This window comes from Phytobacter sp. MRY16-398 (genome assembly GCF_003925915.1).
Lineage (GTDB): Bacteria > Pseudomonadota > Gammaproteobacteria > Enterobacterales > Enterobacteriaceae > Phytobacter > Phytobacter diazotrophicus.
This window is the reverse complement of sequence record NZ_AP018756.1, coordinates 5,334,051-5,562,401: the sequence shown is the minus strand read 5'-3', so window position 1 is coordinate 5,562,401 and position 228,351 is coordinate 5,334,051. Positions and strand designations below refer to the sequence as shown.

General features: G+C 52.5%; 232 protein-coding genes, 1 tRNA gene, 11 pseudogenes and 1 riboswitch (2 of these 245 running past the window's edge). Of the genes and pseudogenes, 136 read left to right on the top strand and 108 right to left on the bottom strand.

The features are described 5' to 3' along the window. The 3 genes from metH to MRY16398_RS27225 form a co-directional block, all read left to right on the top strand. Positions 1-606, top strand: partial view of a methionine synthase gene (gene metH, locus MRY16398_RS27235; RefSeq protein WP_125125548.1) — the 3' end only. 3,078 nt of this gene lie to the left of the window's left edge; the window shows 606 of its 3,684 coding nt (coding positions 3,079-3,684); the start codon falls outside the window, past its left edge; the stop codon is at positions 604-606. A 523-nt stretch (positions 607-1,129) separates the two neighbouring features. Then, positions 1,130-2,413 (top strand): HAAAP family serine/threonine permease, encoded by a 1,284-nt coding sequence (locus tag MRY16398_RS27230; RefSeq protein WP_039076770.1) that lies wholly within the window; start codon positions 1,130-1,132, stop codon positions 2,411-2,413. A 63-nt stretch (positions 2,414-2,476) separates the two neighbouring features. After that, complete coding sequence (locus MRY16398_RS27225; RefSeq protein ID WP_039076771.1) at positions 2,477-3,844, top strand: L-serine ammonia-lyase; 1,368 nt, start codon at positions 2,477-2,479, stop codon at positions 3,842-3,844. 77 nt (positions 3,845-3,921) lie between these two features. On the opposite strand, the gene MRY16398_RS27220 is transcribed toward MRY16398_RS27225, so the two are convergent. Then, positions 3,922-4,362, bottom strand: a complete 441-nt coding sequence (locus MRY16398_RS27220; protein ID WP_039076772.1) for a helix-turn-helix domain-containing protein — start codon at positions 4,360-4,362, stop codon at positions 3,922-3,924. A 298-nt stretch (positions 4,363-4,660) separates the two neighbouring features. Here MRY16398_RS27220 and MRY16398_RS27215 point away from each other — a divergent pair, with 298 nt between their 5' ends. The 3 genes from MRY16398_RS27215 to rluF all read left to right on the top strand — a co-directional run bounded on the left by MRY16398_RS27215 (position 4,661) and on the right by rluF (position 7,953). After that, positions 4,661-5,107, top strand: coding sequence for a hypothetical protein (locus MRY16398_RS27215; protein ID WP_079498809.1), 447 nt, complete (start codon positions 4,661-4,663; stop codon positions 5,105-5,107). A gap of 161 nt (positions 5,108-5,268) precedes the next feature. After that, entirely contained in the window at positions 5,269-6,900 is a 1,632-nt protein-coding gene (locus tag MRY16398_RS27210) for a Na/Pi cotransporter family protein (protein WP_039076774.1), read from the top strand. Positions 6,901-7,074: 174 nt separating this feature from the next. Then, positions 7,075-7,953 carry a 23S rRNA pseudouridine(2604) synthase RluF gene (gene rluF / locus MRY16398_RS27205; RefSeq protein WP_039076775.1) on the top strand — a complete coding sequence of 293 codons (879 nt, stop codon included), beginning with the start codon at positions 7,075-7,077 and terminating at the stop codon, positions 7,951-7,953. Here rluF and MRY16398_RS27200 read toward each other — a convergent pair. The 3 genes from MRY16398_RS27200 to rtcR all read right to left on the bottom strand — a co-directional run bounded on the left by MRY16398_RS27200 (position 7,950) and on the right by rtcR (position 11,033). Then, complete coding sequence (locus MRY16398_RS27200; RefSeq protein ID WP_125125547.1) at positions 7,950-8,222, bottom strand: YjbD family protein; 273 nt, start codon at positions 8,220-8,222, stop codon at positions 7,950-7,952. The two genes, rluF and MRY16398_RS27200, sit on opposite strands and share 4 nt — an antisense overlap. A gap of 167 nt (positions 8,223-8,389) precedes the next feature. Further along, positions 8,390-9,331: a ketopantoate/pantoate/pantothenate transporter PanS gene (gene panS / locus MRY16398_RS27195; RefSeq protein WP_039076777.1), complete on the bottom strand. Its 942-nt coding sequence runs from the start codon at positions 9,329-9,331 to the stop codon at positions 8,390-8,392. Positions 9,332-9,452: 121 nt separating this feature from the next. Beyond that, complete coding sequence (gene rtcR, locus MRY16398_RS27190) at positions 9,453-11,033, bottom strand: RNA repair transcriptional activator RtcR (RefSeq protein ID WP_039076778.1); 1,581 nt, start codon at positions 11,031-11,033, stop codon at positions 9,453-9,455. A gap of 459 nt (positions 11,034-11,492) precedes the next feature. Between rtcR and MRY16398_RS27185 the strand changes: the two genes are divergently transcribed. Genes MRY16398_RS27185 through MRY16398_RS27175 form a run of 3 tightly spaced genes read left to right on the top strand, consistent with a single transcriptional unit; the run spans position 11,493 to position 14,645 of the window. Then, positions 11,493-12,617, top strand: a complete 1,125-nt coding sequence (locus tag MRY16398_RS27185) for a slipin family protein (RefSeq protein WP_125125546.1) — start codon at positions 11,493-11,495, stop codon at positions 12,615-12,617. A 4-nt stretch (positions 12,618-12,621) separates the two neighbouring features. Next, positions 12,622-13,848 carry an RtcB family protein gene (locus tag MRY16398_RS27180; RefSeq protein WP_125125545.1) on the top strand — a complete coding sequence of 409 codons (1,227 nt, stop codon included), beginning with the start codon at positions 12,622-12,624 and terminating at the stop codon, positions 13,846-13,848. A 5-nt stretch (positions 13,849-13,853) separates the two neighbouring features. Continuing rightward, positions 13,854-14,645, top strand: a complete 792-nt coding sequence (locus MRY16398_RS27175; protein WP_079498797.1) for a nucleotidyltransferase domain-containing protein — start codon at positions 13,854-13,856, stop codon at positions 14,643-14,645. Between the two features lie 91 nt (positions 14,646-14,736). Here the strand turns inward: MRY16398_RS27175 and lysC are convergent, their stop codons facing one another. Beyond that, positions 14,737-16,098 carry a lysine-sensitive aspartokinase 3 gene (gene lysC, locus MRY16398_RS27170; protein ID WP_071194369.1) on the bottom strand — a complete coding sequence of 454 codons (1,362 nt, stop codon included), beginning with the start codon at positions 16,096-16,098 and terminating at the stop codon, positions 14,737-14,739. 114 nt (positions 16,099-16,212) lie between these two features. Further along, positions 16,213-16,408: riboswitch (Lysine riboswitch) on the bottom strand. Between the two features lie 243 nt (positions 16,409-16,651). Here lysC and pgi point away from each other — a divergent pair. From pgi to MRY16398_RS27145, 5 genes are all read left to right on the top strand, one after another. Further along, positions 16,652-18,298, top strand: coding sequence for a glucose-6-phosphate isomerase (gene pgi, locus MRY16398_RS27165; RefSeq protein WP_039077930.1), 1,647 nt, complete (start codon positions 16,652-16,654; stop codon positions 18,296-18,298). Between the two features lie 388 nt (positions 18,299-18,686). Then, positions 18,687-18,929: an exopolysaccharide production protein YjbE gene (gene yjbE, locus MRY16398_RS27160; protein ID WP_039077929.1), complete on the top strand. Its 243-nt coding sequence runs from the start codon at positions 18,687-18,689 to the stop codon at positions 18,927-18,929. 65 nt (positions 18,930-18,994) lie between these two features. Then, positions 18,995-19,633 (top strand): YjbF family lipoprotein, encoded by a 639-nt coding sequence (locus tag MRY16398_RS27155; RefSeq protein WP_039077928.1) that lies wholly within the window; start codon positions 18,995-18,997, stop codon positions 19,631-19,633. Then, a complete protein-coding gene (locus tag MRY16398_RS27150; protein WP_125125544.1) occupies positions 19,630-20,370 on the top strand; it encodes a capsule biosynthesis GfcC D2 domain-containing protein in 741 nt (246 codons plus the stop codon). The genes MRY16398_RS27155 and MRY16398_RS27150 overlap by 4 nt, the downstream gene beginning before the upstream one ends. Continuing rightward, a complete protein-coding gene (locus MRY16398_RS27145; RefSeq protein ID WP_125125543.1) occupies positions 20,370-22,466 on the top strand; it encodes a YjbH domain-containing protein in 2,097 nt (698 codons plus the stop codon). The genes MRY16398_RS27150 and MRY16398_RS27145 overlap by 1 nt, the downstream gene beginning before the upstream one ends. 73 nt (positions 22,467-22,539) lie before the next feature. Here MRY16398_RS27145 and MRY16398_RS27140 read toward each other — a convergent pair whose 3' ends face one another. Both MRY16398_RS27140 and MRY16398_RS27135 read right to left on the bottom strand, forming a co-directional pair. Further along, entirely contained in the window at positions 22,540-22,986 is a 447-nt protein-coding gene (locus tag MRY16398_RS27140) for an acyltransferase (RefSeq protein WP_172600720.1), read from the bottom strand. A gap of 21 nt (positions 22,987-23,007) precedes the next feature. After that, positions 23,008-23,520, bottom strand: a complete 513-nt coding sequence (locus MRY16398_RS27135; RefSeq protein WP_107224273.1) for a GNAT family N-acetyltransferase — start codon at positions 23,518-23,520, stop codon at positions 23,008-23,010. Positions 23,521-23,665: 145 nt separating this feature from the next. Here MRY16398_RS27135 and psiE point away from each other — a divergent pair, with 145 nt between their 5' ends. Beyond that, entirely contained in the window at positions 23,666-24,079 is a 414-nt protein-coding gene (gene psiE, locus MRY16398_RS27130; RefSeq protein WP_039077938.1) for a phosphate-starvation-inducible protein PsiE, read from the top strand. A gap of 338 nt (positions 24,080-24,417) precedes the next feature. Here the strand turns inward: psiE and malG are convergent, their stop codons facing one another. The 3 genes from malG to malE form a co-directional block, all read right to left on the bottom strand. Next, positions 24,418-25,308 (bottom strand): maltose ABC transporter permease MalG, encoded by an 891-nt coding sequence (gene malG / locus MRY16398_RS27125; protein WP_125125541.1) that lies wholly within the window; start codon positions 25,306-25,308, stop codon positions 24,418-24,420. Positions 25,309-25,322: 14 nt separating this feature from the next. After that, positions 25,323-26,867: a maltose ABC transporter permease MalF gene (malF, locus tag MRY16398_RS27120; RefSeq protein ID WP_110295215.1), complete on the bottom strand. Its 1,545-nt coding sequence runs from the start codon at positions 26,865-26,867 to the stop codon at positions 25,323-25,325. Between the two features lie 189 nt (positions 26,868-27,056). After that, entirely contained in the window at positions 27,057-28,247 is a 1,191-nt protein-coding gene (gene malE / locus MRY16398_RS27115; RefSeq protein ID WP_125125540.1) for a maltose/maltodextrin ABC transporter substrate-binding protein MalE, read from the bottom strand. 369 nt (positions 28,248-28,616) lie between these two features. On the opposite strand from malE, the gene malK reads away from it, so the two are divergent. From malK to ubiA, 5 genes are all read left to right on the top strand, one after another. After that, complete coding sequence (gene malK / locus MRY16398_RS27110) at positions 28,617-29,726, top strand: maltose/maltodextrin ABC transporter ATP-binding protein MalK (RefSeq protein WP_039077921.1); 1,110 nt, start codon at positions 28,617-28,619, stop codon at positions 29,724-29,726. 109 nt (positions 29,727-29,835) lie between these two features. Further along, entirely contained in the window at positions 29,836-31,146 is a 1,311-nt protein-coding gene (locus MRY16398_RS27105) for a maltoporin (RefSeq protein ID WP_125125539.1), read from the top strand. 108 nt (positions 31,147-31,254) lie between these two features. Next, positions 31,255-32,220, top strand: coding sequence for a maltose operon protein MalM (gene malM / locus MRY16398_RS27100; RefSeq protein WP_125125538.1), 966 nt, complete (start codon positions 31,255-31,257; stop codon positions 32,218-32,220). 179 nt (positions 32,221-32,399) lie between these two features. Beyond that, positions 32,400-32,897 (top strand): chorismate lyase, encoded by a 498-nt coding sequence (gene ubiC, locus MRY16398_RS27095; protein WP_039077918.1) that lies wholly within the window; start codon positions 32,400-32,402, stop codon positions 32,895-32,897. 11 nt (positions 32,898-32,908) lie between these two features. Then, on the top strand, positions 32,909-33,778 hold the full coding sequence (gene ubiA / locus MRY16398_RS27090; RefSeq protein WP_071194361.1) for a 4-hydroxybenzoate octaprenyltransferase: 870 nt from the start codon (positions 32,909-32,911) through the stop codon (positions 33,776-33,778). A 116-nt stretch (positions 33,779-33,894) separates the two neighbouring features. On the opposite strand, the gene plsB is transcribed toward ubiA, so the two are convergent. Then, entirely contained in the window at positions 33,895-36,315 is a 2,421-nt protein-coding gene (gene plsB, locus MRY16398_RS27085) for a glycerol-3-phosphate 1-O-acyltransferase PlsB (protein ID WP_039077916.1), read from the bottom strand. A 130-nt stretch (positions 36,316-36,445) separates the two neighbouring features. Here plsB and MRY16398_RS27080 point away from each other — a divergent pair, with 130 nt between their 5' ends. Continuing rightward, a complete protein-coding gene (locus MRY16398_RS27080; RefSeq protein WP_079497650.1) occupies positions 36,446-36,814 on the top strand; it encodes a diacylglycerol kinase in 369 nt (122 codons plus the stop codon). Positions 36,815-36,922: 108 nt separating this feature from the next. Then, positions 36,923-37,537: a transcriptional repressor LexA gene (gene lexA, locus MRY16398_RS27075; protein WP_039077914.1), complete on the top strand. Its 615-nt coding sequence runs from the start codon at positions 36,923-36,925 to the stop codon at positions 37,535-37,537. Here the strand turns inward: lexA and MRY16398_RS27070 are convergent. Next, entirely contained in the window at positions 37,512-37,700 is a 189-nt protein-coding gene (locus MRY16398_RS27070; RefSeq protein ID WP_071194358.1) for a hypothetical protein, read from the bottom strand. The genes lexA and MRY16398_RS27070 overlap by 26 nt on opposite strands. Positions 37,701-37,797: 97 nt before the next feature. Between MRY16398_RS27070 and MRY16398_RS27065 the strand changes: the two genes are divergently transcribed. Further along, positions 37,798-38,007 carry a CsbD family protein gene (locus MRY16398_RS27065; RefSeq protein WP_039077936.1) on the top strand — a complete coding sequence of 70 codons (210 nt, stop codon included), beginning with the start codon at positions 37,798-37,800 and terminating at the stop codon, positions 38,005-38,007. Positions 38,008-38,114: 107 nt separating this feature from the next. Here MRY16398_RS27065 and zur read toward each other — a convergent pair whose 3' ends face one another. Further along, complete coding sequence (gene zur / locus MRY16398_RS27060) at positions 38,115-38,630, bottom strand: zinc uptake transcriptional repressor Zur (protein ID WP_039077912.1); 516 nt, start codon at positions 38,628-38,630, stop codon at positions 38,115-38,117. 272 nt (positions 38,631-38,902) lie between these two features. Here zur and MRY16398_RS27055 point away from each other — a divergent pair, with 272 nt between their 5' ends. Beyond that, positions 38,903-40,219 carry a conjugal transfer protein TraF gene (locus tag MRY16398_RS27055; protein ID WP_039077910.1) on the top strand — a complete coding sequence of 439 codons (1,317 nt, stop codon included), beginning with the start codon at positions 38,903-38,905 and terminating at the stop codon, positions 40,217-40,219. Positions 40,220-40,260: 41 nt separating this feature from the next. Here the strand turns inward: MRY16398_RS27055 and MRY16398_RS27050 are convergent, their stop codons facing one another. From MRY16398_RS27050 to MRY16398_RS26975, 17 genes are all read right to left on the bottom strand, one after another. Continuing rightward, positions 40,261-40,578: a helix-turn-helix domain-containing protein gene (locus tag MRY16398_RS27050; protein ID WP_071194355.1), complete on the bottom strand. Its 318-nt coding sequence runs from the start codon at positions 40,576-40,578 to the stop codon at positions 40,261-40,263. Between the two features lies 1 nt (position 40,579). Then, positions 40,580-40,924 carry a type II toxin-antitoxin system RelE/ParE family toxin gene (locus MRY16398_RS27045; protein ID WP_039077908.1) on the bottom strand — a complete coding sequence of 115 codons (345 nt, stop codon included), beginning with the start codon at positions 40,922-40,924 and terminating at the stop codon, positions 40,580-40,582. Between the two features lie 329 nt (positions 40,925-41,253). Beyond that, positions 41,254-41,505: a pyocin activator PrtN family protein gene (locus tag MRY16398_RS27040; RefSeq protein ID WP_125125537.1), complete on the bottom strand. Its 252-nt coding sequence runs from the start codon at positions 41,503-41,505 to the stop codon at positions 41,254-41,256. A 7-nt stretch (positions 41,506-41,512) separates the two neighbouring features. Continuing rightward, positions 41,513-41,659 (bottom strand): hypothetical protein, encoded by a 147-nt coding sequence (locus MRY16398_RS30760; RefSeq protein WP_172600693.1) that lies wholly within the window; start codon positions 41,657-41,659, stop codon positions 41,513-41,515. Beyond that, complete coding sequence (locus tag MRY16398_RS27035; RefSeq protein WP_125125536.1) at positions 41,652-42,098, bottom strand: hypothetical protein; 447 nt, start codon at positions 42,096-42,098, stop codon at positions 41,652-41,654. The genes MRY16398_RS30760 and MRY16398_RS27035 overlap by 8 nt, the downstream gene beginning before the upstream one ends. A 160-nt stretch (positions 42,099-42,258) precedes the next feature. Then, complete coding sequence (locus MRY16398_RS27030; protein WP_125125535.1) at positions 42,259-42,483, bottom strand: hypothetical protein; 225 nt, start codon at positions 42,481-42,483, stop codon at positions 42,259-42,261. Continuing rightward, positions 42,480-42,704, bottom strand: coding sequence for a hypothetical protein (locus MRY16398_RS27025; protein WP_125124565.1), 225 nt, complete (start codon positions 42,702-42,704; stop codon positions 42,480-42,482). Before MRY16398_RS27025 ends, MRY16398_RS27030 begins: the two co-directional genes overlap by 4 nt. A gap of 199 nt (positions 42,705-42,903) precedes the next feature. Beyond that, the gene (locus MRY16398_RS27020) at positions 42,904-43,128 is read right to left on the bottom strand and encodes a hypothetical protein (protein WP_125125534.1); all 225 of its coding nucleotides are present in this window, start codon (positions 43,126-43,128) and stop codon (positions 42,904-42,906) included. Next, the gene (locus MRY16398_RS27015; protein WP_125125533.1) at positions 43,128-43,544 is read right to left on the bottom strand and encodes a hypothetical protein; all 417 of its coding nucleotides are present in this window, start codon (positions 43,542-43,544) and stop codon (positions 43,128-43,130) included. Before MRY16398_RS27015 ends, MRY16398_RS27020 begins: the two co-directional genes overlap by 1 nt. Next, complete coding sequence (locus MRY16398_RS31485) at positions 43,541-43,729, bottom strand: ParE family toxin-like protein (protein ID WP_458575212.1); 189 nt, start codon at positions 43,727-43,729, stop codon at positions 43,541-43,543. The genes MRY16398_RS27015 and MRY16398_RS31485 overlap by 4 nt, the downstream gene beginning before the upstream one ends. Positions 43,730-43,774: 45 nt before the next feature. Next, complete coding sequence (locus tag MRY16398_RS27005; RefSeq protein ID WP_232034368.1) at positions 43,775-44,011, bottom strand: hypothetical protein; 237 nt, start codon at positions 44,009-44,011, stop codon at positions 43,775-43,777. Next, positions 44,001-44,354 carry a hypothetical protein gene (locus MRY16398_RS27000; protein WP_125125531.1) on the bottom strand — a complete coding sequence of 118 codons (354 nt, stop codon included), beginning with the start codon at positions 44,352-44,354 and terminating at the stop codon, positions 44,001-44,003. The genes MRY16398_RS27005 and MRY16398_RS27000 overlap by 11 nt, the downstream gene beginning before the upstream one ends. Further along, positions 44,347-44,541 carry a hypothetical protein gene (locus MRY16398_RS26995; protein WP_125125530.1) on the bottom strand — a complete coding sequence of 65 codons (195 nt, stop codon included), beginning with the start codon at positions 44,539-44,541 and terminating at the stop codon, positions 44,347-44,349. Before MRY16398_RS26995 ends, MRY16398_RS27000 begins: the two co-directional genes overlap by 8 nt. Before the next feature lie 188 nt (positions 44,542-44,729). Next, positions 44,730-45,152: a hypothetical protein gene (locus tag MRY16398_RS26990; RefSeq protein WP_125125529.1), complete on the bottom strand. Its 423-nt coding sequence runs from the start codon at positions 45,150-45,152 to the stop codon at positions 44,730-44,732. Then, a complete protein-coding gene (locus tag MRY16398_RS26985) occupies positions 45,149-45,340 on the bottom strand; it encodes a hypothetical protein (protein WP_125125528.1) in 192 nt (63 codons plus the stop codon). The genes MRY16398_RS26990 and MRY16398_RS26985 overlap by 4 nt, the downstream gene beginning before the upstream one ends. Then, positions 45,337-45,540: a hypothetical protein gene (locus tag MRY16398_RS26980; protein WP_125125527.1), complete on the bottom strand. Its 204-nt coding sequence runs from the start codon at positions 45,538-45,540 to the stop codon at positions 45,337-45,339. Before MRY16398_RS26980 ends, MRY16398_RS26985 begins: the two co-directional genes overlap by 4 nt. A gap of 175 nt (positions 45,541-45,715) precedes the next feature. Continuing rightward, positions 45,716-46,420, bottom strand: a complete 705-nt coding sequence (locus MRY16398_RS26975; protein WP_125125735.1) for an XRE family transcriptional regulator — start codon at positions 46,418-46,420, stop codon at positions 45,716-45,718. A gap of 101 nt (positions 46,421-46,521) precedes the next feature. On the opposite strand from MRY16398_RS26975, the gene MRY16398_RS26970 reads away from it, so the two are divergent. The 13 genes from MRY16398_RS26970 (at position 46,522) to MRY16398_RS26920 (ending at position 54,989) form a co-directional block, all read left to right on the top strand. Next, positions 46,522-46,746, top strand: coding sequence for a helix-turn-helix domain-containing protein (locus MRY16398_RS26970; protein WP_125125526.1), 225 nt, complete (start codon positions 46,522-46,524; stop codon positions 46,744-46,746). A gap of 1 nt (position 46,747) precedes the next feature. Further along, a complete protein-coding gene (locus tag MRY16398_RS26965; protein WP_125125525.1) occupies positions 46,748-47,080 on the top strand; it encodes a hypothetical protein in 333 nt (110 codons plus the stop codon). A gap of 142 nt (positions 47,081-47,222) precedes the next feature. After that, positions 47,223-47,522, top strand: a complete 300-nt coding sequence (locus MRY16398_RS30755) for a hypothetical protein (protein WP_172600692.1) — start codon at positions 47,223-47,225, stop codon at positions 47,520-47,522. Positions 47,523-47,578: 56 nt separating this feature from the next. Then, entirely contained in the window at positions 47,579-48,457 is an 879-nt protein-coding gene (locus tag MRY16398_RS26960) for a DNA-binding protein (RefSeq protein WP_125125524.1), read from the top strand. 16 nt (positions 48,458-48,473) lie between these two features. Continuing rightward, a complete protein-coding gene (locus tag MRY16398_RS26955; protein ID WP_125125523.1) occupies positions 48,474-49,358 on the top strand; it encodes an ATP-binding protein in 885 nt (294 codons plus the stop codon). Further along, positions 49,355-50,728: a replicative DNA helicase gene (locus tag MRY16398_RS26950; RefSeq protein WP_125125522.1), complete on the top strand. Its 1,374-nt coding sequence runs from the start codon at positions 49,355-49,357 to the stop codon at positions 50,726-50,728. The genes MRY16398_RS26955 and MRY16398_RS26950 overlap by 4 nt, the downstream gene beginning before the upstream one ends. Next, entirely contained in the window at positions 50,725-51,537 is an 813-nt protein-coding gene (locus MRY16398_RS26945; protein ID WP_103278841.1) for an antitermination protein, read from the top strand. Before MRY16398_RS26950 ends, MRY16398_RS26945 begins: the two co-directional genes overlap by 4 nt. Before the next feature lie 381 nt (positions 51,538-51,918). Further along, entirely contained in the window at positions 51,919-52,755 is an 837-nt protein-coding gene (locus tag MRY16398_RS26940; protein WP_107224310.1) for a TAXI family TRAP transporter solute-binding subunit, read from the top strand. Beyond that, positions 52,752-52,904 carry a hypothetical protein gene (locus tag MRY16398_RS30750; RefSeq protein ID WP_155033999.1) on the top strand — a complete coding sequence of 51 codons (153 nt, stop codon included), beginning with the start codon at positions 52,752-52,754 and terminating at the stop codon, positions 52,902-52,904. The genes MRY16398_RS26940 and MRY16398_RS30750 overlap by 4 nt, the downstream gene beginning before the upstream one ends. A gap of 672 nt (positions 52,905-53,576) precedes the next feature. Beyond that, positions 53,577-53,792: a class II holin family protein gene (locus MRY16398_RS26935; RefSeq protein WP_079498699.1), complete on the top strand. Its 216-nt coding sequence runs from the start codon at positions 53,577-53,579 to the stop codon at positions 53,790-53,792. Then, entirely contained in the window at positions 53,792-54,328 is a 537-nt protein-coding gene (locus MRY16398_RS26930) for a lysozyme (protein WP_107224311.1), read from the top strand. The genes MRY16398_RS26935 and MRY16398_RS26930 overlap by 1 nt, the downstream gene beginning before the upstream one ends. Continuing rightward, entirely contained in the window at positions 54,325-54,777 is a 453-nt protein-coding gene (locus tag MRY16398_RS26925) for a lysis protein (RefSeq protein WP_107224312.1), read from the top strand. The genes MRY16398_RS26930 and MRY16398_RS26925 overlap by 4 nt, the downstream gene beginning before the upstream one ends. 14 nt (positions 54,778-54,791) lie before the next feature. Beyond that, positions 54,792-54,989, top strand: a complete 198-nt coding sequence (locus MRY16398_RS26920; protein WP_071196285.1) for a hypothetical protein — start codon at positions 54,792-54,794, stop codon at positions 54,987-54,989. A gap of 159 nt (positions 54,990-55,148) precedes the next feature. On the opposite strand, the gene MRY16398_RS26915 is transcribed toward MRY16398_RS26920, so the two are convergent. Beyond that, the gene (locus tag MRY16398_RS26915; RefSeq protein WP_107224313.1) at positions 55,149-55,382 is read right to left on the bottom strand and encodes a hypothetical protein; all 234 of its coding nucleotides are present in this window, start codon (positions 55,380-55,382) and stop codon (positions 55,149-55,151) included. A gap of 176 nt (positions 55,383-55,558) precedes the next feature. Between MRY16398_RS26915 and MRY16398_RS26910 the strand changes: the two genes are divergently transcribed. The 25 genes from MRY16398_RS26910 (at position 55,559) to MRY16398_RS26795 (ending at position 77,356) form a co-directional block, all read left to right on the top strand. Next, positions 55,559-56,317, top strand: coding sequence for a hypothetical protein (locus tag MRY16398_RS26910; RefSeq protein WP_107224314.1), 759 nt, complete (start codon positions 55,559-55,561; stop codon positions 56,315-56,317). Beyond that, the gene (locus MRY16398_RS26905; protein ID WP_075203689.1) at positions 56,317-56,664 is read left to right on the top strand and encodes an HNH endonuclease; all 348 of its coding nucleotides are present in this window, start codon (positions 56,317-56,319) and stop codon (positions 56,662-56,664) included. The genes MRY16398_RS26910 and MRY16398_RS26905 overlap by 1 nt, the downstream gene beginning before the upstream one ends. Then, positions 56,594-56,773: a hypothetical protein gene (locus tag MRY16398_RS30745; RefSeq protein ID WP_071196290.1), complete on the top strand. Its 180-nt coding sequence runs from the start codon at positions 56,594-56,596 to the stop codon at positions 56,771-56,773. Before MRY16398_RS26905 ends, MRY16398_RS30745 begins: the two co-directional genes overlap by 71 nt. A 76-nt stretch (positions 56,774-56,849) precedes the next feature. Further along, on the top strand, positions 56,850-57,323 hold the full coding sequence (locus MRY16398_RS26900) for a phage terminase small subunit P27 family (RefSeq protein WP_125124582.1): 474 nt from the start codon (positions 56,850-56,852) through the stop codon (positions 57,321-57,323). Further along, complete coding sequence (locus tag MRY16398_RS26895; protein ID WP_125125521.1) at positions 57,323-59,080, top strand: terminase large subunit; 1,758 nt, start codon at positions 57,323-57,325, stop codon at positions 59,078-59,080. The genes MRY16398_RS26900 and MRY16398_RS26895 overlap by 1 nt, the downstream gene beginning before the upstream one ends. Beyond that, on the top strand, positions 59,077-59,238 hold the full coding sequence (locus tag MRY16398_RS30740; protein WP_165158537.1) for a hypothetical protein: 162 nt from the start codon (positions 59,077-59,079) through the stop codon (positions 59,236-59,238). Before MRY16398_RS26895 ends, MRY16398_RS30740 begins: the two co-directional genes overlap by 4 nt. Next, positions 59,228-60,454, top strand: coding sequence for a phage portal protein (locus MRY16398_RS26890; protein WP_125125020.1), 1,227 nt, complete (start codon positions 59,228-59,230; stop codon positions 60,452-60,454). The genes MRY16398_RS30740 and MRY16398_RS26890 overlap by 11 nt, the downstream gene beginning before the upstream one ends. Further along, positions 60,447-61,046, top strand: a complete 600-nt coding sequence (locus tag MRY16398_RS26885) for an HK97 family phage prohead protease (RefSeq protein WP_071196294.1) — start codon at positions 60,447-60,449, stop codon at positions 61,044-61,046. Before MRY16398_RS26890 ends, MRY16398_RS26885 begins: the two co-directional genes overlap by 8 nt. Positions 61,047-61,058: 12 nt before the next feature. Continuing rightward, positions 61,059-62,285 carry a phage major capsid protein gene (locus MRY16398_RS26880; protein WP_125124585.1) on the top strand — a complete coding sequence of 409 codons (1,227 nt, stop codon included), beginning with the start codon at positions 61,059-61,061 and terminating at the stop codon, positions 62,283-62,285. 74 nt (positions 62,286-62,359) lie between these two features. Then, on the top strand, positions 62,360-62,677 hold the full coding sequence (locus MRY16398_RS26875; protein WP_125125520.1) for a head-tail connector protein: 318 nt from the start codon (positions 62,360-62,362) through the stop codon (positions 62,675-62,677). 9 nt (positions 62,678-62,686) lie between these two features. Further along, on the top strand, positions 62,687-63,025 hold the full coding sequence (locus MRY16398_RS26870; protein ID WP_125125519.1) for a phage head closure protein: 339 nt from the start codon (positions 62,687-62,689) through the stop codon (positions 63,023-63,025). Continuing rightward, entirely contained in the window at positions 63,022-63,468 is a 447-nt protein-coding gene (locus MRY16398_RS26865) for an HK97-gp10 family putative phage morphogenesis protein (protein WP_125125518.1), read from the top strand. Before MRY16398_RS26870 ends, MRY16398_RS26865 begins: the two co-directional genes overlap by 4 nt. Beyond that, positions 63,465-63,812 (top strand): tail completion protein gp17, encoded by a 348-nt coding sequence (gp17, locus tag MRY16398_RS26860; protein WP_103245424.1) that lies wholly within the window; start codon positions 63,465-63,467, stop codon positions 63,810-63,812. Before MRY16398_RS26865 ends, gp17 begins: the two co-directional genes overlap by 4 nt. A gap of 57 nt (positions 63,813-63,869) precedes the next feature. Continuing rightward, positions 63,870-64,346 carry a phage tail tube protein gene (locus tag MRY16398_RS26855; protein WP_125125517.1) on the top strand — a complete coding sequence of 159 codons (477 nt, stop codon included), beginning with the start codon at positions 63,870-63,872 and terminating at the stop codon, positions 64,344-64,346. 50 nt (positions 64,347-64,396) lie between these two features. Beyond that, entirely contained in the window at positions 64,397-64,789 is a 393-nt protein-coding gene (locus MRY16398_RS26850) for a phage tail assembly chaperone (protein ID WP_103278860.1), read from the top strand. A gap of 23 nt (positions 64,790-64,812) precedes the next feature. Next, positions 64,813-65,079, top strand: a complete 267-nt coding sequence (locus MRY16398_RS26845; RefSeq protein ID WP_125125516.1) for a phage tail assembly protein T — start codon at positions 64,813-64,815, stop codon at positions 65,077-65,079. 35 nt (positions 65,080-65,114) lie between these two features. Further along, entirely contained in the window at positions 65,115-68,651 is a 3,537-nt protein-coding gene (locus MRY16398_RS26840) for a phage tail tape measure protein (protein ID WP_125125515.1), read from the top strand. Between the two features lie 31 nt (positions 68,652-68,682). Continuing rightward, positions 68,683-69,024: a phage tail protein gene (locus tag MRY16398_RS26835; RefSeq protein WP_125125514.1), complete on the top strand. Its 342-nt coding sequence runs from the start codon at positions 68,683-68,685 to the stop codon at positions 69,022-69,024. 41 nt (positions 69,025-69,065) lie between these two features. Next, entirely contained in the window at positions 69,066-69,803 is a 738-nt protein-coding gene (locus tag MRY16398_RS26830; RefSeq protein WP_110296732.1) for a phage minor tail protein L, read from the top strand. Between the two features lies 1 nt (position 69,804). Beyond that, positions 69,805-70,521: a C40 family peptidase gene (locus MRY16398_RS26825; RefSeq protein ID WP_125125513.1), complete on the top strand. Its 717-nt coding sequence runs from the start codon at positions 69,805-69,807 to the stop codon at positions 70,519-70,521. Continuing rightward, positions 70,515-71,141 (top strand): tail assembly protein, encoded by a 627-nt coding sequence (locus MRY16398_RS26820; RefSeq protein ID WP_125125512.1) that lies wholly within the window; start codon positions 70,515-70,517, stop codon positions 71,139-71,141. Before MRY16398_RS26825 ends, MRY16398_RS26820 begins: the two co-directional genes overlap by 7 nt. Positions 71,142-71,193: 52 nt before the next feature. After that, the gene (locus tag MRY16398_RS26815) at positions 71,194-74,979 is read left to right on the top strand and encodes a TipJ family phage tail tip protein (RefSeq protein WP_125125511.1); all 3,786 of its coding nucleotides are present in this window, start codon (positions 71,194-71,196) and stop codon (positions 74,977-74,979) included. Beyond that, entirely contained in the window at positions 74,979-75,932 is a 954-nt protein-coding gene (locus MRY16398_RS26810; RefSeq protein ID WP_125124294.1) for a DUF6453 family protein, read from the top strand. Before MRY16398_RS26815 ends, MRY16398_RS26810 begins: the two co-directional genes overlap by 1 nt. Before the next feature lie 47 nt (positions 75,933-75,979). Continuing rightward, complete coding sequence (locus tag MRY16398_RS31080) at positions 75,980-77,119, top strand: tail fiber domain-containing protein (RefSeq protein WP_232034367.1); 1,140 nt, start codon at positions 75,980-75,982, stop codon at positions 77,117-77,119. A gap of 15 nt (positions 77,120-77,134) precedes the next feature. After that, positions 77,135-77,356, top strand: coding sequence for a hypothetical protein (locus tag MRY16398_RS26795; protein ID WP_125125011.1), 222 nt, complete (start codon positions 77,135-77,137; stop codon positions 77,354-77,356). 172 nt (positions 77,357-77,528) lie between these two features. Here MRY16398_RS26795 and MRY16398_RS26790 read toward each other — a convergent pair whose 3' ends face one another. The 3 genes from MRY16398_RS26790 to MRY16398_RS26780 form a co-directional block, all read right to left on the bottom strand. Continuing rightward, complete coding sequence (locus tag MRY16398_RS26790) at positions 77,529-77,954, bottom strand: hypothetical protein (protein ID WP_125125010.1); 426 nt, start codon at positions 77,952-77,954, stop codon at positions 77,529-77,531. Between the two features lie 242 nt (positions 77,955-78,196). Beyond that, on the bottom strand, positions 78,197-78,430 hold the full coding sequence (locus MRY16398_RS26785) for a DinI family protein (RefSeq protein WP_125125510.1): 234 nt from the start codon (positions 78,428-78,430) through the stop codon (positions 78,197-78,199). Positions 78,431-78,499: 69 nt separating this feature from the next. Beyond that, positions 78,500-79,597 carry a tyrosine-type recombinase/integrase gene (locus tag MRY16398_RS26780; RefSeq protein ID WP_125125509.1) on the bottom strand — a complete coding sequence of 366 codons (1,098 nt, stop codon included), beginning with the start codon at positions 79,595-79,597 and terminating at the stop codon, positions 78,500-78,502. Positions 79,598-79,686: 89 nt separating this feature from the next. Between MRY16398_RS26780 and dusA the strand changes: the two genes are divergently transcribed. Both dusA and pspG read left to right on the top strand, forming a co-directional pair. Next, positions 79,687-80,724, top strand: a complete 1,038-nt coding sequence (gene dusA / locus MRY16398_RS26775; protein ID WP_125125508.1) for a tRNA dihydrouridine(20/20a) synthase DusA — start codon at positions 79,687-79,689, stop codon at positions 80,722-80,724. A gap of 152 nt (positions 80,725-80,876) precedes the next feature. Further along, the gene (pspG, locus tag MRY16398_RS26770; protein WP_039077907.1) at positions 80,877-81,119 is read left to right on the top strand and encodes an envelope stress response protein PspG; all 243 of its coding nucleotides are present in this window, start codon (positions 80,877-80,879) and stop codon (positions 81,117-81,119) included. A gap of 288 nt (positions 81,120-81,407) precedes the next feature. Here pspG and MRY16398_RS26765 read toward each other — a convergent pair whose 3' ends face one another. Continuing rightward, positions 81,408-82,391, bottom strand: a complete 984-nt coding sequence (locus tag MRY16398_RS26765; RefSeq protein ID WP_039077906.1) for a quinone oxidoreductase — start codon at positions 82,389-82,391, stop codon at positions 81,408-81,410. A gap of 58 nt (positions 82,392-82,449) precedes the next feature. Here MRY16398_RS26765 and dnaB point away from each other — a divergent pair, with 58 nt between their 5' ends. The 6 genes from dnaB (at position 82,450) to MRY16398_RS26735 (ending at position 88,253) form a co-directional block, all read left to right on the top strand. Next, positions 82,450-83,856, top strand: coding sequence for a replicative DNA helicase (gene dnaB, locus MRY16398_RS26760; protein ID WP_039077905.1), 1,407 nt, complete (start codon positions 82,450-82,452; stop codon positions 83,854-83,856). Between the two features lie 124 nt (positions 83,857-83,980). Beyond that, positions 83,981-85,060, top strand: a complete 1,080-nt coding sequence (alr, locus tag MRY16398_RS26755; RefSeq protein ID WP_125125507.1) for an alanine racemase — start codon at positions 83,981-83,983, stop codon at positions 85,058-85,060. Positions 85,061-85,280: 220 nt separating this feature from the next. Beyond that, entirely contained in the window at positions 85,281-86,474 is a 1,194-nt protein-coding gene (gene tyrB, locus MRY16398_RS26750; protein ID WP_125125506.1) for an aromatic amino acid transaminase, read from the top strand. Positions 86,475-86,657: 183 nt separating this feature from the next. Further along, the gene (gene aphA, locus MRY16398_RS26745; protein ID WP_039077902.1) at positions 86,658-87,362 is read left to right on the top strand and encodes an acid phosphatase AphA; all 705 of its coding nucleotides are present in this window, start codon (positions 86,658-86,660) and stop codon (positions 87,360-87,362) included. Between the two features lie 103 nt (positions 87,363-87,465). Next, the gene (locus tag MRY16398_RS26740; RefSeq protein ID WP_039077901.1) at positions 87,466-87,882 is read left to right on the top strand and encodes a secondary thiamine-phosphate synthase enzyme YjbQ; all 417 of its coding nucleotides are present in this window, start codon (positions 87,466-87,468) and stop codon (positions 87,880-87,882) included. Positions 87,883-87,884: 2 nt separating this feature from the next. Next, positions 87,885-88,253 carry an MmcQ/YjbR family DNA-binding protein gene (locus tag MRY16398_RS26735; protein ID WP_125125505.1) on the top strand — a complete coding sequence of 123 codons (369 nt, stop codon included), beginning with the start codon at positions 87,885-87,887 and terminating at the stop codon, positions 88,251-88,253. Between the two features lie 13 nt (positions 88,254-88,266). Here MRY16398_RS26735 and uvrA read toward each other — a convergent pair whose 3' ends face one another. Further along, positions 88,267-91,092, bottom strand: coding sequence for an excinuclease ABC subunit UvrA (gene uvrA, locus MRY16398_RS26730; RefSeq protein ID WP_039077899.1), 2,826 nt, complete (start codon positions 91,090-91,092; stop codon positions 88,267-88,269). Positions 91,093-91,343: 251 nt separating this feature from the next. Here uvrA and ssb1 point away from each other — a divergent pair, with 251 nt between their 5' ends. Further along, positions 91,344-91,880, top strand: a complete 537-nt coding sequence (gene ssb1, locus MRY16398_RS26720) for a single-stranded DNA-binding protein SSB1 (protein ID WP_039077898.1) — start codon at positions 91,344-91,346, stop codon at positions 91,878-91,880. Positions 91,881-92,054: 174 nt separating this feature from the next. On the opposite strand, the gene MRY16398_RS26715 is transcribed toward ssb1, so the two are convergent. After that, the gene (locus MRY16398_RS26715) at positions 92,055-92,336 is read right to left on the bottom strand and encodes a YjcB family protein (protein WP_039077897.1); all 282 of its coding nucleotides are present in this window, start codon (positions 92,334-92,336) and stop codon (positions 92,055-92,057) included. A gap of 553 nt (positions 92,337-92,889) precedes the next feature. Here MRY16398_RS26715 and MRY16398_RS26710 point away from each other — a divergent pair. Both MRY16398_RS26710 and MRY16398_RS26705 read left to right on the top strand, forming a co-directional pair. Then, entirely contained in the window at positions 92,890-94,293 is a 1,404-nt protein-coding gene (locus tag MRY16398_RS26710; RefSeq protein WP_071194347.1) for a GGDEF domain-containing protein, read from the top strand. Between the two features lie 340 nt (positions 94,294-94,633). Continuing rightward, on the top strand, positions 94,634-96,205 hold the full coding sequence (locus tag MRY16398_RS26705) for an EAL domain-containing protein (RefSeq protein WP_039077895.1): 1,572 nt from the start codon (positions 94,634-94,636) through the stop codon (positions 96,203-96,205). 15 nt (positions 96,206-96,220) lie between these two features. Here MRY16398_RS26705 and soxS read toward each other — a convergent pair whose 3' ends face one another. Next, positions 96,221-96,544, bottom strand: a complete 324-nt coding sequence (gene soxS / locus MRY16398_RS26700) for a superoxide response transcriptional regulator SoxS (RefSeq protein ID WP_125125504.1) — start codon at positions 96,542-96,544, stop codon at positions 96,221-96,223. A gap of 80 nt (positions 96,545-96,624) precedes the next feature. On the opposite strand from soxS, the gene soxR reads away from it, so the two are divergent. From soxR to MRY16398_RS26680, 4 genes are all read left to right on the top strand, one after another. Further along, positions 96,625-97,083 carry a redox-sensitive transcriptional activator SoxR gene (gene soxR, locus MRY16398_RS26695; protein WP_039077893.1) on the top strand — a complete coding sequence of 153 codons (459 nt, stop codon included), beginning with the start codon at positions 96,625-96,627 and terminating at the stop codon, positions 97,081-97,083. Positions 97,084-97,394: 311 nt separating this feature from the next. Continuing rightward, the gene (locus MRY16398_RS26690; protein ID WP_108702188.1) at positions 97,395-98,063 is read left to right on the top strand and encodes a glutathione S-transferase family protein; all 669 of its coding nucleotides are present in this window, start codon (positions 97,395-97,397) and stop codon (positions 98,061-98,063) included. A 306-nt stretch (positions 98,064-98,369) separates the two neighbouring features. Next, positions 98,370-99,719: a guanine/hypoxanthine transporter GhxP gene (gene ghxP / locus MRY16398_RS26685; RefSeq protein WP_039077891.1), complete on the top strand. Its 1,350-nt coding sequence runs from the start codon at positions 98,370-98,372 to the stop codon at positions 99,717-99,719. Between the two features lie 141 nt (positions 99,720-99,860). Further along, positions 99,861-101,507 carry a Na+/H+ antiporter gene (locus MRY16398_RS26680; protein WP_039077890.1) on the top strand — a complete coding sequence of 549 codons (1,647 nt, stop codon included), beginning with the start codon at positions 99,861-99,863 and terminating at the stop codon, positions 101,505-101,507. Between the two features lie 200 nt (positions 101,508-101,707). On the opposite strand, the gene MRY16398_RS26675 is transcribed toward MRY16398_RS26680, so the two are convergent. After that, the gene (locus tag MRY16398_RS26675) at positions 101,708-102,628 is read right to left on the bottom strand and encodes a LysR family transcriptional regulator (protein ID WP_039077889.1); all 921 of its coding nucleotides are present in this window, start codon (positions 102,626-102,628) and stop codon (positions 101,708-101,710) included. A gap of 103 nt (positions 102,629-102,731) precedes the next feature. Between MRY16398_RS26675 and MRY16398_RS26670 the strand changes: the two genes are divergently transcribed. Together MRY16398_RS26670 and MRY16398_RS26665 are read left to right on the top strand one after the other, a co-directional pair. Next, on the top strand, positions 102,732-103,142 hold the full coding sequence (locus MRY16398_RS26670) for a CidA/LrgA family protein (RefSeq protein WP_103245048.1): 411 nt from the start codon (positions 102,732-102,734) through the stop codon (positions 103,140-103,142). Beyond that, positions 103,135-103,824, top strand: coding sequence for an LrgB family protein (locus MRY16398_RS26665; protein WP_039077887.1), 690 nt, complete (start codon positions 103,135-103,137; stop codon positions 103,822-103,824). The genes MRY16398_RS26670 and MRY16398_RS26665 overlap by 8 nt, the downstream gene beginning before the upstream one ends. Here the strand turns inward: MRY16398_RS26665 and MRY16398_RS26660 are convergent. Beyond that, positions 103,821-105,119 (bottom strand): Gfo/Idh/MocA family protein, encoded by a 1,299-nt coding sequence (locus MRY16398_RS26660; RefSeq protein WP_125125503.1) that lies wholly within the window; start codon positions 105,117-105,119, stop codon positions 103,821-103,823. The genes MRY16398_RS26665 and MRY16398_RS26660 overlap by 4 nt on opposite strands. 47 nt (positions 105,120-105,166) lie before the next feature. Between MRY16398_RS26660 and MRY16398_RS26655 the strand changes: the two genes are divergently transcribed. Both MRY16398_RS26655 and MRY16398_RS30735 read left to right on the top strand, forming a co-directional pair. Then, positions 105,167-106,732 carry a hypothetical protein gene (locus MRY16398_RS26655; RefSeq protein ID WP_125125502.1) on the top strand — a complete coding sequence of 522 codons (1,566 nt, stop codon included), beginning with the start codon at positions 105,167-105,169 and terminating at the stop codon, positions 106,730-106,732. A gap of 72 nt (positions 106,733-106,804) precedes the next feature. Further along, positions 106,805-106,954, top strand: coding sequence for a hypothetical protein (locus MRY16398_RS30735; protein ID WP_165159383.1), 150 nt, complete (start codon positions 106,805-106,807; stop codon positions 106,952-106,954). Here MRY16398_RS30735 and actP read toward each other — a convergent pair. The 3 genes from actP to acs all read right to left on the bottom strand — a co-directional run bounded on the left by actP (position 106,951) and on the right by acs (position 111,002). Continuing rightward, complete coding sequence (actP, locus tag MRY16398_RS26650) at positions 106,951-108,600, bottom strand: cation/acetate symporter ActP (protein ID WP_039077884.1); 1,650 nt, start codon at positions 108,598-108,600, stop codon at positions 106,951-106,953. The two genes, MRY16398_RS30735 and actP, sit on opposite strands and share 4 nt — an antisense overlap. Beyond that, the gene (locus MRY16398_RS26645; protein WP_039077883.1) at positions 108,597-108,911 is read right to left on the bottom strand and encodes a DUF485 domain-containing protein; all 315 of its coding nucleotides are present in this window, start codon (positions 108,909-108,911) and stop codon (positions 108,597-108,599) included. The genes actP and MRY16398_RS26645 overlap by 4 nt, the downstream gene beginning before the upstream one ends. A gap of 132 nt (positions 108,912-109,043) precedes the next feature. Then, positions 109,044-111,002 carry an acetate--CoA ligase gene (gene acs, locus MRY16398_RS26640; protein WP_125125501.1) on the bottom strand — a complete coding sequence of 653 codons (1,959 nt, stop codon included), beginning with the start codon at positions 111,000-111,002 and terminating at the stop codon, positions 109,044-109,046. A 413-nt stretch (positions 111,003-111,415) separates the two neighbouring features. On the opposite strand from acs, the gene gltP reads away from it, so the two are divergent. After that, positions 111,416-112,729 carry a glutamate/aspartate:proton symporter GltP gene (gltP, locus tag MRY16398_RS26630; RefSeq protein WP_039077881.1) on the top strand — a complete coding sequence of 438 codons (1,314 nt, stop codon included), beginning with the start codon at positions 111,416-111,418 and terminating at the stop codon, positions 112,727-112,729. Positions 112,730-112,770: 41 nt separating this feature from the next. Here gltP and MRY16398_RS26625 read toward each other — a convergent pair whose 3' ends face one another. Then, a complete protein-coding gene (locus MRY16398_RS26625) occupies positions 112,771-113,541 on the bottom strand; it encodes a DeoR/GlpR family DNA-binding transcription regulator (RefSeq protein WP_125125500.1) in 771 nt (256 codons plus the stop codon). 105 nt (positions 113,542-113,646) lie between these two features. On the opposite strand from MRY16398_RS26625, the gene MRY16398_RS26620 reads away from it, so the two are divergent. From MRY16398_RS26620 to MRY16398_RS26610, 3 genes are all read left to right on the top strand, one after another. Then, entirely contained in the window at positions 113,647-114,033 is a 387-nt protein-coding gene (locus MRY16398_RS26620) for a VOC family protein (RefSeq protein WP_071194341.1), read from the top strand. A gap of 159 nt (positions 114,034-114,192) precedes the next feature. Next, a complete protein-coding gene (locus MRY16398_RS26615; RefSeq protein WP_039077878.1) occupies positions 114,193-114,669 on the top strand; it encodes a hypothetical protein in 477 nt (158 codons plus the stop codon). Next, positions 114,669-115,166 (top strand): hypothetical protein, encoded by a 498-nt coding sequence (locus MRY16398_RS26610; RefSeq protein WP_079497659.1) that lies wholly within the window; start codon positions 114,669-114,671, stop codon positions 115,164-115,166. The genes MRY16398_RS26615 and MRY16398_RS26610 overlap by 1 nt, the downstream gene beginning before the upstream one ends. Positions 115,167-115,242: 76 nt before the next feature. Here MRY16398_RS26610 and fdhF read toward each other — a convergent pair whose 3' ends face one another. After that, entirely contained in the window at positions 115,243-117,390 is a 2,148-nt protein-coding gene (gene fdhF, locus MRY16398_RS26605; RefSeq protein WP_125125499.1) for a formate dehydrogenase subunit alpha, read from the bottom strand. Between the two features lie 269 nt (positions 117,391-117,659). Here fdhF and MRY16398_RS26600 point away from each other — a divergent pair, with 269 nt between their 5' ends. Then, positions 117,660-118,391, top strand: coding sequence for a response regulator transcription factor (locus MRY16398_RS26600; protein ID WP_110295200.1), 732 nt, complete (start codon positions 117,660-117,662; stop codon positions 118,389-118,391). A 5-nt stretch (positions 118,392-118,396) separates the two neighbouring features. On the opposite strand, the gene MRY16398_RS26595 is transcribed toward MRY16398_RS26600, so the two are convergent. The 6 genes from MRY16398_RS26595 to MRY16398_RS26570 all read right to left on the bottom strand — a co-directional run bounded on the left by MRY16398_RS26595 (position 118,397) and on the right by MRY16398_RS26570 (position 124,594). Beyond that, positions 118,397-119,404 (bottom strand): carbohydrate kinase family protein, encoded by a 1,008-nt coding sequence (locus tag MRY16398_RS26595; protein WP_125125498.1) that lies wholly within the window; start codon positions 119,402-119,404, stop codon positions 118,397-118,399. After that, the gene (locus MRY16398_RS26590) at positions 119,401-120,261 is read right to left on the bottom strand and encodes a ketose 1,6-bisphosphate aldolase (protein ID WP_039077872.1); all 861 of its coding nucleotides are present in this window, start codon (positions 120,259-120,261) and stop codon (positions 119,401-119,403) included. Before MRY16398_RS26590 ends, MRY16398_RS26595 begins: the two co-directional genes overlap by 4 nt. A gap of 10 nt (positions 120,262-120,271) precedes the next feature. After that, on the bottom strand, positions 120,272-120,958 hold the full coding sequence (locus MRY16398_RS26585; RefSeq protein WP_039077871.1) for a D-lyxose/D-mannose isomerase: 687 nt from the start codon (positions 120,956-120,958) through the stop codon (positions 120,272-120,274). A 128-nt stretch (positions 120,959-121,086) separates the two neighbouring features. Beyond that, positions 121,087-122,028 carry an ABC transporter substrate-binding protein gene (locus tag MRY16398_RS26580; protein WP_039077870.1) on the bottom strand — a complete coding sequence of 314 codons (942 nt, stop codon included), beginning with the start codon at positions 122,026-122,028 and terminating at the stop codon, positions 121,087-121,089. A gap of 39 nt (positions 122,029-122,067) precedes the next feature. Next, a complete protein-coding gene (locus MRY16398_RS26575) occupies positions 122,068-123,078 on the bottom strand; it encodes an ABC transporter permease subunit (RefSeq protein WP_039077869.1) in 1,011 nt (336 codons plus the stop codon). Further along, the gene (locus MRY16398_RS26570) at positions 123,071-124,594 is read right to left on the bottom strand and encodes a sugar ABC transporter ATP-binding protein (protein WP_039077868.1); all 1,524 of its coding nucleotides are present in this window, start codon (positions 124,592-124,594) and stop codon (positions 123,071-123,073) included. Before MRY16398_RS26570 ends, MRY16398_RS26575 begins: the two co-directional genes overlap by 8 nt. 222 nt (positions 124,595-124,816) lie before the next feature. Between MRY16398_RS26570 and MRY16398_RS26565 the strand changes: the two genes are divergently transcribed. After that, positions 124,817-127,381, top strand: coding sequence for an ATP-binding protein (locus tag MRY16398_RS26565; RefSeq protein WP_071194334.1), 2,565 nt, complete (start codon positions 124,817-124,819; stop codon positions 127,379-127,381). Between the two features lie 30 nt (positions 127,382-127,411). On the opposite strand, the gene MRY16398_RS26560 is transcribed toward MRY16398_RS26565, so the two are convergent. Next, complete coding sequence (locus MRY16398_RS26560; protein ID WP_039077866.1) at positions 127,412-127,741, bottom strand: low molecular weight protein tyrosine phosphatase family protein; 330 nt, start codon at positions 127,739-127,741, stop codon at positions 127,412-127,414. Then, the gene (locus MRY16398_RS26555) at positions 127,719-127,964 is read right to left on the bottom strand and encodes a hypothetical protein (RefSeq protein ID WP_071194333.1); all 246 of its coding nucleotides are present in this window, start codon (positions 127,962-127,964) and stop codon (positions 127,719-127,721) included. The genes MRY16398_RS26560 and MRY16398_RS26555 overlap by 23 nt, the downstream gene beginning before the upstream one ends. 318 nt (positions 127,965-128,282) lie before the next feature. Between MRY16398_RS26555 and MRY16398_RS26550 the strand changes: the two genes are divergently transcribed. From MRY16398_RS26550 to yjdP, 3 genes are all read left to right on the top strand, one after another. Continuing rightward, on the top strand, positions 128,283-130,127 hold the full coding sequence (locus MRY16398_RS26550) for an ATP-binding protein (protein ID WP_125125497.1): 1,845 nt from the start codon (positions 128,283-128,285) through the stop codon (positions 130,125-130,127). Position 130,128: 1 nt separating this feature from the next. Next, positions 130,129-132,444: an ATP-binding protein gene (locus MRY16398_RS26545; protein ID WP_125125496.1), complete on the top strand. Its 2,316-nt coding sequence runs from the start codon at positions 130,129-130,131 to the stop codon at positions 132,442-132,444. 91 nt (positions 132,445-132,535) lie between these two features. After that, positions 132,536-132,856: a DDRRRQL repeat protein YjdP gene (gene yjdP, locus MRY16398_RS26540; protein ID WP_125125495.1), complete on the top strand. Its 321-nt coding sequence runs from the start codon at positions 132,536-132,538 to the stop codon at positions 132,854-132,856. Between the two features lie 23 nt (positions 132,857-132,879). On the opposite strand, the gene MRY16398_RS26535 is transcribed toward yjdP, so the two are convergent. Beyond that, on the bottom strand, positions 132,880-133,215 hold the full coding sequence (locus tag MRY16398_RS26535) for a zinc ribbon domain-containing protein YjdM (RefSeq protein WP_108702180.1): 336 nt from the start codon (positions 133,213-133,215) through the stop codon (positions 132,880-132,882). A gap of 611 nt (positions 133,216-133,826) precedes the next feature. Here MRY16398_RS26535 and crfC point away from each other — a divergent pair. Beyond that, entirely contained in the window at positions 133,827-136,172 is a 2,346-nt protein-coding gene (crfC, locus tag MRY16398_RS26530; RefSeq protein WP_039077860.1) for a clamp-binding protein CrfC, read from the top strand. A gap of 2 nt (positions 136,173-136,174) precedes the next feature. Continuing rightward, complete coding sequence (locus tag MRY16398_RS26525; protein WP_039077859.1) at positions 136,175-137,053, top strand: diguanylate cyclase regulator RdcB family protein; 879 nt, start codon at positions 136,175-136,177, stop codon at positions 137,051-137,053. A gap of 101 nt (positions 137,054-137,154) precedes the next feature. Here MRY16398_RS26525 and kdgT read toward each other — a convergent pair whose 3' ends face one another. Then, positions 137,155-138,153 (bottom strand): 2-keto-3-deoxygluconate transporter, encoded by a 999-nt coding sequence (gene kdgT / locus MRY16398_RS26520; protein WP_039077858.1) that lies wholly within the window; start codon positions 138,151-138,153, stop codon positions 137,155-137,157. Positions 138,154-138,837: 684 nt separating this feature from the next. Here kdgT and proP point away from each other — a divergent pair. Continuing rightward, on the top strand, positions 138,838-140,340 hold the full coding sequence (proP, locus tag MRY16398_RS26515; protein ID WP_039077934.1) for a glycine betaine/L-proline transporter ProP: 1,503 nt from the start codon (positions 138,838-138,840) through the stop codon (positions 140,338-140,340). 36 nt (positions 140,341-140,376) lie between these two features. Here proP and MRY16398_RS26510 read toward each other — a convergent pair whose 3' ends face one another. Then, positions 140,377-141,333 (bottom strand): nickel/cobalt transporter, encoded by a 957-nt coding sequence (locus MRY16398_RS26510; protein WP_125125494.1) that lies wholly within the window; start codon positions 141,331-141,333, stop codon positions 140,377-140,379. Positions 141,334-141,694: 361 nt separating this feature from the next. Between MRY16398_RS26510 and MRY16398_RS26505 the strand changes: the two genes are divergently transcribed. Beyond that, complete coding sequence (locus MRY16398_RS26505) at positions 141,695-142,870, top strand: IS4 family transposase (RefSeq protein WP_125124097.1); 1,176 nt, start codon at positions 141,695-141,697, stop codon at positions 142,868-142,870. 255 nt (positions 142,871-143,125) lie between these two features. On the opposite strand, the pseudogene MRY16398_RS26500 reads toward MRY16398_RS26505, so the two are convergent. From MRY16398_RS26500 to MRY16398_RS26450, 11 genes and pseudogenes are all read right to left on the bottom strand, one after another. After that, positions 143,126-143,278, bottom strand: a pseudogene (locus MRY16398_RS26500) (DUF4942 domain-containing protein); the annotation flags it as partial. Between the two features lie 19 nt (positions 143,279-143,297). Continuing rightward, positions 143,298-143,651: a TA system toxin CbtA family protein gene (locus tag MRY16398_RS26495; RefSeq protein ID WP_065945103.1), complete on the bottom strand. Its 354-nt coding sequence runs from the start codon at positions 143,649-143,651 to the stop codon at positions 143,298-143,300. 45 nt (positions 143,652-143,696) lie between these two features. Then, the gene (locus tag MRY16398_RS26490) at positions 143,697-143,891 is read right to left on the bottom strand and encodes a hypothetical protein (RefSeq protein ID WP_125125493.1); all 195 of its coding nucleotides are present in this window, start codon (positions 143,889-143,891) and stop codon (positions 143,697-143,699) included. A gap of 11 nt (positions 143,892-143,902) precedes the next feature. Beyond that, positions 143,903-144,235, bottom strand: a complete 333-nt coding sequence (locus MRY16398_RS26485) for a type IV toxin-antitoxin system YeeU family antitoxin (RefSeq protein WP_125125492.1) — start codon at positions 144,233-144,235, stop codon at positions 143,903-143,905. 43 nt (positions 144,236-144,278) lie between these two features. After that, positions 144,279-144,758 carry a RadC family protein gene (radC, locus tag MRY16398_RS26480; RefSeq protein WP_071194571.1) on the bottom strand — a complete coding sequence of 160 codons (480 nt, stop codon included), beginning with the start codon at positions 144,756-144,758 and terminating at the stop codon, positions 144,279-144,281. Positions 144,759-144,768: 10 nt separating this feature from the next. Then, positions 144,769-145,224: an antirestriction protein gene (locus MRY16398_RS26475; protein ID WP_103280768.1), complete on the bottom strand. Its 456-nt coding sequence runs from the start codon at positions 145,222-145,224 to the stop codon at positions 144,769-144,771. Positions 145,225-145,311: 87 nt separating this feature from the next. Next, complete coding sequence (locus MRY16398_RS26470) at positions 145,312-146,130, bottom strand: DUF932 domain-containing protein (protein ID WP_125125491.1); 819 nt, start codon at positions 146,128-146,130, stop codon at positions 145,312-145,314. Between the two features lie 82 nt (positions 146,131-146,212). Beyond that, the gene (locus MRY16398_RS26465; protein ID WP_103280766.1) at positions 146,213-146,554 is read right to left on the bottom strand and encodes a hypothetical protein; all 342 of its coding nucleotides are present in this window, start codon (positions 146,552-146,554) and stop codon (positions 146,213-146,215) included. Positions 146,555-146,574: 20 nt separating this feature from the next. After that, the gene (locus MRY16398_RS26460; protein ID WP_103280765.1) at positions 146,575-147,039 is read right to left on the bottom strand and encodes a hypothetical protein; all 465 of its coding nucleotides are present in this window, start codon (positions 147,037-147,039) and stop codon (positions 146,575-146,577) included. Positions 147,040-147,436: 397 nt separating this feature from the next. Then, the gene (locus MRY16398_RS26455; RefSeq protein ID WP_103280763.1) at positions 147,437-148,324 is read right to left on the bottom strand and encodes a GTPase family protein; all 888 of its coding nucleotides are present in this window, start codon (positions 148,322-148,324) and stop codon (positions 147,437-147,439) included. Positions 148,325-148,421: 97 nt separating this feature from the next. Next, entirely contained in the window at positions 148,422-149,348 is a 927-nt protein-coding gene (locus MRY16398_RS26450) for a hypothetical protein (RefSeq protein WP_125125490.1), read from the bottom strand. A gap of 1,071 nt (positions 149,349-150,419) precedes the next feature. On the opposite strand from MRY16398_RS26450, the gene MRY16398_RS26445 reads away from it, so the two are divergent. The 5 genes and pseudogenes from MRY16398_RS26445 to MRY16398_RS26425 all read left to right on the top strand — a co-directional run. After that, a complete protein-coding gene (locus MRY16398_RS26445) occupies positions 150,420-151,004 on the top strand; it encodes a rolling circle replication-associated protein (protein ID WP_103280761.1) in 585 nt (194 codons plus the stop codon). Between the two features lie 85 nt (positions 151,005-151,089). Continuing rightward, entirely contained in the window at positions 151,090-151,296 is a 207-nt protein-coding gene (locus MRY16398_RS26440) for a helix-turn-helix transcriptional regulator (protein WP_103280760.1), read from the top strand. Between the two features lie 118 nt (positions 151,297-151,414). Then, on the top strand, positions 151,415-151,816 hold the full coding sequence (locus MRY16398_RS26435; RefSeq protein WP_103280759.1) for a putative zinc ribbon protein: 402 nt from the start codon (positions 151,415-151,417) through the stop codon (positions 151,814-151,816). Between the two features lie 66 nt (positions 151,817-151,882). Next, positions 151,883-152,278 (top strand): putative zinc ribbon protein, encoded by a 396-nt coding sequence (locus MRY16398_RS31345; RefSeq protein WP_125125489.1) that lies wholly within the window; start codon positions 151,883-151,885, stop codon positions 152,276-152,278. Between the two features lie 76 nt (positions 152,279-152,354). Then, a pseudogene (locus MRY16398_RS26425) lies at positions 152,355-153,101 on the top strand (IS3 family transposase); the annotation flags it as partial. Here MRY16398_RS26425 and MRY16398_RS26420 read toward each other — a convergent pair. The 5 genes and pseudogenes from MRY16398_RS26420 to MRY16398_RS26400 form a co-directional block, all read right to left on the bottom strand. Further along, a pseudogene (locus MRY16398_RS26420) lies at positions 153,101-153,334 on the bottom strand (aquaporin); the annotation flags it as partial. The pseudogenes MRY16398_RS26425 and MRY16398_RS26420 sit on opposite strands and share 1 nt — an antisense overlap. Before the next feature lie 55 nt (positions 153,335-153,389). Continuing rightward, positions 153,390-155,213, bottom strand: coding sequence for a diol dehydratase reactivase subunit alpha (locus tag MRY16398_RS26415; RefSeq protein ID WP_063145740.1), 1,824 nt, complete (start codon positions 155,211-155,213; stop codon positions 153,390-153,392). 12 nt (positions 155,214-155,225) lie between these two features. Then, positions 155,226-155,651 carry a diol dehydratase small subunit gene (locus tag MRY16398_RS26410; protein ID WP_063145741.1) on the bottom strand — a complete coding sequence of 142 codons (426 nt, stop codon included), beginning with the start codon at positions 155,649-155,651 and terminating at the stop codon, positions 155,226-155,228. Between the two features lie 2 nt (positions 155,652-155,653). Next, complete coding sequence (locus tag MRY16398_RS26405; protein ID WP_063145742.1) at positions 155,654-156,244, bottom strand: propanediol/glycerol family dehydratase medium subunit; 591 nt, start codon at positions 156,242-156,244, stop codon at positions 155,654-155,656. A 12-nt stretch (positions 156,245-156,256) separates the two neighbouring features. Continuing rightward, a complete protein-coding gene (locus tag MRY16398_RS26400; protein WP_063145743.1) occupies positions 156,257-157,924 on the bottom strand; it encodes a propanediol/glycerol family dehydratase large subunit in 1,668 nt (555 codons plus the stop codon). Positions 157,925-158,356: 432 nt separating this feature from the next. Between MRY16398_RS26400 and MRY16398_RS26395 the strand changes: the two genes are divergently transcribed. Genes MRY16398_RS26395 through MRY16398_RS26380 form a run of 4 tightly spaced genes read left to right on the top strand, consistent with a single transcriptional unit; the run spans position 158,357 to position 160,876 of the window. After that, positions 158,357-158,788: a GlcG/HbpS family heme-binding protein gene (locus MRY16398_RS26395; protein ID WP_063930561.1), complete on the top strand. Its 432-nt coding sequence runs from the start codon at positions 158,357-158,359 to the stop codon at positions 158,786-158,788. A 19-nt stretch (positions 158,789-158,807) separates the two neighbouring features. Then, the gene (gene dhaT / locus MRY16398_RS26390) at positions 158,808-159,971 is read left to right on the top strand and encodes a 1,3-propanediol dehydrogenase (RefSeq protein ID WP_063145745.1); all 1,164 of its coding nucleotides are present in this window, start codon (positions 158,808-158,810) and stop codon (positions 159,969-159,971) included. A 20-nt stretch (positions 159,972-159,991) separates the two neighbouring features. Continuing rightward, the gene (locus MRY16398_RS26385) at positions 159,992-160,345 is read left to right on the top strand and encodes a glycerol dehydratase reactivase beta/small subunit family protein (protein WP_063145746.1); all 354 of its coding nucleotides are present in this window, start codon (positions 159,992-159,994) and stop codon (positions 160,343-160,345) included. Then, positions 160,346-160,876, top strand: a complete 531-nt coding sequence (locus MRY16398_RS26380; RefSeq protein ID WP_063145747.1) for a cob(I)yrinic acid a,c-diamide adenosyltransferase — start codon at positions 160,346-160,348, stop codon at positions 160,874-160,876. Here the strand turns inward: MRY16398_RS26380 and dhaR are convergent. Next, the gene (gene dhaR, locus MRY16398_RS26375; RefSeq protein ID WP_063145754.1) at positions 160,854-162,767 is read right to left on the bottom strand and encodes a dihydroxyacetone kinase operon transcriptional regulator DhaR; all 1,914 of its coding nucleotides are present in this window, start codon (positions 162,765-162,767) and stop codon (positions 160,854-160,856) included. The genes MRY16398_RS26380 and dhaR overlap by 23 nt on opposite strands. Before the next feature lie 81 nt (positions 162,768-162,848). Continuing rightward, the gene (locus MRY16398_RS26370; RefSeq protein WP_063145748.1) at positions 162,849-163,946 is read right to left on the bottom strand and encodes a glycerol dehydrogenase; all 1,098 of its coding nucleotides are present in this window, start codon (positions 163,944-163,946) and stop codon (positions 162,849-162,851) included. A 595-nt stretch (positions 163,947-164,541) separates the two neighbouring features. Between MRY16398_RS26370 and dhaK the strand changes: the two genes are divergently transcribed. The 5 genes and pseudogenes from dhaK to MRY16398_RS26345 form a co-directional block, all read left to right on the top strand. Continuing rightward, positions 164,542-165,612: a dihydroxyacetone kinase subunit DhaK gene (gene dhaK, locus MRY16398_RS26365; protein ID WP_063145750.1), complete on the top strand. Its 1,071-nt coding sequence runs from the start codon at positions 164,542-164,544 to the stop codon at positions 165,610-165,612. Between the two features lie 10 nt (positions 165,613-165,622). After that, positions 165,623-166,255: a dihydroxyacetone kinase subunit DhaL gene (dhaL, locus tag MRY16398_RS26360; protein ID WP_063145751.1), complete on the top strand. Its 633-nt coding sequence runs from the start codon at positions 165,623-165,625 to the stop codon at positions 166,253-166,255. A 10-nt stretch (positions 166,256-166,265) separates the two neighbouring features. After that, complete coding sequence (gene dhaM, locus MRY16398_RS26355) at positions 166,266-167,690, top strand: dihydroxyacetone kinase phosphoryl donor subunit DhaM (protein WP_063145752.1); 1,425 nt, start codon at positions 166,266-166,268, stop codon at positions 167,688-167,690. An 81-nt stretch (positions 167,691-167,771) separates the two neighbouring features. Continuing rightward, entirely contained in the window at positions 167,772-169,427 is a 1,656-nt protein-coding gene (locus MRY16398_RS26350) for a glycerone kinase (RefSeq protein WP_063145753.1), read from the top strand. Between the two features lie 121 nt (positions 169,428-169,548). Further along, a pseudogene (locus MRY16398_RS26345) lies at positions 169,549-169,665 on the top strand (transposase); the annotation flags it as partial. A gap of 222 nt (positions 169,666-169,887) precedes the next feature. Here the strand turns inward: MRY16398_RS26345 and MRY16398_RS26340 are convergent. Continuing rightward, on the bottom strand, positions 169,888-170,898 hold the full coding sequence (locus MRY16398_RS26340) for an IS110 family RNA-guided transposase (RefSeq protein ID WP_125125488.1): 1,011 nt from the start codon (positions 170,896-170,898) through the stop codon (positions 169,888-169,890). Positions 170,899-170,964: 66 nt separating this feature from the next. Here MRY16398_RS26340 and MRY16398_RS26335 point away from each other — a divergent pair. The 7 genes and pseudogenes from MRY16398_RS26335 to MRY16398_RS26300 form a co-directional block, all read left to right on the top strand. Beyond that, positions 170,965-171,273 (top strand): annotated as a pseudogene (locus MRY16398_RS26335) (transposase); the annotation flags it as partial. Between the two features lie 822 nt (positions 171,274-172,095). Further along, positions 172,096-173,246 (top strand): IS3 family transposase gene (locus MRY16398_RS26330; RefSeq protein ID WP_125125487.1). Its coding sequence is split into 2 segments (ribosomal slippage): positions 172,096-172,354 and positions 172,354-173,246, totalling 1,152 coding nucleotides; the frame shifts between segments, so codons are not numbered across the junction. Positions 173,247-173,802: 556 nt separating this feature from the next. Next, a protein-coding gene (locus MRY16398_RS26325) for an IS3-like element ISSen4 family transposase (RefSeq protein WP_087451024.1) occupies positions 173,803-174,923 on the top strand; the annotation gives its coding sequence in 2 pieces (ribosomal slippage) (positions 173,803-174,061 and positions 174,061-174,923; 1,122 coding nt in all). After that, the gene (locus MRY16398_RS26320; protein ID WP_255498904.1) at positions 174,920-176,140 is read left to right on the top strand and encodes an IS110 family RNA-guided transposase; all 1,221 of its coding nucleotides are present in this window, start codon (positions 174,920-174,922) and stop codon (positions 176,138-176,140) included. The genes MRY16398_RS26325 and MRY16398_RS26320 overlap by 4 nt, the downstream gene beginning before the upstream one ends. A 16-nt stretch (positions 176,141-176,156) precedes the next feature. Further along, a pseudogene (locus tag MRY16398_RS26315) lies at positions 176,157-176,825 on the top strand (IS3 family transposase); the annotation flags it as partial. A gap of 218 nt (positions 176,826-177,043) precedes the next feature. Beyond that, positions 177,044-178,120 carry an IS110 family RNA-guided transposase gene (locus MRY16398_RS26305; protein ID WP_063145811.1) on the top strand — a complete coding sequence of 359 codons (1,077 nt, stop codon included), beginning with the start codon at positions 177,044-177,046 and terminating at the stop codon, positions 178,118-178,120. A gap of 666 nt (positions 178,121-178,786) precedes the next feature. Beyond that, positions 178,787-178,987 (top strand): hypothetical protein, encoded by a 201-nt coding sequence (locus MRY16398_RS26300; protein WP_032640629.1) that lies wholly within the window; start codon positions 178,787-178,789, stop codon positions 178,985-178,987. Between the two features lie 3 nt (positions 178,988-178,990). On the opposite strand, the gene MRY16398_RS26295 is transcribed toward MRY16398_RS26300, so the two are convergent. From MRY16398_RS26295 to MRY16398_RS31340, 3 genes are all read right to left on the bottom strand, one after another. Then, entirely contained in the window at positions 178,991-179,428 is a 438-nt protein-coding gene (locus MRY16398_RS26295) for a MarR family winged helix-turn-helix transcriptional regulator (RefSeq protein ID WP_032640631.1), read from the bottom strand. A gap of 361 nt (positions 179,429-179,789) precedes the next feature. Beyond that, the gene (locus MRY16398_RS26290) at positions 179,790-180,584 is read right to left on the bottom strand and encodes a multidrug transporter subunit MdtN (RefSeq protein ID WP_125125486.1); all 795 of its coding nucleotides are present in this window, start codon (positions 180,582-180,584) and stop codon (positions 179,790-179,792) included. A 6-nt stretch (positions 180,585-180,590) separates the two neighbouring features. After that, positions 180,591-180,698 (bottom strand): YtcA family lipoprotein, encoded by a 108-nt coding sequence (locus MRY16398_RS31340; protein ID WP_131820402.1) that lies wholly within the window; start codon positions 180,696-180,698, stop codon positions 180,591-180,593. 321 nt (positions 180,699-181,019) lie between these two features. On the opposite strand from MRY16398_RS31340, the gene MRY16398_RS26280 reads away from it, so the two are divergent. Then, complete coding sequence (locus MRY16398_RS26280) at positions 181,020-181,637, top strand: TetR/AcrR family transcriptional regulator (protein WP_063145809.1); 618 nt, start codon at positions 181,020-181,022, stop codon at positions 181,635-181,637. A 12-nt stretch (positions 181,638-181,649) separates the two neighbouring features. On the opposite strand, the gene MRY16398_RS26275 is transcribed toward MRY16398_RS26280, so the two are convergent. Next, positions 181,650-182,093, bottom strand: coding sequence for a LysR family transcriptional regulator (locus MRY16398_RS26275; protein ID WP_080460239.1), 444 nt, complete (start codon positions 182,091-182,093; stop codon positions 181,650-181,652). 491 nt (positions 182,094-182,584) lie between these two features. Beyond that, a complete protein-coding gene (locus tag MRY16398_RS26270; protein WP_125125485.1) occupies positions 182,585-182,812 on the bottom strand; it encodes a transposase in 228 nt (75 codons plus the stop codon). On the opposite strand from MRY16398_RS26270, the gene MRY16398_RS30470 reads away from it, so the two are divergent. Continuing rightward, the gene (locus tag MRY16398_RS30470; protein ID WP_145986171.1) at positions 182,805-183,047 is read left to right on the top strand and encodes a transposase; all 243 of its coding nucleotides are present in this window, start codon (positions 182,805-182,807) and stop codon (positions 183,045-183,047) included. The two genes, MRY16398_RS26270 and MRY16398_RS30470, sit on opposite strands and share 8 nt — an antisense overlap. Positions 183,048-183,277: 230 nt before the next feature. After that, a pseudogene (gene tnpB / locus MRY16398_RS26260) lies at positions 183,278-183,405 on the top strand (IS66 family insertion sequence element accessory protein TnpB); the annotation flags it as partial. A 45-nt stretch (positions 183,406-183,450) separates the two neighbouring features. Here the strand turns inward: tnpB (MRY16398_RS26260) and MRY16398_RS26255 are convergent. Continuing rightward, the gene (locus MRY16398_RS26255; RefSeq protein WP_074147359.1) at positions 183,451-184,179 is read right to left on the bottom strand and encodes a LysR substrate-binding domain-containing protein; all 729 of its coding nucleotides are present in this window, start codon (positions 184,177-184,179) and stop codon (positions 183,451-183,453) included. Positions 184,180-184,214: 35 nt separating this feature from the next. Between MRY16398_RS26255 and MRY16398_RS26250 the strand changes: the two are divergent. Beyond that, positions 184,215-184,844: pseudogene (locus MRY16398_RS26250) on the top strand (SDR family oxidoreductase); the annotation flags it as partial. Between the two features lie 125 nt (positions 184,845-184,969). Further along, a pseudogene (locus MRY16398_RS26245) lies at positions 184,970-185,134 on the top strand (IS630 family transposase); the annotation flags it as partial. Here MRY16398_RS26245 and tnpC read toward each other — a convergent pair. The 7 genes and pseudogenes from tnpC to MRY16398_RS26210 form a co-directional block, all read right to left on the bottom strand. Beyond that, positions 185,097-186,544: pseudogene (tnpC, locus tag MRY16398_RS26240) on the bottom strand (IS66 family transposase). The pseudogenes MRY16398_RS26245 and tnpC overlap by 38 nt on opposite strands. Before the next feature lie 19 nt (positions 186,545-186,563). Beyond that, positions 186,564-186,911 (bottom strand): IS66 family insertion sequence element accessory protein TnpB, encoded by a 348-nt coding sequence (gene tnpB / locus MRY16398_RS26235; protein WP_063145389.1) that lies wholly within the window; start codon positions 186,909-186,911, stop codon positions 186,564-186,566. After that, the gene (tnpA, locus tag MRY16398_RS26230; RefSeq protein ID WP_063145388.1) at positions 186,908-187,564 is read right to left on the bottom strand and encodes an IS66-like element accessory protein TnpA; all 657 of its coding nucleotides are present in this window, start codon (positions 187,562-187,564) and stop codon (positions 186,908-186,910) included. Before tnpA ends, tnpB (MRY16398_RS26235) begins: the two co-directional genes overlap by 4 nt. A 561-nt stretch (positions 187,565-188,125) precedes the next feature. Continuing rightward, positions 188,126-189,568, bottom strand: coding sequence for a hypothetical protein (locus tag MRY16398_RS26225; protein ID WP_125125484.1), 1,443 nt, complete (start codon positions 189,566-189,568; stop codon positions 188,126-188,128). Further along, complete coding sequence (locus MRY16398_RS26220; protein ID WP_125125483.1) at positions 189,540-190,601, bottom strand: nucleoid-associated protein; 1,062 nt, start codon at positions 190,599-190,601, stop codon at positions 189,540-189,542. Before MRY16398_RS26220 ends, MRY16398_RS26225 begins: the two co-directional genes overlap by 29 nt. 218 nt (positions 190,602-190,819) lie before the next feature. Continuing rightward, positions 190,820-192,067: a tyrosine-type recombinase/integrase gene (locus MRY16398_RS26215; RefSeq protein WP_125125482.1), complete on the bottom strand. Its 1,248-nt coding sequence runs from the start codon at positions 192,065-192,067 to the stop codon at positions 190,820-190,822. Between the two features lie 194 nt (positions 192,068-192,261). Continuing rightward, a tRNA-Phe gene (locus MRY16398_RS26210) sits at positions 192,262-192,337 on the bottom strand. 182 nt (positions 192,338-192,519) lie between these two features. Between MRY16398_RS26210 and MRY16398_RS26205 the strand changes: the two genes are divergently transcribed. Beyond that, the gene (locus MRY16398_RS26205; RefSeq protein WP_125125481.1) at positions 192,520-193,365 is read left to right on the top strand and encodes an AraC family transcriptional regulator; all 846 of its coding nucleotides are present in this window, start codon (positions 192,520-192,522) and stop codon (positions 193,363-193,365) included. Positions 193,366-193,409: 44 nt separating this feature from the next. After that, on the top strand, positions 193,410-194,006 hold the full coding sequence (locus tag MRY16398_RS26200) for a LysE family translocator (RefSeq protein ID WP_172600719.1): 597 nt from the start codon (positions 193,410-193,412) through the stop codon (positions 194,004-194,006). Here the strand turns inward: MRY16398_RS26200 and MRY16398_RS26195 are convergent, their stop codons facing one another. From MRY16398_RS26195 to aspA, 5 genes are all read right to left on the bottom strand, one after another. Further along, positions 194,007-194,582, bottom strand: a complete 576-nt coding sequence (locus MRY16398_RS26195) for a transcriptional regulator (RefSeq protein WP_039077853.1) — start codon at positions 194,580-194,582, stop codon at positions 194,007-194,009. A 48-nt stretch (positions 194,583-194,630) separates the two neighbouring features. Continuing rightward, positions 194,631-196,346 (bottom strand): protein-disulfide reductase DsbD, encoded by a 1,716-nt coding sequence (locus tag MRY16398_RS26190; RefSeq protein ID WP_125125480.1) that lies wholly within the window; start codon positions 196,344-196,346, stop codon positions 194,631-194,633. Then, entirely contained in the window at positions 196,322-196,645 is a 324-nt protein-coding gene (gene cutA, locus MRY16398_RS26185; protein ID WP_039077851.1) for a divalent cation tolerance protein CutA, read from the bottom strand. The genes MRY16398_RS26190 and cutA overlap by 25 nt, the downstream gene beginning before the upstream one ends. A gap of 81 nt (positions 196,646-196,726) precedes the next feature. Next, positions 196,727-198,028 carry an anaerobic C4-dicarboxylate transporter gene (locus tag MRY16398_RS26180; protein ID WP_079497673.1) on the bottom strand — a complete coding sequence of 434 codons (1,302 nt, stop codon included), beginning with the start codon at positions 198,026-198,028 and terminating at the stop codon, positions 196,727-196,729. Between the two features lie 101 nt (positions 198,029-198,129). Then, entirely contained in the window at positions 198,130-199,566 is a 1,437-nt protein-coding gene (gene aspA / locus MRY16398_RS26175; RefSeq protein WP_039077849.1) for an aspartate ammonia-lyase, read from the bottom strand. Between the two features lie 337 nt (positions 199,567-199,903). On the opposite strand from aspA, the gene MRY16398_RS26170 reads away from it, so the two are divergent. Continuing rightward, positions 199,904-200,368: an FxsA family protein gene (locus tag MRY16398_RS26170; protein WP_172600691.1), complete on the top strand. Its 465-nt coding sequence runs from the start codon at positions 199,904-199,906 to the stop codon at positions 200,366-200,368. Positions 200,369-200,406: 38 nt separating this feature from the next. On the opposite strand, the gene yjeH is transcribed toward MRY16398_RS26170, so the two are convergent. Continuing rightward, positions 200,407-201,654, bottom strand: a complete 1,248-nt coding sequence (gene yjeH, locus MRY16398_RS26165; protein ID WP_071194325.1) for an L-methionine/branched-chain amino acid transporter — start codon at positions 201,652-201,654, stop codon at positions 200,407-200,409. A 266-nt stretch (positions 201,655-201,920) separates the two neighbouring features. Between yjeH and MRY16398_RS26160 the strand changes: the two genes are divergently transcribed. The 6 genes and pseudogenes from MRY16398_RS26160 (at position 201,921) to MRY16398_RS26135 (ending at position 209,797) form a co-directional block, all read left to right on the top strand. Then, the gene (locus tag MRY16398_RS26160; protein ID WP_007372708.1) at positions 201,921-202,214 is read left to right on the top strand and encodes a co-chaperone GroES; all 294 of its coding nucleotides are present in this window, start codon (positions 201,921-201,923) and stop codon (positions 202,212-202,214) included. A 44-nt stretch (positions 202,215-202,258) separates the two neighbouring features. Next, positions 202,259-203,905 (top strand): chaperonin GroEL, encoded by a 1,647-nt coding sequence (gene groL / locus MRY16398_RS26155; protein ID WP_071194324.1) that lies wholly within the window; start codon positions 202,259-202,261, stop codon positions 203,903-203,905. A gap of 1,093 nt (positions 203,906-204,998) precedes the next feature. Further along, positions 204,999-206,672, top strand: a complete 1,674-nt coding sequence (gene ltrA, locus MRY16398_RS26150; protein WP_125125479.1) for a group II intron reverse transcriptase/maturase — start codon at positions 204,999-205,001, stop codon at positions 206,670-206,672. A 148-nt stretch (positions 206,673-206,820) separates the two neighbouring features. Then, positions 206,821-206,979 (top strand): annotated as a pseudogene (locus MRY16398_RS26145) (DUF2188 domain-containing protein); the annotation flags it as partial. A gap of 443 nt (positions 206,980-207,422) precedes the next feature. Further along, positions 207,423-207,776 (top strand): DUF4156 domain-containing protein, encoded by a 354-nt coding sequence (locus tag MRY16398_RS26140; RefSeq protein WP_039077845.1) that lies wholly within the window; start codon positions 207,423-207,425, stop codon positions 207,774-207,776. A gap of 374 nt (positions 207,777-208,150) precedes the next feature. After that, positions 208,151-209,797 carry a methyl-accepting chemotaxis protein gene (locus tag MRY16398_RS26135; protein WP_284700457.1) on the top strand — a complete coding sequence of 549 codons (1,647 nt, stop codon included), beginning with the start codon at positions 208,151-208,153 and terminating at the stop codon, positions 209,795-209,797. Between the two features lie 93 nt (positions 209,798-209,890). Here MRY16398_RS26135 and yjeJ read toward each other — a convergent pair whose 3' ends face one another. After that, complete coding sequence (gene yjeJ / locus MRY16398_RS26130; RefSeq protein WP_039077844.1) at positions 209,891-210,766, bottom strand: YjeJ family protein; 876 nt, start codon at positions 210,764-210,766, stop codon at positions 209,891-209,893. Positions 210,767-210,976: 210 nt separating this feature from the next. Further along, positions 210,977-213,985, bottom strand: a complete 3,009-nt coding sequence (locus MRY16398_RS26125) for a Tn3 family transposase (RefSeq protein WP_001556712.1) — start codon at positions 213,983-213,985, stop codon at positions 210,977-210,979. Between the two features lie 163 nt (positions 213,986-214,148). Between MRY16398_RS26125 and MRY16398_RS26120 the strand changes: the two genes are divergently transcribed. After that, the gene (locus MRY16398_RS26120; RefSeq protein WP_001556711.1) at positions 214,149-214,721 is read left to right on the top strand and encodes a recombinase family protein; all 573 of its coding nucleotides are present in this window, start codon (positions 214,149-214,151) and stop codon (positions 214,719-214,721) included. Positions 214,722-214,729: 8 nt separating this feature from the next. Then, on the top strand, positions 214,730-215,134 hold the full coding sequence (locus tag MRY16398_RS26115; protein WP_004118313.1) for an ArsA-related P-loop ATPase: 405 nt from the start codon (positions 214,730-214,732) through the stop codon (positions 215,132-215,134). Positions 215,135-215,164: 30 nt separating this feature from the next. Here the strand turns inward: MRY16398_RS26115 and arsC are convergent, their stop codons facing one another. The 6 genes from arsC to epmB form a co-directional block, all read right to left on the bottom strand. Continuing rightward, the gene (gene arsC / locus MRY16398_RS26110; RefSeq protein ID WP_000065758.1) at positions 215,165-215,590 is read right to left on the bottom strand and encodes a glutaredoxin-dependent arsenate reductase; all 426 of its coding nucleotides are present in this window, start codon (positions 215,588-215,590) and stop codon (positions 215,165-215,167) included. Positions 215,591-215,602: 12 nt separating this feature from the next. Then, entirely contained in the window at positions 215,603-216,892 is a 1,290-nt protein-coding gene (gene arsB / locus MRY16398_RS26105) for an arsenite efflux transporter membrane subunit ArsB (RefSeq protein ID WP_000922630.1), read from the bottom strand. Between the two features lie 48 nt (positions 216,893-216,940). Then, positions 216,941-218,692 (bottom strand): arsenite efflux transporter ATPase subunit ArsA, encoded by a 1,752-nt coding sequence (gene arsA, locus MRY16398_RS26100; protein WP_001556710.1) that lies wholly within the window; start codon positions 218,690-218,692, stop codon positions 216,941-216,943. 17 nt (positions 218,693-218,709) lie between these two features. Further along, positions 218,710-219,072, bottom strand: coding sequence for an arsenite efflux transporter metallochaperone ArsD (arsD, locus tag MRY16398_RS26095; protein ID WP_000783215.1), 363 nt, complete (start codon positions 219,070-219,072; stop codon positions 218,710-218,712). A 47-nt stretch (positions 219,073-219,119) separates the two neighbouring features. Further along, positions 219,120-219,473, bottom strand: coding sequence for an As(III)-sensing metalloregulatory transcriptional repressor ArsR (gene arsR, locus MRY16398_RS26090; protein ID WP_001114073.1), 354 nt, complete (start codon positions 219,471-219,473; stop codon positions 219,120-219,122). A gap of 331 nt (positions 219,474-219,804) precedes the next feature. Then, positions 219,805-220,833, bottom strand: a complete 1,029-nt coding sequence (gene epmB, locus MRY16398_RS26085) for an EF-P beta-lysylation protein EpmB (protein WP_125125478.1) — start codon at positions 220,831-220,833, stop codon at positions 219,805-219,807. Positions 220,834-220,874: 41 nt separating this feature from the next. Here epmB and efp point away from each other — a divergent pair, with 41 nt between their 5' ends. The 3 genes from efp to ecnB all read left to right on the top strand — a co-directional run bounded on the left by efp (position 220,875) and on the right by ecnB (position 222,006). Then, a complete protein-coding gene (gene efp / locus MRY16398_RS26080) occupies positions 220,875-221,441 on the top strand; it encodes an elongation factor P (protein WP_039077842.1) in 567 nt (188 codons plus the stop codon). A gap of 176 nt (positions 221,442-221,617) precedes the next feature. Further along, the gene (gene ecnA, locus MRY16398_RS26075) at positions 221,618-221,752 is read left to right on the top strand and encodes a lipoprotein antitoxin entericidin A (protein WP_039077841.1); all 135 of its coding nucleotides are present in this window, start codon (positions 221,618-221,620) and stop codon (positions 221,750-221,752) included. A gap of 107 nt (positions 221,753-221,859) precedes the next feature. Then, positions 221,860-222,006: a lipoprotein toxin entericidin B gene (gene ecnB / locus MRY16398_RS26070; RefSeq protein WP_039077840.1), complete on the top strand. Its 147-nt coding sequence runs from the start codon at positions 221,860-221,862 to the stop codon at positions 222,004-222,006. 36 nt (positions 222,007-222,042) lie between these two features. Here the strand turns inward: ecnB and MRY16398_RS26065 are convergent, their stop codons facing one another. Then, positions 222,043-222,666, bottom strand: a complete 624-nt coding sequence (locus MRY16398_RS26065) for a LuxR C-terminal-related transcriptional regulator (protein ID WP_039077839.1) — start codon at positions 222,664-222,666, stop codon at positions 222,043-222,045. Positions 222,667-222,929: 263 nt separating this feature from the next. Here MRY16398_RS26065 and sugE point away from each other — a divergent pair, with 263 nt between their 5' ends. Continuing rightward, complete coding sequence (gene sugE, locus MRY16398_RS26060; RefSeq protein ID WP_125125477.1) at positions 222,930-223,247, top strand: quaternary ammonium compound efflux SMR transporter SugE; 318 nt, start codon at positions 222,930-222,932, stop codon at positions 223,245-223,247. On the opposite strand, the gene MRY16398_RS26055 is transcribed toward sugE, so the two are convergent. The 5 genes from MRY16398_RS26055 to frdA all read right to left on the bottom strand — a co-directional run bounded on the left by MRY16398_RS26055 (position 223,244) and on the right by frdA (position 227,152). Continuing rightward, positions 223,244-223,774: a lipocalin family protein gene (locus MRY16398_RS26055; RefSeq protein WP_039077837.1), complete on the bottom strand. Its 531-nt coding sequence runs from the start codon at positions 223,772-223,774 to the stop codon at positions 223,244-223,246. The genes sugE and MRY16398_RS26055 overlap by 4 nt on opposite strands. 83 nt (positions 223,775-223,857) lie before the next feature. Continuing rightward, positions 223,858-224,217, bottom strand: coding sequence for a fumarate reductase subunit FrdD (gene frdD / locus MRY16398_RS26050; protein ID WP_039077836.1), 360 nt, complete (start codon positions 224,215-224,217; stop codon positions 223,858-223,860). Between the two features lie 11 nt (positions 224,218-224,228). Beyond that, positions 224,229-224,624 (bottom strand): fumarate reductase subunit FrdC, encoded by a 396-nt coding sequence (frdC, locus tag MRY16398_RS26045; protein ID WP_039077835.1) that lies wholly within the window; start codon positions 224,622-224,624, stop codon positions 224,229-224,231. A gap of 10 nt (positions 224,625-224,634) precedes the next feature. Next, a complete protein-coding gene (locus MRY16398_RS26040; RefSeq protein WP_039077834.1) occupies positions 224,635-225,369 on the bottom strand; it encodes a succinate dehydrogenase/fumarate reductase iron-sulfur subunit in 735 nt (244 codons plus the stop codon). Next, a complete protein-coding gene (gene frdA / locus MRY16398_RS26035) occupies positions 225,362-227,152 on the bottom strand; it encodes a fumarate reductase (quinol) flavoprotein subunit (protein WP_039077833.1) in 1,791 nt (596 codons plus the stop codon). Before frdA ends, MRY16398_RS26040 begins: the two co-directional genes overlap by 8 nt. A gap of 309 nt (positions 227,153-227,461) precedes the next feature. Between frdA and epmA the strand changes: the two genes are divergently transcribed. Continuing rightward, positions 227,462-228,351, top strand: partial view of an elongation factor P--(R)-beta-lysine ligase gene (epmA, locus tag MRY16398_RS26030; RefSeq protein WP_108702176.1) — the 5' portion only. Its footprint extends 88 nt past the window's final position; 890 of the gene's 978 nt are visible here — the first part of the coding sequence; it begins with the start codon at positions 227,462-227,464; the stop codon falls past the right edge of the window.

Genomic DNA, 228,351 nt, shown 5'->3' with positions numbered 1-228,351 from the left:
CGTCATCTGCGTCAGCAAACCGAGAAAGTGGGTTTCGCTAACTACTGTCTGGCCGATTTTGTCGCGCCGAAGTTGAGCGGCAAAGAAGATTACATCGGCGCGTTTGCCGTTACCGGTGGTCTTGAGGAAGACGCGCTGGCAGAGGCGTACGACGCGCAGCATGATGATTACAACAAAATCATGATAAAAGCCGTGGCAGACCGTCTGGCGGAAGCCTTCGCCGAATATCTGCATGAGCGCGTACGTAAGGTCTATTGGGGCTATGCGGCCAACGAGAACCTCAGTAACGAAGAGCTGATCCGCGAAAATTATCAGGGGATCCGCCCGGCGCCGGGATACCCGGCCTGCCCGGAGCATACGGAAAAAGGCACGATTTGGCAGCTACTGGATGTGGAAACCCACACCGGTATGAAACTGACGGAATCCTTCGCCATGTGGCCGGGCGCCTCGGTCTCCGGCTGGTACTTTAGCCACCCTGACAGCAAGTATTTCGCCGTGGCGCAGATTCAGCGCGACCAGGTGGCGGACTACGCATTGCGTAAGGGAATGAGCGTGGCGGAAGTGGAACGCTGGCTGGCGCCGAATCTGGGCTATGACGCGGACTAAACATCAGGCGAATTAGGCTATCTTGCTTGCCTGTTTGAACCTGGGCAGTGCTCAAAACCCTCACGTACTCCGTGTACGTTCCGGTTTTTGCGCGCTGTCCGCGCTCAACGCTCTGCGCCGATGACGCCAACCGGGCCTGGTTCTGAACGTTCTTTCATTCCCGGAACTATCCTGCAGGCTCGTTTTTCATTACTCAATATCTTTAGATAACAGCAGGGTAAATATTTTTATTAATCGTATGACAATTATAATTGTCATTAGCAGCCTTAGTATATATAACTATATAAAGTGTTAATCCGCACCGTAATTAATAACGTATTAAAAATGATACCTTAAAAATATATTAAAACCCCGGTGTTATTTTTGATACTTTAAAAGTCCCTCAATAAATCAGGTTATGTGATCGCTGTTAGTAACTCAGCATAGTTGCATTTAATAAAATAGCCAAATAAACACAGCGCTTTTATTACCTGAATCAGAGCCAAATAAAAATGGCTCTAATCTATATTACTGAGGCCATATTATGGAAACCGTTCAAAATACCCTCGTCGCTCGCGAAAGCAGCGGCTGGAGAAAAAGTGATACCGTCTGGATGCTGGGCCTGTACGGTACTGCGATTGGCGCAGGGGTCCTTTTCCTGCCGATTAACGCCGGGGTTGGTGGTTTAATTCCGTTAATCATCATGGCAATTCTCGCATTCCCGATGACCTTTTTCGCCCACCGTGGTTTAACCCGTTTCGTTCTGTCGGGTAAAAATCCGGGTGAAGATATTACCGAAGTGGTTGAAGAACATTTTGGTATCGGCGCCGGTAAACTCATTACGCTGCTTTATTTCTTCGCTATTTATCCAATTTTGCTGGTTTATAGTGTTGCAATTACTAACACGGTCGACAGCTTTATTACTCACCAGCTTGGTCTGGTGTCTCCGCCGCGCGCCATTTTGTCGCTGATTCTGATTATCGGCATGATGGGTATTGTCCGTTTTGGCGAAAAAATGATTGTTAAAGCGATGAGCGTGCTGGTGTTCCCGTTCGTTGCCGCGCTGATGATGCTGGCGCTGTATTTGATCCCGCAATGGAACGGTGCGGTCCTCGATACACTTTCCCTGAGCAGCGCTGCGCCAGGTGGTCACGGTCTGTGGATGACGCTGTGGCTGGCTATTCCGGTAATGGTTTTCTCATTCAACCACTCGCCGATTATCTCCTCTTTCGCGGTCGCTAAACGTGAAGAGTACGGCCAGGATGCCGAGCGCAAATGTTCCCGTATTCTGGGCTTTGCACATATCATGATGGTGCTGACCGTGATGTTCTTTGTGTTCAGTTGTGTACTGAGCCTCTCCCCGGAAAACCTGGCGGAAGCGAAAGCACAAAACATCTCTATTCTCTCCTATCTGGCGAACCACTTTAACGCGCCGGTGATTGCCTGGATGGCGCCGATTATCGCCATGATCGCCATTACCAAATCTTTCCTCGGCCACTACCTCGGTGCGCGTGAAGGTTTCAACGGCATGGTGATTAAGTCTCTGCGCGGCAAAGGTAAATCCATCGAAATCAACAAACTGAACAAAATCACCGCGCTGTTTATGCTGGTGACAACCTGGATTGTTGCGACCCTGAACCCGAGCATCCTGGGCATGATTGAAACGCTGGGTGGCCCGGTTATCGCGATGATTCTGTTCCTGATGCCGATGTATGCCATCAACAAAGTACCGGCTATGCGCAAGTACAGCGGTCACATCAGCAATGCGTTTGTGGTGCTGATGGGTCTGATTGCCATCTCCGCCATCTTCTTCTCTCTGTTCAGCTAAGTTTTCAGCGCCGCCTGTTACAGGCGGCGCATCCGTTTTGCTTTGTAACCGCATGGGTGCCACATGATTAGCGTTTTCGATATTTTCAAAATCAGCATCGGGCCGTCCAGCTCACACACTGTTGGGCCGATGAAAGCAGGAAAACATTTTGTTGATACCCTGCAGGAAAAAGGCCTGCTGCATAAAGTGACTCGTCTGGTGGTGGATGTGTACGGTTCCCTGTCATTAACAGGTAAAGGCCACCACACCGATATCGCGATCATTCTTGGATTGTCCGGGTATTTACCGGATACCGTCGATATCGATGCCATTCCCGGAATTATTCGCGATGTAAACACCATGCATCGTCTGTTTATTGAAGAAGGTCAGCGGGAAATTGAGTTCCCGGTGGCGGAATGCATGCGTTTTCACAATGAGTTTCTGCCGCTGCATGAAAACGGCATGAGCATTACGGCGTTTTGCGATGGCAAAATTGTCCACTTTCAGACCTATTATTCGATCGGTGGCGGTTTTATCGTCACGGAAGAAAACTTTGGTAAGAATCAGGACGCGGATGTCGATATTCCGTTCCCGTTCTATTCTGCCCGCAACCTGCTGGCACATTGCCACGACAACTGCCTGTCGATCTCTGCGGTGATGATGAAAAATGAGATCGCTCGCCACGGCAGGGAGAACGTTGAGCAAAATATGGCGAAAATCTGGGAGACCATGAGAAACGCCATCAACCGTGGTATGAACACGGAAGGCATTTTGCCTGGCCCGTTGAAAGTACCGCGTCGGGCCTCTGCGCTGCATCGCGTACTGGCGCCGCAAAGCCAGTCTATTACGCCGTTAAGTGCAATGGACTGGGTCAATATGTTCGCCATGGCCGTCGGCGAAGAGAACGCGGCGGGCGGGCGAGTGGTTACCGCGCCGACCAACGGTGCCTGCGGTATCATCCCGGCAGTACTGGCCTATTATGATCGCTTTATCAAAGCGGTGACGCCGGAAATCTATATGCGCTACTACCTGACGGCGGGCGCGATTGGCATTCTGTATAAGATGAATGCGTCGATTTCCGGGGCGGAAGTCGGCTGCCAGGGTGAAGTGGGGGTCGCCTGTTCTATGGCTTCTGCCGGGCTGGCGGAACTGCTGGGCGGTAGCCCGGAGAAAGTGTGCATCGCGGCGGAAATCGGCATGGAGCATAACCTTGGGCTGACCTGCGATCCGGTGGCCGGTCAGGTCCAGGTGCCGTGTATTGAGCGTAACGCGATTGCGGCCGTGAAGGCGATTAACTCGGCCAGCATGGCGATGTACCGCACCAGCGATCCGAAGGTCTCACTGGATAAAGTCATTGAAACGATGTTTGAGACGGGCAAAGACATGAACGCCAAATACCGTGAAACCGCACGAGGCGGTCTGGCGATTAAAGTCGCGGTATGTGAATCCTGAGTCCTTTCTCTCCCCGGTGGCGCTGTGCTAACCGGGGCTATAGTTGATAGCCCGGATAAGCGTTAGCGCTATCCGGGCTAACTTTTTTTCTCTGTGTCAGGCGGCAGGAAAGACCACACCACACTGTGAGATGCCGATGAGGTATACCATTCGTTAATGGTGGCGTTCGCTTCATTGGTCTGCGCTGCGGCGGCAAATTTTTCTTTTGGCTGATGCGCTTTTTTCCGGATACGGATACGGGAAGGGGTCGCGGCATTGATTTGCGCGTTAAAGGTGCGAATGTGCGAATCGAATAACACCGACTCCAGTTGATGCAGACGATCCAGACCGCGCAGAATACCAATCAGCGTACTCAGGGTAACGGACTCGCCTAATTCAACGCGTTTGATGGTTGCAGCGCCGACTTGTGCACGCTCGGCCAGCTCAATCTGCGATAGCCCGAGCTGCATGCGCGTTTCTTTAATTCTGCGGCACAGTTCAGAAATAATTTCACTGTCGGACATAGTACTGAAACGCATCTTAATTCCCCTACTGCGTAATAAATCATGGCAGATTATTTAGCATATTAAATTATAAATAAAGCGGATAATTTCTCTTTTGCGAGAGTAACAACATTGTTTTTTCTTTAACAAAGTTTCTACAGAAGAAACGATAATTAAAGACAAGCCGCTGAATAAGAAAGTTACCGCAGTTGTCCATTTTATTATTCCATCCTGGATGGATAATGCAGTTTACTCCGTTTTCTTTATCTCTTTATTACGCCTTTGCCTTTATACTGATAAAAAGCGTTATGCATAACAGGGAAGCGGTAATGGCATGAGTTACAAAGATAAAATATTTACATTCTGGGGCGCGATGGATCTGCTGGCTATCGGGAGCTACCTTTTCTATTCCCTAAAGATGGGTCACGTACCGATATGGTCCGATATCCAGCTTTTTTACGCTCAGCTAGCGTTAATGGAAGTCCGGGGTGCTGACCGTATTTTTCTGCAATCCCTCTTTTTTATCCATTCAGGGTTATTGTTATCGTTCTGTTTTTCGGCATACGCCTTTCTCGTGAAAAAGAAAATACGTTTCCTGCTCATTGGGTTGCAGGAAGTGATGCGTATTTTATCGCTCACCTGCTCGGTCGCACTTTTTCCGTTGCTCCTCCAGGTTATGCGCATCGATAACGTCTTCGTTGGTCTTTTTTTATTTGTCCTTTCCGAAACGTTCAAGGTCGGTTCGCTGCTGTGGCTGAGAAGACGGGGATTGTTAACGTAATGTTGAGTTCGTCTGTCTCTTTATGGCGCGTAAGACTTTATACTTAGATTCAATGAGCCTTGCTCTGACCTGTTTGACAGAGTTTTCCCCCGACATGCAGGGTAAAACCGGGTCGAGGAGAAACCGAAAGGAATCGACAACGATAAGGAGAACCAGAATACGTGTTAATTTTGCTTCACTTACTCTCTTCTGTCGCCCTGTTAGTGTGGGGCACGCATATCGTACGTACCGGTGTGATGCGCGTTTTCGGCGCGCGACTGCGCACGGTACTGAGTCGCAGTATTGAAAAGAAGTCCCTCGCTTTTAGCGCAGGGATTGGCGTGACCGCACTGGTGCAAAGCAGTAACGCCACCACCATGCTGGTGACGTCGTTTGTTGCCCAGGACCTCGTAGCGCTCGCGCCAGCGCTGGTGATCGTGCTGGGGGCCGACGTGGGGACCGCGCTGATGGCGCGTGTTCTCACCTTCGATCTCTCTTGGTTATCACCGTTGCTGATCTTCATTGGCGTGATTTTCTTCCTGGGGCGTAAACAAACGCGCGAAGGCCAACTGGGGCGTGTCAGTATTGGCCTTGGGCTGATTTTACTGGCGCTTGAGCTGATTGTTCAGGCGGTAACCCCTATTACCCAGGCCGATGGCGTGCAGGTGATCTTCGCGTCGCTGACGGGCGATATCATGCTGGATGCGCTGATTGGCGCGGTGTTCGCTATCATCAGCTATTCCAGTCTGGCGGCTGTGTTACTGACCGCCACGCTGACCACGGCGGGGATCATCTCCTTTCCGGTGGCGCTCTGCCTGGTGATTGGCGCCAACCTCGGTTCCGGCCTGCTGGCGATGCTTAACAACAGTGCCGCCAACGCCGCAGCACGCCGCGTGGCGCTGGGCAGCTTGCTGTTTAAGCTGGTAGGGAGCCTGGTGATCCTGCCGTTTGTGCACTTACTGGCCGATGTGATGGGCAAGCTGCCGCTGCCGAAAGCGGAGCTGGTCATCTACTTCCACGTCTTCTACAACCTGATTCGCTGCCTGGCAATGGTACCTTTTGTGGGCGTGATGGCGACCTTCTGTGAACGTTTGATTCGCGATGAGCCGGAGCTGGATGCGCGTCTCAAACCAAAACATCTCGACAGTTCAGCGCTGGATACGCCAACGCTTGCTCTGGCGAACGCGGCCCGCGAAACATTACGGATGGGCGACGCGATGGAGCTGATGCTCGAAGGGTTGCATAAAGTGATGCACGGTGCGCCGAGGGAAGAAAAAGACCTGCGTAAGCTCGCCGATGACATTAATGTGCTGTATACCGCCATCAAACTCTACCTCGCACGTATGCCAAAAGAAGAACTGGCGGAAGAGGAGTCACGGCGCTGGGCTGAGATTATCGAGATGTCTCTTAACCTTGAGCAGGCCTCTGACATTGTGGAGCGCATGGGCAGTGAAATCGCCGATAAATCACTGGCGGCGCGGCGGGCTTTTTCCGGTGAAGGGCTGAAAGAGCTTGATACGTTACACGAACAGTTGGTCAGCAATTTGAAACTGGCGATGTCGGTCTTTTTCTCTGCCGATGTCACCAGCGCACGCCGCCTGCGTCGCAGCAAACATCGCTTTCGTATCCTCAACCGTCGCTACTCCCATGCCCATGTTGACAGGTTGCATCAGCAGAACGTGCAGAGTATAGAGACCAGTTCGCTACATCTGGGGCTGTTGGGCGATATGAAACGCCTTAACTCGTTGTTCTGTTCGGTGGCTTACAGCGTGCTGGAGCAGCCGGATGAAGATGATGAAAGGGATGAGTATTAACGTCAGCGGTTGCGTGGTTGCCCACAAGACAATGAATTTATCCGCGCCACGCTTCGCTGGCATAAAACGCCTGACCGTATGGATAGATTCGTTATCCAGCAGCACCGGGATGCGAGAAAGCGCAGATTTCCTTAACCTTCTGATAAGATATATTGCGCTTTTACAGGAGAATTTATGCTGCCAGACTCATCAACCCGATTAAATAAATACATCAGCGAAAGCGGAATTTGCTCGCGCCGCGAAGCCGATCGCTATATAGAACAAGGCAATGTTTTCCTCAACGGTAAACGTGCCACCATTGGCGATCAGGTTAAGCCTGGCGACGTCGTAAAGGTAAACGGTCAGTTGATTGAGCCGCGAGAGGCCGAAGATCTGGTCTTTATCGCGTTAAACAAACCCGTGGGCATTGTCAGTACCACGGAAGACAGTGAAAAAGACAACATTGTTGATTTTGTTAACCACAGTAAACGCGTTTTCCCCATTGGTCGTCTCGACAAAGACTCCCAGGGGCTGATTTTCCTCACCAACCACGGCGACCTGGTGAACAAGATTTTGCGTGCCGGCAATGACCACGAAAAAGAGTATCTGGTGACGGTGGACAAACCCGTGACCGATGAGTTTATTCGTGGCATGGGAGCAGGCGTACCGATTCTGGGAACCGTGACGAAAAAATGCAAAGTCAAAAAAGAGGCGCCGTTTGTTTTTCGTATCACCCTGATTCAGGGGCTGAATCGCCAGATTCGCCGCATGTGTGAACATTTTGGCTATGAAGTCACGAAGCTTGAACGTACCCGGATTATGAATGTGGGGCTGGCTGGCCTGCCGCTCGGGGAGTGGCGCGATCTGACCGATGATGAACTGATTGCCCTGTTTAAGCTTATCGAGAATTCATCGTCCGAAGCGAAGCCAAAGGCAAAGAGCAAACCGAAAACGGCGACGACCACCGCGAAGAAACCCGCCGCCAGTGGGGCGAAAAATATGGCGAAAACCCCGGCAGAACTGGCTTCGCGTAAACGCTTTACCCAGCCGGGGCGCAAGAAGAAGGGGCGTTAACGCCTGCCGCGCGTCGACGTACTGGCCGACCAGGAAAAGGTGGCCGCTTCATCTGGTTTGTAAGCCTGCTTTTTCTTTGTCTGGCGGGCTTTTTTTGCCTCTGCTTCACGCTCAACCATTAATTTATCGATGTACTCTTTTTTGATGCTGTTGGTTTCGGCGTTGGTCAATACACGCCCGTGCGCAATGCGCGCGCGGTCGAGCAAGGTTTTCAGTTCACGCTGCTCGCGCTCGGTCATCTCTTTTTGGGTAATGCGGGGGAGTGCCATGTGGGTGCCCTCGGTCAGGAAGTTGAACCAGTGTACGGCATAGGCGTGGGGTGCTCACAGTAAATTGTCATTTGTTACAACATCTATCGCACTGACGCGTAGCCCCGGCAGGCGAAGCGCCGCCGGGGAAACCCGGATCTGACGCATGCCGACCGGGCTACGGCTTATCAGCTCTCTTTTGCTGTTTCGCGTGGTTTATCTGAAATAGGCTTACCGGACCAGTAACCTGCCAGCAGCGAACCGGAGAGGTTGTGCCAGACTGAGAACAGCGCGCCTGGCAGGGCAGCCAGCGGCGAGAAGTAGATTTTACCGAGTGCGGCAGCCAGGCCAGAGTTCTGCATTCCCACTTCGATGGCCAGTGTGCGACAGGTGGATTCGTCAAAACCGAACAGACGGCCACCCCAGTAACCACCCAGCAGGCCGATGCTGTTGTGCAAAATCACCGCGACGATAACCACTATGCCCACGGAAGCAATATACGAGGCGGAACCCGCCACCACGGCGCTGATGATCGCCAGAATACAGACCATCGAAAACGCGGGAAGATACGGCTCCACGGCTTTCACCACGCGTGGGAAGAGATGGTGCACTACTAAACCGAGGCCAATGGGAATCACCACAATCTGCAGAATGCTCAGCAGCATGCCCATGACGTCTACCTGAATATGGGCATCAACATACAGACGCGTCAGCAGCGGTGTCGCCACCACGCCAACCAGCGTTGAGACGGACGATATCGTCACCGAGAGCGCTACGTCGCCCTTCGCCAGATAGATCATGACGTTGGATGCCGTACCGCTGGCTACGCTACCCACCAGTACCATCCCGGCAGAGAGATCCGGCGGCATCTTGAATAGCATCGCCAGCAGCCAGGCGGCCAGCGGCATCACCAGATAGTGTAGAAAAATACCTGCCGCCACCGGCGCCGGGCGGGAAAGCACGCGTTTGAAATCGTCAATTTTCAGGTGCACGCCCATGCCGAACATAATCAGCATCAGCAGCGTAGTGACCCACGGGCCTACAGGGGTAAAGGTTGAGGGGGTGTACCAGGCAATAACAGAGAGCAGCAGCGCCCATAACGGGAACAGCCGGGTGAGTACAGCGAGCATAGTGTTTTCCTTTAACGCGTTGTGTTGTGTTTCGTTATAAAAAGGCCGGGTTCGAGCCCGGCCATAGGTATTGTTTATCGCGTGAGGAAATTTTATTCAAACAAATTAAGGTGAAGAGGATTCATGTCGCCGGGCGGACGTTTTCCCAGTTCAGACCGAAGCGGGCGAGGTATTTACGCAGACGGTCAGCATCATTCGGCCTGGCTTTTTTCAGGCGCGAAACGGCAAACAATTCGCGTCCGGCATCGGAAAGAGAGTGGTGACGACGACAAACCTCCAGTACGGTTTCTAACTGGCGTTGATCAAACAGATCGACCTCCTCTGCTAAAGGGGGAAGCGCGGAAGGCGTCTGCCAGGCGTGCTGCAAACGGCTGATTTCTTCGTCGGCGATAGAAAGGGTAATGCGCCCCTGTTCGGCCAGCGTCGCCATACGGGCAATCGAGGAACTCAGCTCACGAAAGTTGCCGCGCCACTGCGCCTGCCCGGAACAGGCAAATGCCAGATAACGTTCCCGTGCGTCTTTGTCGAAACGGATGTGCGTCTGGGCTTCGCTGCTAAAGCGCTGGAGTTCGAATTCAATATTCGGCGCGATATCTTCCCGCCGTTCTGCAAGCCCCGGCAGAGCAAAAGTCCACATATTGATACGCGCGTAAAGATCTTCACGGAATTTTCCTTCCATCACCCACTGGCGCATATCGCGGTGCGTTCCGGCGATAAGCTGGAAATCACTGTGAACCTCTTTATCTGAGCCAAAGGGGAAGAACGTTTTTTCTTCAATGGCTTTCAGCAGCATGGCCTGCTCATCCAGACCCAGTTCAGCGATTTCATCCAGAAACAGCACACCGCCATCGGCTTCGCGCAGCAACCCCATTCGCGGCGTTAGCGCGCCGGTAAAGGCCCCTTTGACATGACCAAACAAGGTCGACATGGCGTTATCGCCGCGCAGTGTGGCGCAGTTAACGGCGACAAGTTTACCCGCGACGCGGTGGCGCGACTGGCGCAACTGATAAATACGTTTTGCCAGAAAGGATTTACCGGCGCCGGTAGGCCCGGTGAGAAGAATGGGGGCCGTTGAGCGCAAGGCTACCCGTTCAATTTGATCGATGAGCTTATTAAACGTTGTATTGCGTGTATCGATACCGGCTTTCAGCAGCGAGACCGACTGTTGTTGTTCGCGTTGAAAGCGGCTGGTTAAGGTCGCATAGCGGCTTAAATCGAGATCGATAACCGAGTAAACGCCGGCGGCAACATCCTCCTCAGAAGCCCCTTTCGGTGCCGGGCTGGTTTGCAGCAGGCTGGCGGGCAGGTAGCGGGCCTCCGTCAGCAAAAACCAGCAGATCTGCGCCACGTGCGTGCCGGTGGTGATATGCACCAGATACTCTTCATTTTCCGTATCGAAATCGTAGTGGCTGGCGAAATCCAGAAACGCGGCGTACACCTCTTCAAAATCCCAGGGATCGCGAATATTCACCGTATGAGGGCGCACAGTGGTTTGCGGTGAAAGGAGCGCGATATCTTCCGCCAGTTGTTGAGCCATGCCTTCGTCGCGCGGCTGGTGGAGCAGCTCCAGTCGATCAACCGGAAAATCCGGCTGCTGGCATAACCCAACGGTTGGTCGCCATTTGCGAAAACGATGTGATCGCTTGCCGCGTTTATCCAACACCGTTCCCAGTACGCCAATTACTACTCTGCGCTTTTGCATTTTTATCCTTAAAGATAAACAACGATAACTAAATATAAAAAACGCGTGGTGTTACCAGCAAGCGATCAAAGTGCGTAAAATTTAAAATCATTAAATATCAATAAATTAAATTTTTTATTTTTCATTTCTTAGCACCTGGCACACTTCTGGCAATACCTGATACGTCACGACGCTGAACACGCAGGGGATTATGCCCCGCCAGCGCACCCGGAACGGTAAGACGTTATCCGCGGGGCGTTCTGTCAGCAGAGAGACACCATGAGGGTTCGATTCCCAACTCACCTTTCCGGTGAACACTGGTTGTGTTCGTAAACGCGCCATCGGGTGGTAAGCGATGGCAATGAACCGGCGCCGATAAGGGCTCCGGGTCGCAGGCAAAACAGGCTGGCAGTGAGGGTCTGTTTCCCTCCGGCTCCGATCCTGCATTCGCGCCGGTACGTGAAAATGTAAGGATGACAAATGAATAAGAAAATCACGATCCGTAAGGGACAATTGGGCCTGCTGGTGAAAGCGGGCGATTACACACATATCCTTGAGGCAGGCGAGCACCGTCTTTCCTGGTTTGGTAAGCAAGAGGTCACGATCGTTGAGCTCAATGGCGGCGATGTAGCGGAAGATCTGGCGAATTATTTGCGCCGCTTCAGACCTGAATGGGTCGACGCGTACTGCCTGGCCGTCGATACCGCCGGGCATGATGTAGCCGCGCTCTACCGTAACGGTATCCTGGTGGAAATTATCCCTCCAGCGTCACGCCGCCTGTTCTGGCAGGACGGCAGCCTGAGCGTGGAATTGCTGGATACCCGGGATGTGCGCGTACCTGAGAGCATCATGAATGCCGTGTTGCAGCCGCGAAGCGGCGCAGCAGTAAAAGGCCGGGATTCCATACTGACGGTGAATGTCGCGGCATGGCACGTCGGTGTCTTAAAAATCGATGGCGTAACACAACCTCTGTTGCCGCCGGGATTAAGCGCTTACTGGAAAGTGAACCATCTGGTTGATGCCGACATTGTCGATACGCGCTTGCAACTGATGGAAGTGTCCGGCCAGGAAATTCTGACCAAAGACAAAGTGAACCTGCGCATCAACCTGGGCGCGAACTGGCAATACAGCGATGTATTACAGGCGTTCAGCCAGTTAACCAAACCGCTGGACCACCTGTATCGCGAATTGCAGTTTGCCCTGCGTGAAGCGGTAGGAACCCGTACGCTGGACGAACTGCTGGAAGATAAGCAGATCATCGATGAGGTGGTCAGTGCCCAGGTGAAAACCCGCATGGCTTCCTTTGGTATGGATGTCGCCTCGCTGGGCGTGCGTGACATCGTGCTACCGGGCGATATGAAAACGATTCTGTCGAAACTGATAGAAGCAGAAAAATCGGCGCAGGCGAATGTGATTCGTCGGCGTGAGGAGACGGCGGCGACCCGTTCACTGCTGAACACCGCGAAGGTAATGGAGAACAACCCGGTAGCCCTGCGCTTAAAAGAGCTGGAAACGCTGGAAAGAGTGGCTGAACGTATCGATAAAATCTCGGTATTCGGTGGCCTCGATAACGTCCTGAATGGACTGGTGAGTATTAAAGGATAATCAAATGCAGCATAACGAATTTCAACTGCTGACGGCGCAGAACAGTGCGCCGATAAAAATGTGGACGCACGGGGTCCCGGTCGAGCCAGAGGCGCGCGAACAGTTGCAGAACACCGCGAAGATGCCGTTTATTTTTCAGCATCTGGCGGTGATGCCGGATGTTCATCTCGGTAAAGGTTCTACCATCGGCAGCGTGATCCCAACCAAAGGAGCCATTATTCCGGCGGCGGTCGGCGTGGATATTGGTTGTGGGATGATCGCCGTACGCACCTCGCTGGTGGCAAGCGATCTGCCCGATAACCTGAGCGGGCTTCGCAGCGCAATCGAACAGGCGGTACCGCACGGACGCACCAGTACCCGTTCCGGGCGTGATAAAGGCGCATGGGAAACGCCGCCGCAAGAAGTGGATAACCACTGGTCAATGCTGGCGGCACGGTTTAAACGTCTGACGGATAACTATCCGCAGTTGCTGAAAACCAATAATTATCAGCACCTGGGAACACTGGGGACGGGTAACCATTTTATTGAAATCTGCCTGGATGAGCAGCAGCGCGTGTGGGTGATGTTACATAGCGGTTCGCGCGGCGTGGGTAACGCCATTGGTACGCTGTTTATCACGCTGGCCCAACAGGATATGCAGCAGCATATTGCGAATCTGCCGGATAAAAACCTGGCCTATTTCAAAGAGGGAAGTAAACACTATGACGACTATATGGAAGCCGTGTCGTGGGCGCAGGATTTTGCCCGTCATAACCGGGAAGTGATGATGTCGCGCGTACTGGCGGCACTGTCGCGCATCGTGACAAAACCGTTTATGACCCAGCAGGAAGCGGTGAATTGCCACCATAACTACGTGCAAAAAGAGACCCATTTTGGCGAAGAGGTGCTGGTGACGCGCAAAGGCGCGGTCTCGGCACAAAAGGGCCAGATGGGGATTATTCCCGGTTCGATGGGGGCGAAAAGCTTTATCGTGCGTGGGTTGGGAAATGAAGAGAGTTTCTGCTCCTGTAGCCACGGCGCAGGGCGCACGATGAGCCGTACGGCTGCGAAAAAGCGCTTTACCGTTGATGACCAGATTCGGGCGACTGCGCACGTTGAGTGTCGTAAAGATAGCGACGTGATTGATGAAATCCCGATGGCTTATAAAGATATCGACGCGGTAATGGCGGCGCAGGCGTCGCTGGTGGAGATTGTCCACACTTTGCGTCAGGTGGTCTGTATAAAAGGATAAATGAGATGTCTTATAGCGGAGTGGATGCCGCAATGCGTGAACGCGTGCGGCAGCAATTAAAAGAGGTGGAGCAGCGTTACGGTGTCAGAGTGCTGTACGCCTGCGAATCCGGCAGCCGTGGCTGGGGCTTTGCCTCACCGGACAGCGACTACGATGTGCGTTTTTTATATGTGCATCCGCCGGAGTGGTATCTGCGCGTAGAGGCGCCGCGTGACGTGATCGAACTGCCCATCGATGATGAACTGGACGTGAGCGGTTGGGAGTGGCGTAAAGCCTTAGGCTTACTGAAAAGCGCAAACCCAACCCTGATCGAGTGGCTGGATTCGCCGGTGGTCTATCAGCAAGACGATGCTACCGTCTGTGCGCTTAAGGCGGAGATGCCGAAATGGTTTTCCGCCGTGCGGGCGCGCTGGCATTACTACTCGATGGCCCGCCGAAACTTTCACAGCTATTTGCAGGGCGATGAGGTGCGGTTAAAGAAATACTTTTATGTGCTGCGCCCATTGCTGGCGGTGCGTTGGGTAGAGGCGGGAAAAGGTGTGCCGCCAATGCGCTTTGCCGAACTGCTGGCCGGAAGCGAGCTGGATGCGCCATTGCGTCAGGAGATCGCTGAATTGCTGGCACGTAAGCAGCGTGCAGGAGAGGCGGAATACGGCCAGCGTCTGCCACGTTTACATGCGTTTATCGCAGCCGAGATCGAAAGGGGAACCATTCCCCCCGCGTTACCGGAGAGCCGGGAAGGCGACGTCAGGACGTTGGACGCAATGTTGTACCGGACGGTCATGGGGCAGATGTAGGCCCGGTAAATTACGGTTGCCCCGGATGGCGGCGTAAACGCAGTCCGTAGCCCCGGTAAGCGCAGCGCCACCGGGGAAACAACGCCTGCGATTACTCGAACAAATTATGATGCAGCTTCTGCACCACCTGCTCAGCTTCGGCGCCCGGCACCAGGAAACACAGATTGTGGCTGGACGCGCCGTAGCAAATCATGCGGATATTGAACGGGTCCAGCACGCCGAAGACCTCTTTGCCAACACCGCAGGCTTTCGACAGGTCATTACCAATTATCGCTATCAGCGCGAGGTTCTCTTCCACTTCCACACGACAGAGTGACGAAAGCTCGGTCAGCAGACCCTGCGTGAGCAACGTATCGCCGGTTGACGTGGACCCGGTGGTATCCAGCGTCAGCGCCACGCTCACCTCCGAGGTGGTGATCAGGTCAACCGAAATGCTGTGGCGCGCCAGAATGCCGAACACCTCCGCCAGGAAGCCACGGGAGTGCAGCATATTCAGGCTGTGTAGTGTCAACAATGTCTGCCTGCGACGTAACGCCAGCGCGCGGAACAGCGGCGGGTTACTGGTTTTGTTGCACACCAGTGTACCGCCGGCTTTGGGATCTTTGCTGGAGCCGACAAACACCGGGATATCGCTACGAACGGCAGGCAGCAAGGTTGCCGGGTGCAGAACTTTCGCGCCGAATGTCGCCATCTCAGCCGCTTCTTCAAAGGCAATTTCGTCAATGCGTTTGGCGGCAGGCACTACGCGCGGGTCGGTGGTGTAAATGCCGGGGACATCGGTCCAGATATCAACGCGGGTCGCATGCAGCGCTTCGCCGAGCAGCGCGGCGGTGTAGTCACTACCGCCACGTCCCAGCGTGGTGGTGCGGCCTTTCGCTTCACTACCAATAAAGCCCTGCGTAATAACGATGGTGTCGGCCAGGCGCGGAGCAAGCTGCTGGGTCGCCAGTTCTGACAGGGCTGCCACATCGGGCTCGGCGCGGCCAAAGCGATCGTTCGTACGCATCACTTTACGCACGTCAAACCACTGCGCCTGCACATTGCGTTCACGCAGAATTTCAACAAACAACAGGGTGGACATCAGTTCGCCGTGGCTGACCAGCTCATCGGTCAATGCATTAGAGGTCGCCAGCGAAGCGGCTTCTGCCAGAGTGGTGATATTTTCCAGCAGACGTTCGATCTCTTCGCGAATAACGTTTGGATTCGCCAGACGCTCCAGAATATCGAACTGAATTTTGCGAATCGCATCGAGCTTAACGAAACGCTCGCTAGCCTCAAGCCCTTCGGCAAGCGCGACCAGCAAATTGGTAATACCGGCAGAGGCGGAAAGCACGACCAGACGTACGCTCGCATCGGAAAGGACCACGTCCGCACTGTGGTTCATTGCATCAAAATTTGCCACGCTGGTACCGCCGAATTTGGCGACGACGAGCGGGGAAACGGAGTGACTCATTGTTATAACCTCGTGTCAGGGAAGCCTGGCGTGTGACGTCAGACAAAATTATTCAGCCATGGCACAAGGGAAGAGCGAAAAGGGGTAGGCGCAGAGCAAAAGACAACTACGATTACACCCAGAAGTGCTCCACCACTTGTGAAACGCCCGACTGCGAACGTTTCTGGTGACAACTCAAGGGATTCAGCCCCTGTAGCCGATGATGAATGCCGCCATGCACTTCACCACCTCGGCGTTACTCCCCCTCAGGTGTTTTCTTTAGATTGGCTCTTCCAACACCGTACCTGGGTAACGCGCCTCTTCTGGCCCGCGCACGCGCGGGTAGCGCCCTAATAAATAAAGGCTAGCGGCACCGCTGTCAATGCTACGATTATGCGGATTTTTCATGCAGACGAATCGATTAGAAAAACGTCTTATGTTAGACATATTTATCGCGTAAAAAAGGCTGTTTTAGCAGCGCTGCTGGACAGCGACACAAAAACCATCACAATTTTCATTCGCAGGCGCTACAATCGACCGCAGTCACAATTCTCAAATCAGAAGAGTATTGCTAATGAAAAACATCAACCCAAAGCAGACCGCTGCCTGGCAGGCATTACAGAAACACTTCGATGAAATGAAAGACGTTACTATCGCGGATCTGTTCGCGAAAGATGCCGATCGTTTCTCTAAATTCTCCGCGACCTTCGATGACTTAATGCTGGTGGATTTCTCCAAAAACCGCATCACCGAAGAGACCCTGAGCAAACTGCAGGATCTGGCCAAAGAGACCGCTCTGGCAGATGCTATCAAATCCATGTTCTCCGGTGAGAAAATCAACCGTACCGAAGATCGCGCCGTGCTGCATGTGGCGTTGCGTAACCGTAGCAATACCCCAATTATTGTTGACGGCAAAGATGTGATGCCGGAAGTCAACGCGGTGCTCGAAAAAATGAAAGCGTTCTCTGAGGCGATCATTTCAGGTAGCTGGAAAGGCTACACCGGCAAAGCGATTACTGACGTGGTGAACATCGGTATCGGCGGTTCCGACCTCGGCCCGTTCATGGTGACCGAAGCACTGCGCCCGTACAAAAACCATCTGAACATGCACTTCGTTTCTAACGTCGATGGTACCCACATCGCCGAAGTGCTCAAGAAAGTAAACCCGGAAACCACACTGTTCCTGGTAGCGTCTAAAACCTTCACCACTCAGGAAACCATGACCAACGCCCACAGCGCGCGCGACTGGTTCCTGAAAACCGCGGGCGATAACAAACACGTGGCAAAACACTTTGCCGCGCTCTCCACCAACGGCAAAGCGGTTGGCGAGTTTGGTATCGACACGGCGAACATGTTCGAGTTCTGGGACTGGGTTGGCGGCCGTTACTCTCTGTGGTCGGCGATTGGCCTGTCCATCATTCTGTCCGTTGGTTTCGACAACTTTGTTGAGCTGCTCTCCGGCGCGCACGCAATGGACAAACACTTCTCCACCACGCCGGCTGAGAAAAACCTGCCGGTGCTGCTGGCGCTGATCGGTATCTGGTACAACAACTTCTTTGGTGCGGAAACCGAAGCGATTCTGCCGTACGACCAGTACATGCACCGCTTTGCCGCTTACTTCCAGCAGGGCAATATGGAATCCAACGGTAAATACGTTGACCGTAACGGCAACGCGGTGGATTACCAGACGGGCCCCATCATCTGGGGTGAGCCGGGTACTAACGGCCAGCACGCGTTCTATCAACTGATTCACCAGGGCACCAAAATGGTTCCTTGCGACTTTATCGCTCCGGCGATTACCCACAACCCGCTGTCGGATCACCATCCGAAACTGCTGTCTAACTTCTTCGCCCAGACCGAAGCACTGGCGTTCGGGAAATCCCGCGACGTGGTTGAGCAGGAATATGCGGACCAGGGTAAAGATCCGAAGTCGCTGGAACACGTGGTGCCGTTCAAAGTGTTCGAAGGCAACCGTCCGACCAACTCCATCCTGCTGCGCGAAATTACTCCGTTCAGCCTGGGCGCGTTGATCGCACTGTACGAGCACAAAATCTTTACTCAGGGCGCGATCCTCAACATCTTCACCTTCGACCAATGGGGCGTTGAGCTTGGCAAACAGCTTGCTAACCGTATCCTGCCTGAACTCGGTGATGATAAAGAAGTCAGCAGCCATGACAGTTCCACGAATGGCCTGATTAATCTTTATAAAGCCTGGCGTTAATATCGTTCATCGGTAAGGATGAGCGAAATATGCAAATTAAAATGCCGACATAACGTCGGCATTTTATTATCGGATAATTCTTGTTGTTCCGGCGTCGACATAATTCTTCATTATGAGGTTATTCTGAAAAAACAGAATATCCGGTTAATTCCTCAGTGTTATTTTCAGATGTTACGTATACTTCCAGGTTGTTTCTGTAATTGTAAATAAATGAAATATAATGATTTTATATTAAATTAATATCGGCAGTTTATCATTTTTATCCAATTTTCTTAAAACTTCCCGCTGCGTTTCCCATTCGACAAATAGCCTGCTTTAGTTGTGTATACTCGTTCTCGCCTGTTTATTTTCAGGCAAATCTCCATTCATTCAATGAAGGGAAATTGATATGAAAAAAGCACTGTATGGCATTTTTGCCATTACCGCGCTTGCGGCGAGTTCTGCTTTTGCGGCACCGATTGAAGTCGGTGACGCGGCAGGGTCGGCAGCGACGACAGTTTCTGCGGGTAGCTCCTCAGCAACCAGCGTCAGCACCGTAAGTTCCGCGGTAGGTGTTGCCCTTGCGGCAACCGGTGGCGGTGATGGTTCCAATACCGGAACCACGACCACCACGACCACCAGTACTCAATAACGGCGAGTACTTTAATCATAACCACACTTCGGTGTGGTTATTTCGTCCCCCTCTGGAGAAGAGTCGTGAAGCGACCCGCGATCATCCTGATTTGCCTGCTGATTCAGGCCTGTTCATCCACCACGAAAGGGCTGGGCTATTCGCTCTGGAATAGCGTGTTTGGCACGCCGGGCGTCCAGTTAACCGATGACGAAATCCAAAATATGCCCTACGCCAGCCAGTATGTGCGGCTCAATGGCGGGCCGCAGCTCTTCGTTGTGCTCGCCTTCTCAGAAGACGGGCTGCAGAAATGGGCAACGCAGGATCAGGCCATTTTCGTTACACAGCATTATCGCATTGTGAAAACTCTGACCAACGGCGACAACCTGCTGGAGGTGAATAACCTGGCGGCAGACCCGTTAGCCAACCCGAATCAAATTATCGATGGCGCGAGCTGGACCCGCACGATGGGCTGGACGGAGCACAAACAGGTGCGTTACGCGACGGCGCGCTCAGTCTTCCACTGGAATGGCTCTGACTCGGTCACGCTGGGCAGCGAATCCACGCATGTGCGCATTCTTGATGAAGAGATTACGACGGACCAGACCCACTGGCGCAACCGTTACTGGGTGGATGAAGACGGATTAATTCGTCAGTCGGAACAGTACTTGGGGGCGAACTGGTTCCCGGTCAGAACCATGCTTATCAAGGCGGCGAAATCATGAGGCTCTTATCCGCGACCGCGCTGTTACTCTGTTTCGCCTCTTCACTGGCGCAGGCCGCTGGCAACGTCAATGTCTACCTGGCAGGCGACAGTAAACCCAAGGTACTCACCAACGCAGCACGTCTGATTGATGTCGTGGGGCAGCCTCGTCTGGCACAAAGCTGGTGGCCGGGGGCGGTCATCAGCGAGCGGCAGGCCACGGCTCTTGAAGAGCAGCGCCAGCAGGCATTACTTGGCCGCCTTAGCGCGTTGGCCGCCGAGGAAGAGGGCGACGATGCGGCAGCGATAAACAGTATGCGTCGCCAGGTTCAGGCGCTGCGTGTGACGGGGCGGCAATTGATCAATCTCGACCCGGATTATGTGCGAATTAAAACGCGTGCTAACCCTCCGCTGGAGGGCGAATACAGCTTATGGGTCGGACCCCAGCCTGCGACTGTCACCGTGCTGGGGCTGGTAAGCCAGCCGGGTAAAAAGCCCTTTACGCCAGGACGTGACGTGGTGAGTTACCTCGATGAGATGAGTTTGCTGAGCGGGGCGGAAAAAAGCGACGCCTGGTTGATTTATCCCAATGGCCGCACAGAGAAAGTGCCGGTGGCGTACTGGAACCGACGCCATATTGAACCTATGCCGGGCAGCGTGATTTTTGTCGGCTTCGCTCCGGCGTTATGGGGCGATCGCTACGAAGTGCTGAACGCTGACATTCTTCGCTTACTGACGCATCGGATACCGGAAGAATAATGAAAAAATCGTTTGTCATCAGTGTCCTGGCGCTAAGTGTGAGTGCCGCCTGCCAGGCTGATACGTATCCGGCACCTGTTGGGCCCTCGCAATCGGATTTTGGTGGCGTAGGTCTGCTGCAAACTCCCACGGCCCGTATGGCGCCTGCGGGGGAGATCAGTCTTAACTATCGCGACAACGACCAGTACCGCTACTATTCAGGCTCGATGCAGCTTTTCCCGTGGCTGGAAACCACACTGCGTTATACCGATGTGCGTACCCGGAAATACAGCAGCGTGGAGGCCTTCTCCGGTGAGCAGACGTATAAAGATAAAGCCTTCGACCTGAAAGTGCGTTTATGGGAAGAGGGATACTGGCTGCCGCAGGTGGCGGTTGGCGCGCGCGATATCGGTGGTACTGGCCTGTTTGACGGTGAGTATGTTGTGGCGAACAAAGCCTGGGGACCCTTTGATTTCTCGCTTGGGCTTGGCTGGGGATATCTGGGTACCTCTGGCAATATCAAAAACCCGCTGTGTACCTATAAGCAAACATTCTGCTATCGCGATAACAGCTATAACCAGGCGGGCTCTGTGGATGCCAGCCAGATGTTTCACGGCCCGACCGCGCTTTTCGGCGGGGTGGAATACCAGACGCCGTGGCAGCCGCTGCGTCTGAAACTGGAATATGAAGGCAATAACTATCAGCAGGACTTTGCCGGTAAGCTACCGCAAAAGAGCAAGTTTAACGTCGGCGCGATTTATCGGGTGACGGACTGGGCCGACGTGAACCTGAGCTATGAGCGTGGGAATACTGTGATGTTCGGTTTTACCCTGCGTAATAACTTCAATGAGTTGCGTCCGAATTACAACGATAACTCACGTCCGAAGTATCAGCCACAGCCCCAGGATGCCATTCTGCAGCACTCTGTCGTGGCCAATCAATTGACCTTGTTGAAGTACAACGCTGGGTTTGCCAATCCACAAATTCAGGTGAAGGGCGACACGCTCTACGTGACCGGGGAACAGGTGAAATACCGTGACTCCCAGGAAGGCGTGGTGCGCGCAAATCGTATCATCATGAACGATTTACCGGAGGGTATCCGCACGATCCGCGTGACGGAAAACCGTCTGAATATGCCGCAGGTGACCACCGAAACCGATGTTGCCAGTCTGCAACGTCATCTTGAAGGTGAGCCACTGGGCCAGGAAACGCAGCTCGTGCAACAGCGTGTTGAACCGATTGTGCCGGATAAGCCGGAACAGGGCTGGTATATCGAGAAATCGAGCTTTGATTTCCACATCGACCCGGTATTAAACCAGTCTGTTGGGGGGCCGGAAAGTTTCTACATGTACCAGCTTGGGGCGATGGCGACCGCCGACTGGTGGCTGAGCGATCACCTGCTGACAACCGGCAGCCTGTTCGCCAACATTGCCAACAACTACGACAAATTTAACTACACCGATCCGCCGCGAGACTCGAAACTGCCGCGTGTGCGCACCCGCGTGCGTGAGTATGTGCAAAACGATATCTACGTGAACAACCTGCAGGCCAACTACTTCCAGTATATGGGTAACAATTTCTATGGCCAGGTGTACGCCGGTTATCTGGAGACGATGTACGGTGGTGCGGGGGCAGAGGTGCTGTGGCGTCCGGTTGACAGCAACTGGGCCTTTGGTATTGACGCCAACTACGTGAAACAGCGTGACTGGCGTAGCGCGCAGGATATGATGAAGTTTACGGATTATAGCGTTAAAACCGGGCACTTAACGGCCTACTGGACACCCCCGTTCGCCCAGGATGTGCTGATCAAAGCGAGCGTCGGGCAATATCTGGCGGGTGATAAAGGCGGCACTCTGGAAGTGGCTAAACATTTCGACAGCGGGGTGGTTGTTGGGACCTATGCCACTATCACCAACGTGTCGCCGAAAGAGTACGGGGAGGGGGATTTCACCAAAGGGGTGTATGTGTCTATTCCAATGGATCTCTTCACCTCCGGTGCTACCCGCAGCCGTGCGGCCGTGGGCTGGACGCCACTGACGCGTGATGGCGGACAGATGCTGGGACGTAAGTTCGATCTTTACAGTATGACCAGCGATAAGAGTTTGAATTTCCGCTAATTCCCGGATGCGGCGCTGCGCTTGCCGGGGCTACTGGGTGTGTAGCACCGGCAAGCGCAGCGCCGCCGGGGGTCTACAAGCGCCGCAACAGCTTCGCCGGATTACCCGCGTAAACCCCTTTCTCAGTAATCGATTTGGTGACTACGCTGCCCGCACCAATCACCACGCCATCGCAAATGGTCACTGCCAGAATGGTGGCGCCGCTGCCAATCGACACATCATTACCCACCACGATCTTTCCCCAGCTATCCCTGTCCGGGTTGGGTCTGCCTTCACGAAACATATCGTTGGCGAACATCACGCCATGACCAATAAAACAGCGCTCGCCAATGGTCACATATTCGCAGATAAAACTGTGAGACTGGACTTTGCTGCCCGCACCGATTTTCGTATGCCCCTGGATTTCGACAAAAGGTCCGATGAAAACGTCTTCTGCCAGTTCGCAGTCATACAGATTCACCGGGTCATAGATCACCACATTTTCACCGCAAACCACGTTACGGATAGCGGCCTGCCGCATCTTCGCACCCATCCCATCTCCTTAAATGACTTTGCCCAGAATATGCAGCGTGCTCTGCTGCGAGGCGGTACTGAACACGGTATCCCGCACATGTTCAAAGCCCTGGCGTTCATAGAATCGACGGGCCTGCGGGTTGGCATCCAACACTTCCAGCCACAGGAAGCGTTCGCCATGTTCCCGCGCGCGACGCGTTACCTCCTGGATAACACCTTCCCCATAACCTTTACCGGTCGCCTGCGGCAGAAAATAGAGTTTATGCAGTAGCGTTCCTGACGGGCCCTGGGGGCTGGCGGCAGCATGCCAACTGAATTTGGCAAAGCCGACCGGGATACCATCGCTGGCAGCAATCAGCCAGCAGCACCCCTCGTCCTGCAGACTCTGCTGTAAAACGGGCAGTGCGTATTCTTGCGCGAGAAAATTCGCCAGTTCATCTTTGTTCTGCCACAAATGGGCGAAATGATGGGTGTAGCTGGCATATGCCATATCGTGGAGCAGTTCAGCATCGTTAACCTGTGCCTGACAGATTGTAAGCATTATGTTTTTTACTCCCTGTTGCTGTGCTTGCAGGGCGATATGTCACCACGATACAGCACAAAATATAAGCAAAAAATCTAGATCTGGATCACATTTTTGCGTTATACAGAAAGCTCGCCACTGAGAATGAGGTGCCGGTATGACAATGCCATCGCTAACTGTTCGTCCACGCGTTGAGTTTATCTCCACCGTTCTCCAGACCGTGTTGAATCTGGGTTTGCTGAGTCTTGGCCTGATTCTGGTTGTCTTTCTGGGTAAGGAGACGCTGCATCTGGCGGATGTCCTTTTCGCGCCTGAACAAACCAGCAAGTATGCGCTGGTGGAAGGACTGGTGGTCTACTTTCTTTACTTTGAATTTATCGCGCTGATTGTGAAGTACTTTCAGTCCGGTTTTCACTTCCCGCTTCGTTATTTTATCTACATTGGGATCACCGCGATTGTGCGGCTGATCATCGTCGATCATAAATCGCCAATGGACGTGCTGATCTACTCTGGCGCGATCCTGCTTCTCGTGATCACCTTGTGGTTGTGTAACTCTAAACGTCTGAAACGTGAATAAAAAAATGGCGCTCCGGGGAGCGCCTAACAACAGTCACAAGTTAACTCGCCATATATCGGTTTGCAGGGGGGGGTGGCGGCCTCGTTTACCCCCGTCACCTACGTTGGGTAAGTTACCGGGGATGCTCTCTCTTGCCGCCTTCCTGCAACCCGAATTATTTAGAGTTCGGGTCAATATTCCAATGAGGACTACAGTGGCATATATACTCGTCATACTTCACGTTGCAGATGCGTTGGCTACACTCGTTCACCCCGGTCATTTACTCCACTAAGCTACCGGGGACTCTCTCATTTGCCGCTTTCCTGCCACGCGAATTATTTAGAGTATGACGATGAAAATTAACCTTTCACACCGCCTGCGGTGAGGCCGTTAACCAGCCAACGCTGCGCAAGCAGGAAGACAACCGTAATCGGTATTGCTGACAGCACCGCAGCGGCTGCAAAGTCGCCCCACAGATAGTTTTGCGGGTTGAGGTATTGCTGCATGCCAACGGCCAGGGTGTAGCTGTTGACATCGCGCAGTAGCAACGAGGCTACTGGCACTTCGGTGATCGCGGCGATAAACGACAGAATGAACACGACCGCCAGAATCGGTACTGACAACGGCAACAGCACCAGACGGAATGCCTGCCACGGCGTTGCGCCATCCAGCGCTGCCGCTTCCTCCAGCGAGTTGTCGATCGTTTCGAAATAACCTTTAATCGTCCAGACGTGCAGGGCGATGCCGCCCATATAGGCGAAAATAACCCCGCCGTGCGTGTTCAGGCCGATAAACGGAATGTACTGGCCCAGACGGTCAAACAAGGCATACAGAGCCACCAGCGACAGCACCGCCGGGAACATCTGGAAAATCAGCATCCCTTTCAACAGCGTCGCTTTGCCAGAAAAGCGCATACGGGCAAAGGCATACGCACAGGTAGTTGAGAGCGCCACTACACCGATGGCGGTAATCGCTGCGATCTTGATGGAGTTCCACAACCACAGCAGCACCGGGAAGGGGGGCGGCGTCACACGGCCATCGGCGTGCTCCACGCTAAAGCCCAGCGCCAGTTTCCAGTGTTCCCACGAGATGCTTTCCGGAATCAGGCTCCCGGTGGCGAAGTTGCCTTCACGCAGAGAGATGGTGATCACCATCAGCAGCGGGAACATAATTGCGGCGATAAATACCAGCAATAACAAATGGGTAACGAATAACCTTAATTTTTGCGATTTCGCCTGGACCATTGCCATAATCATCGCCCTCCTTAATCAAATTTCATGCGTGTGGCTTTCAGATTGATGATGGCAAGCGCGCCAACCAGCAAGAAAATCAGCGTGGCGATAGCGGCCGCGAGGCCAAAATCTTGCCCACCGCCACCCTCAAAGGCAATGCGGTAGGTGTAGCTGACCAGCAGGTCGGTATAGCCCGCAGGCGTGGTGGTGCCGATACGGTCCGGGCCACCGTTGGTCAACAACTGAATCAACACGAAGTTATTAAAGTTAAAGGCGAAACTGGCGATCATCAGCGGCGTGAGCGGCTTGATCAGCAGCGGGAAGGTGATGCGGAAGAAATTCTGGAACGGCCCGGCGCCATCCATTGCCGAGGCTTCATACAAATCGTCCGGAATCGCTTTCAGCAGCCCCATGCACAGAATCATCATGTACGGATAACCGAGCCATGTGTTGACGATGATGATCATCGAACGTGCTGTGGTCGGGTCGCTAAACCACGCCGGTTTGATACCAAACAGCGCACTCAGCATCATGTTGATCTCACCGAAGCTCTGGTTAAACAGCCCCTTAAAGATCAGAATGGAAATAAAGGACGGCACGGCGTAAGGCAGAATCAGCAGGACGCGGTAGATGGCCTTGCCTTTCAGCGATTCCCACTGCACCAGACAGGCCAGTACCATGCCGACGGCGACGGTCAACACGACGGTTAACAGCGAGAAGACCACCGTCCAGACGAAAATCTCAATAAACGGTTTCTGGATACCTTCATCGGTAAAGACGCGCATGAAGTTATCCCAGCCAATGGTCACGGTGTAGCCTGGGCTGAGTTTTTCATCGCCCCAACTGTTATCAGCGTTAATAGCCTGATAGAAACCGAGAGTGTTATTGGGACGGTATTTCACACCGCTCTGCTTGTTGGTGAGCGTGCCATCTTCCGCCATGCTGTACAGCGGCGTGGTACCAGAGAACTGACGCAGTGAGCTCATCACAACATTGCTGTTATCTGGCAATACGGCGGTAAGCTGGTTAAGCGCGGTGCGGTTTTGCGTGACGTCACGCAGGGTGCCACGTTCGCCCGCAGGCAGGGTATCCGTCTCTTTTAAGACGATTTTTTGCTCGCTACCGAGTTTAAAGGTGTCAGAAAGGTAGTTTTTACCGCTTTCACCGTCGGTCAGCGCCAGTCGCCAGCTTCCCTCAGCCGGGAAAAGCGCAAAGTTATAGGTTTTGCCCGCCTGATAAGAGCGGTCCATCAGCACCTGCTGCGCGCGTTCTTGCGTGAGCTGGTGGGTGCTGCTGTAGTTCGTGAACGCAATGGCGATGGTACAAATCAAGGGAAACAGGACAAACAGCCCCATCCCGGCAAGGCCTGGATAGACATAGCGCCAGGCGTAGGTTTTACGGTTCGCAAAAATGTACAGGCCAGCCGAGCTTAAAATCAGCGTCGTGATGGCGAAAAGATATTCCCCTTGTGCATACATTAAAACTACAAGGTACCCCACCAGTAAGCCCAGCAGACCTATCACTGACCATTTCAGCGCGTCACTTTGCCACCAGTGCTTCTTTTTAATGACATCCATGGGGGAGTTTCCTCTTTACACTTCATCCTTCGCGTTGCCTCTTTGTTGGCTGCGGATGCGCACCCCAGTCACTTACTTTTGTAAGCTCCTGGGGATTTGCATCCTTGCCGCCTCGATGCAACACGAATGATTTCGTGTAAACAACGTATTTAACAATCCTTACTTCCTGAGAAATAAGGGACTACAGTCTTACTTAGTAATACGACCCTGTGCGTCTTTCAGCGCGGCATCGACGGTCTGACGACCACTCACTGCGTTGATCACGGCGGTGCGGGTGGCGTACCAGAAGGCGGCCATCTGCGGAATGTTCGGCATGATTTCGCCTTTCTGGGCGTTATCCATTGTTGCCGCGATACGTGGATCTTTCGCTAACTGGTCCTGGAAGGATTTCAGTGCTACCGCGCCGAGTGGTTTGTCTTTATTCACTTCATCCAGACCCTGATCGGTCAGCAGGTAGTTTTCCAGAAACTCTTTTGCCAGTTCTTTATTCGGGCTGGCGGCGTTAATACCGGCACTCAGCACACCAACGAACGGTTTGGACGCTTTGCCTTTAAAGGTGGGCAAAGAGGTCACGCCGTAGTTGATTTTGCTCTTATCAATGTTGCCCCACGCCCACGGACCGTTAATGGTCAGCGCAGTTTCGCCTTTGTTAAACGCGGCTTCGGCGATGGAGTAATCCGTATCCGCATTCATATGTTTGTCTTTGATGAGCTTAACCAGGAAGCTCAGACCCGCTTTCGCGCCAGCGCTGTCCACGCCAACGTCTTTCACGTCATATTTGCCGTTTTCAAACTTGAAGGCGTAACCGCCGTCAGCGGCAATCAGCGGCCAGGTGAAGTACGGCTCTTGCAGGTTGAACATCAGCGCGCTCTTACCTTTCGCTTTCAGCTCTTTATCCAGCGCCGGGATCTCTTCCCAGGTTTTTGGCGGGTTCGGCACGAGATCTTTGTTGTAAATCAGTGAGAGGGACTCCACGGCGACCGGGTAGGCGATCAGCTTGCCGTTATAACGCACTGCATCCCAGGTGAACGGGAATAACTTGTCCTGGAAGGCTTTATCCGGGGTCACTTCCGCCAGCAGGCCAGACTGTGCGTAGCCGCCAAAACGGTCATGAGCCCAGAAAATAATGTCCGGGCCATCGCCGGTCGCTGCAACTTGCGGGAATTTCTCTTCCAGCTTGTCCGGGTGCTCAACGGTGACCTTAATACCGGTATCTTTCTCGAATTTTTTACCCACTTCGGCCAGGCCGTTATAGCCTTTGTCGCCGTTGATCCAGATAACCAGCTTACCTTCTTCAATCTTTGCGAGGGCAGAAGCGGAGAACATCATCGTCGTCAGTGCGGACAATGCGAGGATGCGTGCGCTTGTTTTGAATTTCATATATCCCGTCCTTTAGGTGATGTGCTCGTGGATATGTTTGGTGGTCTAACGGGGTGTAGTCTCCTTTGTTGGCAAGCGCTTCTCATCCTCCTTACCCCTACGCCCCTGGGTGGATTTGTGTGATCTCTGTTACATAAAGTTTCTTTATGTGTGTCAGCGCACATAAAAACACACCGATTTTTGCCGTCTGCGTCACGAAAATCGCCTCAGCCCCCGGCAACGCGGGGCAGACTCGTCCCTCTCATCCTCCCGTCTCCTCCCCCATAAAAAAGCGAGGGGGTGGAGGATTCGCCAGCGTTATCAATAGCCCATAGTCAGCCCATCTTGAATGTTTCTGTAAGTGACAGGTTGTAACGAAGGGAGAGGGGCATGGCGAGCGTACAGCTGCGGAATGTAACGAAAGCCTGGGGCGATGTGGTGGTGTCAAAAGACATCAATCTCGACATCCACGAAGGAGAATTCGTGGTGTTTGTCGGTCCGTCAGGCTGTGGGAAGTCGACGCTGCTGCGCATGATTGCGGGTCTGGAAACCATTACCAGCGGCGATTTGTTTATTGGCGATGCTCGTATGAACGATATCCCACCCGCCGAGCGCGGCGTGGGCATGGTGTTTCAGTCTTATGCACTTTATCCGCACCTTTCTGTGGCGGAGAACATGTCATTCGGCTTAAAGCTGGCTGGGGCGAAAAAAGAGGTCATCAACCAGCGGGTCACCCAGGTCGCAGAAGTCCTGCAACTGGCGCATTTGCTGGAGCGTAAACCGAAAGCCTTGTCTGGCGGTCAGCGTCAGCGCGTGGCAATTGGTCGTACGCTGGTGGCAGAACCGCGCGTTTTCCTGCTGGATGAACCGCTTTCCAACCTCGATGCCGCGCTGCGTGTGCAGATGCGTATTGAGATTTCGCGTCTGCATAAGCGCCTCGGCCGCACGATGATTTACGTCACCCACGATCAGGTAGAAGCGATGACGCTCGCTGACAAAATCGTGGTGCTGGACGCCGGTCGCGTCGCGCAGGTGGGTAAACCGCTTGAGCTTTACCACTATCCGTCAGACCGCTTTGTCGCCGGGTTTATTGGTTCGCCAAAAATGAATTTCCTGCCGGTGAAGGTAACGGCCACCGCCATTGAACAAGTCCAGGTCGAGCTGCCTAACCGCCAGCGGGTCTGGCTGCCTGTCGACAGCGCCAATGTGCAGGTCGGCAGCAATATGTCACTCGGTATTCGTCCTGAACACCTGCTGCCAAGCGACATCGCTGATGTCACCCTGGAAGGCGAAGTTCAGGTCGTCGAACAGCTAGGCCACGAAACGCAAATTCACATCCAGATCCCCGCCATCCGTCAAAACCTGGTCTACCGCCAGAATGACGTGGTGTTGGTAGAAGAGGGGGCCACATTCGCTATCGGCTTGCCGCCAGAGCGCTGCCATCTGTTCCGCGAGGATGGTACGGCCTGTCGTCGGTTGCATAAAGAGCCGGGCGTTTAAGGTCTCCCATTAAAAAAGCAAAACGCCAAACCGTTCGCGGTTGCAGCCAACGAAGAGGCAGCCCGAGAGGTGAGGTGTTTAAAGAAAAGCAATGATCTCAGGAGATAGAATGATGACTACTCTGCGCAAAGTTCCACTGGCAATCGCCATCGCCGCGGGCATTTTGTCTGCCCAGGCGGGCGCTGTCGATTTTAAAGGCTATGCCCGTTCGGGTATTGGCTGGACCGGTAGCGGCGGCGAGCAGCAGTGCTTCCAGGCCACCGGTGCTCAAAGTAAGTATCGTCTTGGTAACGAATGCGAAACCTACGCCGAACTGAAACTGGGCCAGGAAGTATGGAAAGAAGGCGACAAGAGCTTCTACTTCGATACCAACGTAGCCTACTCCGTTGCCCAACGTAATGACTGGGAAGCGACCAGCCCTGCGTTCCGTGAAGCCAACGTTCAGGGTAAAAACCTGATCGACGCGCTGCCGGGCTCCACCATCTGGGCAGGTAAACGCTTCTATCAACGTCATGACGTTCACATGATCGACTTCTACTACTGGGATATCTCTGGTCCTGGTGCCGGTCTTGAAAACGTTGATGTTGGTTTCGGTAAACTCTCTTTAGCGGCAACCCGTTCGTCTGAAGCGGGTGGTTCCGGTACTTTCGCTGACCGTGACTCGCTTGGCAATCGCGTGTACGACAACCTGGTGCCGAACGACGTCTTCGACGTGCGTTTAGCGCAAATGGCTGTCAACCCTGGCGGTACGCTGGAGTTCGGTGTGGATTACGGCCACACCAACCTGCCGGACAAATATGACCTGGCGCCGGGCGCATCGAAAGATGGCTGGATGTTCACCGCTGAACATACCCAGAGCATGATGAAAGGTTACAACAAGTTTGTACTGCAGTACGCAACAGACTCCATGACCTCTAACGGTAAAGGTATTCCGCAGGGCGGCAGCATCAACAACAACGGTTCACTGTGGCGCGTGCTTGATCACGGGGCAATCAACCTCGCTGACAAGTGGGACCTGATGTATGTCGGTATGTACCAGGACATCAACCGTGACGACAACAACGGTACCAAGTGGTGGACCGTGGGCGTACGTCCTATGTACAAATGGACACCGATCATGAGCACCCTGCTGGAGCTGGGTTATGACAACGTCAAATCCCAGCGCACCAGCGACACCAACAACCAGTACAAAATCACCCTGGCCCAACAGTGGCAGGCTGGCGACAGCATCTGGTCTCGTCCGGCAATTCGTCTTTTCGCAACCTACGCGAAGTGGGATGAGAAATGGGGCTATGCCAACAGCGATTCCGGTACTGGTTACACCTCTGGCGTAGCGTATCGCGATACTTCCGCGAAAACCTTCAGCCGTGGTGATAACGACGAGTGGAGCTTCGGCGCCCAGATGGAAATCTGGTGGTAATCCTCACCACCTGACGTACCGAAACAAGAGGGGCGCAAGCCCCTCAATTCTTCGAGACAGTGCGCTATTGCCGGGCGTTAGTTGTCTCTCGTAAAGAAGGTGATAACAATGAAAATGAAAAAAAGTTTCGTCGCCCTGTGCCTGACCGCGGGTTTACTCGCCGCAGCGCCTGGGGTTAGCTTCGCAGATGTTAACATCGTCCCGCAAAATACCACGGCGGCGCCGGCCATTCCGGCCTCCGCACTCCAGCAACTGAGCTGGACGCCTGTCGATCAAAGCAAAACACAAACAACCGAACTGGCCACCATGGGCCAGCGCCTGAATGTGGCGGGTATCAGTGGCCCGGTGGCCGCATACAGTGTCCCGGCGAACATCGGTGAACTGACGCTCACGCTCAGTAGTGAAGTGAATAAACAAACCAGCGTTTTTGCGCCCAATGTGTTGGTTCTTGACCAGAACATGTCACCTGCCGCGTACTTCCCCAGCAGCTTCTTTACCTATCAGGAGCCGGGAGTGATGAGTGCCGACAGGCTGGAAGGGGTGATGCGCCTGACGCCTGCGCTGGGCCAGCAAAAAATCTATCTGCTGGTCTTCACAACCGAAAACGATCTGCGCCAGACCACCAAACTGATGGACCCGGCCAAATCCTACGCCAAAGGAACGGGTAACGCGGTACCGGATATCCCCGATCCGATAGCCCGTCACGTTACTGAGGGCGTGGTGAAACTGAAAGTGAAAACCAACAGCGGTTCCAGCGTGCTGGTTGGCCCATTGTTTGGTTCATCCGGACCAGGGCCGGTGACGGTGGGCAACACCGCCGCGCCTGCCACCGCTTATAGCGCACCGGCGGCCGCACCTGCTGCGGTGGCTGCCGCGCCGACCTCTGCACCTGCGCCTGCCGCGAAAAGTGAGCCGATGCTGAATGACACTGAAAGCTATTTCAACCAGGCCATTAAACAGGCCGCCGCAAAAGGTGATATCGATAAAGCCCTGAAATTACTGAATGAAGCTGAGCGTCTCGGGTCTACATCCGCCCGGAAAACCTTTATCAGCAGTGTAAAAGGCAAGGGGTAACCGTCTCCCCGCAATGCTGATGTTTGCAACAACTGGTGCGTCGCCTGACGCACCCTTTTTTCTGGCGCAACGACGCTGTTGCATATCTGTTGCGCTTATGAAAACTGAATGAAGTTCCCCGCACGAGGCAGCCTGTTCTGCGATACAATAATGTGACGTTATGTATTGGAGAGTAAGGCATGTCACACCCCGCGCTTACGCAACTGCGTGCGCTACGCTATTTTGACGCACTTCCCGCGCTCGACCCGCAGCAACTGGACTGGCTGTTGCTGGAAGATTCCATGACGAAACGTTTTGAGCAACAGGGTAAACAGGTGTCTGTGACGCTTATCCAGGAAGGGTTTGTGACGTCCGATATGCTTGATGGCGAGCGCCATTTACTGCCTGACGATACGCGGTACTGGCTGCGGGAGATCCTGCTGTGCGCTGACGGCGAACCCTGGCTTGCCGGGCGAACCGTGGTGCCGGAGTCTACGCTGACCGGGCCGGAACTTGCGCTGCAGAAGCTGGGTACTACGCCGCTTGGGCGTTATCTCTTTACATCATCTACGCTGACACGAGATTTTATTGAGGTTGGTCGCTATGACACGCTGTGGGGAAGACGCTCCCGCTTGCGCCTGGGGGGGAAACCTCTCCTGCTGACCGAACTGTTTTTGCCTGCGTCACCGCTGTACTAAGAGGAAAAAAAATGGAGTGGAGTCTCTCGCAGAATAAGCTGCTGGCCTTTCATCGACTCATGCGCACGGACAAGCCCATTGGTGCGTTGCTGCTGCTCTGGCCAACGCTGTGGGCACTGTGGGTTGCAACGCCGGGCGTTCCTCCCCTGTGGATCCTGCTGGTGTTTGTGGCGGGGGTCTGGTTGATGCGTGCGGCAGGCTGTGTGGTAAATGACTATGCAGATCGTAAATTTGACGGGCATGTGAAACGTACGGCTAATCGTCCGCTGCCCAGCGGGGCGGTCACGGAAAACGAAGCGCGCGTACTGTTTGTGGTATTGGTGGTGCTGGCGTTTGCACTGGTGTTGACGCTTAACACCATGACCATTCTGCTCTCCGTTGCGGCGCTTCTGCTTGCCTGGGTTTATCCGTTTATGAAGCGTTATACCCATTTGCCGCAGGTGGTGCTGGGGGCGGCGTTTGGCTGGTCGATTCCGATGGCGTTTGCCGCGGTGAGTGAGTCGGTGCCGCTGAGTTGCTGGGTTATGTTTCTTGCCAATATCTTGTGGGCGGTGGCCTACGATACGCAGTATGCCATGGTGGATCGCGACGATGATCTGAAAATCGGTATCAAGTCGACCGCTATTCTCTTTGGACGCCACGATAAGTTAATCATCGGCATATTGCAGGTGGCGGTGCTGGCGCTGATGGTGGCGATCGGTGCGCTCAATGGCTTAGGCTGGCAATTCTACGGGGCGGTTATTATTGCGGGTGCGCTGTTTGTTTATCAGCAGAAGCTGATTGTGAATCGCGATCGCGACGCCTGTTTTAAGGCGTTTATGAATAATAACTATGTGGGGCTGGTACTGTTTATCGGTCTCGCGGCAAGTTATCTGGCGTAATTCACCTCTTCCCGGATGCGGCGTTGCCTTATCCGGGCCACCTCAAGCGCCAGGCTCAGCGTAGCCCCGATAAGCGAAGCGCATCGGGGACATTACTCCCCGATGCGGCCCTTTATTCACTCAGCCTGGGTTGCGCTCTCAATCGTCAAGCGCACATCAGAGGTAATCAGCTCGGCTAATAGCTGATACACCGCCAGCGTCTGCTCAGGCTCGGCATCTCCGGTATCGCTGATATACCCTTCGTCACGCAGCGTCAGCACCAGGGTACTGAATACCGCCTTATCGAAGAATTCCGGCGCATTGATGCCGTGCAGAACAGACAGACGCTGTGCCAGCGTGCGGCTCTCTTTCTCCAGCGTACTGCGGTTCATTGCCGGATTGGCGCTCAGCAGCCAGAAGGTGATGGCATAGCGTTGCAGCGTTTCGCGCGCACCCGCCGCCAGCAGTTGCAGAGTTCGGGAATGTGCCGGGTTGATATAAAGCTGGCCATCTTTCATGGTGATCAGCCCCTGGCGCAGCAATTCCTGAGCAAGACTTTCCAGCACGCCTGCCAGCTCTTCTTTTTCCCAACGTAAGAAAAGCTCGGCTTTCAGCATCGGGTAAAGCAGCTCAACATGGCGCAGCATCTCGTCCTGAGAGATATGACGATGCTGGGTAATAATGGCCGCCATCAGTGAGGGCAACATCAGCATATGCGCAATGTTGTTGCGGTAGTACGTCATCAGAACCGCCTGCTCGCGCGGCAGAATGATGATATCGCCAATCGTGTCTTTCTCTACTTCGAACTTATTCATCTGCAACGCATGCTCAATAAGCGCGTCCGCACTTACGGTGGGTACCGTTGTGTCGGCGGCATAGGGCACATTGCGCATCAGGTTGAGGTAGCAATTCAACTGTTCGGTGAGCTGTTCACGGGTCAGAGAACGCTGGCGAGAGGCCAGAAGCGCGGTACAGCAGAGGTTCATGGCGTTTGCCGCGCCGGCATTGTTAATGCGTACCATCAAATCGGCAGCAATAGCGTTCACCGTCGGCGTCAGCCAGGCAGGACGCACCGCTTCGATAGGATCGATAGACTCGCGCCATTCCGGCACCCGGTGGTTCAGGTAGTTCATCAGCGGGATAGGCTCGCCGAAGTTCACATAACCCTGACCGAGATTACGCAGCTTACTTAAACCGCGTATCATCTGGGCAAAACCTTCTTTCTCTTTCGTCGCGCCACGCAGCTCTTTGGCGTAAGTCCCCACCTCCATGACATGCTCATAACCAATGTAGATTGGCACCAGCGTGATTGGACGGGTGCCTCCACGCAGCATGGCCTGAATCGTCATAGAAAGCGTGCCGGTCTTCGGATCCAACAGACGGCCCGTACGGGAGCGCCCGCCTTCAACAAAGTATTCCACTGAGTAGCCACGGTTAAACAGTTCACCCAGATACTCGCGGAAAACGGTCGAATAGAGCTTATTACCCTTAAAGGTACGGCGAATAAAGAACGCGCCCAGACGACGGAAAATGGGGCCCGCCGGCCAGAAGTTCAGGTTGATCCCGGCGGCAATATGCGGCGGTACCAGCCCCTGGTGATAGAGCACATAGGAGAGCAGCAAATAGTCCATATGGCTGCGATGGCAGGGCACATAGACAATTTCATGGCCATCATGGGCGAGCTGACGAACACGCTCCGCGTTATGCACATTAATGCCCTGATACAGACGGTTCCAGGTAAAGCCGAGGATACGGTCTGACAGACGGATCATCTCGTAGGAGAAGTTCGCCGCAATCTCTTCCATCAGGGCAATTGCGTTTTGCTGCGCTTTATCATGGGAGATTTTTTTGCTGCGCGCTTCGTCTTCTACGGCGCGAGCGATGGCTTTGGAGGAGAGCAGCTTATTAAACAGGTCCTGACGGGCAGGTAAACGCGGCCCCACGGCGGCCAGGCGCTGACGGGCAAAGTGCATACGCGCTACGCGCGCCAGTTTTTGCGCAATGGTTTTGTCCGTGCCGTGCTCGGTTGCCATACGACGCAGCGAAACCGGCGGGGAGAAACGCACAAAGCTGTCGCGGCCAAGCCACGAGATCGCGAAAAATTTCTGAATACCGTTTAGCATACGCAGCGGCGGGTTGACCTCGCCCTTTTCGCGACCTGGAGAACGACCAAACATCATCGACACAGGCACCATCTGAACATCCAAATCGGGATGGCTGCGGTGCAGATCGAGATAGTCATGGAATAGCTTGATCGACTCTTCTTTCGGCGTGTACCAGGTAAAGACACGCGGCCCGCCGTGAATAAAGATATAACGCGGCAGCTCTGCTCCGTCGATTTCAAGCGGTTCGAGGGGGTCGGGCAAATCGTGTGCCAGACACTGAGCGCGTAAGGTCAGCAAATCTGCCTTCGAGTTATAAGGCAAAACGTACATAATAGGGCGCGACGTATCGAGCCCTAATTCCTGGGCGGGTTCCGCCGGGATAGACTTGCTTTTTACCAGCACGCTTAATGGTAAATTAAGTAATTTGTAGTAAATTCGTGGCCAGCCGGACATAAACGATGTAAAGCCTCTGGTTAATAATGCCATTGCGCGGCAAGAATATCAGAAAGTCCGCAGAATTTCTTTTCTACCTCTATAAGCTTACATAGACATTGACGTTCATTACATAAAAAGGTTGTTTTTGATGGCCAACAATACCACTGGAATTACCCGCATCATTAAAGCGGCAGGCTATTCATGGAAAGGGGTGCGCGCAGCGTGGATTAACGAAGCTGCTTTTCGTCAGGAAGGTGTCGCGGTCGTTATTGCCATCATCATTGCGGCTTTTCTGGATGTAGATGCGATTACGCGCGTTCTGCTGATTGGCTCTGTCGTACTGGTGATGATTGTGGAAATCCTTAATAGTGCGATTGAAGCCGTGGTTGACCGTATTGGGTCTGAATTTCACGAACTCTCGGGTCGTGCGAAAGACATGGGGTCTGCTGCGGTATTGATGGCCATTCTCCTGGCACTGTTTACCTGGGTTTCTCTGCTATGGGGCTATTTTCGATAACGCTTCCAGAAATGCGTTAAGTCCGCGTTTTTTGCTTAATTTTGGTTTCAAAATCGCCTTTAACTGTATATACTCACAGCATAACTGTATATACACCCAGGGGGCGGAATGAAAGCTTTAACGGCCAGGCAGCAAGAGGTGTTCGATCTTATTCGCGATCGAATCAACCAGACAGGTATGCCGCCGACGCGTGCGGAGATCGCGCAACAGTTGGGGTTCCGTTCCCCAAACGCGGCAGAGGAACACTTGAAAGCGCTTGCGCGTAAGGGTGTTATCGAGATTGTATCCGGCGCGTCTCGCGGTATTCGTCTGTTGCTTGAAGAGGAAGAGGATATTGGGCTGCCGCTTATCGGGCGCGTCGCTGCTGGCGAACCTTTACTGGCGCAACAGCACATTGAAGGGCACTATCAGGTCGATCCTTCTCTCTTCAAGCCTAACGCTGATTTTCTGCTGCGCGTAAGCGGTATGTCGATGAAAGATATCGGCATCATGGATGGCGATCTACTGGCGGTGCATAAAACCCAGGATGTTCGCAACGGACAGGTTGTTGTAGCGCGTATTGACGATGAAGTGACGGTCAAGCGGCTGAAAAAGCAGGGCAATACCGTGCAGCTATTGCCTGAAAACAGTGAGTTTTCCCCTATTGTAGTGGACCTGCGCGATCACAACTTCACCATTGAAGGTCTGGCGGTTGGCGTTATCCGCAATGGTGAATGGCTGTAATACCCTTCTGAGCCGTGGCGGCATGCCTGCTGTCACGGTTGCTTGCTTTTACTGACAAAGCTTTAACCTCTTTTTTATCCCTCTGATCTCGCTCGGTTTTGCTCCGCATATCTATTCCGGTAATTTGCTTTCCGATGGTTAAAAATTCCGAATAAAGAATCATGGCCGCTATCCTTAACTACAATAATTATCACGTTCAGGATATTAAGAGCGTAACGAAAGGAATAACGCTGTTCATGACCAATGATGAGGAGACGACGATGAATAAAGACGAAGTCAGCGGCAACTGGAAACAGTTCAAAGGTAAAGCGAAAGAACAGTGGGGTAAATTGACCGACGATGATATGACCATCATCGAAGGTAAACGCGACCAGTTGGTCGGTAAAATTCAGGAACGCTACGGCTACGCCAAAGATCAGGCAGAAAAAGAAGTCGTGGATTGGGAAACGCGGAACGATTACCGCTGGTAGCCTTCACATCCCCCCAATGTGTAAACCCTCAATGGCTACCCTGCCCGAACGGTACATGGATGTACCACCCTCGGTTGCCTCACCTGCTTAAAAGAGAAAAATCGCGACTAGCGCGATTTTTTTTTCAACTGAATCGTGTGGTCATGATGACATTTGCCGGGGTGTCGGCACGCTTCCACTTCCGCGCAATCAGCGCATAATCCATGTGCTTCTATGACATTATGGCGCAGCGCAAAACCGCGTTTTGCCGCCAGCGCATGCATGATGTCTTCCACGCCCTCCGCTTGCTCCTCTTTTACCACACCACAACGGTCACAGATAAACATTGCGGACGTGTGCGTTGGCTGATCGAAAAGATGACAAAGTACGTAGCTGTTAGTGGACTCCACTTTATGCACAAACCCTTGCTCTAAAAGGAAATCCAGCGCGCGATAGACAGTGGGAGGTTTGGCCTGCGGCTCTGCCTCACGCAGAAGATCGAGCAGGTCATAAGCGCTGATTGCCCCCTGCTGCAGACTCATCAGGCGTAACACTTCGAGGCGCTGAGGAGTCAGGCGCACATTGCGTTGCACACACAGTTTTTCGGCCTGCGCGAGCATCTCTTGCGAAGTGGACTTATCCATAGGCGTTCTCTCATGAAATGGCAATATGAGCCCCCACTTTACCATGTTCTGTACTAAACGCCGAGATCACGACCGCGCCTTCACCTTTCGCAATCGCTATGCGTCTTCTATAAATATTGTTGGTCACTTCATATAACAACATCTTCTGTAACGCTTTATTACATTCAGTAGAAATAGGATATTTTTTGGATGTTATTCGCAGCAATAGAGCCTCCCTGTCCATGTCACAACTAACAGGGTCATAAAACTCATTTGATTACGAGACGCATACTGTGAAAAACAATCTTAAACTTTCGGTGGTCGCTATCGCTGTCTCCTTTTTCGTGGCAAAGCAAGCCGGAGCGGCAAATACCTGGGCAGAGGCACGTAATGATGCGATGGGGGGAACAGGTGTTGCCTCCGCAAATTACGGCAGTGGTGCATTCATTAACCCGGCGTTGCTGGCAAAAGCAAAACCGGAAGACAATGTTACGGTCATCTTACCGACCGTGGGTGCGCGGATAACTGATGAGGACAACCTGCGTGATGAAATTGATGATATCAGTAATAAGATCGATTATTACAAGGACATAGTTAATAACCTCACCCTGCGGGAAGTGCTGCTTAACCCTGTTAGTACTGTTGATCAGTTCCAGTCAGCGGCAAAAGATCTGGCGGATTCGCTTGATTATCTGGATGGTAAAACCGCGAGCGCGAATGCCGGGGCCGGTATCGCCGTCACGATTCCTAACGATGTGTTGTCTGTTGCCTTTGTGACCAAAGGTTACGCGCATGCTCGCGTCAATTCGAATATTGATCAGGACGATATCACCTATCTTCGCAATATCCAGAACAGTGATACGGTAGCCACGGGCGTTGCCCTGGGGGCCGTACTCTCACCTAATGGCTCAGGCGAAATCACAAAAAATCTTAACTCCACGGCATCAGGCCGTGCGGCCATCATTACGGATTTTGGTATCGCCATGGCGCACCAGTTTGACGTGGGCGGTGTTCCGCTTTCCGTGGGCGTTACGCCAAAACTGCAAAAGTCGTGGATCTATAACTACACCACCTCGATTTATGATTACGACAAAAACCAATGGAACAACAGTAAGTACCGCAAGGACGACACGGGCTTTAACATTGATGTTGGCCTGGCGGCAGATTTAACAGATAACGTCACCGTCGGTCTGAGTGGACAAAACCTGGTCTCGCGTAACATCGACACCAAAGATGTATTTATCACTAATGGCAGAACCGGTGAGGTTAAAAACTATAAAGATACCTACCAAATCAGCCCATTAGTCACTGCGGGTGCGGCGTGGCATAACGATCTGCTGACGCTAAGCGCTGATGGTGATCTGACGGAAACCAAAGGCTTTAAGAGCGAGAAAAACTCGCAGTTTGTTGGCGTCGGTGCGGAGGTTCGTCCTCTGAGTTGGCTGGCGGTTCGTGCCGGTTATCGCGCTGATGTCAAAGGCGATGAAAGCAACGTCTTCACCGGCGGTGTCGGTTTTGCGCCATTTAACCGCGTGCACGTTGATTTAATGGGGTTAGTGGGTGAGAACAAAACCTGGGGTGCCGGTGCGCAGTTGAGCATGACATTCTGATGCACAACCGGAGGCCTTGCGCCTCCGGTTTTTCTTTGTGCTCAGGCAAAAACCACCTTCATACGTCCCGGGGTACGGCGCGGGCGCCCAACCACAATTTGAACATCGCGCCCTAAGCGTGTCAGACATTCAAGCATTTTTACTTCACTTATGCCGCGAAATTGGCCGCGCAGCATATTTGATAGCCTGGGCTGTGTCATCCCCAATAACTTTGCCGCCTCCACCTGAGTAAGACGACGACTTTTAATGATATTGCCAATGGTGGTAGCAAGCTGCGCTTTAACCTGCATTTCATCCGCATTGTCCAGTCCAATGTCGGCATAAACATTGCCGCTGCTGATATCGATATTCTGGCTCATATTATGCTCCTCTGGCATGGGCTTCTGCTGCCTTAAGACGTTCTCGAATTTTTTCTATATCAGATTTGGGGGTTTGCATACCGGATGACGACTTCTTCTGAAATGCATGTAGCACATAGACCGCCTGTCTGAATTTCAGGGTATAAACCGCGCGATAAGTATCGGTGCAATAGTCTTCGACCACCTCCAGCACACCTGCGCCCCCAAATCCTTTTAACGGTTTTGCCTGGGGATGCTTACCTCCGTCTTGTGCGAGATGCAACGCATAACCAAAAACATCCTGAACATCCTCCGGCAGAGACTGAAGATCTTTTTTGCTGCTCCCCACCCAATACAGTGGCTTCATTCGCGTTATCCTTGCGATTTTTTATATCCATATGGGTATATTTTAGCTAAAGGGATGAGCAAATAACAGTCAGAAAACAGAATGTGTGCCATTATGTGCAGTACAATAATTACACTAATGTCCTCGCTGCCCGACGGCGATTCTCTGTGCTATAGTAGCGCCCCTTTTTTACCTAAAGCCTATTTATTCGCCATGTCGCCAGAAAATCAGTCTGCTGCTTATCCTGCTCACCGTTTCTCCATTGCGCCGATGCTCGATGGGAGTTACACATTATAATAATCAGATAGTTGTGTTATTGCGGTGTACTATTGGTGTACCAAGTCGAGATACTATCTGCAATTCTTTAACTCATCTTTTGCGGCTTGTCGACGCATATCAATGAATTCCGCGAGGTCGGCAACGTGAACCATTCGCGGAGATTTCTGGCTGTCACCAACACGGAAAGTGGGTATCGGTAACTCGCCGCAGCCCGCCTTTTTATCTGCCGTTGCTGGCCGCATACCAAGATATCGCTCCGCAATAACCGACAGCGGTATTGTTGATGTCTCAAATTCAGCCATCAGCAAAAACATAGTATTCATACCCACCTCACACCACACTCAGGCCACGGCAGTGGCACCATGCTTCAAACATCCTCTTAACCACTTCCCGGCAGTAGAAGCCATCAGCATCACGCGTCAGGTCATAGCGGCGTCCATACCGCTGGCGAACCCATGCTTCAAAGGCTTTATGCATCCGTTTGATCCTCGCGCACTGATGTCAGCCAACGTTCGTAGTCACTGCATACTCGATCAATCGCCTGGAGAACACCGAACGCATGCCCACTGGTTGCAGTTGACGCTCTAACGTATGATCTGGCGGCTTGCAGCGTGCTCACAAAATCGAACTGCATAACTGCCGGGAATGCCGGTGCGCGGTGAGCGTAGAGTGGTGCTCCGTCAGGAAGTTCGCCATAGTCAAACCCTTTGGCGAATGATACCCCGCCAATCTCTCCACGATTACGGAAGGCCACCGGCTGATTGCTCATTGCTGTCAGGAGTGCATCGATAATTGCAATCTGTTCGTCGTAGCTCGGGTGGCCGATAAATGCATGCCCCTGTTTACTGGCTTCATACGATGCGCGGATGTGTTTCAGGCGTTCAGGGTGCAGCCCTGGGGTCAGTTCATGTGTCATGGTTTTGTCACCTCACCTTTTCCGTTGCAGTGCTCGCATGGTCTGTATGTGCACGCAGTGCCACAGCTATACAGGTTGTAATTCGGTAATTTCCCGCTCCCGTTGCACCAGAGGCATTTTTGCTTAAACGAGAAGCGAACAATACCAGGTAGTTGTTCTGTCACTCTGATGTCTCCTGTTCAGCAGCAACAATCGCGTCAACGGCATTCATCAAAGAGCCAGCCATTTCGTTGTAATTCTCCCAAAAGTCTTGATTGAAAAACGCATCCATAACGATGGGTGCAAGCTGAGCAATGAGGTGCTGGCGATAAGTCATACCTTTGTCGCCCAGCCCACACCCGGGGCGAGCTGGGACAGGAAATGTTGGGAAATTACCGTTGCTCATCGTGCAGCCTCCTGTAGTGCAACCTTGTATGCCCGAAGCATGCGATTTGACGGGCCAGAGATAACTGTCTTCATCCGGAAAAAGCCGCTGCGCGTGTGGATGACTCCCGACTCCCGGAAAAGCACAGTATCAACCACGCGATTGTGACGCCGGAACTCAAATACGGAGCTGGTGATGGATATCGTGGCCACGGCACCTTTATCCTGGAAATCAATATTCATGCTTTCGGCTCCCGGTCGTTTTCGGGGCGTGGTGCTCGCTGGTTCCAGATAAGCGACGCCGCTTCACGATCATTCGGTGGCAGGTTCAATCCGCAGCACGAGCAGTACAGAGAAACCCATTCAGTATGCTCAGATACGGATGAAATGACCGTTGTAGTCCCGATCTGATCGTTTCCGCAAAGCGGACATGGCAGGAGTTTCATTTTGTCTTTACCTTTGTGAGGGTGATTCCAATGTGTTTCGCATAACGGCGCATGCTGCGATTTAGAGGCATCTGCACATTGCCATCTCCGATCTCGTATTGGGATACGAACAGTTCTGTTTTGCTCTGCTCGGTAACTGGCTCCCGCGTCAGCCGGTGTCCCTGCGCCAGGGTCACACCGCACAATCCCTGACGGGTCTTACTGTTGCGTTTCTTTGCCATCAGATAATCCCCGCCGGTTTGCTGGCCTGCAGTTCTTCGCGTTCTTTTGCAACGCGGTCATAAAAAGCATCCCATTTCGCCAGCCACTTCTGTGCTTCGCGCTTGCTGGCAAGCATGCGGCGCAAACGACGAACGGTGCGCTGGTGAGCCAGGGAGTATTCCTGCGTGACGGCGCCGCGCACCCAAACTTCACCCTCCGGTCTCATCTCTCGTGCATCAGGGTGGCGTTCCGCCAGGCCGGAACGAGCGAAAGCGTGCGATGTCAGAAAGTGCGCCAGATGCCGGATGGCAGTATCGCGGCTAAAGCAGCGCTTCATACGTCCGTGATGTGTAGCAACAAACAGATCGCCGACAGGCGTGTGGTACTTCTGGAGCGCCAGATCAATGGCGCTGGCGTGAATGCGTTTATCAGTCATTTTCTGTCCTTAACCTTTGAGTATTTTTCATGGCTCATCACTTCCCAGTTCTGGCCGCCATCGCGTGACAGCATCCGCCAGCGCCGGTTAACCCGAAGGCTCAGATTTCCTGAGCGATGCATACGGCAGGGATGAACCCGTTTGTTTCTGTACTGGCGTAGAACGAAAACCGCCTGTTCATGCACCCACTCAGGAATGCGTATTGCTGTCAGTGCCACAGGTATCTCCCGTTAATCCGTGCTGGGGGGGGGGGTAACAGTCCATCCGAACTTACGGGCCAGATCGATAAACCCGTCCAGGCTGAGAATCATCTCGTCGTCAGTAAGGCGACGTTCAGAGACCAGGCCGCCTTGCAGGTACACCAGTACGCGACCGGAGAAGTCCGGGGAGACGTGCAGGTCAACTGTCCGCACTGGTAACGGAATCGAAACGCCGTCGCGCACAAACATTTTCTGGTTAGCATGCATTCTGGAGCCTCCGTTTTTTCATCGCTTCTTCGGCCAGGGTTTCAATTAACGCATCCATGAAATACACGGCATCAGGCGTTAATTTGCTTCTGCCCATACAGTCGGCGTAATGCTCAGAAATAATGGATTCCGCTTCGGCGCGCCTGTGCGTGTCGTAAATCATTTCTTCGAAAAGTTTTATTAACGCTTTCGTTAATAATTCCTCGGATAATTCAACCGGAAATAACTCGCCATTATCCAACTTCGCCATCTGAATGTTTCCACCCGTTCTGCGCATAACGGAATCAAGTTTCGCCAGCACTAAATGACGGCGGCGTGTTTCAATCAGGTTGATTTTATCCATTGCGACGTTTCTCCTCAGCGTTAGCCCATGAAGAAATCTGGCTGGCTAATTCGAAACTCAGACCGATAAGAGATTCGGTCTGCCCTGGCTCCATCTCCTTAAACTGAGAAAACATTAAACCCAGCAACTGATATAAGTTTTCAGCAGTGTCGCGGACCGCATCAATTGTGCTGTTGTTATTGACCATAATTAACACCCATAAGCCTTACGCAGATATAACCGGGCGATATGTGCATACGGCTCGCCACAACTTGCAATCAGGCATGCCGACCTGTACGCACCTTTGTCTTTGATGAATGTCATAATTTATCCTCACTCGATTTTGAGTTGCAGGAATCCCCGCCAGTTAAGGCGTTGTTAAATTCAGTTTTCTGATTAATTAAATTTCGCTTCGATGCTTTTCAGTATTTCATGTGTTTTAATAGCGTTATCGCAAATTACCGCCGCCATCAGGCAATCAGGGTCATCACTGTCTTTTCCGGTAAAATATGACTCACTATAAACGTGAATAAGCTCCCTGAGTTTCGCCGCGCTAACCGTTGCGTAAAATACATCATCCGCAATATCAGAACCGATCCCTTCGGGGGGGGGCGATACTGCATTTTTGTTTTTTATCAGCTCATCAATATAACCATAAGTGGTTTCTCGGGTTTTATCGAGAGAGCGAATCAGACAGGCTATTGCAGAATCCGTTTTCTCATCAGTTTCATCAGTGTTTTTATAAATCATCGCAAGCAGCGTATTACCCTCGGAGATCTGAGCGGCAATATCATTGAGCATTTCTTCGGGAGTTTTCATTTCTGATTCTCCAGCGCGTGATCGGCAGCGGCTTCGGCGTATAGTTTTGCCTGTTGAAAAATGCAGTCACCTAAATCAGAACCGTCATCTTTATCGGTAATTGAAATAAGCAGACCCACTTCTATTATTGCTGCGATATTACGAAATGCATCTACTGGTTGCAGGGAAAGACCTTTGAAGGTTTTCATTGCTCCCCCTTTGATGCAATATAGGCAGCAGTTGAGTATTTGCGCGCTAATTCAAGAACCATTAAGCCAATAGCGTTGGTTTGATTGTCATCTGAGGAAAAGCAAACCTCCGTTGCAGAAAGTAAGTCCTGAATATTTTCCAACGCGGCCGTTGCGCTAAGAGGAAGTCCTTGGAAGGTATCAAATGTTGGTAAATTCATCTCATTGGCTCCGTGATGTGCTGATGAGGTAAAGATACTCACTACAATTTCACTTGTAAAATACAATTTTGTTAATAACAACCAAGCTTGATTCAACTTGTTGTTTTTTTTGATTTTATTTTTTTTTGTTATAATAAAAAAGCCCGTGATTACGGGCCTATTTGAGAGGAGAATACTATCTGCGATATCTCAATACTGAATACCAGAATATAAATCCAATAACTTCAACCTCAGATTCACTGGCTTCTTCGTCGTCATAGTCTCGGTTGATGCTGCGAATAAGGAGTTTGCCACCTGGTTTTCGATATAGTTGCTTGATACGTTTAAGATCACCTTGGTTAATTGCGTACAGTTCACCATCAATGATGCGTTTGTTTCCGGTATCTACCGCCACGGTTGCGCCATCAGGTATTATTGGTTCCATACTGTCTCCAGTGGCTGGGAAGCATAGAACCCCAGAACCATCTGTGTTTGCACCCACCCGACGAAGCGTTGCTTTTGAAAACCTCAGCTTAAAGCCGTTGTGATCCTCTCCATGTACGCGCCCGTCACCACAGGCAAACTCAATATCCTTCAAGAATGGCACTTCAACCTCATCATCTGGGAGTGGGGTGTTTTTATCCCACGCATCCACGGTTCCCCATTCAGATTCAGGCGGTAGAGCATCACCACCTTTAATGGGATTACCTTCGCCAGTTAGCAACCATTTGACACTACACCCAAGCGCCTGCGCCAGTTCAGGTAGGTACCTGGGCCTTCGCACCTTCCCATCCTCAAGTTGCTGTACAGCCTGTTGTGAGGTGTGGATTTTTGATGCCAGCTCTGCTTGCGTTAGCTCTCGGTGGATCCGCAGTTTTCTTACTCTGTCGGCAATGCTCATAAATTCCTCGCGCTTTGTTTCCTGATGTTCACAAGAAAAATGGTCTTTGACAAACAAGATATCTTCAAAATACAATACAATTAAACTTGTTTGGAGTCCATATGAATACATTAAGCGAAAGGCTCAAATCCAAGCGCTTAGAGCTTGGGCTTACTCAATCTGAGTTGGCTGGCAACGCTTCAATTAAGCAACAAACCATTCATTTAATCGAGGCTGGAAAAACAACACACCCACGATGTCTTTTCGATTTAGCAAGAGCGCTCAACTGCGATCCTAGCTGGCTTTTGTATGGAAAGCTTGGCGTTACCCGAAAGGCAGGAGCGTGACATGTCACATCAATCAACAGGAGCGGATGTGAACGAGGAAGTGACTATTAGCTATATGGGGGCGCAGTACGGGGAGTGGTTAATTGTCTCCCCGGTGACGTTTGCCGCTGCGAAACAGTTACTGCTGGGACTTGAAGGAAGCGAAATTGAATCGGGCCTTGTTATCGGCGATGTACCCAAAGACCCGACAAAATTCGATGAATTCCTCTTTGCTGTCAGGATACGCGCGATAAACGACAACTCCCTGGTTCTGGAGCACCTGAATCGTTATTTCGGTGTCTCTTTGCCAGACCTCAAAGGTCACTGGCAGTGCGTGTGCGTCGGTAAAAACTGACAGGAATTCGTTGTACTGATTTTCGTCCCTGTAACAAAACAGGGGAGTGACTTCTTGAGACATGCCGAACCTCCTTCGGTCCGTAGGTGTGGGAACGAAAGGATATACCGGAGGCAGGTTCGGCACCAACGGAGGAGGGGTTATGCACCCTGTTGATTTCCTGAAAAAACACATCATCGCGAAGCTGGTGGCAGAGGGATTCAGTGAAGCGGTTGCCAGGGGGGGGGCGACAAGGGCGTTGAGCATTACCGGCGCATGTCGCAACCGAGCAAAAAGGGCGCCGCGTTTGATGACTGCCTCTGTCACGCCCGTCAGTGGGCTGTCGGTCAGACAACAGCAGCGGAGCGTAAGGCGGGCAAGAAAAAACCCGGAAGAGAGGCAACTCAACCGGGTTTGTTTTGACTTCCTACCTTGCGTCTTTTTGAAACTACCTCAGGAGTAATTCCATGAAAAACAATACCAGAACATTCAATTTCAAATCAAGCCCAGGTGTACACCATGAGACCTTCTGATCTGTTACTCGATTTCGGGCGCCCTGTCGCTTACTACCCTGGGCTGGTAAAGGTCATGGGCAGCCCTCATGCGGTTATTTTTTTCAGCCAGATATTTTACTGGCAGGACAAAACTCACGCTGAGGAGGGTGTACACAAGACGCGTGAAGCCATTGAGGCTGAAACCGGCCTGACGTTTGACCAGCAGGCCACAGCCCGCAAACAGCTTGTCTCGCGTGGCATTCTTCTGGAAACGCACAAGCGCCTCGAGCACAAAGTTTACTTTCGCATCGACTGTGATTGTCTTGATGAAATTATCAATGAAAACAACACCGTTCCCCGAAATGGGGAAACCCGTTTTCGGGAAGAGGGAAAATCCGACTTCGGGAAACCGGAAACGCCCTCTCCGCGAACACGGGAAACCCCTCGCCGCGAGTCGGGAAAATCCCATTTCGATCCTACAGAGATTACAACAGAGATTACTTCAGAGAATACAAACACTGGCGCATCGGCTGACGCCTCTGCACCGGCTTGTCCTGCAAAACAGGATTATTCACCTGAGTTTGAAACAGCGTGGCAGGTATACCCAAAACGCGCTGGTGGTAATTCCAAAGCCGCCGCCTTCAAGGCCTGGAAAGCGCGCCTGAAAGACGGAGTTAAACCTGAAACCATGCTGGCAGGCGTGAAGCGATACGCAGCCTATTCCCGTACGACAGGTGGCACCGGGACTCAGTTCGTCAAGCAGGCCGCGACGTTCTTCGGCCCTGACCGACACTTTGACGAACCCTGGCAGGCACCATCCGCTCCCGGAGGTGGGCGACGAAACGTACTCCCGGTATCGGGTTTTAGTGAGCAGGATTATGGCGAGTCGGACTGCAACTGGTGATAACGGAGTGATTAACATGTTGGATCTTAATCAGCGCTCAGAGCGCGAGGCGCTGAAAGCGCAGCAGGAAAACCTCAACGAAGAACTGTCATTTGCTGTTGAGCATAAAAAACCCTGGCAGTTTGGTCACTGGCACAGTGGCGAAATCAGGACCATTGAATGCACTGCGAATGCCGGACATGGCGATTTCGGGCAGTTCACGCTGATCGGCAAAGACCTTCGGGGCAACGAAAACTTCAAGGTCTCACGCTGCCCCGCCTGTATTCGCGATGAGATCGCTCAGGTCGACGAGAAGCTGCGTTCGCTGCGCGTGTCTGACCTGCTGAGCGAAGCCGGGATTGCCCGCCGCTTTGAACATTGCGAATTCGCCACTTATCAGCCCGTAACCCCGGGCGCAGCCAAAAACCTTTCAGCCTGTCAGCGTTATGCCGAAAGCTGGCCAGACCGCCTTGCTGCAGGAACCGGACTGGTGATGCTGGGAAAATGCGGGACAGGCAAAAACCACCTCGCCGTTTCTCTGGCGAAAACCATCATTCGTAACCATCTTGCGCGGGTGGAAATCACCGACGTTATGCGCCTGACCCGTGCCGTAAAAAACACCTGGCGCAATAATTCCGACCACACCGAGGATGACGTACTGGACCACTTCATTTCGCTGGATCTGCTGATTATCGACGAGGTGGGTGTGCAGTTCGGTAGCCTGGCCGAATCAGCCATCCTGCAGGAGGTTATCAATGCCCGCTACGAGAGTATTTTGCCTACCATCCTGGTCAGTAACCTGACATTTGACCAACTGAAAGATGCGATTGGTGAGCGCATCGTCGATCGCGTCACTGACGGCGGGCGAAACCGCCAGGTGTTTAACTGGGAAAGCTATCGCAGCAATGGAGTGACCGAATGACGCCTGTGTGGAAAAACACCGATCTGGAAGGGGCGGTGATTGGTGCAATACTCCTGCGTGGTGCGGATCCCGAAGTGATGGATGTGATATCCCGACTGCCGGCAACCGCGTTTTCTGTCAGCCAGTACCGGGATATTTACGCCGGGGTATGCCGACAGGCAAGAGGCACTGGCGTTATCGACCCGATACTGCTGTGCGGTCAGATGCCCGGGTATGAGGCCATTATCAGTGCCACGGCACCCATCGCCTGGGCAAAATCCTCGCTACCCTCGTATGTCGCAACACTGATGCGCAATGCTGCTGTCCGGGACGCGTATCAGGTTATCGAAACCGCGATGGATAGTATCCGCAATGCTGCTACCGGTGAGGCTGCTGTTGCTGCACTGGAGCAGGCACAAAGCGCTATGGCCTGCATCGGTATCGATGACGGACTGGTGCAGCCTGTTGCGATTGATGAGTTACTCCCGGGCGTCGTTGAGAAGGTGGAAGCCAGAATGCAGGGGCGCGACGCGGGTCACCTGCTGCTTACCGGCATTACTGAGATGGACGAGAAAACGGGAGGTATTGAACCTGGTGATCTGGTGTTTATTGCCGCACGCCCGTCAATGGGCAAGACAGAACTGGCGCTGGATATTATCGATAAAGTGTCAGAGCGGGGGCAGGGTGTACTGTTCTTCTCGCTGGAGATGTCCAGTATTCAGATAACCGAGCGCATGGTTTCCGCCGCGGGCGGAATGCCTGTATCGCGCCTCAAGGCCGCCGATAAATTTGAAGACGAGGACTGGGCAAGACTGTCGACGGGCGTCGGGCGACTGACGGGGCGCAAGGTCTGGATGGTTGACGCCACAAACCTGACGCTTGATCAGATTAGCCAGACGGCCACCCGGTGGAAGATTGCACACCCGGAAATGGCACTGGTGGTCATTGATTATCTGGCGCTTATCAGGATACAGAGTGCCGCACGATATGACCTGGCTGTTGGTGAGGTGTCGAAGGGGCTAAAGAGGCTGGCAAAGGCAAATCAGATACCCGTCATCGCCCTGAGTCAACTTTCCCGCGGCGTTGAATCACGCCCCAATAAGCGCCCAATGAACTCTGATTTAAAAAACTCCGGGGAAATCGAAGCGGATGCGGACATCATCATGATGCTCTACCGCGATGAAGTCTATAACCCGGAGTCAATGGCGAAAGGTATCGCCGAAATCAATGTCACAAAACAACGCAACGGTGCGCTCGGCACGGTATATCGCCGTTTCTTTAACGGACACTTCCTGCCAGTCGACCAGGATGAGGCCCGCCGCCGGTGCACACCACAACAAAAAACACAGCCTAAACGTTATAGCGGTCAGAAGTGGGAGAATGCGCAATGAAGATGGAATCAGGTCTCAAACATTTCAGCCCTCAGGGAATGCTCATCAATGATGATACGAAGAGCACCTCACCCGACCGACTTAACGGCACTGATATCATGTATGCGTTTGGAGCCACCAGCAGCCGCGCACGGTTCGGCCTGGCAGCATTCCTCGGAAAAGCTGGGGTCAGCAGGTCTGATGAGCAACTGGCGGTTCAGGCGCTGGCACGATACGCAATGGAGGCTGCGCCGAAGAACGTTCGCAAAGCTGCTGGTGGGCAATTCGGAAACTGTATGATGCTGCTCGCGCAATTCGCTTTCGCAGAATACTCACGCTCGGCGGCCAGCACAGCAACCTGCCTCCGTTGCAACGGCACAGGGAAAACCACCGCGACGCAGGTCACGCGTAAAGTATCCTACCCATGGGGGAAAGCGCCTTACTGGGCCAGTCGCTCCCGCGCTGTTCATCCGTCAGACTGGGAGCAATGGACAGAGGTAACGGAGATTGTCCCGGCCAAATGTGAAGCTTGCGACGGCAAGGGCCAGTTAAGCGCACGCTGCCGCTGTGGCGGAAAAGGCGAGGTGCTCGACCGCAAGGCGACAAAAGAAAAGGGGGCGCCGGTATTCAAGGTCTGTGAGCGTTGTAGTGGTAATGGTTTTACGGTCACGCCGTCCACAGTGGCTCACAAAGCAATCCTCAAATTCGTGCCTGACCTCCATGTCAGAACGTGGACAAGGAACTGGAAGCCATTCTATGAAGCGCTGGTGGATGTGTGCAACGCGGGCGAGAACAATGCAGCGCGAGAATTTGAACGTGTCACACGATAGCGAGCATATTTAGCATTTTCGAAACGTAGGGCTTGATTTTGTCCGAAGTTGTCTAGTATGCTTCTAATTATGGGTTCGTGCGTCTGAAACGAATAACCACCAAATTTAAGGCTCGCTTCGGCGGGCCTTTTTTCGTATTCAGGCCTCACTGACGGCGGCTCATTACCCAACCGTCAGGCGCTTGCGCAGAGGCCGCCTTCTTTGGTCGCTGGACCGTTCCCTCTACTGGTCTGGTTGTGATTGCTCCGGCGGCCGAAGCCATCCCGCGTCTGTGCCGACGCAAACATCAAACCGCAGAGCCTTTACAGAGGTGAGCCACAGGGAGTCTGACTCTCTGCGTACTCTCCCTGGGCACTGGCTCACCCCTTAAAGGAAAGTCCCATGAAGAAATCATTCACCGCTATTGCGGCGGTTCTCCTGTTTTCCAGTTTTGGAGCAACAGCCGCTGACATCACGATCACCACCGGGCAGCAGGGCTTAACGTACAACGCTGTGTATGGTGTGAACCTCGCCAGTGCGCTAAGCGAATATGGCTATAAATCGACAGTAGTCCCGAGCAAAGGCTCACTGGACAACCTTGATAAAGTCGCCAGCGGCGAAGCGCAGATCGGTTTCACCCAGGCTGATGCATTTCAGTTCTGGCGCAGCCGACACGGTAACGAAGCTCAGAAGGTCGACATCATCGGCGAGCTGGGCGATGAATGCGTGTTTGTGGCCGTGAAAGACGGCGGGAAGGTCGGCAGCGAAAGCGATCTGAAAGAAGGCATTAAAATCGCCGTGGGTGAACCTGCCAGCGGTTCTTATGCATCCTGGCAATATCTCCAGTCCCTCGAAAAGGATTACGCGAAAGTAGAGACCTACGCAAAAGGCGGCGTTCGTTCGCTGGCAAAAGTCACTACCGGGGAATATGACGCGTTCCTGTGGGTGTCAGCACCAGACCGCACGAATAAGTTTCTGGAGTCGGTAAACCAGAAGGGCAGCGGCCTGACGATGATCAGCATGAATGGCTGGAGCGTCGACGATAAGTTGCCAAACGGCAAAGCGGTTTATGAGCTGAAAAAGGCGGTCACTGAATCTGGCTGGCTCAGTGATTCAAAAGTGAAAGTGCCGTGTACTAAAACGCTGGTGGTCGCAAACACTGATGCCGGTGATGACATGCTGGAAACCGCATCAACTGTGCTGCTCAAAAACCTGTCCCGCGTGCTGGGCAGCAAATGATTAAGCGCGTTGGCTGGTGGACTCTTTTTATCGTGTCTCTGTTTATTGCCTGGCGGCTGGCTGGCGTACTGATGGATTTTGCTCTGCTGGGCATTTCCATCGTCATGCTGGTGGTCTGCTGGTACCGACCTTATAAAGCTAAAAAATAATACTGCACAAAAATCCCCTGTTGTATGGGGGGAGTGTGGAATGTTATGAAAAAAAACAGGAAGTGACGACACCGTACACTACCTGTGAAATACAGCAACACGTCTGGTTATATGTCTGTTAACGCCCGATAAATGTGGATCAGATCACGAAAATGTACAAAGCTAAATTTTGGTGAAATGCTTTTATACCCGTGGTAATGTATTTCTGTAATAAATCCAGATTTGCGGGGTGTGTAAGACAGGTTGCTGTTTCTGTAACTTACACCAACGGTACGCAACAGTCCTGCACCTTCGGAATACTTGGAATTATGCATAACAAATATAGAGATAACCCTGATTTATGACCTGTCCCGTGGCAGGTCTTTTTTTATGGCTAAGGCTGTTGCTTTGTTTGGACGATGAGTTTAACTCATTGACGAATTGGTATTGGCAATTTTACATTGTTGAGGTGGTGAATCCCCCTGTGCGGAGGGGCGTAAACAGTACCGGTTTTCCACTACGGTCTCATTAGCTAACGCGAGTCACGGTGGCTGACCAAAGACTCACCGGGAGGCACCCGGCACCACAGTATTCTCTGTTTTGTTATTTTTCTCTTTAGGCCTGCTCCCTGCGAGTGGGCCTTTTTTATTTCTCCCTCTTCCACACAGCACTTCCCAAAAGCGGAGGTGGAGTATGTATCGAATGGACAAAATCACAACTGGTGTGAGCTACGGTTTTGCCGGAGCAAACGGAGGGTTCTGGGTGCTCCAGCTACTGGATAAAGTCTCGCCCTCACAATGGGCGGCTATTGGTGTTCTCGCGAGCGTCCTGTTTGGTCTGCTGACGTATCTGACCAATCTGTATTTCAAAATCAAAGAAGATCGGCGCAAAGCCGCCAGGGGTGAGTGATGGCAAACAGGGCAAAGCTTAGCGCGGCAATGTTGTCTCTCATCGCCGCGGGGGCATCAGCGCCGGTACTGTTTGATCAGTTCATCAGCGAGAAAGAAGGTAACGCACTTGTAGCCGTTGTTGACCCGGGTGGCGTCTGGTCACTGTGTCACGGCGTAACGGTCATTGACGGTAAGCCAGTAGTTAAAGGCCAGCGTGCAACAGAAGCACAGTGCAAGAAGGTAAACGCCATCGAGCGTGACAAGGCGCTTGCATGGGTAGACCGAAATATCAAAGCGCCACTAACTGAACCGCAGAAAGTAGGTATTGCGTCATTCTGCCCGTACAACATCGGCCCCTCTAAGTGTTTCCCCTCGACGTTCTACCAGCGCATCAATGCTGGTGACCGTAAAGGTGCGTGTGAAGCTATTCGCTGGTGGATTAAAGATGGTGGTCGCGACTGCCGGTTAACCAAAGGCCAGGCGAATGGCTGTTATGGACAGGTAGAGCGACGGGATCAGGAAAGCGCACTGACGTGCTGGGAGCTGGATAAATGACGCCAAAAGCCTGGTTGATAATCGGTGCTGAGTTACTGCTGTCGCTTCTGCTGATTTATATCCTGTTTGATCAAATTAGCACTGAGAAAAAGCGGGCCGACGATGCCACATCGCTGGCTAAACAGCGTCAGGAAACCATTGACGATATGACAGTACGTCAGCGTGATGTCGCCACGCTTGATGCAAAATACACCGGAGAACTTGCAGATGCTAAAAAACAGCTTGAAAATCTGCAGCGTTGCGTTAGCACTGGTAAGTGTGGGCTGCACATCAACGCCAAATGTCCAGCGAACGGTACGACCAGCGCCACCGGCATGGATGATGCAACCGGCCCCCGACTTACTGACGCCGCTGAACGGGATTATTTCACCCTCAGAGAGCGAATCGAAACCATCACCAAACAACTGACGGGCCTGCAACAGTATGTGCGTGAGCAGTGTCTTAAATAACTGGAGAGGAAAATATGGCAGTAGTTCTCACAGCCAGGCAGATTGAAGAGCTGGCAGTTTTCGCGAAAGAAGATGGACAGCCTCAATACACCATCACTACCGTAACAATTCCGGCGTTTGAATCCGATGATGGTGAAACCATCCCGGAATACACGGGGCTGATCGCTTACTCCGATTCGCTGGAACATGGTGTGCTGCAACTCGACGACTAGGCATTACAGCAGGCATTCACTGAGTGCCTGATAATGTTCCACACTCCGTATTGTGATAATTTGTAGTATCGGGAGGTGTTATGAAAAAAAAAGAGGCCACTAACAAGGCCCCTTCAAAGTCAGATAAATCTATTCAGCGCAGTGCAGAAGCACTCATTGCTAACTCTCAGGCGCTGCTGAGGCAATTTCAAGAGCGACCTGACGTACCACCGCATTAATCTGCACTGTTTCTTCTGGCTGCAATCTCTCGACGTCAACAAAAACTTGCTCTAGGTTAGCCCTGAAAGTCTTCGCTTGTTGTGCATCTAATGTAGCGAGCAGGCTACGCACAACTACTTCCAGCACATTGGATCTCACATTAGTTTCGTGAACAGAAAATGGTTCAATTCCCATGTTAAAACCCTCTTGTTAAGGAGAGGGAAGGATACCACCAAGCCTCGCAATAGCGGGGCTTTTTTATGCGCCTCGCACGCGCAGCCTAACGATAACTTTCAGTCGTGAGCCTGGGGTATTCCGCGTTATCGGGCGGTCTTCCCGTGCGACAGGCTCACATCTAAAAGGAAACAAACATGAACTGCCAGATTAAAAAAGTGATCGTCAGCATTTCATCGCTTGGCTCTAAGCTTTCCGGTGAGCACCTTACTGTTCACGTGTACGCCAGCAATGAAGCTGAAAAGTTGTTGGTTGGCCGCCTGGATTTTGTGGGCAAAACAGATTCAGTTTTCAAACGTTCTCTGAATGTGATTTGTCCTGATGGGTTTGAACTCTCGGCCATTGCCGTGGATGAACTCGGCGTGCCACATCCATTTAACGATAGTTGGGGCATTACTGTCGCTGATGATTTGCATTATCCGCGTGGTGGGTTTCTTACGCCTGAAAAGGCTATGAGCAAAGAACTATCCGGTGATGCTGACGCCAGCATTAGTACTATCCACTTAGCTACCTCTTGTACTGGAATTAACCCGTTATCAACTGCGATTAAACTTTCTGATGAGATGCGAGATGCTGTTATTGCCGCCGTTCGTGACAGCGGCCAGTTCGTTGAGAAACCAACTGGCGACGAGCAGCAGTCAGTGGTGTTCAGGGCTGACCGTTTCAAAGTGACGGTTGAGGTAAATGACAGCGGTGAACCCACCATCCAGCGGCAAATCCAGCAGGCTGCTAACGCTGTTATTGAAGCGACAAAAGCAGCACTAACCAGACAAGATGCGGCGATGGCGGATCTGGCTTCCGCTCAGGCTGCTATTACGGAACACATTAACCAGGTTGTGAATAATGCCCTTGCCAATGCTCTTAAGCCTGGTGGTGTGCTGTATGGGCTGCGCTGATGCCCGCGCTAATACCGCGAGCGTGCCGAAAGCGTGGATGCCCAGGCACTACCACGGACCGCTCAGGCTACTGCGATAAGCACCGCAACGAAGGCTGGGAGCAGCACCAGCAGGGCAGGAGCAGACATCAGCGAGGATATGGCAGCAAGTGGGAGATTCGCCGCACTCGCATCCTGAGCCGCGATAACCACCTGTGCCAGTCATGCCTCAAAGAGGGTCGCGCTGTGGCTGCTGTGACCGTCGACCATATCAAGCCGAAGGCACAAGGGGGTACCGATGATGACGCCAACCTGCAAAGCCTTTGCTGGCCTTGCCACCGCAGGAAAACGGCCACCGAAAAGCAATAGTGAAATCATTTCAAATGCAATCATTTCGATGTTAATGATAACGATTATCATCATGGTGGGGGGGGGGATCAAATCCCTACAGCCGCGCGCCCCAGGGACCGACGCCTGACCTTTCTTCACATCGCCGCAGGTTGCGAAACTTTTTTTGGGGATCCCCAGCCGATCATTAATAGGAGTTTTCGATTATGTCTGGACCACCGAAAACCCCGAGCCATCTGCGTTTGGTGAGGGGTAACCCATCCAAGCGCCCGATCAACAAAGATGAGCCAAAACCCCCAAAAGGGGTTCCCCCAACTCCGAAGCATTTCGATAAGCAGGGTAAGTACTGGTTTAAGCGATTGGGCGATCAATTAGCAGGGATCGGCGTACTCACAGAGCTTGATGGAAAGGCTCTTGAAATGTTGGTCGACGCCTACGTTGACTATCGACTTATTAAAGAAACTCTGGAACGCGAGGGCGCGACAAAAGCAATCACCACTACTACCGGTGATGTCAGGGTCAAACCGAGCGACTTTTTTGGTGAGAGCCGAGAAGCCAGAAAAGAGGTTAGGGGCTGGCTCCAGGAATTTGGTATGACTCCAGCCAGTCGTTCGAAAGTCAGCGTTGGAAAGTCAGAAGATGATGATCCGCTGGCTGAGTTCATGAAAGCGAGGGATTAATGGCTAAGGTGGCAGAAGGCATACGCTACGCCGAACGGGTGGTGGCGGGGGAAATCGTTGCCTGTGAATATGTGCGCCTGGCCTGCCAGCGTTTTCTTGATGATCTGGCGCATGGTGAGGAGCGGGGCATTTTTTTCAGCGAGGCGCGCGCGCAGCACATCCTCAATTTTTATAAATTTGTACCTCACGTTAAGGGGGCACTGGCAGGCCAGCCGATAGAATTAATGGACTGGCATGTTTTCATTCTGATTAACATCTTCGGCTTTGTTATTCCCCTGGTGAATGAAGCGACCGGGGAAGTGGTTTTGCGTAATGATGGTAGCGGACGCCCGGTGATGGTTCGCCGCTTCCGGACCGCTTATAACGAAGTGGCCCGAAAAAACGCAAAATCAACGCTTTCCTCCGGTGTTGGCCTCTATATGACCGGGGCTGATGGCGAAGGGGGCGCAGAGGTCTATTCAGCGGCGACCACCCGCGATCAAGCTCGTATTGTTTTCGAAGACGCCAAAAACATGGTGAAAAAGGCGAAAGCGACACTGGGCCGACTGTTCGAATTCAATAAGCTGGCGATTTACCAGGAGCAAAGCTCATCCAAGTTTGAACCGTTATCGTCTGACGCCAACAATCTCGACGGCCTGAATATTCACTGCGGCATTGTCGATGAGTTGCACGCACACAAAACGCGTGATGTGTGGGACGTTCTGGAGACAGCAACAGGTGCGCGCCTGCAGTCGCTTTTGTTTGGCATCACAACCGCCGGATTTAATAAAGAGGGCATCTGTTACGAGCTGCGCGACTACGCCATAAAGGTTCTGCAGGGCTACAACAGCAAGGTTGAAGGTGCTGTTAAAGATGACAGCTTTTTTGCCATCATTTTCACTCTTGATAAAGGCGATGATCCGTTTGATGAAACGGTCTGGCAAAAAGCCAATCCCGGCCTGGGCATCTGTAAACGGTGGGATGATCTGCGCCGCCTGGCGAAAAAAGCGAAAGAGCAGGTTTCCGCGCGCGTTAATTTCTTCACAAAGCATATGAATATCTGGGTGACCGCTGAATCAGCCTGGATGGACATGATGAAGTGGGAGGCTTGTGAAGACATCGCGCCCGTTCATGAGCTGAAAACCTACCCGATGTGGGTTGGCGTGGATTTGGCCCATAAAATCGATATCTGCGCAGCCGCGAAGATATGGCGTGCCGATAACGGCCACCTGCATGCGGACTTTAAATTCTGGCTACCCGAAGGGCGTTTAGAAAAATGCTCTGAACAAATGGCGCAGATGTACCGGGGGTGGGCCATGCTCGGAAAGTTAGAACTGACCGACGGTGACGTAATCGACCACCATCAGATTAAAGCTGATTTGCTCGACTGGATAGGCGGGCAAAGCCTGAAAGAGGTCGGTTTTGACCCCTGGAGTGCCACACAATTCAGCCTGGCGCTGGCCGAAGAAGGGATCCCGCTGGTGGAGGTGCCTCAGACGGTTCGCAACTTCTCGGAAGCCATGAAAGAGGTGGAAGCGCTGGTGTACGGGGGAAGATTCCACCATTCCAATCATCCGGTGATGAACTGGATGATGTCGAACGTGACCGTTAAGCCCGACAAAAACGACAACATTTTCCCTAACAAATCCACTCCGGAAGCAAAAATCGATGGCCCTGCAGCGCTGTTTACCGGGATGAGCCGCGTGCTTGTGAACGGTGGCGATGCTCCCGACTTCCTTTCCACTCTCGACCCGGATGACGACCTGCTAATCCTATGAAATCTCTGATTATCGATATTATCGGGCTGTCCGGTTTCGGGCTGCTCACGGGCGGGGTTTACCTGCAATTTGGGCTGGCCCCTGCGTTGATGTTTTCTGGTGGGTTGCTGCTTACAGGGGCGCTGCTGACAGCAAAAGGGGGCAAGCGTGTTACTTGATGCCATTTTCCGCAGTGAACCGCTCGAAAACCCCGCCACGCCGCTGACAGGTGAGACCGCCGACGCTGACAGCAGCCTGGGGCGTGATATTTACGTCAGCCCGGTGACCGCAATGAAGCTGGCAGCGGTGTATTCCTGTATTTATGTGATCGCATCCAATCTTGCGCAAATGCCGTTACACGTCATGCGAAAGAACGGGAATGCGGTTGCCCCGGCGCGCGACCATCCGGTGTTTTACCTGCTGCATGATGAGCCAAACATCTGGCAGACCAGCTATAAATGGCGCGAACTCACGCAGCGGCATGTGCTGGGCTGGGGGAATGGTTATGGCTGGGTGAAGCGCTCCCGTCGCGGAGAGGTACAGTCGATTGAAAACCCGATGCCCTGGGAAACCACCTTACTGAATACCGGCGGTCGCTACACCTACGGGGTTTATAACGAAGAAGGATCATTTGCTATCAGTCCCGACGACATGATTCATGTTCGCGCACTGGGTAACAACCAGAAAATGGGCCTGTCACCGATCATGCAACACGCAGAAACCATCGGTATGGGGATGAGTGGTCAGCAGTACACCAGTTCATTTTTTAACGGCAACGCACGACCTGCCGGGATCATCTCCGTGAAAAGCGACCTGAATGAAGAAAGCTGGTCGCGGCTTAAAAAGGTGTGGCAAAAAGCGGTAGCGGCTTTACGCAGCCAGGAAAACAAAACGATGTTGCTCCCGGCGCAACTGGATTACAAAGCGTTGACGGTTTCCCCGGTCGATGCACAGATCATCGATATGTCCAAACTGAACCGTTCAATGATTGCCGGGATTTTCAACGTCCCGGCACACATGATTAACGACCTGGAAAAAGCCACGTTCAGCAATATCACTCAGCAGGCCATTCAGTTTGTCCGCTATACGATGATGCCGTGGGTGACTAACTGGGAGCAGGAGTTAAACCGACGCCTGTTTACCCGCGCCGAACGTGCCGCCGGGTATTACGTCCGCTTCAATCTTACGGGGCTGTTGCGCGGTACGCCGCAGGAGCGAGCCCAGTTCTATCACTTTGCCATCACCGATGGCTGGATGAGCCGCAATGAGGCGCGCGCCTTTGAGGATATGAACCCGGTTGACGGGCTGGATGAAATGCTGGTCAGCGTGAATGCCGCAAATCCTGCCGGCGATTTTAAACCCGATAAAACAACAGAGGATAAAACCGATGAATGACCGTGAATTACGGTGTTACAGCGGCGAGGTTCGGGCAGAACAGCAGAGCGATCAGCCCACGCGGATCATCGGTTACGGTTCCGTGTTCAATTCCCGTTCCGAGCCACTCTGGGGCTTTCGCGAAATCATCAAGCCCGGTGCGTTTGATGACGTTCTGACAAACGACGTTCGCGGACTGTTTAACCATGACCCGAATTTCATTCTTGGGCGCAGCGCGGCGGGTACGTTATCGCTGAGCGTGGATGAACGCGGCCTGCAATACAACATTCTGGCACCGGATACGCAAACCATTCGCGATCTGGTCATTGCGCCGATGGTACGGGGTGATATCAGCCAGTCTTCGTTTGCGTTCCAGGTGGCCCGTGATGGTGACGACTGGTACGAGGATGACGAAGGCATTGTTATCCGAGAAATCAGCAAGTTTTCCCGTCTGTACGATGTCTCGCCGGTGACGTATCCGGCATATCAGGATGCTGATTCCGGCGTCCGCTCTATGAAAGCCTGGCAGGAGGCGCGCAACAGCGGTGCGCTAAAGAACGCCATTAACCAACGAATGGCGCGCGAGCGCCTGCTGACTCTTCTTAACGCGTAAGGAAATTATTCTATGGCACTTCATGAACTTAAACAGAAACGTAATACCATCGCAGCGGACATGCGCGCGCTCCACGAAAAGATTGGCGATACCGCCTGGACTGACGAACAGCGCACACAATGGGGCGCGATGAAATCTGAGCTTGACGCGCTGGACGCCCAGATTGCTCGCGAAGAAGAACTTCGCCGCCAGGATCAGACTTACATTGAAGATCAGGAAGGAGAGCAGCGCCAGCAGCAGGGTAACAATGGCGATCCACAGCAACAGGCCAGTGAACGCCGCGCCGCCGCGTTTAATGGCTTCCTGCGCCGTGGCGTGGCTGAACTGAGCGCAGAAGAACGTCAGGCGTTGCGCGAACTGCGTGCTCAGGGTACCAGTCCTGATGAGCAGGGTGGTTATACCGTTCCGACCCAGTTCCAGAACCGCATTGTTGAATCCATGCGGGCCTATGGTGGCATTGCCAGCATTTCGCAAATCCTCACGACGGCCACCGGGCAGGATATCGCCTGGTCAACGTCCGACGGTACGACAGAAGAAGGTGAACTTCTTGCTGAAAATACCGCAGCCAGTGAGGGTGATACCACGTTCGGTACCGCCATTCTGGGTGCAAAAAAACTCTCCTCCAAAATCATCCGCGTATCCAATGAATTGCTGCAGGATAGCGGTGTGGATATTGAGGCATTTCTTGCGTCACGCATTGCGTCCCGTATTGGACGCGGTGAGGCGAAATACCTTGTGCTGGGTACGGGGGCTGGTACGCCGCTGCAGCCGAAGGGGCTGGCAGCATCAGTGACCAATACGGTCAGCACAGCAGCAGCTGCAACCTTTAAATGGACTGAGCTGAACTCCCTGAAACACGCCGTTGATCCGGCATATCGTAATGGTCCTAATGTGCGCTTCGCCTTTAATGACGCGACGCTGCAGGTGATTGAAGAAATGGTGGACGCGCAGAACCGTCCGCTGTGGTTGCCCAGCATCATCGGCGGCGCACCGGCTACGGTTCTCCAGACGCCATATGTTATCGACCCGGCCATTCCGAATGTTGCAGCGGGCGCCAAGTTCGCTTATTTCGGTGATTTTAACCGCTTCATCATTCGCCGCGTGTCGTATATGACCCTCAAACGCCTGGTGGAGCGTTACGCTGAGTATGACCAGACCGCATTCCTGGCCTTCCATCGCTTTGACTGTGTGCTGGAAGATACCGCAGCGATTAAAGCGCTTGCGGGTAAAGCCGCGTAATCGAACCCCGGAAATGCCTCCACCGCTTCGGCGGTTTTTTTATGCCCGCAGTTCGCTGCGGGCTAAGGAAAATCATGGTTCCTTCACTCGAACAACTGCGGATGCAGTGCCGTATTGATGACGATGACACATCAGGCGACGCTCTTTTAACGCTGATGGCGGCGGCGGCACGAAAGCGTGCGGAAAACTTTATCAACCGTAAGCTGTATGACGTGGTCGTACCTGACACCGATCCTGACGGTCTGGTTATCAGCGAGGACATTTGCCTTGCGCTGATGCTGCTGGTGGGCCACTGGAATGAGAGCCGGGAAGAGGCCACCGAGGTGGCGAAGATGAGCATTCCTTACGGTTTCGCTTCGCTACTTGAACCGTATCGTTACATTCCGCTTTAAGGGGGAGACATGCAGGCAGGTCGAAACCGTCACCGAGTCATCATCCAGAATAAAGTCACGACAAGATCGCCGTCAGGCCAGATTAAGGAAGACTGGCAGAATGGTAAGGAAGTATGGGCAGAAGTGAACGGCGTTTCTGGCCGGGAGCTGGTCGCCTCTGCGGCAGAAAAAGCAGAAATAACAATCCGTGTCTGGATGCGTTACCGCCAGGATGTTTCAGCAGCGTCACGACTGAAAATTATAACTGGTCCATTCAAAGGAAAAACGCTCGAAATCGTGGGTCCACCAATACCGGATGCGAAAGCAACCCGGCTGGAAATTCTCTGTAAACAGGGGGTAAAAACGTGATTAATACACATCTGGATTTTTCCGGGGTGCTTGACCTGTCTCTTGATCTGAATTTACTCAGCAAAGCAGAAAGTAAAAAGGTTCTGCGCGATGGCACCCGCGCTGCTGCTGAGGTTGTTCAGGCATCCATCATTGAAAACGCCCCGGAGCGTACCGGGAAACTGAAAAAAAACGTCATGGTGGTAACCATGCCGGGGCGGAAAAACGCTATTTCATCCGGCATTCATATCCGTGGTATTAACCCGGACACGGGTAACAGCGATAACAAAATGAAGGCGGGCAACCCTAAAAACGCGTTTTACTGGCGTTTTGTTGAACTCGGAACGTCAAGCGCACCCCCGCACCCTTTCGTCCGTCCTGCATTTGACGCCAGTCAGGATGAGGCATTTCGTGTAGCCATTGAAAAAATGAATGCTGCAATTGATGAGGTGTTAGCCAGATGACTGAGGCCGACGTTTATTCACTCATCGGTGCGCTGGCGGATGGGCAGGTTTACCCTGATGTGGCTCCCCTCAGTGACACGGGTTCGCCTGCCATCTCCCCACCGTGGATTACGTTTACACTGGTCAGTCAGGTTTATGGCGACACGCTGGGTGCACTGGCGGAGGAAACCACGTCACTACAGGTTGATGTTTACGCTGACACCGTCGATGACGCCCGCGAACTGCGTGACGCTGCTCAGGCTGCGCTGGTTCCACTGCGATTTACCCGGCTCACGAAAACCGGTGGCTACGAATCTGACACAGGGTTGCGACGGGCCACGCTCGAAATTTCCATCCAGCAGTAATTAACCCCATCACCAACATAACCGCCGCCTGGCGGTTTTTTTTCGTCTGGAGAAAACATGACCAGTAAATATGAAAAAACAAAGGGCACGCAGATCGGCATTTCGAGTGCGCCGGTCACCGAAGAGGATTTTAAGGCCGCCGGGTTTCCGACTGCTGGTATCACATTCCTGGTTGCCGAATGCGCCACGAAGGAAATCAGCTACACAGGCGGCCAGAAAAGTGACATCGATGTCACCACGCTTTGCTCCACCGAGCAGGAGCAGACCAACGGCCTCGCGGCTCCGGCAGAAATGTCCATTTCCCGTAACTGGGTGGGGGATGAAGCCGCGCAACTGGCGCTGCAGACGGCATATGAAAATGACGAGCTGCGGGCGCTGAAAGTCGTTTTCCCCTCCGGTAACGGTTTTTATGTGCTGGTGGAGGTCCGTCAAAGTAGCTGGTCTGCAGCGACATCCCAGGTCGTTGGCGCAACCTATTCACTGCGCGTGAAAGGCAAGCCGAAACGCATCACGGCAGTAGCATCCGGTTCTTAAGCGCCTGCGGGCGCTTTTTCCCCTCCATTTAATTCACAGAGACACGTTTAATGGCAAACCCGAAACCTTCATTACGCGATATGGCGCTGGCCCCGTCGCTGGCATTTCGTACCAGAACCATTACGGTTCCCGAATGGAAAACTAAAGTCACTGTGCGCGAACCGTCCGGTGATGCATGGGTTAAATTCCGTGAGTTTCTGACGCCTCCTGAACTACCGGAAGGAGAAGAACCCGTAAAATTAACCGCCGCGCAGGAATTTATGCGCAACAAAGATGCGGATGTGATCCTCTTTATTGATGTTCTGCTGGACGAAGACGGTAACCGCGTTTTTTCTGACGACGATTCACAGATTGTTCGCGAAATTTATGGACCGGTACACAAGCGCCTGCTGAGTGCCGCCCTTGCTCTTGGCGTTGATCAGGACCAGGCCGAAAAAAAGTAAAAGAACCGCTGACTTTCTTTCTTATGTCTCTGGCGCTCCGGCTGGGGCGCACACTCCATGAACTTCGAAGCACCCTGACGGCCAGTGAACTGAAAATGTGGATTGCCTATGACCGGGTGAGTCCGATTGGTGACTGGCGCGGCGATGTACAGGCGGCTCAGGTATCAGCGGCAGTATTTAATGCCCAGGGCGGTAAGGTAAATCTGCCCGACCTTGTTCTTAAGTGGGGCTGCGAGGAGGAAGGCGCGGAAGAAGCGACTGAGCTTGAAAAATGGATGTCTGATCTCTGATGCCCGCTGCGCGCGGGCTTTTTTATGGGTGAAATATGGCTACGCTGCGCGAACTGATTATCAAAATTTCCGCCAATTCAGCATCGTACCAGTCTGAACTGGCGCGCGCTGGTCGTATGGGGCAGGATTTCTACCGCACCATGCAAAATGGTGGTCGTCAGGCTGCCGCTGCCGCCCGCGAAAGTGAACGGGCATTGTCAGATCTGACCAGCGGTTTCGCCACGGCTGGCCGCGCCGCGTCCGCTGCTGCGGCTGCATTTGCCACGGGTAAAATTGTCGCGGTTGCTGATGAATGGACCTCGGTTAATGCACGGCTGAAACAGGCCTCGGCATCGACTGAGGATTTTGCAGCATCCCAGCGCCGGTTAATGGCGATCAGCCAGAGTACAGGAACCGCGTTTTCATCGAATGCCAACCTGTTCTCCCGCGCTGCTGCATCAATGCGTGAATTTGGTTATTCCTCCGGCGACGTTCTCAAAATTACCGAGGCGGTCAGCACGGGTCTGAAATTATCGGGGGCCAGTACAGAGGAGGCGGGCTCCGTCATTACCCAGTTCAGCCAGGCACTGGCTCAGGGTGTGTTGCGTGGCGAGGAATTCAACGCCGTCAATGAATCCGGTGATCGTGTCATCCGTGCGCTGGCCGCAGGCATGGGCGTTGCGCGTAAAGACCTGAAGGCGATGGCAGATCAGGGGAAACTCACGATAGATAAGGTTGTCCCGGCGTTAATCAGCCAGTTGGGTACGTTACAGAGTGAATTTGCCTCGATGCCGCAGACCGTTGGCGGCGCGATGCAGAAAGTTGAAAACTCATTCATGGCCTGGGTCGGCGGAGTTAACAACGCAACTGGCGCGACACAGTCTTTTTCCGGTGGGTTAACGGGTGTCGCCGGTATTCTGGATTCGTTCACCCATTCCGCTGTCAGTGGTGCGCTCAATGACGTGGCTAATAACATGTCAATGATCACCACCGTAGCGGGCGCACTAGTTGGTGTCGGCCTGGCTAAATACCTCGGTGGCGTGGTAACCAGTGCCACGGGGGCCACCGCGGCGCTCATTTCTGCCGCTAAGGCTGAGGTGGCGCTGGCCGTTGCACAGGATAAAGCCGCAGCTTCGTCTGTCGCTGCCGCCCGCGCGGATGTGTACCGGGCACAACAGGCGTTACAACGGGCAAAAAGCGCCGACGTTCAGGCAGCCCAGCAGGAGCGCGTGGCAGCAGCAGAGGCGAAAGTCGCAGCCGCTCAGGCCCGCCTGACAACCGCACAGGCCAGCGGTACAGCTACCGAGAAGGTAAAGGCGCGCACAGCGCTGGAGCGGGCACAGGCGGCGCTGGTGGCCGCAAAAAACACCGATGCGCAGGCAGTTGCCGAACGCCGCCTGGCAGCGGCGCAGACTGGCCTCAGTAATAACCTGGCAAACCGTGTCAGCGCGCAGAGCAACCTGAATAGCGTAACCGCAGTCGGGACACGTCTGTTGGGTGGCGCGCTGGGGCTGGTTGGGGGTATCCCTGGACTGGTTATGCTGGGAGCGGGTGCGTGGTACGCCATGTACCAGAACCAGGAGCAGGCGCGCCAGTCGGCACAGGAATATGCACGGACCATTTCCGAGGTTATTAAGGCGACCAAAACGATGAGCCTCCCGGAGTCTGACGACAACCGAGTTAAGGCTGTAGCCTCACTGGCCGAGCAAAATCGCCTCGTCGACGAGCAGGAGAAAAAAGTCGCCGCCGTTAAACGGCAAATCGACGAACTGAATAAGTCGCGCGGCCAGCCTGGCATGACGAGTGAAAATGATGCAAATATCGTTAAGTCGCTCGGTATTCTGACTGATCAGTTGGCGGTTGAAGAGAACAAGCTGAACCAGATGCGCGACCGTTCCCATGTCATTCAGAAAGCCCTGGAGGAAATAGAAACAAGACGAAATGATCTAATTCGCGAACAGGCCTGGCGACAAAACGAGGCTTATTACTCGCTGTTAAAAATGACAGGTGCACACTCTGAGTTCAACAGGCTCATGAGTCTGGGTAACACACTTCTCTCTGCACGTAACAGCCTGGTGCGGGTACCAATGGCATTACCGCAGGCCAGCGTGTCCGACAAAGATGCTAAAGCGTTGCTCAATAAGCAGCGTCAGGCAGAACTGGCTGGATTGACGGGGCTTGCCAAGGTTAATAAGCAGGTTGAGTTTGACCTGCAGGATATGGGCCGAGACGGTCCGGATAACTCCGTTTTTGCCAAGCGGTGGCGTCAGGCTGCGGTTGATGACTACAACAACACGCAGAACGTGGCAGCGGCACAGAAAGCGAAAGCAGACGCCACCAGGGAAGCTGAAAAAGCTGACCGTGATGCCGCTTCGCAGGCTCAAAGGTATGCCAGCAAAATAGAAGATCTTACTATTGCGACCGAGGTTCAGAAGGTACGTGCCAGCGAGGGTGAGAAAGCGGCTGATCTTTACGCCGCCGCACACCAGAGCGGCATTAAATGGACAGCCGAACAGACTGAGGAAATTCGTAAGCAGGCCTCAGAGCTGGCCCGATGGACGTCACGGGCTGATGATAACGTTAAAAAACAGCGTGATCAGGCGGAGGCGCTGAAACAGCTTACCGAAGCTGCACGTAAATTCCGTGACGAGGCCACATCAGCGACCGATACCGCAGGGCTGAGTGACAGAGAGCGGCAACGATTTGAAGAACGCCAGCAGATAGAACGAACATTCGACAAAGCAGGGGGTAGAAATTCTACCGAAGCGGTTAAGGCTTATAACGCCGCGCTGACTGAGCTTGATAACAAGTACAGGGCTATCGCAGCATCAGAAGCTGACTGGCGTAATGGTGTGTCACGTGGTTATGAAAACTGGCTACAGAACACAATGGACATAGCCGGTACTGTTTCACAGGGTGTGACCACAACGATGGATAGCGCGCTGAATAACGTTTCCTCAATGTTAGTTCGCGGCAAGGCAGACTGGAAAGAGTGGGGGCTGTCAGCCCTTGAAATGATTTCTAAAGTAGCTTTGCAAATGGCTGTTGTCAGTGCCATGAGTAAATCGTCTGGTACATCAGGTCTGCTTGGCTCTCTTATTGGCGGTATTACCGGGCTAATCGGTGGTGGCGGCACATCTTCGGTTATGTCTTCAACATCCAGCACGGTAGTCACTGGACAAAGTTTCTCCGTGCCAACACCTCACCTTAATGCCCTCGGTAGCGTGTACGACTCACCGTCACTTAGCGCATACAGCAATGGTGTTTACAGCACCCCGAAAACATTCGCATTTGCCAAAGGCGCGGGAATTTTCGGAGAGGCGGGACCAGAAGCCATTATGCCGTTAACGCGCGCCAGTGACGGCTCTTTAGGTGTGCGTGCCGTCAGTTCTGGTGTGAACAATACCAGTGGCAACGCTACGAATATTCATGTCGAGGCTCCAGTGAGTATTTATCAGGATTCCGCAGGAGGTGGGGGTAACGCCTCTGATACAAGCGCTATTTCCAGTCAGTTACAGTCTATTATTCAACTCACCATTACCGACAGGTTAAGAAAAGAAATTACGCCTGGCGGGATTCTGTACCGAAGCTAAAACCCTCGCGAACGACGGGTAGGGTATCTCTATGGCAATTGAAACATTTATCTGGCCTGTGCGCACGGGGGCCACTGAAAGCATAAATATTGCAACGCAGGAAATCCAGTTCGGGGATGGTTATAAGCAGGTTGCTGGTGTTGGAATAAATGAGGATAACGCGACATGGGAACTTAGCTGTAACGGAAAATTATCTGATATGGCAGTTATTCGCGCATTTCTTAAATTCCATGTCACTAAATCATTCTGGTGGTCTAATCCGTGGGGAGAGAAAAAACTTTACAGAGTAAAGCGGGATTCAATAAAACCTGTTTTTACGAATGGAAATTTTGCGGAAATAAGTTTTGTATTTGAACAGGCTTATGCACCTTAACGGTATTTTTCTGCCAACAGATAACGTAGCTGGAGTTATTAATGAGTTTTACTCAGGATATTCAACAACTGGAACCCGGAAATATAGTTCAGTTAATTGAAATCGACGGTACGGCATTTGGTATGGAAACTGTGTTACGATTTCATGCCTTTAATATTTCAGATAATAACTGGAATGCCTTTGCGGGTGAAAATCTGCCAGCAATAATCTGGCAGGGGAATCAGTACGATCCTTATCCTTATGCGCTGAAAGGGGTGGAGCTTTCAAGTACCGGTTCTCAGCCTACGCCGACGCTCTCTGTCGGTAATATTGGTAACTACGTAACCGCGCTATGCCTTGAATATGACGATCTGGTCAAGGCAAAGGTAAAGATCCACACCACGCTGGTTAAATACCTTGATGCGGCTAACTGGGTTTCCGGGAACCCCGCGGCTAACCCGAACGAAGAGCGGGTGCAGGTATTTTATGTTAATGCCAAAAAAGCCGAGAACAGAGCTCAGGTTGATTTTGAACTCTGCTCACCTTTCGATATTCAGAGCCTGCAATTACCGTCCAGACAGATAACCCCTGTCTGTACCTGGTGCCTCCGTGGGCTGTACCGGAGTGGAACGGGGTGTGATTACGCCGGAACGCTGTATTTTCTGAAAGATGGCACCCCGACAACCAATCCCGCGCTGGATGTCTGTGGAGGACGACTCCCTGACTGTGAGGCGCGTTTTGGCCCCGGAAATCCTCTGCCGTTTGGCGGGTTTCCGGCGGCAAACCTGCAGGGTAAATAATATGCGCGAAAAACTTATGGCGGCTATTCGCGAACATGCCGCTGCGGAATATCCCCGTGAATGCTGCGGCGTCGTCGTTCAGGCAGGACGAAAACAACGTTATATTCGTTGTGAAAATATCTCTGATAAACCAGAAGAACATTTCACCCTCTCGCCAGCCGATTATTTAAATGCCGAAAAGGAGGGTGAGATTATTATGGTTGTTCATTCGCACCCGGATGTGGCTCAGTTAATCCCCTCAGAGACTGACCGTATTCAGTGTGATCACTCGGGGCTGGAATGGGGCATTATTTCATGGCCGGACGGTGACTGGTGTACATTTTCACCGCGCGAAAATCGTGACTATACCGGACGATCCTGGGTACTCGGTCACGCGGATTGCTGGGCGCTAATCCGTGAATACTATCATCGCGAGTTTGATCTTTCTCTCGGTGATTACTCTGTCCCGCGTGAGTGGTGGAATAACGGCGAAAACCTGTACGATGATAACTGGCAGTCCGAGGGTTTTATTCAGGTTGAATTAAATCAGATGCAACCCGGCGACATTATTATGATGCAGCTCAGCGCACCCGTAACCAACCATGCCGCCATCTGGTTAGGTAACAATATTATTCTTCATCATTCTTCCGGCAATCTTTCTGCCCGCGTTCCCTACGGTCAGTATTATCGTGAGCGTACAGTCAGAATTGTCAGGCATAAGGAACTCATGAAATGCTGAAAACGCTGACGCTTAAAGGTGTGGCCGCAAAGAAATTTGGCAGGATTCATCGCTTTCACGTTGCTGATATTCGCGAAATGCTTCGGGCCATGTGTTCACAGGTGCCGGGTTTTAAAAAATACATGTCCAATGCGCATCACAGCGGCGTGCGCTTCGCCTTTTTCCGGGATGGTGAAAATATTGGGGTGGAAGAATTTGAACTCACGTCCACAGCCAGCAATTTTACCATGATGCCTGTTATTGAAGGTGCCAAGCAGGGCGGTGTTCTCCAGATTGTTATTGGTGCGGTGGCGCTGGTCGCGGCTTTTTTCACTGCAGGTGCTTCCTTTGCTGCATGGGCTGGCGCGGCTGGAATGAGTGCCGCCGCTATCGCAGGAACGACAACAGCATTAACCGGACTTGGAATATCTATGATGCTGGGCGGTGTTGTGCAAATGCTGACGCCTCAACCCAAAATTAATATCGGTGCCAGCAGTAGCGCAGACAATAAACCCAATTACGCCTTCGGTGCACCCGTGAATACAGTGGCGATGGGTTACCCGGTTCCCCTGCTCTATGGGCAACGTGAAATTGGCGGGGCCGTCATCAGTGCCGGGTTGTTCTCCAGCGATCAGCAATAGGCACGTTTATTCAGGTACAGCCGCCTCCGGGCGGTTTTTTTATGGGTGAATTATGCACATTCAGGGCAGGAAAGGTGGGGGCGGTAGCGCGCATACGCCAGTTGAAGCGCCTAACGATTTACTGTCTACCGCAAAATTAAAAATGCTGCTGGCTATTGCCGAAGGTGAAATTCAGGGAGAACTGACGGCTCAGCAAATTTTTCTCAATGATACGGCGCTGGCTAACGCTGACGGCAGTTACAATTTCACTGGCGTTGTCTGGGACTGGCGACGCGGCACACAGGATCAGACGTACATTCCGGGGATGCCGGAAATAGATAATGAACTGGCCGTAGGTGTTACGGTCACGCAGTCAGTACCCTGGACTCGCCAGTTTACAAACCTGACACTGGATGCAGTTCGCATCAAATTGTCTCTCCCCGTCCAGTACCAGTACAAAGACAATGGCGACATGGTCGGGACCGTGACGGCTTACGCAATTGATTTGTCCACTGACGGTGGCGCTTATCAGACTGTGGTTGATGCGACGTTTGACGGTAAAACCACCTCTGAATACCAGCGAGATCACCGTATTAATCTGCCAGAAGCCACCACCGGATGGACTGTTCGTGTCCGACGGATCACAGCGGATTCGGTTGGCAACTCAAAGTTAGCCAACGCGTTTAAGGTATTCTCGTTCGCAGAAGTTATCGACAGTAAACTCCGTTATCCGAATACCGCATTGCTCTATATCGAAGTTGATGCAAGCCACTTTAATGGGAGTGCCCCGAAGGTGACATGTGTCCCTCTGGGCCGCCGGATTCGTGTACCGTCAAACTATGATCCTGTTACCCGCGAAAGTTCCGGTGCGTGGGCTGGCGACTTCAAATGGGCATACAGCAACAACCCGGCATGGATTTTTTACGATCTGGTGCTGGATAAAATTTTCGGCATGGGCAACCGTGTGGATGCTTCCATGATTGATAAATGGGAAGTCTACGCCATTGCCCAGTATTGCGATGAAAGGGTATCTGACGGTGCGGGCGGTACTGAACCGCGTTTTACCTGTAACGTTTACATCCAGAGCCAGCAGGATGCATACGCGGTTCTGAAAGATCTGGCCGCAATATTCCGGGGCATTACGTTCTGGGGTAATGAACAGATTTACGTAAACGCTGATGTTCCGGTGGCAGATCTGGATTTTGTTTATACTGCCTCTAACGTGGTGGATGGTCTGTTTAACTACGCAGGCGGCTCCTATAAAAACCGCTACAGCTCCTGCCTGGTGTCATGGTCTGATCCGCAGAACCATTACAGCGACACCATTGAGGGCGTTTACGACAGCGATCTGGTAGCTCGTTACGACATCAATCAGACGCAACTGACTGCTATTGGCTGCACCTCGCAAAGTGAGGCACACCGCAGGGGGCGCTGGGTATTACTGTCCAACGCAAAAGACGGCACAATCTCGTTTAACGTCGGTCTTGACGGACATATTCCGCTGCCTGCATCCGTTATTGGTGTTGCGGACCCGTTCCGTGCCGGAATGCAGAATGGTGGGCGTATCAGCGCGGTAAACGGCAGGAATATTACGCTGGATCGCGCTGTTGAATATGCGTCCGGTGACAGGCTGGCGCTGAATCTCCCCGACGGCACCACGCAGACACGTACCATCAGCGCGATCAGCAGCGATAAAAAGACCGTCACGGTCAGCACCGATTACCGGCTGGCTCCCGTTGCTGGCGCAGTGTGGGCCATTGACAGTGACAGGCTGGCTATTCAGCAATTTCGTGTGACGTCCGTTGCTGCAAATGACGACGGTACATTTAACGTTTCCGGCATTCAGCACGACCCCAATAAATACCGGTTTATTGATGATGGTGTACGGATCACGCCTGCACCGATTACGGTAACGCCGATATCTGTCCTGCCTGCGCCGAAAAATATACTTATCAGCCAGACTGATTTTATCGATCAGGGGCTGACGGTCGCGAGTCTGAACAGTACCTGGGACAAAGTTGATGGTGCAGTCCGGTACCAGGCGCAATGGCGCAAGGACAATGGCGACTGGATTAACGTTCCGGTTGCCAGTGCCCAGGGTTTTTCCGTTCAGGGCATTTATTCCGGCAATTATGATGTGCGTGTGCGTGCCCTGAATGCGCAGGATTCGTCGTCGCCCTGGGGTTATGCCGATACGACCCACCTGACGGGGAAAAATGGTACACCGGGCACGCCGCAGTCACTCCTCGCTTCAAATGATGTGGTCTGGGCTATCGACATTACCTGGGCGTTTCCTGACGGAGCCGGTGACACTGCATACACCGAACTACAGCGCGCCACCACGGACGATAAGGCAAATCCCGAACAGCTGACACTGGTGCCTTATCCGGCTGCCAGCCATCAGCACGGGCCAATGCTGGCGGGTGTGCGGCAATGGTACCGTGCACGGCTGGTGGACAGGATTGGCAATGTCGGCGAGTGGACCGCCTGGGTAATGGGGCAGTCATCGGTTGATGTCAGCGCCATTTCTGCTGAGATTCTGGAGCAGATGAAGGGCACTGCGGTATTTAAAGAAATCATCGAAAACGCAGTGGAAACCAGCAAAACCGTTGCTGACCTCGCCACAGCAATTACCCAAAACGCCGACCAACTTGCTGCGGCAGTAGGTGCGAACCGGCAGACGGCAGAAGCCATCATTGGTAATGCCCTGGCCATCGCTGATGTTGTCGTAAGGCAGTCGGCGCAGAACGGAGCAAACTCGGCATCGTTCACTCAATTGCGGGAGGTGATCGCCACAGAAACACAGGCCCGCGTTACGGACGTGACGCGTCTGGAGGCGAAAACAGACCAGAACGCTGCGCAGGTAACGCAGCTCACTCAGGCGCTCTCTGACGAGACGCAGGCCCGCGCCACGGCAATTGATACGCTGACGGCGCAGACGGAGGACAATACCGCTGACGTAACCCAGCTTACACAGGCGGTGTCCACCCTCGACAGCGCGACTGCATCCCGGTTCGACGAACTGTCAGGGAAAACGGCTAATGCTGCTGGTGGGGTGCAAAACACGGCGATTGCACAGATTCAGAACACACTGGCGCAGGTGAGCCAGCAGGTAACACAGAGTGCTCAGTATGGTGCCAACGCGGCTGGCATTAATCGCGTTGACAATGTGATGGCCGATGCAACGAAAGCACTCAGCGAGTCGCTGAAAACCCTGGATGCCACGGCTGGTGGCAATACATCAAACGTGACTGATTTTTCGAAAGCGATGGCGGATTTCAGTCAGGTATCAGCGACGAAAATCAACTCACTGAGCGTTACGGTAAACGGCCAGGCTGCGGCCATCACCACTAACGCCCAGGCGGTAGCGGATATCAATGGCAACCTGAACGCGATGTACTCGATTAAAGTCGGCGTGGATGCCAACGGCATGCAGTACGCCGCAGGGATGGGGCTGGGTGTGCAGAACACGCCTAACGGCATGCAGTCACAGGTTATTTTCCTTGCTGACCGCTTTGCTGTTATGTCTCAGGCAGGAGCCGCCGTCACACTGCCGTTTGTTATTCAGAACGGACAAGCCTTCATTAACGATGCATTTTTCCGTGATGCCAGCATTCAGTTCGGGAAAATCACCGATTCATTGAAGTCGAATAATTTCGTTTCTGGTCCGAATGGTGTCGGGTGGAATTTGCCAAAAAGTGGCAATGCTGAACTCAACAACGTAACGGTTCGTGGGGCACTTTACGCCACATCGGGCGCTTTCAGCTTTAACGGTGTGAACAATGCCGTAGTGATTGACGGTACGGGTATGCTGATAAACCTGCCGGGTGGTGGCTCAATAAAACTGGGGACATGGTGATGCCGGGCGGATTACGCATTGATTTGAATGACGGCGGACCGGTAATGGAAATCACGGCGGGGCTGCGCGCCCCGTTTTTCTGTCGCACAACCGTCCAGGGGTATAACGGAAAGTCTGTGCCGGTCGACGGGTACGGTGCGGGGGATGTGGCTGTTTTTATCCCGACCGAAAGCGTCAGAATCTTTTTTTTCGATACCGGGCTTTTCCCCTTCACGCAGCGCCTGGCTTCTGTAGTGCAAAGCGGCGGGACACTGACGATGAATACTCAGGGGGACAGAGCGGGGGCACCTGATACCTATCAGTGGCCCGGCCAGGTATGGCGCATCACACCCGCCAGCCAGGCAGGAAACAGCGGCCTGCTGATTTCTGACTCGACTGATTTCACCGTCCTGACCACTAACGGGAATCTGGGCAGTTGCACCTGGTACGGCACGGTGACAATTAACGACTCCTGGACGCCCCCTGTTTCAGGGATAGTCTTTGCTTCATGGGACAGCCCGAGCGCGGTACTTGAGAATATCGGCGGAACGATATTCTGTTCGTCAGATTCGGGTAACTATGGTGATGCACCCGCATCGGTTACAGCCCGCATCGCGATATTTTCCAATAACGCACCTGTACCGGGGACGGGTCTGACGTTCCTCAACCCACAGGGGCAGTGCACGTTCTCTACGACCCGGAAGCCATTTGTAATCAGGTCATTTTTCACACCCTCTCTTTCATGGCAGTCAGTCGGTGGAATGGTACCGATAGGCAGGTATGGATGGGACGTCGGCAGAGCTGAAGACTCAACATCCTGGAATATCGGCAGGGGGCGCGGCCTGATGATGAGCGGGGGAAATGTCAAAGGTGGACGGGGACGCATTGTTACCAGAAATGATCGGGCGGGCTGGAATTTTGACAGCAGCGGGATGAGCGCAATCAGTCTGCCGGTAATTCCCGCCATGTATTAATCAAATTAATAAACCGCTTCGGCGGTTTTTTTATGCCTGGAGAAAATATGATTTACACAACTGGCTCTATTGCGGTCAACGGTAATACCCTGACGGGTACTGGCACGAACTTTACAGCAGCAGGCTCACTCATCCGCGTTGGGTGCACCCTGGTCACTCTGGCAAATCCGGTACAGGTATTCCAGATAACCGCAATCAACAGCGCAACCCAGCTCACCGTAACGCCAGCGGCAAACCCGGCAATTGCAGCCGGTACCGCTTACGCCATCCTGCTGAGCGATAGTCTGAGCGTTGACGGCCTCGCGCAAAACATCGCTGAGACGCTGACGCTGTATCAAAAAAATATGAGCGGCTTTGCGGACGTGATGAATGCGTCTGGTGACGTCACTATCACGATTAACGGTGTGGCCGTCACGGTTCCCGGCCAGAAGTCGCTGGCAAAAAAAGGGGCTAACTCAGATATCACTTCTCTGAACGGGCTGACAACACCGCTCAGCCAGGGGCGGGGCGGAACGGGATTAACAAATCCTTTTGGCACCGTCGCCGGGTCATTTTGCCAGGGTAATGATTCGCGGCTGAATTCGCTGGATCGGAAAACTGGCGGAACCGTACTGAGCACAACACGACTAATAAATGAATCTGCCGGGAGTGTAAACCAGGAGACTCCACATATGGAATGGGGGTATGGCGGATCATTAACGCCGCATAAATCCGTTGCATATCACTATGTTTCTTCGACGTTCTCTGGGTTTTATTTGAACGTTATCGCGGGGCCGACGGCGTCATTTTTTGGGTTTAACTCTACAGGCTCGGCAACAGCGCCGGGGTCGTGGATTTCAAACTCTGATATCCGTGTGAAATACGACGTGGCAAGGATAGAGAATCCCCTGGAGAAAATGCGGGCCATTCGCGGCGTTTCGTGGAAACGTCTGGATGGCATCTCGCCTGGCATCGGGTTCATTGCTCAGGAGGTTCAGTCTGTATTCCCGGATAACGTTTTTGTCACTGGCAACAGAGAACTGGACGACGGTACCGTAATTAAAGATGTGCTCAGTCCTGACACTGCTGGGGTTGCAGCAGCGCTGCACCATGAGGCCATTCTGGCTCTGATGGCGCAGATAGACGCACTGACCGCACGCATTGCTGAGCTGGAGACAAAAAAATCCGAGGTACCAGCGGCAGAATAATCAACGCGTTATTCAGTGCAAAAAATAAATGTTCAAAATGGCGTTGATCTGCCAGGTTATATAATCTTTTTCGCTATAGTCGGTTTAAGTTTAGGGAAGGAAAAAGAAAAGTTTTCGTTTAGTTCGCTTCTGATTGTTGAAGGTTATTCAAACTCGCAGCATAGAAAATTCGCCGTTGTTTTAATGGCGGATTGGAAAGAAAAAATCCTAAACGAAGATAAGCGTGTCGCTACTTAAACAGTTTTTGAATGTTAGTATATTCGAAGGGGTTTTAAATTTTCGGTTCATATCGTATCAATGATTTTTTTAAAAAGCAGACAGAAAGTGGAAATTCGTTTTACAACCATAAATCTTCCTTTAAATATATACTAAAAAAGTAACTCATTGTTTTGACTAGCAGTGATTTATTCTATGCAGCTTTATGTATTATATTTTGTACTCTTCGCGCACTGTTACTGCTGATGTTTTTATCGGTGACATACTTGGCACTATCACGCAACGCTTGGTTAAATGCAACCACTGTCACCGGTTTCGCTATGGATTTGACTCTATTAGAATGGCTTTGAAATATAAATTCGTCATTAGGGTATAATGAACGGCGTTTCTGGATAATATGCCTTACAGGATTCTCAGCCAGTAATTGAATAATTTCATGTTTTTTTAATGGTAAGTCTGACTCCGTAACATCTTCAAAGCGTAACACCAGCAATTTCCCAACACTTATCTTAGTGTAATAGATAGTAATCCACAAATCAGCCCAAGTATCGCTAACTTGCCTAAGCCTGCTGTTGATCGATGAAAACTCCGTAAAGGTTAACTCATCAGCTTTAGCCATAAAATAACCACCCCTTATCCTAACACTAATACCGCTCTCCATGACGATAAAATACACAAAAGAAATAAAGAGGTAAACCTGCGGCTTATAAAAAATCCTTTACTAACTCGCGAATCAGATAACAGATTTCCATGTGGAGGTTCATTGAGATTTCTATTGTCAGCGAAATAAACAGTCATCCGCCGATTCCCACGTTTCCAGTAATACACCCTGCACCTATTCGTTATCGCCTTCCTTGTCCTTCAAACGAGCCACATATCTGCTTCTTCAAACATCTCCTCGATCATGCGGTTGAGTCGCTCCTTCTCAGTTTTCGTACAATCGCTGTTCAGCGCGTTCGCCTGCATTGGTTTAACTCTCACATCTGCGCCTGGGAAAATCTTGTGAACTCTCTTTGTCAGTTCAGCCAGAATGATGTTTTTGGCGCCGGGTAAATCCTCAACATTTCTTTTGTCGTAAACGAGTTCAACGAACATAGCTGCCTCCATAATAGTACTGGTTTTATGTACAGTATTTAATGGCGCGTAAAAGTCTTTGTCAAGGCTTTAATCTTGCCTTTGCTTTTCCCTTTTGAGTTGCTCAAGTTTGGCATGCAGAGATTTAGGGAAGAGCTCTGTATAAACCTGCCACAGAACGTTGAGTGAGCGGTGCCCCGTCACCTGAGCAACATCCTCAATGCTGAATCCCGCCTCAAATAGCCGGCTGGCCCCCTCTCGCCGCATATCGTGATAACGTAAATCCTGAATGTCCAACGCGTTGCGTACGCGCTGGAAGCCAGCGGTGACGGATGCAGACTTATAAGGGAAAATTAGGTCAGTGGTTCGTGGCTGGCGCTGCACTATATCCCACGCCTCACCAAGGAGGGCTACCCGCATATGATTTCCTTCCTTTTTCCTGGGATCTTTTCTGTCGCGGACCAGTACCGCACGTTCTTCATTGTCGATATCCTCCCAACGCAACCGGCACACCTCTCCAATGCGCATGCAACTAAAAATAGAAAACCGCAGAATATCTATGAATGGAATTTTTGCGCTTCTATGCAAGCTCCTCGCCCTGAGCCCTTCTTCCAGCCTGTCGAGTTCATCACCTACCGGGCGTCTGCTGCGTCGGTTAGATTTACCTATCAGGCCCATCTGAATTAATACCGGTCGGGCGTCCCGCGCCGGGTTATCTGTGTACTCTATACCGTATACAGGTTTCGCTGACGCCAGAACTCCGGACAAGTAGCTTACATCCTGACTTACGGTTGCTGGACCCGCTCCTGCTCCTGCTCGCTCCCGGCAATGGGTGATCACATCGGCAACGGCCAAATCTGCAAGGGGTATCCTGGCAATGTCGCAGTCGGCCAGCATGTCGAGTACGTAGTGTTTGGTGCGCCCCGCTTTACCCCCGAATGCCGGATCATTTGTATACCTGACGATTAACTCACCTGTGATTATCTGGCTGGCGCTGCTGGCATCTGGTACACCATCAGCTTCCAGTTCAAGAACACGGCGACTGCCCCACGACTTCGCCATTGCTTGTTTGCTGAATGTCCTGGTTTCCCGGTGTAGGTGCTTGCCGCCTGCTTTAATACCTACTGTGCAGCGATAGCGGATTGTGCCATCGGCCAGAGGTCGCTTAACTATGTTATAGTAGGCCATTATGTAACCGCCTTGCTTTCCGGTACACCATTTACAAGGTGTACTCATTGGTGTACTGAGAAAGCAAAAATACAATAGAATGTGTAAAAATGCACCAAAATGAAGAAAACAAAAAAACCTGCCATAACAGCACAGTACCTGATAAATCAGGCCAGAACTGGTGTGGTAGGTTTAGCATTGCCCCCATGCTCGACTGGACGGACCGCCATTGCCGCTATTTCCTGCGCCTGCTTTCACGCCATACGCTGCTCTATACAGAGATGGTGACGACGGGAGCTATTATTCATGGCAAGGGCGACTATCTGGCATACAGCGAAGAAGAACACCCGGTAGCATTGCAGTTGGGGGGGAGTGATCCGGCGCAGCTTGCGCATTGCGCGAAACTGGCAGAACAGCGCGGTTATGATGAGATCAACCTGAACGTAGGTTGCCCGTCCGATCGCGTGCAGAACGGCATGTTCGGCGCGTGCCTGATGGGCAATGCGCAACTGGTAGCCGATTGCGTCAAAGCGATGCGCGACGTGGTATCCATTCCGGTGACGGTGAAAACCCGCATCGGCATTGACGAACAGGACAGCTACGAATTTCTCTGCGATTTTATCAGCACGGTTTCCGGCAGGGGCGAATGTGAGATGTTTATCATCCATGCGCGTAAAGCCTGGCTTTCCGGCTTAAGCCCGAAAGAGAACCGTGAAATCCCCCCGCTGGACTACCCACGTGTCTACCAGCTTAAACGCGATTTCCCGCATCTCACCATGTCGATTAATGGCGGTATCACTTCGCTGGAGGCGGCCAAAACCCACCTGGAGCATATGGATGGTGTGATGGTTGGACGCGAGGCGTATCAGAATCCGGGCATTCTGGCGCGTATTGATCGGGAAATATTCGGCGCGGATGCGGTGGATGCGGATCCTGTAGCGGTGGTTCGGGCAATGTATCCCTATATTGAGCGTGAACTGCAGCAGGGGACCTACCTCGGACATATTACCCGCCATATGCTGGGCCTGTTCCAGGGGATCCCAGGGGCGCGACAGTGGCGTCGCTATCTGAGCGAAAACGCACATAAAGCCGGGGCCGACGTCGCAGTGCTGGAACACGCGCTGAGTCTTGTGGCAAACCGCGAATAATTTCGCTAAAAAATGGTCAAATTCACCAGGCTCTGCATCACCATGCGGAGCCTTTTCTTTTAGAAATCAATAAACTAAATGTGGCACGCTTCTTGTAATGCATTTGGTAAGTCATCGTCCCGATGCCATTATTTGTTTACCAGGAGCGCGCCATGTTGGAATTACTGTTTGTTATCGGCTTTTTTGTTGTGCTACTCGCCACCGGTGTTTCATTGCTGGGTATTCTGGCGGCACTGCTGGTGGCAACCGCAGTGATGTTTTTGGGCGGCCTTTTTGCGTTGATGATCAAGCTGTTGCCCTGGTTATTACTGGCGGTTGCGGTGGTGTGGATTATCCGGGCAGTCAAAACGCCAAAAATTCCTCAATATCAGCGCAATAACCGTTGGCGTTACTAAAGTATTGAGTACTTGATCACAACCTCGACACTTTTCCGGGCGCTTTGCTAAGAACCGAATAGGATTTACTTATCAAATCTGTCACTATCGCCGCGTTAACGAATTCATCGAGCTGTACCCTACATACAGCCGAACTAAAAAAAGAATGGGCTTCCTTCGGGAAGCCCTAATTCTTTTTACCGCCGTCATCCTCAGGCCGCAGATGCATTACCTGCGCTCATTCATCCCGGTCACTGCCTTGAATAAGCGCGGGCATTCACGCTCTCGCCGCCCGCCTGCAATGTGAATTTACGGAATCAACAGGCTCGACCCTTGCGTTGCGCGGCTTTCCAGAACCTCGTGTGCGCGTCGTGCGTCGGTGAGGGCAAATTTCTGCGATTGCGCCACTTCCACTTTGATCACGCCGCTGGCAATCAGCGAGAACAGCTCATTGCTGGCCTCTTCAAGCTCCTCGCGATTTGTTACGTAGCCGTTGAGGGAAGGGCGGGTTGCATACAGCGAACCTTTCTGGTTGAGAATACCCAGGTTGACGCCTGATACCGGCCCGGAGGCGTTACCAAAGCTCACCATCAGGCCACGGCGCTGCAGGCAATCGAGGGAGTCTTCCCAGGTGTCTTTACCCACCGAGTCATACACGACGCGGACTTTTTTCCCGTTGGTTATCTCTTTTACGCGCTCAACAATGTTTTCTTCGCGATAGTTAATCACCTGCCATGCGCCAGCCTGTAAGGCCCGCTGTGCTTTCTGCGCGGAGCCGACAGTACCGATCAATTTCGCCCCCAACGCCTTCGCCCACTGGCAGGCAATCAGCCCTACGCCACCCGCCGCCGCATGGAACAGGAATGCTTCATCAGGTTTAATTTCGTACGTTTTGCGCAGCAGATAAAAGACAGTGAGCCCTTTCAGGAAGGAGGCCGCCGCCTGCTCGAACGAGATGGCATTGGGCAGAATAGCGACTTTGTCTGCCAGAACATTGTGCACGGAGCTGTAGGCACCAAGCCCGGATTGGGCGTACACCACGCGATCGCCCGCTTTGACATGTTTGACGCCAGAACCCACTTTGCTGACCACGCCCGCCGCCTCGGTCCCCAGGCCACTCGGTAATGACGGGGGGGGATACAGCCCACTGCGAATGTAGGTGTCGATATAATTAATCCCTATAGCTTTGTTTTCGACCTGGACTTCATTTTCCGCCGGATCGGTGGGATTAAACTCGACAGCTTGCAATACCTCAGGGCCACCATGCTTGTGAAATTCAATTCTTGTCGCCATGCTTCCTCCCGAATGATAATCTTTCGAACCATTCATTACGTTGGTAACTCCATTCACTATGGCAGGAAATAAACCCTTCAACAAACAGACTGAACCCCGCGATTTTCAGGTCGAGGGGATGAAAGTGCCGCCCCATTCCATTGAAGCGGAACAGTCGGTGTTGGGCGGTTTAATGCTGGATAACGAGCGCTGGGACGATGTTGCCGAGCGCGTTGTGGCGGATGACTTCTACACCCGCCCGCATCGCCATATCTTTACTGAGATGCACCGTCTACAGGAGATGGGTAAACCCATTGACCTGATTACGCTGGCAGAATCGCTGGAACTGCAAGGGCAGTTGGATATTGTCGGCGGTTTTGCTTATCTGGCTGAACTGTCCAAAAACACGCCAAGTGCGGCGAACATCAGCGCTTACGCTGACATCGTGCGTGAACGTGCAGTTGTGCGCGAGATGATCTCCGTTGCCAATGAGATCGCTAATGCGGGTTTCGACCCTCAGGGGCGCACCAGTGAAGACCTGCTCGATCTTGCTGAGTCACGGGTTTTCAAAATTGCGGAAAGCCGCGCCAATAAAGACGAAGGCCCGAAAAACATCGCGGATGTGCTTGAGGCGACCGTTGCGCGTATTGAGCTGCTGTTCCAGCAGCCTCACGACGGCGTTACTGGCGTGAATACGGGCTACGATGACCTCAACAAGAAAACGGCGGGTCTACAGCCATCGGACCTGATCATTGTCGCCGCGCGTCCATCCATGGGGAAAACCACCTTTGCGATGAACCTCGTTGAAAACGCGGCGATGTTGCAGGATAAACCGGTTCTCGTCTTCAGTCTTGAGATGCCTTCAGAGCAGATTATGATGCGTTCTCTGGCCTCCCTGTCACGTGTGGACCAGACGCGCATTCGTACCGGTCAGCTTGATGACGAGGACTGGGCCCGTATTTCCGGCACCATGGGCATCCTACTGGAAAAACGCAATATCTATATTGATGACTCGTCCGGCCTGACGCCGACCGAGGTGCGTTCCCGTGCCCGGCGTGTTGCCCGTGAGCATGGCGGCATTGGGCTTATCATGATCGACTACCTGCAACTGATGCGCGTGCCGTCGCTGTCCGACAACCGTACTCTTGAGATCGCGGAGATTTCCCGCTCTCTGAAAGCACTGGCGAAAGAGCTGCAGGTGCCGGTTGTTGCGCTATCGCAGCTTAACCGCTCACTGGAACAGCGTGCGGATAAACGCCCGGTCAACTCCGACCTGCGTGAATCCGGCTCCATCGAGCAGGACGCCGACTTGATCATGTTTATTTATCGTGATGAGGTTTATCACGAAAACAGCGACTTAAAAGGGATCGCTGAAATCATTATTGGTAAGCAACGTAACGGCCCGATCGGTACGGTACGTTTGACCTTTAACGGACAGTGGTCGCGTTTTGATAATTATGCGGGTCCACAATACGACGACGAATAATCCTCGTCATCCTTTGAGCTACAGCGGTGTTGGCTACGTCCCCGGAGATGCATGGCCTTGCCGCCTTGCTGCAACTCAAATGATTTAGAGGATGGTTTATTTTTCTTAAAGGCAAGGAATTCAAATGCAAGCGGCAACTGTTGTAGTCAACCGCCGCGCTCTGCGACACAACCTTCAACATCTGCGCGAACTGGCTCCCGCCAGCCGCCTGGTTGCGATTGTGAAAGCGAACGCCTACGGACACGGTCTTCTTGAGACCGCGCGAACGCTCCCCGATGCCGACGCTTTCGGCGTCGCCCGTCTCGAAGAGGCCCTTCGCCTGCGTGAGGGGGGCATTACCCATCGCATCCTCTTGCTCGAAGGGTTTTTTACCGCTGACGAGCTCCCTCTGGTTTCTGCTCATCATCTTGATACGGTGGTGCATAGCGTGGAACAACTCACGGCGCTGGAAGCGGCGCATCTGGATGAGCCTGTTACCGTGTGGATGAAGCTTGATACCGGTATGCACCGCCTGGGCTTTCACCCGTCTGAGGCCGAGGCGTTTTACCAGCGTCTGAGCCAGTGCAAAAATGTGCGCCAGCCGGTGAATATTGTCAGCCACTTTGCCCGTGCCGATGAGCCGGACTGTGGTGTGACAGAACGTCAGCTCGATATCTTCACCACCTTTAGCGACGGCAAACCGGGGCAACGTTCTCTTGCTGCATCCGGTGGCACGCTGCTGTGGCCGCAGGCCCATTTTGACTGGGTGCGCCCCGGCATCATTCTGTATGGTGTTTCGCCGCTTGATCGCCATCCATGGGGGGAAGATTTTGGCTTCCAGCCCGCGATGACGTTGACCTCCAGCCTGATTGCCGTGCGCGAGCATAAAGCGGGTGATGCGGTCGGTTATGGCGGGACCTGGGTGAGTGAGCGCGACACGCGCCTTGGGGTGGTGGCGATGGGCTATGGCGATGGTTATCCGCGTTCGGTGCCGTCTGGTACGCCTGTGCTGGTTAACGGTCGCGAAGTCCCGATTGTTGGTCGGGTGGCGATGGATATGATTTGCGTCGATTTGGGCCCGGATGCGCAAGATACCGCCGGAGACCCGGTAGTGTTTTGGGGGGAAGGTTTACCCGTCGAGCGCATTGCGGAAGCCACCGGGATCAGTGCCTATGAATTAATTACGCGCCTGACATCGCGCGCTGCCCTGAAATACGTCGATTAACGCAGCGTCGACTCTCCCCGGATGCGGCGCAAGCGCCCTGTCCGGGATATGATTTTGCCCGCGCTGGCGTTTGGTTTTCTCTCTCTCCCTGTGGGAGAGGGCCGGGGTGAGGGCATCAGACGACACTGCCCAAACGCAGTACACATATCCCGCTCGACCTTCTCTCGCTTCCGGTTTATTGTGTCTTATCCTTCCTACTGTAAACCTGGAGAACCACCTCGTGTTTCAAAAAGTTGACGCCTACGCTGGCGACCCCATCCTTAGCCTGATGGAGCGTTTTAAAGAAGACCCGCGCAGCGACAAAGTTAACCTCAGCATCGGGTTGTATTACAACGAAGATGGCATCATCCCGCAGCTACAGGCTGTTGCCGAAGCGGAAGCCCGCCTCAATGCCCAGCCGCAGGGTGCGTCTCTCTATCTGCCGATGGAAGGTCTGACTACTTATCGCCACACCATCGTGCCGCTATTGTTTGGTGCTGAACATCCGGTGGTGGCGCAAAAACGCGTTGCAACGATCCAGACATTGGGCGGCTCCGGCGCCCTCAAAGTGGGTGCTGATTTCCTGAAACGCTACTTCCCGGATTCCGGTGTATGGGTCAGCGATCCCACCTGGGAAAACCATGTCGCCATTTTTGAAGGCGCGGGCTTTAAGGTCAACACTTATCCCTGGTTTGACAGTGAAACCAATGGTGTGCGCGTTACCGCGCTGCTGGAAAAACTCGCTACCCTGCCGGAGAAGAGCATCGTTCTGCTGCATCCGTGCTGCCACAACCCAACCGGTTCAGATTTAACAAACGCGCAGTGGGATGAGGTGGTAAACGTGCTGAAAGCCCGCAACCTGATTCCTTTCCTCGACATTGCCTACCAGGGCTTTGGCGGCGGTATGGAAGAAGACGCCTATGCGATCCGTGCGATTGCTGATGCGGGTTTACCGGCGCTGGTCAGCAACTCGTTCTCCAAAATTTTCTCACTCTATGGCGAGCGCGTAGGCGGTCTCTCCATTGTCTGTGAAGATGCGGAAACGGCCTCTCGCGTCCTGGGGCAGTTGAAAGCAACGGTGCGTCGTAACTACTCCAGTCCGCCGAACTTCGGTGCGCAGGTTGTTGCGACGGTGCTCGGCGATACGGCGCTGAAAGCCTCATGGCTGGCGGAAGTCGAGACAATGCGTACGCGCATTCTGGCTATGCGTCAGGAGCTGGTGAACGTGCTGAAAGAGGCCGTTCCGGGGCGAAACTTTGACTATCTGCTTAAACAGCGCGGCATGTTCAGCTACACCGGTCTGAGTGCTGCACAAGTTGATCGTCTGCGTGAAGAGTTTGGTGTCTACCTCATTGCCAGCGGGCGTATGTGCGTTGCCGGGCTTAATAGCCGCAATGTGCATCGCGTTGCTCAGGCATTTGCTGCTGTAATGTAAACGACGCATATTTTCCTCCCGTCAGGGAGGAAAATGGCGCGATCCTGCTACAAATATTCCGGTTTATGATGGTGAAACCGCAGAAACGCCTTCCTTTCACCCGTCCCTGAGGGTATGGTCAGAGAGCTTTTTGATGCTTAGCACGCTATCTGACAATAACGGACTGAAAATTTAGGGATAAACATGCGAAAGTTCACATTAGCCCTCTGCTTATCGTTTTCGCTCACCGGTGCTTTCTTTGCTCAGGCTTCTACGCCGACTCCGGATAGCACAGGCACCAACGTTGCCAAACTGGCCGAACAAGCGCCCATTCACTGGGTCTCCGTCGCACAGATCGAACACAGCCTGGTGGACCGCCCACCGATGGCCGTCGGGTTTGATATCGACGATACGGTCCTGTTTTCCAGCCCCGGCTTCTGGCGCGGTAAAAAAATGTACTCCCCGGATAGTGAAGCCTATCTCCAGAACCCGGAGTTCTGGGAGAAAATGAACAACGGCTGGGATGAGTTCAGTATTCCAAAAGAGATCGCGCGGGCGCTGATCGCGCTACATGTGAAACGCGGCGACAGCATTTACTTCATTACCGGACGCACGCAGACGCCGACGGAAAGCGTGACCAAAACATTGCAGGATGATTTCTTGATTCCGGCGGCGAATATGAATCCGGTGATTTTTGCCGGGGTGAAAGACGGGCAGAACAGCAAGACACAGTGGCTGGCCGACAAGCAAATCAAAATCTTTTACGGCGATTCGGATGAAGACATTACGGCGGCGAAAGCGAGTGAAGCCCGCCCGATACGTATCCTGCGCGCTTCGAATTCAACCTACCGCCCGCTGCCACAAGCCGGGGCATTTGGTGAAGAGGTGATCGTAAATTCCGAATATTAAGATTGAATTGTTGTTTTTTTAAGCAAATCTGTTCTGTCGGGTTTTACCTTTCGCCGACTTGCTGCACACTTAAAAAGATTCGTCTTTTAAAAGGAAGCAGCAGATGTGGTATCAACAGACTCTTGTTCTCGGGGCAAAACCCCGGGGTTTTCATCTGATCACTGATGAGGTGCTGGGGCAGATCCGCGATCTGTCCCGCATCAGAACAGGCTTGTTGCATCTGCTCCTCCAGCATACTTCCGCTTCTCTCACCCTCAATGAAAACTGTGACCCCACCGTACGTCACGATATGGAGCAGCATTTTCTGCGAGCGGTGCCGGATAACGCCCACTACGAGCATGATTACGAAGGCGCGGACGATATGCCTTCGCATATCAAGTCTTCCATGCTGGGTGTGTCGTTATTACTTCCTGTCGCCAGCGGGCGCGTTCAGCTTGGGACGTGGCAGGGGATTTGGCTGGGAGAGCATCGTATCCACGGCGGTTCGCGAAAAATCATCGCGACGCTACAAGGGGAATAAAGATGACAATTTCGGAGTTATTGCAGTATTGCATGGCGAAGCCGGGTGCAGAGCAGAGCGTACACAGCGACTGGAAGGCCACGCAGATAAAAGTGTCTGACGTGCTGTTTGCGATGGTGAAAGAGGTGGAAGGCCGCCCGGCAGCGTCCTTGAAAACCAGCCCGGAACTGGCTGAACTACTGCGTCAGCAGCATAATGACGTGCGCCCAAGCAAACACCTGAACAAAGCGCACTGGAGCACCGTCTATCTCGACGGCTCGCTCCCGGATTCACAGATTTACTACCTTGTGGACGCCTCATACAAACAGGCGATAGAACTGTTGCCTGAACAGATCAGGCAACAGCTTTACTCCGCATCAACCAGGGCGTAATCAGCCCGGAAGATTATTTCAGCATCGGTTTCAGGAATCGCGCCGTGTGTGAGGCTTCACACTCGGCGACGGTTTCTGGTGTGCCGGAAACGAGAATTTCCCCGCCTCCGCTGCCGCCTTCCGGACCGAGATCGACAATCCAGTCTGCGGTTTTGATGACGTCCAGGTTATGCTCAATGACCACGATGGTATTGCCCTGGTCACGCAACTGGTGCAGAACGTCCAGCAGTTGCTGAATATCGGCAAAGTGCAGGCCGGTGGTCGGTTCATCCAGAATATAGAGCGTTTGGCCGGTGCCACGTTTCGACAGCTCGCGCGCCAGCTTCACGCGCTGCGCCTCACCGCCGGAAAGCGTGGTGGCTGACTGACCCAGACGGATGTACGTCAGGCCCACGTCCATCAATGTTTGCAGCTTGCGCGCCAGCGCCGGGACGGCATCAAAGAATTCACGGGCTTCTTCGATGGTCATATCCAGCACTTCATGGATGGTTTTGCCTTTGTATTTAATCTCCAGCGTTTCGCGGTTATAGCGCTTGCCTTTGCACTGGTCGCACGGCACGTAGATATCCGGCAGGAAGTGCATCTCAACTTTGATTACGCCATCACCCTGACAGGCTTCGCAGCGTCCACCACGGACGTTAAAACTGAAACGCCCTGGGGTGTAGCCGCGCGAACGGGATTCCGGCACGCCGGCAAACAGTTCACGAACCGGGGTGAAAACGCCGGTATAGGTCGCCGGGTTGGAACGTGGCGTACGGCCAATCGGGCTCTGGTCGATATCGATCACTTTGTCGAAATGTTCCAGCCCCTGAATATCACGATAAGGCGCGGGTTCGGCGATGGTGGCACCGTTTAACTGGCGCTGAGCGATCGGGAACAGCGTGTCGTTAATCAGGGTAGATTTACCCGAACCGGAAACACCGGTAATACAGGTGAACAGCCCTACCGGTAGCGTCAGCGTCACGTCTTTCAGGTTATTGCCGCGTGCCCCGGTCAGTTTAAGCACTTTTTCCGGATCGGCTTTAACGCGATTTTTCGGGACGGCGATCTGGCGTTTGCCGCTCATATACTGCCCGGTGAGGGATTCAGGCACTGCCATAATCGCCTCCAGCGGGCCTTCGGCGACGACCTGACCACCATGCACCCCTGCGCCGGGGCCAATATCGATCACGTGATCTGCGGCGCGAATGGCATCTTCATCATGTTCGACCACGATGACTGTGTTACCGAGATTACGCAGGTGGATCAGCGTACCGAGCAGACGTTCGTTATCACGCTGATGCAGGCCGATTGACGGTTCATCCAGCACATACATGACGCCCACCAGACCTGCGCCAATCTGGCTTGCCAGACGGATACGCTGAGCCTCGCCGCCGGAAAGGGTTTCCGCGGAACGGGAAAGCGTCAGGTAATTCAGGCCGACGTTCACCAGGAATTTCAGGCGATCGCCAATCTCTTTGAGTACTTTTTCAGCGATTTTCGCGCGCTGGCCGGACAGCTTCAGGTTATTGAAGAAGTCCATAGCGTGACCGATGCTCATGTCCGAGATGGTTGGCAGCGGCGTATTTTCAACGAAAACATGGCGGGCCTCGCGGCGCAGGCGCGTACCGTCGCAAGTGGCGCAGGGACGGTTGCTGATAAATTTCGCCAGCTCTTCGCGTACCGCGCTGGATTCCGTCTCTTTATAGCGACGTTCCATATTGTGCAGCACGCCTTCGAACGGATGGCGGCGCACGGAGGTATCGCCACGATCGTTCATGTACTTGAATTCAATACTCTCTTTGCCGGATCCGAACAGCACCACTTTATGCACGGTTGGGCTGAGGCTGTCCCACGGCGCTTCCACATCAAATTTGTAGTGGTCCGCCAGCGATTTCAGCATCTGGAAATAGTAGAAGTTACGGCGATCCCAGCCGCGAATTGCGCCACCCGCCAGCGATAGCTCGGGGTTCTGAATCACGCGGTCAGGGTCGAAATACTGCTGCACGCCGAGCCCGTCACAGGTCGGGCAGGCGCCTGCCGGGTTGTTGAACGAGAACAGGCGCGGTTCCAGCTCGCGCATGCTGTAGCCGCAAATCGGGCAGGCGAAATTGGCCGAGAAAAGCAGCTCTTCGGCTTTGGGATCGTCCATGTCGGCGACCACTGCCGTGCCACCGGAAAGCTCCAGCGCCGTTTCGAAGGACTCTGCCAGACGCTGCGCCAGATCCTCGCGCACTTTAAAGCGGTCAATCACGACTTCAATGGTGTGTTTCTTTTGCAGCTCCAGCTTCGGCGGATCGGAAAGGTCGCAGACTTCACCGTCAATACGCGCGCGGATATAACCCTGGCTTGCCAGGTTTTCCAGCGTTTTGGTGTGTTCACCTTTACGTTCTTTGATTACCGGCGCCAGCAGCATCAGACGTTTGCCTTCCGGCTGCGCCAGCACATTGTCGACCATCTGGCTCACGGTCTGTGCCGCCAGCGGAACGTCATGGTCCGGGCAGCGCGGTTCACCTACGCGGGCAAACAACAGACGCAGATAGTCGTGAATTTCGGTAATGGTCCCGACGGTGGAACGCGGGTTATGCGAGGTCGACTTCTGCTCGATAGAAATAGCAGGAGAGAGCCCTTCAATGTGGTCAACGTCAGGCTTTTCCATCAGCGAAAGAAACTGACGGGCATAAGCGGAAAGAGACTCAACGTAGCGACGCTGCCCTTCGGCATACAGAGTGTCGAAAGCCAGTGACGATTTACCCGAACCCGACAGACCGGTAACGACAATCAATTTGTCGCGTGGAATGACGAGGTTGATGTTTTTGAGATTATGGGTGCGCGCGCCCCGTACTTCGATCTTATCCATTCACCTTTCCCGGTAATAACTCGGCATGCCTGGTCGATTGGAAGGACAACCAGCGGTCAGAAACGGCTAATTATGACACAATTTAAACTGGCTGGATATACAGTATTGGAATGCAAATTCAGAGGGGATGTGCAACAATGTTGAGTCCGCGCGACAACTCTGGAAGATCCTTCGCAGCTATGAACATGTCGCATGGAAATGGTACACTCCCGCGCTTACACTATTTAGAAATGTTTTCAGGAGACACGATCATGGCCAGCAGAGGCGTAAACAAGGTGATTCTCGTCGGTAATCTGGGCCAGGACCCGGAAGTACGCTATATGCCGAGTGGTGGTGCAGTGGCCAACATTACGCTGGCGACTTCCGAATCCTGGCGTGATAAAGCGACCGGTGAAATGAAAGAGCAGACTGAATGGCACCGCGTTGTGCTGTTCGGCAAACTGGCAGAAGTGGCCGGTGAGTACCTGCGTAAAGGTTCTCAGGTCTACATTGAGGGTCAATTGCGTACCCGCAAATGGACCGATCAGTCCGGCGCCGAGAAATACACCACCGAAGTCGTGGTTAACGTGGGCGGCACCATGCAGATGCTCGGTGGCCGTCAGGGTGGCGGTGCTCCGGCTGGCGGCAATATGGGCGGCGGCCAGGGCCAGCAGGGCGGTTGGGGCCAACCTCAGCAGCCGCAGGGCGGTAACCAGTTCAGCGGCGGCGCGCAGTCTCGCCCACAGCAGTCTGCGCCGGCACCGTCTAACGAACCGCCGATGGACTTCGACGACGATATTCCGTTCTGAGTGCAGGCCATCGGCCTTATCAGCGCGACCCGTATGGGAAACGTATCGACAAAAACCCCGCACTGCGGGGTTTTTTGTTAACTGCTGGCGTTATTTGTCTCTTTTCGTGTCAGCGGATTTTTGACAATAAAAAAGCTCCACGCGGGAGCTTTTTCACTAAAGAAGGGCTTGCTGTCAGGTAATCACCATCGGCCATTCGGGGGAAGATTTCTCCGACATCTCCGTCATGATATTGATGACGTTGTGCCAGACGGCATGGACATCGACCATCGTAATGCCCAGCAGGCCCGTTGCAAACCAGCAGGCTGCTACCAGACCAAGGCCGCTGCTTATCACAGCCAGACCAATATAATCTGCTTTACGAAAGCGAATGTTCAATGTGCTGGCCATAAACATCAGCACTGCACTCAGTATCTGCCAACGAAGAAGAACGACACTGGTGGTTAATGTAGCCATGAAAACGATCCTCGAAAGAAAACTTTCAGGCACAGGTGGGTGACGCCATGAGCCTGAGCGATGTGTGCAGGCGCAGAAAATCTGCAGAAGTAACGTTCTACATTGAAACAGTGTTCCCTGTCTCAAGAATGTGTGAACTATATCACATTTGTTCTTTTATTCGCCAGTGTGCAAATGAGCAAAATTTTCTGTGCAAAGGGGCATTTTGTTAGAGGGCGTAGGGGTTAACCGGGCGTGATGATAGCGTTTTGCTATGAAGAATAAGAATGCTAATAAATTCAAAAAGATAGTCACTTTATGATTTTTTGCCTATTTTGTCTGGGTTGGCACTTTTCGGAACATCGATTATTCTTGATCGAATAGCTATATATATCTGAATGTCACTTTTCAGATTTCTGATCTGCATGGATATATCCTCAACTGGCGTCTTTTAAACGCATTTCGCTGCATTTTTTGTAAATCAGCGTTGGTCATCGGAATTTAGCTTTTCGTTTTTCCTGTACAGCTCATTGTGGGTATGGTCCGGTGTTTAATCATCTGTGACTGAAAAAAAATGAAAAAAGAAAATACCGCCATTCCTGTGGATGATGGCGCGGTGGCGCTTACTATCCTGGCGAAGTTGATGCCATGCTTCAGTGCACAACGCACGCTAAAAGAAATTTTACAGGCAATTAATAGTGCCGTAGGTTCAACGCTCTCCTGGGTTGTGGTAGAGCAGGATGGGGATTTCCAGCATGAGAGCGCGGGGCAGATTCCATGCACCCTGGGCGATGCGCAAACCTTTCTGGAACAGTCGCAATTGCGGCGCAATCAACATGCGTGGCGTGTTATCTGTTGGCGACGGCAGGTTGGTACAATATTATTTTCTCCTACTCACCATGCTGCTGATAAATTCCATGGCGGTATTCTCTGTAAATTAATTTCAAGCGCTCATGGGGTAGAGGGATATTTCTTCCTGGCGTTTCCGCAGCCGTTATTTTCAATGAGTATCATTAAAAGTGTGGTGATCATTCTTGTCGAGAAATTAAAAGATTATCTCGCCGGTATTATTGCTAAAGAGCGCATGACCAGAGAAATGCATCGCATTGTTGCGCAATATAAAGTCTTATTTGATCGTGCCCCTGTATTAATGAATTCATTTGATAAAAACAACCGCTGTATATTATGGAATGGGGAGTGCGAACGGCTGTTTGGTTGGTCAATTGAGGAGTTAAACTGTCAACCTGATCCATTAGCATTATTTTTCCCTGATGATGAGGTCCGTCATAAGGTCCGGGCTTCTGTCAGCGCTTCGCCTGCTGTCGATATGTATGAATGGCATCCGGTAAGGCGCACGGGCGAAGTATTAACCGTATTGTGGTCAAATATTTTGCTCCCGGATAAATCCATTCTCAGTATCGGGCTGGACATTACCGAACGTAAGAAGGCTGAGCAGCAACTGGCGGTGAAAGCGACGACTGATGACCTGACGGGGTGCTTTAATAGGTTCTCTATATTACGGCAATTCAGAGAGGCGCTTGCCGCCTGTGAACCGGGAGATCCCGATAGTCATTTCAGTATCCTCATGTTGGACCTGGACCATTTTAAAAACATCAACGATCGCTGGGGCCACCTAACAGGCGATGCGGCACTGCGCCATTTCTGCGAGAAAATCCGTGAGCTCAGCGCGCCGGACTACGCGTTAGGTCGTCTGGGAGGAGAGGAATTTCTGATTTTATTACCGCAAACTGACAGTCAGACTGCGCTGCGTTTTAGCCAAAAAATTCGCGCTGCGCTGGTCGATAAACCGCTTTTTAACGGGGATGAAAAGATAACCTTATCCTTTAGCGCAGGTGTTGTGTTTGTCACCGGAGGGGTGTCCGATACTTCAGTTTTGCTTACGCTTGCGGACGATGCGCTGTACGATGCGAAGCGTACCGGGCGTAGCCGAACTGTGATTGCAGAAGCAATTTTATAAATATTCCCGGCTTCCTTCCGGAAGGCTATGCAATAGATGAAAAAATACCCGATCGGCCTGTCTTTTTTTTATCCTGCGGAGAGTTTGACTTAATCAACTATTGTCTGTTGCGTAAACTAAAAACCCTGACTGGCGACTGGATAAATATTTTCCTTAATATAAACACAACGCATACTTTTAGTTTGCCTTACGGGCAAATATTATCGTCATAACCAAATATTAGGTTTTTAATGAAAAAAGTAAGTTGCTAATGTCGTATGATTCATGCAACGTAATCACCTGTTTATCAAAGCATCCTGCCTTCATTACAGGCACACTAAATGCAGGGATATAGGCGGAAATGAATCATAGCGCGCAGCGTAAGATGCTGAGAGTCGTCGGGATCATCATGGTAGTGCTCCTACCGGTGATGCTGTCGCTATGGTTTGCGCACATCCGTGCAGTAAAAGAAACAGGTATCCATCTTCGTTCTTTTGCGCAACTTGCTTTAGATAAAACTGAACGGGTTATCGGACAAGTCGACCTGGCCCGAAGCGCCGCTGAGAAATATCACGGTCAAGTTTGTTCCCCTGAGCATCGTAGCTACATGCTCAATATCATTCGCGGTAGCCTGTATGTTGCCGATTTAATATACGCGCGCGGCGAACAGTTTTTATGCTCGACAGCTTTTTACCCTACGCAATCGTATGCTATTTCGCCTCCCGAGTATAAAAAAAAGCCAGCCATCTCTATTTATTACTATCGTGATACGCCATTTTATCCCGGATATAAAATGGTCTATATGCAGAAAGGAAATTATGTCGCGGTAGTCAATCCGCTTTCCTACAGCGAGGTGATGTCAGACGACAGCACGCTGGCTTATGGTATTTACGATACGGTAACGGGTCTCTTTTTTTCCGTCAGTGATCAGGCCGATCTACAAACACTGGATAAGCTCGTCCGTAAAAATGACCTTACTTTTCAAGAGAATGGTCGTTTTTACACAATAGACCATTCTGATAAACGTCCCATTGCAATCATTGTTTCGACCTCCAGCGACACTTATTTTCAGTATCTTTATCATCAGGCGACATTAACACTGCCGTTAGGCATGATTTGTAGCATTATTATTTTATTGATGTGGTCGCGAACACGGCAGGAGTTTAACTCTCCACGACGAATGCTGCACAGAGCATTAACCAAACACCAGCTTGAACTTCATTACCAGCCCATTATTGATATCAAAAACGGCCAATGCGTAGGCGCTGAAGCATTATTGCGCTGGCCGGGTTTTAATGGTCCGGTAATGAGCCCGGCGGAATTTATTCCGCTGGCAGAGAAAGAAGGAATGATTGAGCGGGTTACCGATTATGTCGTTGATGAAGTCTTTAATGATCTAGGAGAATTCTTAGCAGCATGGCCGCATCTTTATATTTCGATTAATCTGTCAGCCGTCGATTTCCATTCTTCCCGCCTGATTGCACTTATTACCAATAAAACCAGGGAGCATTCTGTACGCGCAGAACAAATTAAAATTGAAGTAACCGAGCGTGGGTTTATTGATGTTCCTAAAACCACGCCGGTCATTCAGGCGTTTCGCCATGCGGGTTACGAGGTGGCGATAGATGACTTCGGCACCGGTTACTCGAACTTGCACAACCTGTACTCCCTCAACGTCGATATTTTAAAGATTGATAAGTCCTTTATCGATACGCTGACGACCAATAGTACCAGCCACCTGATCGCTGAACACATCATTGAGATGGCACACAGTTTGCGCCTGAAAATTATCGCGGAAGGGGTGGAAACAGCAGAACAGGTAACCTGGTTACTTAAGCGTGGCGTGCAGTACTGTCAGGGTTGGCATTTTGCGAAGGCTCTGCCGCCGCAGGAGTTTAAAGCCTGGGTTGCGCAGCCACCTTCGCTAAAGTAATCATCCCGGCGACACTTACGCCTGGTGGCGATAGTCGCTGGGAGTCCGATCAAATTCCCGACGAAACACGCGTGAAAACGTTTGTTGTGAAACGTAGCCCAGATCCATCGCAATATCAAAAATGGGACGCCGCGTAGTACGCAGTGCTTCCGCAGCCATTAACAGACGGCGCTGACGAATGTAATCTCCCAGCGTCTGATGCATCACGGTACGAAACATTCTCTGCAAATACCATTTTGAATAACCTGACTTTCTGGCGACTACATCAATGTTCAACGGTTGGTCGATATGTTCATCAATCCATTCCGTAAGGGTCTGAATAATTTGCTGATGGGACATAGAGCTGCCTCTTTCTCGATTCGTCGTTTTGTCTGCGGTGGAGTATAATTCCTCAAGTTAACTTGAGGTAAAGAGGTTTTATGGAAAAGAGAACACCGCGTCTCAAGGCGCTGCTCACGCCGGGTGAAGTGGCGAAACGCAGCGGGGTGGCCGTTTCCGCGCTGCATTTTTATGAAAGCAAAGGGCTTATAAAAAGTACCCGTAATGCCGGTAACCAGCGGCGCTATACACGCGATGTGCTGCGCTATGTGGCGATCATTAAAATCGCCCAGCGTATTGGTATTCCTCTGTCGACCATCGGCGATGCGTTTGGCGTATTGCCGGAAGGACATACGCTGAGCGCGAAAGAGTGGAAGCACCTTTCGTCCCAGTGGCGCGAGGAACTGGACAGGCGTATTCACACGTTGGTTGCGTTACGTGATGATTTGGATGGGTGTATTGGCTGTGGTTGTCTGTCGCATAGTGATTGCCCGCTGCGAAACCCAGGAGACCAGTTAGGCGCTCAGGGGACGGGGGCAAGGCTGCTGGAAGGCGATTAGCTAAAGAAACATATTCCCCCCGGTGGCGCTGTCGCTTACCGGGGCTACAGCAATACAAAAAACTAAAGCGCCCAACTGGGGCGCTTTAGTCGGTCCGGTCTTTGTCTTTCTCTCTATCCCATTCTGTTATGGGAGGGTTTCCCCCGACATCAGCACCCCTCATCATGTTGGAGGTTCCGGATTGTGCTGACACTTTTAGTCTAGGCAATGGCGAAAAATTCGCCACATCATGACGCTTTTTTTTAGGAAATTTTTCATCCAAAGAGCAAGCTTTTCTATAGTTAATTCGAATAACTCAGCGGGAGCCTGTCATGCTTAAAGTTCACCACTTGAACCAGTCTCGTTCTCAGCGCATTCTGTGGGCGCTGGAAGAACTGGGTTTACCGTATCAACTCATTCATTATCAACGTGAAAAAACCATGCTGGCTCCTGCGTCACTTAAGAAAGTGCACCCGCTGGGCAAATCACCGGTACTGGAAGACGACGGTCTGATCCTCGCTGAATCCGGCGCAATTCTGGAATACCTGCAGGAGACCTACGATACAAACAGCCTGCTTAAGCCTGAAGATAGAGAGATGCGTCAGCAGTATCGCTTTTGGCTGCATTACGCCGAAGGATCGCTGATGCCTTTATTATTGATGAAGCTGGTTTTTGCCAGCCTCGGTAAACCACCCGTACCGTTTGGTGTGCGAACGATAGGAAAAATGCTTGGTCAGGGCATCCAGAAAGCCTGGCTAAACAAGCAAATTGAAACCCACGCGCGTTATATCGAGTCGCAACTGGCCGTGAAGCCCTGGTTTGCCGGAGAGCAGTTAAGCATGGCCGACATTCAGATGAGTTTTCCGATTTTCGCATTGCTGTCACGCGGCGGCATTGCCGATCTTCCGCATACCCAGTCATGGAAAAAGAGAGTTGAAATGCGCCCGGCCTGGCAACGGGCGATTGAGCAGGGCGGCCCTTTGGATCTCCCCGGTACGTAATATTGATCGCGAAATGTTGCAAAGTTGCGCAGGGACGATAACGTTTGCGCATCGGTCGGTCAATTCTTCGTCGTCATAAGCGAAAATTAGCAAAAAGCGGCAAAGTTCAGTTGAAAAGCGGTATCTAAACGCTGGATAATCGTTTGCCTTTTTTGACCAACCGTTTTGTATGCGCGGAGTTAATCGTTTGCTTTTTGTGACACCCCTTCGTCACATCGCAGCTCAGGGAGACGACGTTTAACAGGCAGTGGACACTGTCCGCCTCGCATATCAACGAAAGATAAAAACTCTCAGGGGATGTTTCCTATGTCTACGCCTTCTGCGCGTACCGGCGGTTCGCTTGACGCCTTATTTAAAATTTCTGCTCGCGGCAGTACTGTTCGTCAGGAAATCGTTGCTGGGTTAACCACGTTTCTGGCGATGGTCTATTCCGTTATTGTTGTGCCTGGCATGCTCGGTAAAGCGGGCTTCCCGCCAGCGGCGGTGTTTGTCGCTACCTGTCTGGTTGCTGGTGTCGGTTCGATCGTCATGGGCCTGTGGGCAAACCTGCCACTGGCTATCGGTTGCGCTATCTCTCTGACCGCGTTCACCGCGTTTAGCCTGGTGCTGGGCCAACATATCAGCGTTCCGGTCGCTCTGGGTGCCGTGTTCCTGATGGGTGTGCTGTTTACCGTTATTTCCGCAACGGGTATTCGTAGCTGGATCCTGCGCAACCTGCCGCAAGGTGTTGCGCATGGCACCGGTATCGGTATCGGTCTGTTCCTGCTGCTGATCGCGGCGAACGGCGTGGGTCTGGTTATCAAGAATCCGCTGGACGGCCTGCCCGTCACGCTGGGTCATTTCGCCAGCTTCCCGGTGATCATGTCGCTGATTGGCCTTGCGGTTATCATCGGTCTGGAAAAACTGAAAGTGCCGGGCGGCATCCTGCTGACCATCATCGGTGTTTCTATTGTCGGACTCATCTTCGACCCGAGCGTGCACTTCTCCGGTATTTTCGCTATGCCATCGCTGAGCGATGACAAAGGCAACTCCCTGATCGGCAGCCTGGATATCGTTGGCGCGCTGAACCCTGTCGTGCTGCCAAGCGTACTGGCGCTGGTGATGACGGCGGTGTTTGATGCGACCGGTACTATCCGTGCGGTAGCCGGTCAGGCGAACCTGCTGGATAAAGACGGCCAGATTATCGATGGCGGCAAAGCGCTGACCACCGACTCTCTGAGCAGCGTGTTCTCCGGTCTGGTGGGCGCGGCGCCAGCGGCGGTATACATCGAGTCTGCGGCAGGTACGGCGGCAGGCGGTAAAACCGGCCTGACAGCGATCACCGTTGGCGTGCTGTTCCTGCTGATTCTGTTCCTCTCTCCGCTCTCCTACCTGGTTCCGGCGTATGCGACTGCGCCAGCGCTGATGTACGTAGGTCTGCTGATGCTGAGCAACGTGGCGAAAATCGACTTTGCCGACTTTGTTGATGCGATGTCCGGTCTTATCACCGCAGTATTCATCGTGCTGACCTGTAACATCGTTACCGGCATCATGATCGGCTTTGCCTCTCTGGTCATTGGCCGCGTGGTCTCAGGTGATTTCCGTAAACTGAATATCGGTACCGTGGTTATCGCCGTGGCGCTGGTTATCTTCTACGCAGGCGGCTGGGCAATCTAATTCCCTTGTCTCATGTGTACAACGGGTGGCTCAGGCCGCCCGTTTTCATTTTTTGCGCACATCCTGTTTCCTTTGCGTTAAGCTGAATGTTCTATCATCAAGGCATGACGCCTTAATAAAAACATCGCAAACAGGGAACGCATGGAAATCTTTTTTACCATCCTCATCATGACTTTAGTGGTTTCGCTCTCGGGCGTGGTCACGCGAGTAATACCATTTCAGATCCCACTTCCTCTTATGCAAATCGCCATTGGCGCGCTACTGGCTTTCCCCACGTTCGGGTTGCATGTGGAGTTCGATCCGGAGCTGTTCCTCGTCCTGTTTATTCCGCCATTGCTGTTTGCCGATGGCTGGAAAACGCCCACGCGCGAATTTCTTGAACATGGTCGGGAGATCTTTGGCCTGGCGCTGGCGCTGGTGGTAGTCACCGTCGTCGGGATCGGTTTTCTGATTTACTGGCTGGTTCCGGGCATTCCTCTGGTGCCGGCTTTTGCCCTGGCGGCAGTGCTGTCGCCCACCGATGCGGTGGCGCTGTCTGGCATTGTGGGAGAAGGGCGTATTCCGAAGAAAATCATGGGGATTTTACAGGGCGAAGCGTTGATGAACGACGCATCCGGTCTGGTCTCGCTCAAATTCGCCGTGTCGGTAGCGATGGGTACGATGGTGTTTACCATTGGCGGCGCGACGGTTGAATTTTTGAAGGTGGCGATTGGCGGCATTTTCGCCGGGTTCGTGGTGAGCTGGCTGTACGGTCGTTCACTGCGTTTTCTGAGTCGCTGGGGGGGGGATGAGCCCGCTACACAAATCGTGCTGCTGTTCCTGTTGCCGTTCGCTTCTTATCTGATTGCGGAACACATTGGCTTTTCCGGTATCCTTGCCGCGGTGGCCGCCGGTATGACGATTACCCGCTCCGGCGTGATGCGCACCGCGCCGCTCGCTATGCGTCTGCGTGCCAACAGCACCTGGGCGATGCTGGAGTTTGTCTTTAACGGCATGGTGTTCCTGTTGTTAGGCCTGCAACTGCCGGGCATTCTCGAATCGTCGCTGGCAGCAGCAGCAGCCGATCCGAATGTGGAAACCTGGATGCTGTTTACCGATATCGTGCTGATTTACTGCGCGCTGATGCTGGTACGTTTTGGCTGGCTGTGGACGATGAAAAGATTCAGCGTGCGCTTTTTGCACAAAAAACCGATGGAGTTCGGCTCCTGGAGTACGCGTGAGCTGCTGATTGCCACCTTCGCAGGCGTGCGTGGTGCGATTACGCTGGCCGGTGTGCTGTCTATTCCGCTGTTTTTACCTGATGGCATCGGTTTCCCGGCACGTTATGAGCTGGTGTTCCTTGCCGCCGGGGTGATTCTGTTCTCGCTGTTTGTTGGCGTTGTAGCGCTGCCGTCTCTGTTGCAGCATATTGAAGTGCGTGACCATTCCCAGCAGTACAATGAAGAACGACAGGCGCGGGCGATGATTGCCGAGGTAGCGATTGTCGCGATTCAGAAAATGGAAGAGCGTATGGCGGCCGATGCGGAAGAGAATATCGACAACCAACTGCTCACCGAAGTGAGTTCCAGGGTGATTGGTAATCTGCGTCGTCGTGCGGATGGGCGTAATAACGCAGAAAGCTCGCTGCTGGAAGAGAACCTTGAACGCCGTTTCCGCCTGGCAGCCCTGCGTGCGGAACGCGCCGAGCTTTACCATCTGCGCGCGACACGGCAAATCAGCAATGAGACGTTACAGAAGATGCTGCACGATCTTGATTTGATGGAAGCGCTGTTAATCGAGAAAAAGTAAGTTTCCTTTCCCTTATCCCCACAAAAAAGCGAGCACGAACGGTCCCCTCTCCTCTTTGGGGAGAGGGCCAGGGTGAGGGGGAAAATGCGGCTCTGATGGTCATTCCGTTCACCTTATCCTCCTCGCCCCAAAGGGGAGAAGACAATGAATTGTGCTCGCTGTGGCTATAGCATGCACTTATCGGGGCATTCCCGGTCTGATTACTTCTTTCCTTCGCCCAGCGGCACATCCGCAATATCCATATTCACCCAGAACCCTTCACAGCATTGCAGCCAGGCTTGTGCACTGCGGGAAAGATAGCTTCCTTCACGCCAAATCATCCCCAGATGCCAGCGTAAATCACTCTCCAGCGGAACCCAGCGCAGCGTCTGTTTATCCAGGCGCTGACAAATGGGCTCCGGTAAAATCGCGATCCCTACGCCGGCCTGTACCATCGCAGCCAGGAAATCCCACTGCCCGCTACGCACGGCAATCCGCGGCTTCACGCCATGGTCGTTAAAGAGCTGCATAAGCTGGCGGCTGAGGGCGAAATCTTCGTTATAGATGAGCAGCGGGTGCCCGGCCAACTGTTCAGGTGTGATGGACTGAATATTGAGCCAGTCGCCGGAGCGCGGCACCAGCACACAGAGCGGATGGCTGAATAGCGGCAGGGTAGAAAGGCCGCTATCCTCCTCGACGGGCAGGGCGGTCATCGCCAGATCCAGTTCGCCATTGGTGACCGCCTGCTGGACCGTCAGGCCGCCAAACTCGGAAATTTTCAGCTCAACGCCGGGATAGCGCTGGCGAAACAGGCCTATCGGCCCGGCCATCAGCATTCCGACCATGGGGGGGATGCCGAGGCGCAGCAGCCCTTTATTTAAATGGTTGATATCACCAAGTTCTGCCTCAAGCTGGCGAAACTCAGCAAGGATCGCCAGCCCGCGCTCGAACACCACGCGCCCGGTATCGGTGAGAAGTAATTTGCGCCCATCGCGAATGAGTAGCGTGCAGTTCAGCTCATCTTCAAGATTTTTCAACATTTTACTGATTGTTGGCTGAGTGACGAACAACCGTTCCGCTGCGCGAGTGAAACTTTGCTGGCGCACCACTTCCACAAAATAGCGCAGCGTTCTGATGTCCATAATTATTCCTTTAAACTATGCCTGCGATGAGTTTAATTCATTTCAGTATGGAGTAGCGGCTCCCTATACTGTGCTCTCTGTCTCATTTCCGCGAGAATTATCTATGGATATGGCGTTAGGTCGTATTACGCCTGCCATTGTGCGTCGACTGCAGGTGCCGGTTCAGGTTGTTATCTATGCCGGGCTGTTTATCGTGGCGCAATATCTGGTGCAGTGGCTGCATCTTCCCCTTCCCGCTAACCTGGTTGGCATGATCCTGATGCTGGCGCTGATTGTCTGTCGCGTGGTTCCCCTGAGTTGGGTGAGGGCCGGCGCGCGCTGGCTACTGGCCGAAATGTTACTGTTCTTTGTGCCTGCCGTTGTCGCCGTGGTGAATTACACTCAGCTTTTGATGGTGGACGGCTGGCGTATTTTTGCCGTGATTGCCCTGAGTACCCTGATGGTGCTGGGGGCCACAGCCTGGGTGGTTGATAAGGTTTATCGCTTCGAAATCAGCAGGCTGAATCATGAATGATTTTGCCCTGAGCGTGCTCTGCCTGGTCATGACGCTGGTTATCTATTTTCTCAATAAGCGCCTGTACCGCCGGTTCCATAAACTGCCGTTAATGCCGTTAGTCTTCACCCCGATATTACTGGTGCTGATCCTGGTATTCGGGCATATCTCCTGGCAGCGTTATATCGGTGAATCTCACTGGCTGCTTTGGCTGTTAGGGCCAGCGACCATCGCCTTTGCCGTACCGGTGTATGACAACCTTGCGGTGATTCGTCGCCACTGGATGTCGCTTTCCGCGGGCGTTATCACCGCAACGGTGGTCGCCGTAACCAGCTCGGTCTGGCTGGCGCGTCTCTTTACCCTGCCGGATGACATTCAGCGCAGCCTGGCGGTGCGTTCGGTGACGACGCCGTTTGCGCTTGCGGCGGCAGGGCCATTGGGCGGACAGCCGGATCTGGTCGCTTTGTTTGTGGTGATTACCGGGGTATTCGGCATGGCGGTGGGGGATGTGCTCTTTTTGCGCCTCTCCATTCGCGAAGGGATGGCAAAAGGCGCTGGGTTTGGTGCGGCGTCTCACGGCGCGGGAACCGCCCGCTCCTACGAGCTGGGCCAGCAGGAAGGCGTCGTCGCCAGCCTGGTGATGATGCTCTCCGGCGTAGTGACGGTATTGGCCGCGCCGCTGGTGGCGCGGCTACTGTTTTAGCCCTGTTTTTTCAAACGCGATACCAGTTCGAACTCACGGAAATTGACCGGGCGCTGTTGCTGCATGGAAATATTGCCCGCGATGCCCGTCAGGATCGACATTGCCCCGGCACGGTGATCGGCGGCACGCCTGAGCGGATCGTTACCCGGCGTGCCGAACAGATCGGCAAGCATCGCGTTATCACCGCCGCCGTGACCGCCCTCGCCGAGGGTAAAACTGGCCTCCCTGGGGGCGGCAAACATGGGAAAGACAGTAATATTGCAGGACTCCAGACTTCCCTCGTTTGCGCGCTCGCCCCCGGCGTTCACATACGATTTTTCGACGATTTTCATCTCCAGTCGGCCTTCGCTGCCGTTAAACACCACATTCAGCCCTTCCCAGGGCAAATACGTATTCAGCGAATAGCTAAGCTGGCACTGGTTCTGGTATTTCACCAGCACCGAAAGGGTATCTTCGATGGTGATACCATCGCTGAATACACTCTGATCGCGCCAGTAGTTATCTTCATGCTCCGCGTCCAGATAGAGCGCCTTAAGCTGCGGATTGTCCGCCATGTGCAGCGCAAACGGGTCTTCTTTGGCCGTCGCATAGCCGTGGGCGCGTGGGTAGAACCCGGTCACACCCCGTTTTTCCGCGTTCTCTTTGCCGTAAAAACGCAGACTGCCTTCGGCGTAGACGCGCTCCGGGTAGCTATCGAGCCAGAAGTTCATTAAGTCGAAGTGGTGGGTGGATTTGTGGACCAGTAAACCGCCGCTGTTGCGTTTTTCCCGGTGCCAGCGGCGAAAATAATCGGCGCCGTGCTCGGTGTTGAGCAGCCATTCGAAGTGGACGGAGTAAACCTCGCCAATGGTGCCGTTCATCAGCAGTTCGCGCACTTTGCTGTGGTGCGGCGCATAGCGGTAATTAAACGCCACGCGAACGGTGTGCCCGGTCTCTTCAATGGCATCGAGAATACGGAGCGCCCGTTTTTCATCAATGGTCATCGGCTTTTCAGTGATCACATCGCAGCCCGCTTTCAGCGCCCGTACGATATAGTCGTCATGGGTGCGGTCCATGGTGGTGACGATAATAATGTCCGGACGCGTCTCGCGGATCATCGCCTCGAATTGCGCGGCTTTCCAGGTGGATACCGGAGCAGCGCCTTCGTTTTTTAATAATGTATTGGCGTAATTCATTCGCGTCTGGTTGGTATCGCAAAACGCCACCAGTTGCGCATTGTCTTTCCACTGACCGCCGATCGCAGAAATATATAATCCGGCGCGCCCACCTGTGCCGACCAGGGCATATTTTTTCATACTATCCTCAATTATTATCTGTGAGAGTAAATGACCTGGATGAAGTCATGAAACGTATTGCCCATCAATTAATGGAACTCAACAGCACCTTTATCTGGCACTGGCCATGGTTGATGCAAGGTGTTGAAAGCGCTAAGCAACACGGCTTTACAGGCATCATTCTTCATCAGCAGGAGTTATTTTCACTGCTGGCAACGCCCTCGCCATTGAGTCAGAAATTGAATGTGGAAAATCTCATTCATCAACAGCATTACGCGTTGCACTATTTAAAACGGGTGAACCAGTATCTGGCGGCGAATAATTTGTCTTTTTGGTTGCAGGGGGAGGCCGCGCCCGCTGACGATATTATTAAGCGTAAATTCCCGGAGTTTGCTTTCGACGATAAAAGCACGCCGGATTTCTGGAACCACTTTTATTCCACAACGCTGGCGCCGTTATTAAACGAATTGCCCCATCTGAGCGGTATCATTCTTAGCCTGACGACCCCGTCTTTTCAGACGGTAGAGTGGCAAAAAAGTCTGCGTCAGGTCTGGCGGCAATTGCGCGGCGCCGGAAAAAAACTGATCCTGCGCGACTTTATTGATGACTCCTGGCCGCGCCAGCAGTTGTCGGGCGTACTGGCAACGCTGCCTCATGACGTTCGCGCCTCGATCAAAGCCACGGAGCTCGATTACCACCCCGGTTTTGCCAATCACCCGCATATCGTCACCCTGCCGGATCATAAAAAATGGATCGAATACGATCTCTTTGGCATCGGTTACGGCTGGACAGCACTGCCGTGCTGGCTTGCCGATGAAATCAGCGGACGGCTGAGCTGGGCCATCGGCGCGACGGACAACAGCGTGGAAGCCATTACCTGCCGGGTAAGCTGGCAGTGGCTACCGGACAGCCGCGTCATGGATTCGGTCAATGCCATCAATCTGCTGGGCCTGGCGGCGGCCAATCAGACGCAGGGCCACGTTTTTGACGACTGGGTCGAACAGCATGGGCTGCGCTTTCGTCAGCCGCAGGATAAAACCCGCCTTGCCGCATTATTCCATTCCAGCTACGACTGGCTGTGTAAAACCCCTAATCTGCTGGGGCGACGCCTGCATTACCAAAGCCAGATCCCGGAAAGTCTGGCGCAGGCGCAACAATTGCTGCATATGGACACGCGCAGCGCCAACTGGCTGCAGGCATATCAGCCGCTGATGCCACCGGACGATCGTGACCTGGGCGGCGAACAGCGCCAGCTTATTGCGCTGGAAAAGCAAAACGCCTGTTTCCTGGCGGCCAATGCCGTACAAACCCTGCGCGAGCTGCTGCCGCGAATCACCTGCCCGGATGATTCGATGGAGACGTTACTGGCCGCCTGGCGCAATGCGGATATCTATAGCCAGATGTTCAGCCGGGTCACAGAGGTCGTTACCGATGTGCTGTGGCGCGATCATTATGGCGACGATGCCCTGCCTGCCAGAGCACTCGAAAAGCATCAGCAATCTCTGCTGCGCTACGCCGATACGCTCGCCGCCTGGGTGAACAATCCGCCACCCGGTAGCCCGCTCTTTCTGCCGTTGCTGCTGAGCCCCCAGCGTCTGGCGGCCTTTGCCGAAAGTCTGGAGACGTCGCTGTGAAATAAGCATAAAGGGGCGCCGTCGGGCTGTCGTGTACCCGTCGACGACCTGCGTGTCGGGAAGGGGCAGGAGATGCAAAAGCGTGATGTTGCTTACAAAGCAGGGGAAATGTTTGTGACAGGGATCGGCTTTTTGGCGGCAAAGAAGGTGATGTCTGTCACCTGTGGTGGGAAAAACTGTGATATCGCCCCGGTCATGGCTGACCGGGGCAGAGGGGCTTAGTGGGCGCGGCCCTGTGCGATACCGACACCCGTTTGTGAACGGATGAACTGCGCACGGAACTGCTCACGCTCGCGAATACCTTCTTGCGTATTGTCGGTAATCGAGAAAATCCAGATACCGATAAAGGCTACGGCGATAGAGAACAGCGCCGGGTATTCATACGGGAAAATCGCCTGCGCGTGGCCGAGGATTTGTACCCAAATGGTCGGGCCGAGGACCATCAGAATCACCGCCGTCAGCAGGCCCAGCCAGCCGCCAATCATTGCGCCACGGGTGGTCAGTTTTGACCAGTACATGGAGAGCAGAATGATGGGGAAGTTGCAGCTCGCCGCGATGGAGAACGCCAGCCCCACCATGAAGGCAATATTCTGCTTCTCAAACAGAATACCCAGCAGAATAGCGACCACACCGAGCACCAGTACGGTGATTTTCGAGACTTTCAGCTCCTGACGTTCGGTGGCGTCTTTACGAATGACGTTAGCGTACAGGTCATGAGAGACCGCCGATGCGCCGGCAAGCGTCAGCCCGGCAACCACCGCCAGGATGGTGGCGAAAGCCACAGCGGAGATAAAGCCGAGGAACAGGTTGCCGCCGACCGCATCCGCCAGGTGCACCGCCGCCATGTTATTGCCGCCAATCAGCGCGCCCGCCGCATCTTTAAAGGCCGGGTTTGCCCCAACCAGCATGATGGCGCCGAAGCCAATGATAAAGGTCAGAATGTAGAAATAACCCATAAAACCCGTGGCGTAGAACACGCTCTTACGGGCTTCACGCGCATCTGACACCGTGAAGAAACGCATCAGAATATGCGGCAAACCTGCCGTACCAAACATCAGCCCCAGGCCCAAAGACAGTGCGGAGATCGGATCTTTAACCAGACCGCCCGGACGCATAATGGCTTCCCCTTTCGGGTGAACCGCCATCGCTTCGCTAAACAGGCTATTGAAGCTAAAGCCGACATGCTTCATCACCATAAAGGCCATAAAGCTTGCGCCGAACAGCAGCAACACGGCTTTGATGATCTGTACCCAGGTGGTGGCGAGCATACCGCCGAAGAGAACATAGAGCACCATCAGCACGCCGACCAGCACGACCGCAACGTGGTAGTTGAGGCCGAACAGTAATTGAATAAGCTTACCTGCACCGACCATCTGGGCTATCAGATAGAGCGCCACCACCACCAGCGAACCGCAGGCGGAGAGGGTGCGAATCGGCCCCTGTTTGAGGCGATATGAGGCGACGTCGGCAAAGGTATAACGCCCCAGATTGCGCAGACGTTCGGCAATCAGGAACAGAATAATTGGCCAGCCGACGAGGAAGCCCAGCGAGTAAATCAGCCCGTCGTAGCCGGAGGTGTAAACCAGCGCAGAGATCCCGAGGAACGATGCGGCTGACATAAAGTCACCGGCAATCGCCAGGCCATTCTGGAAGCCCGTAATATTACCGCCTGCCGTGTAGTAATCGTTACGCGAACGCACCCGTTTTGACGCCCAGTAAGTGATATAGAGCGTCAGCGCCACGAAGATCAGGAACATGATGATCGCCTGCCAGTTGGTTGGCTGGCGTTGGACCGCGCCGGTAATGGCATCGGCGGCGTTGGCCGTAAAAGGCAGTGTGGCGGCGAGCGCCGTCAGAACACGCTTCATGATGCTTTTACCTCTTGCAGAACGGTTTTTGTCAGACGATCAAACTCGCCATTTGCCCGCCAGACGTACACGCCGGTCAGCAAAAACGAAATCACAATCACACCAATGCCAATCGGAATACCCCGCGTGACGCTGCTGCCCGCAGAGATCGGCGTACCGAGCCAGCCTGGCGCAAAGGCGATCAGCAGAATAAAACCGACATAGATAATCAGCATGATGATGGAAAGAATGAAGGCAAACCGTTGCCGCTTTTCGACGAGCTCCCTGTAATGCGCATTGTTTTCTATCCGTTGATAAATGGTGTCATTCATCACAGAACTCTCCAGAGGTAAGGTAGGGTTTGTTGTTATTCCCTCTCCCTTGAGGGAGAGGGTTAGGGTGAGGGGGTGGTTTGCGATGCCCTCACCCCGACCCTCTCCCACGGGGAGAGGGGGAATGCGAGGTTACGATGGCATGGTGATGGCCTGCTTCTCTTCGAGCAGTTTCTCCACGACACCCGGATCCGCGAGGGTCGAGGTATCGCCGAAATTGCTGGTATCCCCGGCGGCAATTTTGCGCAGAATACGGCGCATGATTTTGCCGGAACGGGTTTTGGGCAGAGAGTCGGTCCAGTGCAGGACATCCGGCGTTGCCAGCGGGCCAATCTCTTTACGTACCCAGTTGCGCACCTCGGTATAGAGCGCGGGGGTCGGCTCTTCACCGTGGTTCAGGGTGACGTAAGCGTAGATGGCCTGGCCTTTAATATTGTGTGGAATGCCCACCACCGCGGCTTCGGCGATTTTTGGGTGGGAGACCAGCGCCGATTCAATCTCCGCGGTCCCCAGTCGGTGGCCGGAAACGTTCAGCACGTCGTCCACGCGGCCGGTTATCCAGTAATAGCCATCTTCATCGCGGCGCGCGCCATCGCCACTAAAGTACATGTTCTTGAAGGTTGAGAAGTAGGTCTGCTCAAAACGCTCGTGGTCGCCAAACAGGGTACGCGCCTGGCCCGGCCAGGAGTCGGTAATCACCAGGTTGCCCTCGGTGGCTCCTTCCAGTGGATGACCTTCGTTATCCACCAGCGCAGGCTGCACGCCAAAGAACGGACGGGTCGCGGAACCCGCTTTGAGCTGTATCGCACCCGGTAGCGGGGTGATCATAAAGCCCCCGGTTTCGGTCTGCCACCAGGTGTCCATGACCGGGCATTTTTCGTTGCCGATTTTCTTCCAGTACCACTCCCAGGCTTCCGGGTTGATGGGCTCGCCGACGGAACCGAGAATGCGCAGCGAAGAGCGGTCCGTACCGTCAATCGCTTTGTCACCTTCCGCCATCAGCGCACGGATAGCCGTGGGCGCGGTATAGAGAATATTGACCTTGTGTTTGTCCACAACCTGGCTCATACGCGCTGGCGTCGGCCAGTTCGGCACCCCTTCGAACATCAGGGTAATCGCGCCGCAGGCCAGTGGTCCGTACAGCAGGTAGCTGTGGCCGGTGACCCAGCCGACATCGGCGGTGCACCAGTAAACATCGCCGTCATGATAATCGAAGACATACTTAAAGGTGGTGGCTGCATAAACCAGATAGCCGCCGGTGGTGTGCAGTACGCCTTTAGGCTTGCCTGTAGAACCGGAGGTATAGAGGATAAACAGCGGGTCTTCGGCATTGACTTCAACCGGCTGGTGTTGCGGGCTGGCATTGGCGGTGAGGGCGTCCCACCACAGGTCGCGGCCTTCGTGCCAGTCGATGTTGCCGCCGGTACGTTTAAGTACCACGACATGCTCAACGGTTTTTACATTCGGGTTATTCAGCGCGTCATCGACGTTCTTTTTCAACGGGATATTACGCCCGGCACGTACGCCTTCATCGGCGGTGATCACCAGCCTGGAGCTGGAGTCCACAATACGTCCGGCAACGGCTTCCGGCGAGAAGCCACCGAAAATGACCGAGTGGACGGCACCGATACGCGCACAGGCCAGCATCGCGACTGCGGCTTCCGGAACCATGGGCATATAGATAGCCACCACGTCGCCTTTTTTAATGCCCAGGTCTGTCAGTACATTGGCAAAACGGCAGACATCTGTATGCAACTGGCGATAGGTAATATGTTTACTTTGGCTGGCGTCGTCGCCTTCCCAAATGATGGCGGTTTGGTCGCCACGTTCGGCAAGATGGCGGTCAAGACAGTTGGCCGCAAGGTTCAGCGTGCCGTCTTCGTACCATTTAATGGAGACATTTCCCGGGGCGAAGGAAGTGTTTTTCACTTTCTGATAGGGTTTAATCCAGTCAAGGATTTTGCCTTGCTCGCCCCAGAAGGTGTCAGGGTCGGTAATGGATTGCTGATATTTAGCCTCGTACTGCTCCGGATTGATCAGGCAACGTTCCGCAATATTTGCGGGAATATCGTGTTTATGGATTTGGCTCATGGCTTTTGCTCTCCTTGTAGGATGTTAATAATATGTCAAATAAACGTTAATTATAGGGGCTTTGCCTGGTTTGTTTATTATTTGCGCTATAGATCACGCATTGACTGAACAGTATGAAAACTGAACAAATGAATCTTTGAAGGAAAATAATTGCCGGAATTAATTATCTAAAAATGGCTGAAAAAAAGTTTTTTCATAACAAACGGTTATGTATGATAAATGGCATAAAAAAGCGTTTTTATGCATAAATTCAGTCAATACCCCTTCTGGTAAAGGGTTGCGCCCTACACCCTGCAAATGGTACTGATAATGCGCGTTAAAAAACCCCGCAAGAGCGTGTGACGCTAACCATACCCTTTCCGTATGAGTCGTTCCCCACCGGGAAGGTCGCTTCATTGAGGATGTCTCGAGTTATGAAAAATTTGAAAGTCAGCCTGGCCTGGCAGATTCTGCTGGCCCTGGTGCTGGGTATTCTTCTGGGCAGTTACTTGCATTATCACAGCGACAGCCGCGAATGGCTGATTGCGAATCTCCTGTCTCCGGCAGGCGATATCTTTATTCATTTGATCAAAATGATTGTTGTGCCGATTGTTATCTCCACGCTGGTGGTGGGTATTGCCGGTGTGGGTGATGCGAAACAATTGGGGCGTATTGGCGCCAAGACCATTATTTATTTCGAAGTGATCACCACGGTGGCCATTGTGCTGGGTATTACGCTGGCGAATGTCTTCCAGCCGGGGTCGGGCATTGATATGTCACAACTCGCGGCGGTGGATATTTCGAAATATCAGAGCACCACGGCAGAAGTGCAAAGCCACGCGCATGGCTTGATGAACACGATTTTGTCTCTGGTGCCGACCAACATCGTGTCTTCGATGGCGAAGGGCGAAATGCTGCCGATTATTTTCTTCTCGGTACTGTTTGGCCTGGGGCTCTCTTCACTGCCTGCCACGCACCGCGAACCGCTGGTTACGGTGTTCCGTTCTATCTCTGAAACCATGTTCAAAGTGACCCATATGGTGATGCGTTACGCGCCGGTCGGCGTATTTGCGCTGATCTCCGTAACGGTCGCGAACTTCGGTTTTGCGTCCCTGTGGCCGCTGGCGAAACTGGTGGTGCTGGTTTACTTTGCGGTGCTGTTCTTTGCGCTGGTGGTGCTGGGACTGGTGGCGCGGATGTGCAAACTCAGTATCTGGACGCTCATCCGCATTCTGAAAGATGAGCTGATCCTGGCCTACTCCACTGCAAGCTCTGAAAGTGTGCTGCCGCGTATCATTGAGAAGATGGAAGCCTATGGCGCGCCAGCATCCATCACCAGCTTCGTGGTACCGACCGGTTACTCCTTTAACCTCGACGGTTCTACGCTGTACCAGAGTATTGCTGCCATCTTTATTGCACAGCTTTACGGTATCGACCTGTCGCTGGGCCAGGAGATCATTCTGGTGCTGACGCTGATGGTTACCTCTAAAGGTATTGCCGGTGTGCCGGGCGTTTCATTCGTGGTGTTGCTGGCAACGCTGGGCAGTGTGGGCATTCCGCTGGAAGGCCTGGCCTTTATTGCCGGTGTTGACCGTATCCTTGATATGGCGCGTACCGCCCTGAACGTTGTGGGTAATGCGCTGGCGGTACTGGTTATCGCCAAGTGGGAACACAAGTTTGACCGTAAAAAAGCCGCGGCTTACGAGCGTGAAATGCTCGGCAAGTTCGACAAGACGGCCGATCTGTAATCGTCACGCCGCCTTTCGTCAGGGAGGCGGCGCTTCTTGTTTCAGGCCGTGATAACGGTAATCTGTTGTTCCTTTAATACGGTACGCAGTGCATCGCTGATATTTGCTTCAATGATTATCACATCAAGCGCCTGAGGCCGTGCCACAACATAGCGTGCCACGCCGGGCAGTTTATCTGCCGTCAGGGCAACAACCGTCTGGTTACTCTGTTTCAGCACCGCTTTTTTAAATTCGCAGTCGGCAAAATCAAACCCTGTTAGCCCAACATCCGGGTCCATAGCGCAACCGCCAATAAACACCTGATCGAATAACATCTCCTGAATCTGCGCAATAGCACCACTGCCAACGCAGCCTCCCGTGGCCTGATGAATCTGCCCGCCCAGAAGGATCACTTCGCTGTGTGAGCGTTTCATGAGTTCGACGGCGATTTCGGGTGAGTTCGTCACCGCTGTGATGCGGATATTCGCAGGCAGGGCTCTGGCGATGGCCAGATTCGTCGTACCGGCATCAATGAAAATACAGGTGTCTGGCTTCACCAGCGCTGCGCATTGCTGCGCGATCTTGTCCTTTTCTGCACTGTTTTTCACTTTGCGACTGTGAAAATTTCCGGCTTCCGGCAACTGCAGTACCGCGCCACCATAGACCTTTTTGCACACGCCTGAATGACTAAGCTCTTGTAAATCCCTGCGAATAGTATGTTCAGATACCTGCATCTGGCTGGCCAGTTCTGCACAGACAACGCGTCCGTTTTCCTGCAAAAGCTGGCGAATACGTGCTTGTCGCTGTTGCGGAAAAGCTGCATAATCGAGCATAAAGCCTCTTTATTGAAATGTCATCGAGCAATAATGAGCATGATCCAGCATTATGAACCGCCTTGTCAATGCGGCTACCGGGTATAACCACTGTGGAGATAAAAGATGAAAATTGCACACGTCGCGCTCTGGACGCGCAACCTGGATGCGCAGGTCGCTTTCTGGCAGGAAGTGTTCGGCGGGCAGAGCAACGAACGCTATCTCAGTAAAAACCGTCCTGGCTTCGCCTCACACTTCATTTCCCTGAGCGAGGGGCCAACCATTGAACTGATGGCCTTGCCTGAGCTTGATGATGCACCGGCTAACCCGGAGTTTGTCGGCTGGGCGCATATCGCGATTACCGTTGGCGGTAGCAATGAGGTGGACGCGATGGCGCAAAAAGCACAGGCAAACGGGTGTTTGCTAAGCCCGGCGAGATGGACCGGCGATGGGTTTTATGAAGCGGTGATTGCCGACCCGGACGGTAATCGCATTGAGCTGGTTGCGGCGTAATCTCCCTTACCGGGCCATATAATATATGTACGTCGACTGTCGCCTCCTAAATTGCGGGGCGATTTTTTTATAGCAGATTAAGTAATTGTAGCCATAATACGTCTGTCGCGGATATTAGTACGCGTTTAACGTTACCCTGATGATACGGAGAGTTCAGGAATGTCAGACTTTTATCTACATGAAGGCAATCGCTATATTGTTAAAAATCAAAAGGGATTGAAAATAGCCCTGGCGATCGCGTTTGCTGCGATGGGCGTTTATGCCTATTTCAAACATGAATCATCACTGCGCGGTATTATTGTCGCACTCGTTTTATTTGCCATTGCCGGCGTGATGCTGGCGACGCTGCGCATCAAGATGGTATTTGATTTAGATAAACGCATTTTTTATATCCAGAACGGCGGCGGTAAAACGACATACAACCAGTCTTTGGATAATTTCGCCGGGCTTGAGTTGATTCGCCAGTACCGCTTTTTTGGCCTTATTCGTAATAGTATTGTCAATGTGGTCTTTAACGTTGACGGTAAAACCTCGAAAATGCCGATAAGGCAGTTTGGCCCCGGTCAGAAAGCGCCGCAGGCTATGATGGAAGAGACGGAAGCCTTTCTGGGTATCAGCCCGCGAGGAGATGCCTGATGCCAGCCCCTTTGCTGGTAGAGTTGACCGACCGGCGCCTGGTCTATCGTCCGTGGAAGGTCGGTAGCGCACTGGTATTTGTCGCGGCCGGTATTGCCCTGCTGGTCGGCACGTTTATTTGGACGCAAATGAACGACAGGACACTGCAATCCGTCATCGTGTTTCTGCTTTTCGGCGCCGTTCTGACGGGGTACGGGCTTATCTACACCCTAAAGAATGCGGAAGTGCTTATTTTTGATGTCGCCACCGGGCGGATAACGAAGAAAGCTCCCTTTCTGCCGGAAAAAGATCTCAGCCGTTTTAATGAGGTCTACTCCATTTCACGCGTCGGCGAAATGCGGACATTTCATTATGCCCTGAGCCGTAAGAGCGAACACGGCGGCGGTAATATTGCCATTTCTGACGATTTTTTAAGTGAAAAACGCGAGCCTGAACGCACTGCGTTTGAAGAGAATATTTTGCCTGTTATTTCAAGGCTGCTTAATTTAAAACCATAATCATTTAATGGTTATGTCATAAATAACAAAATAAAACGGGGTGCGATAATCACACCCCGTTTTTTTTACGCCGCTATTAGCCCAGTGCGCTTTCGCGCAGACGCGATTTCAGTTTGTTGTACTCGTCGATCACATACTGCTCGGCAGCACGCTGGTCGGGAATACGTTCCACATTCACCGCGCAGTACTTGTACTCTGGCGTTTTGGTAATCGGACTCAGGTTCTCCGTCACCAGCTCGTTACAGGCACCAATCCACCACTGGTAGGTCATGTACACCGCGCCTTTATTCGGGCGTTCACTGACCTGCGCACGAGTGATAATCCGGCCTTTACGCGAGTTCACCCACACCAGCGCTTCATCTTCAATACCGAGGCGCGCGGCATCGGCGGTGTTGATTTGCGCGTAGCCGGGTTCATCTGCCAGTGCCGACAGCGCCGCACAGTTGCCGGTCATCGAACGGCAAGAGTAGTGGCCCACTTCACGCACGGTAGAGAGCACCATCGGGAACTCGTCGTTGAGTTTGTCGATTGGCGCGACCCAGTCGCAGGTGAAGAACTTCGCCAGCCCGGTATCGGTGTCGAACTTCTCTTTGAAGAGATAAGACGTCCCCTGGTCGGCATCCGATGTATCGCGACACGGCCACTGAATGTAGCCCAGCTCACCCATTTTCTCGTAGGTGGCGCCGTAGAAATCCGGGCAGAGATGACGCAATTCGTCCCAGATTTCCTGCGTGTTGTTGTAATGCATCGGGTAACCCATACGGGTGGCAATCTCACTGATAATCTGCCAGTCCGTTTTCAGATCCCACTTCGGTTCTACCGCTTTAAAGAAGCGCTGGAAGCCACGGTCAGCCGCCGTGAACACACCTTCATGCTCACCCCAGGAGGTGGATGGCAATATGACGTCCGCCGCCGACGCGGTTTTGGTCATAAAGATATCCTGCACGATGACCAGTTCCAGATCCTCAAACGCTTTACGCACGGCGGAGAGTTCTGCATCGGTCTGCAGCGGATCTTCCCCCATGATGTACGTGGCGCGCACTTCGCCATGTGCCGCGCGGTGCGGCAGTTCGCTGATGCGATAACCGGTATGCGCGGGCAGCTCGGCCACACCCCAGGCTTTCGCGAATTTATCGCGGTGAGCCTGTTCTTTGACGAACTGGTAGCCCGGGAAGGTATCCGGCAGCGCACCCATATCGCAGGCGCCCTGGACGTTGTTCTGCCCACGTACCGGGTTCACCCCAACATGCGGTTTACCCAGGTTGCCCGTCAGCATGGCGAGACTGGTCAGTGAACGTACCGTCTCTACGCCCTGATAGAACTGGGTTACGCCCATGCCCCACAGGATGGTGGCGTTTTTCGCACCGGCATACATGCGGGCGGCTTTACGGATATCCGCAGCGCACACGCCCGTGATCTCTTCCACCGACTCCGGCGTATAGCCTTCGACGATTTTTTTGTACTCTTCAAAACCCTGGGTACGCGAGGCCACGAACGCCTGGTCGTACAGGTTTTCTTCAATAATCACATGCCCGAGTGCGTTTAACAGCGCGATGTTCGAGCCGTTTTTCAACGCAACGTGCATATCAGCAATACGCGCGGTTTCGATTTTGCGCGGATCGCAGACGATGATTTTTGCCCCGTTTTGTTTCGCCCGAATCACGTGGTTAGCGACGATAGGGTGTGAATCCGCCGGGTTATAGCCAAAGATAAACACGAGATCCGTGTTATCGATTTCGTTAATGGCATTACTCATTGCGCCATTGCCGACCGACTGGTGCAGACCTGCAACCGATGGGCCGTGTCAGACGCGTGCGCAGCAGTCCACGTTATTGGTACCAATAACGGCGCGCGCAAATTTTTGCATTATGTAGTTGGTTTCGTTCCCCGTACCGCGGGACGAGCCGGTTGTCTGAATCGCATCCGGGCCATACTTCTCTTTAATGGCGCTCAGGCGAGTGGCAACGTAATCCAGGGCTTCATCCCAGGAGACGGCTTCCAGTTTGCCGCCACGCTGGCGACGGATCATTGGGGTTTTCAGACGAGGCGTAAGGATCTGTGTATCATTAATAAAATCCCAGCCATAGTAGCCTTTCAGACACAGGGTACCCTGGTTGGTCTTTCCTTGCGCAGCCTCCGCCCGAACGATTTTTCCGTTATCCACCACCAGGTTAATCTTGCAACCTGAGGCGCAATACGGACAAACCGTGACGACTTTTTTCATCGCTATCGCTCCAGTTAAGAAAGATCGCGCTTTGCGCGCTCACTCGACCCATTATGCATCTTCTATGCCATGCTTCTTTTGTGGGTATTGCCTGATTTTACGTCCGAATTTTGGTCAAAATACTGACGAAGGGCAGGCCATCGTCAAATTTGACGTGACGAAGGCGAGGGGATGTGACCGCGATTATAAAAACAGCATTAATTCACCGCCTTTATGGTTCCGCCAAATAAAATAAAGCAACGAATCACTTTTCCTGACGGATGCGGACAATGAAACCTGCGATTCTGGTAGTGGATGACGATGTGGCGGTCTGCGAACTGCTCAGGGATGTGTTGAGCGAACACGTCTTTACGGTACACGTGTGTCATAACGGGCTGGATGCGATTGCCGCGGCAGCACGGCATCCTGAAATTGCGCTGGTGTTGCTCGATATGGTCCTGCCGGACATCAACGGCCTGATGGTGCTTACCCAACTGCAGAAACAACGCCCTGAGCTGCCGGTGATTATGCTCACGGGGCTGGGCAGTGAATCGGATGTGGTAGTGGGGCTGGAAATGGGGGCTGATGACTATATTGGCAAACCCTTTACCCCACGGGTGCTGGTGGCGCGCGTGAAGGCGGTGATGCGCCGCACGGGCGCGCTGGCGGCGGATGTGCAGACGATGAAAATGGCCGGGTATGCCTTTAATGGCTGGCATCTTGATCCCGCACGCTGCCAGCTTAGCGACCCCCGTCGGCAAACCGTCGATTTAACCCAGGGGGAGTACAGCCTGCTGCTGGCGCTGGTACAAAACGCGCGTCGTGTACTCAGCCGTGAGCAACTGCTGGAATTGACCCACAGTGAAAGCATTGAGGTTTTTGACCGCACTATCGATGTATTGATCATGCGCCTGCGCCGCAAAATTGAGATCAACCCGCATCAACCCGCGTTAATCAAAACAATACGCGGGCTGGGCTATGTTTTTGCGGCGGATGTCGTACACAGCGAACAGGCGGCGTAGCGGCGCTACGGCGCGCCGTCGATCTCTTGTTTTAATTCTTCCAGCGATTTCGCCCCGTCGATGGCGTTCGCGCAAAGCAGGCTTGCCCGGGCGCAGGCGTGGGCCAGTTGAATGCTTTGTGCCAGCGGCCAGTGTTCGTGGCAGCCGTAGAGCAGCCCGGCGCAAAACGCATCTCCCGCACCGACGCTACCGATGATCTCCTCTTGCGTGAGCATCTGGGTGGCTATCCACTGGCCATCGCGGCCTGGTTCCTCGCCCCATGCGCCCTCCGGGCAGTGGATCACCACGCGCTGGCGTACCCCGGCGGCGAGCAACTGCGAGGCGGCCGTGGCGATGTTGGCGATATGCGGCGAATCGTCAGGCAGGCGCATCTCCAGCCCGCTAAATTCTCCCGCTTCCATCTCGTTGATGACCAGATAATCCAGATACGGCAGGCAGGGCATCACCAGCGGCTGATAACGCGGATCGCCCTTGCGGGAGACCAGATCGAGCGACGTTTCGTAACCCTGCTCGCGCATCTGTGCCAGCAGGCGGGCGCTGCGGGTACCAAACTCCTCATCCGGCAGGTCAAGGCTGTCGAGCAGCAACAAATAGCCGAGATGGAAGATTTTCATGGTCTGGTCCAGGCTGTTGAATGCCGGGAGATCCAGAAGACGGTTGGCGCCGGGGGAGTGGAAGAAGGTGCGTTGGCCAGTTGGATCGGTCATGACCTGCGACATGGAAGTCGGGGCAGAATTGGTGCGCTGCACATGCTGGCGATTGACATGATACTGGTCGAGCATCGCCATAATGTAATCCCCGTCGCTGTCTTCACCGACCAGCCCCACCGCCTGAAGCGGCATGCCCGTGCGCATTTTGGCCAGCGTCAGCAGGACATTGAGCGGCGCTCCACCGGTAGAACGCTCGCTTTGCGTGATCTCCGCTAACCAGCCACGCTCCGGCCATTGCACAATCTGGTGCACATGATCGACCAGCATGTTTCCGGCGGCGATAATTCCTTTTCTTTCCATCAGAGTTGCCCCGCGCTGCCAAAGACGCGCATCTGCCCGGCAACGGTGTCGGTGATGGCCTCTTCCACGCTCAGCAAGAGCTGGGCGAATTCGTCGTAGAGAGGCTGGCGGTTGGCCATGCGTGCTTCAATGGTGTCCAGCGCCGCTTGCGACATCCCGGTATAGAAATTGATTTTATGGATGCCAAGCCCGATAGCGCGCCGGAAATCCGCGTCACTGATGCCGGAACCACCGTGGAGCACCAGCGGCAGGCCGGTTTGCTGGCGAATCGCCTCCAGGCGAGCAAAGTCGAGCTTCGGTTCCCCTTTGTATTTACCATGGGCGTTACCAATGGCGACGGCGAGGGTGTCGATACCGGTACGGTCGACAAAATCACGCGCTTTGGCGGGATCGGTAAACCAGGCTTCATCCGCATGACCATACAATGCGCCACCTTCATCGCCGCCAACGGCCCCGAGTTCAGCCTCCACCGAGACGCCCACCGCATGGCACATCTTCACTACTTCCCGCGTCTGGCGAATATTCTCTTCATATTCCAGCGTAGAGCCATCAAACATCACCGAGGTAAAGCCCAGCCTTAAGGCGCGCACCACGGATTCAAAATGCAGGCCGTGATCGAGGTTAAGCACCACCGGAATGTCATGGTGGGCGGCTTCGTATTTCACCGCTTCCACCAGTGATTCGAGGGAGACATATTTGAAGTGCACCTCGGCGATATTGATGATGAAAGGCGAGCGCTCCTGTCTCGCCGCAGCATACAGCGCGCGTAAAAAGTGGGAGTCGAGCACGTTGAACGCGCCCAGCGCGTAGTGATGTTCACGGGCGTGCGCCAAACCCTGGGCAAGCGAAATCAAAGCCATCGTATTCTCCTTAGCTCAGAAACAGACCATATTCGTTACACAGCACTAGCTGCGCGGGTTCGTCTTCCAGAATGTCGTTAAAGCGATCTACCGGGTGCAGGAAGTGGTTGTCATGTTCGTCATCGTTGACCGACGACACTTCGCCGACCAGCACATCGCCGAAACCGGATTCGCCCCAAAAGCTGTGGTACAGACCGGGCGGCAGGCAAATGCTTTCCCCTGGTGAGAGGCGTAACTGGCTGCCCGCTGAATGTGTCTGGAGACAACCGTCGATAACCACGCTCACGTCGGTATACGTCGTCTCTTCATGCGCGCCGGCGTTCCACAGCTCGATAATCAGATTGCCGCCGCCACGGTTAATAATGTCTTCGCGTTTGCGCCAGTGAAAATGCATGGGTGTGACCTGCCCGTCGCGCACGTGCATGATTTTTTCCGCATAGCATTTGGCGTAAGGGGTGCCATTTGGCGAACCATTGCGCAGGGTGAAAAGAGTGAGCCCCTGGGTGTAAAAATTATCACCGCCGAAAGCGGTGACATCCCAACCCAGCTTTAAGTCGAAGACTTCGCGCCAGCTATCGTGATCAAGCTGATGCCATTTGGTTGGGGGAAAACTGGCGAAGGGCGGCAAGTGGACGTCGTGCATGGAAAAGAATTGTCGGGTATGGCCGAGGATTTCATTGATTTCGGAGCGTTTCATGACTATCTCCTGATGGCATTTGAGCGCGTTGTGCCCCTCACCCCTGCCCTCTCCCCACAGGGGAGAGGGAGCAAACCATCCCCTCGCCCCTGTGGGGAGAGGGTTAGGGTGAGGGGAAAAAACCGCACTTACTTAACCGTCCAGCCCTTATAGGTACTGACGTTTTTCTTGTCGATCATCGTCACCGGGATCAGCACAGGCTCTTTCGGCGCGGGTTTCCCCTGCAGAATGTCATAGCCGATTTCCACCGCTTTGGCCGCCATTACCTGGGGATCTTGCGCCGGGGTCGCGACAAACAGCGAGTTCTCGCGTTTCAGCGCCTCTTCACCGTCCGGGCTGCCGTCCACGCCAACGATAAAGAACTCGTTACGTTGTGCCTGTTTAGCAGCCAGATCGGCGCCGATCGCCGTTGGGTCGTTAATCGCAAACACACCGTCGATCTTCGGATTCGCGGCCAGCAGCGAGGTCATCACTTCCAGACCCCCTTCGCGGCTGCCTTTGGCGTTCTGGTTAGACGACAGCACTTTGATATCCGGGTGGCGCTTGAATTCGGTCTGGCAGCCTTCCACACGGTTCTGTACCGCAGAGACCGGCGGTCCGTTGATGATGACCACATTACCTTTGCCTTTCAGACGGTCGGTAATGTACTTACAGGCCATCTCTCCGGCCTGGGTGTTATCCGAGGTAATGGTGGCATCTGCCCCTTCCGCCGCAACGTCAACGGCGACCACGACGATACCGGCATCTTTCGCGCGTTTAACCGCAGGCCCAATACCTTTCGAATCCGCGGCGTTGAGGATAATCATGTCCACTTTGGCGGCGATAAAGTTATCGATTTGCGCCACCTGTTGGCCAAGGTCGTAGCCGCTGGAAACCAGCGTTACTTTCACCTTATCGCCCGCCAGTTTACGCGCTTCCAGCTCCGCCCCTTTGGTGATTTGCACGAAGAACGGGTTGGCAAGGTCGCCTACCGTTACCCCGATCGATTTCAGTTCTTTGGCCTGCGCAAATGGCGCTGCGGCAAGCAGTGCGCCAGCACAGAGCGCGGTGACTAACGGCTTCAAACGCATATTCTTTCCTCACGTAGGGTTTTCAGGGAAATCTTGTTGTTATGCACTTTGATGATGTCGGGTACGGTATTTGTCTATCAGCACTGCAATGATGATCACCGCCCCTTTGATCACCAGTTGCCAGAAGTAAGAAACGCCCATCAATGTCATGCCATTGTTCAGGGTGGCGATAATCAGCGCCCCGACCAGCGTACCGGTGATGGTGCCGATGCCGCCGACGAAACTGGTGCCGCCGAGGATGACCGCCGCGATGGCGTCAAGCTCGTAGCCCATACCAAGGTTACCGTTGGCGCTGTACAGACGAGACGCGCTCATCACCCCGCCAAGGCCAGACAGCAGGCCGCTCATGCCGTAGACAAACAGCAGTACCAGCCACACTTTGATACCGGTAAGACGCGCCGCCTGCATGTTGCCGCCGACGGCATAAATGTGCACACCCAGGGTGGTACGACGCAGGATGAACCAGCAGACCACAATCACCGCCAGCGCAATCACCACCAGCCAGGGGATCGGCCCGAGATAGTTATTGCCGATCCACTCAAACCCGATACTGGAGTTGATGACCGTGGTGCCGTCCGCCAGCAGATAAGCCGCGCCGCGCAGCGCCGTATAGGTGCCAAGCGTAACGATAAAGGGGGGAAGCCCGGCGAACGCGACCAGTACGCCGTTAAACAACCCCAGCACCAGACCGAGCATCAGCGCGGCGGGTACGGAAAGGAAAGCCAGTTCCGGGATCAGCGACACCACCATCGCCGCCACCGCCGTGGTGCCGAGGATGGATCCTACTGACAGGTCAATACCGCCGGTCAAAATGATAAAGGTCATCCCCGCCGCCAGCACGATGTTGATCGATGCCTGGCGAGTGATATTCAGCAGGTTGCTTTCCGTAAAAAAGTTCGGTGCGATAAAGCCAAATACTGCGACGATCAGGATCAAGATTGGCAAGATGCCGACCGTTTGCATCAGATCGCCCATCAGCATTTTTTTCGCCGAGGCCGATTTCGCCACCTGTTGTGGCGTGGTGGCAGAGGTCTCTTTCGATTCAGTCATGGTGCACCGCCTGATGATGGGATTCGTTCACGCCGGTCGCCAGCGTCATAATGTTTTCCTGGGTAATACGTTCGCCTTCCAGTTCACCGGCGATACTGCCTTCATGCATCACATATACGCGGTCGCTCATACCGACCACCTCCGGTAACTCGCTGGAAATCATCAGAATGGCCACCCCTTTGCGCGCCATCTGGCTCATGATGCGATAGATTTCGCTCTTGGCCCCGACATCGACGCCGCGTGTGGGCTCATCGAGAATCAGGATGCGCGGCCCGATGGCGACCCAGCGGGAGATCAGCAGTTTTTGCTGATTGCCGCCGGAAAGACCACCCGCCCGCACCTGAGAGTGGGGCACGCGGATATTGAGTAACTTGATGGCGTCATCGGAGATGGATTGCGCTTTCTTGCGGTCGAGCAGGCCGTAACTGGCATCGCGCTCGATGGTCGCCATCGTGATATTTTCCTGCGCGGCCAGCTCCAGAAACAACCCTTGTTCTTTGCGGTTTTCGGTGAGGAAGCCGATGCCTAAATCAATGGCGGCTCGCGGAGAGTGGATAACCACCGGTTCGCCATCGATTTCAATCACCCCGCCGGTAGCTTTACGCACGCCAAAAATCAGTTGTGCGAGCTCTGAACGACCTGCGCCCACCAGGCCGGCAAGGCCGACGATCTCTCCGGCGCGTACCTGCAGGCTGACCGGCTGGATTTTTTTGCCGTCGGTGAGGTGATGAATGTTCAGACGAACATCGCCCCGTGGAATATCGCGTTCTTTATTGAAGAGATCGCTGAGCGGGCGGCCCACCATCATACGTACCAGTTCTGAGGCGTTGAGTTTGTCGCGGGTCAGGCTGCCCACATACTGACCATCACGCAGGACGCTAACCCGGTCGGAAAGCTCATACACTTCTGCCATGCGGTGGCTGATATAGATGATTGCCATCCCTTCGTCGCGCAGACGCATGATCAGTTCAAACAGGCGGTGTGTTTCACGAGAGGAGAGGGCGGCGGTGGGTTCATCCATCACCAGAATACGGCTGTTACGATGCAGGGCGCGGGCGATTTCGACCTGTTGTTGTTCGGCGATGGTCAGTTTCATCACCAGGTCACTGGCTTTGAACTGAGCGCCGAGGCGGTCAATCACGCTTTGCGCCTGAGCGACCATGTCCCGGCGCTGAATTAGCCCACCGCGGGAAATCTCACTGCCCAGAAAGATATTTTCGGCGACGGTCAGATTGGGGGCTAACTGCATCTCCTGATAGATCAGCGTGATGCCAGCCGCCAGCGCGTCTTTTGGCCCTTTGATATTAAATGACTGTCCGTCAATTAATATCTCGCCGCTGGTGGCGGTGTATGCCCCCGCGAGGATCTTCATCAGGGTGCTTTTACCCGCGCCGTTTTCCCCCATCAGTGCGTGGATTTCGCCAGGATATACCGTCAGATCCACGCCTTTGAGCGCGTAAAACTTGCCAAACACTTTGGCAATATTGCGCATCTCCAGAACCGGCGTCTTGCTCATGGCTTACTCCTGCAAGGGTTATCAATACTTGCAGTCCACCACGATGAAATAAATGCAGAATGACATTGGGCGTTCATATTTGTCATATTGCTGAATAGTTAACGAAGATCACAGTTACGCAACATAACTTCCTTCACCCTCACCCCAGCCCGCACCGAACAGTCCCCTCGCCCCTCCGGGGAGAGGGTTAGGGTGAGGGGAACACAGACAACGGAGCCCGCTATGCCCTATCGGCACAACTCGTTTTTCGCCAGCGCGCGCGGGCGGTTACTGTTCTTCAACTTGCTGGTGATGGCCGTGACCCTGATGGTTTGCGGCGTTGCGGTATTGGGATTTCGCCATGCCAGCCAAATCCAGGAGCAGGTGCAGCAGCAGACGCTGGATGACATGACCGGCAGCATGAACCTTGCTCGTGACACGGCAAATGTCGCCACGGCGGCGGTGCGCCTTTCGCAGGTGGTGGGGGCGCTGGAATATAAGAGCGAAGCGGAACGGCTTAAGGCGACCCAAATGGCGCTGCAAAAATCGCTGGAACAACTCGCCCGTGCCCCGCTGGCCCAACTGGAACCGCAACTGGTGGAGCGCATTACCTGGCGCAGCAATGAACTGGAACAGAGTGTGACGCAGATGCTGGAGCGTGGTCAGCGCCGCCATCTTGAACGTAATGCGCTACTCAGTTCGCTGTATCAGAACCAAAGTTATCTGCGCCATTTGCAGGCGTTTAACCAGCGCGATGGCATTGCCATTGGCGATCCCCGTTTACTCGGCGAAATGGACAGGCTGCTGGCCGCTGCCATCCGTACCCCCTCGCCACGCCCGACGATCCAGCAACTGACGGAGATCCGCACACAGTTGCCAGAGCGCACCGACAACCCGGTGGTGAATGGCATTTTGCAGGATTTCAACGATGAGCTGGCAAAACTCGGTCCGCTGGCGGCGCAACTGGATGAGAGCGATCTGGCGATAAGCTGGTTTATGTTTCATATCAAAGCGCTGGTCGCTATTCTCAATACCGATATCAATCAGTACGTTGCCCAGGTGGCGCAGGCTTCTGAGCAACGGACCGCGCAAAGTCACAGTGAAATGCGCTCGATCATTATCTTTATCAGCGCCTTTGCCCTGCTGGCGCTGGTGATTACCGGGTTTGCTGGCTGGTATATCTACCGCAATCTGGGGTCGAATTTAACGGCGATTTCCCGTGCGATGTCCCGTCTGGCGCGCGGTGAGCCGGATGTTCCTGTACCAGCGCTGCAACGACGTGATGAACTGGGCGAACTGGCGCGCGCCTTTAACGTCTTCGCCCGCAATACCGCCTCGCTTGAGCACACCTCTAAGTTGCTCAAAGAGAAAAGCACCCAACTGGAGACCACCTTCCATGCCATGCGTGACGGCTTTGCGCTGTTCGACAGCCAGGGCTGCCTGGTGGTGTGGAACCCGCAGTATCCGTTGCTGCTTGGCCTCTCTGCCGAGGCGCTGCAACGCGGGCAGCACTATCAGAGCCTGTTGCGTCAGGTGAGTGAGCTGCCGGACCATGTGCAGGAGAACCTCGCGCGACCCATGCCAAAACCGCAGGAGCTTCGTCTGGCGGATAACCGCACTATTGAGCTGCGATTTAGTCCGGTGCCGGGGCGCGGAATGGTCAACGTCGTACTGGACAGAACGGAACGTAAGGGGCTGGAAGAGGCGCTGTTGCACAGCCAGAAAATGAAAGCCGTCGGTCAGCTTACCGGTGGGCTGGCGCACGATTTCAATAACTTACTGGCGGTCATCATCGGTAGCCTGGAACTGGTGAACCCGCAATCGCCGGATGCCCCGCGTATCTCCCGCGCGCTAAAAGCGGCTGAGCGTGGGGCGATGCTGACCCAGCGTTTGCTGGCCTTCTCGCGTAAACAATCTCTGCACCCCCATGCAGTAGAGATGCAGCCGCTGCTGGAGAACTTAAGCGAGCTGATGCGTCATTCTCTTCCTGCCACGTTGACGCTGGAGATTGAGGCTCAACAACCTGCCTGGCCTGCATGGATTGACGTTGGGCAACTGGAAAACGCCATCATCAATCTGGTAATGAACGCGCGGGATGCGATGGAAGGGCAGAAAGGGACGATCAAGATCCGTACCTGGAACCAGCGTGTGACGCGCAGCGACGGACGCAGGCAGGATATGGTGGTCCTGGAAGTGATCGACAGAGGTTGCGGCATGTCCGGGGAGGTGAAGGCCCGCGTCTTCGAGCCGTTCTTCACCACCAAGCAGACCGGCAGCGGCAGCGGCCTGGGGCTGTCGATGGTATACGGCTTTGTGCGCCAGTCCGGTGGACGGGTGGCTATTGATAGCGCGCCAGGCCAGGGAACCACGGTACGTTTACAACTTCCACGCGCGTCGGTACAGGTCGTCAGCCCGGTCGAGCAGGCGCCCGCACAGGAAGCGGACCGTACTGATAAGTTAATCCTGGTGCTGGAAGATGAAGCGGATGTACGACAAACCCTCTGCGAACAGTTACATGGGTTAGGGTATTTAACGCTGGAGGCGGAGTGCGGTGAACAGGCGCTGGCGCTGCTGGCGGCATCGGAGGATATCGGCATGCTGATTAGCGACCTGATGCTGCCGGGGCAGATGAGTGGCGCGGAAGTGATTAATTTTGCCCGTCAGCACTACCCGCATTTGCCGCTGTTACTGATTAGCGGCCAGGATTTACGCCCGGCGCATAACCCTGCGCTACCGGATGTTGAACTGTTGCGAAAACCCTTTACCCGCGTGCAACTGGCACAGGCGCTGCGACGGATTGCGGCATAGCGGCCATTGACGCGCCCCTGAACACAGGGACTATGTGGCGAGGCCAAGTACCGGGGGAACGATCTCTTCGAGCAGCGCGATCAACGCAGGGTCCATGTAGCGGTAGTCATCGGGGATATCGAGAACGTGAAGCGGTTTATTGTCGATGATACGACGATAGTCGGCCATTAAGCGGTTTTTATGTTTCTGCTCCATCACGCAGATAACATCTGCCCACTGCAACCCTTCGGCACAGACCGTTTTTTTGGCATTGCGACTGGTCCCGGCAGAACGGACGTTAAGCCCGGGATAACGGCGGAACACCTGTTCCGCCGTGGGGCTGCGCCATTGATTACGACTACATATGAAAAGGACGTTCATTGGCAAACAGATACTCTTCCAGGCCGCGCCTCGTCCTTTGTTGACGGGTTACGCGTGGATACTCAATCCCCAGTTGTGCGGCCCGCGTTACTTTTTCAGAACGCAGATACAGCATCTTCCAGTTTTTTTCGCCACGAAAACGTAAAAGCGCGGTGTGAACATCTCGGGATTTATTGCGCCGTTTTTGGGCACGGCGCCAGTCCCGGCTACGGGGTGTTTCCATTGCTTTTTCTCTCTTCGATTGATCGGGTTCAGCAGCCGCGATAATACGGAGAGAGCAAACAGCGAAATTCTATTCCATTTCGTTATGGCGTGCGACAGCAATTAATGAACTTGTCATTTTACTCAGATATGTTGCGTCACATAACAGGGAAAAGTATCAGCCGAAATAATTCATATTCTATTAATCAATATCCTTTAAGATTTTATCGACTTATTCTTCCTGGCTGAAAATAATAATATGTAGCCGCGATTTTTTTGTAGCTGCACCTATACTTACCTGTTTGCAATGTAATTGAAAAACCAGAGATCTGAAAAAATTATGGATAATAAGATCGTCGCTATTGAGCAGCATGATACAGCGGTAAATCTGCATGGCCTTATGCAGGTGTTAAGTAAACATCTTTACTCCACGCCCATGGTTGCGTTGCGTGAGCTTGTACAGAATGCGCATGATGCGATAGTCCGGCGCAGGCTGGAGGAGGTTGATTCTTCCTTCACGCCTGAAATTCGGGTTACCGGCAACCCGCAGAATAAAACGATTACCATTTATGACTCGGGTGCGGGCCTGACAAAACAAGAAATCCATGAATTCCTGGCAACGGTCGGCATCGGCTATACGCGGCAATTGCGCCAGGAGGATGATGATACCGGCCTCATCGGTATGTTCGGTCTGGGTTTCTTATCTTCTTTCGTGCTGGCACAACAGGTTGTTGTCCATACCACGTCCTGGAAAACGCCGCAGGAAGGTTGGGTTTATCGTTCCGATAACGGCGAGACGTATCGCATCGAATCTGCCCTGCCCAGGGAGCCTGGCTTTACGGTCACTCTCAACCTTAAAGAGGAGTTCAGCTACCTGGCGGATAATCCGCTGCTGGAAACGCTGCTTGGCCGCTACTGCGTGTTGATGCGTGAACCGCTGTTTGTGGGGCAATCGGAGACGGCGGTCAACCATCTTTCGCCACCCTGGCGCCGTGACTCCGACTCGGCGGTCGTACTCCATCCGGGGCTTCGGCAGAAGCAGAATATTGAGTTCGCCAGCCGTTTTGAACGTACTTTTACCCCTATTTGCACCATCGATATCACCCCTTCTGGCAAAAGCGATGTGGTCGGCATTCTCTGGATCCAGGATGGCGCGACTTATGGCACCAGCGATAACCGTAATTTGTCGCTCTTTTTGCGTGGCATGCTGCTCGACGATCAGGCACATGACCTGCTGCCGCTGTGGGCCGGTTTTGTTGGTGGCGTCGTGGAGTCCAACGTCCTGACACCCACGGCGAATCGGGAAGATTTACAACGTGATGACGCCTATTTCGCAACCCAGCATGCATTAGCCGAAGGGTTAATTAAAGGGTTGGGTGAGCTGGCGAAAAACCAGCCGGCTATCTGGCGGCGTGTGCTGCTTCGTCATAATGAAGCGCTGTTAGGTGCAGCGATCTGCGACGAAAGGCTGTTTGATCTGCTCAAAGATGATTTGCTCATTCCGACCTCGAAAGGCGAGATTCCGGTTCGCAGTCTGCGCCAGCAAAATACGCTACTGGTGATGCCGGGAGAAGAGAGTTCTTTCGAAGAGATGTTATTTCGCCTCTCTGGCCGCCCCGTCGCGCTGGGGCATCGTTATGCCGTTATACCGTTTCTTCGCCGTTGGGCCACGCTCTATTCAGCGCGGTTAATTGAAATTGGCACCACGGGCGGCAACCAGTCTTTGTTCTCCTGCCATGAAATTAGCCAACAGGAAGAGCAGTGGTGGCGTGAACAACTGGCCGATGATGAAGAGTGCGTTATTTCACGATTTGAGCCCGCGGTGCTCCCCTTTGTGGTGGTACCGAATCGCGAAGTGGAATTAAAACAGCGGCTGGAACAGGATGACGCCGACCGACGTATGAGTACTGCGGCGCTGATGCTGGCACGGCAGTTTACTCAACGGATCAGCGAGCAGGCCGATAAACAGCTCTATATTAATTTTAATAATCCGGCCATCAAGGCACTTTCTGCTTCCTGGCAAAACGGGAAAAACACTGATGTTGCCTGTCAGTTATTGAAAAGCATGAAGGTCATCTTATCTTTTCAATTACAACGTTCGGGACCCAATGATTTTCATCAGGCGCTGGATAATATTAACCAGATAATAATGACGCAATTTCTTGCAAATAAAGGGGAGCAATAAAATGGATATATGGCAATGGTATAACCAATATGAAAGGGATCTTCACGCTGCAGGCCAACCCTATATTACCGATCATTTGAATAAATTGATTAACGCCATTTGTGACGTTAAGCCCGATGTGAGCGAAGCGTTACTGCCGGAAGCACGATCATTTAAGAAAACGGCCGGCAATCCCTGGCTTGAGGTCTTTATCGGCCACTGGGAGATGCGCCACCGGCTGGGGATGGGCGAAGGCGAGACAGCGCTGGGAGATGCGGTGACCTTCTTTGAGCGTGCCCATCAGCCGGATGCGATTGATTGCCCGCAATCCGTTTGCGTGACGCAGGATCTCAGCGATTGCTACGGCAATATCGACGGTCCGGGCTGGGCGGATGAACGTATTGCCGTGTGTCAGGAAACGATGGAGCGGATTACGCCGTTATGGAGCTGCTTCCAGTGCTTATCGGACGAGCAATTCTGTGCCATGGTCGATAAAGGCGAGAAGCAGCAGGCGCTGGATTACATTCGGGGGCAGATAAAGAAAGTGCGTGATGCAGGGGAGCCTGATGTCACTGGCCTGCTGGAAAACGAAGCCGAAGCATTGATCTATTTGGGGCGCTATGAAGAAGCGCTGGCGGTGATTGAACCCCTCTGCGAGCCGGACGAACTGGAAGGCAGCGCCGAACAGATACGGCTTACCCGAATGATGATCCGCGCTGAGGCCTATGCCTGTATGGGGCGGCTGGATGACGCCTGCAACAGCCTTATCCACTGGAAGCAACTGCAAACGCGCGGCGTCGTCCGCTGGGTGAGGATTATTGACCAGCTTTGCCGCCACGATGCCTCTTACAACAATTGGCAGACGGGCGTCTCATTACAGCAAATCCTTGAACAGCGTATCGCCCGGCAGGCCTGGCGGGCTGCAATAGATACCGCAATTGTACATATTCGTCTGGCGCTGGCGCGCAATGCGACCTGGATTGCCCGCCGGGCGTTAGGGCAGGCAAAAGCCTGTTTGCCACGTTTACGTAAACAGATGGGTGCCGACAGCGTTCTGGCCGATCTTGAACGTGAGATTGCTGGCATGGAAAAAGAGGTGCTGCTCCCGGTTCCTGCCCATGAGCTGTATGACTGGCTTGACGAGCGCAGCAAACAAAATGAGGCGCGTGACCCTGAACAGGAAGCGGAGTGGCTGAAACTGGCGGCCATGCAGTTGCCTGATAATGAACAACTGGTTGCGCTGGCGTCATCCGCCCTGGAGGCGTGCCATGCTGCTGATGAAGCCATCGCGCTGCTGCAAACCTGGCGGTCACGCCATCCACACACTGAATCTCCTCTTCTGTTCGAGTTGCTGGGCGTGCTGTTGCGTACGCGGCGGTTCGATGAGGTTTTAACCCTCGCTAAGGACTATCACGAGACGCTTCCCCATGTCGCGTACTGGTTCGAAATGCAGGTAGCCTTTGGCAATGGGGATTGGGCGGCGCTGGAATCTCTGAGTGAATCAATGCTTGCGACGCCAGAAGGCAGCACTAAGATCGCACCGCTGTTAATGGCGAGCCGCGCGGCAATGAAACTACGCGCCAGCGAGCGGGCTATCCCTCGTCTTCAGCGCGCTATTGCGATGCTTGAGGAACAAGAACAAGAGACAAACAATGTTCTGTGGGATCTGATCACCGCGGCGAGTATTCAGCAGGAGTGGGCGCTGGTGCGCGAGGCCGGAACGAAGCTGGGGATGAAATTCGACAGCGAAGATGGCCCCATTGAAGAAAACTGGGGAGCGGTACGGCTACGTTTCCGGGAAGAGCACGACTACGTTTACTACCTTGCTCAGCGTACCGGGCCTGCGACGGCCAGAGTCTTCCAGCCAGCCTGGCCGAAAGCGCAGCAGCATTTAGGCGACAGCGTAGTATTTGATGTCGAACTACTCAATACCCCTCCGGAAGATGAAGCCGAGCGGGAGTATTTTATCGGTCTTTATGACGCTGTCGAAATCATTGAAGAGGGTGAATATGCCCCATCATGGTTTGTTGATGGCGTTTATCCGGGCGAGGAGCTGTTTGGTCAGTTTGAGAATAAAGTGCGCGAGTTGGGTGGGCAAGTATGGGTGAGTAGCGAAGGCGATTATGAAATAACCGACCGCGAAAATCCTCAAGAGCCGCTGCCTGGCGTGTACTTTAATCTGGCTACGCCGCTATCGATGCTGCCGCAGGAAGTGGACAGTATGTTGCTCACGCTCACACGGGACTGGCCGCATCCGGTGCACTGGCTTGGCGTTGCCATTAAAGGCGGGCTGGATGAACAGCGTCACCGGCAGATTATTGACCGCTACGGTTTGTAAACTGTTACCCGGCGTAGTTTGAGATTCCTCCGCTACTCGTGAGAACAGCGCTTGATTAACGTAAAGCCAGCCCACTGTTGAGACTGGCTTTATGAAACGTTACGCAACCCTGCTGTTTATCAGCGCACTCTCTCTTACCAGCCAAATTGCCCGTGCTGATATTGTCGATGACGCCATCGGCAATATTCAGCGGGCAATTAATGATGCGTATCACCCCGGCGATAGCCGTGATGACGATGATCGGCAGTATGATGACGATCGCCGTCGAAGTGACGAGCAGAGCAGACGCTATGAAGACCGGCGCAGACAGCTTGAAGACCGACGCCGCCATTTAGATGACCGGCAGCGCCAGCTCGATCAGGAGCGTCGCCAACTGGACGACGAAGAGCGCCGATTGGAAGACGAGTTCTAATCCGCAGGCGCGAAAGAGGGTTATCAGTTCTTTTTAACGAACTCGGATTTCAACTTCATTGGGCCAAATCCGTCGATTTTGCAGTCAATGTTATGATCGCCTTCGACCAGACGGATATTCTTCACTTTCGTGCCGATTTTCAGCATGGAAGAACTCCCTTTTACTTTCAGATCTTTAATGACAGTGACGCTGTCGCCATCGGCCAGTAAATTGCCGTTGGCATCTTTGACAATCAGTTCATCGCTTTCGACAGCGGCTTCGTTGTCATTCCATTCATGGGCGCATTCCGGGCAGATGAACATGCCATTATCTTCATAAGCGTATTCGGAATTGCATTTCGGGCAGTTTGGCAGTTGCATGGGGGTATCCTCAAAAAGTACGTATGATGCTGGAAACAGGCCAGCGAAAAAGGCGGTTTATGCCAGAAAAGTCCGCGATTATACAGCATGTCCGTATAATTACTGTTGCTATTCTTTTTTTCAGAAAAAGATAAAAAAGGTGATAGAAGTGACATATCCTGTCATTAGCTTAAGCGATGCTAGGCCCATCTGATTAGGGGTAAACCCTTATGTATGATATTTAGAATATTTTCGACGGGAAATTGCTACCCATTGCCAATTCAGATAAGGTGAGGTGACGCAACCGGTGTTAATAATTAGCATACTGTCATATCAGCAGGGTCTTCTACCGAAGACAGTTAATTACCTCGCAAATTGGGGGGGTAAATAAATGACGATATATCCTGGTCGTTCTTGAAAATGAGCTACGCTCTCTATCTCCCAGCCATTTTATGTCCGGGACGGCGTGCTCTGTCAGTCTCTACCGAGAAAATGCATTTTTCCTGATTCCCATCAGGCATTTATCTTCTATAAGATATTTTCCACACGTAATTATAAAAGCCGAAACTTCACAAATAAAACATCACGGCTTAATAAAAGTAAGAAATTTGCGTTAAGGAAAGACTTTTATCATGCACACACAGACAATTTTCGAATTAAGCCAGGAAGCAGAGAGATTGTTACAGCTCTCCTTGCAGAATCTGCAGGCGCTCAAAGCCCTGCCGATTGCAACGCTTGATGAGGCGGCTTCCGGCAAAGCAGATAACGCAAATGTACTGCCATTACATTTTAGTGCTCGCGGCATCGAGACGCAGCAAGCCACTCTGCACAACGAATTACGGAAAATCACCCGCCTGGAGATGGTGTTAGCGATTGTCGGGACGATGAAAGCGGGTAAATCGACCACGATCAACGCGATTGTGGGCACTGAGGTTTTGCCTAATCGCAACCGTCCGATGACGGCGCTGCCGACATTAATCCGCCACACGCCGGGCCAGAAAGAGCCTGTACTGCATTTCGCCCATGTTGGGCCAATCGATACGCTGACCCAGCAACTCCAGATGCGGCTTTATACCTATGACCGTGAAAAGCTGGCGCAAAAACTCGAAATCGATAAAGACATGAGTGCCCTGCTCGAACGCATCGCACAAGGGGATGCGTTCGACAAACATTATCTGGGCGCGCAGCCCATTTTCCATTGTTTAAAGAGCCTTAACGATCTGGTGCGCTTGTCGAAAGCGCTGGATGTTGATTTTCCTTTCTCCGCTTACGCCTCCATAGAGAATATCCCGGTTATTGAAGTTGAGTTTGTTCACCTGGCGGGCCTTGAAAATGATTTGGGCCAGTTGACGCTGCTCGATACCCCTGGGCCAAACGAAGCGGGACAGCCGCATCTGCACAAGATGCTCAATGAACAACTGGCGCGAGCGTCTGCGGTACTGGCGGTGATGGATTACACCCAGCTTAAGTCGATCTCTGATGAAGAGGTGCGCCACGCGATTTCCGCCGTTGGGCGCTCCGTTCCGCTGTATGCGCTGGTTAATAAATTCGATCAGAAAGACCGTAACAGCGATGACGAAGAACAGGTGCGGGCGCTGATCGCCGGAACATTAATGAAAGGCTACATTAATCCGACGCAGATTTTCCCCGTCTCCTCGATGTGGGGCTATCTGGCAAACCGCGCCCGACATGAAATCAAACAACAGGGGAAATTACCCGACCCGCAAGAGCAGCGTTGGGTGCAGGACTTTGCCGAAGCGGCGCTGGGCCGACGCTGGAGAATGGCTGACCTGGATGATGTTGAACATATCCATCACGCCGCCGATCTGTTGTGGGAAGATTCGCTGTTTGAGCAACCTATTCGCAAGCTGCTGCATGCTGCGCACGCCAACGCGTCGCTGTATGCCCTGCGTTCGGCGTCGCATAAGTTGCTTAACTACGCACAGAGCGCCCGGGAATACCTTGATTTTCGCTATCAAGGGCTGACGGTTGCGTTTGAGAACCTTGAGCACAATATCAGCCGCCTTGAAGAAGATATGACGCTACTGAAAAGCTGTCAGGAGCGCGTCAGCGATGAGATTGATCATGAGGTGGATGAAGCGCTGGCGGCGGCGGACCTCTTCATTAATAGCCAGCAAGTGGAAATTGTTGGAGCCATTAACGCCTGGTTTAGTGATGGCAGGATCATGGAAATGGCCAACGAAAGTCAGGCCGACCTGCGTCTTGAGGCGGGAGTTTCGCCAGGCCAACTGGTGCTGGAAGATGAAGGGCAGGCGCAGATTGTGCTGAGCAAAATGCGCTCCTCCTGCGAAGCGATTTTTGTCACCGCACAGGAGAAGATCGGCCGCGAACTGGCGATGCGTTTTGACCAACTGGAAAATACCCTGACCCGCTCTCTCAATGATGCGATGCGCCCGATCGAGATGCGCATTAAAGAAGAGCTCAGCCACGCGGGTTTCCGGGCGCGTATCAGCTTCCCCGCATTCCAGGCAAGCGCACTCAATTTTAATACCCGCCAGCTTTTTACCAACGCGATCGCGCCGGAAGACACCCCGGCAGGGCAGGCGCCGCGTAGCGGAAGCGTACGGGAAACGGTTTCTCGTTGGTTAAATAATCCGAGCTGGGGATGGGATGATTACGTGGTGACCCGCACACGCTACGTCATTGATGTGGCGTCATTACATACCAAGCTAGTCCAGCATGTTGCTCATTTTTGTGAACAAATTCGTAAAGCTTTGGCTGCGCAGGTCGATGTTTCTGTTACAGCGGGAATGGCGACGTTCTTTGCTGAGTTCTCGCTGAGCCTGGCGGGGCTACAAGATAGTTTGCGTGACAGTTTGGCGATTCGTCAGCAAAACGAATCGTCAGTGTTAGCATTGCGGCAGCACCTGCGACACTGCATCAAAACAGCTAACTGGATTCAGGAAGATGCACGTCTTTTACGCGATGATATCCAAACACTATTCGCAGCAGAGTAATTATGAAAAATCGACTACTGGAAGGGCCTGGGCGAACGCTTGAGTGCATTCATCCGAAGTTCATTGTGGATTTAGTGCAGGGTGCCGATGCGCCTCGCCAGAGTCAGATTGTGCCCCAACAGCAGTTGTTTCGTGAAAGACTGACCCAGGAAGTGATGGCGCAGACCCAACTGCGCCCGTGGGCCATGTCCGGTGTCTTAAATGAGAATGACTCGTTACGTCTGGGACTGGCGGAAAAGCTCGCCAGTATGCTCGACCCCGGTCATCTTGCGCTGACGCGTATCACCCAGCGTCTGGTCTCATTACAGCAGGCTGAGCAGCGCCGTCCCGCCAACACACCGGGCAACCAGCAGCAATATGATGAGTTAATTGAGCACTTTAGCCAGCGAGCGAGCTGGAAAGAGAAAGCGCTCGGCCAGCGTGGCTTAACGGTACAGGCGGGAAATCACAGCGAACAAATTTTTACCCGCTGGCGGGCCGGGAATTATAACGGCTGGTCGATGGCGGGGCGCTGCTATGTTGCGCTGGAAGAGTTACGCTGGGGCGCTTTTGGCGACGCCTGCCGCCTGGCGAGTAGCGAGGTGGCTTCCATGCTGAAAGATAACCTGCGTGCGATGGCCTCTGATTTTCTGGCGCAGGGTATTAATGCTGCGCCTGCCACTCGCCATTTTTATCACCAGTGGCTGACAACGCCTGCGACACCGGGCCTGATGGATTATAAAGATCTGCTGGGCTGGCTTGGTGACTGGTGCGATGCGGATCGTCACCCTATTTGCTGGTCGGTGACCCAAAGCTGGCAGACAGTCGCGTTAGGTATGCCAAGGCTCTGTTCGGCATCGCGCTTAGCCACTGCCATGGTGGATGAGATTTTCGGTGAGTAAAAAGGTGTGTCCTGCAATTAACCAATATTGATGGCTAATTGCAGGGCATAGCGATAAACAGGCAAAGAGAAGCCCCCGGCGTGTCACGTCGGGGGCTTTTTTTAATGATTGAGCGATGCGGCGGGATTGTCTGCCGTTTTGGTCGTCTCAGGCACGTCGCCAAACCGTCTGGCGTACAGTGCGGTGATGATGGGCACCAGAATCGCCGTTACAATCACGCTTGCTGCCACCAGCGCCGTTGCGGAGGCGGCTACCGGTTCAAACGCCGGGTTGATTTGCGCAATGATCACCGGGTTTGCTACCGCAGCCCCGGCTGCCGATGAGGCGGCGACACCTGCCGTACCGTTACCGCCACCAATGACTTTATCGGCAATAATCAGTGGAATACCGGTGATGATGATAACCGCGATACCCAGGACGATACCCAGCAGACCGGTATCGAGGATCACTTTCAGGTTGATGGTATTACCCAGCGCGAAGCCGAAGAACGGGATCAGTACCGGTGTGGCTTTACTAAAGAACGCGCGCAGATCGTGGTCGAGGTTGCCCAGCGTAAAGCCAATCAGGAACGGCAGTACAGCTCCGATAAAATGGTGCGGTTCGAAGGATGCCAGGCCCGCAGATCCCAGAATGACCATGGTCATCAGTGGGCCGGATTCCAGTGACATCAGCACGAATGCGCCCGATTCTTCTTTGGTGCCGTACTGGTTCATCAGGCTGGCATACAGGCCGCCGTTGGTCATGTCCATCGCGGAAACAATAGCCAATACGGAGATACCGGCGAAGAAACCGGTCTGAATACCGCCTTCCGGGATAAAGGTGGCGGCGATCATTGCCACTACCCAGGCAACGGCGATTTTTGTCAGTACCAGCGTGCCGGATTTGCGTAAGACGGTCCCGGTGGCGCGTAAATCAATTGACGCGCCGATACAGAAAAACCAAACGGCAAGAATAGGTACCGTACCTGTGATCATACCCTTGGTGAAAGAACCGAAATAAGCGCCTGTATTAGGTGCCAGCGTATTTAAAATTGCCCCAAGCAGCAAAGGTATTAACATCATCCCACCGGGGATGCGTTCAATGGTGGCTTTGATTTTCATTATGAATCCTCATATCTCATCATGTGCAATGACCGAGAAAATAAAAACATGCTATTCAATGAGTTAAACCTTCCTGGTTTGAATTTGTTCAATGTCCGGAGCTGTTATTCCTTTCCGGAGAGCACCGTCGCTATCCTTGTCTGTTTTGTGTCTGGACGTATGATGCGATCATTGGAATATTGATTCAATGAAAATAAAACACTGTTTTAGTTATCTTCATCACATATTCCGTGTAAAGATTTATATGTGAACAATTAAATAACTTTGCGTTACATAGTTTCTGTAAAAAGGTGAATGGATACAGCTAGCAGAATAATAATCACGGGGGGTATGGCATATCAGTGTAAATAGCAACCGGGAGTATTCTATAAGTTAAAAACGTTTTTTCTCGTTAAGTAAAACGCAGTTCCGACAGAAAGAGGAGGGGATTGCCAGAATTGTGGGTGTTATCACAGGGATATTTTGTGTGAAGTTGATCACGTTTTTAAACCCTGTTAGGGTAAAAGGCGGTTAAACAACGCTCTGCCAGGCGTCAACAGGTTCGGTTGTACAGGCTGTAACCAGCCAGTGTAAGTAAACCTGCTACGCTTGAACAAGGTAAGTCGGCATGTACGGCTTAATACGCGCAATGTCGGTATGGCATATCAAATGCGCGGTTCAGGGCGAAAGTCAAAAGAGGACATCATGTTAAAAAGGAAGAAAGTTAAACCTATTACGCTGCGCGATGTAACCATCATTGATGACGGTAAGTTGCGAAAAGCAATAACTGCCGCTTCACTCGGTAACGCGATGGAATGGTTTGATTTTGGCGTATATGGGTTCGTAGCTTACGCACTGGGTAAAGTGTTTTTTCCTGATGCCAACCCCAGTGTGCAAATGATTGCCGCGCTGGCGACCTTCTCCGTTCCGTTCCTGATTCGCCCGCTGGGTGGTTTGTTTTTCGGGATGCTTGGCGATAAATATGGGCGGCAGAAAATCCTCGCTATCACCATTGTGATTATGTCCGTCAGTACATTCTGTATTGGGCTTATTCCCTCGTATGCCTCTATTGGTATTTGGGCGCCTATCCTGCTCTTGCTGTGCAAAATGGCACAGGGGTTTTCAGTGGGCGGGGAATACACCGGCGCATCGATTTTCGTAGCGGAATACTCCCCGGACCGTCGACGCGGTTTTCTGGGCAGTTGGCTTGATTTTGGTTCGATAGCGGGCTTCGTTATCGGTGCGGGCGTCGTTGTGCTTATCTCCACCGTCGTTGGTGAAGAAAACTTCCTCAGTTGGGGCTGGCGTATTCCCTTCTTCCTGGCGTTGCCACTGGGGATAATCGGTCTCTATTTGCGCCATGCGCTGGAAGAGACTCCGGCGTTCCAGCAGCACGTGGATAAACTGGAGCAGGGCGATCGCGAAGGGCTGCAAAACGGCCCGAAAGTCTCCTTCAAAGAGATTGCGACAAAGCACTGGCGTAGTTTGCTGATCTGTATCGGTATGGTGATTGCGACCAACGTCACCTATTACATGTTGTTGACGTACATGCCGAGCTATCTGTCGCATAACCTGAACTATTCAGAAGACCACGGCGTGCTGATTATTATCGCGATTATGGTCGGTATGCTGTTTGTTCAGCCTGTGATGGGCTTACTGAGCGACCGTTTTGGCCGCCGTCCGTTTATTATTTTGGGGAGTGTGGCGCTGTTTGCGCTGTCCATTCCGGCATTTATCTTGATCAACAGCAACGTGACGGGGCTGATTTTCGCGGGATTGCTGATGCTGGCCGTGATTCTCAACTGTTTCATTGGCGTGATGGCATCGACCTTGCCGGCAATGTTCCCGACACACATTCGTTATAGCGCACTGGCGAGTGCCTTTAACATTTCGGTGCTGGTGGCTGGTCTGACCCCGACACTGGCCGCCTGGCTGGTTGAAAGTACGCAGAACCTGATGATGCCAGCTTATTATCTGATGGTTGTTGCGGTGATTGGTCTGATCACTGGGCTTACGATGAAGGAGACGGCGAACCGCCCATTAAAAGGTGCGACGCCTGCGGCCTCCGATATCCAGGAGGCAAAAGAGATCCTGCGCGAGCACCACGATAATATTGAACAGAAAATCGAAGACATCGATGCGGAAATTGCTGAGCTACAGGCGAAACGCTCACGCCTTGTCGACCAGCACCCACGGATTAACGAGTAACAGACAAAGCCCGGTTCACGTACCGGGCTTTTTTTATCAGCAGCCCGCCGCAATATAATCACCGCCAGGACTGACCGGAACGACGGTTAAGAACAACACCACGGCGAACAAAATCAGCGCCAGGCCGCCGACGATATTCAGTGCCGGTACCAGCCATGGCATGCTGCCGCTCTCCTCACCAAAAAAGGCAGCCGTCCGGTTGCGGGCATAACGCACTGCCAGTGACAGACCCATAATCGACAATGCGGTACCGAATGCCATTGTCATTACGGCTGCGATGCCCCAGCTCACAATGCCCAGCGCGTTAGAAAAGAGCAAAATCATGATTGCGCCGCTGCAGGGGCGTGCGCCAATGGCAAGTATGACACCCAGACGTGTTTTCCAGTCGCCCTGCGTACTGATTCCCACACCGTGGTTTCCGCAGCCGCAGTCGTCAGAATGCCGGTGAGACAGAGGCCTCATGGCAGTGATTTTCATTTTCTGCGGTTTGATGGTTTTTATCGCTTTGACGATGAGCCAGACGCCAAACCCACCCACCATAAACGCGCTGATTTTCTCAACGTACCAGCGACTCTCACTGAGATCGCCGGAGGCGAGGTTAAAACCAACCGCGAGGATGAAGACAAAAAGAATGGCGCTCACACCTTGCATGAGGCTGCCAAGAAACGGGATGACGCGGGCGGCGGTTTGGCTCTCCTGGTTGGTGCTGAGATAGGTTGTGACGATAAATTTTCCATGACCCGGCCCAACCGCATGTAACACGCCATAAAAGAACGAACCGGTCAGTAGCCACAGTCCACCGGCATACTGATGGTTATTCAGTTGCAGCAGGTACATCACCAGATAACGATGCAGCGTAATCTGGGTTGCCAGGCACCACTGGATAAAGGCATTCCAGTGCGCATGCAACGCGAAGGCAGCGGCCAGCAATAACATCACTGCTACGATGGCGCCAGGCAGACGCCATTGACGGGTAAGCGTTTGGGTTGTCATAAGCTTTGGGGGAATGGTTAAAGCATGACCGCAGTATAGGTGCTGCTTGTGGGGAGCTCCAGCCAGGGGAGGGGATGATCGTTACCAGACGTAAGTGGCGAGACGAAAAGAGCCTGTCTGGCTCATTGAGTGAGGGGGCGCTCGGTAAGCGCAGCGCACCCTGGATTCCCGGATACGGCGCAAGCGCCTTATCAGGGTTACATTTTAAAAAAAATGCGCGAAAACGCACCCGCCAGGGTGAAGGGAATATATGGCTCTGGACGCGCTGGCCCCGTAGGGGCTGAGGAATCCCCAGAAAAAGTGAAAGGCACGATGAAGTGTGATCTACTGGTTGCGCTAACAAATCAGAAGAGACCTCATCGTGCCTTTAAAGACAGTGTGCCAGAAATTCTTTTCCTCGTCTTTACGCGGGATTCATTCTTTCCGCATTAATGTCCTCACTTCCATGGCTGTTGCGCTCTGCAACGGTGCTGAACTCACCCTGACCAGTCTCGGACGCTCCCTTCCCGGTTCCGCTCACGTCAAAAATAAAATCAAACGGGTCGACCGTGCCCTCGGTAACTCCGCCCTTCACCGCGACCTTCCCCGTATCCAGATGCAGCTCACCCGTGCCATTACCTCCCTCATGCCGTTCTGCGTTATTGCTGTCGACTGGACCGGATGGCCTGATAAAAACTGGCATCTGCTGCGCGCAAGTCTGGTCTGTAACGGCCGCTCACTTCCGCTGATGAGCGAAGTCGTTCCGGCTGAACTCGCCCAGAACAGCAGGATACAGTGCGCCTTCCTCGACCGCCTCCATGCGGCTGTTCCGCCGGAAAAAGCGGTCACGATTATTACCGATGCCGGCTTTCGCACCGACTGGTTCCGTCACATCAGTCTGCTGGGCTGGTCCTTCGTCGGTCGGGTCAGAGGGCTCGTGTGCTTCCGGATGGACGGCGATACACGCTGGATGAAAATCAGCGACCTTCATGCCGGCGAATACCCGGTAAGAGTGGGTTATGGCGTCCTGGCCCGGAAACCCCGCACGCCCTGTTACGGTCACTTTTATCTGCAGAAACGCCCGGGAGCAGGCCGTCACGGCAAAGGGGGAATGCCAAAAACGCAGAGAGAGCATCGTCGCAGCGCACAGGAGCCGTGGCTGCTGTTCAGCAATGTGGCAGGTATGGAGCCAGCACAGATAATGACGCTGTACAGTCGCCGGATGCAGATAGAGCAGAACTTCCGGGATGAAAAAAGCCCGCGCTTCGGGTTCGGACTGAGGCTGAGCCGCAGCCAGGGCAATGGACGTCTGGCGGTACTGAGCGTCGTGGCGGCCATGGCGAGTCTGGTGATGTGGCTGGCAGGGTATCTGGCGGAGAAAAAGCAGCGCCACCTGCGCTATCAGGCAAACAGTATAAAAGACAAAAGGATCCTGTCTTATGTGAGGCTGGCGGTTGAGGTTCTGCGGCATGAGCCCGGAATACTAAGGCGGCTGAATATCGCTAATGCACTGAAAATGTTAGGTAAAGAGTACAGTAATATGGTCATGGTGAACTGACCATATTACTGGGGATCTCTCAGCCCGTAGGGGTGAGCCGCTTGCGGCGAATAATCGAACGGAGTTCGATGGAGAGTCCGTATCGCCAAAAGCAAAAACCCGCCTTGTGGGCGGGTTCTCTGAATAAGTGGTGCCGGACTCGGAATCGATGTTGATAAGCAATATATTGATATTTAAATGATATTTTCAATGTGGTTGTTTTTGTGCCCTCATTTATACCCTCATTCCTGAATGATAGTAAAAAGGGGATCGCATTCAGGAACGGGATGGCAAAGCTGAGGGATAATACCTCGCGAGAATCTCATTCATTTTATCAACCAGATCTGGCCTTTTAAAGATAATGTGGCCGCTGACGTTCTGGAAATACTTTATCCTGAACAGCTCATCTTCGCAGTCGGATGAACGCTCAGACGTAGGGTTATGAGCTTCATATTCTTTCCTCCTTTATACCGGGTTTTGTGTAAACCGTTTTTAATCCGGTCGCGAGTCTTGCCCGTAAAACGTCCAGCGTGGTTAAGAACGGCGACTGCTCCAGCCAGGCAACTCCCCGTCTGTCCGTGCGCACCAGGTCATGACGTTCAGCCAGGAAATTCACGGCATCCACCAGTGTGATACCGGCATCAATATGTTTTCGGATGACCCGGTCATCACAGAACGGTGTGTCATCCAGGGTGAGTCCGTAATGTTTATTCAGCAGATAAGTCAGTAAGGTCTGCCATGCCTGTACGGGCGACAGGCACGGGGACACCGGCACCGTGGCCGGTGCAGTGATGTGTTTCATACGAAATCCTCGTGGAATTAATGTCAGAAGGGCCAGTGTGCCGGGTCAGCCGTACAGCATCCGGGCAACCACGAACGCGCTGTTGTTGTCTTCGAACCAGACCCAGATATCCAGGACCGGCGTACCGGCAGGGAAGTGAATAAATGCGTCACGGATAACCAGGGAGCCGTCTTCCTCAGTGACGGCGATGTTCTCCAGTTCCCGCCATAAGCCATACAGGTGTTCAATGGGGACAAGCATGTCTGCCTCCTTTATGCTGGCTGTGGAGCCGGATAAACAGAAACGTAAACATAACCACAGCTTCCCCGCGTGTCGGCCTCGCAAATCAGACCTTCCTTTTCCCGTCTGAGGGTGTGTGCCTTATGCGGGTCCAGTTCACCGGAACGCAGCGCGGATTCCATCCGTCGGATAAATACCGGAAAGCTGCGGTCCAGCGCACGTAACTGCATGGCGGAGAACGTTCCGTAGAGCCCGGCCCTGTCCCCCAGGTAATGCAGGCGGTTTCCCTCCTGGACCAGGCGGGCACCAAAGCAGGGGGTGATATCGTGGCGCAGTCCCCATGGCGGGGATGTGTATAATGTCATGAGTTATTACTCCGGAAATGGATAACGTTTATGGTCAGGGCCTTCAAATCAGGCCCTGCTCTGCAAAGGACAGAATGTCGCCGCGACCGGCGATGAGGTGGTCCAGCACACGGACATCAACCAGCCCGAGGGCCTGTATCAGTCGTTGCGTGATGGTTCTGTCGGCATGGCTCGGGTCGGTACAGCCGGAAGGATGGTTATGGGCCAGGATGACAGCAGCGGCATTGTGACGCAGTGCCCCTTTGACAATTTCACGGGCGTGAACCTCCGTCTGGCTAATCGTGCCGAAAAAGACCGTATCGCTTTCCAGCAGGCGGTGCTGGTTGTCGAGGTAAAGCACCATAAAGACCTCGCGCTCCAGTCCGGCCATCTGCAGACGCAGCATGTCCCGGACGGCATGGCTGGAAGTCAGCGACTGACCGGGTGTTCTGAGATGCCGGTCGAGCAAGCGTAAGGCGAGTTTCACGATGCGCAGGGACGCCGGGGGCATCCCCGGCGGGGCTGTCAGTAATAATTCAGACATGGCGGGTTTCTCAGTCAGTGAGGTTCAGGATATCCCGGGATTCCGGGTGGCGAAGTGCGTAGTCGCGAAGGCGGTAGTAATGCTCTGCCATGTCACCCCGGGCGGTGACAAAGGACAGGTGGCTGTATGTCATCAGACAGGCGGCAATGCCTGCCGCTTCGGCGCCCAGCGTGGCACGGTTGCCGTTTGATTTACAGTACAGGTCATACGTCTCCTGGCTGTCCGGCGCCATAAACACACCGCCGTTGCTGAGGGTGTAAAAATGCCAGTAGCCGCCGCTGTATTCCCGGTACAGGCGGCTGAACCAGCTCAGGATAGTCAGCTCCGGCGACAGCCACGGCGGGACGGTCCCGAAGTGCCGCCGCCAGAAATCCTGGCGTTCATGTTCAGGGACGACAGAGACGTAAAGTGCAGACAATTCGCGGCAGGCGTCATCCGCCGGAAGGGGATGTCCGGTCTGGTTCATGGTGTTTCTCCGTAATATTTTAAAAATCAGGGGGGCAGACAGATACAGGGCGGGATGACAGGGATGAGGGACAGTGAAGCGCGGTGGCTATGAACACAGTGACAGCATGTTTTCCGCCATCACCCACAGGGCACGGTTGAGCTTCACATCGCTGTCGATACCTTTCACGGCCCGGGTGTGCATGCGTTTACCCTGCGTGCTCTTTCCGTACAGCCCGCCTTTCATCAGGTTTTCCTGTATGCGCTGGTAGGTGGTCCACAGGTCGTGGCTCTCATCCTGCCAGCGGCGTGGCGACAGGATTTGTGCTTCAGTCACCGGCTGGTGTTCCTCGCCGAACCGGTAGGTGATGGCGGCTTTCGCCAGCACCTGCTGCGCGGGCGGCGGCAACAGCAGTGACTGCATCGCATCCCGCTTCTCCTCCACCCGGTCAAACACCCCCAGCACTTCATAAGCCCCTTCAATGACTTTCCCGACAACATCCCCCTTATGGGGCACCCGGACCTCGCCAAAGGACTCACCGCAAATCAGCCCGTTCTGGCACACCGCACGAAACAGTCCCGGCAGCATCTGATAGCTGCTTGAGCCATCATGACTGTTGAGCAGGATGATTTCGGGCACCTGTTTACCGGCAATCTGGCCTTCGCGGCGCAGGCGCAGCATGTGTTTGGTGTGTTCGCGTTTGCTCTGATCGCGCACACGGGTCTGGCATGCGAAGAACGGCTGAAAGCCTTCCCGCTGCAGGTTGTCGAGCAGGGTGATGGTGGGAATGCAGGTATAGCGTTCACTGCGTGATGCATGTTTTTCTTCACTGAACACACTTGGCACATAGTACGCCAGTTCATCACGGGTTAACGGGCGATCACGGCGGACAAGGTTCACCGCACCAAAGCGGCTGGCGAGTTTCATAAACGTTTCCTTTATAGTGAGACAAAAGAAAACGCCCGCTCGAATGAGCAGGGCGTTGATGATGGGGTAATTATCGTCCAGATTACTGGCTGGTATTGAACGTCCAGGTGCCCTTATCAGTATCAATGGCAATTTCAAGTATGTTACAGGCTGACATAAAGCCTTTGCCGACAAATAAACGGTCAACGGTATTACCGAATCCCAGCCTGACTGGTTTCCAGGGCATGGCTTCGGCATCCTGGCAGTTGCCACGGTTTACGACAATCTTCTTTATCACCACCGAATCTGACCGGGAAGTAATATAGACTTTACTGTACAGCGCACCAGCATTGCTGGGGCCGGAGCTCACTTTGAAGGGGGCCTCAGCAGCCATAGCCGTAGACGAAGCCATCCCGATAATTGCCGCGAGTAATATGCTTTTCATTCGTTTTTCCTTAACTGAGGTTAGCGTGCGAACTCTGCCACACAGGATGATTCGGTATATGCCGGTAAAACACTGGTTGCACCTTTGAGGGTAAAGGTGGCGGGTTTCACACCATCGCCGGACACAGTTACCTGCCTGCCGGTTCGCAGTCTGTCCCACATCCAGGCAAAATTATCCGAACCCACATGACTGGCTGTTTCGCTGACCTCAGCAGTGTCTTCCTGGTCAATTTTCACCAGGATGCGCTGATTATTGTCGGTGCTGACCCGTCGCCCGGACTCATCAGTGAACATAAGCATTTCAGGTCTATCACCGTGGCTGTCGCAGGCAAGGTAAAGCTGTGACTGCCCTTTACCGAGAATGGTGTACTCAGCCGTACCCTGCGTATTACCACTGACCCACGTCTCCGTACTACCAAAGGCATGAGAGGCAACAGGCACCAGCGCCGATGCGAGAAGGGTTGTAATTAAAAATGTTTTTTCCATGACGTATTCCTGTCAGAAGCCTGCCATCTCACCGGGGTGGTGATAATGAACAGCAGGCAGACCATATAGATGATGAATGTGATATATCCGCACGGGAGCCGGACAGACGGATAAGGGTTTTCATGCGCGGCCTTAGCGATAAGCCAGTACATCAGCCCGACCAGTCCGACCCACAGAAGTAACAATGGAAGACACCTCCCTGAATATGCGAAGAATTCTGCGATTTATCGCATTGATTTTTAATGAGAAAATAGATTGGCAGAGCAGTCCCTGAGGGATTTTATAACCTGGAACTGATTGCGGATAATGAATAAACCCGATCGGTTCGATCGACAAAATCGATCATCAAGCAGCAAATTTAGTTATCGGCTGACCTCTCCGGGTTTATCAAAAGTCGTCAGCCAAAGAAGAACGACCAGACAGAGCGGGCCGCACGGGCAACTGAATGTGTGGCAGCCTGCAGTACCGTGCGGGCCATATGGGGCAAAGGGGCAAGTTCGATAACCTTATTTATTACGTCTACAACAGCATCGCCAAAGCTACCGCTGGCGGTACTGACAATCATTTCCGTTCGATACCTTTTATGGAGGTGGGGGACAAACGGGCTGCGTGCCTGCTTTGGGAGGCGGGTTATCATCGATTCCACCAGACGAGAAAGACGATAACGTCCCCGGACCGAAACCGGCAGAATATCCGTTTCGGTGATACCTAACTGACGGGCCACCGACTGCAGCTTCTGCGCAATCCGTTCAGCCTGTAGCGCCGATGGCTGAGAAGATGACCAGTTCCACTGTTCGGCTGGTTCGGTTTTATCGACCTGGTTAATCACCCATAAAACAGACGGTAGTGAGCCACTGTACGGTGCAAATACATCCTGATAAAACTGTTCTTCCACTGAAAAAGCCCGGTCATCAGCTTTGAGCACCCACAACACCATATCAAGCTGTGGCAGGAGGGTTTGATACAGCTCGCGGTATTCGCCGTCACGGATAATGCTCTCGCCCACACCAGGCAAATCAACCAGTGTCAGGTAATGGTTGCCGAAGCGCAGCCGGACACGCTGCGGCTGACGGGTGCAGGCTTCCACTGCATTCACGGCGCAGACTTCACTACGGAATAGAGCATTGCACAGTGAGGACTTCCCTACGCCAGTTTTGCCCATAAGGCCAATCACGGGTTCATACGTGACGAGTTGATTGAGTTCTTTCAGCAAATGTTGTCGAAGTGAGCGTGGATAGCGCCGCAGGTGACGGCGGATAATGGCGTAGCCCGAGAGATGTTTCATGCTGGCCTCTGAATGAAAAAAAGGCCATCCGGAATGGATGGCCTGACTTAAGTAAACGGGAGGGAATTCAGTAAAATGATATATAACTGAGAATTTATTAGTTTTTCTGGTTCAACTCTTGCCAGGTTTTTTCTATCAGATATTCAATCACATCAGCCCTGTTTCGGTTAAAGCGTTTCTCCAGTTTTACCAGCGTCTTTTTTGCACTTTCAGAAATACGAATATTAACCGGAGACTTAACCGCTACTTTCTTACGATGCTTCATATTTGCATAGCGTTTGCGCAACGTATTAAGAAACAGTTGCTTTGTGTCTGGCTCTTCCTCCCAGAGATAATATAGTGCAGGAACAGCAAGGTTTTGCATCTCATGAACAAGGTTAATATTTTTAAAATCCCGAAGGATTTTTCGATGCAGACCGAATTGAGCCATTATCCATGCAATGTTTTCAGGCTCTGCGTCAGTTATCCAGGAAAAATCTTTTCTATATCGTTCCTTATTGTAAAAATACTCATCCCTTAGTTCCGCTATAATGGCATCTTTGCGTTTAATCCGATGAGGTAGCATATCCAGGATGGATAATATTGCCAGATAACATTGTTCCGGCGTGTCAGGGACTGATGACGACATGTGCTCACCAGTAAGCCAGAAATGCCCCTCCCGTCGGTAATAATATCGAGGGTTCACTTCATTACTCTCCGTCATCCCGAATGTTACGTATTCTTTTACTAATCCTAACCAGAAATACAGACAACCATAAGCATCCCGCCTGAGCCATGACAACTGAGATTCATCAACACTACGTTCACGGTAATTTGTGGCATACCGGAGCACTGCTCTGAGAATATGTGCGTCACCGTCATTATTTTGTATTTCATCATCAATGATACCGTTAATTTTATCCTGAATTTGTTGACGGTTCTTTTGCGAACTGAAAGCAAAGCGTCTGGCATCTTCTGCATGACCAAGGCGCCAGAGAAGATAGACCCCTTCCCTGACTGAATTCACTTCAATATACCTGTGCATACAGCTCCCTCTGATAACATTGAATAAAAATTATTGACAAGTATACGTTGAGTATAAAAACAGAAATGTGAAGCATCACAAAGAATTCAACTGAATATACATAGCAATATCTGAAGGAAGAACCACAATCACAAGCTGGATTCACTGCATAAACCAAGTGGCTTTCATTGAGTTATCACGCAGATATCAGATGAATATCATGCAATTACACATCTTTATAATTAACTTAAATCAATGAGTTAACTTCGAATGCGCTCATGGTTTCATTCTTATTAAGGATATTCTATCTCTCATTATAACAGGATTATAATGCTACAGGTTCAGTGTGAGAACATCTGGTTTGGATGGAGGCACTTTATCCGCGGCGTTCGTACTTTCATTTTTTATACTGTCTTGCAATTATACAAAACGTTACCTTTACAGGTACCGGCGTAGCCGTTGTGCCAATATAAGTGACCGGGGGTGGGACACACATCACTCTGATATCAGAGTGGTGAAGATAATATACGCTGGGTGTAGAGGAGTAAGCACAGTGAACGACATTCTCAGAGAGTATTATCGTAAGTGGCGGGAAGGTATGCGTAGCATAACACCTGTACGGCAGCTTACGGGAATGCGCGGTGATGTTACTCAGGTGAAGTTGGATTAACAGTGTTCTCCCGGACGACGTGTATGGCCAGAAATATACAACGCTAAATCTTTAGCCTGAGACTGACTGAAACCCTCAAAATAGATTAATTTAGGTTATTAGTGTTATTTTATAAAGAAGCGTACTGATACTCCCCATCGGCACCACATCAACGAGATATCCATCAGCAGAGTTTAGTCGCATACACTCAGCGTAATTAATCTCATCTCCAGTCTGATTGTAATGCACTTATGCTGAACAATAGTCCCGGATATTACCCTGAGGATGATATGAGCAATATCCCCTCACGCTGATAATACTCTGCTGATGGTACCAGTGACGGCGTTAAGCATGAACCTGACGGATAACCTGATTCATTCCACGCAGTAAAAAATAACACGCGGCTGTTATCCCATGAACACTAATAATCACGGGATAATATCATGCTTCACAATACCAACCGAAATCACGTACCCGATAACTTGCTGCAGAACGTATTATTCACTCATCAGAACCAGCTCTTCAACTGCTACTCGAAACTCTTAATGCTTCGGGTGGATTTTGCCTACCGCCAGGAGAGTGACTCATTTAACGCCGCTGACGTGAATCAACTGGTCGCCGATATAACCTGGCTGACGGAACGATGTACGACACTATTGGGGCTGGTTGGTTACGCATGGGTGCTGGAATACGGTGAAGATCACCGTTACCACATTCATGCGGCGTTTTATCTCAACGGTCAGCGTCACAGGAAGGTCTGGTGCTTCTGGGAAGCCATTCAGTCGCTGTGGGAGGACATCACGGATGGAGAAGGCTATGCGCACCGCTGTGAGCCTAAAGGACATTACAGGATTCGGGGAGAGCGCGTAGTTAGCTTTTCCGACAGCAGAGGACGGGAGGGCATGCAGTACATCCTGAGCTACCTGGGTAAGCAGTCGCAGCGGACAGAGCGGCGGATTTACAGAGTAAGTGCTGTCCCGGCCCCGGCAGTCAATGGCAGACACCGCAGAAGCCTCATCAGCGAATAAAAAAATACGCCACGGGCACATCGTTTGAAGAAGTCTGCAGCATTCAACTTGGCTTCTTCTCCCATATCACCAACGGAGAAAAACGATGACCACAGATTACAGCGTTCTTAAAGACCAACTGGTAACGATGGCGTTTATCACCCAGCTCACCGGCTTAACCGACAAATGGTTCTATAAGCTCATACAGGACGGTGAGTTCCCGAAACCCATTAAGCTGGGCAGAAGCTCCCGCTGGCTTGAAAGCGAAGTGGAAGCCTGGTTACAGCAACGCATTGCAAATTCCCGTCCGTAATCTATCGAACGCAATCACATTCCCCATCTGATTTAACGCCACCAGTCGTATGACCTGCACTGCTGCCCTCCCCGGGATGGTTTACGCCTGCGCGGTCGTATGGCAAAGGACCAATACTATGACGATTTATGCCAAATCTTTTATCGCGCTTGACGGTAATCAGCGCCTCACGGGCGCGGTCACTGCACAGCTTTACCCTTACGACCGCTACACCTGCCACCTCTGCGGCAGCGCCCTGGTATTCCACCCGGAATGGGTCACCAATCGCCCGTGGTTTGAGCACACATGGGAAGACCTGACCGAGAACGGTCGTCACCATTGCCCGTACGTACGCCCTGAGCCTAAGGAAGCCAGGCGGGTGCGCATGCTGCGTCGCTATGTGCCGGATGTCTTACCTCTGGTGCGAAAGGCCAACTGGCACTGTTCGGAGTGCGACAGCGATTACCACGGCGAACGGTACTGCCTGACCTGCCGTACTGGCGACCACAGCACCGAAGTTATCAGCAACGAGGTGGAATGATATGCGTACCACAACGAGCAGTGTTTATCCCCGGGGGATGGTTCTATCTGCGGAGGGAGGGGTGCCATGATGCAATTTAGACCGGTTGAACACGCCATCACCGAAGACGGTGAATGGGTGACCGTACAGCAAGTCCCTTACCACTACCGAGGGCGTTTGCTGTGTGATTCCTGCCATACTGAGGTGATTATTCAGGAGGTTGCTTCGGGGAAGGAGATATTTGTCCATGCCCGAAGCAACCGGAGAGAGAGGCTTAACAATCAGGGCTGCCGATACGCGATAAGTCCACCAAGGCGAGCTGCACCGGTAAGGCCTGCAGCCAGACGAGAGCGGAATTCGGCTAGCCGGGCGCCGCTGAACACTCGGACCCGAAACTGGCGTTGTACCCGGTGTGAACATACTTACTTCGGCGGTAAGAAATGCCCACGCTGTAACGACTGGATCTATACCGTGTCACGATAACTACTGGGTTCAGGCGTCAGAACAGAGTCAGTTCGAATATCGTTCTGGCGCAGTACTCTGACCTGTAAGTGAGCTGATGGCGCTACAACGTTTATTGCTGACGACAGACCAGAAGCGGGAAGCCGTGATAGTGATGTGCAAAGCGACCAGTCTGTCGCAACGTCATGCCTGCAAGCTTACAAGTTTGTCTCTGTCGACCTGCCGCTATGAGGCTCTGCGTCCGATGGCTAATGCGCATTTATCAGGGCGCATCACTGAACTGGCACTGGAGCGCGGGCGTTTTGGCTATCGCCGCATCTGGCAGTTACTGCGCCGTGAAGGCCTTCATGTTAATCACAAGCACGTGTACCGCCTTTATCATCTCAGCGGGCTGGACGTAAAACGCAGACGACGTCGTAAAGACCTGGCAGCGGAACGTCTGCCGCTGCTTTGCCCTGCAGCGCCCAACCTGACCTGGTCGATGGATTTCGTCATGGACGCGCTGGACACAGGTTGCAGGATCAAGTGCCTGGCCTGTGTGGACGACTTCACGAAGGCGTGTCTGACAATTATCACCGCATTCGGGTTTTCAGGCGTTCAGGTCACGGGTATTCTGGACAGTGTTGCACTGTTTCGGGGCTATCCGGCGACGACAAGAACGGACCAGGGGCCGGAGTTCACTTACCTCGCACTGGATCAATGGGCCTTTGAGCATGGTGTTGAGTTACGCTTAATCCAGCCGGGCAAGCCAACGCAGAACGGATTTATTGATAGCTTTAACGGACGATTTCGCGATGAATGTCTGAATGAGCACTGGTTCAGCGATATCGTTCACGCCAGGAAAAACAGCCACAGCGCGATAGTTACCGCCGGATTGAGATGAGCACCGGATACCCCCGCCGTCAGATAGCTAGCCATTGCCACGCCCAGCCCCCAGATGATACTGACTTCCCATTGCCCGAAGCTGGCTCCTGCCACTTTCAGTGCCGCGACACAACCCGTCCCAAAGAAAATAAGCAAACCAGTACCGAGGAACTCGGCAATGCATTGCCCCTGTATAGTTGACGTCTGACTCATAATCGGACTCCTTAAAAATAGCGTTTAATAAAAAAGTGTTAATCTGGCTACCTCATTAATCAGTTTCGCAGGCTAAAACCAGGCCAGTCGCTACTGCATTACGCGGTCCTTCCGTTCCCCGAATATTGCCCTGCCCGGCGACCACACCATAGTGTGCCAGGGCCTCAGTGAGCAGTTGCGGGATCTCAAAGTCCAGCGATGAGCCCCCCACCAGGACCACAAAGGTAATATCGCGGATAGAACCACCCGGAGAAACCTGCCGTAGCGCGCGCAGACAATTGGTGACAAACACTTTTTCTTTTGCCTGTCGACGCACAAGGCGGATTTTTTCCAGCGAGTTTGGACTATCAATTGGCACCAGTTCGCCATCCCTGATATACACGACTCTGGCGAACACCGAGGGACTCAGTGCGTCGCGAAAAAACTCAACCGCCCCGTTCTCGTGACGAATACTGAACAGGCTCTCAACTTTCGCCAATGGGTATTTTTTTATCTCTTCCGCAAGCTGTAGATCGTCAAGCCCCAGCTCGGTTTTAATCAGTAGGCTGACCATATTACCCGCCCCAGCCAGATGTACAGATTTCACCCTGCCGTCAGCGTTGATAATAGCGGCATCGGTGGAGCCTGCGCCTAAATCCAGAATGGCCAGTGGTGCCGCACACCCGGGGGTAGTCAACGCACCAGCGATAGCCATGTTGGCTTCCACGCCCCCCACTTCAACCTCTGTTTTCAGACGTACATTCAGTTCACTGGCAATCGCCTGCATTTGCAGACGATCTGATTTCACCATCGCTGCGATACCTACCGCATTCTCCATCGAATACTCACCGGCAATGCCCCCCTGTACTTTGCGTGGAATAAAGGTATCCACCGCCAGCAAATCCTGGATATGCACAGCGCTCATCTCATGTCCGCTCAGTGAGGCCATGACCTTGCGCACACGTTCCAGCATGCCGCCTGCGTGAGTACCTGCCTCTCCACGAATATCCAGCACTGGCGCACAGCTACTCATCGCCTGCATGATGCTTTCGGCTCCATGCGCCACATCCGCTTCACCGCCACGTTTCTCACCGCTGATGTAAAGTTTCCCGGCAGGGATCACCCGGGAGCGCACATCACCCTGTGGGGTTTTAAGCACAACAGCCGAACGGTTACCAATCAATGCCCGGGCGACGGGCACAATGGTCTGCGTTTCTTCCGGCGTCAGGGCAAAAAAGGTTGCAATACCATAGGGATTAGACAGTACCCGCACGACCTGGCCGGCTACTGCCACCTCGACAACAGCCAGTACACCTTCCGGCACCTGCTCCAGCAGCGTCACTTCATCCACTACCGGCATCGTCCTGCGTAGCCGGTTGTTGATCAGTACTCCGTCATCTTTTTTCAGGATAGCCGCCACCACATTGATACCCAGGTCCAGAGCCTCATTCAGCAGCCAGACTGCTTCCAGAAAATCCATATCCTCGCCGATAAGCGGGATCCAACCTCTGGCAAACTGCGCTTCGTCAAGTGCCGCCAGGCGATGCACGGCGATGGTCGTCCCAACACCTATCCCCGCCCCGCCGGGCGTCTGCGGATTGTGGCCGATCATTGTAGACTCAGTGATGATGGTTTCAGTGATAGTTTCCATCGCCACATCGCCAATCACTGGCGCCGCTTCGTTGATGCAAATCTTTGCCACGTCCGCAAGTGACCATGGGGTATTATCCAGTGCCTGTTGTAACGAGGCGATCACCCCGGCGATATTGTCCCGCGTCCCTTTCATGCCTGTTGTGGCGACGATACCACTTGCGACAAAACGTGTAGCCCGATGGTCCCTGAACGCCAGAGCCACTTCAGTAGTGGCGTTGCCGATATCAATCCCCGCAATTAACGGCATAATCTCCCTCGCTTAACTCCCTTTGCGCAGCTTGTTGCGCTGCCGGTATACTTCCGCCGATTCACGAACAAAACCGGCATTCACTGTGGCATGCCAGGTATGTTCCAGCTCATCAGCGATTGCCAGCAGCTCGGCCTCTGACGAACGAAACGGCCGCAGAGCATTATAAATTTCGAGGATCCGCGCATCGGGAACAGAAATCAGTTCTGCCGCACGACGAAAATTGCGTGCTACTGCATGTCGCTGCATCTGTCCGGCAATCTGCGCCTGATATTCCAGTGTCTGTTGCGAAATGCGGACATCCTGCGGTCCGATGTTACCGGCCAGCACATTCTCCAGCGTAATGTCAGTTAGCGGCTTTCCGGTTGGAGTGACAATCCTCTCCGGGCAGCGGGTGGATAACGGGTAATCCTGCGTAGTCACGTTTTTTTCTTTCATTGTCAGTTCCTTACGAATTTAACCTCTACGTGGATCGTTACAGGAGGGGCATCCTGCACCACATGTTTTGTCTCCTTGATATGAAACAATGCAGCTTTGGCCATAAATTTCGGTCGAACCATCTGATCGTTCACCACGGGTACCGGCGACGGTGACTCTTTTCGGGCATAACGTGCGGCGTTTTTACCGATCTGCCGGTAGGTCGCCAGGGTCAGCAGTGGGGCCTGGGAGAATAGTTCTAGGTTGCTGAGGGGCAGCAAATCTCTCTGATGGATAACTGTAGTCCCCTTCGACTGGATACCGATGCCAATCCCGGAACCGCTGAGATTCGCCGCGTCCCAGGCCATAAAAGACACATCAGAAGTTCGCAGGATCCTGACAACCCGCGCATGCAGTCCCTCTTCTTCCACCCCGGCAATCAGCTCGTTGAGGATCTCCTTGTGTGACATATCAATCAGAGTTTTATGCTGGTACTTATCAAACGCCGGACCAATGCCTATCACCACCTCATCGGCACGGGCGTCGATTTTCGCCGTCTCACCCTCAGTTATCGTCAGGGTAAAGCTGGGTCGTTGCCTGGTTGTCTGTTCCACAGTTGCACCGCCTTATTCAATAGTGTCGGGCTGAATAACACCCGGGATATTTTTAATTTCTGCCCAGCGTTCGGCGGAAATGCGATAGCCCGTTCCAGGCCCCAGATAGTCGTTAATATCGTTAACGGCACTGACCACACTGAACTGTTGGTCAAGAATGGCGGAGGTTTGCAGATAGTCACCGGTGACACGTTGCCTGAGCATATTGAGTATATTACTGGCGACATCTTCAAAGCCGCTGCGGCTCAGTGCACTGACGATGTCCAGACCGGTGATATTGCGCTTCATCATATCTTCCACCGCGCTCAGGTCCTCAACCACGTTGCGGGGTGGCATGTCTTTGCTCCCGTGCGCATAGGTGGCAGCCTCAACCTCTTCGTCGGTGATTGATGGCAAGCTCAGCTCACGGAACACCGATTGAATAGCGCGAGCGGCTTTATTGCGAATAGCAAGTGTTTCTTCTTCCGTTACAGGTCGCAGTCCACCATCAACCATAAGGTCCCGCTGCAGGATGTTATAATCATCGAAATCTTCAGCATCGAAGTTCGAGCCGGCGAACATGTTGTCGTAGTTTGGAACCGCACTGTAACCGGAGAATATGAAGTCCGTGCCTGGCAACATCTGCATCAGGGTGCGCGCGGTACGACGGATATCGGAATGAGAGAAGGTCTGGTCGTTGGCAGAGGCAACTTCAAGATCCAGCATCGAGGCGATCAGGTTTTCAGCCAGCACAGCACGTATGCCAGAGGGCACAGCACCGGTCATGCCGATACAGCTGACCGCGCCGTTTTGCAGTCCCTGCACGCCTGCACCTTTGGTGATGAAAATGCAGCGCGATTCCAGATAGAGCATAGATTTGCTCTCTGCGTACCCCATTAATGCTTCAGAGCCGGTGCCAGAAGTGTAGCGCATTTTCAACCCACGCGACGCATAGGCTGAAGCCAGAAATGCCTTCGACCACGGTGTATCATCACCGTCCGTAAATACCGCTTCAGTCCCGTATACCGAGACCGTTTCAGCGTAGCTGGTTAAACCTCGCATCCCCAGTTCCAGTTCAGTCGCCTCTTCCACGGAACACTGCGTCAGTACACCCGGCCGGCCACATTGTGATCCGACCAGTAGTGCCAGCGCATTAAAAGGCGCATAGCGGGCGATACCGACCGTGGTTTCCTGTTCAGAGAAACCACGGATCCCTGCTTCGGCAGCATCTGCGGCAATCTGTACCGGATTATCTTTCAGATTGGTGACATGGCACTGGTTGGAGGGAGTACGCCTGGCACGCATTTTCTGCAATGCCATCATCATCTCCACCACATTCATCTGCGCCATCACTTCGACCGCTCTAGCGGGCGTAATGGCTGTAGTGATGGCAATGATCTCTTCCCGGCTAACGTTGATATCAACTAGCATTCTGGCAATAGAAAGCGCATCAACACGCATCGCCTGCTCTGTTTCCACGATATTAATCGCGTAATCGGCAATGAAACGGTCAATCATATCAAACTGATCGCGGCATTTGCCGTCCAGTTCAACGATAAGACCATTTTCCACTTTCACCGACGAGAGCGGGTCGAACGGACTTTCCATCGCAATCAGCCCTTCCTCAGGCCATTCGCCAATCAGCCCGTCCTGATTGACAGGACGCCGGGCAAGCACTTCGAATCGTTTTGATCTTTTCATCGCTTATTGACTCAAAAGGTAAATACAGGGGCGCTGTGCAGCACAGTAAGGGCAACACTAACCAGCGGATCGATTGTGTTACCAGCAATGGCGCAACTTTAAATGAGCCAATAATAAAAAAAATAAAATTAATTTCGTTCCAGTCTGGTACGAGACAATAAATTCATGTTCCAGACTGAAACGCATTAAATAAACACATGAGCAGAAATGTGATCCCAACGAGTGATGCGCATCACTAAATTAGCATTTCCGTTTTAATTGTGTTCATATCGTAAAATTCCACTCTATTGACTTAATGGAAGCAGACGAGAAAATAGAGAGAAAGGAACGCCATACGATGTCACTGACGCAGTGATAACTTATCATTTCAACCCTACACATTTAATTGCACCACATATACTCACCTGAGTGTGTGCCTGGCATAGGAATATCATGAACAAGAGCCAACAAATCAACACCATTACGCTGACTGCAGCAAAAAAAATGGCAACAGCAGTGGAACTAAAAGCGAATGAAATCAATGTAAAAGTGGTGTTTTCCGCTGTTGATCAGGGCGGAAATACGCTGTTAATGCAACGAATGGATGAAGCCTTTGTTACCAGTTGCGATATATCTCTGAATAAGGCTTATACCGCCTGCTGCCTGAAACAGGGTACACATGAAATTACCGGAGCGGTACAACCCGGACAGTCACTTTATGGTTTACAGCTAACAAACCAACAACGAATTGTTATTTTCGGCGGTGGTCTTCCGGTTTTTTTAGATGGGAAAGTGATTGGTGCCGTGGGCGTTAGTGGCGGCACTGTAGAACAAGACATGCAATTAGCCGAAACAGCTCTGCGTTGTTTCTCTGAATTATGGTAAATATTGAAGAAGGTATATTATGAGCTATCGTATGTTTGATTACCTGGTGCCAAACGTGAACTTTTTTGGCCCGAATGCTATTTCCGTCGTCGGAGAGCGTTGTAAACTGTTGGGCGGGAAAAAAGCCCTTCTGGTCACCGATAAAGGTCTGCGCGCTATTAAAGATGGCGCAGTCGACAAGACCATGGGCCATTTGCGCGCAGCCGGCATTGAAGTTGTGGTATTTGATGGAGTTGAGCCAAACCCGAAAGACACTAACGTCCTCGATGGTCTGGAAGTGTTCCGCAAAGAACAGTGCGACTTTATTGTCACTGTTGGCGGAGGTAGTCCACACGACTGTGGTAAGGGCATAGGTATCGCTGCAACTCATGAAGGCGATCTCTATAGCTACGCTGGTATAGAAACCCTGACCAACCCGTTGCCCCCCATTGTCGCCGTTAACACCACTGCAGGTACCGCCAGTGAAGTGACCCGACACTGTGTGCTGACCAATACAAAAACAAAAGTGAAGTTCGTTATCGTCAGTTGGCGCAATCTGCCGTCAGTGTCCATCAACGACCCGCTACTGATGCTCGGTAAACCCGCGTCGCTGACGGCCGCGACCGGCATGGATGCACTGACCCATGCAGTCGAAGCCTATATTTCCAAAGATGCCAACCCGGTTACCGACGCCGCCGCAATTCAGGCGATCCGGCTTATAGCCAGCAACCTGCGTCAGGCAGTGGCACTTGGAACCAACCTGAAAGCACGTGAGAATATGGCTTATGCCTCGCTGCTGGCTGGCATGGCATTTAACAATGCTAACCTCGGTTATGTTCACGCCATGGCTCATCAGCTCGGAGGTCTGTATGACATGCCGCATGGTGTGGCAAACGCGGTGTTGCTGCCACATGTCGCACGCTACAATCTGATAGCCAACCCGGAGAAGTTTGCTGATATTGCCGGATTTATGGGAGAAAACATTTCCGGTCTTTCCACCATGGACGCTGCAGAGCAAGCAATCCGGGCCATCGCACGCCTTTCCGCAGATATTGGTATACCCCAGCATCTGCGTGAGTTGGGTGTCAAAGAGGCTGATTTCCCATACATGGCCGAAATGGCGCTTAAAGACGGTAACGCTTTCTCAAATCCGCGTAAAGGCAACGAGAAAGAAGTTGCAGAAATCTTCCGCCAGGCGTTCTGATCGCTGCACAGGGGGCTGCTATGTCACTTTCACTACCCGGAGTACATCTTTTTTATGACCCGCACTGGCAGGATGCCCGTGCCATTGATGAGCTTTGCTGGGGGATAGAAGAACAGGGCGTCCCTTGTCAGGTGATCTGTTGCGATGAAGGACGAGACGCCAGCGCGCTAAGCATGCTGGCAGCCAGAAATTCCACGCTGCGCGTAGGCCTCGGCCTCAGCGCAGCGGGTGATATTGCTCTGACACATGCTCAGTTGCCCGATGACAGACCACTGGTAACCGGACATATCGGAGACAACCCCGGGCAGATCCGCATACTCGGGGCCAACGCAGGCCAACTGGTGAAAATTCTGCCATTAAGCGAGAGAAAATAAATGTATCACATCTATACCCGAAGCGGCGATAAGGGCACAACAGCCCTGTTCGGCGGTAGCCGCACCGACAAGGATAATATTCGTGTGGAAGCTTACGGCACCGTCGATGAACTGATTTCCATGCTGGGTGTTTGTCACGCCACCACCCAACATCACGAGCTACGGGGAAGCCTTCATATGATACAGAAGACGTTGTTCATGCTGGGAGCGGAACTGGCCAGTGATGATAAAGGGCTAACGCGCTTAAAACAGACAATTGATGACAGCGATATTCAGGTACTGGAGCAGCTTATTGACCGCAATATGGCCCAGAGTGGTCCACTTAAGCAGTTTGTGATCCCGGGGAAAAATCTGGCCTCCGCCCAGTTTCACATGGCGCGAACACTGACCCGCCGGCTGGAACGAATCCTGATTACTATGGACAGAACGCTTCCCCTGCGCAACGAGTTAAAGCGCTATATAAATCGACTTTCTGATGCGCTCTTTTCAATGGCGAGGATTGAAGAAACTACCCCTGACGACGGTGCCTGAACTGGCTGGCATCGATATTGTATAACTTCATCTTGCGCCACAATGTGGTGCGTCCGATGTTGAGGAGCCGGGACATCTCCTGCACCCGCCCGCTGGTGACACGGGCGGCGTGAATAATGGCCTCTTTCTCAATAGCAGTGAAAGTCAGACTGGCGGGCAACAGGGACGATGCACTGTCGGTACCGAAACGTTCGGAGAACAGATATTCCGGCAGGCTGCTCAGACGAATATGGCCATTATCACTGCTGATAGCAATATTCTCGATAATACTGTTGAGTTCAAAATCATTACCCGGCCAGGAGTAACCCGCCAGTTGCGACAGCACATCATCATCCACCTTAAGGCGTAAGGAAAATCGTTTTTCGAGACTGCGCAGACGATTATGTACCAGAGAAGGAATACTGTTGAGCCGCGCCCGCAACGGAGGAATGACTATCTCGAAAGAATGGAGGGCATAATAGAGTTGACGGCTAAAGCGGTTCTGTTCAACCAGATTGGCCAGGCCGGCAGTGGTGGTGGCAATCACTTTAACATCCACCGGGATAAGACGTCGCGCATCCAGACGGGTCAGAACACCCTGCTTAATGACCTGCAACAGAGCCGATTGTAATTCCGGCGCCAGGTATTCAATTTTTTCCAGAAACAATGTGCCGCCATTTGCCAGTTCAAGGCGACTCAGGCGACCATGTTCATCATCGGTCGGTGCATTACCCATAAAGTCCTGCCCCGGCGTGTTGTCAGCGTAAAGCTGACAATTGACAGCAATGAAAGGCCCCTCCGCCCGTTCGCTTTCATTATGTATAGCCTGAGCGAGTAACTCTTTCCCCACACCTTCTTCACCACACAGCAAAACAGGAAAAATACCCCGCGCAGCCTGGCGCCCGAAATGGATCAGACGCCGAGTTTCCGGATCATCTGCCGACATTTGCTCAAAGGTATGGCTGACCTTACCTAACTGGCTGGTCATCAGCTGCCGCATCTGTTCCACCGGATGTAGCAATAAAATAAAGCTGTTTCCCTGCTCCTCGACAATAGGTTTCAGGGTGATCACCGCATCGACGAACTGGTGCTGGCTTTCGAATATAACTTCGACGTGATTCAACCCACGGGCTTGTTTGATAGCACGGCGCAGCAATGCGGGGAGTGTAACCAGTTCATTGATATTTTTACCCTGGCTGACCTGTGCATCCAGATGCAGCAACGTTGCCGCCTGCATATTGAGAAACTGCAACACCCCCTGTTCATTCCATGCCATCACGCCATCATCCATACTTTCCAGCAGGCCATACATCTGATTCAGATGCCTGTTCGACTCTGCCAGCAAACTGTCGGTCAACAGCGAGTTCCCCACTTCACGGGCGGTTGACAGAGTCAGGGACAGATCAGATCCTGCCTGCTGCCCGTCCAGGCAGCACAGTGAAATTGAACCGAATAAACGCCCGTGATTATCGAACACTGGTGTTGAACAAAACGACCATGGATGCAGCGCCTGCTTAAAATGTTCTTTGCCACTGGTTTTTATTGGTTGTCCCAGCATGGATGCCAGTGACAGCGCACAACTGCCGATAATACTTTCCGCACAGTAGCTACCATCATGAAACCCCAGAGTCTCAAGTTGTATCAGTGTCTGCGGATCGCCACAACGGCTGAGAATACAGGCAGACTCATCAAGGATGAACAGTGCACATGGACGGGTGTCCATAAACTCCCAGGCATCTTCAAGTGCCGCCTGCCCAATTGTCAGCAGTGCAGTCTTACGCCGGCAAATGGATTCGAAGGTCAGACCCTGCGCCTGATGTGGCACCTGCCAGATCTCCCGCTGCATAAACCTGCTGCAGCGGTGCCATGACTGGGTGATCACTGAAGAAAAACTCTGTGTCTGTGCAGTCATATCCATTTCCGCAATTTAACCTTAACAATCCCCCCCTCCGGCAGAACCAGTCAGAGGGGGAGGAGGCTTACCAACAGCAGATTAACGCGCCAGCCATTGCTGCCCCAGCAGGTCGGCAGTCAGGATCGCGGCACAAACACTGTCCGGAGTCACCGCGAATGGCATATTGTGTATCGTCTCTCCTTCGGCGCAGGTCGCTTTCGCCACTGCCTGGATCTTTCCTTCGATCCCTTCTTTTACACCAAGCTGAGCCAGTGTAACCGGCAGGCCAACCTTCTGGCAGAAGCCCAGTACCGTTTCGATCTCTTCCATTGGACTGTTTTGCAGAACAAGCTGCGCCAGGGTGCCAAAAGCAACCTTTTCACCATGGTATAAATGATGACATTCTTCCAGAATCGTAAAGCCGTTATGAATGGCATGTGCCGCAGCCAGACCGCTGCTTTCAAAACCGATACCACTGAGGTAGGTATTGGCTTCAATGATACGCTCCAGCGCGTCGGTAACCACACCAGCCTGCGCAGCCAGACGGGCCTTCTCTCCTTCTGCCAGCAGCGTATCATAACAAAGCCGCGCTAGGCGTAATGCAGCTTCAGTGGACTGACCACCGGCCATACTGATGGCCCGGGCATCATAGCAGGCTTTTGCTTCAAACCAGGTAGAGAGCGCATCCCCCATTCCTGATACCAGCAGACGTACCGGTGCTTTTGCGATAATTGCTGTATCCATTACCACCATATCCGGATTTTTCGGGTAAATCAGATACTCCTCAAATTCACCGGCTTCTGTGTAGATCACTGACAGAGCACTGGTTGGAGCGTCGGTGGAAGCAATTGTCGGGATAATCACCACAGGTAACTTCTGGTAATAACCAATTGCTTTGGCTGTATCGAGTGTTTTACCGCCACCGAGGCCAACCACTCCGCGGCAGCCTTTTTGTTTCAGGATGGTAATCAGTCGATTGATTTCAGCATGGCTGCATTCGCCGTTGAAACGTTCCGCATGGCAACTGACGTTATGTCTGTTCAGACCGTCAAGTACTTTTTCCCCCGCAAGTTTCATAACGAAGTCGTCTGCAATCACGAAAAAGCTGTCTGCCAAATTTTTGGCATACTCTCCAAACTGAATGGATGCATCCGGACCCTGGAGATATTTGGCTGGAGACTGAATAACTTTAAGCATTCCTTTCACCCTCAAATAAGTGCATGTTTGACATGATGAACCCTGGCGTTGCCCCTTCCGGCTAGCGCGTTACAGCCAGCACGGAAAAAGAACCAGAGCGGTGAACCCACTTTAGGGTGAATGAATGACAAAAAAATCCCGCCTCAGTTTGTTCTCAAATGGAACGGAAATAAAAAAATAACGTTTCATAATGGAACATATGCTTTCATAAAAAACCAGGATTGCGATCCTGATCCGTTCCACTTGCACATAATCTTTCAGGGTAAGGAGCTGCCATATCCCTTTCTTACCGTCATCCGACAATAAGACCGCACAAAAAATAATTCGTCACAGCGAATCATTACCCTCCAGATCTGGAGTAAAAATAGCCCTAGGTCGCATTTTTGCTTTTATCCCGCAAAATAAGTTTCATTAGGGAACAAAAAATAAATATTTCGTTCCCTAATGAAACTTATTTCCGGAGAATTTTTTTTCCCTTCAACTCAGACAGAATCAGGACATCGCCAGACGAATCGATTTTCAGGCGATATCCCTACGCGATGACACCCTGCAGGCAGAGTGACGACATCGAACCTTCTCCGACGGAGTATAAACAATGAAAAAACTGATTAACCGTGTCGAAGATGTACTGAATGAACAATTACTCGGGCTTGCACTGGCCCATCCAGAACTGACCTTGCATCAGGATCCGGTGTACGTCACCCGCGCTGATGCACCGGTCAACGGAAAAGTTGCGCTTCTCTCCGGCGGCGGTAGCGGGCACGAGCCGATGCACTGCGGCTATATCGGCCATGGGATGCTGTCCGGCGCATGTCCCGGGGAAATTTTCACTTCACCGACACCGGATAAAATGTTCGAATGCGCGATGAATATCGATGGCGGAGAAGGTGTGCTGTTGATCATCAAAAACTATACCGGCGACATCCTCAATTTCGAAACGGCCACCGAGTTGCTGCATGAAGGCGGTATAAAAGTGACGACGGTGGTGGTGGATGATGATGTTGCGGTGAAAGACAGCCTCTACACGGCCGGGCGCCGTGGCGTTGCCAACACCGTACTGATCGAGAAACTGGTCGGTGCGGCCGCCGAACGTGGTGACTCACTGGAAGCATGTGCGGAGCTGGGGCGTAAACTCAATAATCTCGGCCACTCCATCGGCATTGCGATTAGCGCCTGCACTGTGCCGGCAGCGGGTCAACCCTCCTTCGAGTTGCAGGATGATGAGATGGAGTTTGGTGTCGGTATTCACGGTGAGCCCGGTATTGATCGCCGCCGCTTTACCTCGCTGGACAGAACCGTCGATGAAATGTTCGATACACTGCTCGAGAACGGCGTTTACAGCCGTACCCTTCGCCAGTGGGATACCGCCAGAGGTATCTGGCTGGACGTTCTGCAGACCAAAGCAGCATTGCAAAGCGGTGACCGGGTAATAGCACTGGTTAATAATCTCGGCGCGACACCGCAGTCTGAACTGTACGGTGCCTATAATCGCCTGGCACAGCGCTGCAAGAATGCAGGGATCACGATCGAACGCAATCTTGTCGGCAGCTACTGTACGTCACTGGATATGTCGGGGTTTTCCATCACACTGCTGAAAGTAGACGACGATACGCTGGCATTGTGGGACGCCCCCGTACACACCCCGGCGCTGAACTGGGGCAAATAAGGAGCACAATATGTCATTGAGCAGAGTGCAAATTGTCAGCTGGCTGTATCGCTGTGGTGAAATCTTCACAAAAGAGAGCGATTTTCTCACCGGGCTGGACAGAGCTATCGGTGATGCAGACCACGGCCTGAACATGCATCGTGGTTTCACTAAGGTAGTGGAAAAACTTCCCTCCGTCGCTGATAAAGACATTGGTTTTATCCTCAAAAATACGGGTATGGCCCTGATGTCCAATGTCGGAGGAGCCAGCGGTCCACTGTTTGGAACCTTCTTTATCCGCGCCGCGCAGGTGACTCAGGCGTACCAGAGCCTGACTCTTGATGAGTTGTATCAGATGTTCAGCGAAGGAGCCGATGGTGTAGTGAACCGGGGCAAAGCAGAACCGGGGGATAAAACTATGTGCGATGTCTGGTTACCGGTTGTGGAATCACTCCAACATTCCCGCGAGCAGCATCTGCCGGTCCAGGCCGCACTGGATGCCGCCAGTATACAGGCGGAAGCCGCCACCCACGCCACCATCACCATGCAGGCGCGCAAAGGGCGTGCCAGCTATCTCGGCGAGCGCAGTATCGGTCATCAGGATCCGGGAGCAACCTCTGTGATGTTTATGATCCAGATGCTGGCCGCCGCCGCCAAAGAGTAAGGATAAGACGATGGTAAACCTGGTTATCGTTTCTCATAGTGCCCGTCTGGGCGAAGGTGTCGGAGAACTGGCCCGGCAAATGTTAATCAATGATGGCTGCAAACTGGCTATTGCCGCCGGGATCGACGACCCGGAGAATCCAATTGGCACGGATCCGGTTAAGGTCATGAATGCCATTCAGTCCGTTGCTGACAGCGATCATGTACTGGTTATGATGGATATCGGTAGCGCATTACTGAGCGCAGAAACGGCTTTAGAGCTGCTCGAACCGGAGATTGCAGCAAAAGTACGTTTGTGCGCCGCACCGCTAGTCGAAGGCACACTGGCGGCAACAGTCAGCGCCGCCTCCGGAGCCGACATCAACAAAGTACTCGACGATGCAATGAACGCACTGGAAGCTAAACGAGTTCAACTGGGGTTACCATCGCAACCGCACAAAGAAGCGAAGGCAGACACCGTGATTGCCGACCGTGACGCAAAATCCGTCTCGGTAGTGATTAAAAACGATAACGGTTTACACGTTCGTCCTGCGTCACGCCTGGTCGCCGCTCTGGCCGGCTTCGACGCCAGTCTGATGCTGGAAAAAGACGGTAAATGCGTCAGGCCGGACAGCATAAACCAGATTGCATTATTGCAGGTGCGTCGAAACGACCAGATAAGACTCCTGGCAACCGGACCGGACGCCAGTGCCGCCCTGGCAGCCTTTAAGTCGCTTGCAGCGGAAAACTTCGGCGAACATCGAGCCATCACACCACTGTCAGCACCAGCCGGGCGAAATGGGGGCGTGGAAGGGAACGCCGTGCGCTACCCTCAGCCACGAATACTGCCGGTTTTACAGAAGGATGCAGGCATCGTCAGCGAACAACAGCGCTTAAAGCTGGCGATTGAACAGACACTGACAGCTCTTAATACCCTGACTGAAATGGCGGAAGAAAAGTATTCGGCAGATATCGCTGCTATTTTTTCCGGTCACCATGCGCTACTTGATGATACCGATTTATACGAAGCCGCCTGTGAAATCATCCGTAGTCAGCATTGCGATGCACAATGGGCATGGCATCTGGTTCTGACGGACCTGAGTCAGCAATACCGTCAACTGGATGATGAGTATCTGCAGGCCCGATATATTGATATCGAAGATATTCTGTATCGAACTCAGTTAAATATGCAGAGCTCTCATGAGAGTCTTCCCGAATTTGCAGCATCCACGATTATCGTAGCTGATGACATATTCCCGTCAACGGTGCTCCAGTTGAATACGCAACAGGTCAGGGGTATTTGTCTGCGTGAAGGCAGTGGAAAGTCCCACGGGGCCATTATTGCCCGCCATGCTGGCATCGCTTTTCTGTCTCAGCAAGGTGAAGCGCTGGATACCATCCCGACGGGTGCCCATCTGATACTTGATATAACCGGACAGCGCGCGACCCTCGCCTGAATCACTTTTTTGCTTACGTTACCGAACTCCGGAGGTTCTGCCTCTGGAGAATTTGTCTGACCCCAACTTTCAGGAATCATTATGTCTCAGTTCTTTTTTAACCAGCGCACCAGCCTTGTCGACGAAGTCATTGAAGGAACAATTATCGCCAGCCCATGGGATAACCTGGCGCGCCTGGAGAGCGATCCTGCGATCCGTGTCGTGGTTCGGCGCGATCTGGACAAAAATAAAGTTGCACTGATCTCCGGCGGCGGCTCCGGGCACGAACCCGCACACCTCGGCTTTGTCGGTAAAGGTATGCTGACCGCTGCCGTATGTGGGGACCTTTTCGCCTCACCTGGCGTCGATGCAGTGCTGACAGCAATCCAGGCGGTAACGGGTGAGGCGGGCTGTCTGCTGATTGTGAAAAACTACACCGGGGACCGGCTGAACTTTGGGCTTGCTGCGGAAAAAGCGCGGCGACTGGGATATAACGTCGAAATGCTGATCGTTGGTGACGATATCTCACTGCCGGATAATAAACACCCGCGAGGTATTGCAGGTACCATTCTGGTTCATAAAATTGCCGGTTACTATGCCGAGCACGGCAACAACCTTGCCACCGTGTTGCGCGAAGCACAATACGCGGCAAACAATACCGTAAGTCTGGGTGTTGCACTGTCAAGTTGCCATTTACCACAGGATGCTGAGAACGCACCGCGTCTTCATCCCGGACATGCCGAGCTGGGAATGGGCATCCATGGTGAACCAGGTGCAACGGTCATTACCACCCAGAACAGCGCAGAGATTGTCAAGCTGATGGTCGGGAAACTGACCGCCGTCCTGCCAGTAACCAGTCGCCTGGCAATAATGCTCAATAATCTCGGCGGCGTATCTGTCGCCGAAATGGCGATCCTGACCCGGGAACTGGCCAATACCCCGCTTATACAACGTGTCGACTGGCTGATTGGACCGGCCCCGCTGGTCACCGCACTGGATATGAAAGGCTTCTCTGTCACAGCTATCGTGCTGGAAGAAAGCATCGAAAAAGCGTTATTGTCGAACGTAGAAACGGCCAACTGGCTGGCTCCTGTGCGACCACGGGCGATAAACGTAATGCCTTCCTCACTGCGCAGTTCGCAGGTTGATTTCCAGCCATCACCGAACACTCTTGTCGCCAGAATTGTCGGTCAGGTAACCGGAACGCTGGCTGAACTGGAATCCCACCTCAATGCACTGGATGCCAGAATCGGCGATGGTGATACAGGTTCCACTTTCGCTGCGGGTGCGCGAGAAATTGCCGCCTTACTTCAACATAAACAACTCCCCCTTGGAGATCTGTCCACCCTGTTTGCCCTTATTGGAGAGCGCCTGACTGTTGTTATGGGAGGCTCCAGTGGTGTTCTGATGTCGATATTCTTTACTGCCTCGGGGCAGAAAATTAAACAGGGAGCCAGTGTGGCTGAAGCCCTGAATGCAGGACTGAGCCAAATGAAGTTTTATGGCGGAGCAGATGAAGGTGATCGCACAATGATTGACGCACTACAACCAGCTCTGGCTTCTCTGAAGAAGCATCCTGGAGATTTGCAGGCTGCCTTTAAAGCCGCGGAAGCGGGCGCAGAGCGTACATGCCATTCAGGCAAAGCACATGCCGGACGCGCATCATATCTCAGTAGCGAAAGCCTGATCGGTAATATGGATCCCGGGGCGTATGCGGTAGCAATGGTATTCAGGGCTCTTGCAGAAAACAGTAATTAATTGCGTCAACAGCCTGCCTGGCTCTGCGGGCTGGCAGGCCTATACCGATTGTAGTCCCCCTGAATTTAGACTTACCGCCAACTGAAATATCTGGTTAAAATATAACCACCACAAGCTCATCATGAAGAAAGCACGTTTCACAGAATCTCAGATCCTGCAGGTTCTGAAAGAAGTTGATGGGGGTCTGCATGTGAAGGATGTGTGCCGCGAGAACGGTGTGTCGGAAGCCAGTTATTACATCTATGGACTACCTCCGTTTTGCAAGTACTGAATCTGGTTTTGAGTTGTTGCTTACTTCTATCCGGCACCAGGAATACTAACCTGTGCCAAAATGGGTAATCTGCACACAATCGCCTCAACAACTGGGCGGCCTCTGAGGCCAATATACTAGTCAGGTCCCGATTGTGCAGGTGCAACCTGTCACCATTTTTCAGTACGCTGCAACTCTTCTGGCTGGGTACTAACTTCCAACTGTCTGATACTCGCTATCATTTCTCAGCATCGACCAGATTATTCTCGCGTTTTTGTTAGCGACTGCCACGGTCGTTTTGTTAAACCCGCTCCGTTCCTTCAGCTGGTTAACCCACTGATGCAGGCAACCATCATTGTTATTCGTGGCAACTCTGACGACAGCGCGTGCACCATGAATAAAAAGTGTCCGCAAATGCTTGTCGCCTTTTTTCGTCATATTCATCAGCACCTGCCTGTCGCCACTCGAGTGCTGGCGTGGAACCAGACCCAGCAATGCAGCAAAGTGACGGCCATTCTTAAATTCAGTTCCTTTGCCAATAGCAACAACAGCCGTCGCCGTTTTAGGGCCAATGCCTTTCACTTTGGCGATACGCTGACAGGCTTCTGATTGCCTGAATACTGTTTCAATCTCCTTATAAAAAAAATGGATCCGACGCTCGAGATCGTTAAAGAGATCATAGAGCTCCGAAATTGTTCTGCGCATAAGGGTGCTTAAACCGTTTTCTGCATCTTCAAGGATAAGAGGTATAGCCCTAGAGACCGCACTACCAATGGGGATCCCCCGGTCAAGTAACAGCCCTCTTATTTGGCAGACTGTCGCAGTGCGGTGATTAACAATACGCTGTCTTGCCCAGTGCAAAGCCTGGATATCCTGCTGTTCCGGGCTTTTTGGCGGCACGAACTGCATTGTCGGTTGCATCAGAGCCATTGCGATAACCTGAGCATCATTGCCGTCATTTTTTTGCCCACGGACAAAAGGTTTTACATATTGGGGGCTGATGACTTTTACGTTATGACCCAGTTTCTCAAACTCACGCTGCCAGTAAAATGCCCCGGTGGACGCTTCGATCCCAATCAGACATGCAGGAATATTTGCCAGCGTCTGGAGCAATTCTTTTCGGGCAGTGCGTTTCGTATAAACCGGTTTGCCGGCCTGGTTTAACCCGCAGATCTGAAAAACATTTTTAGCCAGATCAATACCCAGAAATACGATATTCATGGTGATTCTCCTGGTGAGCGCATTTCGTACAGTTAACCGTAGCGGGAGGAGGTAGTCCATCCCATTAACTGGAAGGCAAAGTATGGCGGGATGGAAGCGGCCGATATTAAAAAATCAAAGACCTTGAGGATAAGAATCGACGTCTGAAACAGATGTTTGCTGATCTCAGCCTTGAGTGCCGGGCACTTAAAGACGTCATCGAAAAAAAGCTTTAAAACCAGCCTGTAAGCGTGAGCTGGTCATTCATCTGAAACGACAGTTGGACTCAGTATCTTTCAGGCCTGCCGAAGTCCGAACCTGAGCAGAACGGTTTACCATTACCGTCCGGATACAATGCGGGACGAACCCGTTATTGTCGCGTTGCAGGCAGTGGCCGGGTTGAGCGAATAACGTCGGTCATCGTACTCATTCTGGTCACGCTATTACTCACAGCAGCAGCAAGTGAATTCTGGTCGATCAGTACGCTCTTGCAGTCTGGCTACACCTGGGTTCTGAGTGCGCTACAGTTTCTGACTCCTCCGTGGGTCCAATGCGGACCGAACGGGGTTCTTGTGTATCCTTCAGGGCTGAAATGAAGCAATCTGAGATCATACTCGGCCCTGATAACGGACAACACTCACGATAGTCAGTCCTCATGTGGCTAAACAGAAGTCCATTTTGACCGGACTCTAATACCATCACCTCAGCAAACAGGAATGCCGGTAAGCATTGATACTCTTACGCCGTTACCATCCATCTGCATTTTGACTGCTTTTACCAACAAACTGACATCGCTCAAACAATGACGAATTAATCATAAATAGGTGATTTACCCATCTTGATAATTTCTACTATTTCCCATATACCAACTTTGGGAGATTTTCTCTCAAACATATGAAGGATAACTATCATGGGTCTTAAGCCAGGTCCTAAACCAATCGCCAAATCGACAGGTAAACCGGATCAACGCCGGCGTGATAATAAAGATACTCCCGGTAATACTCCGGGATTAAAGCCAAGTAAATCCACTGGTAAATAAGATGGTTAGGGTATAGATCGGTTATCTATACCCTATATGCAAAACAGCATCAGTGTTATCTTCTCCTTGTTAATTTACCTGCGATTTTGCTAGCATTTCTGTCCTTTTTATCTGACTGATCTTACCCACCAATAGTGGACACGCAACTAAGTGAGTAAACTCTCAATCAGAGGTGACTCATGACAAAACCAGCATTAACCAGCAAAAAGCCCCGTAAGCAGCACACGCCTGAATTTCGTCAGGAAGCCCTTAAACTCGCCGAGCGCATTGGTGTGGCTGCCGCTGCCCGGGAACTCAGCCTGTATGAATCACAGCTTTATGCCTGGCGCAGCAAACAACAGCAACAAATGACCTCATCAGATCGCGAAAGTGAGCTGGCTGCTGAGAATGCGCGCCTGAAACGCCAGCTGGCGGAGCGGGACGAGGAGTTGGCCATCCTCCAAAAGGCCGCGACATACTTCGCGAAGCGCCTGAAATGAAGTATGTCTTCATCGAAAAACACCAGGCAACGTTCAGTGTCAAAGCCATGTGTCGTGTGCTCTGTATTGCCCGCAGCGGCTGGTATGCCTGGCGTCTGCGCCGCCATCAGCCCGGCCAGCGCCAGCAGTTTCGGTTCATCTGTGATGCTGCTGTCCGTAAGGCATTCACTGAGGCAAAACAGCTTTATGGTGCACCCCGTCTCGCTGACGAACTGCCGGAGTACAACGTTAAAACCATTGCCGTCAGCCTGCGCCGTCAGGGGCTGCGTGCAAAGGCCTCGCGGCGGTTCAGCCCGGTCAGCTACCGTGAGCATGGCCTGCCGGTGTCAGAGAACCTGCTGCAGCAGGATTTTTATGCCGGCGGCGCTAACCAGAAGTGGTGCGGAGACATCACATACTTGCGTACAGATGAAGGCTGGCTGTATCTTGCGGTGGTCATCGACCTGTGGTCACGGGCTGTTATCGGCTGGTCAATGTCATCGCGGATGACAACACAACTGGCGTGCGACGCCCTACAGATGGCGCTATGGCGACGTAAGCGACCGCAGAATGTTATCGTTCACACGGACCGGGGCAGCCAGTACTGCTCAGCGGATTATCAGGGACTGCTGAAACGGCATAATCTGCGGGGCAGTATGAGCGCGAAAGGGTGCTGCTATGATAATGCCTGTGCGGAAAGCTTCTTCCACTCGCTGAAGGTGGAATGTATCCATGGAGAACGCTTTGTCAGTCGGGAAATAATGCGGACGACGGTGTTTAATTATATCGAGTGTGACTACAATCGCTGGCGACGCCACAGTACCTGTGGCGGTCTCAGCCCTGAACAGTTTGAAAACCAGAACCTCGCTTAGGGCCATGTCCACATTACGCGGGTAGGATCAGACTGCATAAAAGTCCATGTTTCAGGTATGTCTGCTCCTCGCACGTAGTGGACCTTCAGCTCAGGTAACTTGTCCGCTTCGTGCCAGGAGCGGACGTTACAATACAATCACTCTGCTAATGCGTATTGATATGTGATATAACAATAACCAACCTTTCAAAAAGGAGCATTTATATGAGCAGGATGATAATTGATACAAATATTCTTTACTCACTAGTTGGTCTATCGACAAACCAAAAAGTAATTGACTCCCCTATAGATCAATTTAAATTATCCATTACGACACCATCACTCATAGAAGTGATCTCTAAATATCACAATGACTTAGGGTCTATAAAAAAATGCATTAACCCAATCATAAACGAAAACATTGAGCTAATTAGCATTGGTCATGCTCCAATCTCAAATGGATTTCTTTATAGGTTGCATTTTGGGTAATGACTCCAACTTACTGATTGACCTGCTCCCCGTTGATTAGTACACCCCGATGTTAGTAATGTCTTCATAAGCCACATGAGGACATCCCCATGAAGAAGCGTTTTTCCGACGAACAGATCATCAGTATTCTCCGCGAAGCCGAAGCTGGGGTACCCGCCCGTGAACTCTGCCGCAAGCATGCCATTTCCGATGCCACGTTTTACACCTGGCGTAAGAAGTATGGCGGTATGGAGGTGCCTGAAGTTAAGCGCCTGAAGTCGCTTGAGGAAGAGAACGCCAGACTCAAGAAGCTGCTTGCCGAAGCCATGCTGGATAAAGAGGCGCTTCAGGTGGCTCTTGGGCGAAAGTACTGACGACAGACCAGAAGCGGGAAGCCGTGATGTTGATGTGTGATGCGACCGGTCTGTCGCAACGTCGTGCCTGCAGGCTTACAGGTTTATCCCTGTCGACCTGCCGCTATGAGGCTCACCGTCCGGCTGCTGATGCGCATTTATCAGGGCGCATCACTGAGCTGGCACTGGAGCGCAGGCGTTTTGGCTACCGTCGTATTTGGCAGTTGCTGCGCCGTGAAGGGCTTCATGTTAATCATAAGCGCGTGTACCGGCTTTATCACCTCAGTGGCCTGGGCGTAAAACGCAGAAGACGTCGTAAAGGGCTGGCAACAGAACGTCTGCCGCTGCTCCGTCCGGCGGCGCCCAATCTGACCTGGTCGATGGATTTCGTCATGGACGCACTTTCCACCGGTCGCAGGATCAAGTGTCTTACCTGCGTCGATGATTTCACAAAGGAATGCCTGACGGTCACTGTTGCCTTTGGGATTTCAGGCGTTCAGGTCACGCGTATTCTGGACAGCATTGCACTGTTTCGAGGCTATCCGGCGACGATAAGAACTGACCAGGGGCCGGAGTTCACTTGCCGTGCACTGGATCAATGGGCCTTTGAGCATGGTGTTGAGTTGCGCTTAATCCAGCCGGGCAAGCCAACGCAGAACGGATTTATTGAGAGCTTTAACGGACGATTTCGCGATGAATGTTTGAATGAGCACTGGTTCAGCGATATCGTTCATGCCAGGAAAATTATTAATGACTGGCGGCAGGATTATAACGAATGCCGCCCGCACTCCACGCTGAATTATCAGACACCGTCTGAATTTGCAGCGGGCTGGAGAAAGGGTCATTCTGAGAATGAAGATTCCGACGTTACTAACTGAGTGTTGTATCTAATCGTGGGGGCAGGTCAGACTGGCTCAAAACCTGTCACATTACGACCGTCGCCATGGAGTCCACCGGCGTTTACTGGTTGCCTGCTTTTGAGATCCTTGAAGCTGCGGGTTTCAAGGTGATCCTTGTTAATGCCAGAGACGCAAAAAATGTTCCCGGTCGCAAGACCGATGTCAACGATGCCCAGTGGTTGCAGAAACTGCATTCATTTGGTCTTCTCCGTGCCAGTTTCAGACCTGAACACGACATTTCTGTACTCAGGTCTTATCTGAGGCAACGGGAACGCCTGACTGAATACCGGGCTGCGCATATCCAGCATATGCAGAAGGCGCTGATGCAGATGAATGTGCAATTACATCATGCTGTATCGGATATCACTGGCGTTACCGGTCTTTCAATCGTCAGAGCTATCATCAGTGGTGAGCGCGATCCTTCAATGTTGATCCAGTATCGTGATGTGAGATGTAAAAAGACGCCAGAAGTACTTCGGCAGGCACTGACAGGGAACTGGCAGCCTGAGCATCTTTTTGCACTTGAACAGTCGGTTGCATTTTTCGATTTTTACCAGGAAAAGATCCGCGAATGTGATGATCAAATCGAAACCTCATTATTGCAGCTCAGTACCGGAATTGAAGAGCCGGAAGGGGTATTGCCCTCCGCCAGACATCGTACAAAACAACCCAATCAGCTTTCCTTTGATGTCAGACCATTACTCTGGAAAATTACAGGGGCAGATCTGACACAGATACATGGGTTCGGACCTTATCTGGCACTAAAATTCATTGCAGAATGCGGTACTGACATGAACCGCTGGCCGGATGCGAGCCATTTTACCTCGTGGCTATGTTTGTCCCCGGGAAATAAGATCTCCGGTGGAAAAGTGCTGTCCTCGAAAACACGGCGTTCATCCAGTCGAATTGCTGCCGCACTCAGACTGGCAGCCACAACAATTGGCCGGAGCGATACCGCGTTGGGCGCTTTTTATCGTCGATTATCATCCCGTATCGGGAAAGCAAAAGCAGTCACTGCAACGGCAAGAAAACTGGCAATACTGTTCTACAATGCCCTGAAGTATGGACAGAAATATGTCGATCCTGGCGCAGATTATTATGAAGAGCGCTACCGTAGTCGCGTACTAGATGGGCTTAAGCGAAGAGCAAAATCACTGGGTTACTCTCTCCAGCAGGATCCTGAATTATGTGTTTGAACCGGGAGTTTCTCAGGAAGGCTACCGCGCTCTTGATGTCAGACTCCCTGAACAGTTCTCGATAATCGGGAAACTCAGGGCGCGTTATCCTGTGGTCACTCTTTGCCATGTGTTCGGGGTTCATCGCAGCAGCTACAAATACTGGAAAAACCGGCCTGAAAAGCCAGACGGCAGGCGGGCTGTATTACGCAGTCAGGTACTTGAGCTGCATGGCATCAGCCACGGTTCAGCCGGAGCAAGGAGCATCGCTACAATGGCAACCCAGAGAGGCTACCAGATGGGGCGCTGGCTCGCTGGCAAACTAATGAAAGAGCTGGGACTGGTGAGCTGCCAGCAGCCGACTCACCGGTACAAACGTGGTGGTCATGAACATGTTGCTATCCCTAATCACCTTGAACGGCAGTTCGCTGTAACAGAGCCAAACCAGGTGTGGTGCGGTGATGTGACCTATATCTGGACGGGTAAGCGCTGGGCGTACCTCGCTGTTGTTCTCGATCTGTTCGCAAGAAAACCAGTGGGCTGGGCAATGTCGTTCTCGCCGGACAGCAAACTCACCATGAAAGCGCTGGAAATGGCATGGGAAACTCGCGGTAAGCCCGCTGGGGTGATGTTCCACAGCGATAGTAATAATGCCGGTGTCAGTCTTTACCACCACTTAGTTTGCCGTTTAACCAGATTGGTGTGATTACTGATGCAGTGAAGACCTTCCCGCATCCTGACTCACACAGCGATCGACCTTTTGTGTCCTGCCCTGGACCCGTCGGTTGCCGGAAGCGCCTTCATGCGAGGCATCTCCTCACCGATGCGCGTGACTCAAGAAGGGCCTGACGGCTTGTCTCGTTACTGTCCTGTCCGGGTTATCTGTCTGGAGATTCAACTCTGTTTCCTCACAGGAGCTCTGTCATGGTTGATAAAGTTACCGAAGCTGCCGTTGTGGGTGGCGTGGATACACATAAAGATTTGCACGTTGCCGCTGTCGTAGATCAGAACAATAAAGTCCTTGGGACTCAGTATTTCTCCACAACACGACAAGGTTACCGGCAGATGCTGGCATGGATGACCTCGTTTGGGACATTAAAGCGAATTGGTGTTGAGTGCACAGGTACCTATGGTTCCGGTTTGCTTCGTTATTTTCAGAACGCCGGGTTAGAAGTTCTTGAGGTGACTGCTCCAGACCGGATGGAGCGACGCAAACGGGGTAAAAGTGACACAATTGATGCTGAATGTGCCGCTCATGCAGCATTCTCAGGCATCAGGACAGTTACTCCCAAAACGCGTGATGGCATGATTGAGTCCCTGCGGGTATTAAAAACTTGCCGAAAAACAGCAATATCAGCCCGCAGAGTCGCTCTCCAGATTATCCATTCAAATATTATCTCTGCCCCGGATGAATTACGTGAACAGCTCAGAAATATGACGCGCATGCAGCTCATCAGGACCCTGGGTTCCTGGAGACCTGATGCCAGTGAATACCGCAATGTAACCAACGTTTATCGCATTTCATTAAAGTCCCTTGCCCGACGCTATCTCGAGTTACATGACGAAATCGCTGATCTGGATGTCATGATTGTGGCAATTGTCGACGAGTTGGCACCTGAACTGATTAAACGTAATGCTATTGGATACGAAAGCGCTTCACAGTTGCTGATCACTGCCGGAGACAATCCTCAACGGTTAAGATCTGAATCTGGATTTGCGGCACTGTGTGGTGTCAGCCCGGTCCCCGTTTCTTCTGGAAAAACGAACCGTTACCGACTTAATCGGGGTGGAGATCGTGCTGCAAATAGTGCACTTCACATCATCGCCATCGGACGTTTACGAACTGACGATAAAACGAAGGAATATGCCGCCAGGCGAGTAGCCGCAGGACATACAAAAATGGGAGCAATACGCTGTCTAAAGCGCTATATCTCACGCGAAGTTTATACATTACTTCGAAACCAAAATAGGCAGGTCAACAGCATCCCGATAACGGCTTGACTCTTAGAAGGGCGTCCAGGGCAGTCATTATACGAGCAGGCAGTTCCGACAGTTACTGTGGCGATACCGGATCAGGCAGAGTATGAGCCGGCGCGGACTGAACATCATAATCTCAGAGAAGAGATGATGCCAAAAACACTATCTTACTTATTTTTGGCCTGTCTGATGTAACAAATTTCAAACAGAAATATTTTTTTTGATAGGCCCTACCTTATCTTACAGAGCGCTGATGATTGTAAACCATTCAATGAATCGGTTATTACAAAACAGAATAATAATTATTAATATAATTTAATATCATGGCCTAATCATTAACCAACCGCAAGTTACAGATAATGCATTCTATAGATTAACTTTTCATAATAGTAAAAATACGGGCATCATAAGATGCCCGGTAAGCATATTGCTTAAACATGAGCCAGAAAGGACGCTACCTTTCTGTCTTATCATTATATATTATTTTTCATATAAGTAAATATTCAGTTTAGTTTTGGACGGAATTATTTACTCATATATGGATTATATAAAGGCAGGTGATTATTTACTAGATTTATTAAATGCTAATCAACATTGTGCATTAGTTCACATTTTTTATTTTAAGAATTAACACGTGGGAATATTTTGCTATACTTCATGTTGATAATTTCGCATAGATATGGAGGATGTATGGAAAAAATGGGGGATTCTCTTCCGATTATCCTTGATAAGGCGGTTGACTTTATGGCATCAACACAAGCATTTAAAGAATATATGAAACAGTCTTCTGTATCAGAACATATTCCTGAAGATATCCCGGATGAGAAGGTGTTTTTTTATATACAAAGACTTAATTATTACAGAAGTATATACCATCCTATAGGGAAGTAAGTTTTATGAATTAAAAGAACGTGAAGCATTGTAAAGTACATCACTTAAGTGGATTAATTGCATTAACTGTTCCTCAGTTAGCGGTTCAATTAATTCATGAAGTTTTGCCATACGGATTTCTATAGCGATAGAAAGAATACTATCACCACGTTGAGTCAAACTAAGAATCTTGTCCTTTCTGTTTTCTTTGCTCTTTTTTCTTAATATAAAGCCTTTGATATCAAGATAATCTAATGCTTCAGTAACAGTCCGGGGACTGAACCCAAGTATTTCGATAATTTCTTTTGCCCTGCAATGTGGCGTGTGGGCGATGACGTCCAGCACGCGGAGTTTTGATAACGTCAATGGAATATTATGTTCAACCAGTGCACAGTTAACTTCTGTCTTAAATTTATGATGTAACCAGTTAATTTGATCAATTCCACGAGTTAAACCATTCATGTTGTACAAAGCCTCCTGCACGCAATAATAATCAATTTAATTATATTTTTTAGATGTTTCAGCAGTCATCTTAGCCCGAGTTGTTCTGTATCCTCACCGAGTGCTTTGGTCAACATGATATCCTCTGCAATCTGTCACGTCCTAATGTCGAGCTCTAGTAGCCAGACATCAATCAGAACCAAGTATCCTCTTCGCCATAACGGCTGAACAAACCGTGTTGAAAATGTGACTCAGCGCTTTTGCCAGCTATCAGTGCTGCTGTTACTTTCTGTCACTGTAAATTTGCCTTCTGTTCCAAATCATATAGTTTGCTCGAGTGAATCGCGACATCACAAATAGCATCAAGTACTGCTTGAGTATATTATTCGATTAGAAGTTTGGACCTATCGCCTTCGCGAATATGTTTCAGGCCCGTTTTCCGGTAGTTAGCAATGACGTACCAGCGTTCAGTATTGATGAGAATGAACAACAGGGGCTTCAGCACAGAGGTGAACTGACCCACAGTAGTTTTCAGTGATGTGACCCAGCCATTAAATGGGGCTCTGATTTCGGTAAATTCGAGGCCAAGTTTCGTCAGTGCAATCTCAGCTTCGAGTTCTGCCCAGTACGCTACTGGGGCATCAACACCACCAATTGGCCTAGTTTGTAATTTCGAGGTATTGAGTTCTGCTATATGAAGTCTGTTCTGATGATCTTGTCTTATCCACCTCATCGGCAGAGTTAACACCCTTTTTAAGCAGCGGATTCGTGTGCCACGTGCCTGCTCTGCTACAACTCGTGCACGATCAGCTATTTCATATGCAGATTTAGCATTATAAGTTTGTGCGCTAACCGTGTGCTGTGCCAGCATGATTTGCTGGTTTAGTGTATTAAGCCTAGCCTGGGCTACAGCCAGATATTGCAGATAAGGTTGGGACTCTATTTTTAGCAGTAAATCCTCTTTATCGATATACTGATTGTCTTTTATCGGCAATAGGATAATCCGAACACTGACTCCAGGAACGACATCAATGGTATCAGCATAACCCCAAGCATCATTCGTTTCCGGTCTGACCTGTGTACGAATAACCAGTGTTATAGTGGATATGGCTGCAAGAAACATAATGATCAGTAGCGGGTATTTATTGTACCATTTAAAACCCATAGCATGCGTCATTAAGGGTTATCCGAATAAAAGAAACCAGAAAAGAGTTGAAAGTATCAGTACCAGACATGGATAGCTGATCATCAGTGGGGATGAGATGATCCTGCCATTACCGAATCGAAACAACAAAATGTGCTAACGTCGTCGTCACTACACTTCCGATCAGGCAAAAAAACAGCCCGGAAAAGCTGCGCCAGAGATCACCAGCGAAAATAGCATTGAACAAGAGGATAAACACAGCAAGGGAAGTATCAGGCATAAGTACCTGATAATCAGTGGTGTCAGACGCTGGGACACGCATTTACAATCGTTTATCATTTTGATTCTTAAAGCTTTAACTTGAAAACTAGAATTAATCCTCTACTATATAAAACTAATTAGAACACAGAAGAAGCTAAATCTCAACTGTTGCTGAAAAAATGTTGTTTAGCGCGAGAGGCAAACTGGATGACTAAAAAGGCAAAGCAGGCACGTAGACCTACCCAGGTTCGGGGAACTGAGCGATTTGGGCATATCCTAGATATGGCGGCTGGTATTATTGCTGAAAAAGGCCTCGACCATCTGACGATGCAAAATATTGCTGTAACGGCAAAAACGACCATCGGGTCATTGTACCATTTTTTCCCCAGCAAAGAGGCTGTTATTCATGCTTTAATTGAACAACACGAACAAAACTTACAAGATATACTGGTTAATCTGGAGGAGCGATTTAATATTGATAATATTCAAAATAAGGATGTTTCCGTATTTATAGGTATGCTTTTTTCACCTTATTCTGATTACCTTCTGTCACGCCGGGACTATCTTCCTCTTTTGCAGTTTCAGGGGTTTAAATTCATGGAATCAAAACTCCTTGAGTTTATAAAAAAAACCTTACGTAAGCGTTATCCTAACTTGGATGAAAAACAACTAATAATAGAAGCAGACTTTATACATGCCATAGCGACAGGTATATTACAACAGGCTACTCAACGAGATGATAAAATGGCATTCCATTTCGTTCCGAAAATATTAATTGTTCTTACTGCCTACCTTAAAACGATAGAGGTAAATTATAATTGTTAGTCTGACACTTTATTAATGGTCATCATGTACAGCACAATCTATGCCTTCTTCTGCAAGATTATCGTTACGATCAGTCACCCCGAGTTCAATTTTGATCGCTGAGTGTAGCCTGAAAAATGATGGCAGAGCAGGAACAATGATATGACTGCCAACGCGACCCGGTACATCAACACGTATTGTCCCTGTCACTTCGCTGCTGGTATGCCTGAAAAGATTTTCCGTCTCTTCGATATACTGAACGGCAGTCTTGCAACGCGCATAAAAAGCATTACCGTCGATTGTCAGGGACACACTGCGGGTTGTGCGGTGAAAAAGTCGTGTCCCAAGCCTCAACTCCAGCTCCTGAACTACCGCAGATACAGTGGATGCAGGACGGTTTAACAATTCTGCGGCGCGGACAAAACTGCCATTTTCTGCCACCCTGAGGAAAATTCTGAACAGATCAACTGAATCCATTTAGGCCCATTATTCGTGATTTATGGATAGTTCATTCAGAACAGCATGCTTAACAAATAATTTCGGGACAGTAAGATGACTGCTCGGGGTTTGTCCGAATCACCATTCTTTAAGGAGCTTTCTTGGTAAGCGTCACGTTCAGCTTGCAACTACCCACATCTTTCAGTGGCTAATTCCCATCCGATTTGTATTTCGTTTAATCGTCGCAAGCCGCGCCAGATAACAATATTACCGGGTGGGTGCTTATTTTTATTCCCTGTGTATCCGCCTAACTGGGCAAATTTTATCGTATATTTTTCTAGTGGCGGCGATGACATGACTTGTGCTGTGTCTTTGATCATCGTGTCCAGTATTTTTATCTCTGTGTCGTTGAAAGCAAGTTCTACCGGCGCATTGGGCATTTCCCGGCTTAGCATTGTCAGCCAAAATATTCGCCAGCTCAGGATACAGTAACAGCATAATAAATTTGTCAGCCGTTCCGCCGAACCCAGTCAGGAGCGTTCTGCCTGACAACCGGACTTCATAACCTTATGGAAGGTCTCTATTTTCCAGCGATGACTGTACCATTCCAGTTTTTCTGTAGCCTCAGCCAGATTTGCCACTGGCAGGTCAGTCAGTAATTTCCACTCAATCCAGGTATCATTATCCGAATACTCTTCTGTCGCGATAAGTGCCGTCAGCTGTAGATCAGGCAGGATAGCCACACATAAAATGTTCAAACGTTTTCGTCGCACAGCTATTAACTGGCCATTGCCGGAGGAATACACGCCTGAGCGCCTCGAGGAGGAGCTTTACGCCTTCAATCTGGAAACGAATCTGCCTGTCAAAAAAGGCCGCACGGACTGGCCGCTTGAGTTCAAAATCCGCATGGCAGAGCTGAGCCCGCAGCCGGGGGCCTGTGTGGCAGAACTGGCGCGGCAACACGGCGTTAACGATAACCTGATATTTAACTGACGTAATCTGCATCGCCAGGTACTGCAGAACCCTGTCAGCATAGCCCCCCTCATTCCAGTCACAGTAGAACCTCTTTCGCCGCCATCAAGGCACAACGGGACCCTGTCGGCAGAGCTGACACCGGTCATCAGTTGCAAGCTGACGCTACCGGGTGGCAGTCTGAGTCTGACCGGGCCACTGACACCGGAGCTGCTGCGGGCGCTGGTCAGTGAACTCCGGGAGGGGGAACCATGATCAGCCTCCCGGCTGGCCCGCGCTCTGGCTGGTCGCCGGTGTGACGGACATGCGCTGCAGCTTTAACGGGCTGGCGGCGAAAATGCAGAACACGCTGCGTACGGACCCGTTCAGCGGGAATATAGTGTCTCTGTTCTGCTGCACGGTTAATTTTCATCTTTACTGAGGTTCATCTTTCCCTGCAGGAGGGGGGGAGCCAGTCTGTAAATAATCGTAAAGGGCGTGACAGATGCCGCCTGTTAGGATACAGAATGCTGACCGGTAGTGGTCTGGGACGGAACTCAGGCATCAGTTCGCATAAAATCCCTGATGAGAACTGGTCACTTACATCATAGGCTGGTATCTGGATGATCCCCATTCCGGCTATGCAGGCAGCAATACTGGCTTCCGCACTGTTAACCGTCAGAATGGTGTTAACAACGGTTCGTTTAACTTCTCCCTGATGTATCCATTCGAATAATTCTTTTCTGCCGGAGGTCGGTGAAGCATAGCCAACCGCATAATGTCTGCTGAGTTCCCCGGGAGTCTCCGGCCGTCCGGATTCAGCAATATACTCTGCCGATGCCACGTTAATAACGCTGAGATATCCCAGGCACTTTGCAACCATGCCGGAGTTTTCAAGCTGGCCCACACGTACGGCACAATCTATGCCTTCTTCAGCGAGGTTAACGTTACGATCCGTTACGCCGAGTTCAATTTTTATTGCCGGGTGGAGCCTGGAAAATGATGGCAGTGCAGGAATTATAATGTGGCTGCCAACGCGCCCCGGTACATCAACACGTATTGTCCCTGTCACTTCGCTGCTGGTATGCCTGAAAAGATTTTCCGTCTCTTCGATATACTGAACGGCAGTCTTGCAACGCGCATAAAAAGCATTACCGTCGATTGTCAGGGACACACTGCGGGTTGTGCGGTGAAAAAGTCGCGTCCCCAGCCTTGACTCCAGTTGCGGCCGTTAAGGCTGCCGGCGCGGAAGCCTATGCATTTCAGGCTGACCTGACGTCAGCAACCGCTATGGAAAATCTTTTCAGAGACGTCGTGGCCACTGTCGGTAAACCCGATATCGCCATCAATACGGTGGGCAAGGTGCTGAAAAAACCTATGGCCGAGGTAACTGAAGACGAATTTGATGAGATGAGTGCCGTAAACGCTAAAACGGCCTTTTTCTTTCTCAAAGAAGCCGGCAAACACGTCAGCAACAATGGTAAAATCTGCACGCTGGTAACTTCACTGCTGGGCGCATACACACCCTTTTATGCCGCTTACGCCGGAATGAAAGCACCTGTAGAACATTTCACGCGCGCCGCCTCAAAAGAGCTCGGAGATAGAGGGATTTCCATCACGGCAATTGGCCCGGGTCCGATGGACACGCCCTTCTTTTATCCTGCAGAGGGTGATGAAGCGATGGCCTATCATAAAACAGCTGCCGCCCTGTCTCCCTTCAGTAAAACCGGACTGACAGATATTGAAGATATCGTCCCGTGGGTTCGCTTCCTGGTCAGTGAGGGGTGGTGGATGACAGGACAAACCATTCTTGTTAACGGTGGCTACACCACAAAATAGGTCCAGGATGCCTCGGCCTCATCTAAATAACTGCTCGGAATAATAGATCACTCAGGGGGAACTCAGTCCGGTTTATGCGATCTGATCAATCGCTGAATATCCCAAATCACCAGCCGGACTGAGCAATGCCGATCATAGCACCCATACCCAGAACTGAACGACGCCTGATGCAGAAAACGATCCATAAAACAAATGACAAAAACCACGCCCGGTGACTCACTGCCATGCTGATGCTGCATCGTGGTGACACCGTCAGTCATATTGCCAGAACGCTCTGCTGCGCCGTAAGCGTACAGCAGAAGCCGTATTGACGAAGAGGATTATTCCGCTACGCCACGGTAGCAGTTCGCTGACCCGGTTGACCGGCCAGTCAGCTATGACATTGAGCACATGACGGATATAGCTCTCTGGATCCATACCGTTCAGTTTGCATGTACCGATCAGGCTGTACAGTAGTGCTCCGCGCTCACCTCCGTGGTCAGAGCCGAAGAACAGGAAGTTTTTGCGACCCAGGCTGACCATCCGCAGCGCGTTTTCCGCGATGTTGTTGTCGATTTCCGCCCAGCCATTGCTGCAGTACAGGTTCAGCGCGTCCCACTGCTTCAGCAGGTAGGCGAAGGCCTTCGCCGTATCCGAGTGGCGTGACAGCACCTTCATCTGAACCTGTATCCAGTCGTACAGCGACTGCATCAGCGGCACGGTCTGCGCTTTCCGGACCGCCAGTCGTTCCTCTGCCGGGCTTCCGCGTATCTCCGCCTCGATGGCATACAGCTCGCCGATGCGCTTCAGCGCTTCGGTGGTGACGTCGGTCGGCGTGCGGGCATGGACGTCGTGGATTTTCCGCCGGGCGTGCGTCATGCAGGCCGCTTCCGTAATGCGGCCGTCTTCGTACAGGGCGTTGTAGCCCCCGTACGCGTCCGCCTGCAGGATACCGCTGTACCCGGCGAGATGCTGCTGTGGATGAACGCCCTTACGGTCCGGCGAGTACGCGAACCACACCGCCGCCGGGAGCTGCGACCCTGCGTGGCACGACTCAACTCCACGCCCTGACGGCTGTATATCTCCGACTGACGATAGTGTGGCGTGTGCTCCGCGAACTTCGCCGTGACGATGTGCGCCAGCAGGCCGGGGCCGGCATAGCTGCGCTCGATGGGTTTTGACGGCATGGGGGCCTGAACGATGTGGTCACAGCGGCAGCAGGCAAGCTTAGGCCGCCGCGTTTCGATGACCTTAAAGGCGCTGCTGATGAGCTCCAGCTGCTCCGATACGTCGCAACCCAGCGCGCTGAGCTCGCCGCCGCACGCCGGACAGGCGGTCTCATCCGGAGACAGCGTGCGGGTTTCGCGCGGGAGTGAGGCCGGCAGCGGTTTGCGGGCGGAAGACTGGCGCAGCGGCTGTGGCAGTACCGGGTCATGCTGCTCGCCCAGCACTTCTGCCATCTCCTCCTGCAGGGCATTGATGCGCTCCTCTGCCTCGCGCACCTGGCGCTGCGTTTTCTCACGCAGCTTTTCGGAGCTTTTGCCGAACTGCATGCGCTGCAACTTAGCGACCAGCGCCTTCAGCCGGTTGATTTCGCTGGCGTACGCCGCCACCCGCCGTGAGAGCAGGCGGTTATACTCCGCCATCTGGCGGATGGTGTGCTGCTGCGTGTCCAGCAGCGCCCGGAGACGGGCATTTTCGTCGGAGAGTGAGCGTGCCATGTGCTGACTTTACTGCAACTCATATGCGCAGGCCAGGGCGTTCCGTCCGCTGCGGGTGCTTCCAGTTAATGCCTTCCAGCAGCATCGCCAGCTGAGCCGGCGTCAGATGCACTTTGCCCTCGCGGGTGACCGGCCAGACGAAGCGCCCACGCTCCAGACGTTTGGTGAACAGGCACAGGCCGTCCCGGTCTGCCCACAGTACCTTTATCATGTCACCCCGACGTCCGCGGAAGATGAAAAGGTGGCCGGAGTATGGTTCATCTTTGAGGACGTTCTGAACCCTTGAGGCCAGACCGTTGAAGCCGTTACGCATGTCGGTCACGCCGGCGACCAGCCAGATACGTGCGCCTGCAGGAAGGGAGATCACCGCTGACCTCCCTGCATTTCCCGGATAAGCATCTGCAGAAGTTCCGGCGTGAGTGTCCCGCGGATACGCAGCGTACCGGCGGGCAGAACCAGTTCGCAGCAGGGAGACGCTTCCGCAGAGGGGGGCAGCGCGCTCACCGGTCTTTCGGCAGCGGTCAGCGTCACGGGGAACAGTGCTGGCGTATTGGCCGGAGTCCCCAACAGCCCCAGCTGATACAGCCGGCGCCAGTTGAACAGCAGATTGTCATTGATGTCATTTTCGCGGGCAAGCTGCGCCACGCTGACGCCCGGCATCATCGATTTCTCCACCAGGGCGATTTTGAACTCCCGGGGGAAGTTGGGGCGGCGTGGCCGCCTGTGAACTGCCGGTGTTTCAGCAGCGGCAGGGGGTACGACGGGAAGAACGGACGATTTTCGGGAGGCCTGCCGGTACAGGCGTTTATCCAGGCTTCTGGCATCTACGCTGACCGGCAGAGGCCAGACTAGTCCAGCATTCTTAAAGCGAGCGAAGAGTTCGCAGACGGTGGTTTTGGGGATGCCTAACCTGCGACCCGCTTCTATTCGCGAAAGATTTTCATCAAAATGAAGGCGCAGAGCCTCAGTAATCCATGTCCGGTTTTTCACGCGATAATGTCCATTAAAAATGATGGACATTATTGTCCCGCAACGGGAGTCTACCGGACAGACGGTCTACATGAGCCGCTTACCTGCAAAACGAACCATTAATTTTTTAAGAGTCTCTAGGCCGCCAACTTCCGCTTGTGGAACGTAACGGACCGCTTGAAGAGGCGTGTGGTCTGCTAAGAGCTGTGAGTTCACAGTTTGACAAAAACATGACTAAAATCGTGGCTTGTTAAATAACAGGTAAAGGGATATTTATTTTTTGTTGATTATTATTACAGTTGTATCGGGAGGTTAACTAAAAATATATATTTATCATGGGTATAGAGTTTTATGAAATTGCTATCCTACCTCAGATTATTGGGCTGGCCTAATCTATAGATCAGGTTTCTGTGTCCTGAATTATATTTTCCATACAGGCATTCCTGTTTGCTGAGGTGACGGTATTAGGTCCCGGTCAAAATGGACTTCTGTTTAGCCACATGAGGACTGACTATCGTGAGTGTTGTCCGTTATCAGGGCCGAATATGATCTCTGATTGCTTCATTTCAGCCCGGTAGGATGCACAAGAACCCCGTTCGGTCCGAACAGGGCTCACGGGGGAGTCAGAAACTGTAGCGCACTCATAACCCAGGTGTAGCCAGACTGCAAGAGCGTACTGATCGACCAGAATTCACTTGCTGCTGCTGTGAGTAATAGCGTGACCAGAATGAGTACGATGACCGACGTTATTCGCTCAACCCGGCAATATGACTGCATTGCGGCATTAACGGGAAGGCCCGCCAGCTCCTGATAATCCTGTTCATCCAGAAAACCATATAACTTATTTCTCCAAGTGGTTCTGTTTTTTCCCAACAGTGAAAGGGAATGTCTGTTGATATAGACCGACATCCCGTATGAGATGGCGATATATAGGGCCAGTGCACAAAATGCCAGGGCATACACTTTTTGCGGACCACTTGCCTTCAGAGACTCCAGACTGTAACGAAGAACCAGCGTGCTGATAACCAGGGCCATATCTTTCCACAACGCGGAGGCCAGATCCCGCGACTGCTGTAGAATTTTCTGGGTCTCCTCCGCTAGGCTTTTTCGCAAATCGGCCAGCGATTTCAGGGTGTCTTTTCCCCCCGTCCGGATATGGGCCTTGTAGAGCAGCCTGGCTGACTCTAGCGCAGGGGGGAGCCGGTACACAATGCCTTCACAGAACGTGATACCCTCCGGCCATTCTCTGGCCAGTTCGCTGGACAGAAAGGTATGTTTAAGCTCAATTTCGTCCCCTTCCAGAAAAATCCATTTTGCCGTTTCCTGAATGACATCAAAGGCGGGCAGAGCTGCATGTTCTTCCCCGAAAGGGATTTTCCGTGGTGGTTTTCCGGACAATCCGACTTTTTTTATTTCGGCGGAAAAAAGCTCATTGACGAAACACTTCAACAACTCCCGGCAGGCGAGCGACGCCCAGAGCTTCATTGGTTCGTCGGTCATTTTATCACCGGATATCAGGAGCCAGGGGGCAATGGTATCCGGAGGAAGAAAATCGGTTGAAAAACACCTGATAATACTTTTTGTGAGGGAGACTGTCCGTACGGGGACGTTGATTTCACTTGCCTCCGGCTGCATCTGTTTCCATGGCACAACCTTCCACTGTTGTGTTTCAAACGATTCATTGACAAACAGGGCGTAGATACGGTGATACTGACGAAGCCTGGGATCCTGGAGTAAAAACGTGCGCCACCCTTCAAGGGTGAAGAGTCGCAGGATCCCGGGGATCTCATCGCTGATTATGGTGATAAAGTGCTTCTGACCGGGGACACCCTGTGCGGGGTGGATATCATCCCGACTTTCATCAACAAAGGTGATCCGAAGGTTTTCAGCATCAGTATCGATCACTTCTCCCCATAACTGAAGGATGTCATTATCCATGGTTCCGGAAATGAACAGTTTCCGGGTGGTTGTTTGCTGATCTTCCGTGATCACCAGATCAGATGCGCGGCGTGAGCAGTCAATTGCCTTACCGATTTTTTCCAGTATCGATGTCATCTGTCACCAGCCCAGCAGTCACAATCACTATACGTTTTCGCCCGTCTTCCATCGTTTCGATATCCGGGGCATTATCCTCATCGTAGATAACGATAACATCTTCCAGTGTTTCCAGCTTTCTTTTCCGTGGCTTAGGGATGTTCTCAGGGACGATCCGGAAAGATTCACCTGAAATGCCCAGGTCTTTTATTTTTCGGGTGAAGGATTTGACCAGTGGATGATCTTCTTCCATCGGTCCAAAAATCTGGTTCAGCAGGGAAAGCGGCTCATCGGTATTAAAATCCTGTGCCCCGTGATGTAACGTTTCATAAATCTTGTTAACACCGCTGCGTCTGATGTCGTCTGGCAGCATGTCGCGGTGCTTTTTGAAGACATCCTTAAGCGCGGCAACCAGTTTGTTGCTGAGGTCGGTTGTACTGTTGACTCGTTGTACCTGCAAAAAACGCTCAAAATAAACGGAGATATTGGTTCGTTTGCTGCGATCCCGTACGACAACCTGTCCACCCTGAGCATCTGCCGTCAGGCGGACCAGAGCAATTTTCTGCATGGCTTCCGCTTTCTTGACGAAGCTTTCGCGGAAACGTTCGAGTCTGGGGACCTGAAACTCGTTTCCTTCTTCATCCAGCACGTAACGCACCACATCTTCATTATCATATTTAATGAGAGCAAACAGTTTTTCATCGTTGAGGGTGTGAAGCTCAAAAAGAAAGAATACCCCCATACTGGCATTCTTGGTGTGATGGTGAGACTGAAAATCGTTTGCAAGAAAAGTGGACTGTTCGGTGAAACTACTGGTGTCGGTATCGGCATGGTTCCTGATGAGGCGCAGAATACGCTCTGTATTGGACAATTCCGTAAACCGGAACATGTTACCGCTTAATGCAGATTTAATCCGCTCGAGAAAAAAATCGACGTGTTCAGGCGGTGATATTTCACTGAGCAGCACGGGGATCTCCAGCTCTCCGCCAACGACATGGAAAATCATTCGTTTTATTGTCAGTCCATTAATTTCTTCATCCGTTAAAAAGCTCATAGCGACATCCCGTTATTTTGTGTCTTATATTATCATTAATTGCTGTGACAGGCTTTAACTTGGGTAGTATAGGTAATCCATTGTCCCTGCGTAAAATATTTCAGGACAGGGTCAGGTGTTAGTGAGCCTCCAATACCTCTGTGAAGAAAGGTATACAGGGAAAAAAATAAAATAAGGAAACATTCTCCCGGCATTTCTGCCGGGAGAAAAGATTATAATTATTGTCTGGCGTAATCGAAAGGTGAGACCGGCTTTTCATGGTTTGCATCCAGAAAATCCCCCCACCACTGCAGCATGAGCCTGCGTTCATCCAGAAACTCCGCTTTATGAATGTAAGCTGCACGTACGCCATTACGTTCCTGATGGCTCATCTGGCGTTCAACAGCATCTCTCGACCATAACCCTGACTCAATCAACGAACTACAGGCCATTGCCCGGAAGCCGTGACCACAGACATCGACCTTTGTATCGTACCCCATCAGGCGTAATGCGTTATTCACCGTATTTTCACTCATGGGTTTCCACGGATTGTGATCGCCAGTGAAAATCAGCTCATATTCCCCGCTGATGGCGTGGATCTCTTTCAGAATCTCCAGCGCCTGAGTCGAGAGTGGCACCAGATGCTCTGTCCGCATTTTTGAGCCACGATGGGAATACTTCACCCCTTCAATAGGTTTCCGCTCTGGAGGAATGGTCCACATGGCTTTCTTGAAGTCGATCTCAGACCATCTGGCAAAGCGAAGTTCACTGGAGCGGATGAAGATAAGCAGGGTAAGTTTAGTTGCCAGTCGGGTGAGAGGTTGTCCTCTGTAGGTATCCAGTCGTTCAAGTAGCTCTGAAATGCGATTTAAGGCGAGGGCAGGGCGATGCTGGCGTTTCACCGTCGTTAAAGCGCCAGCCATATCCACGGCAGGGTTATAGCTGATAATGCCTGACTGGGCAGCATAGCGCATGATTGCAGTGATACGCTGCTGAAGGCGGGCTGCAATCTCATAAATCTCTTTAGCTTCGGCTGCTTTAACGGGGATAAGTAAATCTGGAGTCCTGAGAGTGGTAATATCGCGTGAGCCGATAAAGGGAAAAACATGGCTCTCGAGACTTTTCAGTATCTTCTCACTATGTGAGGCAGACCATTTTTTGTTGCTCTTATGCCACTGACGGGCAATGTGCTCAAATGTATTTTCGACATCTGGTACGGCTTTCTTTGCTCGTTTCTGTTCGCAGGGGTCAATACCATCAGAAATGATTCTTCTGGCTTCATCACGTTTCTCGCGTGCTTCAGATAAAGAGACTACAGGATACTGACCGAGGGCCAGTGTTTTTTCTTTACCAAGATGGCGATAGCGAAGCCGCCAGTACTTTGAGCCGTTCGGATGGACCAGCAAATGCAGGTTGCCGCTGTCGGCTAGTTTATACGGTTTCTCATCCGGTTTAGCTGCCCGAATTTTGGCGTCAGTCAGTGCCATAGCTGGGTTCCTGGTTGATTTGAGGGTACAGAATTTTATCGAATCAGACTATACCCTCAGTTGTACCCTCGCAAGGGACTTGATGCGGGTTGAGGTTGATTGAGTCGGGTGGAGTTAAGGGATTGTTGAAGTGTTGATTTTGGCGGGCTTAGAATGCAAAAACGGACCTCCGTGGAGGTCCGTTGATATGAATTTGGTGCCCGGACTCGGAATCGAACCAAGGACACGGGGATTTTCAATCCCCTGCTCTACCGACTGAGCTATCCGGGCAACGGGGCGCATTAAACCCTAATCAATGTAATGCGTCAACTCTATTTCAAAAAATGCTGTTCAGTTGCTCAAGTTTGCGGCAGTCTGAGTGATTCTGCGCCACAAAACGGCGTATTGCACAAATCTTCCAGATTTTTTCCGCACGGGAGAGTAATGCTGTTCCCGGGGATTTCGGAGGCAATATGGCTAATGACTGGCTGGAACTGCGGCAACATGCGGACACCGGCATCGAAACAATTCGCGCCCACTTTGAAGGCCATGCGTACGATCCGCACTGGCACGGCAGCTATCTGGTGGGTATCACCCTCAGCGGAACGCAGGAATTTCATTGCCGCCGTGAGCGTCATCGCAGTACGCCGGGAGATGCCTTCTTGCTCGAGCCTGGTGAAATTCACGATGGTGACGCGCCGGTTGAAGGCGGTTTCACCTACCTGACATTCTACCTCGATGAAGCGTGGCTCAGTTCCACCCTCCGGGGTTTGTACGAGTCCGTCCCTTCCAGTTATTCGCTGCATTTTTCCCGCACGATGGCGCGCGAGCCACAGCTTGCTGGCGCGATCGCCCGGACCTTTCATTCACTGCACAGCGAAGAGATGCGCATTGTGCAGCAAAGCACCATGGATGATCTGCTCGGGCAGCTTACCCGGCACAGCCAGTGGCGCAAGCGCCTGCCGTCGCATCTGCAAAGCGCAGCGGTGGCTCATCGCGCACGGGACTATTTGCATGCCCATATGGGGGAAAACATCGGCCTGTCCGATCTGGCCCGCGAAACGGGTACCGACCGGTTTACCCTGACCCGTTGTTTTAAGCGCGAATTTCATCTCTCCCCCCATGCCTGGCTTATTCAACTGCGGCTGGCCAATGCCCGAAGCATGCTGGCGCGCGGCGAACAACCGGCGGACGTGGCGGCTGCGCTGGGCTTTGCCGATCAAAGCCATCTGGGACGCTGGTTCCAGCGGGCATATCGGCTATCGCCAGCCCACTACCGGAAACTTTGCACAAATCTTCCAGACGACATCCGTAAATAACGCCAAAGTCACAGGACGGAGAATAAGGAGTCCCGACTGTGAATATGCTCTACAGCTACCTGCCATTTATGTTGTTTGCCTTTGTGGCGTCGATAACGCCCGGCCCGACCAATATTCTGATCCTTGCCAGCAGTCAACGCTATGGCATCAGGGCCACGCTACCTGCGGTGTTCGGGGCATGTGTGGCAGCAAGCCTTATTGTGTTTATCTCCGGGGCGGGGGCAGGAGAGATACTGCGAGGGTATCCGTTGCTACGTGAGGGGATGAGTTGGGCCGGTGCATTGTGGCTAAGCTGGATGAGCTGGCAGCTCTTTACCGCCCCGGCAGCGGATCTGAACGAGAAGAGTGGTGAACCCTTTAGCGGCAAAGCGGCGGCCATGTTGCAGCTAATCAATCCCAAAACCTGGATGATGGCGCTGGCCGTGGTCAGTCTGTTTGCCCCGAACGGCGCGCATCCCGTGCGCGAAGTGTCATTTTTGTCACTGAGCTTCCTGCTCATTTCGGTGCTCTGCCTGGGCGCGTGGACACTACTGGGCAAAGCGGTAAACCGGCTCTTTCGCAGTGCGGCATCGCTGATTTGGTTTCAACGGGCGATGGCGCTCTGCCTGCTGATTTCCGCCTGGGCCGGGTTTATGCACTGATCAGGTTAATGCACCGCCCGTGCGACAACATGCAAAACGAAGAATATCTTCTGCGAGCTGTCGGGCGGTATCGACGTCGGTCTGGCTGCGATTGACCAGCATCCTGCTTAGACAACCCTCCAGCACCAGCTCCATCTGTTTCGCGACCATTGTCGGGTCGTCCACTTCCAGTTGGGTTAACAGGTCATGGGTGAAGTCGAAGGCCGCTTGCTTTTGCTGATCCGCCAGTTGGTGTATCGGATGGTCCGGGTCGGGGTAAAAGGTGCAGGCGGCGATAAACAGGCAGCCCGGATAGCGATTGTTACTAACGCAATCCGTCAACGCCCCATAACGCGCCAGCAATTTTTGCTCTTTTGTCAGCTCTTCATCGAGTAATAACTGCCTGCGCCAGATATCAACCTGCTGGCTGAGATAGCGTAGCGCATCATAAAACAGCGCTTCTTTATCCGGCCAGAAACGCAAAAACTCCTCTAACGGGTAGTCAATACGTTCCGCGACCATTTCTGGCGTGGTGTCAGCAATCCCTCTTAATTCAAATAATTGAAGTGTCTGGCTTAAAACATCTTCACGTTGCACGGTAAGTTCCTCCGTTGTCAGAAGCCTGCGTCCCCAACCAAGTGTTGTTTACGGTGTGTGATTGCGCAAATGTGTCGTAAAGGCAGGCGCATCCATAAACCCCGTGACCCGCTGTGCCGGTTGCTCGTGGCCTTGCGCATCAAAAAACACAATGGTGGGTAAGCCCAGAACCTGTAAATGGTGCAGCAGCGCTTGATCCTGTGCGTTATTGGCGGTGACATCCGCCTGTAATAACACGGAATTTTTTAATGCTGCCTGAACCCGCGTATCGCTAAAGGTGTACTTCTCAAACTCTTTGCACGCCACGCACCAGTCGGCGTAAAGATCCAGCATCACCGGGCGACCTTTGGCCTGTGCCAGCGCCTGATTAAGGTCATCCACGGTTTTGATGGTAGTAAATGACAGGTGCGCCTGGTTTTGCGCCGCTGGCTGACCAAAGGCCCAGTCCTGTAAGGGACGAGCGCAAACCAGCGCCGCACCTAACAGGACGATTTGCACAATGCGCATCACCGGGCGGGTTGCGCCGAGGCTGGCAATAAAGGCCCAGGCGAAAAAGGCGACGCCGAGCAGCGACCATAAGCGGAAACCCCAGTTATCGCCCAATACTCGTTCGAGTAGGAAAACGGGTAACGCCAGGATCACAAAGCCAAAGGCGATTTTGACCTGCGCCATCCACGGGCCGCTTTTCGGCAGCAGGCGGTTGCCAAAGACGGTAACCAGAATCAGCGGCAATCCCATCCCCAGGGCATACAGATACAGCGTGCCGCCGCCAAGCCACAGATTACCGCTTTGGGCGATATAGAGCAGGATGGCGCTCAGCGGCGCCGTGGTGCAAGGGGAACAAATCAGCCCGGCAATCGCCCCCATAGCGAACACACCGCCTGCGGAACCACCTTGTTGGCGGTTGCTCATCAGCGTTAAGCGGGTCTGCAGCGAGGAGGGCAATTGCAGGGTGAACAGGCCAAACATCGACAGCGCCAGTACAAGAAAAACCACCGACAGGCCAATCAGCACATACGGATGCTGGAGTGCAGCCTGGAACTGGAGACCGGCGGCCGCCACGACCAGGCCCAGCGCGGTATAGGTCAGCGCCATGCCCTGCACATAGATAAATGCCAGCAGCAGCGCGCGGGGCGTTGAAAGGCGTTGTTTGCCCCCCAGCACGATGCCTGAGATCAGCGGGTACATCGGTAAGACGCAGGGGGTGAAGGCCACGCCAATGCCAATCAGCAGCGCCCAGAGGGCGGAGAAGGGCAGCGCGGCTGGAGCCGTATCGTCATTGCCCCTCACCACGGCCCTCTCCCCGGAGGGGCGAGGGGGGATGGATTGGGCAGTGGCTTTCACCTCACTCAACGGAATCACTTTGGTTTCCGGCGGGTAACAGAACCCGGCGTCCGCACAGCCCTGGTAGATCACCGTCAGGGTCGCGCCTTTGGCCGCCTCGGTGATGGTCACCGGCAGGTGCAACTGTTGGCGATAAATCTCGCTCTTGCCATAAAACTCATCGTTATGCGGCTCGCCGAAAGGCAGTTGTGGCGGGGTGATCTCCGCCTGCTGCGCAGTGAGTTTGATTTGCTGGCGATAGAGGTAATAGCCCTCTTTCACCTGCCAGTTCAGCTTGAGTTCATTTTCCTGTTGCTGGAAATCAAACATAAAGGCCTGATCGGCCGGAACAAAACTGGACCGTCCGGGGGCGTCAAATAGCCCGGCAAGGGCCGGTGTGCTGCATAACAGCAGAATCAGCGTAAGGATGCGTTGAGCCATGAGAGGTAATCAAAATCTCCGTGAGTAACCGGTATAGCGAGTAATTCTGGGGTCTGATAAGGGTGATGCGATTTTATGCAGGCGAAGAGATCTTCAAGGTGTGCAACGTCAGTTTTGAGCAACAACTGTACTTCATATTCTTGTTCAAGCTTCCCCTCCCAGTAGTACATAGAGGTGGCGCCGGGGAGGAGGGTAACGCAGGCAGCCAGCTTATCGGCCAGCGCTTTGGCGGCCAGCTCCTGGGCCGTCGCTTCATCCGGGGCGGTACAGAGCACAACAACAGTATCAGGCGTGTTCATCGTTAACCTCTTCGCAGCGAAAAGGGGACTATATCACGCACACGAAAAACGGGCCGCAGTACGGCCCGTTTTTAACCACTTTTACAACAGAATACCGCCAATTACGAAACCGAGTATCACGCACAGGGTGATGGCGATAACGCCCGGAACTAAAAAGGCATGGTTAAACACATATTTGCCGATACGCGTTGAACCCGTATCGTCCATTTCCACTGCCGCAAGCAGCGTTGGGTAGGTTGGCAGGACAAACAATGCGGATACCGCAGCAAACGATGCCACGGCGGTCAGCGGGCTGACACCCAGCATCAGTGCCGCAGGCATCAGCGCTTTCGCGGTTGCTGCCTGAGAGTAAAGCAGGGTAGAGGCGAAAAACAGCACCACTGCCAGCAGCCACGGGTAGCTGTTGAGCAGGTTGCCGGCCACAGTCTGGATATCCTGAATGTGGTTTTTCACAAAGGTATCGCCCAGCCAGGCCACGCCCAGGACGCAAATACAGGCGCTCATACCCGATTTAAAGGTGCTGGCGTTGAGAATGTCGCCCGTGTTGATTTTACAGGTCAGGCAAATCAGCGTGGCGATGGTTAACATGAACACCACAATCGCTTCGTTACGTGGCAATACCGGGTTCGTGATAAGACCTACGTTCGGACTGATTGCCGTGGCGTACAGCATGACGGCGATAATCCCAACCAGGAACAGCAGCACGGAACGTTTGGCATGCGGCTTCATCTCGAAAACTTTACTGCCGCGCAGTTTGACTTCCCCTCTTGCCAGACGCTCCTGGTAAACCGGATCATCTTTCAATTCAGCGCCGAGGAAGTTACACACAATAGCCGTCAGCATAACGGCAATCAGCGTAACAGGAATACAGACCGCCAGCAGCGTCAGATAACTCACACCGAGCGGTTCCAGAATGCCAGCAAAAAAGACGACAGCCGCAGAGATGGGGGAGGCGGTAATAGCGATTTGCGAAGCCACGACGGCAATGGAAAGTGGGCGGGAAGGACGAATCCCTTGCTCTTTCGCCACTTCGGTAATGACCGGCAGCGTAGAAAACGCCGTATGACCGGTACCCGCCAGGATGGTCATAAACCAGGTGACCAGCGGGGCGAGAAAAGTAATGTATTTCGGATGACGGCGCAGCATACGCTCCGCAATACTCACCAGGTAATCCATGCCCCCTGCCACCTGCATCGCGGCAATAGAGGCGATGACCGCCATGATGATTTCAATCACATCGAAGGGTATAGCGCCGGGTTTGATTTGAAAAAAGAGTGTCAGTACAAGCACCCCGAAACCACCGGCAAAACCGATGCCGATACCGCCGAGTCTGGCCCCCAGGTAAATAGCAAGCAGGACGAGTACAAGTTCTGCAGCAAACATAATTGCCTTCCTTGTTGATGAAATGAGAATGATTTTTTTTACTGCAGGCTAAAAAAAAGGCACGTCAGAGCTGACGTGCCTTGTGGCTTTAGCCGTCAGTGTTACTGTTCGCTTTCATCGGTATAACGCTTCGCCTTATAGGCCGGATGCATCAGGTTCTGTGCGGAGAAAATATCATCCAGCTCCGCTTCCGTCAGCAGACCGCGCTCCAGCACGACCTCGCGCACACTCTTGCCCGTTTCGGCGCAGATTTTGCCGACGATGTCACCGTTATGGTGACCAATAAACGGGTTGAGGTAGGTCACAATACCAATCGAGTTATAGACATAGCCTTCGCACACAGACTTGTTAGCCGTGATACCGCTGACGCATTTTTCCAGCAGGTTGTAGCAGGCGTTGGTCAGAATGTGGATGGACTCAAACATGGCCTGGCCAATCACCGGCTCCATCACGTTCAACTGTAACTGGCCCGCTTCGGACGCCATGGTTACGGTGGTGTCGTTACCGATGACTTTGAAGCACACCTGGTTCACCACTTCCGGCACGACCGGGTTCACTTTAGCCGGCATGATAGACGAGCCTGCCTGCAGTTCCGGCAGGTTGATTTCGTTCAGACCCGCACGTGGACCCGAAGAGAGCAGTCGCAGGTCATTACAGATTTTGGACATTTTGACGGCCAGGCGTTTCAGCGCGCTGTGTACCATCACGTAAGCACCGCAGTCGGAGGTTGCTTCAATCAGGTCTTCTGCCGGTACTACAGGCAGGTTGCTCACTTCCGCCAGTTTTTGCACCGCCAGTTGCTGGTAGCCATCCGGGGTGTTCAGACGTGTGCCGATAGCCGTTGCGCCGAGGTTCACTTCCAGCAGCAGCTCAGAGGTGCGAAGCAGGTTTTTCGTCTCTTCATTCAGCAGTACGTTGAAGGCGTGGAACTCTTGTCCCAGCGTCATCGGAACGGCGTCCTGCAACTGTGTACGGCCCATTTTCAGGATGTCACGGAACTCATCCGCTTTGTGTTCAAAACCTTCACCTAACTGAGTGATGGCATCGACCAGCTTGAGGATGGAGGTATACACCGCGATACGAAAACCGGTCGGGTAGGCGTCGTTGGTGGACTGGCATTTGTTAACGTGGTCGTTCGGGTTGAGGTACTGGTATTCGCCTTTCTGGTGGCCCATGAGCTCCAGACCGATGTTGGCCAGTACTTCGTTGGTGTTCATGTTTACTGATGTCCCTGCGCCGCCCTGATAGACGTCGACCGGGAACTGGTCCATGCATTTGCCGTTATTCAGGACTTCATCACATGCCGCCACGATGGTGTTCGCAATGCTCTTAGGAATGGTTTGCAGCTCCTTGTTGGCCAGAGCAGCCGCTTTTTTCACCATTACCATTCCCCGGACAAACTCCGGGATGTCGCTGATTTTGCTGTTACTAATGTAGAAGTTCTCAATCGCTCTAAGAGTATGCACACCATAATAGGCATCCGCTGGAACTTCCCTTGTGCCCAACAAATCTTCTTCGATACGAATGTTGTTTAACATGTGAACCTTCTTTATCAAGCTACGAATGAATACACCAAACACACAGTATATATGTGGTTATGTGTGATTTCGGGCCGACGATTATCCCCTTAATCGGCCAGATATCTGCGATCATATGCTGATCCGAGCGAAAAGCCGTAATCTGGATCACTTATTATCTTAGCCGCTTTATCAGAATCATTAATCTGTGAAATGAATCACCGCTATCGCAGCGCTGGAAAAAATAGTTTCCGCGGAAAATTGAATTTTCCGGCGGTTGTCACCATCTCAGTAAGTATGCGAATCGCAAAAATTTACCGACAGGCGCCAGTGGCGTCTGTCCACTGAGGAGAAACCAGTGCGCTGGATACCGCTGATTGCTGTTTTTTTATACGTCTACATCGAGATATCGATTTTCATCCAGGTGGCGCACGTGTTTGGTGTGCTGATGACGCTTATCCTGGTCATTTTTACTTCGGTTATCGGGATGTCTCTGGTGCGTAATCAGGGCTTCAAAAACTTTCTGTTGATGCAGCAAAAGCTGGCGACAGGGGAAAGCCCGGCGGCCGAGATGATTAAAAGCGTGTCGCTGATTATTGCAGGTTTACTGCTGGTGCTGCCGGGGTTCTTTACCGATTTCCTCGGCTTACTGCTGCTGTTGCCTCCGGTACAAAAACATCTGACGCTTAAGCTGATGCCGCATTTACGTTTTTCCCGTATGCCGGGCGGCGGCTTTAGCACCGGGCCTGGTAATACGTTTGAAGGGGAGTATCAGCGCAGAGATGATCAGCGCGACCGCCTGGATAACAAAGACGATCGCTAAACATTTTGTAGCCCGGAAGGCGAAGCCGCCTTCCGGGTTTACGACCGCTGAACCGCCACGCCGCGCCTGGGTAAAAATGCCCACAGACCTGCCAGCATCACAATCGCATACAGACTCTTCCAGCCAGGAATGGCCAGCAGCAGTAAGCACAGAATGCTGCCCACCCAGGCCAGCACTTTATAACGCCCTTTCAACAGGCGGCACCCTGCCAGCATGCACAGCAAATAAATCAGAATGAAAATGCCGTTGGCATAAATGATGAGCGTGTCGAGATTAATGGCAAATGCGTAGATACCCAGCGTACAGATAACGCAGCAAATCAGGACGGCATTCAGCGCGTTAAGCGGGATTTGTCGGGAGGACAAACGCGCCAGCGGGCTTTGCGGCTTGTATTGTGCCTGCGACCAGACCAGCCGGGCGAAGCTCTGAATATAGATATTGAGACTGGCAAAACAGGCCAGATAACCGATGATGCAGGCAATCCACTGCGCCTGCTTGCCGAACAGCTCAACGACGATGATCGGTAAAGACGCCGCGGCACCTGCGCTATGCCAGAGCGGGAAATGCAGCACCACCACGGTACAGGCCCAGTAGACTGAGCCGGCCAGAATCAGGCCAATCATCAGTGCGCGGGGGAAGTCGCGTTCAGGATGCTTAAACTCCGAGGCCAGATGGGCAAAGGCTTCCAGGCCGACGAAGCACCAGAACATTACCGCCAGCGAGGCGGTCATGCCGGAGAGGGGAACCTCGGCCGGAGCCGGAAAAGACAGGGCGCTAAAGGAGAGCCCACCACGCCACCAGATGGCGATGATCAATGCAACGATAAGCCCGGCAATGATGGATTGTAGGTTAGCGCTGGAACCCGCACCGCGCGTCCCGATGAGCCAGATGAGTGCCAGGGTGGCAAGCTCCGCTATCAGCAGTTGCGCGCCCTGCCAGCCAAACATCCCCTGCCAGAAACCGGCGGCGATATGCAGTGCCGCGGGCAACCCTACCGGGATCACTGACAGAAATAACCAGCCGGTGACGCGCTCCAGTCGTGAGCCAAACGCCATGCCGACAAAGTGGGCAACGCCGCCCGCGCTGGGAAACTGACGACCAAGAACGGCGAAGACGATAGCGACCGGAAAGACCAGCAGAATGAGTACAGGCCAGGCCCACAGGCTGCTGTCACCTGCCGCCAGCGCAGCCAGCGCCGGAACGGCAAAAACCCCAGTGCCCAGTAACGATGTTGAAAGTAACCCAATTCCCTGAGCCAGCCCCAGCTCCTGTTTCAGTCCACTCATGGCCCGTATCCCGCACGTCATCGCAAAGTAAAGTGGGATAATGCTATCACAATCAATTTTACTTATGGCTGTTGGTGCACCTGCCTCTTCTCACGGATTGCGTTTTCCCTTTTCTTGCCGGCCTGGGGCTTTGTGCAAATTTTTTTTAAAGTCCCCCCTTGAAGGGGGAAAAACCCATCCCCATCTCTCTGGTCACCAGCCGGAGAACCGATTGCGGGCCGGCGTCACCCATAACTGATAATGACTTTCTCAAAGGAGAGCTATCAATGAGTATTCGTCCGTTACATGATCGTGTGATCGTCAAACGTAAAGAAGTTGAATCTAAATCCGCTGGCGGCATCGTTCTGACCGGTTCTGCAGCAGGCAAATCAACTCGTGGCGAAATCATCGCTGTCGGTAAGGGCCGCATCCTGGAAAACGGTACAGTGCAGCCACTGGACGTGAAAGTGGGCGACATCGTGATTTTCAATGATGGTTACGGTGTTAAAGCTGAGAAGATCGACAATGAAGAAGTGTTGATCATGTCCGAAAGCGACATTCTGGCAATTGTTGAAGCGTAATCCGCGAACGACACTGAACATACGAATTTAAGGGAAAGATTAAAATGGCAGCTAAAGACGTAAAATTCGGTAACGACGCTCGTGTGAAAATGCTGCGCGGCGTAAACGTACTGGCAGACGCAGTTAAAGTGACCCTGGGCCCGAAAGGCCGTAACGTAGTGCTGGATAAATCCTTCGGCGCGCCGACCATCACTAAAGATGGTGTTTCTGTAGCACGTGAAATCGAACTGGAAGACAAGTTCGAAAACATGGGTGCTCAGATGGTGAAAGAAGTGGCCTCTAAAGCGAATGACGCTGCAGGCGACGGTACCACCACCGCTACCGTACTGGCGCAGGCTATCATCACCGAAGGCCTGAAAGCTGTGGCTGCGGGCATGAACCCGATGGACCTGAAACGCGGTATCGACAAAGCCGTTCTGGCCGCTGTTGAAGAGCTGAAAGCACTGTCCGTACCGTGCTCTGACTCTAAAGCGATTGCTCAGGTTGGTACTATCTCCGCTAACTCCGACGAAACCGTAGGTAAACTGATCGCAGAAGCGATGGACAAAGTCGGTAAAGAAGGCGTGATCACCGTTGAAGACGGTACCGGTCTGCAGGACGAACTGGACGTGGTTGAAGGTATGCAGTTTGACCGCGGTTACCTGTCTCCTTACTTCATCAACAAGCCGGAAACTGGCGCAGTAGAACTGGAAAGCCCGTTCATCCTGCTGGCTGACAAGAAAATCTCCAACATCCGCGAAATGCTGCCGGTTCTGGAAGCCGTTGCGAAAGCAGGCAAACCGCTGGTTATCATCGCAGAAGACGTTGAAGGCGAAGCGCTGGCGACCCTGGTGGTCAACACCATGCGTGGCATCGTGAAAGTGGCTGCGGTTAAAGCACCGGGCTTCGGCGACCGCCGTAAAGCTATGCTGCAGGACATCGCTACCCTGACTGGCGGTACCGTGATCTCCGAAGAGATCGGTATGGAGCTGGAAAAAGCGACGCTGGAAGACCTGGGCCAGGCGAAACGCGTTGTGATCAACAAAGACACCACTACCATCATTGATGGCGTGGGCGACGAAGCGGCAATTCAGGGCCGTGTTGGTCAGATTCGTCAGCAGATCGAAGAAGCGACTTCCGATTACGACCGTGAAAAACTGCAAGAGCGCGTAGCCAAACTGGCTGGCGGCGTTGCGGTTATCAAAGTCGGTGCTGCTACCGAAGTTGAAATGAAAGAGAAAAAAGCACGTGTTGAAGATGCCCTGCACGCGACCCGTGCTGCGGTAGAAGAAGGCGTGGTTGCGGGTGGTGGTGTTGCGCTGATCCGCGTAGCAAGCAAAATCGCTGGCCTGAAAGGTCAGAACGAAGACCAGAACGTGGGTATCAAAGTTGCGCTGCGCGCAATGGAAGCTCCGCTGCGTCAGATCGTGCTGAACTGCGGTGAAGAGCCGTCTGTTGTGGCTAACACCGTGAAAGCGGGCGACGGTAACTACGGTTACAACGCATCTACCGAAGAATACGGCAACATGATCGAGATGGGTATCCTGGATCCGACTAAAGTGACCCGTTCTGCGCTGCAGTACGCGGCATCTGTAGCCGGCCTGATGATCACCACCGAGTGCATGGTGACCGACCTGCCGAAAGGCGACGCGCCTGACTTAGGTGCTGCTGGTGGTATGGGTGGCATGGGCGGTATGGGCGGCATGATGTAGTGCGACGAGAGTCGCATTCCTCTGCGTAACTAGCTGAATAAACAGAGAATTTTATTCTCTAACAGTTAACTTACGCGCCCTTGGTGAGCGGGGCTTGCCCCGCTCCCAAAACCCTTTAGCGTAGCATAAGGTGGAGTCGCTTCGGCGGCGGAATACGCACCCGTAGTTTGGGTTACCTTTCAGTGATGAGCAGTAACGCGCCCATTACTTTCACTCAGTTATCCGCAGTAGTTTACTCTGCGCGGAGTGCCCATCAGGGCAGACGTCGGTAACTCCAAAACCGATGTTACATCCTTAACGATTATGGCGTGGTTTGCCATACATCATCACTTCATCCTTTCATGGATTCATGAACAGGACGGGATCGTTTTGCTCGCGATCTTCACAAGAGGAATGCAGCGCAAGCTGTACGGGTGATTGTTCTGTCGCTTTTCTTGAGCGGAAACAGCGAAGAAGAACCCGTTGTTCAGCCAACGGTAGCCTAAGGATAGTGCGTCACTGGTAACGGTGAGGTGCGAAGCTTCCTGACAACGTACTCCCGCGCAAGCGGCGGCTGGTATCCGCGAGGATGCCATCTGGATTGGTCTAACGACATGACCATGAGAGGCCAGGCTGTATCGTAAGGTTAACGTATGTGAACTGCTATTAAACACCGTCAGCCGCATTGAGCGTAAGTCGTTGATACGCTCTGACCAAAAGGTGGGTGAACAGGTTATCTCTTTTACATCTGGGGATACGCTGATGTTGTTTCACCGGTGGATAGGCAGAACCTAACCGATACGTGTCATCTGTACGGAACTCGGTAAGCCCGTATATTCGCCTCGTTGAGGCAGGGGAGCCGTAAGGCGAACTGTTGGGTATGCGGGTAAGGGAGGTTGGAGAAAGCAAACGCCGCGCTGTAATGGCGTGGATAGAGGCATGAAACAGGGCTTCACCGGAAACGGGGCAGACTTCCAACTGGTCTTAAATCGTAATAAGGCTTGTAAAGCTTATTGAATGTAAAACCCCGAGGGGCGAAACGTGATTTCTCCCTCGGGGGGGATCCACGTCCGTCCTCAGGGTGCTCTGCACGAGCATTCAGGAGGATAGCAAGGTGAATACCGAAACGCGAGTTGAATCGCAGGCGGTATCTGCATCTTCCCGCCCGGAAAGGTGGCACGCCATAAACTGGCGTAAAACCTCAGAAGCGGTGAGAAAGCTACAGGTACGCATTGCGAAGGCGGCGCAACGGCAGGAGTGGCGGCGCGTAAAAGCGCTGCAACGAATGCTGACCCGTTCGCTGGCGGCTAAGGCATTGGCCGTCAGGCGAGTCACGGAAAACCGGGGCAAGGATACCCCCGGAGTGGATGGGAAATTATGGAATACCCCGAAAACCAAATGGGAGGCTATCTTCGATATGAAGAGAACCGGATATCACCCTAAACCGCTGCGGCGGGTGTATATCCCGAAGTCGAACGGCAAATTGCGTCCGCTCGGGATACCGACCATGAGAGACAGGGCCATGCAGGCGTTATATCTGCTGGCGCTGGAACCCGTGTCGGAAACAACAGCTGACCGCAACAGTTATGGTTTTCCTCCGATGCGTTCAACGGCGGATGCTATTGAACAATGCTTTGTAGCGCTCAGCCGGGGCAACTCGGCGCAGTGGGTGCTGGAGGGCGATATCAAAGGGTGCTTCGATAACATCAGTCATGACTGGTTACTGGCGCATATCCCGATGGATAAGCAGGTGCTGGGTAAATGGCTGAAAGCAGGTTACATGGAGTCCGGTCATTATCATGCAACCGGCGCGGGAACGCCTCAGGGCGGCATCATTTCGCCGGTATTGGCCAATATGGCGCTTGATGGACTGGAAGCGGTGCTCGAATCCCGATTCGGGATGAAGAACACCAAAGCCAGTTACAAGACCAAGGTCAACTATGTGCGCTATGCGGATGACTTTATCATCACTGGTATCTCGAAAGAGCTGCTGGAGAATGAAGTTAAACCTCTCGTTGAGGCCTTTATGGCGGAACGGGGGCTGCAATTATCGCCGGAGAAAACGGTGATAACGCACATTGAGCAGGGTTTTGACTTCCTCGGTCAGAACGTGCGCAAGTATCGCGGGAAAATGCTGATAAAGCCTTCCCGTAAGAACCTGCGAACGTTTCTGGCGAAAGTGAGGGACATTGTGAAGCGTCACCCGACGCAAACACAGGACTGGCTGATACGCCAGCTCAACCCGGCATTACGAGGTTGGGCGAACTATCACCGGCATGTGGTGGCGAAGGAGACGTTCAGCTATGTCGATTACCGTGTCTGGAAGCTGCTCTGGCGCTGGTGTTGCAGGCGGCATAAAAACCGCAATAAACGCTGGGTGAAAAATAAATACTTTCATACGGTAAATAACCGTCGCTGGACGTTTCAATGGCGGGAGGATAAGGAGAATCCGGTGACTTTAGTCTATGCAAAAGACACCGTCATTAAACGACATACCAAGATAAAGGCGGAGGCTAACCCTTACCTGCCTGAATGGGAAATGTACTTCGAGCAGCGCCTTGAGCGTCACTGGAAGGAAACCATGCAGGGCAGAAAGAAGTTGCTGACGCTTTGGCTCAGGCAGGAAAAACGCTGCCCGCTCTGTAACCAGTTAATTACTCTGGAAACAGGCTGGCACGTTCACCATAAGCACCAGAAGCATCTGGGCGGCGGTGACGAGCTTGAGAATCTGGTCATGCTGCATCCTGGTTGTCACATCCAGTGGCATGTTAATAATTCTTATGATTAGGAGTTGAAATTGAGGTATCTAACCCCAATTTTAATAAGGAATTCATATAGGTTGGGTTGTACGTTATGGATGGAATAACAACCTGTATCCCTCTCTATTCTCCAGAGGATACTAGGTAATTATCTGGTTGGAGGATGGAGCTGTAATCATGGGTAAAGATCAACATGTAGTGAAACGGGATGATGGTTGGGCAGTTCGTGGTGAAAACAACACTAAGGACACTTCGCATCATGCAACGCAGCAAGAAGCTATTGATGCAGCAAGGAAGATCGCGAAGAACCAAGAAAGCGAATTAGTTATTCATGGGTGAGATGGAAAAATCCGTGCTAAAGACTCATACGGCAATGATCCATGTCCACCCAAGGATAAAAACTAACCATCGCCGCCGGTTCAACCCGTCGGTTGAACTTATTAAGGCTTGAGCCGTATGCGGGGAAACTCGCTCGTACGGTTCTTAGGGGGCGGCGGCGCAGTAATGCGCTGCTGCTACCCGACATTTAATCTTCATACTTCAAGCCGCAGGTGCGTTGGCTGCGCTCATTCACCCCAGTCACTTACTTATGTAAGCTCCCGGGGATGAATGGACTTGCCGCCTGCCTGCAACCTGAACTATTCGATTAAATAAGCATCTCGCTAAAAATGAGAAACCCCCGGGCAGAAATGGCCGGGGGTTTTTCTTTTGGTCATCTTTTTAGTATAAGATTCAGACACGGACGCAAGACGTCCAGCTCATTGATTGTGGGGAATAACATGCACGTTAAATATTTAGCAGGGATTGTCGGCGCAACGTTGTTACTGGCAGGCTGTAGCGCCGGTAATGAGCTTTCTTCGGGCGGGCAGAATGTTCGCTTCGTAGAAGATAAACCTGCAGCAAACTGTCAGTATCTGGGTACCGCAACGGGTAAACAAAGCAACTGGCTTTCTGGCCAGCATGGCGAAGAGGGTGGTTCAATGCGCGGTGCGGCTAACGACCTGCGTAACCAGGCTGCGCAAATGGGCGGCAACGTGCTGTTCAGCGTCTCCAGCCCGACACAAGGCTTTATGTCCAGCTTCGTGCCGACAGCCAGCGAAATGACCGGTCAGGTTTATAAATGCCCGCAGTAACGTAAACTGCATTGCTCCCATTTATAAATGGGAGCAGTGATCCTGATGTTGTCTGTATGTTTTATTATTCATATTATTTTTCTAAACTCACGTTTTAATCGTAACTGTTTAATTCTTAATCATATTTTTTATTGGTTTATAAATTAAAATCGAACGCCTTTTATTTTTATTCCCCACGTATATTAAGATTTCTTAAGCTTTCACTTGTGTGAGAGTTTTCACATCTTTTTTTCAATTCGTAAAGTAAAAGTTAACTTAACGCTAAAGTTTTAATAAAGCGTTCCGATAAATAAAACCGAAGTGTGAAAGGACTCTCCCTCATGGTGGTTATTCATCATGATATATCAAAGATACTAAAGTTAAATTGGAGAGGTATGATGAACATCACCAAACGGTTATTACTCGCTTTTTCTCTACTTATCATTAGCTTGATTGGCACGAATATCATTGCAATGATTTCTTTATCAAAAATTAGTGAGGACACTAATTATTTCCAGGAAAATATTCTTCCCAGCCTGACGACAATGAATAAGGAAATGATTCAGGCTACAGGTGTTCGTTCGCAACTTTATTTGCATGGTTTAACCGAAGACCAGGCGCAAATGGATGTCATTAAACAAAGTGCCAATAAAATTTATGATGAGCTCCTTGCAAAACATCAATACTATCTTAAAGAATTAGCTTCTGACCCGCGTGACGTAGAACTGAGCAATAAAACACTGGCGGATTTACAGGCGTTCCGCGGAGCAATGGACCAATATTTTAAAATATCAGAATCGAATGACCGCAAGGCGATTATCCAAAGCATGCAAAAAGGCGGATTAATCGCAGAAAAAATTGCTGCATTACTTGCTGATTTTAATGACCAGATTGACTACAACACCTCTTTAGTTGTACAGGCGAATGCGGCCAGTAAATCGCTTATTAGCAAAGCTCTGATTTTATCAGTGAGCGCAACGCTGGCTGCCACCATTCTTCTTGGGCTGTTTGGTCTGCTTACGGTTTTAAATATTCGTCGCCGTTTAAATGCCATGAGAGATGGCATGGTGCAGATCAGTGAAGACCTTGATCTCAGCAAAAATCTGCCGGCCGGCCGCCAGGATGAAATTGGCCATGCCATCACGGCATTTAACCATCTCGTTGAGCGGGTGGCGGAATCCCTCAGTATGGTGAGAAATGCTTCTGCTTCGGTAAATACTGCGGCAAACGAAATTTCTTTAGGCAATGATGAGCTGTCAGCGCGTACTGAACAACAATCTGCCGCCGTTGTTGAAACTGCGGCCAGTATGGAAGAGCTGAGCTCGACGGTAAAACAGAACGCGCAAAACGCCCAACAGGCGAGTTTGCTGGCTGTTACCGCGTCCGATACGGCGAGTCAGGGGGGTATTGTTGTGGGTAATGCCGTGAGCCGGATGAAAGATATTATCGAAAGCTCACGCCGCATCTCTGAAATTACCACCGTTATTAACGGTATCGCGTTCCAGACCAATATTCTGGCGCTCAATGCCGCCGTTGAGGCTGCGCGTGCGGGCGACCAGGGGCGCGGGTTTGCCGTTGTTGCCGGAGAGGTTCGTTCACTAGCTCAGCGCAGCTCACAGGCTGCAAAAGAGATTGAAGCGCTCATCGGCGAGTCAGTTCATTTTGTAGAAGAAGGTGCAAAACAGGTCGATCTGGCGGGTGAAAGTATGAGTGGGATTGTTCACTCCGTTACCCAGGTTAAAGATTTGATGCAGGAAATTGCCGCAGCGTCTGACGAGCAAAATCGGGGTATTGCGCAGATTGCTCAGGCCATGTCTGAAATGGACACGACAACACAGCAGAACGCCGCTCTGGTTCAGGAATCGTCTGCTGCTGCGGGAAGTCTGGAAGATCAGGCGGTCAAGCTGCAACAACTGGTTGATGTATTCCGTTTACCTGGGGTACAAACGGCGGCGGCTGCGGCCAAAGCCCCTAAACGTCCTCTTAAAATGTCCCCTGTGTCTGCGGCTGCAGGCCATGATGCGGGTTGGGAGACGTTCTAAAGCAGGGCCTTACTGTAATAGCGTCGCACCTTTTGTTCAGGTGCCGGTAATTCCAACGCTGCCACGGAATATCGTGGCAGCGTTTTCGCTATATTATTTTTTGGCTTTTTTTACCGATGGTTTCACCGTGACCTGATGGCGTATCTGGTTCAGCGTATGCATGCATCTATCCAGATTAAGCGGTTCACCCTCTTGCACGTTAATAGCCTGAATGTGTACCTGACAGGCTTTACTGGCGAGTTTTCCCAGCCGAGGGCTGAAAGCCAACAGTCTTTTGGCGATCGCCTGGGTTTCAGGAGTATCGGGAAGGCTTCTGGTTTTGATCACCGTACCGCAGAAAGTGGATTTTTTCTTTGTCTCGGCATAGTGGTACAGAAGAATTAAATAGTGATCAAACAATGCCGTTTTCCACTCTGGCTGGGTATAGGTATCGTAGATCATCTTACCGTCAGGCTGGCAATCAACATCATATAGTGGAAGAAAATCCAGTAACGAAGAGATACGCAATGCCAGGTCGCGCATACCAGCGTTATTAATGGCATGTATTAAAACATGGGTAAGTAACTCTATTTGCAGCTCATGAACTTCGAAGGTGAACTTTTCATTATTATGTAACTGCAACGTGAAAATGAGTTTCCCTTCATCGTAGGTGAAATTATCAATGGCATTTACGCGATAATTTATATCTGCATTTTCCAGTTCTTCCCTTTTTAACTCAGGAATATGGGCGTGCATTGCTTTGGTTACCGCAGTTTGCGCTGCGATGAAATCATCCCGTTGAGTACCGTCCAGTTCTTTTTGCTTAGAGAGATGATATTCCATGGCGACAAAAAGATCGCGTAAAGTCAAAGCCGGAAAGAAAAGCAGCTTCGTGTCACTCTTTTTAATGTTTAGTTTTAGCGCGACGGCAAGAAACTCGTCATTGTTACGTATTACGCCTGCGTTGACACCCGTAATATTCATTTCCATTATGGTTCTCCATAACCATTGTTAAAAACTATATATCCAACTGAACAATAGAATTGGTGAATATATTCTCTGCTATACTCTTAAAAAGAGGATTAAAATACCATAATAAATGCAGTGGACAATCAGATATGCTAAAAAATCGAGCCTGGATGAGAAAACACTATCGTTTTCGTAGATGGGGTTTGAGAGCCAATGGAACGAAAACGTACGCTAAGAAGTTAATTCATTGTTTAAATTGAAATTTAGTTCTCTCAGTTCCCCCTTCAAAATATCCTCCGGTAGCGTAAACGTATAATGCCCCAGCATATTGATATGCCCGTGCATCAGTGGGGACAACCGGGCGATATCTTCAACCCCGATTTCTTCTCCATTACTGCGTATCCAGCTCAGGGCTTCCTGCATATAAAGTGTGTTCCACAGCACCACTGCGTTAGTGACCAGGCCCAGTGCCCCCAGCTGATCTTCCTGACCTTCACGATAGCGCTTTCTGATCTCACCGCGCTGCCCGTAGCAGATCGCCCTCGCCACAGCATGGCGGCCTTCCCCCCGGTTTAGCTGCGTCAGGATCCGCCGACGATAATCCTCATCATCAATATAATTAAGAAGGTACAGCGTCTTGTTGACGCGCCCCACTTCCATGATCGCCTGTGCCAGCCCTGATGGGCGCGAGCTTTTCAGCAAAGAGCGAATGAGTTCTGAAGCATGAATGGTGCCCAGTTTCAGCGAACCGGCGGTTCGCATCATCTCATCCCACTGATCCTCGGCTTTCGACAGATCGGCACAACCACGTGCCAGTTCGTCCAGTGCACCGTAATTTGCCGATTTATCCACTCGCCAGAATACCGCTTCACCGGCATCGGCAAGCCGGGGGGAAAACTGGTATCCCAGCAGCCAGAAGAGGCCAAAAATAATGTCGCTGGTACCGGCTGTGTCTGTCATGATCTCAACCGGATTCAGCCCTGTCTGCTGCTCCAGAAGGCCTTCCAGCACAAAAATGGAATCTCGTAATGTGCCGGGGACAACGATGCCGTGGAATCCAGAGTACTGATCAGAGACGAAGTTGTACCAGGTGATGCCACGTCCGGAACCAAAATATTTTCTGTTAGGTCCTGAATTGACGGTTTTCACCGGCGTGACAAAGCGCATGCCATCAGCTGAAGCCACTTCGCCACCACCCCAGCGGCCAGCAAGCTCCAGTGTGGACTGAAAATCAACCAGGCGGGCATTGGCGCTGACCAGCGTTTCTGCCCGGAGGTAATTCTGTTTTACCCAGCTAAGCCGGTGGCGCGTCAGCGCCGGTATATTGTGCTTTATCAGCGGTTCCAGCCCGATATTGCAGGCCTCTGCCATCAGGACCGCGCACAGGCTGATGTGCAGATCCTGTGCCCGGGCCCCGGATTCACTGACATGCGTAAACTCACGTGTAAATCCCGTTCTGGCATCTATTTCAAGCAACAGTTCCGTCAAATCTACTGGCGGGAGTAGCAGCCTTACCCGACTGTTGAGACGATGCAACGATGTTGGCTCCTCCAGTTTCTCCAGGCTGCTGATAGTCAGGGAAGGATGTTTACCGTCATGGCAAATATGAACCTCCGCATTTCCTTCAAAGCGGGATGCGACGGTTTTCCAGGTTTCATCTAGCTGGACCGCCAACTGTTGCACGCCTTTATGTCCATCAGTGGGATGTCCCAGCGCCCGGCAAACGGGGACCCGCTGAGCCTGCCATTCTTCCCCCTGCAACAGCTTCTCGCGGGGATTTCCCCAGCGATCGCTGTTTTCGAGCCAGATGTCCCTTCGACGTAGTGCATCCTGAAGGCGCTCCAGCAGACAAAGCGAGTAACCGGCACGCTGTATCCGGCCCTCCGCATCGTATACCAGGCGTTTCCAGGGGCCGGTAATAATATGTTCAGGCGCATTGTCCAGGATGCGCTTTTTCGAGCCGTTCAGTTCGGTCAGATAATGAATGGCGGACAACGTATGTTCTCCGGCTGGCGCTGCCTGGAAATGCAGGTCGCGCAATACCGCCGGAAGAAAGCGCTTTACCCGCCCGTACTGCTCCACCATTTCGTCATGGAAATTGTTGTTCTGAGGCCGGGCCAGCTCATTTACCTTGCTGACGGATTCTGCCAGCCTGCTTTTCGGTATGCTGTTGAATATGGTCTCCCTCAGTTCAGCATCGTCAGCCTGTTCATCCAGCAACAATGAACATGCCCGCGCCAATATTAGCGCAGCACGATCAAGATCTTTAAGCGTCCTGAGCCGTTTTTTCTGCCCCGTTTTCTTCGCCGCACGAGTGATATCCAGTATCAGCATATCGAGCACATCAACGGCCTCATCCAGCGCCGCAGTCTCCTGCGCTTTAACGAATGCTGTGAGTACGGCCAGTTTTCTCTGCTGTGGCATTCGCGCGATATATTTTACCGACGCCATGCCTGCGTAACGGGCCAAATTACGCAGTTGTATAGCAGGCAGACCGGTAAAATTCAGTCGGGAAAATTCCAGGTTTCGCAGCCGGATATACCGCTCCAGCGCTTCGGTAAATGCCGGGCCGCTGACGGTGACCGGTCCCTTTTTCAGTTGCTCCAGCGGTGAAGTACGCTGCCCCTCAGGAATGTCCAGAAGCTCCGTCACGCGGGCGGTCTGCCAGCTGTCCGGCAACGCGGCCAGTTTCTTCCACAGCCGCTGATTTGCCCGTTCGCGTATTTCACTGACGAGACGTACAAGTGTGGTTGCTCCGGGCAGCAGGACCTTATTCTGAAGCAGCCACGCGGTGGCAAAATCAAACATAAGGCCGGGTCGCTCATTACTGAGCCATGCGCGGGTGTACAGCAGGCGCTTCAGGCGGAAAGACCAGGGGAAATCGCCAAATTCATGGTAACCGTAATATTCCTTAATCAGCGCAGTATGCTCTCTGAGGGTGGTAACCCGTTCTGCGTAGCGGGTAAGGACTTCCGGACGGCGAATATTAAGCTGCACCGCGACAAATTGCTGAACACCTGGCAGAACCCGGGTTAAGTCTGTCAGAAAGGTGCCCAGAAAACGGGCGGTGGTGAGCTGAAGCGCAATTCCCAGCCGGTTATGCCTTCCCCGCCGCTGGTTAATGAAGGCAAGATCCCGCTCATCAAGATGAAAATAGCGCGCCAGCTGCACGTCATTGGGTTCTGCAACATAGCGACCATAATTCAGTTCCTGCTCAGTGGTCAGAAAATCGACGGGCATACCGGCCTCCCTGCCTGATGGTCATGAATTAACAATTTCGCAACCGTCCGAAATATTATAAATTCTCGGACACACTAAAATGGTGTTGTCTAGGTGTCTATTAAATCGATTTTTTGTTATAACAGACACCCACTGTCCGATATTTGATTTAGGATACATTTTTATGCGACTTTTTGGTTACGCACGGGTATCAACAAGCCAGCAGTCCCTCGATATTCAGATCAAGGGGCTTAAAGAGGCGGGGGTGAAAGCCAGTCGCATATTTACCGACAAAGCATCCGGCAGTTCTACCGACAGGAAAGGACTGGATCTGCTGCGAATGAAGGTGGAGGAAGGTGACGTCATCCTGGTGAAGAAACTCGACCGGCTTGGCCGCGACACTGCCGATATGATCCAACTGATAAAAGAATTCGACGCTCAGGGAGTCGCGGTCCGATTCATAGACGACGGGATCAGCACCGACGGTGAAATGGGGAAAATGGTTGTGACCATTCTTTCAGCTGTAGCCCAGGCCGAACGCAGGAGGATTCTGGAGCGTACGAACGAAGGACGGCAGGAGGCCAGGCTGAAAGGTATCCGGTTTGGCCGAAAGCGCATCATCGACAGAAATAGTGTACTGGCACTTCATCAGCAGGGAACTGGTGCAACAGATATTGCCCGCCGGCTCAGTATTGCCCGTTCCACTGTTTATAAAATTCTGGAAGATGAGAGCCGGGTTAATCTGAGCAAAATTTGAGGACGAACATGAGTGATGTAAAGGCATTCAACAATTGCATGAGTGTGTTCTGGCGACAGCATGAAGCCGAATTCTCTCGCTTTCTGACATCGAAGACAGGTGATAGCGAAAAAGCAGCAGACCCGGAGAAGACGAAGGTGATTATCGTGACGCTTGCCGAAACGACACCTGTACTGGAAGCCGCTAACCTGCAGCAGGATCTACGCCGAGCTGGCATCGAGCCGTGGGCATGGGTCGTTAATAACAGCCTGGCAGCTGCTCAACCGTCTTCGCCTTTCCTGAAGATCAGGGCGAACCGCGAGCTGCCTCTCATCTCTGATGTGGAAGAGCAGTATGCAAAGCGTATTGCATTAACAGCGCTACAGAGCGAAGAGCCGGTTGGTATTGACCTGCTGGAAGAAATGGCGAAGTAATAATGAAGGGGGCAAATGCCCCCTTCGTCTTTATTTCAGTCTTTTACCTGAATCATCAACGACTTTTTCACCGTCTTCCTTGGTGAAAGCCGCTTTCTGGGCATCTGGAAGGATATCGAGAACAACCTCTGAAGGACGGCAAAGTTTAGTTCCCAGTGGCGTCACTACGATCGGACGGTTGATCAGAATCGGATGCTGTAGCATAAAGTCGATGAGCTGGTCGTCAGTAAATTTATCTTCTGCAAGACCCAGTTCCTCATACGGCTCGACGTTCTTACGCAGCAAAGCCCGGACGGAAATGCCCATATCCGCAATGAGTTTGAGCAGCTCATCGCGTGAAGGTGGAGTCTCAAGGTAAAGAATAACGGTCGGCTCGATACCGCTGTTGCGGATCATCTCCAGCGTATTACGCGACGTGCCGCAGGCTGGGTTGTGATAAATGGTGATGTTGCTCATATCAGTATCTCATTACAAAGTGAAAGAGAGACGTAGCGCCAGCGCGGCCAGCGTTACAAACAGCACAGGCAGAGTCATGACGATCCCGGTGCGGAAATAGTATCCCCATGTGATGGTCATGTTCTTCTGTGAAAGGACATGCAGCCAGAGCAACGTTGCCAGGCTACCAATAGGTGTAATTTTCGGTCCAAGATCGCAGCCAATCACGTTGGCAAAAATCATCGCCTCTTTGATAACGCCTGTTGCAGTGCTGCCATCAATAGAGAGAGCACCAACCAGCACGGTAGGCATATTGTTCATGATGGAAGAGAGGAAAGCCGTCAGGAAGCCAGTACCAAACGTCGCGGCCCAAAGTCCTTTATCTGCCAGCACGTTCAACACACCGGAGAGGTATTCTGTTAGTCCGGCATTACGCAGACCATAGACCACCAGATACATTCCCAGAGAGAATATGACGATCTGCCATGGCGCACCGCGAAGCACTTTGCCAGTGTTAATGGCATGGCCTCGCTTCGCCACCGCAAACAGAATGACAGCCCCTACAGCAGCAATCGCACTGACCGGGATACCCAACGGCTCAAGGACGAAAAAGCCAACCAGAAGAAGGATCAACACTATCCAGCCGGTTCTGAAGGTTGCCAGATCTTTAATCGCTTTTGCCGGTGCTTTCAGGAGAGCCAGGTCGTAAGTTGGCGGAATATCTTTGCGGAAGAACAGATGCAGCATCACCAGCGTGGCGATAATGGCTGCGATATCCACCGGCACCATTACCGACGCATACTCAGTGAAACCCAGCCCAAAGAAGTCTGCAGAAACGATGTTAACCAGGTTGGACACGATAAGCGGCAGACTGGCCGTATCGGCAATAAACCCGGCGGCCATGACAAATGCCAGCGTAGTGCCTTTGCTGAAACCTAATGCAAGCAGCATGGCGATAACAATTGGCGTCAGAATCAATGCCGCACCATCGTTGGCAAACAGTGCCGCCACCGCTGCGCCGAGCAAAACGATATAGGTAAACAGCAAACGCCCGCGACCGTTACCCCAACGTGAAACGTGCAGCGCCGCCCATTCGAAAAAGCCCGATTCATCGAGCAGAAGGCTGATAATAATCACGGCAATAAAGGTCGCCGTCGCATTCCAGACAATATTCCACACTACAGGGATATCACCAAAATGGACTACGCCAGAGATCAGCGCCAGTACCGCGCCCAGCGTCGCACTCCAGCCGATCCCTAATCCCTTCGGTTGCCAGATAACCAAAACGATGGTCAGGACAAAAATAGCGCCTGCCAGTAACATAAATCCTCCAGACAGGACGGCTTTGCCGCCCTGTATATACAAAAAAAATTAAACAACCAGCTCTCTGAGTTTCTCGATGCCAGTGGGCTCTGCAGCCATTACCGGTACTAACGCTATGCGGCTTGCATGCTGGTTTTTCACAACCTCGATTTGAGGACGCTCTTGTAGGGCGCGCTGGCAAAGCAGCGGCGATTGCGTCTGTGCAATCGAAAGGCTGTTATTGATAATCCAGCCCCAGGGATGAATCCCCGCACGTTCAAGATCGGACTGCAGGTTTGCCGCTTCCAGTACAGGTGTGGTTTCAGGCAGAGTGACCAGCAAAACTTTGGTACGTTCCTGGTCCTGAAGCTGCATCATCGGAGTGGTAAAATGACCTTTATCCCCCATCTTCCTGGCAATCTCACGGTGATAAGCCCCGGTAGCATCAAGCAGTAATAGCGTATGCCCGGTAGGTGCCGTATCCATGACCACAAACCGTTTGCCAGCTTCACGAATTACGCGTGAAAACGCCTGGAACACCGCAATCTCTTCTGTGCAAGGAGAACGTAAATCCTCTTCGAGCAGCCGTTTCCCAGCCTCATCCAGATCCCTGCCTTTCGTCTCAAGAACATGCTGACGATAGCGTTCAGTTTCATCGTGAGGGTTGATTCGGCTGACCTGCAGATTTTTGAGGCTGCCATTGAGCGTTGTACTGAGATGTGCAGCAGGATCTGAGGTGGTGAGATGCACATCAAAACCCTTATCCGCCAGACTGACGGCGATAGCCGCAGCCATTGTGGTTTTGCCCACACCACCTTTGCCCATCAGCATAATCAAACCGTGTTCACTGCGGGCGATATCATCAACCAGGACAGACAACGACATATTCTCTGGCTTGTTCTGTGGGCTTTGTTCAGGAAGCGATGTTATCTCAGCGTGTTCGTTGAGCAGGCCTTTCAATGCGGATACACCAACCATGTTCAGCGGCTGCAGGTATAAGTTGTCTGTCGGCAAATCAGATAACCCGGCAGGAAGATTTGCCAGCGCCTCTTGCTCCCGTTGCCATATTGCAGCGGCCAGTGCATCACGTTCTGCTTCGCTCGCAGGCAGGACACCGTTAATGACTAAATACTGATTTTTAAGGCCAATAGCTGATAATTCGTCATGAGTACGAGCGACTTCCTGCAGTGTTGATTTTTGCAATCGCGCGACCAGCACAAGGCGAGTTCGTTCAGGATCGGATAATGCCTCAACCGCATGAGCATATTGCTCGCGTTGTTTTTCCAGCCCAGCCATTGGACCAAGACAGGAAGCACCATCCGGGTTACTTTCGATGAAGCTGCTCCAGGCTCCGGGAAGCTGAAGAAGGCGAATAGTGTGGCCAGTTGGGGCAGTATCAAAAATGATGTGATCAAAGCGGGTCAGCAGAGAAGCGTCAGTCAGTAAGCCAGTAAACTCGTCGAATGCAGCGATCTCTGTCGTACAAGCTCCTGAAAGCTGTTCACTGATGCTGTTAACAACGTCATCAGGCAAAAGACCTTTAATAGGGTCAACGATTCTGGCGCGGTATTGCTGGGCGGCGTCCTGCGGGTCAATCTCCAGAGCCGAAAGACCAGACACAGCAGTCACGGGCTGGATAGTGTTACCGATAGTCTGATCGAATACCTGACCGACATTGGAAGCCGGGTCGGTACTGACAAGCAGAACACGCTTTCCCAGTTCAGCCAGACGTATAGCCGTTGCGCAGGAAATCGAAGTTTTGCCTACACCTCCCTTACCGGTGAAAAACAGGTAAGACGGGATATTCTCTAAGAATTTCATATGTCCTCCTGACATACTCAACAACAGGAAGTTTTACCACCACAGCAACTGGTGGAAGCTAAACCCACCTTTTCCAGCGGTATACCAAACCAGCGAGCCAGTTCAGCGCGTTTTGGGTATCGCCCGGCCATCACCGTTTCACCATCAAGCAACAGCAGCGGAAGCCCTTCAGCTCCAGAAGCCTCAAGGAATGCTTTCGCTTTTTCGTTCTCAACGAAGCTCATAGGCTGCTGCGCCAGGTTATAACGTTCGATCTGAACCCCACGCCCTTTCAGCCATTGCACATCAGCAGAAAAATTGACCAAAACCTGATCGACATCTGAACCACAAACGCCGGTACTGCAGCACATCGCCGGATCAAACACCGTTAACATTTTCATCTTTAACACCTCATATTCGTAAAAACATATATGTACAGGCAAAATTTTTAGATACAAACAGCCTTACCGCTGCCAGAGCAGTTGGCCGATGCCAGCTTACGGGCGATGGCCTGTACGTCGTCCTGTTGACTTAACCAGGCCTGCTCAATCACCAGGGCAGCCCAGGAAGGAATATGCGGGGATAAGCGATAATGAACCCATTTCCCCTGCTTGCGATCCAGCAACAGGCCACTTTCCCGAAGCATCGCCAGATGGCGGGAGGTCTTGGGTTGTGATTGTTCCAGCGCTGTGCAGAGATCGCATACGCACAGCTCCCCCATCTCCCTGAGCAGTAGCACGATACCCAGGCGGGTTTCATCAGATAGTATTTTGAAAAGTTGTAGGGATGCAATTTCTGGCATTATGTACTCCTGCTATGAATGGGTATTGTCTCTCCACCAAAACAAGAAGTCAAAATCATATGTGTTTTCTCGCATGTGAGTGCAGGTGTCACTATGCGGTTGAAAAACGACCTGATGTGCGATCGTTACGTTAGTTGGGTAGGTAAAAAAGTCATTTGAGGCTAAAACATTGCTTAGTGCGGGCTTTCAGTTCATAGAGAAGAATGAATAATATCAATTATAACAATTGGTTATTTCCTTAGCGTACGTTTTCGTTCCATTGGCCCTCAGACCCCTAGATACAGAAAAGCGATGCATTCCTGCACCGCTTTTCTGTTTGAACGGTTAGTTTCTATTGTTGCCGTAACTGCAAATCCAGTGGCGTTTTGCTGGGCTCACCGCCAATTTCCCGGGCCAGTTTCGGCACCATATAGCCTGAGATCAGCGTCAACAGCTCCCGCATAATTTCCCGCGCTTCATCATCGCTAACCATGAAATGGGCCGCGCCCTGAACTTTATCCAGCACATGCAGGTAGTAGGGCATCACGCCAGCATCAAACAACGCGTTACTGAGGTCTGCAAGCGTGCGGGCATTATCATTAACGCCGCGCAACAACACGCTCTGATTAAGCAGTGTTACACCCGCCCGACGCAGTTTGTCCATGGACGCGCGAAACTCGTCATCGATTTCCTGGGCATGATTGATATGGTTCACCAGAAGAATCTGCAGGGAAGAACCTGCAAGGCGGGAGACGAATGTGTCAGTGATCCGCGCAGGAATGACAATCGGCAGCCGGCTGTGAATACGCAAGCGCTTGATATGTGGAATGGCTTCAAGCTGCGCGATCAGCCAGTCCAGTTCATGATCTTTCGCCATCAGCGGATCGCCACCGGAGAAAATGATCTCATCAAGTTCCGGTTGCCGGGCAATATAATCCAGCGCAACCTGCCAGTTGCGTTTATTGCCTTGATTTTCCGCATACGGGAAGTGGCGGCGGAAGCAGTAGCGGCAGTTTACCGCACAGCCACCTTTAACCAGCAGCAGTGCACGGTTACGGTACTTATGCAGCAAGCCAGGCACCACACTTTCCTGCTCTTCCAGCGGATCGGTGCTGTATCCTGGGGCGGCAACAAACTCTTCTCTCGCCGTCAGGACCTGACGTAAAAGCGGATCGTTGGGGTCGCCTTTTTTCATTCTCGCGGCAAAAGCCCGGGGCACGCGCAGCGGGAACAGGCGTTTCGCTTCGCGTCCGGCGGTTAAATTTTCGTCAGTGTCTATATTTAAAACACGCAAGAGTTCATCTGGATCGGTTATTACATCGGCAAGTTGCACTAACCAATCTTCTCTGGATGGGGTATTTAGGGTTACAATATGCGCCATTTTGTGGCTTAGCTACCAGTTAACATTTTTAGAGGGCCTTTATGGCGACTTACTATAGCAACGATTTTCGTGCCGGTCTTAAAATCATGCTCGACGGCGAACCTTATGCAGTTGAAGCCAGCGAATTCGTTAAACCAGGCAAAGGTCAGGCATTTGCACGCGTTAAACTGCGCCGCCTGCTGACTGGCACCCGTGTAGAAAAAACCTTCAAATCTACTGACTCTGCCGAAGGCGCAGATGTTATCGATATGAACCTGACTTACCTCTACAACGACGGTGAGTTCTACCATTTCATGAACAACGAAACCTTCGAGCAGTTGGCTGCCGATGCGAAAACCGTTGGTGACAGCGCGAAATGGCTGCTGGATCAGGCTGAGTGCATCGTGACGCTGTGGGATGGCCGTCCGATCGCTGTGACTCCGCCGAACTTTGTTGAACTGGAAATCATTGAAACCGATCCAGGTCTGAAAGGTGATACCGCGGGTACCGGTGGTAAGCCGGCTACGCTGAGCACTGGCGCAGTGGTTAAAGTTCCGCTGTTCGTACAGATCGGTGAAGTGATTAAAGTGGATACGCGTTCCGGCGAATATGTATCCCGCGTGAAGTAATTCACTTTATCTTTTAGGCTGCCTCTTTGTTGGCTGTGCTTAGAGAAACCCCAGTTAACCCGTTAAATAGTTTGCTGGGATTTCTTGCTTGTCGCCACAATGCAGCCTGAATGATTTGTCTATTGTGAAATGTTGGTGCGCTCACCTTATTGCACCTTTGCTTTTCCAGGGCAGGAATGATGAAACGTCTTCTCAGTCTTGTAGCACTCTTTCTTCTCACCACTACTTTGCTGGCGGGCTGTAATACCGCGCGTGGCTTTGGTGAAGACATCAAACATCTCGGCAACTCTATCTCGCACGCTGCCAGCTAATTTCTTCCTGTCGTCCTAAAAATCGCCGATATTCCGCCAGGTTGCGCAATCTTGTCTATTCTTAAGTGGCTATGCACAAACAATATTGGCTACATAAGGAAGATATTATGGTTAAGAAGACATTTGCTGCGATCTTTACTGTACTGGTTCTTTCCTCAGCGCTGACTGCTTGTAACACCACGCGTGGTGTCGGTCAGGATATCTCTGAGGGTGGTAGCGCTATTTCTGGCGCAGCGACAAAAGCGCAGCAGTAATTCCTGCCAGTACGCGGTACGGCCAGTGCCGTACCGTTAATTCAGGTTGTCTTGCACGGTGTCTGGTGCTTCGGGGAGCGAAAGGAACGGTGTAAAACGGTTACCCATCCCCAGCTTCATCCGAATATTGCGCTTGTAGGTATACACCGTCTTACCGTTGATGCTCATTTTGGACGCAATAGATTGATTGCTGCGGCCTTCCATCCACAATGACAGTACTTTTTCTTCCTGGCGTGTGAGCAACGGGGTGGCTATCTGTGGCCCGGTTCGCACGGGGCGGGACAGAACGGCATGATCAATGACTTTAGCCAGCGTTTCCATCGGCTCACTTTTTTGCAGCGTTGCCTGTACCTGATACTGGGCGCAATACGCCATGAGTTGGGCATCTTCCCCTGACTGCAAAAGGATAAGATGGTTATCTTTACCGCAGGCGGTGAACAGTGAGGAAAGTTGCTGAATATGGTGGAGATCATTCTTAAAGCCGTAAAGATCGGCAATGATCAAGTCCGGCTGCCATTGCACAATATGCTCTTTTGCCAGCATCAGGTTATTCAGCGAAGTCACAAGGAATGAAGCCGGGAAAAAATCAGTCTGATTGAGCCAGCTTTCCAGCCCCGTACGGGTGAAGTAACAACGGTCAATCAAGAGAATTTTGAACATATTTTTCTTCGCAGTAAGAATATTGACGCACGGCTTCCCGTTGCTGGCAGCACTTCATCATAGGGGGTACTTATGGGGAATAAATGCGCGAACTGCGTTGCTATCTGTAGCTATTTCTTGCTTTAAGTCACTTAAATCTGCGCAATTCCGCAAAAATTGCATTCCGTTTGTAACCAGGTCAAAATTTATCTCTCTCAACCAGCCTGTCGGGACGACCCGATTGCGCAACACTCAATGGGGACGGCCCCGCACTGGAGCCACCTATGTCATGGATAATTCTTTTTATCGCTGGTCTTCTTGAAGTCGTTTGGGCTATTGGCCTGAAATACACGCACGGTTTTACCCGCCTTGTACCCAGCGTGATTACCGTAACGGCGATGATCGTTAGCATCGTGATGTTGTCATGGGCGATGAAAAGCCTGCCCACAGGAACGGCGTATGCCGTCTGGACAGGCATTGGCGCTGTGGGGGCTGCTATCACGGGGATTGTGTTATTCGGTGAATCGGCCAATCCCGCGCGCCTGCTAAGCCTGGCACTGATTGTCGTGGGGATTATCGGCCTTAAGCTCAGTACGCCTTAAAGGGTCTGATTTATCCACAGAAGTTTTTCAACCGCAAAACCTTCGCGGGCTGCGATATCAACGAGCTGTTTTTTCACCGCATCCGGAAGCGTCGGTGTGCGTGACAAAATCCACAGATAGTCCCGATCCGGCCCGCATACCAGCGCATATCGGTAATCTTTGTCCAGCGCAATGACGTTATAGCCGCCATAGAAAGGACCGAAGAACGAGACCTTAAGTGCGGCCTTACGCGTATCACCGGTAAAGTACGCCTTCCCGACCGATTGTTGCCACATGCCGCGTTCCGGATTGTAGCCTTTATTGATGACCTGAATGCCGCCGTCATCCATTGTGCTGTAGGTCGCGGTCACCTTTTCCAGGCCACGCTCGAAGCGGTGGTCAAAGCGGGCAATTTCATACCAGCGGCCAAGGTAACGTTGCGCATCGAAGTTATCCACCACGGTGACGCCAGAAGGGGGAGTAGGAGAGCTACAGGCTACAACCAAAAATGCAGCAGCAGCCGTTGCGATAATCGGCAACAAACGCATGATTTTTTCCTTCCAGTTTTTTACTTAAGTGTAGAAGCTGGCGGGAAAAATGCTCTCCCGCCAGAGCGGGAGAGCGAGGTGAATTAAAGGAAGATGACCCCGATCAGGGTGACCACTGTCAGAATAGCGGCGAGGCCATAGAAGACCCATTTCCCGCTGGGGATATGGACTTTAATATCATGCATGGCATGGTGCAGACGGTGCAGCCCGCACCATAGCGGCAGAACAATCATCAGGAATAAAAACGCACGGCCGATAAAGCTTTGGGCGAATGCCAGTACACGTTCGTAGCCGAGCGCTTCACCGGGGTAGAGACCCAGCGGTAGCAGCACGCCAACCAGCAGAATCATCACCGGCGCGATAATCGCACTCCACATGCCGCCTGCGCCGAACAGCCCCCAGAAGACGGGTTCATCGGAACGTTTTGGGTTTGGATTGATCACCTTTGGCCTCCTTACCAGAACAGTGCAACGAAAAGAATGACCACCGTCGCCAGCACGGTCACGACCCACAGCCCTCTGATAACCGGCTCGGGTTTAAGCTTTTCGCTTTTGATGATGATATTCGACGCTTTTGGCGCCAGTTCAAACCAGGTTTTGGTGTGCAGCAACGCTGCCGCCAGGGCAATCAGGTTCAGGATCACCACTATTGGGTTTCGCAGGAAGGTAACAAATCCTTCCCAGGATTCCGGGCCATGTTTTAATGAAAAAAGTCCGCAGATCAAAATGATGCTGAACCATACCGCCGGTAACGCTGTTCCTTCACGCAGCATATAGAAGCGATAAAACGGCAGCGATTTCCACCAGGTCGACGGCATTGGCCGGACATAGGGTTTGCGTTTAGTCGTCATGATGCGCTCCTTAGCGTGGTTTCAGAGTGGCGATAAGAAAGTCTTTCGAGCTTTCCACTTTGCCCTGCTGGATAGCGGCCGCCGGGTCGACATGTTTCGGGCACACTTCCGAGCAGTAGCCCACAAAGGTACAGCTCCAGACGCCATTTGGACTGTTCAACTGCGGCATACGCTGCTGTTTCCCGTGGTCGCGGTTATCCAGATTGTAGCGGTGCGCCAGCGTGATGGCCGCCGGGCCAATAAACTCCGGATTGAGGCCAAACTGCGGACATGCCGCATAGCACAGGCCACAGTTGATACAGCCGGAGAACTGATGGTATTTCGCCATCTGCGCCGGGGTTTGCTTGTTCGGCCCCTGATCCGGTGTCCGCGAATTGCCAATGATGTACGGCTTAATGGCCTCCAGGCTTTCGATAAAGTGAGTCATGTCGACCACTAAATCGCGCTCGATAGGGAAGTTGGCCAGCGCCTCGATTTTTAGCCCTTTCGTGTAGTCACGTAAAAACGTTTTACAGGCCAGCTTCGGCACTTTGTTGACCATCATGCCGCAGGAGCCGCAAATCGCCATACGGCAGGACCAGCGATAACTGAGGTCCGGCGCCAGGTTATCCTTTATATAACCCAGCGCGTCCAGCAGCGACGTTTGCTCATCGTAAGGCACATCATAAAAGGCGCTGTGCGGAGCGGTATCCACTTCCGGGTTATATCGCACCACCTCAACTTTCAGGGTTTGCATCTCAGCCATGGGTCGACTCCTTCTTCTCAGCGGCTTCCGCTTCGCCACCGTAAACACGTTTCGCAGGCGGCAGCGTCGTTATCTTCACGTCGCTGTAATCGAGACGGGTAGTACCGTCTGCGTCCCGGTACGCCAGGGTGTGCTTGAGGAAGTTGACGTCATCGCGCTCCGTGCAGCCCTCATCCAGACGTTGATGCGCCCCGCGCGACTCTTTACGTGCCAGCGCGGAATGAGCCATACATTCGGCGACGTTCAGGCCGTGCCCCAGTTCGATGGTATAAAGGATGTCGGTATTGAACACGCTGGAAGTATCGGTGATGCGCACGCGTTTGAAACGCTCTTGCAGCTCCGCCAGTTTATCAACGGTTTTTTGCATCAGCTCTGGCGTACGGTAGATACCGCAGCCTTCTTCCATTGACTCACCCATTTCGTCGCGAATTTTCGCCCAGTTTTCCGTGCCTTCCTGATTAACCAGATTTTTCAGGCGTTGCTCAACGTCGGCGGCCTGCGCGTTCAGCGCAGCGTCGCTGGCTGCTGTCGCAGAGGCGGCGCGCGCCATTGCTTGTTCACCTGCCAGACGACCAAACACCACCAGCTCTGCCAGCGAGTTTGAGCCAAGACGGTTTGCGCCATGCAGACCAACAGATGAACACTCACCCACAGCAAACAGCCCTTTGATACGGGTCTCGCACTGCTGATCGGTTTCGATACCGCCCATGGTGTAGTGCGCGGTGGGACGTACAGGAATCGGTTCTTTTACTGGATCCACGCCAACGTAGGCTTTTGCCAGTTCGCAAATAAACGGCAGACGCTCCAGCAGTTTTTTCTCACCCAGATGGCGCAAGTCGAGATGGACGACATCGCCGCGCGGGGTCGAAATGGTGTTGCCTTTACGCCATTCATGCCAGAACGCCTGCGACACTTTATCGCGCGGCCCCAGCTCCATATATTTGTTCTTCGGTTCGCCCAGCGGGGTTTCTGGCCCCATGCCGTAATCCTGCAGATAACGGTAGCCGTTTTTGTTGACCAGGATACCGCCTTCGCCACGGCAGCCTTCCGTCATCAAAATACCGGAACCCGGCAGCCCGGTGGGGTGATACTGGACAAACTCCATATCACGCAGCGGTACGCCATGAGCAAGCGCCATGCCCATTCCGTCGCCGGTGACGATACCGCCATTGGTGTTGTAACGGTAAACGCGACCCGCACCGCCTGTCGCCATAACGACCGCGTTGGCACGAATCTGCACCAGCGTGCCTTCCATCATGTTCATCGCGACTAACCCGCGCACCTGGCCATCGTCGACCAGAATATCCAGCACGAAGTGCTCGTCGAAACGCTGAATTTGCGGGAACTGAAGTGATGCCTGGAAGAGGGTGTGTAGCATATGGAAGCCGGTTTTATCTGCGGCAAACCAGGTGCGTTCGATCTTCATGCCGCCAAAGCGGCGAACGTTGACAGAACCATCGGGGCGGCGGCTCCACGGGCAGCCCCAGAGTTCAAGCTGCGTCATTTCGGTGGGGCAATGACGGACAAAGTAGTCAACGACATCCTGCTCGCACAGCCAGTCGCCACCGGCTACAGTGTCGTGAAAATGGTACTCGAAGCTATCATGATCCTGTGCAACGGCTGCGGAACCGCCTTCTGCGGCCACGGTGTGGCTGCGCATGGGATAAACTTTTGAAATAAGGGCGATTTTAGCATTTGGATTTGCCTGGGCGGCTGCTATGGCGGCACGTAAACCCGCGCCACCCGCGCCAATTACAGCAAGATCGGCTTGAAAAGTTTGCACGACATTCCTCCTGATTATTGTTATTTCGCAACCCTTTCTGATCTGACCAGCCAGGGCCTCGAATACGATTCCACTGCTCCTTTATTGGTATGCATTATAATCTTAGGATGGTGAGGGAAATTTGACCTGTTCGATTTTTTTAACGTATGAATAGCCTAAAACATCATTGATTTTGATTAATTTAATTACAAAACCCCCAACCTTTAGTGTTTTTACCTCTCGTCGCTGAACCTTATTCCGCTCAAAATTTGTCTCTCTGAGCTGATACGGGTAGACTTCGTGCCCTTGTTTGAATTCGGAGAACGTACCATGAGCGAGACGGCAACCTGGCAGCCGAGCGCATCCATCCCTAACTTATTAAAACGCGCAGCAATTATGGCGGAAATTAGGCGTTTCTTCGCCGATCGCGGCGTGTTAGAGGTGGAAACGCCTTGTATGAGCCAGGCCACGGTAACCGATATTCATCTGTTCCCGTTTGAGACCCGTTTCGTTGGTCCCGGCCATTCGCAAGGGATGAATCTTTATCTGATGACCAGCCCGGAATACCACATGAAGCGTCTTCTGGCGGCAGGATGTGGCCCGGTTTTCCAACTGTGCCGTAGCTTCCGTAATGAGGAAATGGGGCGTCATCATAATCCTGAGTTCACCATGCTGGAGTGGTACCGTCCGCACTACGATATGTATCGTTTGATGAATGAAGTGGATGACCTTCTGCAACAGGTGCTGGAGTGCCCGGCAGCGGAATCACTCTCTTATCAGCAGGCTTTCCAGCGCTACCTGGAAATCGATCCGCTTTCTGCGGATAAAGCTCAACTGCGTGAAGTGGCGGCGAAGCTTGATTTAAGCAATATCGCAGACACTGAAGAAGACCGCGATACCTTGCTGCAACTGCTGTTCACCATGGGCGTTGAGCCGCATATCGGCAAAGACCGTCCGGCGTTTGTCTACCACTTCCCGGCAAGTCAGGCCGCGCTGGCGCAAATCAGCACCGAAGATCACCGCGTGGCGGAACGCTTTGAGGTCTACTTCAAAGGTATTGAACTGGCGAATGGTTTTCATGAACTGACCGATGCCCGAGAACAGCAGCAGCGTTTTGAGCAGGATAATCGCAAGCGTGCCGCACGTGGTCTGCCGCAGCAACCGGTGGATACAAATCTGCTGGAGGCGCTGAAGGCCGGTATGCCGGATTGCTCCGGTGT

Bases quoted from the DNA above. Each gene is read 5' to 3' on its own strand.
- MRY16398_RS27230 (WP_039076770.1), top strand. From the start codon at position 1,130: ATGGAAACCGTTCAAAATACCCTCGTCGCTCGCGAAAGCAGCGGCTGG.
- MRY16398_RS27225 (WP_039076771.1), top strand. From the start codon at position 2,477: ATGATTAGCGTTTTCGATATTTTCAAAATCAGCATCGGGCCGTCCAGC.
- MRY16398_RS27220 (WP_039076772.1), bottom strand. From the start codon at position 4,362: ATGCGTTTCAGTACTATGTCCGACAGTGAAATTATTTCTGAACTGTGC.
- MRY16398_RS27215 (WP_079498809.1), top strand. From the start codon at position 4,661: ATGAGTTACAAAGATAAAATATTTACATTCTGGGGCGCGATGGATCTG.
- rluF (WP_039076775.1), top strand. From the start codon at position 7,075: ATGCTGCCAGACTCATCAACCCGATTAAATAAATACATCAGCGAAAGC.
- MRY16398_RS27200 (WP_125125547.1), bottom strand. From the start codon at position 8,222: ATGGCACTCCCCCGCATTACCCAAAAAGAGATGACCGAGCGCGAGCAG.
- panS (WP_039076777.1), bottom strand. From the start codon at position 9,331: ATGCTCGCTGTACTCACCCGGCTGTTCCCGTTATGGGCGCTGCTGCTC.
- rtcR (WP_039076778.1), bottom strand. From the start codon at position 11,033: ATGCAAAAGCGCAGAGTAGTAATTGGCGTACTGGGAACGGTGTTGGAT.
- MRY16398_RS27185 (WP_125125546.1), top strand. From the start codon at position 11,493: ATGAATAAGAAAATCACGATCCGTAAGGGACAATTGGGCCTGCTGGTG.
- MRY16398_RS27180 (WP_125125545.1), top strand. From the start codon at position 12,622: ATGCAGCATAACGAATTTCAACTGCTGACGGCGCAGAACAGTGCGCCG.
- MRY16398_RS27175 (WP_079498797.1), top strand. From the start codon at position 13,854: ATGTCTTATAGCGGAGTGGATGCCGCAATGCGTGAACGCGTGCGGCAG.
- lysC (WP_071194369.1), bottom strand. From the start codon at position 16,098: ATGAGTCACTCCGTTTCCCCGCTCGTCGTCGCCAAATTCGGCGGTACC.
- pgi (WP_039077930.1), top strand. From the start codon at position 16,652: ATGAAAAACATCAACCCAAAGCAGACCGCTGCCTGGCAGGCATTACAG.
- yjbE (WP_039077929.1), top strand. From the start codon at position 18,687: ATGAAAAAAGCACTGTATGGCATTTTTGCCATTACCGCGCTTGCGGCG.
- MRY16398_RS27150 (WP_125125544.1), top strand. From the start codon at position 19,630: ATGAGGCTCTTATCCGCGACCGCGCTGTTACTCTGTTTCGCCTCTTCA.
- MRY16398_RS27145 (WP_125125543.1), top strand. From the start codon at position 20,370: ATGAAAAAATCGTTTGTCATCAGTGTCCTGGCGCTAAGTGTGAGTGCC.
- MRY16398_RS27140 (WP_172600720.1), bottom strand. From the start codon at position 22,986: ATGCGGCAGGCCGCTATCCGTAACGTGGTTTGCGGTGAAAATGTGGTG.
- MRY16398_RS27135 (WP_107224273.1), bottom strand. From the start codon at position 23,520: ATGCTTACAATCTGTCAGGCACAGGTTAACGATGCTGAACTGCTCCAC.
- psiE (WP_039077938.1), top strand. From the start codon at position 23,666: ATGCCATCGCTAACTGTTCGTCCACGCGTTGAGTTTATCTCCACCGTT.
- malG (WP_125125541.1), bottom strand. From the start codon at position 25,308: ATGGCAATGGTCCAGGCGAAATCGCAAAAATTAAGGTTATTCGTTACC.
- malF (WP_110295215.1), bottom strand. From the start codon at position 26,867: ATGGATGTCATTAAAAAGAAGCACTGGTGGCAAAGTGACGCGCTGAAA.
- malE (WP_125125540.1), bottom strand. From the start codon at position 28,247: ATGAAATTCAAAACAAGCGCACGCATCCTCGCATTGTCCGCACTGACG.
- malK (WP_039077921.1), top strand. From the start codon at position 28,617: ATGGCGAGCGTACAGCTGCGGAATGTAACGAAAGCCTGGGGCGATGTG.
- MRY16398_RS27105 (WP_125125539.1), top strand. From the start codon at position 29,836: ATGATGACTACTCTGCGCAAAGTTCCACTGGCAATCGCCATCGCCGCG.
- malM (WP_125125538.1), top strand. From the start codon at position 31,255: ATGAAAATGAAAAAAAGTTTCGTCGCCCTGTGCCTGACCGCGGGTTTA.
- ubiC (WP_039077918.1), top strand. From the start codon at position 32,400: ATGTCACACCCCGCGCTTACGCAACTGCGTGCGCTACGCTATTTTGAC.
- ubiA (WP_071194361.1), top strand. From the start codon at position 32,909: ATGGAGTGGAGTCTCTCGCAGAATAAGCTGCTGGCCTTTCATCGACTC.
- plsB (WP_039077916.1), bottom strand. From the start codon at position 36,315: ATGTCCGGCTGGCCACGAATTTACTACAAATTACTTAATTTACCATTA.
- MRY16398_RS27080 (WP_079497650.1), top strand. From the start codon at position 36,446: ATGGCCAACAATACCACTGGAATTACCCGCATCATTAAAGCGGCAGGC.
- lexA (WP_039077914.1), top strand. From the start codon at position 36,923: ATGAAAGCTTTAACGGCCAGGCAGCAAGAGGTGTTCGATCTTATTCGC.
- MRY16398_RS27070 (WP_071194358.1), bottom strand. From the start codon at position 37,700: ATGATTCTTTATTCGGAATTTTTAACCATCGGAAAGCAAATTACCGGA.
- MRY16398_RS27065 (WP_039077936.1), top strand. From the start codon at position 37,798: ATGAATAAAGACGAAGTCAGCGGCAACTGGAAACAGTTCAAAGGTAAA.
- zur (WP_039077912.1), bottom strand. From the start codon at position 38,630: ATGGATAAGTCCACTTCGCAAGAGATGCTCGCGCAGGCCGAAAAACTG.
- MRY16398_RS27050 (WP_071194355.1), bottom strand. From the start codon at position 40,578: ATGAGCCAGAATATCGATATCAGCAGCGGCAATGTTTATGCCGACATT.
- MRY16398_RS27045 (WP_039077908.1), bottom strand. From the start codon at position 40,924: ATGAAGCCACTGTATTGGGTGGGGAGCAGCAAAAAAGATCTTCAGTCT.
- MRY16398_RS27040 (WP_125125537.1), bottom strand. From the start codon at position 41,505: ATGAATACTATGTTTTTGCTGATGGCTGAATTTGAGACATCAACAATA.
- MRY16398_RS30760 (WP_172600693.1), bottom strand. From the start codon at position 41,659: ATGCATAAAGCCTTTGAAGCATGGGTTCGCCAGCGGTATGGACGCCGC.
- MRY16398_RS27035 (WP_125125536.1), bottom strand. From the start codon at position 42,098: ATGACACATGAACTGACCCCAGGGCTGCACCCTGAACGCCTGAAACAC.
- MRY16398_RS27030 (WP_125125535.1), bottom strand. From the start codon at position 42,483: ATGAGCAACGGTAATTTCCCAACATTTCCTGTCCCAGCTCGCCCCGGG.
- MRY16398_RS27025 (WP_125124565.1), bottom strand. From the start codon at position 42,704: ATGAATATTGATTTCCAGGATAAAGGTGCCGTGGCCACGATATCCATC.
- MRY16398_RS27020 (WP_125125534.1), bottom strand. From the start codon at position 43,128: ATGGCAAAGAAACGCAACAGTAAGACCCGTCAGGGATTGTGCGGTGTG.
- MRY16398_RS27015 (WP_125125533.1), bottom strand. From the start codon at position 43,544: ATGACTGATAAACGCATTCACGCCAGCGCCATTGATCTGGCGCTCCAG.
- MRY16398_RS27005 (WP_232034368.1), bottom strand. From the start codon at position 44,011: ATGCATGCTAACCAGAAAATGTTTGTGCGCGACGGCGTTTCGATTCCG.
- MRY16398_RS27000 (WP_125125531.1), bottom strand. From the start codon at position 44,354: ATGGATAAAATCAACCTGATTGAAACACGCCGCCGTCATTTAGTGCTG.
- MRY16398_RS26995 (WP_125125530.1), bottom strand. From the start codon at position 44,541: ATGGTCAATAACAACAGCACAATTGATGCGGTCCGCGACACTGCTGAA.
- MRY16398_RS26990 (WP_125125529.1), bottom strand. From the start codon at position 45,152: ATGAAAACTCCCGAAGAAATGCTCAATGATATTGCCGCTCAGATCTCC.
- MRY16398_RS26985 (WP_125125528.1), bottom strand. From the start codon at position 45,340: ATGAAAACCTTCAAAGGTCTTTCCCTGCAACCAGTAGATGCATTTCGT.
- MRY16398_RS26980 (WP_125125527.1), bottom strand. From the start codon at position 45,540: ATGAATTTACCAACATTTGATACCTTCCAAGGACTTCCTCTTAGCGCA.
- MRY16398_RS26975 (WP_125125735.1), bottom strand. From the start codon at position 46,420: ATGAGCATTGCCGACAGAGTAAGAAAACTGCGGATCCACCGAGAGCTA.
- MRY16398_RS26970 (WP_125125526.1), top strand. From the start codon at position 46,522: ATGAATACATTAAGCGAAAGGCTCAAATCCAAGCGCTTAGAGCTTGGG.
- MRY16398_RS26965 (WP_125125525.1), top strand. From the start codon at position 46,748: ATGTCACATCAATCAACAGGAGCGGATGTGAACGAGGAAGTGACTATT.
- MRY16398_RS30755 (WP_172600692.1), top strand. From the start codon at position 47,223: ATGCACCCTGTTGATTTCCTGAAAAAACACATCATCGCGAAGCTGGTG.
- MRY16398_RS26960 (WP_125125524.1), top strand. From the start codon at position 47,579: ATGAGACCTTCTGATCTGTTACTCGATTTCGGGCGCCCTGTCGCTTAC.
- MRY16398_RS26955 (WP_125125523.1), top strand. From the start codon at position 48,474: ATGTTGGATCTTAATCAGCGCTCAGAGCGCGAGGCGCTGAAAGCGCAG.
- MRY16398_RS26950 (WP_125125522.1), top strand. From the start codon at position 49,355: ATGACGCCTGTGTGGAAAAACACCGATCTGGAAGGGGCGGTGATTGGT.
- MRY16398_RS26945 (WP_103278841.1), top strand. From the start codon at position 50,725: ATGAAGATGGAATCAGGTCTCAAACATTTCAGCCCTCAGGGAATGCTC.
- MRY16398_RS26940 (WP_107224310.1), top strand. From the start codon at position 51,919: ATGAAGAAATCATTCACCGCTATTGCGGCGGTTCTCCTGTTTTCCAGT.
- MRY16398_RS30750 (WP_155033999.1), top strand. From the start codon at position 52,752: ATGATTAAGCGCGTTGGCTGGTGGACTCTTTTTATCGTGTCTCTGTTT.
- MRY16398_RS26935 (WP_079498699.1), top strand. From the start codon at position 53,577: ATGTATCGAATGGACAAAATCACAACTGGTGTGAGCTACGGTTTTGCC.
- MRY16398_RS26930 (WP_107224311.1), top strand. From the start codon at position 53,792: ATGGCAAACAGGGCAAAGCTTAGCGCGGCAATGTTGTCTCTCATCGCC.
- MRY16398_RS26925 (WP_107224312.1), top strand. From the start codon at position 54,325: ATGACGCCAAAAGCCTGGTTGATAATCGGTGCTGAGTTACTGCTGTCG.
- MRY16398_RS26920 (WP_071196285.1), top strand. From the start codon at position 54,792: ATGGCAGTAGTTCTCACAGCCAGGCAGATTGAAGAGCTGGCAGTTTTC.
- MRY16398_RS26915 (WP_107224313.1), bottom strand. From the start codon at position 55,382: ATGGGAATTGAACCATTTTCTGTTCACGAAACTAATGTGAGATCCAAT.
- MRY16398_RS26910 (WP_107224314.1), top strand. From the start codon at position 55,559: ATGAACTGCCAGATTAAAAAAGTGATCGTCAGCATTTCATCGCTTGGC.
- MRY16398_RS26905 (WP_075203689.1), top strand. From the start codon at position 56,317: ATGCCCGCGCTAATACCGCGAGCGTGCCGAAAGCGTGGATGCCCAGGC.
- MRY16398_RS30745 (WP_071196290.1), top strand. From the start codon at position 56,594: ATGATGACGCCAACCTGCAAAGCCTTTGCTGGCCTTGCCACCGCAGGA.
- MRY16398_RS26900 (WP_125124582.1), top strand. From the start codon at position 56,850: ATGTCTGGACCACCGAAAACCCCGAGCCATCTGCGTTTGGTGAGGGGT.
- MRY16398_RS26895 (WP_125125521.1), top strand. From the start codon at position 57,323: ATGGCTAAGGTGGCAGAAGGCATACGCTACGCCGAACGGGTGGTGGCG.
- MRY16398_RS30740 (WP_165158537.1), top strand. From the start codon at position 59,077: ATGAAATCTCTGATTATCGATATTATCGGGCTGTCCGGTTTCGGGCTG.
- MRY16398_RS26885 (WP_071196294.1), top strand. From the start codon at position 60,447: ATGAATGACCGTGAATTACGGTGTTACAGCGGCGAGGTTCGGGCAGAA.
- MRY16398_RS26880 (WP_125124585.1), top strand. From the start codon at position 61,059: ATGGCACTTCATGAACTTAAACAGAAACGTAATACCATCGCAGCGGAC.
- MRY16398_RS26875 (WP_125125520.1), top strand. From the start codon at position 62,360: ATGGTTCCTTCACTCGAACAACTGCGGATGCAGTGCCGTATTGATGAC.
- MRY16398_RS26870 (WP_125125519.1), top strand. From the start codon at position 62,687: ATGCAGGCAGGTCGAAACCGTCACCGAGTCATCATCCAGAATAAAGTC.
- gp17 (WP_103245424.1), top strand. From the start codon at position 63,465: ATGACTGAGGCCGACGTTTATTCACTCATCGGTGCGCTGGCGGATGGG.
- MRY16398_RS26855 (WP_125125517.1), top strand. From the start codon at position 63,870: ATGACCAGTAAATATGAAAAAACAAAGGGCACGCAGATCGGCATTTCG.
- MRY16398_RS26850 (WP_103278860.1), top strand. From the start codon at position 64,397: ATGGCAAACCCGAAACCTTCATTACGCGATATGGCGCTGGCCCCGTCG.
- MRY16398_RS26845 (WP_125125516.1), top strand. From the start codon at position 64,813: ATGTCTCTGGCGCTCCGGCTGGGGCGCACACTCCATGAACTTCGAAGC.
- MRY16398_RS26840 (WP_125125515.1), top strand. From the start codon at position 65,115: ATGGCTACGCTGCGCGAACTGATTATCAAAATTTCCGCCAATTCAGCA.
- MRY16398_RS26835 (WP_125125514.1), top strand. From the start codon at position 68,683: ATGGCAATTGAAACATTTATCTGGCCTGTGCGCACGGGGGCCACTGAA.
- MRY16398_RS26830 (WP_110296732.1), top strand. From the start codon at position 69,066: ATGAGTTTTACTCAGGATATTCAACAACTGGAACCCGGAAATATAGTT.
- MRY16398_RS26825 (WP_125125513.1), top strand. From the start codon at position 69,805: ATGCGCGAAAAACTTATGGCGGCTATTCGCGAACATGCCGCTGCGGAA.
- MRY16398_RS26820 (WP_125125512.1), top strand. From the start codon at position 70,515: ATGCTGAAAACGCTGACGCTTAAAGGTGTGGCCGCAAAGAAATTTGGC.
- MRY16398_RS26815 (WP_125125511.1), top strand. From the start codon at position 71,194: ATGCACATTCAGGGCAGGAAAGGTGGGGGCGGTAGCGCGCATACGCCA.
- MRY16398_RS26810 (WP_125124294.1), top strand. From the start codon at position 74,979: ATGCCGGGCGGATTACGCATTGATTTGAATGACGGCGGACCGGTAATG.
- MRY16398_RS31080 (WP_232034367.1), top strand. From the start codon at position 75,980: ATGATTTACACAACTGGCTCTATTGCGGTCAACGGTAATACCCTGACG.
- MRY16398_RS26790 (WP_125125010.1), bottom strand. From the start codon at position 77,954: ATGGCTAAAGCTGATGAGTTAACCTTTACGGAGTTTTCATCGATCAAC.
- MRY16398_RS26785 (WP_125125510.1), bottom strand. From the start codon at position 78,430: ATGTTCGTTGAACTCGTTTACGACAAAAGAAATGTTGAGGATTTACCC.
- MRY16398_RS26780 (WP_125125509.1), bottom strand. From the start codon at position 79,597: ATGGCCTACTATAACATAGTTAAGCGACCTCTGGCCGATGGCACAATC.
- dusA (WP_125125508.1), top strand. From the start codon at position 79,687: ATGCACCAAAATGAAGAAAACAAAAAAACCTGCCATAACAGCACAGTA.
- pspG (WP_039077907.1), top strand. From the start codon at position 80,877: ATGTTGGAATTACTGTTTGTTATCGGCTTTTTTGTTGTGCTACTCGCC.
- MRY16398_RS26765 (WP_039077906.1), bottom strand. From the start codon at position 82,391: ATGGCGACAAGAATTGAATTTCACAAGCATGGTGGCCCTGAGGTATTG.
- dnaB (WP_039077905.1), top strand. From the start codon at position 82,450: ATGGCAGGAAATAAACCCTTCAACAAACAGACTGAACCCCGCGATTTT.
- alr (WP_125125507.1), top strand. From the start codon at position 83,981: ATGCAAGCGGCAACTGTTGTAGTCAACCGCCGCGCTCTGCGACACAAC.
- aphA (WP_039077902.1), top strand. From the start codon at position 86,658: ATGCGAAAGTTCACATTAGCCCTCTGCTTATCGTTTTCGCTCACCGGT.
- MRY16398_RS26740 (WP_039077901.1), top strand. From the start codon at position 87,466: ATGTGGTATCAACAGACTCTTGTTCTCGGGGCAAAACCCCGGGGTTTT.
- MRY16398_RS26735 (WP_125125505.1), top strand. From the start codon at position 87,885: ATGACAATTTCGGAGTTATTGCAGTATTGCATGGCGAAGCCGGGTGCA.
- uvrA (WP_039077899.1), bottom strand. From the start codon at position 91,092: ATGGATAAGATCGAAGTACGGGGCGCGCGCACCCATAATCTCAAAAAC.
- ssb1 (WP_039077898.1), top strand. From the start codon at position 91,344: ATGGCCAGCAGAGGCGTAAACAAGGTGATTCTCGTCGGTAATCTGGGC.
- MRY16398_RS26715 (WP_039077897.1), bottom strand. From the start codon at position 92,336: ATGGCTACATTAACCACCAGTGTCGTTCTTCTTCGTTGGCAGATACTG.
- MRY16398_RS26710 (WP_071194347.1), top strand. From the start codon at position 92,890: ATGAAAAAAGAAAATACCGCCATTCCTGTGGATGATGGCGCGGTGGCG.
- MRY16398_RS26705 (WP_039077895.1), top strand. From the start codon at position 94,634: ATGAATCATAGCGCGCAGCGTAAGATGCTGAGAGTCGTCGGGATCATC.
- soxS (WP_125125504.1), bottom strand. From the start codon at position 96,544: ATGTCCCATCAGCAAATTATTCAGACCCTTACGGAATGGATTGATGAA.
- soxR (WP_039077893.1), top strand. From the start codon at position 96,625: ATGGAAAAGAGAACACCGCGTCTCAAGGCGCTGCTCACGCCGGGTGAA.
- MRY16398_RS26690 (WP_108702188.1), top strand. From the start codon at position 97,395: ATGCTTAAAGTTCACCACTTGAACCAGTCTCGTTCTCAGCGCATTCTG.
- ghxP (WP_039077891.1), top strand. From the start codon at position 98,370: ATGTCTACGCCTTCTGCGCGTACCGGCGGTTCGCTTGACGCCTTATTT.
- MRY16398_RS26680 (WP_039077890.1), top strand. From the start codon at position 99,861: ATGGAAATCTTTTTTACCATCCTCATCATGACTTTAGTGGTTTCGCTC.
- MRY16398_RS26675 (WP_039077889.1), bottom strand. From the start codon at position 102,628: ATGGACATCAGAACGCTGCGCTATTTTGTGGAAGTGGTGCGCCAGCAA.
- MRY16398_RS26670 (WP_103245048.1), top strand. From the start codon at position 102,732: ATGGATATGGCGTTAGGTCGTATTACGCCTGCCATTGTGCGTCGACTG.
- MRY16398_RS26665 (WP_039077887.1), top strand. From the start codon at position 103,135: ATGAATGATTTTGCCCTGAGCGTGCTCTGCCTGGTCATGACGCTGGTT.
- MRY16398_RS26660 (WP_125125503.1), bottom strand. From the start codon at position 105,119: ATGAAAAAATATGCCCTGGTCGGCACAGGTGGGCGCGCCGGATTATAT.
- MRY16398_RS26655 (WP_125125502.1), top strand. From the start codon at position 105,167: ATGAAACGTATTGCCCATCAATTAATGGAACTCAACAGCACCTTTATC.
- MRY16398_RS30735 (WP_165159383.1), top strand. From the start codon at position 106,805: ATGCAAAAGCGTGATGTTGCTTACAAAGCAGGGGAAATGTTTGTGACA.
- actP (WP_039077884.1), bottom strand. From the start codon at position 108,600: ATGAAGCGTGTTCTGACGGCGCTCGCCGCCACACTGCCTTTTACGGCC.
- MRY16398_RS26645 (WP_039077883.1), bottom strand. From the start codon at position 108,911: ATGAATGACACCATTTATCAACGGATAGAAAACAATGCGCATTACAGG.
- acs (WP_125125501.1), bottom strand. From the start codon at position 111,002: ATGAGCCAAATCCATAAACACGATATTCCCGCAAATATTGCGGAACGT.
- gltP (WP_039077881.1), top strand. From the start codon at position 111,416: ATGAAAAATTTGAAAGTCAGCCTGGCCTGGCAGATTCTGCTGGCCCTG.
- MRY16398_RS26625 (WP_125125500.1), bottom strand. From the start codon at position 113,541: ATGCTCGATTATGCAGCTTTTCCGCAACAGCGACAAGCACGTATTCGC.
- MRY16398_RS26620 (WP_071194341.1), top strand. From the start codon at position 113,647: ATGAAAATTGCACACGTCGCGCTCTGGACGCGCAACCTGGATGCGCAG.
- MRY16398_RS26615 (WP_039077878.1), top strand. From the start codon at position 114,193: ATGTCAGACTTTTATCTACATGAAGGCAATCGCTATATTGTTAAAAAT.
- MRY16398_RS26610 (WP_079497659.1), top strand. From the start codon at position 114,669: ATGCCAGCCCCTTTGCTGGTAGAGTTGACCGACCGGCGCCTGGTCTAT.
- MRY16398_RS26600 (WP_110295200.1), top strand. From the start codon at position 117,660: ATGAAACCTGCGATTCTGGTAGTGGATGACGATGTGGCGGTCTGCGAA.
- MRY16398_RS26590 (WP_039077872.1), bottom strand. From the start codon at position 120,261: ATGGCTTTGATTTCGCTTGCCCAGGGTTTGGCGCACGCCCGTGAACAT.
- MRY16398_RS26585 (WP_039077871.1), bottom strand. From the start codon at position 120,958: ATGAAACGCTCCGAAATCAATGAAATCCTCGGCCATACCCGACAATTC.
- MRY16398_RS26580 (WP_039077870.1), bottom strand. From the start codon at position 122,028: ATGCGTTTGAAGCCGTTAGTCACCGCGCTCTGTGCTGGCGCACTGCTT.
- MRY16398_RS26575 (WP_039077869.1), bottom strand. From the start codon at position 123,078: ATGACTGAATCGAAAGAGACCTCTGCCACCACGCCACAACAGGTGGCG.
- MRY16398_RS26570 (WP_039077868.1), bottom strand. From the start codon at position 124,594: ATGAGCAAGACGCCGGTTCTGGAGATGCGCAATATTGCCAAAGTGTTT.
- MRY16398_RS26565 (WP_071194334.1), top strand. From the start codon at position 124,817: ATGCCCTATCGGCACAACTCGTTTTTCGCCAGCGCGCGCGGGCGGTTA.
- MRY16398_RS26560 (WP_039077866.1), bottom strand. From the start codon at position 127,741: ATGAACGTCCTTTTCATATGTAGTCGTAATCAATGGCGCAGCCCCACG.
- MRY16398_RS26555 (WP_071194333.1), bottom strand. From the start codon at position 127,964: ATGGAAACACCCCGTAGCCGGGACTGGCGCCGTGCCCAAAAACGGCGC.
- MRY16398_RS26550 (WP_125125497.1), top strand. From the start codon at position 128,283: ATGGATAATAAGATCGTCGCTATTGAGCAGCATGATACAGCGGTAAAT.
- MRY16398_RS26545 (WP_125125496.1), top strand. From the start codon at position 130,129: ATGGATATATGGCAATGGTATAACCAATATGAAAGGGATCTTCACGCT.
- yjdP (WP_125125495.1), top strand. From the start codon at position 132,536: ATGAAACGTTACGCAACCCTGCTGTTTATCAGCGCACTCTCTCTTACC.
- MRY16398_RS26535 (WP_108702180.1), bottom strand. From the start codon at position 133,215: ATGCAACTGCCAAACTGCCCGAAATGCAATTCCGAATACGCTTATGAA.
- crfC (WP_039077860.1), top strand. From the start codon at position 133,827: ATGCACACACAGACAATTTTCGAATTAAGCCAGGAAGCAGAGAGATTG.
- MRY16398_RS26525 (WP_039077859.1), top strand. From the start codon at position 136,175: ATGAAAAATCGACTACTGGAAGGGCCTGGGCGAACGCTTGAGTGCATT.
- kdgT (WP_039077858.1), bottom strand. From the start codon at position 138,153: ATGAAAATCAAAGCCACCATTGAACGCATCCCCGGTGGGATGATGTTA.
- proP (WP_039077934.1), top strand. From the start codon at position 138,838: ATGTTAAAAAGGAAGAAAGTTAAACCTATTACGCTGCGCGATGTAACC.
- MRY16398_RS26510 (WP_125125494.1), bottom strand. From the start codon at position 141,333: ATGACAACCCAAACGCTTACCCGTCAATGGCGTCTGCCTGGCGCCATC.
- MRY16398_RS26495 (WP_065945103.1), bottom strand. From the start codon at position 143,651: ATGAAACACATCACTGCACCGGCCACGGTGCCGGTGTCCCCGTGCCTG.
- MRY16398_RS26490 (WP_125125493.1), bottom strand. From the start codon at position 143,891: ATGCTTGTCCCCATTGAACACCTGTATGGCTTATGGCGGGAACTGGAG.
- MRY16398_RS26485 (WP_125125492.1), bottom strand. From the start codon at position 144,235: ATGACATTATACACATCCCCGCCATGGGGACTGCGCCACGATATCACC.
- radC (WP_071194571.1), bottom strand. From the start codon at position 144,758: ATGTCTGAATTATTACTGACAGCCCCGCCGGGGATGCCCCCGGCGTCC.
- MRY16398_RS26475 (WP_103280768.1), bottom strand. From the start codon at position 145,224: ATGAACCAGACCGGACATCCCCTTCCGGCGGATGACGCCTGCCGCGAA.
- MRY16398_RS26470 (WP_125125491.1), bottom strand. From the start codon at position 146,130: ATGAAACTCGCCAGCCGCTTTGGTGCGGTGAACCTTGTCCGCCGTGAT.
- MRY16398_RS26465 (WP_103280766.1), bottom strand. From the start codon at position 146,554: ATGAAAAGCATATTACTCGCGGCAATTATCGGGATGGCTTCGTCTACG.
- MRY16398_RS26460 (WP_103280765.1), bottom strand. From the start codon at position 147,039: ATGGAAAAAACATTTTTAATTACAACCCTTCTCGCATCGGCGCTGGTG.
- MRY16398_RS26455 (WP_103280763.1), bottom strand. From the start codon at position 148,324: ATGAAACATCTCTCGGGCTACGCCATTATCCGCCGTCACCTGCGGCGC.
- MRY16398_RS26450 (WP_125125490.1), bottom strand. From the start codon at position 149,348: ATGCACAGGTATATTGAAGTGAATTCAGTCAGGGAAGGGGTCTATCTT.
- MRY16398_RS26445 (WP_103280761.1), top strand. From the start codon at position 150,420: ATGCTTCACAATACCAACCGAAATCACGTACCCGATAACTTGCTGCAG.
- MRY16398_RS26440 (WP_103280760.1), top strand. From the start codon at position 151,090: ATGACCACAGATTACAGCGTTCTTAAAGACCAACTGGTAACGATGGCG.
- MRY16398_RS26435 (WP_103280759.1), top strand. From the start codon at position 151,415: ATGACGATTTATGCCAAATCTTTTATCGCGCTTGACGGTAATCAGCGC.
- MRY16398_RS31345 (WP_125125489.1), top strand. From the start codon at position 151,883: ATGATGCAATTTAGACCGGTTGAACACGCCATCACCGAAGACGGTGAA.
- MRY16398_RS26415 (WP_063145740.1), bottom strand. From the start codon at position 155,213: ATGCCGTTAATTGCGGGGATTGATATCGGCAACGCCACTACTGAAGTG.
- MRY16398_RS26410 (WP_063145741.1), bottom strand. From the start codon at position 155,651: ATGAAAGAAAAAAACGTGACTACGCAGGATTACCCGTTATCCACCCGC.
- MRY16398_RS26400 (WP_063145743.1), bottom strand. From the start codon at position 157,924: ATGAAAAGATCAAAACGATTCGAAGTGCTTGCCCGGCGTCCTGTCAAT.
- MRY16398_RS26395 (WP_063930561.1), top strand. From the start codon at position 158,357: ATGAACAAGAGCCAACAAATCAACACCATTACGCTGACTGCAGCAAAA.
- dhaT (WP_063145745.1), top strand. From the start codon at position 158,808: ATGAGCTATCGTATGTTTGATTACCTGGTGCCAAACGTGAACTTTTTT.
- MRY16398_RS26385 (WP_063145746.1), top strand. From the start codon at position 159,992: ATGTCACTTTCACTACCCGGAGTACATCTTTTTTATGACCCGCACTGG.
- MRY16398_RS26380 (WP_063145747.1), top strand. From the start codon at position 160,346: ATGTATCACATCTATACCCGAAGCGGCGATAAGGGCACAACAGCCCTG.
- dhaR (WP_063145754.1), bottom strand. From the start codon at position 162,767: ATGACTGCACAGACACAGAGTTTTTCTTCAGTGATCACCCAGTCATGG.
- MRY16398_RS26370 (WP_063145748.1), bottom strand. From the start codon at position 163,946: ATGCTTAAAGTTATTCAGTCTCCAGCCAAATATCTCCAGGGTCCGGAT.
- dhaK (WP_063145750.1), top strand. From the start codon at position 164,542: ATGAAAAAACTGATTAACCGTGTCGAAGATGTACTGAATGAACAATTA.
- dhaL (WP_063145751.1), top strand. From the start codon at position 165,623: ATGTCATTGAGCAGAGTGCAAATTGTCAGCTGGCTGTATCGCTGTGGT.
- dhaM (WP_063145752.1), top strand. From the start codon at position 166,266: ATGGTAAACCTGGTTATCGTTTCTCATAGTGCCCGTCTGGGCGAAGGT.
- MRY16398_RS26350 (WP_063145753.1), top strand. From the start codon at position 167,772: ATGTCTCAGTTCTTTTTTAACCAGCGCACCAGCCTTGTCGACGAAGTC.
- MRY16398_RS26340 (WP_125125488.1), bottom strand. From the start codon at position 170,898: ATGAATATCGTATTTCTGGGTATTGATCTGGCTAAAAATGTTTTTCAG.
- MRY16398_RS26305 (WP_063145811.1), top strand. From the start codon at position 177,044: ATGGTTGATAAAGTTACCGAAGCTGCCGTTGTGGGTGGCGTGGATACA.
- MRY16398_RS26300 (WP_032640629.1), top strand. From the start codon at position 178,787: ATGGAAAAAATGGGGGATTCTCTTCCGATTATCCTTGATAAGGCGGTT.
- MRY16398_RS26295 (WP_032640631.1), bottom strand. From the start codon at position 179,428: ATGAATGGTTTAACTCGTGGAATTGATCAAATTAACTGGTTACATCAT.
- MRY16398_RS26290 (WP_125125486.1), bottom strand. From the start codon at position 180,584: ATGACGCATGCTATGGGTTTTAAATGGTACAATAAATACCCGCTACTG.
- MRY16398_RS26280 (WP_063145809.1), top strand. From the start codon at position 181,020: ATGACTAAAAAGGCAAAGCAGGCACGTAGACCTACCCAGGTTCGGGGA.
- MRY16398_RS26275 (WP_080460239.1), bottom strand. From the start codon at position 182,093: ATGGATTCAGTTGATCTGTTCAGAATTTTCCTCAGGGTGGCAGAAAAT.
- MRY16398_RS30470 (WP_145986171.1), top strand. From the start codon at position 182,805: ATGTTCAAACGTTTTCGTCGCACAGCTATTAACTGGCCATTGCCGGAG.
- tnpA (WP_063145388.1), bottom strand. From the start codon at position 187,564: ATGTCCATCATTTTTAATGGACATTATCGCGTGAAAAACCGGACATGG.
- MRY16398_RS26225 (WP_125125484.1), bottom strand. From the start codon at position 189,568: ATGACATCGATACTGGAAAAAATCGGTAAGGCAATTGACTGCTCACGC.
- MRY16398_RS26220 (WP_125125483.1), bottom strand. From the start codon at position 190,601: ATGAGCTTTTTAACGGATGAAGAAATTAATGGACTGACAATAAAACGA.
- MRY16398_RS26215 (WP_125125482.1), bottom strand. From the start codon at position 192,067: ATGGCACTGACTGACGCCAAAATTCGGGCAGCTAAACCGGATGAGAAA.
- MRY16398_RS26205 (WP_125125481.1), top strand. From the start codon at position 192,520: ATGGCTAATGACTGGCTGGAACTGCGGCAACATGCGGACACCGGCATC.
- MRY16398_RS26200 (WP_172600719.1), top strand. From the start codon at position 193,410: ATGCTCTACAGCTACCTGCCATTTATGTTGTTTGCCTTTGTGGCGTCG.
- MRY16398_RS26190 (WP_125125480.1), bottom strand. From the start codon at position 196,346: ATGGCTCAACGCATCCTTACGCTGATTCTGCTGTTATGCAGCACACCG.
- cutA (WP_039077851.1), bottom strand. From the start codon at position 196,645: ATGAACACGCCTGATACTGTTGTTGTGCTCTGTACCGCCCCGGATGAA.
- MRY16398_RS26180 (WP_079497673.1), bottom strand. From the start codon at position 198,028: ATGTTTGCTGCAGAACTTGTACTCGTCCTGCTTGCTATTTACCTGGGG.
- aspA (WP_039077849.1), bottom strand. From the start codon at position 199,566: ATGTTAAACAACATTCGTATCGAAGAAGATTTGTTGGGCACAAGGGAA.
- yjeH (WP_071194325.1), bottom strand. From the start codon at position 201,654: ATGAGTGGACTGAAACAGGAGCTGGGGCTGGCTCAGGGAATTGGGTTA.
- MRY16398_RS26160 (WP_007372708.1), top strand. From the start codon at position 201,921: ATGAGTATTCGTCCGTTACATGATCGTGTGATCGTCAAACGTAAAGAA.
- groL (WP_071194324.1), top strand. From the start codon at position 202,259: ATGGCAGCTAAAGACGTAAAATTCGGTAACGACGCTCGTGTGAAAATG.
- MRY16398_RS26140 (WP_039077845.1), top strand. From the start codon at position 207,423: ATGCACGTTAAATATTTAGCAGGGATTGTCGGCGCAACGTTGTTACTG.
- MRY16398_RS26135 (WP_284700457.1), top strand. From the start codon at position 208,151: ATGATGAACATCACCAAACGGTTATTACTCGCTTTTTCTCTACTTATC.
- yjeJ (WP_039077844.1), bottom strand. From the start codon at position 210,766: ATGGAAATGAATATTACGGGTGTCAACGCAGGCGTAATACGTAACAAT.
- MRY16398_RS26125 (WP_001556712.1), bottom strand. From the start codon at position 213,985: ATGCCCGTCGATTTTCTGACCACTGAGCAGGAACTGAATTATGGTCGC.
- MRY16398_RS26120 (WP_001556711.1), top strand. From the start codon at position 214,149: ATGCGACTTTTTGGTTACGCACGGGTATCAACAAGCCAGCAGTCCCTC.
- MRY16398_RS26115 (WP_004118313.1), top strand. From the start codon at position 214,730: ATGAGTGATGTAAAGGCATTCAACAATTGCATGAGTGTGTTCTGGCGA.
- arsC (WP_000065758.1), bottom strand. From the start codon at position 215,590: ATGAGCAACATCACCATTTATCACAACCCAGCCTGCGGCACGTCGCGT.
- arsB (WP_000922630.1), bottom strand. From the start codon at position 216,892: ATGTTACTGGCAGGCGCTATTTTTGTCCTGACCATCGTTTTGGTTATC.
- arsA (WP_001556710.1), bottom strand. From the start codon at position 218,692: ATGAAATTCTTAGAGAATATCCCGTCTTACCTGTTTTTCACCGGTAAG.
- arsD (WP_000783215.1), bottom strand. From the start codon at position 219,072: ATGAAAATGTTAACGGTGTTTGATCCGGCGATGTGCTGCAGTACCGGC.
- arsR (WP_001114073.1), bottom strand. From the start codon at position 219,473: ATGCCAGAAATTGCATCCCTACAACTTTTCAAAATACTATCTGATGAA.
- epmB (WP_125125478.1), bottom strand. From the start codon at position 220,833: ATGGCGCATATTGTAACCCTAAATACCCCATCCAGAGAAGATTGGTTA.
- efp (WP_039077842.1), top strand. From the start codon at position 220,875: ATGGCGACTTACTATAGCAACGATTTTCGTGCCGGTCTTAAAATCATG.
- ecnA (WP_039077841.1), top strand. From the start codon at position 221,618: ATGATGAAACGTCTTCTCAGTCTTGTAGCACTCTTTCTTCTCACCACT.
- ecnB (WP_039077840.1), top strand. From the start codon at position 221,860: ATGGTTAAGAAGACATTTGCTGCGATCTTTACTGTACTGGTTCTTTCC.
- MRY16398_RS26065 (WP_039077839.1), bottom strand. From the start codon at position 222,666: ATGTTCAAAATTCTCTTGATTGACCGTTGTTACTTCACCCGTACGGGG.
- sugE (WP_125125477.1), top strand. From the start codon at position 222,930: ATGTCATGGATAATTCTTTTTATCGCTGGTCTTCTTGAAGTCGTTTGG.
- MRY16398_RS26055 (WP_039077837.1), bottom strand. From the start codon at position 223,774: ATGCGTTTGTTGCCGATTATCGCAACGGCTGCTGCTGCATTTTTGGTT.
- frdC (WP_039077835.1), bottom strand. From the start codon at position 224,624: ATGACGACTAAACGCAAACCCTATGTCCGGCCAATGCCGTCGACCTGG.
- MRY16398_RS26040 (WP_039077834.1), bottom strand. From the start codon at position 225,369: ATGGCTGAGATGCAAACCCTGAAAGTTGAGGTGGTGCGATATAACCCG.